Source organism: Pectobacterium atrosepticum (assembly GCA_019056595.1).
GTDB lineage: Bacteria > Pseudomonadota > Gammaproteobacteria > Enterobacterales > Enterobacteriaceae > Pectobacterium > Pectobacterium atrosepticum.
In genome coordinates, this window is the sequence record CP036163.1 from 3,402,620 (window position 1) to 3,633,305 (window position 230,686).

A 230,686-nucleotide genomic window follows, 5' to 3' on the forward strand; every position below is an offset into this window, starting at 1 on the left:
CGTTTCAACTATGATGAGTTCAAAAAAGTTCGTCTGGTATTATTGATGTCGGGGGTGGTCTGCACGCTAGGAGTATTTATTTTCTATCCGTTGGTGATGCATCTGTTTTTTAGCGAGGAGTGGATTAACTCCATTCCAACCTCTCGCTATATGTTGCCTTATTTATTTCCGGCGCTGGCGGTGTGTCCGCTGACGGTGATTGAGCTAATATTTGGCTCTCATCGCTATTTTTTGCGTATTCAGTTAGAGCAGTTGAGTGTGGTATTAGTCGCATTTGTGATTGTGCCTTATTTTTATAATCACTATGACACATCAATGATTCTTTTTTCTGTGCTGACGTTTGTACGCTACGCGTTTATTTATCTCAAAGTAAACAAACGTGCTAATGGGCTGAAAAATATGATGACAGAATCATGAGCTTGAATACCGGGCTTTACCTACAGGTTTATGTTTTTATCACGCTGGTATTCTGCGGACTGACACAGTATTTCACCGGTTTGCTGGCAGTGCTGTGGTTGCCATTTATTTTGGCGCTGAACATGGTGGGGTTGCTGATTATGCAGACTCGCTACGATAGATTGCATTTGGATACGCAGGAATTGATGGTTCTCACGCTCTACCTCTCTTTTCTGGCGATGGCGGGATTATCTACCCTGTTACAGGGCGGAATAACCGTCACTATCGTTGGGTTTAAAAACGAGATTGCATTGTCGCTGATGATGCTTTGCCTGCTGCTGGGTTTTTGCCGCGAATCACAGATTTATCGCGTGACCCGGAGTTTGTATTGGGTGTTCTACGCGCAGTTCCCGGTGGTGATTTATCAGGTGTTGTTTGTTTTGCCGCGGCGGGTGGCATTGCGGGGAGAAGACGAAAAATGGGACTCGGTAGTCGGCACTTTCGGCGGTGACCCGATGGGCGGGGGAAATACCGCGGCGATGGGGTTGTTCTGCCTGTTGATTATGCTGCTGAAAGTCTCGGAATTTAAACATGGTTTGACGTCGTTTAAATCCACGGCGCTGCATATCGTTTTGGGATTTGGCTTGTGTATCCTGGGGGAAGTGAAATTTGTGATCCTGGTTTCACCGTTATTACTGGCCTGGGTTTGGTTAATGCCGAGCTACATCAAAGGCATGAATAACGTAAACCTGAAAGCGATTTTGCTGATTTTCACCGGCATGGCGTTGCTGATTACCGTGGCGATTACCATTTTGGCTTCGGGTTACTCCTCGGCGTTTGGTAGCGACCCGACGAAAAGCGCGATGAGCGTATTTCTGGATTCATTGAATTATATTTTTGATACCAACTACATTATGGAGTCCGGTGAGCTTGGGCGTCTTACTACGCTATTTTTCTGGCTGAAAAATCACGATATGTGGGGGATCTCCGGCACGTTGTTTGGCTATGGATTAAGTGCGACAAATAGCGGCAGCGCTGTCTCTCCCGGCTTTTTGAATATCATCTATAACCTGATCATTGATTCAACCTCATTAAGCGTGCTGCTATGGGAAGTCGGTGTGGTCGGATCGCTATTTTTCATCGGGTTAATTATTTATATCTTAATCATTACGCAGCCAAAGCCGGTACTGGATCGTAATAAAATAGACCTGCAGGACCTACAACTGCTGAGTTCTTCTCCGGCCTTTAACGTTTTTTCGGTTGGGTGCCTATTGAGTCTGCCTTATAGCCAGATCCTGATGATTATTCCCATGCTGCAATTCATTTTTTATTTATCTCTGGGCTCAAGTCTGGTAATTCGCCATTCTGTCCGCCGTTATATCGGAAAACCGTATGAATGATAAATCTTTTATTTCAGTGAGTATTAAGACATTCAATGAGGCAGAATGCATCGAAAAAACCATCGACAGTATTCGTCGCCATATTGTGAATTACCCCCATAAAATCATTGTTGCCGATAGCTTATCAACCGACAACACTCAGCAGCTTGCCAGCGCCAAAGGCGTTACCGTAGTGTCGCTGACTGAACCGTCCGAACGCTGCTGCGGTGTGGGGCATCAGCTTGGTTATCTGTACAGCCAGGGGGATTATTTGCTGCTGATGGACGGCGATATGGAGCTGGAAGATGGCTTTATTGAGCAGGGCATCGCATTTTTAACCGCACACCCTGATTACGCCGGCGTGGCGGGAACGGTAGAGATGGATGGCGCGGCGAACTATGAGTTTAAATCACGTAAACAGCGCCTTCATAAAATATATCCGTTGGGCGACTGTGGTCATTTAGGCGGTGGGGGCTTATACCGCCGCACGGCAATTGAAAAAATAGGTTATCTCACCAACCGTAGCTTGCATGGTTATGAAGAGGCTGAATTAGGCATTCGTCTGCGCTATGCCCAATATAAATTACATCGACTTAATGTGCCTTATTTCCGTCACACGTCGTACACCATGCCAACATATAAAATGCTGCAATATCGTTGGCGGAATGGTTTTCTCTGGGCGCCGGGCGAGCTTTTACGCAGTGCATGGGGGATGCCTTATTTCCGTGAGGCATTGCATATCGTTAAAAACGAGGCGGTCTTTGCGGTTTATCTGCTGGTGCTGTTGATGAGTTTGTTGACGTTTAACGCCGCGGTTATTGGTGCCGCGTTGCTGCCGTTACTCGCTTTTGTGGCATTAAAAACGATTAAGAACCGTTCACTGTTGAACGGGGTACAGAGTGTGATGAACCTGGCTATATTTTCTGCGGGATTGATAAAAGGGTTAACCAGACCCGTGCGCAACCCTATGACACCACCAAATAGCAAGGTTATTCATGAATAGGCAGGTATGATGAAAGTCTTATTGGTCAATAAATTTTTCTATATCAAGGGCGGCGCTGAAACGGTTTATTTTCAAGAGATTGATATGCTGAAAAAGGCTGGCGTTGACGTTATCGCTTTCTCTATGCAGCATGAAAATAACTTCCCGTCAGACTACGCGCCCTATTTTGTCGGTAATGTGAATTATCATCAAAACAGCAGCGCGATTGGGGCAATTAAAACCGCGGTTAACTTTATTCATAATGCTGAGGCATGTAAGAAATTGCTGGCGTTATTACGTAAAGAAAAACCGGATATTGTTCATTTTCACAATATCTATCACCAGCTCACGCCATCGTTGATTAAAATTGCCCGTCAGTTTGGGTGTAAAACCGTGTTAACAGCTCATGACTACAAGATTATCTGCCCTTCGTACACCATGCTGCGCGATGGCAAAGTCTGTGACGCCTGTTTAACCGGTTCGGTATTTAACGCTTTTAAATATCGATGCCAGCAAGGTTCTGCATCGAAAAGTCTGCTGCTTTCGTTAGAAGGCGCTTGGCAGAATATTGCCAAAAACTATCAGGCGCTGGATGTGATCGTTTCGCCCAGCGAATTTCTGCGTAACCAATTAATGCGTAAGCTGCCGAATGTTCGTATTGACGTGATTGTGAACGGCATTAATGACAGCCTACCGGCGGAGGATGTTAAAGACGACGGTTATTTGCTGTTTATTGGCCGCCTGAGTCGGGAGAAAGGCGTTGCTACGCTTGCCAGGGCACATCAGCAAATGCGGAATAAAATTCCGTTAAAAATTGCGGGCAGCGGGCCGCTGTATAACGATTTGGTCGCGCAATTTCCGCATGCGGAATTTCTGGGCTATAAACAGCAGGGCGAAGAACTTAACCGGCTGATTAAATACGCACGCGCGGTGGTGGTTCCTTCCGAATACTATGAAAACTGTTCAATGTCGGTACTGGAGTCGATGGCATTCGCTAAACCGGTGGTAGGCGGGCGTATTGGCGGTATACCTGAACAAATTCGCGATAAGGTAGACGGCATTTTATTCGAACCCGGTAATGTGCAGGCATTAGTTGATGTGCTGGATGACTTGGCGTTGAATCCGCAAAAAGCCAGAGAAATGGGGTTAAATGCGCGTCAACGTCTTCGCGAAAAATATTCATTACGTAAACACACAGAATCTCTATTGGCGCTTTATCAGGAAATATTAATCGAAAAGTAATATGACTACGAAAATTACCGTTCTGGGGACACGTGGTATTCCAAACGTGTTGGGTGGTGTGGAAACACATTGCCAAAATTTATATCCGACTATTAAACAGCAATTCGACGTGGATATTTGCGTTCTCGCACGTTCACCTTATGTCAATTATAAAAAATCACAATATCGAGGCGTGATGGCTCGCGCTTTATTTGCGCCGAAAAAACGTTCATTAGAGGCTGTCGTTCATTCGGTGCTGGCGACATTTATCACCGGTTTTGATCAGTCTACGGTAGTGCATGTTCACGCTATTGGTCCCGGTCTGGTGGTGCCGCTTTTGCGTTTGCTGGGTAAAAAAGTGGTTTTTACTCATCATGGCCCGGACTATGAACGCCAGAAATGGGGGTTCCTGGCAAAGAAAGTTTTATTGCTGGGTGAAAAGGTTGCAGTGAAATATGCCAATGAAGTGATTGTGATCTCCGAAGTTATTAATAATATGATCAAGCAGAAATATGGCCGCGACGATGCCCATCTTATCTATAACGGTGTGAATCTATCCCAGCGACTCACTGCGGACGTTATCAATCAAACATTGGTGCGTTTTTCTCTTCAGCCACAAAACTATTTGGTTGCGGTTGGCCGCTTCGTGGAAGAAAAAGGCCTGCATGATCTTATCGCGGCCTATCGGCAATCGGGCGTCAAGATGCCACTGGTCTTGGTTGGTGATGCCGATCACCCCACCGCGTATAGCATGCGATTAAAACAGTTAGCCCATGAAACCCCGAATGTGATCCTGACCGGATTTTTAATCGGCCAGGAACTACAAACTGTTTTTTCACAGGCTAAACTCTTTGTGATGTCTTCATATCATGAAGGGTTACCCATTGCGTTGCTGGAGGCCATGTCATTCTCATTGCCTGTCGTGGTCAGCAATATTCCAGCCAATCTGGAGGTGAAATTAGCGCCAGAAACTTATTTCAATGTAGGAGACGTGGCGGATTTATCCGAAAAAATCACATTGCGCTCTAAATCGTTATCTGTTGATTACTCTGAATATTTACAAAGGTATAATTGGCAACAAATCGCGCAACAAACGATGGCCGTTTACACCGAACTAAGTAAATGAGTCAATAAATCAATAGGTTAATAGTGATCGAGTCGAATAAACGCCCGTTAGTCATTGAGCGCTTCTATGAAGCCCTTGATGGAAAAACCGATACAGAACTTACCTCGGAACAGCGGCTGGCCGTTGAGCAGGCGGTGCTGTCGATTACGGCATCTTCAATGCATTGGGTCGACGTACGTAAGAGTTTCCCTTTTTTGAACAGGCGCTATTACTTCGTTTTTTTGTTCGGTCTGGATCACCGCAAGCGTCCACGTAAAGAGTCAACGCTATTTCGCATACTGCTGACCGCGTTGATCCTGTTTACCGGCTTGTTCTGCACGCTTGCGGCGCTATTGACGCTATACATGATTAAGTCTGCCTTGGGTATTGATATTTTCCCACATTTCCACTTAGGAATTTGGGATTGGTGGCTCAGCCTGAAGGATCACTGACCCCCGGTTTCTACTGATGTGGAAATAAGGAGTCATAAGTGAATTTTAAAATTATCGCCGTAGGAGGTTTGCTATTTTCTGTATTGGGTGTGGCCGAGGGCGCGATGACGACCGTCACCCCCAGAGGACTAACTGGCCCGCTAACGAACCCGGGCAATGGCGTTGCCAGCTTTAACAAGGGTAATGGCACAACGTTGTCACTGGCGAATTATCCGGATACTGGCATTGAATATGACCGCTTTTACTGGAGTGAACTGGAACCGGTAGAAGTCCAATATAATTTTCAAGCCGTGGACGCTATTTTCGAACTGGCTAGCCAGCATCAACCGCCGATGAACGTGGGGTTGCGCTTTATGACGCTTGATGAGCCAGCCAGTGGTTCGAAGATTCCTGACTGGCTCATCCAAAAAGGCATCAAGGGCGAGTGGACGCCGGACAAAAAAACCTTTGTGCCGGATCTGGACGACCTGGTGTTTATCGAATACAGCCAGCGTTTGCTTAATGCTTTTGGGCAGCGCTATGACGGTAATTCGAATTTGGCGTATATCGATATTGGGTTGGTAGGGTCATGGGGTGAATGGCACAACACCAATTTCCCAACCATTAAGCCGCTGCTTGAACGCTACACATCAGCCCAGTTGGATAAGTACGTGAAAATGTATTTTGCCGCGTTTCCCAACAGCCCAAAAATTATGCTCATTAGCGGCGGCGATGCTTTGGTCAGCGCAGTGAAGCAAGGTGCTGGATGGCGCGCGGACTGCTGGGGAGACTGGCATAATTTTTCGACCACATGGAGCCACATGCAAGGTGATTATCCGCAGCGACTGCAAAACGCGGAGGCTCTTTATCCAAATTTTAGCTCTGCGTGGCAACGCGCGCCGGTGAGCCTGGAAATCTGTGGTTATATGTCGGAGTGGCAGAGCGTGCAGCACTATACTCGTGCGCAAGTGCAGGCGACCTTTGACTGGGCGCTGGCACAGCACGCCAGCACCATTAATCTGAAATCGCGCAGCGTGCCGACGGAATATCGGGACATTGTGGATAACGCGCTGACCAAACTCGGCTATCGTTTCCGCCTGGCCTCTCTAACTCATGAGTCTGAACTGGCACAAGGGCAGAGCCTGACGTTAAACCAGCAGTGGTTTAACGACGGCGTAGCGCCCATTTATCTGAAATATGATGTGGCCTATCGGGTGGTGAATGATGCCAACACCGTAATGAGTATGGGAAAAACGCCTTATGACATCCGCACCTGGTTGCCGGGGCCGCATACCTCCGCCTACCAATTGACGATGCCGGAAGCGCTGCCAGCCGGGCAGTATCATATTGAAATGGCGATGCTGGATGCAAAGGGAGTATCGCGAATTAATCTCGCCAACGAGGGCAAGCAGGCCGACGGTTGGTATCGAATTTCCACGGTAACGGTGCGCTGAGCACGGAATTAAGAATAGATATTCATATGCTGAAAAATATCGGACATGTATGGTGTGAAATAAAAGCGGCGGGCAGTATTAAAGCTAAACTGGTAATACTGCTATTTCGCCTTTCAACCATTTACCAGTCACCAAATGTGCTGCTGAAAATGATCAGCGTTCCTTTTGTTGTCCTGAATAAAGTGATTAATGAGTGGCTGTTCTGTGTGGAAATTCCGCACAGAACTCAAATCGGTTTTGGGCTGAAAATATATCATCCGCACTGTATTGTGGTGAATTACGATGTAATCATCGGGGCGAACTGTACATTACGGCAGGGGGTCACCATTGGTAGCGTGATAAACCATGAAGGTCATGTCACCAAAAGCCCGGTGCTGGGCAATCAGGTGGAGCTTGGCGCCAATGCCATTCTGCTAGGCGACATTACATTAGGTGATAACGTAAAAGTCGGCGCTGGAACCGTGGTAACAAAAAGCCTTGCAGCCGGAAAAGTGGTCGTGGGGTATGGAATCAGGGAATTGAATTGAGTGTGTATGCTCATTTCTGTGCGAATGTAATGTGACAGCGGGTTGCCATTCTTGCTGTCTACTAAAATGATGGAGCCACACTCGCGAAAAAACGGCCAGTTCGTTCCTTCGGTTCGATTCCCATGCTATCTGTAAATCGTAATGAGATAAGCTTTATGCGAACGGTATAATTACTCTTCAGAGGGAACCGAGGGGGATAACATTATGCCGACAGCAAAAGACGTTTCTGCTAAACATGTGACATTAAATTTACGTATCAAACCCGCCGAACGCGACAAAACCATGCAAACACTCGCATGGTGGGAACAGAAAAAATGATATCTGCTCCAGAGCTTATCTAGGTCAAACATGCATTATCCTCATTCTATTGTGGCGTGGAGTCTAGCTACTATGATGTCAATGTGCTGGCGTATTACAGATCAACAATAAATTACACGATCACCCGTTTCTGTTTTCATCAGCAAAAAAAACATTCTTTGCGATAAATCTGGCGATGTCTTCCATCCTTTCACGGTTTTCCTTCTTCCATTCCTCAGCCTTTATACGGCGGGCTTTTCTGCCAATAGCATCATTCACCAAATCAGAAATATTGACTCCGGCAGCACTCAGAACCTGATAATCGTCTTTGTCCACGGCAATGCTAATTTGGTGTTTCATTGCAGTGTTCCTCTTCATTACCCAAGAGCGTTATATTTTGTAGGGATCTTAGCAATAATGCTGGCGGGGTCTAGAGAAAGTAAGTGGGCGATATGGATAAACTCTACGATGTCTAACCTTCTTTCTCCGTTTTCAACCTTGGCGATAAACGATTGAGGACGATCTAGCGCTAGGCTTCCCTGTGTGATCCCTTTGGCAATACGTGCTTCACGTAATGCCTTGATAACGATTTGATATTCATCAGAGTAAACAGAAGTCATCGATTCAACCCCATAAAATTTGGGATCAAATATCAGTCGCTCACTGATTTATCCAAAAACGGGATAATTTGGATTAATTCATCACAGGGAGAGGTAGATAAATGGATAAGCAAGATTGGTATCCGGCAGATGTTATTGCTGGCTTAAGGAAGAAGGGCACAACACTGGCAGCGGTATCAAGGGCGTCTGGATTAGCGTCTTCAACACTCGCTAACGCATTGACAAGACATTGGCCGAAAGGGGAGAGGTTAATTGCCAGTGCATTGGGAAAGCTGCCGGAAGAGATCTGGCCGTCGCGCTATCAGGGTATGACCCCGAATCATGGGGAAGGGGAGGCGGAATAGCACTCCCGTAGAGAATCGAACGTGCTTCGATAGAAAATCATAATCCCCAAAAGCAAAAAACCAGCCGTTAGGCTGGTTTCTTTAAATTAGTGGTGCCCGGACTCGGGATCATGTCATAAAATAACCTGCTGTTTACCAACGTTTTTATTGGTATTTCTCGCAAAAAGAGCCCCCTATAAAGCCCCCATAAAAAATTTCTTTTTTTTTGTTATGGTTGTCACGATGAATTGGTGTTTTGCGGTTAACGGCGCTAAAAACGTGGTTTCATCTCCCATGCAGGCAATGGTCTATTTCTCTCTGCATTGAAGATCTTTTAAACGTAGATTTGATATGTTGGATTTGTGACTTTTGAGATAGTAAAAAATGGTGTTATCTGTAATTTATGGATTATATTGGTATTTTCTCTATACTTTTGAGATGTCGTCATGCTCCATTTGAGATAACTACATATCATGGCTCAATTTAATCACTTTGAACTTTTGCTTCTGAACCCCAGCTTTGACTCCCCTTTGGTCGATGCGCTGACGGAACTGGAGTTACTCCGGCACCTGCGGCTGGAAACTGATGTTCACCCTATCCTGTTTGCGCAGTTGAAAGCCATTTTCCACATGCTGGAGAGCCTTGGCTCCGCAAGGATTGAAGGAAACCACACGACGCTTGCCGACTATGTTGAAAGCAAAGTTGAAGGAACACAGAGTTCAACGGATCAGCTCAAAGAAATCAACAATATTGAAGCTGCGATGGAATTCATCGACGAGTATCTAAATAATGGTGATGAGATAACGGAATATTTTATCCGCGAGCTACATAGTCTGGCGGTTGTCGGATTGCAACAGGAAGGTGATAAAACGCCCGGTGCCTATCGGCAACATAACGTCAGCATCGCTCAATCTGACCATTTACCGCCGGATCACATCCACGTTCCTGACTATATGTCAGAACTGACCGCCTTTATTAACCGTGCTGATAAACCAAAATATGATCTGATGAAGATTGCACTGGTGCATCACCGTTTTGGCTGGATACATCCATTTGGCAACGGTAATGGCAGAACGGTCAGACTGCTGACCTATGCGTTATTGATCAAGTATGGTTTTAATGTGCAGGCAGGTGGCCGTGTTCTTAATCCGACAGCGGTATTCTGTAATGATCGTGAGCGTTATTACTCCATGCTTTCGTTAGCGGATAAGGGAACAGAGCGGGGCTTAGAAGAATGGTGTTTATATGTACTTTCGGGAATTTCATCTGAGTTGAAGAAAGTCGATCAACTGACAAACCATGCTTTTTTGAGTACGAAAATACTGTATCCGGCGATCGACTTTTCATCTGAAAGAGGGCTAATAAACCCGTTGGAATCTAAAGTTCTGAAACGCGCTGTCGAGCTAGGGACAATAAAAGCGGGTGATCTACGCACAGCTTTACCTGACATGAAACCAGCGCAGGTGACTTATCAGCTCGGTAAATTGATTGACCGGGGACTGCTCCAACCAGTGGAAGAAGGAGCTCGTTCCTATACGGCGAAGTTTTCTAACTCATATCTGATTCGTGGGGTGATTAAGGTACTGCGTGAAGAAGGGTTTATTCCTGATTTGTGATGTGTTCTTACTCATTTGTCGTTCGATGGACATCCCATAATCCGAAAAGCAAAAAACCAGCCGTTAGGCTGGTTTCTTTAAATTAGTGGTGCCCGGACTCGGACAAACGCCGGAGGCGTTGAACAGCGCGCTTGTCGCGCTGGCCCTGAAAGGGTGAGTCGCTTGCGGCGAATAATCGAACGGTGTTCGATGAAGAGTCCACACGCCAGAAACGAAAAACCCCCGCCAAAGGCGAGGGTTAAGAATTAGTGGTGCCCGGACTCGGAATCGAACCAAGGACACGAGGATTTTCAATCCTCTGCTCTACCGACTGAGCTATCCGGGCAACGGGGCGCATTAAACCTTAATCCCGCATGATCGTCAACTCCATATTAGGGAAAAGCTGTTCAACTGCTTAACTTTACGGCAATCTGATAGCGGGACGTCGATTTTGCACAAATCTTCCAGATAGATGCGTATGAAGTGGTAATGCTGATAGTGAAAAGAGGGGGAGCAATATGGCGAACGACTGGCTTGAGCTACGTCAGCATGCAGATACGGGAATTGAAACGATCAAGGCGCACTTTGAGGGGCACGCCTACGATCCACATTGGCACGACAGCTACCTCGTGGGGTTGACCCTTTCCGGCACGCAGCAGTTTCACTGCCGCCGTGAGCGGCATCGTAGTCGCCCAGGTGACGCATTTTTGCTGGAACCGGGTGAAATCCACGACGGCGATGCGCCGGTAGATGGCGGGTTTACCTATCTGACATTTTACCTCGACGAGCAGTGGCTGACCAATGCGCTGCACGGCTTGTATGAATCCACTCCCGGAAGTTACTCGCTCCATTTTGCGCAAACACTAACGCGCGAGCCACAACTGGTTCGTTCGATTAGCGACTCGTTCACCACGCTTCACAACGATGAAATGAAAATCGTGCAGCAGAGCTCCATGGATAAGCTGCTCTCGCAGATTACCGCGCATTGTCACTGGCGAAAAAGGTTACCATCGCAACTGCAAAGTACTGCGGTAGCCCATCGCGCACGCGATTATCTTTATGCTCACATGGGCGAAAACATCGGCCTGTCTGACCTCGCTCGGGAGACAGGCACCGATCGCTTCACGCTGACACGTTGCTTTAAACGTGAATTTCATCTGGCTCCGCACGCCTGGTTTATCCAGCTTCGTTTGGCGAAAGCTCGGCAATTACTGGCGTACGGCGATCAGCCTGCCGACGTGGCTGCGGCCTTGGGTTTCTCCGATCAAAGCCATCTTGGTCGCTGGTTTCAGCGGGCATACCGGATCTCGCCTGCCCATTACCGTCGGTTATGCACAAACCTTCCAGACGTTTCCAGAAGATAGCGGCACAGTCAGGGCTCTTAAAAAAGGAGTGCCCTGTGAATTTAATGCCGTTTTTGCTGTTTGCGTTTGTCGCCTCGATAACACCGGGGCCAACTAATATCCTGATTCTGACCAACAGCCAGCGCTATGGCGTGAGAAACACGCTACCCGCTGTAGTCGGTGCCTGTATGGCAGCAAGCGCTATCGTGTTGATTTCGGGTGCCGGTGCGGGGGAGATGCTGCGTCAGTATCCGGTCGTACGTCAGGTGATGGGCTGGGCAGGAGTGTTGTGGCTAAGCTGGATGAGCTGGCAGTTATTCAGGGCGCCAGCGGTTAATCTCTCTGGCGAATCGCATAACCGTTTTACGGCTCGCGCAGCGGCGTTGTTACAGGTAATTAACCCGAAAACGTGGATGATGGCATTGGCCGTCGTCAGCCTGTTCGCCCCTGCGGGTGAGCAGGTATTGCGGGATGTATCGATAATGGCTCTGTGGTTTTTTATTATCTCGATTGCATGTTTGGTGTGCTGGGCATGGCTGGGGAAGGCTGTGAACAGGGTGTTTCGCACCAGCGTTGCGATGGTGCGATTTCAGCGCCTGATGGCGCTGTGTCTGTTCGTTTCCGCTTGGGGAGGAATGCTCGCTTAGGTCAACGCCCCACCCTTGCGGCACAACGCGAAGCGTAATACATCCTCTGCTAGCCGTTGTGCGGTGGCGATGCTGGCGGCCTGATGCTTGACAAGCAGGTTGCTCAGGCAGCCTTCCAGAATCAGTTCCATCTGTTGTGCGACCATCTCGGGATCGTCGGTTTCTAGCTCTTCCAGCAAATCGCGGGTGTAGCTGTAGGAAGCCAGCTTCTGTTGTTCCGCGATCTGGTGGATAGGGTGATTGATATCAGGGAAGAAGCTGCACGCTGCGATAAACAAGCAACCCGGATAACGCTGTTTGTTCACAGACTCATGCAGCACCTGATAGCGTGCCAGCAGCTTTTGTTCGATACTTTTCTCATCGTCCAGTAGCAACTGACGCCGCCAAGTATCGACCTGTTGGCTGTGGTGACGCAGGCCGTCGTACAGCAGCGCCTCCCGATCCGGCCAGAACGGTGTCAGTTCCTCGACAGGAACCCCCAGTTTCTCCGCCAGCATATCCAGCGTCGTCATGGCGAATCCGTGCTGCTCCAGCAGAGTAAGCGCATGTTCAAGAACATCTTCCCGTTGCATTATGTCTCCTCCAGAAGCGCAAAATCAGATAGAAAGTGTCGTTTATGGGCTGAACTTCTGCAAATGTGCCTGAAATTGTTCAGCGTTCATAAAGCCGGTGACGCGCGAGCCGGGGATCTCTTTCCCCTGAGTGTCAAAAAACACGATGGTCGGCAACCCTAAAACCTGTAGCTTTTTCAGCAGTGCGTTCTGTTCTTCGCGGTTAGCGGTAACGTCTGCCTGTAGCAGTGTTATGCGTGACAGATGGTTTTGCACCGCTGGGTCGCTGAATGTGTATTTCTCAAACTCTTTGCAGGCCACGCACCAGTCTGCGTAAAGGTCGAGCATAACAGGCTGAGGGCTCTTTGCCAGCGCGCTGTTGAGATCGGCAATATTAGCGACTGGAGCGAAGTTCAGTGCCGAGGTGTGGGTCTGCGCCGTGCCAGTTGGGGGGAATACCCAGTCTTGCAGCGGTTTGGCGCTGATCACCACGCCTGCCAGTAACAGCAACTGCACGCCACGCATCCAGCCTTTTTTGCTGCTCAGCGTCAGCATGAGCGCCCAGCCGAAGAAGGCGATGCCCAATGCGCTCCACAGGCGTATTCCCCAAGCCTCACCGAGAATGCGTTCGAGTAGGAAGACAGGCAGCGCCAGAATGATGAAGCCAAAGGCTTCTTTAACGTACTGCATCCACGGGCCGCTACGCGGTAGCAGTTTATTGCCAAACAGCGTGACCAGAATCAGCGGTAAGCCCATGCCCAGCGCGTAGAGATAAAGCGTGCCGCCGCCTGCCAGCATGTTACCGCTCTGCGCGATGTAAAGCAGGATGGCGCTGAGTGGGGCAGTGGTGCAGGGTGAACAAATCAGACCGGCCAGCGCGCCCATGCAGAATACGCCGGTGACCGAGCCGCCCTGCTGGCGGTTGCTCCACTCAGTCAGCCGGGTTTGTACCGATGACGGGAGCTGGAGCGTATAGAGGCCAAACATCGACAGTGCCAATGCGATAAACATCACCGACAGACCAATCAGAATGTATGGATGCTGGAGCGCTGCCTGAAAGCGTAATCCCGCGGCAGCGACAATCAGCCCGAGCAGCGTGTAGGTCAGCGCCATGCCCTGAACATAAGTCATCGACAGCAGCAGCGTGCGGCGCGGCGTCAGCTGTTCTTTTCTGCCCAGCACCAGACTGGCAATCAGCGGATACATCGGCAGGACGCAGGGGGTAAAGGCGACGCCGATGCCAATCAGTAACGCCCACCACGGTGAGAACGGCATGGGCGTAGTCTGCGGCGGTGCGGTCTGGCCTGATAACGTATTGATTGGTGAATCCGTGTTTGCGGTAGCAAGCACTTGGCTGAGAGGAACGGTTCGCGTTTCTGGCGGATAGCAGAAACCCGCATCGGCGCAGCCTTGATAGGTCACTTTGACGGTCGCACCGCTTTCGGCTTGTTCAATCGGAACCGCTAGCGCCAATCGATCCCGTAGAATAAAGACCTGACCGAAAAACTCGTCGTTATGGCTTTCGCCCTGTGGCAACTCCACCTTACCAAGCGTAGCGCCGTTCCCTTCGATCTTGATTTGCGCGCGGTACAGATAGTAATCGGGATGGATGTCCCAGCGCAGATTGAGCTGGTTTCCTTGCTGCTGAAACTCAAAGGCGAAAGCACCATCGACAGGTAGAAACCGTGATGTCGTGCTGTTGCCAAACAGTTTCTGACCAAAAGAAGAGGCGGCCACCTGGGGTGTGCCGACAGCTGTCCATAACAGGAAAATCAGCGTAAAGATGCGTTGAGCCATGTCAGATAATCGCTATCGCCCCCAGATACCGGCAGGACGAGCAGCTCCGGCGTATCATAAGGGTGTTGTTGTTTCAGATGAGTCAGCAGCGCTTGCTGATGTGAGGTATCGCTTTTTATCAGCATTTGTACTTCTGATTGCTGTTCGAGCTTGCCTTCCCAGTAATAGAGCGAACGGGCGCCGGGCAGCAGGGTGACACAGGCAGCAAGCCGCGTTTCCAGCAGCGAGTTGGCAAGCCGTTGCGCACAGGCATCGTCAGGTGCGGTACATAATATGACGACAGCATCGCAAAGCGGGCGGTCAGACATCATATCCTCCGTGTCAGATGAACAAAATCCCAGCTAACCAGAGCCACACTATACCTTGCTTTATTGTTTGAAGGGAATGAACAGCTCGAAGGGAAATGATACGGATCGACCTGTCAGGCCGATCCGCGAGTTACTGCTCGAAGGGCAATCTTTAGATCAGGATGCTGCCGAGGATAAAGCCAAATATCACCGACAGCGTAATGGCGATCACGCCGGGAATCAGGAAGGAGTGGTTAAACACAAACTTGCCGATGCGCGTTGAGCCGGTGTCGTCCATCTCCACCGCCGCCAGCAGGGTTGGGTAGGTAGGCAGAACGAACAGGGCAGAAACGGCAGCAAAAGAAGCCACCGCCGTGACCGGAGATACGCCCAGCAGCAGCGCGGCAGGCATCAGCGCCTTCGCCGTTGCCGCCTGAGAATAAAGCAGCGTGGCGGCGAAGAACAACACGACGGCCAGCATCCACGGGTAGCTTTGCAGCAGTGCGCCTGCGGTGTCCTGAATATCGGAAATATGCGCTTTAACAAAGGTATCGCCCAGCCAGGCAACGCCCATTACGCAGATACAGGCGCTCATGCCGGACTTAAACGTGCTGGCAGAGAGGATGCGTGAGGTATCGATCTTGCAAGTGATGCAAATCAGCGTGGCGATGGTCAGCATGAAGACTACGATCGCTTCATTACGTGGCAGAACCGGGTTCTGAATCAACCCAACGGTGCCGCTGATTGCCGTCGCATACAGAACGACCGCGATGATGCCAATCAGAAACAGCATCACGGACAGCTTGGCACCCGGTTTGATCTCATGCTGACTATTACTGCGCCGCGTGGTTTCCCCTTTTTTCAGACGTTCCTGATAAATCGGATCGTCTTTCAGCTCTTTGCCTAGGAAGTTAGTCACAATCGCCGTCAACATGATCGCTGCCAACGTGGTAGGAATACAGATCCCTAACAGCAGCAGGTAGCTGACGCCATGCGGTTCAAGAATACCGGCGACAAACACCACCGCCGCAGAGATTGGTGAGGCGGTAATGGCGATTTGCGACGCGACAACGGCGATCGAGAGTGGGCGAGAAGGGCGAATACCTTGCTCTTTGGCGACCTCGGCGATAACCGGCAGAGTGGAAAATGCGGTGTGCCCGGTTCCTGCTAGAATCGTCATGAAGTAGGTGACCAGTGGCGCGAGAAAGGTGACGTATTTCGGGTGTTTACGCAGCAATTTCTCCGCCAGACTGACCAAATAATCCATTCCACCCGCCACCTGCATGGCAGCGATGGCGGCGATAACGGCCATGATAATTTCAATGACATCAAAAGGGATTACGCCGGGCTTTATCTGAAACCCTAACGTAAGTACAAGCACTCCTAGGCCACCGGCGAAACCAATGCCGATGCCTCCTAGTCGTGCCCCCAAATAGATGGCGAGCAGAACAATGAATAACTCAAGACCAAGCATGACTATGCTCCTTAATTAATAATAAAAGTTTCATAACTTATTCTTATGGCTGTATGCGGCAAAAAATAAAGGCACGCTGTTCCTCATGAACGGACGTGCCTGAAAAAATTAAATGTCGGTGTTAAGGAAGCTCGTTTTCATCAGTGTAGCGTTTGGCTTTGTACGCTGGGTGCATCAGGTTCTGGATGGAGAAAATGTCATCCAGCTCAGCTTCTGTCAGCAGACCGCGCTCCAGTACGACTTCACGCACGCTCTTTCCTGTTTCCGCACAGATTCTGCCGACAATGTCGCCATTGTGGTGGCCGATGAACGGGTTCAGGTACGTCACAATTCCGATGGAGTTGAAAACATAGGCTTCGCAGACGCCCTTATTAGCGGTGATACCGCTGACGCATTTCTCCAGCAGGTTGTAGCAGGCGTTAGTCAGAATGTGGGTTGATTCAAACATTGCCTGACCGATAACCGGCTCCATCACGTTTAACTGTAATTGCCCGGCCTCCGACGCCATAGTGACGCAGGTGTCGTTACCGATGACCTTGAAGCACACTTGATTGACGACTTCCGGCACCACGGGGTTAACTTTGGCAGGCATGATGGAGGAACCCGCCTGCAACTCTGGCAGGTTGATTTCATTCAGGCCAGCGCGAGGGCCGGAAGAGAGCAAACGCAGGTCATTACAAATCTTCGACAGCTTCACAGCCAGACGCTTCAGCGAACTGTGTACCATTACATAGGCACCACAGTCTGACGTGGCTTCGATCAAGTCTTCTGCTGGCACACACGGCAGGCCGCTGACTTCCGCCAAACGCTGTACCGCCAGTTGCTGGTAGCCGTCTGGTGTGTTCAGGCGTGTACCGATCGCGGTGGCCCCCAGATTGACTTCAAGTAGCAGTTCCGCCGTGCGCAGCAGGTTTTTGATTTCCTCTTGCAACAGCACGTTAAACGCATGAAATTCCTGACCGAGCGTCATTGGCACGGCGTCCTGCAACTGGGTCCGCCCCATCTTCAGAACGTCTTCAAATTCTTTGGCTTTGTGCTCGAAGCCATCGCTCAACTTCGCTATCGCATCCGTCAATTTCAGTATGGCCGCGTAGACCGCGATACGAAATCCGGTGGGGTAGGCATCATTGGTGGATTGGCATTTATTCAGATGATCGTTGGGGTTCAGATACTGGTATTCGCCTTTCTGGTGGCCCATCAGCTCCAGACCAATATTGGCTAATACTTCGTTGGTATTCATGTTGACCGACGTACCTGCTCCCCCCTGATACACATCTACTGGGAACTGGTCCATGCATTTGCCGTTATTCAGAACTTCATCACAGGCGCGGATGATGACGTCGGCGATTTTTTTCGGGATAGTTTGTAGCTCTTTGTTCGCCAGCGCGGCGGCTTTCTTCACCATGACCATGCCGCGTACGAACTCGGGAATGTCACTGATTTTATTGTTACTGATATAGAAGTTTTCGACGGCGCGCAGCGTATGAACGCCATAATACGCGTCTGCGGGAACTTCTCGGGTGCCTAACAGGTCTTCTTCAATACGGATGTTTTCTGACATGAAAATTCCTATCCTGTTGTACGACTAGTGATGTGACTAGACGTTGTGGGCTGGTTTGTCGGATGGCCTTACTTCGGAAAACGCCTTACTTCGGAAAATAGCGCGACTACGGATAAACCGTCTTCTCTCGGCAATAGTATCGGGATGTTTGACCAACCATATATCCATTGCCGTGAGGATATGTCGTTACGACAGTGAAAAACAGGTGTTTAGATCACTATACTGGCGTTCTCTACCGTTACAGTAAATGAACTGTGATTGTAGTCACGAGTCATTATTTTAGAACAATAATCGTGGGGTGGCGGCTTGAAAATGTGCAAAGGCGCACCCATTTAACTAAATCATGATGTGCCGGATCGCAGAACAGTACGCGTGCCTTACCTACTCCATTAGGAGTAATACGTATCTGGATTTTCAATCGCGATGGCTTAACACGTTTTCATTAACACACGTTCTTATTAACGACAGTACGCGTAAAAAACACAGGAGAACCGGGTGCGCTGGTTACCGTTATTACTTATTTTTCTTTTAGCTTACATCGAGATATCGCTGTTTATTCACGTGGCTGAAGTGATGGGCGTCGCCATGACGCTGCTGCTGGTGGTCTTCACATCCTGTCTGGGCGTTTCGCTGGTGCGCAATCAGGGGATGAAAACGCTGGTGCAGATGCAGCAGAAAATGGCGGCAGGTGAAAGTCCTGCGGCCGAAATGGTAAAAAGCGTTTCGCTGGTGTTGGCGGGCTTCCTGCTCCTGATTCCGGGCTTCCTGACTGACTTTCTGGGGCTGTTGCTGTTACTGCCGCCTGTGCAGAAAAGCCTGACGTTAAAGCTGATGCCTCACTTGAACATCTGGCGTTCCGGTGCCGGTGCACCGCCTTCCGGCGGGAACACTTTTGAAGGTGAATACCAGCGCAAGGACGGTGGGCGCGGAAATATTGAACACCGAGACGATCGGGACGACCGTTAACGGCGCGACAATCTGAAAAGCAGCTAAGGATTATCATATTGATAATCCTTATTTATTATCAGATATCAGCGACAAGCGATCGCCTAACGCAAAAAAAATGAATTTTTTCCCTTGAAGGGCTAAGAAACGCCCCCATCTAGAACACCACAAGACCGATTATGAAAGCATAGTCGTTATGAAAACATAGTCGGTGTTTATCCTAAACCGATATGGACTTTCTCAAAGGAGAGCTATCAATGAATATTCGTCCATTGCATGACCGCGTGATCGTCAAGCGCAAAGAAGTCGAGTCAAAATCTGCTGGCGGTATCGTACTGACTGGTTCCGCTGCTGGTAAATCTACCCGTGGTGAAGTTCTGGCCATAGGTCACGGACGTATCCTGGAAAATGGCGAAGTGAAGCCGCTGGATGTGAAAGTGGGCGACATCGTTATTTTCAATGATGGCTATGGCGTGAAAGCAGAAAAGATCGATAACGAAGAAGTGTTGATCATGTCTGAAAGCGACATTCTGGCAATTGTTGAAGCGTAATTGCGCGTAATCATCTGAACTGAACGAATTTAAGGGAAGTACATCATGGCAGCTAAAGACGTAAAATTCGGTAATGACGCTCGCGTAAAAATGCTGCGCGGCGTGAATGTACTGGCTGATGCAGTGAAGGTTACCCTGGGCCCGAAAGGCCGTAACGTAGTTTTGGATAAATCCTTCGGTGCACCGACCATTACTAAAGACGGTGTATCTGTTGCGCGTGAAATCGAACTGGAAGACAAGTTTGAGAACATGGGCGCACAGATGGTGAAAGAAGTTGCCTCTAAAGCGAATGACGCAGCAGGCGACGGCACCACGACCGCAACCGTATTGGCTCAGTCCATCATCACTGAAGGCCTGAAAGCTGTTGCTGCGGGCATGAACCCGATGGATCTGAAGCGCGGCATCGACAAAGCAGTGATTGCTGCTGTTGAAGAATTGAAAAAACAATCTGTTCCTTGCTCTGATTTTAAAGCAATCGCACAGGTTGGTACCATCTCTGCAAACTCCGACGAAACCGTGGGTAAATTGATTGCAGAAGCGATGGAGAAAGTGGGTAAAGAAGGCGTTATCACCGTTGAAGAAGGCACAGGCCTGCAAGACGAGTTGGACGTGGTTGAAGGTATGCAGTTTGACCGTGGCTACCTGTCTCCGTACTTCATCAACAAGCCGGAAACCGGTTCTATTGAGCTGGAAAGCCCGTTCATTCTGCTTGCCGACAAAAAAATCTCCAACATCCGTGAAATGCTGCCAGTACTGGAAGCCGTAGCGAAAGCGGGTAAACCGCTGCTGATCATTGCAGAAGATGTTGAAGGTGAAGCGCTGGCGACACTGGTAGTGAACACCATGCGCGGTATCGTGAAAGTGGCTGCGGTGAAAGCACCGGGCTTCGGTGACCGTCGTAAAGCCATGCTGCAAGATATCGCGACGTTGACTGCGGGTACCGTGATCTCTGAAGAGATTGGTCTGGAGCTGGAAAAAGCGACGCTGGAAGATTTGGGTCAGGCTAAACGTGTTGTTATCAACAAAGACACCACCATCATCATTGATGGCGTGGGTGATGAAGTGGCAATTCAGGGTCGTGTGACTCAGATTCGCCAGCAGATTGAAGATGCAACGTCTGACTACGACAAAGAAAAACTGCAAGAGCGTGTGGCTAAACTGGCGGGCGGCGTAGCCGTTATCAAAGTTGGCGCCGCGACTGAAGTTGAAATGAAAGAGAAGAAAGCACGCGTTGAAGATGCGCTGCACGCCACTCGCGCCGCTGTTGAAGAAGGCGTTGTTGCAGGTGGTGGTGTTGCACTGATTCGTGCTGCGGCTTCTATCAGTGTATCTGGCCTGAAAGGCGATAACGAAGACCAAAACGTGGGTATCAAAGTTGCGCTGCGCGCAATGGAGTCTCCGCTGCGTCAGATCGTAATCAACGCCGGTGAAGAAGCCTCCGTGATCGCCAATACCGTTAAAGCGGGCGAAGGCAGCTACGGTTATAACGCCTATACCGAAGAATACGGCGATATGATCGCAATGGGTATTCTGGATCCGACCAAAGTAACGCGTTCTGCTTTGCAGTATGCAGCTTCTATTGCTGGTCTGATGATTACCACCGAATGTATGGTGACCGACCTGCCGAAAGGCGATGCGCCTGATTTAGGTGCTGGTGGCATGGGCGGCATGGGTGGAATGGGCGGCATGATGTAATGTGATCCCATTGTTGCCGGAAGCCGTTTTCCGGTGACTAGGGTCAAGTTACAGAAGCTCGTCTTTCTGTCCTTCAAAGAGCACTATCCGGTTGTGTACTGGGTAGTGCTTTTTTTATGCGTCAGCATTTCTGGAATGTTGCCACATCGGGGATGAATTGGTTTATAGCGTGTTATCAGGCGAGCATTCTGCGCTACAATAGGGACGCTTACTTTATTTACGAATGCTTTTATTTGCAAAGTAACCCTGTTCGGAGTAGGGAAATGTCTGACGATGCGTCAACGCTTCTGCGCACCATATCCTGGTTTACTGAACCCCCTTCGGTATTGCCTGAGCACATTGGTGACTGGCTGATGGAAACCAGTTCCATGACGCAGCGGCTTGAAAAATACTGTGCCCAACTGAGGGTCACGCTTTGTCGTGAGGGTTTCATTACGCCGCAGATGCTGGGCGAAGAGCGGGATCAACTACCGGCTGACGAACGTTACTGGCTGCGTGAAGTTGTGCTGTATGGTGACGATCGCCCCTGGCTTTTCGGCCGAACGATTGTCCCGCAACAGACGCTCGAGGGTTCTGGCGCGGCTTTGACGAAAATAGGCAATCAGCCGTTAGGTCGCTATCTGTTTGAGCAAAAATCGCTGACGCGTGATTATATTCATACCGGATGCTGCGAAGGCTTATGGGCGCGGCGTTCCCGCCTGTGTCTTTCGGGTCATCCGTTACTGTTGACTGAGCTTTTCTTACCGGAATCACCGGTTTATTACACACCTGGTGATGAAGGTTGGCAGGTAATTTGAGGAGATAAATCCTTGGAAAGAAGTGTTACAGCAGGGAAATGGCTGGCTTATTGTCGCTTGATGCGGATTGATAAACCGATAGGTTCTCTGCTACTGCTGTGGCCAACGCTATGGGCGCTGTGGTTGGCGGGAGGGGGAGCACCTGCACCGTGGACGCTCTTTGTTTTTGTCGCTGGTGTTTTCTTAATGCGTGCGGCGGGTTGCGTCATCAATGATTATGCCGATCGACATTTTGACGGCCATGTAAAACGCACGGCTTCTCGTCCGTTGCCCAGCGGTGAAGTGAGCGAGCAATCTGCTAAAATTCTGTTTGTTGTGCTGGTTTTGCTGGCGTTTGGTTTGGTGCTGACGCTGAATAAGATGACTATCTGGCTGTCCGTGGCGGGGCTGGTTCTGGCATGGGTCTATCCGTTTATGAAACGTGTGAGCCATCTGCCTCAGTTTGTGCTGGGTGCCGCATTCGGCTGGTCGATCCCCATGGCCTATGCTGCGGTGAGCGAAAGCCTGCCAGCAACCTGCTGGATGATGTTTCTGGCGTATATTTGCTGGACGGTGGCTTACGATACGCAATATGCGATGGTCGATCGTGATGACGACCTGAAGATCGGCGTGAAGTCTACGGCGATCCTGTTTGGCCGCTTTGACAATATCATCATCGGATTATTGCAGTTTAGTATGCTGGCGTTATTGCTGGCTTTAGGGAATATCACCGGGCTGGGAATTCCCTACACTATTTCGCTGCTGGTCGCTGCTGGGATGTTTATCTATCAGCAAATACTGACTGCCGGGCGTGAACGTGATGCCTGCTTTAAGGCATTCCATAATAATAAATATGCGGGTATGGCGATATTTATTGGCGTGCTGTTTGGCCTGTAGGCCAATCATCGGATACAAAAAAGCAGCGATTTATCGCTGCTTTTTTTATGACGGAATGTTCTGATGCGTTTGTCATGCTAAATGCATCCACGGTTTGATGATGGTATTTCCCCACCATCTTCCCGCGACTTTCTGCTGGGCTATCCCTGCGTTGTCTCTTCCGCCGTTTGACTACTACTTGTACTTGCTTCCATCTCAGTAGATGAGCTGGCGCTTTCAATAGTTAACCGAACCTCCGGGGTGATCAAATCACCGAGGATGTTGTAGATTGTCACGATATCGCCTTGCGCCGCTTCCGCACTGTCGGTGATATACCCTTCTGTACGTAAGGTCGCTACCAGCGTTGAGAACACCGCTTTATCAAAGAATTCCGGCGCGTTGATACCGTGCAGGACGGACAAGCGCTGTGCCATGTTTCGGCTTTCTTTCTCCAACGTCCCACGGTTGATTTCTGGATTTGCGCACAGCAACGACAGCGTAATCGCATAACGTTGCAGCGTTTCACGCACGCCTGCCGATAGCAGTTGTAGCGTACGGATACGTGGCGGGTTAATCGCCAATTGACCATCACGGCTACACAGTAATTCTTGTCGAGTCAGCTCATTCGCTAGCGTTTCCAGTACTCTTGGCAATTGCTCATTGGAATAGTGTAGGAACAGCTCGGCTTGCAGCAGCGGATAGATCAGCGTGATTTGTCGCACGACTTCGGCAAGTGTAATCCGACGATGATGGATGACGATGCTGGCGATCAGCGACGGTAATATCAACAGGTGCTGGATATTATTGCGGTAATACGTCATCAGAACAGCCTGCTCGCGCGGCAGAATGATGATGTCACCAATACTGTCCTTCTCCACTTCGAACTTGTTCATGCCCAGCGCGTGTTCCAGTAGTTCATCCGCAGTCTTCTTGGGCGCTGTAATATCTTTGTGGTAAGGAACCTGACGCAGCAGTTGCAGGTAGCAATCCAACTGTTCGTGCATTTGTTCACGTGTGAGCGAACGCTGGCGTGATGCTAATAGGGCAGTGGAACACAGGTTCATCGCGTTTGCTGCCGCAGAATTATTGATGCGCACCATGATATCCATAGAGATATCCTGCACCGTCGGTGTTAGCCAGCTTGGACGCTGCGCCTCGATGGGATCAATCGCGTCACGCCATTGCGGTACATGTTGATTCAGATAGGTTGTTAGCGGGAGCGGTTCGCCGAAGTTCACGTACCCCTGACCCAGATTACGTAGCTTACGTAAACCACGCACCATCTGCATAAAGCCTTCTTTTTCCTTCACCGCGCCGCGCAACTCTTTCGCATAGGTGCCGACTTCCATCACATGCTCGTAACCGACATAAATCGGCACCAACGTGATAGGGCGCGTGCCGCCTCTGAGCATGGCCTGAATGGTCATGGCTAGCGTGCCGGTTTTGGGATCCAGAAGACGCCCTGTACGTGAACGCCCGCCTTCCATGAAGTATTCAACCGAATAACCACGGGCAAACAGCTCGCCCAGATATTCGCGGAAAATCGTGGAATAGAGCTTGTTGCCCTTGAAGGTTCGGCGAATAAAGAACGCGCCAAGACGGCGGAAGATGGGTCCCGCCGGCCAGAAATTAAGATTGATACCTGCGGCGATGTGCGGCGGTACTAAGCCTTGATGGTACAGGACGTAGGAGAGCAGCAGGTAATCCATATGGCTGCGGTGGCAGGGCACATAGACAATGCCGTGGCCATCCTGCGCCAACTGACGAACGCGTTCGGCGTTATGGACGTTAATCCCCTGATAAAGGCGGTTCCATGTCCAGCTTAATACGCGATCAGACAGACGCACGGCCTCGTAGGAGAAGTCAGCGGCGATTTCTTCCATGAGCGCAATGGCGTTTTGCTGCGCTTTCTCATGAGAAATTTTCTTACTGCGAGCCTCATCATCTACCGCTTTCTTGATCGCTTTGGAGTCCAGCAGCTTGTTAAACAGTTCCTGACGCACCGGTAAGCGTGGGCCAACTGCTGCCAAGCGCTGGCGAGAGAAGTGCATACGCGCGACACGTGCTAGTTTGTGGGCTATGGTTTTGTCAGTGCCATGCTCGGTCGCCATATAGCGCAGCGACACTGGGCTTGAGAAGCGGACAAAACTGTCACGGCCTAGCCACAGAACGGCGAAGAATTTCTCAATGCCGTTGAGCAATCGCAGGTGTGGTGCAGCCTGAGTGTGACCTTCCCGACCAGGGGATCGCCCAAACATCACGGAAACTGGCACCATCTGTACGTCTAAATCTGGATTGGCGCGATGCAGGTCCAGATAATCGTGGAACAGCTTGACGGATTTCTGCTTGGGAACGTAATAACGGAAGACGCGCGGCCCGTCATTAATAAAGACGTGGCTAGGGAGTTCTACGCCATTGAATTCGAACGATTGCGAGGGGTCGGGTAAGCCCAATGCCAGACATTTCGCACGTAGCGTCAAGAGATCCGCCTGAGAGTTATAAGGCAGAACATAGAGTATAGGACGTGAGGGATCTAACCCCAACTCGACCACTGGATCTGCGGGAATAACTTTGCTTTTCACCAGCAGTTTCAGCGGGAGATTCAATAATTTATAGTAAATTTTACGCCAACCTGACATAACAACTTGGAGCCTCTTGTTAGCAATTCGCCGCAAGGATACCAGAAACTGCGTCGGAGATCTGTGGTGATGAGACAACGCAGGTAGGTTAAAATGCGAATTATGTAGAGTAAAAATAACGGAGGATAAATGAATAAAGCAACGGGGATGACCCGGATTATTAAAGCTACCGGTTATTCCTTTAAGGGGTTGCAGCAGGCGTGGCAGCATGAGGCCGCATTTCGTCAGGAAACCATATTGACGATTGTCGGCGTTATTATTGCGTGTTTACTGCCGGTTACGCTGGTCGAGAAACTGCTGCTGATTGGGTCTGTGGTATTGATTATGTTGTTTGAACTGGCCAACAGCGCTATTGAAGCCGTCGTCGACCGCATTGGCCTTGAACACCACGAATTATCCGGTCGGGCGAAAGATATTGGGTCGGCGGCCGTCTTTGTTGCCATCTTGTTAGCCGCTGTCGTATGGGGCAGCATCCTCTGGCAACATTTTGCCTGATGGCGCGCATAAACGAATAAAAGTCAGGGGCTTTGCCTATATCCCGATTCCCAATTGTGCGTTACCTGTATATACTCACAGCAAGACTGTATAAACAACCAGGGGGCGGAATGAAAGTATTAACAGCAAGGCAGCAGCAGGTTTATGACTTGATCCGCGATCATATTGCGCACTCCGGAATGCCGCCAACACGCGCGGAAATTGCTCAGCAGCTGGGATTTCGCTCTCCGAATGCGGCTGAAGAACATCTGAAAGCGCTGGCGCGTAAAGGCGTGATTGAAATTGTGTCGGGCGCTTCTCGTGGTATTCGTCTGTTAATGGAAGAAGAAACGGGTATTCCTCTGGTTGGCCGCGTAGCGGCTGGTGAACCTCTGCTGGCACAGGAACATATCGAATGCCGCTATCAGGTTGACCCTGCGATGTTTAAACCTAGCGCTGATTTCTTGCTGCGAGTCAGTGGTATGTCGATGAAAAATATCGGTATTATGGATGGCGATTTGCTGGCCGTACATAAAACAGAAGACGTGCGTAACGGGCAGATTGTGGTGGCACGTATTGACGATGAAGTGACAGTTAAACGACTGAAAAAACAAGGTAATACTGTGCATCTTCTCGCTGAAAATGAAGAGTTCGCTCCCATCGTTGTCGACCTGCGTCAGCAAAGTTTTTCGATAGAAGGCTTAGCGGTTGGCGTTATTCGTAACAGCGACTGGAGCTAATCGTCCGCACTGATGCACTGCTTGCCTATCTGGATCAGTGCATCATGTTCCGTGTGTTAATTCGCTAGTAATATATATTTAGTTACATTTGGCGTGTGTTTTCTACGACTCCCATTACCCCCTGTTTTTTCACTGCTTTTTTGCGGTGATTTCCCCTTTCTTTGTGCCATTCTAGTTACAGATACTTGGTTTTTTATTTTTAGTGAAATATTCGACTATAATTTCCACCAAGGTAAGCATTTTTATCTTGATTGGTCGTTTGGCGATTGATCATTAGCCACCACATTTAGGTCAGCCCAGTAATCAAGGGAGACAGTGGCGAAGAGCACCGTGGTGGCTCACATATTTATGATGCTGCTTACTGAATAATCTTATTTATCTGAAACTGACGCATAAGTCGGTAGTTACGATTTTTTTATGCGCAATGCACCTAAGGTATGGAGATTCTTATGAATAAAGACCAAGCCAGCGGTAACTGGAAACAGTTTAAAGGTAAAGCGAAAGAGCAATGGGGCAAATTAACTGATGACGATCTGACGGTCATTGAAGGTAAACGTGACCAACTGGTGGGTAGGATCCAGGAGCGTTACGGGTACGAAAAGGAAGCGGCGGAGAAAGAAGTGAAACACTGGGAAGATCACCACAAATATCACTGGTAGCAAACGCGATATCTCCCCGTAGAAAAGAAACGATAGCCTCTCAGGGCTATCGTTTTTTAATGGGAACGGTGTGGTCGTGATCGCAATGATCCGGTTGCTCGCATGTCGCCACTTCCTGACAGCCGCCACACAACCCGTGTGCTTCCACAACGCTGTGACGCAGTGTGAATCCCGATTGCTGCGCGAGGCTGCGTAGCGTTTCTTCCACACCTTCGGTTTGACGTTCCGTGACCTGTCCGCAGCGATCGCAGATGAAAAGGGCAGACGTATGGCTGTGGTCTTCGATGTGGTGACACAGCACGTAGCTGTTGTTTGATTCGACTCGATGAATGAAGCCTTGTTCCAGCAGAAAATCCAGCGCGCGATAGACGGTCGGTGGTTTAGCCTGAGGCTCAGAAACTCGCAGCAGATCCAGCAGATCATAAGCGCTGATAGCACCGGACTGCTGTGCCATAAGGCGTAAAACCTCTAACCGCTGTGGAGTTAGGCGCACAGCGCGCTGCTGACAAATCTGTTCAGCCTGGGCAAGAAGTTTGTCCTGATTGGTTGAATCCATTGTCATATCACCCTGACGCATTGAGGAACAAGGCGGATAGCTTACCACGACTGAGTAAAAACGCCGAGTGAGTGGCGTTTTCCTGCGAATACAACGGACAGAGGAACTACACGACCAGATCGATGAGCAGTGCCCGCAACGGTGATTCTGCCTGGAGCGTCAACGTCGTTTCTTCCTTGATGAAGGCTCCGTCACCACAGTGTAATGTTTCACTGTGCTGGCTGCCTTTCACTGCCATTGAACCGTGGATCAGCTGGAGGTAAGCCTGATTTCCCTGTAGGGCGATCGTGCTTTGCTCATTCGGCTGGAGATCGACATGATGGATCCAGACCTGCTGGCGCAGTTGCAGACTATCCTGCTCGCCTTCCGGTGAGGCAAGCAGCGTGTGGCTTGATGAACTCAGCCCCATGCGCTGCAGCGGGCTGTTTTCTCGGGTCTGGCAAGCATTCAGCCATAATTGCAGACGTGTCAGTGGCTTACTGGCATTGGTGTTATGTTCGCTATAGCTGACGTTCGGTTGAGTGGCGAGCAATAGCACATCTCCAGCTTTAGCCTGAATGTGGCAGCCGTTGCTGTCGCGGTATTCCGCTTCGCCCTGAAGAATAATATTCAGGATATCTACACGTGGGTAGGTTCGAGGCTGGAATGAGGCTCCCGGCGCTAACACTTCCTGATTGAGCACGCGAAGAGAAGCGTAGCCCAGTAACTGTGGGTCAAAATAGTGACCGAAAGAGAATGTATAGCGTGCCTGCAACCAGCCATAGTCGGCTTGACCGCATTGCCCTGCTGCTCTTCGTGTGATCATAATTTTTATCCCCAGAGAATTATTTATTAAACTGATAGTAATTGTGTGGACGTTGGATTGTTAGCTAGTTAATCTGGTCGGTATATTCAAAATTCCTGAATGAGTATGAAGATGGCGAGAGAACGAGCATTGACGCTGGAAGCCTTGAGGGTGATGGATGCGATCGATCGTCGTGGCAGCTTTGCCGCTGCGGCAGACGAGTTGGGTAGGGTGCCTTCGGCACTGAGCTACACCATGCAGAAACTGGAAGATGAGCTGGATGTAGTATTGTTTGATCGTTCCGGACATCGTACGAAATTCACGAATGTCGGACGAATGTTGTTGGAACGTGGACGTATCCTGCTGGAAGCCGCAGATAAACTCACCACGGATGCGGAAGCACTGGCACGTGGTTGGGAAACGCACCTGACGATTGTGACAGAAGCTCTGATTCCGACTCAGCGGATTTTCCCATTAATCGATAAACTGGCGCTTAAAGCGAATACGCAGGTATCGATCCTGACGGAAGTGCTGGCGGGCGCGTGGGAACGTCTTGAGCAAGGGCGCGCTGATATCGTGATTGCACCGGACATGCATTTTCGTGCGTCTTCCGAAATGAATACCCGCAAACTGTACACGATGAATAACGTTTATGTTGCCAGCCCAGAACACCCTATTCACCAAGAGCCAGAGCCGCTGTCGGATGCGATTCGTGTAAAATATCGTGGGATTGCCATGGCGGACACCGCGCGTGAGCGTCCAGTGCTGACTGTACAACTGCTGGATAAACAGCAGCGTCTGACGGTGAGTTCTCTAGATGATAAACGGCGTGCGCTGTTGGCTGGGCTAGGTGTCGCGACGATGCCATATCCTATGGTCGCGCAAGATATTGCCGAAGGACGTTTACTGGTGATTGGGCCAGAGCATCAGATGGAAAGCCAGATTATTATGGCGTGGCGGCGAGACAGCATGGGCGAAGCGAAATCCTGGTTCCTGCGTGAAATTCCAAAACTACTGAACCAGCCCTAAATCCTGCGCTTTCTGAGGCAAGGTGTGGAGCCACACCTTGCCTCAGCACTTCATGCTTTAAGTGTAAATCGACAAAACCTTAGTATAAATCGACAAACTTTTTATCACGTTGGTGAGGCTGGTTCAGATCTTGCTCTGGGCCCAGCGAAATCACCCCGTGCGGATTAATCGTGCCGTGGCTACGATAGTAGTGGTGACGAATATGCGCCATATCGACAGTTTCGGCGATGCCGGGCATCTGATAAATATCACGCAGAAAACCGAACAGATTGGGATAATCACTCAGGCGATATTTATCGCACTTAAAATGCGTGTGATAGACCGGATCGAAACGGATCAGCGTCGTCCACAGCCGCAGGTCGGCTTCGGTTAACTGCTCACCGGTCAGGTAGCGCTGTTTTGCCAGTATGGTTTCCAGATCGGATAACGCAGCGAAAACGGTGGTTGCAGATTCATCATAGGCTGACTGAGTCGTCGCAAAACCGGCTTTGTAAACGCCGTTGTTGACCTTGTCGTAAATCCAACTGTTCAATTCATCAATCTGAGTACGTAGTGCTTCTGGGTAGTAATCTCCCGCGATTGCACCTACGCCATCAAACGCGCTGTTCAGCATGCGGATGATATCGGCGGATTCGTTACTGACGACAGTGTGTTGCTCGGTGTCCCACAGGACGGGCACGGTTACCCGACCGCTGTAGTCTGGTTTGGCGTGCAGATAGAGTTGATAGAGGAATTCATGCTGATAGAGCGAATCACCCGTTGCGGCCTCAAAATCGGTACCGAACGTCCAGCCGTGATCGAGCATGAGTGGGTGAACCACTGAAACGGCGATGTGATCCTCTAACCCTTTCAACTGCCGCATTAGCAGCGTGCGATGTGCCCACGGGCAGGCGAGCGAAACATAGAGATGATAACGGCCAGACTGGGCGGGAAAGCCGCCTTTGCCGGTGAGGCCGGGTGCGCCATCGGGCGTTACCCAGTTGCGGAATGCAGATTCCGAGCGCTTAAAGTGACCGCCGGTAGATTTGGTTTCATACCAGGTATCGTGCCATACGCCGTCAACCAGTTGTCCCATAAATCCTCCCGTTAGTGAGTGATGATAAAACGACAGCAAGCCTTGTATGCTTGCCGTCGCTATTTTGAGTGTATTCGTTATTCGACTATTCAGTGTAGTACAGGCTGGAGAAGGCTCGTCTTACCACTTTTTGCCCAGCAGGCGGTCGATGCTGAATGCGCCTGGACCCGTTACAGCCAGCAGGAGGTAGCCACCAGCGATGGTCAGGTTTTTCAGGAACATCAGTTGGTTCATGCCTTCCGCAAAGTTAGAGTGGAAAAGCAGCGCGGTCAGCAGCGTAAAGCCCGCGGTGAACAGCGCGACGGTACGAGTCAGCAGTCCGAACAGAACCGCCAGACCACCACCCAGTTCCAGCAGAATGGTCAGTGGCAGCAGGAAGGTCGGTACGCCCATCGCCTGCATGTATTGTTGTGTGCCTGCATAGGCATCGCCCAATTTACCGTAACCTGCAACGATAAACAGAATCGGCATTAAGATACGAGCAACCAGCAGTGCAGTGCTTTCTAAATTTTTCATCATCTCTCCAATTAATTTTATTGTGGGCTATATCGCCCTGTTGTGTTTGTTATAGCAGGTGTTGTCTGAAAACTTGCCCCGCCATCAGGTTATGGGCAGATAGTATAGAGAGATGATTTGCGCTACCAGCGAGTATAATTGTTGTTTTATTTCAGAAAAATTGATGTTGGGTTAAATGTACAAGAACGCGCGGCAATGACGTGAGAGCGTTAGGCAAAAGTGAGATGAAAAGTGGCGTACAGGAAAGGTAGATAACCGATGCGATAGAATAGGTTACGTACGTTGGTCAAATGTTTTGCGGACGAGCCTGAATGTCCCCCACAGCCCGACGAGGCGGCGTCCCCAGCGAATCATACGGCTGGGGTGGCGTACGCCATAGAGCGCCACGAGGCTGGAGCCAACGATCCAATATTTACGCCACTGCATCAAGCTTTGCCAGCTGCGATCGTAACGGGCGGTGGTACCCAGCCAGTGTTTCTTACCTGCTGATAAATCCAGCCGCTGCTGCTGTATCCGGCGCAGTAGCTGGGTTTTTTCTCTGTCTCGTTGCTGACGCTGGTTCATTTGGGATCGTCCTCCAGCAGCGATCTGTCGGTCGCCAGCTCCTTACGCGTCGCTTTGAGCAAGGTAGAACGTCGTACCTTCAGGAGTGTCCATATGCCGCCTATCAACGCTAATCCAAGCAATGTGGCGGTAATACACCCCAGCGCAAAGAGACGATATTGCGGGTCAATGCCCCAGATGATCAGCGCAATCAGGCTCATAATGCCAAAAGCGGCAAAAAGTAGCGTCAGGCCGACCATGATCAGTAACTGAATTAGATTGGCTTTTTCTTCCTCTAATTCGATTACAGCCAGTCGAACGCGGCTTTCCACCATGCTGACAATAATGGAGATGATGCGCTGAGCAGAAGCCATGACCCCGCTCGCGGGGCCTTGTTGTGATTTATCCGTCATAGCCATCCGCTAATTAGCGACGAGACAGTAGGACGCCAAGCACGACACCGACTGCTGCGCCAATGCCGACACCGGTCCACGGGTTCTGACGTACATAATCGTCGGCAGATTCAACCGCTTCTTTGGTTTGCGAAGCGATGCGCTCACCGGTATCGCTCAGGCGGCTGCGAGTTTCTTTCAGCGCGCTTTCTGCCTTATTGCGCAGTTTGTCGAGTTCCGCTTTAGATTTGTCGCTGGAGGTGCTTAATACTTCTTCCAGCGTGTCCGCCAGTGATTTCAATTCGGCGCGTAGGTACTCGGAATTTTGATCTTTAGCCATATTAATAACCCTTCATGTTATAAACCTGAACGTTAACTATAGCTGAAGCTGAGATTTATGCTGCCCTAAACGGGTACGGACAATTCTGATAACTCGCTGTAAATTTTAGTGATTTGGTTTTTGAATACAAAATGAACAGTTATTGTGTGTTTTGTATGGACAATGTTTTATAGGAGCCGTGTGGTGATGGGTTATTGCGACGCGCCACTTTCCGCTGCACGTAATTCCTGCTCGGCTTCAGCTAACTTTCTTTCGCGTTTGAGGATCTTCTCTGCGTCATCCCGTTTCTGGCGACTTTCGCTCAGTTCCTGCTGCCGTTCAGCGACGTCTTTGCGTTTTTCCGCAATGGCTTCCTGACGTTTCTCTGCTAGTCCGGCATCCGTACAGTGGTTTTTTACACCATCCAACGCCTTTTCTAACCCATTGATGCGGTTCTGGTTGCCGTGCTTGTGTGCTTCATCGATTTGGCGCTGAATATCCTGTGCTTTTTGTTGACAGGTTTCCACCTGATCGGCGGTATTAGCAAGAGTATGACCGGAAAGCAGGACAGATAATGCGATAACGGATGGAGACAGTTTCATATTCGTCACCCCAGTTTTGATTGTTTTTGTGTCAGTTTCTGCTGCCAAAACGGTGTCGGGCTTGTCGCCTGCTGCGCGGTAATCGTGACTTTAGGCAGAGACAAACGGAGGACGTCTCTGGCAGCGATACTCTGTTCCGGCGAAGCAAGACGAACGATCAGGCTATCTTGCTCTGGCGTAATGCTTTTGATCGCAATCCCTTTTTCATTGAGACGCTGATACACGTAAAAGCCATCTGGCAATGCCGCACCATCATAAGGCTTGATGTGTAGCATAGCATCGTCTTGGGAGTGACGTTGCGGCTGAGACTGCGTCAATGCAATAATCGGCAAGGCAAGCAATAGCAATATGCGGCCTATTTTCCTGGGGGATAACGTGAGGGATAACCAGCGGATTGACACGGTTAGCTCCCTTTTTCTGCATTATTTGCGTTAGTGTCGCGTTTTTTACGCCAGAGTACAAAGAGCGATCCAAACAGGCCGACAAACAGCAGTACCAGTGGCAGCATCATAAGGCAGAGCATGAGTTCGTCTTCATATTTCAGGAAGATTGTCGTTTTTCCTAAAGCGAAGCCCAGCGTAACTAGAATAAATACCCACAGGAACCCGCTCATCCAGTTAAAGAACTGAAAACGTGCGTTATTCAGGCCTGACAAACCTGCAATGGTGGGTAATAGCGTTCGGACAAAAGCCAGAAAGCGGCCAACTAAAAGCGCGGACAAACCATGACGGTGGAAGAGCTGGTGGGCACGTTGGTGATAGTGTGCGGGTAAATGTGATAGCCAGCCCTGAACAATTCCCGTATTGCCAAGCCATTTCCCTTGGATATAGCTTGCCCAGCAGCCGAGGCTAGCGGCCGTCGTCAGTAGAAATATCGTAAAAGGGTAATTCATTGTGCCTTTGGCGACGAGAACGCCGACCAAAATGAGCAGGCTATCGCCGGGCAAGAAAGCGGCTGGGAGCAGGCCATTTTCCAGAAAGATAATCAGAAACAATAATATATAGATGGTCCACACCAGCTTTGGGTCGGCTAAAATATCGAAATCCTGATGCCAGAGTGCGTTTAACAGTTCTTTGATTAATTCCATCCGGTATTCCTAATACTGCTGTTGCATTTTAGCCTTGGCGACGATCACGCTTCTAGACATAACAAGAGTGAATAGTGTTATCAGGGCACAGGATTATGATTTTTTGATGATCTCTGTTTTTTCCGCCCGATAGTGGCGCTGGTGTCTGACTTGATGCTCGCTTTTCGCTGCGAACCCGATAAACAGGCAGCTTAGGGATTGTTTGGTCTTGGCAGACTTTGCATCCAAAGCGGCGGATTAAGCGTAAGAAAGACGCGTTAACTGTAACAAAATAGGTGTTGCTGAGACAGAAAAATATTACGACAACTTGGGCGGTTTAGGGGGATTTTTCGAGGAAGAGTTGGGATTTCTGCGATATTTTACACTCGCTGACAGAAATCAACGTTTTCTGACCTTTTTCCTCTGGTGCCAAAATTTCCCCCTTCGCTCAAAACGAGGGGGAAGATGCACATCTTAGGACTTGCCAGTGTGTATTTGGTCGAGATGAACGACTGGGTTTTCGGCGAACATATAGCGATCGACGTTAAACTCGAAATCATCTGTCGTAGCGCGAAACAGCATCTGTTTGGTGTTTTCCAGATGTTGCCACATTGCCAGTTTTGCAGCGTAAGGATCTTTGCGAATCAGCGCCTTAAGGATGCGGTCATGCTCTTCGCACCAGCTTTCAATGGACTTGTCGTCAATGTGCTCATGCAGTTTGCGCCAGTAGGGGTTGTGAATCCGTTGGCTCCACATTTTCTCGACGATAGTTGCCATTGCTGAATTTTGCGTTGCGAGCGCGACCTGAACGTGGAATTTGAGATCCCACTGAGAATCACGGAAGCGATCTTCCTGACGCGCATATTCCTGAATTTCCATCAGTTGGACGATGTCCTGACGGGTTACCTGCGTGGCAGCAAATTCAGCAATATTGCTTTCAATGAGTTGGCGTGCCTGAAGCAGCTCAAACGGACCAGCTGCGACGAATTCGATATCACCGCTATTAATGAACGTGTTCTTCTGCTGGTTGGAAATAACGTGGATGCCTGAACCCTTGCGGACTTCAACGTACCCTTCGACTTCCAGCATAATGATGGCTTCACGCACCACGGTGCGACTGACGTTCATTTCTTCAGCAATATAACGTTCTGCCGGTAATTTTTCGCCGACCTGATACATACCGCTTTCGATACGCTGTTTTAATTCTGCGGCTAACTGCTGGTATAGCCGTCGGGGTTCAGTGAGTGCCATGATGATGTCTACTCTCGATAGATGACGGTCCATGTGCCACGTCAGGGCCTGAGGGTCTATCTCGTTAATCTTTGAGGGATGATTTGTTATACCACTTAATAATAGCAGCAACCAATGTCGTGGTCACAGTTATTGCAGTGTGTTACTGGGGAGGTGGCTCACCCGGTAGCAGATCATACCGGATGAGCCAGGATAATGCAGGAATTATCAGTGCTCGTTGGCTTCTTTCAATGTTTCAGCCGCTGCAGCGACTTCTGAGGCGGGTTGGTTTTTCAACACTGTCCAGATCACGACCGCGCCTAATAGATCAAAGACCGCCAGTGCAGCAAACAGCGGGCTGAAGCCCATGGTATCAGCCAGTGCGCCTACAACCAGTGCAAACATAGTACTTGCCATCCAGGCAGCCATACCTGTTAAGCCGTTCGCCGTGGCGACTTCATTACGGCCAAACACATCGGATGACAGGGTAATCAGTGCGCCGGACAGCGACTGGTGCGCGAAACCACCCACACACAGCAGTGCAATGGCGACATAAGGGCTGGAGAACAGCCCGATCATCCCCGGAGCAATCATCAGTACCGCACCCATAGTGACAACCAGTTTGCGAGAAACGATCAGGTTCACTTTGAAATGCTTCTGGAACAGCATTGGCAGGTAACCACCCAAGATACAGCCGATATCGGCGAACAGCATTGGCATCCAGGCGAACATGGCGATTTCTTTCAGGTTAAAGCCGTAGGCTTTAAACATGAACAGCGGGATCCACGCGTTGAAGGTTCCCCACGCTGGCTCAGCCAGGAAACGTGGCAGCGCGATACCCCAGAATTGGCGGTTATGCAGAATCTGCCAGGCAGACATTTTCTTTGCGTTATTGGTTTGGTGCTGTGCTTCTTGCCCGCTAAGAATGTAGTCGCGCTCTTCGTCGCTGAGTTTTTTCTGATCTTTCGGGTGTTTATAGAAAATGAGCCAGCAGATGGCCCAGACCATGCTTAATGCACCGGTAATGATAAAGGCCATTTCCCAGCTGTGCGCCACAATGGCCCACACCACCAGCGGCGGAGCGATCATCGCGCCGATGGATGACCCCACGTTGAAGTAGCCGACGGCGACTGAACGCTCTTTTGCCGGGAACCACTCACTGCTGGCTTTCAGGCCAGCAGGAATCATTGCCGCTTCCGCCATGCCGACCGCACCGCGGGCGATAGCCAGACCACCCCAACTGTTTGCCAATGCGGTGCCCATGCAACAGATAGCCCACATAATGGCAAACATGGCATAGCCGATTTTTGTGCCAAGCAAATCCAGTACATAGCCGGCGATGGGCTGCATAATGGTATAACAAGCTGAGTAGGCAGCAACGATGTAAGAATACTGCTGTGTGGTGATGTGCAATTGATCTTGTAGCGTCGGTGCGGCGACAGAAATTGCATTACGCGTCAGATATCCCAGCACGGTGCCAATTGTCACCAGGCCGATCATATACCAGCGTAATCCTTTGATTTTACGCATTTAACTTTCTCTCCGAGTCAATAAAAAACACGGTGATGGCTCTTGAGTAGCGTCACGGTGTGATGTGTCTTATATGTAGTGCGACACGTTTTTTTGTTGTGCCTGGCAGGAAAACCCTTCTCTTTATGAGATAGCGATTGAATCCCTGCTTAAGGCAGCGCTACAATAATTTGTCATACAACTTTAAAAGTTGAGTGATATCACAAAACCATTATTTTTATGCGGAATAACGAATTCCTCGTTTAAACCGAGAGAGTAGGGCGGTATAACGCCTTAAATGCTGCGTTATTGTACTGCTTGTTAGATTTTTGCGATCATGACCTCACAAATCCTGTGAGATATTGCGCATAATTGGTGTGATATCTTTTAACGACCAACCCATTTGGTGCACAAGAAGCACGGTAAGGAAGAAAACATGCCCCAGTTTCTGAGTGAAGATTTTCTGTTAGATACTGAATTTGCCCGTCGCCTTTATCATGAGTATGCCGTCGACCAACCCATATTTGATTACCACTGTCATTTACCGCCTGAGCAGATCGCGGAAAACTATCGTTTCAAAAATTTGTATGACATCTGGTTGAAAGGCGATCACTACAAATGGCGGGCGATGCGTACCAACGGCGTGCCTGAGCGCTTGTGTACGGGCGATGCCAGCGATTGGGAAAAATTTGAAGCCTGGGCTGCAACCGTGCCGCACACCATCGGCAACCCGCTTTACCACTGGACACATCTGGAACTACGCCGTCCGTTCGGCGTGACTGGTACGCTGCTGTCGCCGAGCACGGCAAAAGACATCTGGGATCGTTGTAATGCCATGCTGGAACGCGATGACTTTACTGCGCGTGGCATCATGCAGCAGATGAACGTGAAAATGGTCGGTACGACAGACGATCCGATTGACGATCTGCGCCACCATAAAGCCGTTGCTCAGGATTCCAGTTTTTCTATCAAAGTGTTGCCGAGCTGGCGCCCAGATAAAGCGTTCAACATTGAGCAGGCAACCTTTAATGACTATATGGCGAAGTTGGGTGAAGTCTCCGATACCGACATTCGTCGCTTCAGCGATCTGCAAACAGCGCTGACCAAGCGTCTGGATCACTTCGCGGCGCACGGCTGTAAAGTGTCTGACCACGCGCTGGATGTGGTGATGTTTGCCGAAGCGGATGACGCAACGCTGGACAAAATTCTGGCGCGTCGCCTTGCTGGCGAAACGCTGAGCGAACATGAAGTAGCACAGTTCAAGACTGGTGTTCTGGTTTGGTTGGGGGCGGAATACGCGCGTCGCGGCTGGGTTCAGCAGTATCACATTGGCGCACTGCGCAACAATAATCTGCGTCAGTTCAAGCTGCTGGGGCCGGATGTGGGCTTCGACTCCATCAACGACCGTCCGCTAGCTCAGGAACTGTCTCGCCTGCTCAGCAAGCAGAATGAAGAAAATCTGCTGCCGAAAACCATCCTTTACTGCCTGAACCCGCGCGATAACGAAGTGCTCGGCACGATGATCGGCAACTTCCAGGGTGAAGGTATGCCGGGCAAGATGCAGTTCGGTTCCGGCTGGTGGTTCAACGATCAGAAAGATGGCATGCAACGCCAGATGACCCAGCTAGCGCAGCTTGGTTTGCTGAGCCGCTTTGTCGGTATGCTGACCGATAGCCGCAGCTTCCTGTCTTATACCCGCCATGAATATTTCCGCCGCATTCTGTGCCAGATGATTGGCCGCTGGGTGGAGGATGGCGAAGCGCCAGCCGATCTGCCGTTGCTGGGCGAAATGGTGAAAAACATCAGTTTCGATAACGCTAAAAACTATTTTGCTATCGAGCTGTAATTCCACCGCGTTGTAGGGTGTGAATTGCGCGAGAGGCGCGGTAGTAAGATTCCTAAAGGGGCTTACACCGCGGCTCTCGATTCTCGGTCTTTTGTCATCAGCACGCGTGGTTATTATACGGTGCTGGTGAATATGAATGCAGGGCAAGGATGACGGTGATTGATCGGTCGTGCCCTGAATGTGAGATTCGTCCTGAGGTAGCCTGTTAATGCAAACGTTAAATCGTCGTAACTTCCCCGGTCGTCAACATCCGGATCGTGTTATTCAGTTTGGTGAAGGCAACTTCCTTCGCGCCTTTGTTGATTGGCAACTGGATTTGCTGAATGAGCACACCGATCTGGATGCGGGTATTGTCGTTGTTCGCCCGATCGATTCCGATTTTCCGCCCGCGCTGGACACTCAGGATGGGCTTTACACCACCATTATCCGCGGCCTGAACGAGCAGGGTGAGGCAGTTCGCGAACCGCGTCTAATCCGTTCGGTAAACCGTGAAATCAACGTGTACCGCCAGTTTGATGAATATTTGGCTCTGGCGCACGATCCAAACATTCGCTTCGTTTTCTCTAATACCACCGAAGCCGGTATCAGCTATCACGCAGATGATCGCTTGAGTGATGCTCCACCCGTTAGCTTCCCGGCGAAATTAACCCGCCTGCTGTATGAGCGCTTCTGTCATTTTGACGGCGCGGCAGATAAAGGCTGGGTACTGCTGCCGTGCGAACTGATTGATTACAACGGCGTGGCGCTGAAAGAGCTGGTGCTGCGCTATGCCGCACAGTGGGAACTGACATCAACGTTTACCGCTTGGCTGAACGATCACAACACTTTCTGTTCGACGCTGGTGGACCGCATTGTCACAGGTTACCCGCGTGCCGAAGTTGAGGCGCTACAGCAGGAAATGGGCTATCAGGATACATTCTGGGATACGGCGGAACACTTCTATCTGTTCGTGATTCAGGGGCCACTGTGGCTGGCAGAAGAATTACGCCTGAACAAGCTGGATCTGAACGTGCGTATCGTTGATGACATCAAGCCATATAAAGAACGCAAAGTGGCGATTCTCAACGGTGCCCATACCGCGCTGGTGCCGGTCGCGTTCTTGGCGGGTCTGGATACCGTTGGCGAATCGATGAATGATGCCCTGATTGGCAAATTTGTGGAAAAGACCATTGCCGAAGAGATTGTGCCGGTATTGGATTTACCGCATGACGAGCTGACCTCGTTTGCTCAGGCCGTGCTAAGCCGCTTCCGCAACCCGTTCATTCAGCATCAGCTGTTGTCTATCTCGCTGAATGGCATGACCAAATTCCGCACCCGTATTCTGCCGCAGTTGCTGACTTACCGTGAGCGTCACGGTGAACTGCCAGCGCGCTTGACGTTTGCGCTGGCGGCTCTGATTGCATTCTATCGCGGCGAGCGCAGCGGTGAAGGCGATGCATTACAAACTTATCCGTTGCAGGATGACGCACACTGGCTGGAGCGTTATTCCACGCTGTGGGCGGGCGTAAAAGAAAACACCGTCAGCCTGGCTGAGTTGGTGAATGTAGTACTGCGCGATGCAGATCATTGGGAACAGGATTTAACACAAGTTCCTGGCCTAGCTGCGCAGGTGACTGAACAGTTGCAAACCATTGTTGAGCGCGGCATGCGCGCAGCTGTGGAAGGTTATTGCTAATCAGTAAGAAGGGTTATCCATGCAAAGTATTATAAAAATTCATTCTCTGGACAATGTGGCTGTCGCCCTGCGTGATGTCGAGCAAGGTGAGACGGTGTCGGTGGATAGCCATACGGTGACACTTCAGCAACCTGTCGTGCGTGGACATAAGTTCGCGCTAGAAACCATCGCACCGGGAGAAATGATTACCAAGTATGGCCTGCCGATCGGCCATGCATTGGTGTCTATTGCTCCCGGAGAACATATTCACTCCCAGAACGCGAAAACCAATCTGAGCGATCTGGATGAATATGAGTACCAGCCTGAATTTCTCGAATTACCGTCACAGATGGGCGATCGGGACGTGCAGCTTTATCGCCGCAAAAATGGCGATGTCGGTATCCGTAATGAACTGTGGATCCTGCCAACCGTCGGCTGTGTGAACGGAATTGCACGCCAGATTCAGCAGCGTTTCCTGAAAGAAACCAATGATGCTGAAGGTATCGACGGCGTTTACCTGTTTAGCCATACCTTCGGCTGTTCACAGCTCGGTCAGGATCACGAGAATACCCGCACGATGCTGCAAAACATGGTGCGTCACCCGAATGCGGGTGCGGTGTTAGTGATCGGTCTGGGCTGTGAGAACAATCAGGTTGACGCGTTCCGCAGCACATTGGGTGGTTTTGATTCTGACCGCGTCACGTTCATGGTATGTCAGCAGCAGGACGATGAGGTTGAAGCTGGTCTGGAGCGTCTGCACACGTTGTATGAAGCTATGCGCCATGACAAACGCGAGCCGGGTAAGCTGAGCGAGCTGAAGTTTGGTCTGGAATGCGGCGGTTCCGATGGGCTGTCCGGTATTACTGCCAACCCGCTGTTAGGTCGTTTCTCCGACTATCTGATCGCCAATGGCGGCACCACCGTGCTGACCGAAGTACCGGAAATGTTCGGTGCGGAACGTATTCTGATGAGCCGCTGCCGTGATGAAGCCACGTTTGAGAAAACCGTGCACATGGTTAATGACTTTAAACAGTACTTCATCGCGCACAACCAGCCGATTTATGAAAACCCATCGCCGGGTAACAAGGCGGGTGGGATCACTACGCTGGAAGAGAAATCACTAGGCTGTACGCAAAAAGCGGGTCAGAGCAAGGTGGTGGACGTGCTGAAATATGGTGAGCGCTTACACACTCCAGGGCTTAACCTGCTCAGCGCGCCGGGGAATGATGCCGTAGCAACCAGCGCGCTGGCGGGCGCGGGTTGTCATATGGTGCTGTTCAGTACCGGGCGCGGCACACCTTACGGCGGATTTGTCCCTACCGTAAAACTGGCGACCAACAGCGAGCTGGCGAAGAAGAAACCGCACTGGATTGATTTCGATGCGGGACGTCTGATCCACGACATGCCGATGGATGAACTGCTGAGTCAGTTTGTAGAACTGATTGTGGAGACTGCTGACGGTAAGCAGACGAAGAATGAAGTAAACGACTTCCGCGAATTAGCCATATTTAAGAGCGGCGTAACGTTGTAAATATTATTCATTCCAATTAAAATAAAACGGCGTTTCATTTTTATAATGGCGCCGTTTTTTTTCGCAGCAACTTTTTAGAGGCAGGGATCATGACACAGTATTGGATTGCCCAGTCTGTTGGTGTACTGGCGTTTCTGGTCGGTATCACCATGTTTTTCAACCGTAACGATAAAAAATTCAAAATACAGCTATCGGCATACAGCGCCGTGATTGGCCTGCATTTCTTTCTGATGGGAGCAAATGCGGCGGGCGCCAGCGCAGTGTTGAACTCGGCGCGTACGCTCATTTCACTGAAAACACATAATATTATTGTGATGTTTGTCTTTATTTCGCTCACGCTGCTGTTTGGTTTGTCGGGCATGCGTCATGCGATGGAACTGTTGCCGATAGCCGGTACGGTCGTCAGTACCTGGGCGCTGTTCCGCACCTCTGGGTTAACGACTCGCTGCGTGATGTGGTGTTCAACTGCTGGCTGGGTTGCGCACAATATCTGGCTGGGCTCGATTGGTGGATCGCTGATCGAAGGCAGCTTCCTGCTGATGAATGGCTTTAACATCATCCGCTTCTGGCGCATGCAGCAGCGCGGTATCGATCCTTTTAGCGTAGAGAAGAAAGCATAATTTCAGGTTTTGCTCGTAGCATAACGCCGCTCGTTCTTAAGCGAACGGCGTTAAAGGCTAGGGGATAATCAATCCCTTTAATATTGCCTTGAAAAGCTGTAAACCAAAGTAATGACGTGGTTAGTTACTATCTGAATTCCTTACTTCTAGTTCAAAAACTGTCATTATCAGTATGTTTTTAAACGATGAAGCATGCTTACGCCTGAACCGTCACTTTGATGGCTCTACCAGGATTCTACCATTGCAAAGTATGAAGTTAGGGGTACTCTTTGACCGTAAGATCTATGATAAACTTTCCGGCATTAGAATTGTATGTTCTCTAAACCTTCAAGGACGGACATAACCCATGAGCAAAAGAGAGTTTGTCGGTACAACAAACATTACTCATGCTGGTATCAAGAAGCTTTTTACTCGCTGGAAGGATGAACCTTCTCAGGCGATCGTTGAACTAGTAGCCAATGGATTTGATGCAGGAGCCAGTAAGGTTGATGTCCAAATCAAACGGAATGATCTAGGGGGGCTGGAATCTGTATCTGTGTTGGATAATGGTTCCGGTATTAATATTGATAAATGTGAAGAGCATTTTTCAAGATTTAATGAGTCCCTTAAACAAGGAAATGATGATTTACAAGGCGCTCATGGTAAGGGGCGCTTATCTTTTCATCTGTTTAGCAAGGAAGCAATTTGGTTTACCCGTTATCAGGGGCACGACTTTAAGATTACTATAAATAGCGAAAGCCTTCGAGATTTTAAGGTTGTAGAGCTTGTTGAATCAGAGCAACATGCATCCCTAAGAAATTTGCAAAATGGAACATGTGTTGTTTTACGTCATTTCATAAAAAATTTGCCTGGAAAAGATTCTATTATCAAGAAGTTGCAAAATAATTTCGGCTGGCGGCTATCATTAAACAAAAATAGAAAACTTTTTCTAAATGATTTTGAAATTAATGTTCCATTGAATGTATCGATTGAAAAAAATATTGAAGTTGATAAGTTCACCTTTAATGTCTTATTTATACGCTGGATAAGCAAGCCAGGCGTAGAAAAATCATTCAATTATCTTGTTAATAAACAGGGAAGAATTGTCTTCCGTGAGCTAAGTAGTTTTAACCATAAGCAAAATTTTTATCTTAGTACCTATACTCGTTCTGATTGGGTGGATTTTTTTGACATTCATGATTCTAGTTTGAATTTTAATGATGAAAAAAAAGTCAGTATTAGTTCTTATGAGTATAAAAAGTTAAAATCAGAAATTCAAAAGATAGGGAAAGAAATTTATGAAACTTTCCTTAAAGAATTTGTGGATGAAAAAATATGTGAGTATGAAGAAAAAGGATATTTTCCATCTTATTCTGATCTCTTAGAAGTGGATGCTAAATGGAGAATGCAGACCATAAAAAAGACAATAAGTAGTATTTATTATGCTGATCCATCAATATTCTCAAATCTAAAGTCAAAGCAAGCTAAAATTCTTATACACCTTATCGATAAATTAATAGTATCTAATGAAAATAGTGAGCTTTTCGACGTGTTAGAAAGCATCCTTGAATTAGATCATAAAAGCTTATGTGAATTACAGTCTCAAATAGAAAAAACATCACTTCAGAATATAATTTCTACTATTGAAGTTTTGCAGCGTAGAGAGTCTTCTGTTCAGAAATTAAAGGAAGTTATAGTAAGCCATTATGATAAGGTAAGAGAAACACCTGATCTTCAACTTGTCATCGAAAATAATACATGGTTATTCGGCAATAAATATACTATGTTAGGGGCTGAGGAAGATGATTTTCAGAGAATAGCATATAATTTAAGAAATCATGTTAAGGGTATAGATACACTCACATTAGATGATCTTTCTGATGGGTTGGATATTGAAGGAGTCCGCAGACAGGTAGATCTTTTTCTTGCAAGACGACGTATTGATTTTAATGGCCGTGGTGAAAGCTACTTCCAATGTACGATCATAGAGATAAAAAAGCCGAGTATTTCTTTAAATGAAAAGCATCTTCAGCAGTTGAAGGATTATGCAAAAATAATCCTCCAGCACCCTGGTTTTTCAATGGAAAATATGAGATTCGAATTAATTCTCGTTGGAAGAAAAATATCTAATTCTGACTTTGAGATTGGTGCTGCGTTAGAAACTGCAGAAGCACGAAACGAACCTGGGTTAGTGTTTGATGTGAAAAATGGTCGTATAAAAGGATATGTTAAAACTTGGGGTACTATATTTTCTGAATTCGAGTTGTCTAATAGCTATTTGCTAAATAAACTAAAATTGAGAAGGGATTATTTTGATGCTGAAGAGTTAATAAATGATCTGCATGAATCTACTGAATAATATTAATGGGCAGTATATTTAGATGAACATGAAAGACAGTGATTATTGCGATATTAAAAAGGATATAAGATTCTACGCCAGAGATATGAATCAATGGTGGAAAAACCTACAAAAAGATTCTGTGGCAGAATGGTTATTGCTTACGACTATTGGCTGCTGGGGTATACCTAATCACTTATTTCAAATGTTGGCATTCATTCTTACAATTTTGTTTTTTACTGGTAAACTTAAAACTCTTCAGCGGAAATATTCATTTGTTAAGTCAGAGAAGATGATTTTTGGCAAGATCATGGGGAATGATTTTTCTGTAAAGGAACGAGAAATTCTTCTCTATCGGCTAGATAAAATCAAGAAATTCAGACGTAATAGAAATATTATCTTCATTCTTAAAAGAAATTGGCGTTTTATTTTTGGATACACCTTCTTGATGGTTTCTTTTGTCTATAATTTATAAAAATATAGAATGTCTTACATTTTTTATTGCAAAGTAGACCAATCAATTAGATTATGTTGACTGGCCATTTTTATAATATCACAATTTAAACTGGTTGTTTTCAGTATTGGTTACGTTATTTATGCATCTGAAAAATTGACGACTCGGTTTGTGCTTTTCATGTTAATGTGATTTAACCATCACTAATAATATGCTGTGATTCTAATTGTGATTATTTTCTGATTTTGTTCCCGCAATGAATTATATAATGAATAATGTTCATGTTAGGTAACACTTCCATAAAGTCAGACTGTTCAATCAGCGAAATGAGGCATTATCGATTTCAAAAGTCATATCCGGTAATACTTCAACCAGCTTGATTCGGGACAGGGAGATAATGAACACGGTCGATGATCTGGTGTTCGGTAAGTCGGGCTTTGCGCATAGCGATCTCCTCAACGGGACATAATGAGTATGTCGGAAGACCTCTAAAAGTGAATGGTTCGCTTTACCGGGATACTTACATAACGACCAGAAACCTACCTGAGCCAGAAAAGGAAAAAGCCCCGCTTTGCAGCGAGGCCTTATGAATAGTGGTGCCTGGACTCGGGATCGAACCAAGGGCTCGGGGATAATCAATCCCTGATCTGTTACAGCAGATTCAAACGCTCTTTTTCTGCTAGTTTGGCATCTTCCGCGTGACACACGGCGGCGATGAACATCACATCTGTTGAGGAGTTCACCGCGGTTTCTGCCGAGTCCTGCAAGACGCCGATGATGAAGCCAACCGCAACGACCTGCATAGCGATATCGTTGGAAATACCAAACATGCTACACGCCAGCGGAATCAGCAACAGTGAGCCACCTGCTACGCCCGATGCTCCACAGGCACACAGCGATGCCACGACGCTGAGCAGAAGCGCCGTCGGCACGTCGATCTGAATGCCCAGCGTATGCGCGGCGGCCAGCGTCAGTACCGTGATGGTAATCGCCGCACCTGCCATATTGATGGTGGCACCTAGTGGGATGGCGACAGAGTAGGTGTCTTCATCCAGATTCAACTTGCGGCATAGCTCCATATTGACCGGAATATTAGCGGCGGAGCTGCGGGTGAAGAAGGCGGTCACGCCGCTCTCACGCAGGCAGCGCAGCACCAGTGGATAAGGGTTGCTGCGAATCTTCCAGTAAACGATCAGTGGGTTGACCACTAACGCGACCAGCAGCATGCCGCCGATCAGTACCATCAGCAGATGGGCATAGCCCCATAGCGCGCCGAAGCCAGTTTCCGCCAGCGTTGACGCCACCAGACCGAAAATCCCCAGCGGTGCGAAGCGAATCACCACGCGTACAATCATGGTGACCGCGTTGGAGGCATCGTTAATCATGCTCTTTGTGCTGTCCGAACCTTGGCGGAACGCAATACCTAGCCCAACGGCCCAGACCAGAATACCGATGTAATTCGCATTCAGCAGCGCGTGAATCGGGTTGGCGATGACGCTCATCAGCAACCCCTCCAGCACTTCGACAATACCTGATGGCGGCGTGATGTCGGCGGCCTGCGCGTTGAGCGCCAGCGTGGAAGGGAAAAGAACGCTCAGCACCACGGCAATCAGTGCCGCAGAGAAGGTGCCGATGAGGTAGAGAAACAGCACAGGGCGGATATTGGTTTTCTGCCCTTGCTGGTGGTTGGCGATAGAGGCCATGACCAGTACCAATACCAGAATGGGCGCGACGGCTTTCAGTGCGCCGACGAACAGCGTTCCCAATAAACCGGCAGCCAGCGCGGCCTGCGTAGACAGAGAGGCCAGAATAATACCGGCCGCAAGCCCCAGAAGGATCTGTTGAACCAGACTACCGCGAGTAATGTACTGCAAAAAACGAGACTGTTGAGTTTCCATAATTTTGACGGTGTAACCGTTCCGTTTAGTGATTGTGTGCACGGAGTTGACACCTCTGGCATGTACCGGGTGGCTTTTTCTTTCCGTAACTAAATGTGTTTGCATGTATCAGTATATGAAAATTTGCTTTTGAGAAAAGCGGTGATGTGGTTTTTTATGACGGACATCCTTGTCCGTCACCCTGCGTAGCGCTGATTTGCGCGCAGAACGTACGTGGGAATGATTGAATATAGAAACGATTGAATGAGGAAAGACATCTCCGCACAGCGGGAACCGTGCGGAGAGGGAGTGAGGGAGTAAAGAATTAACGCTCGGCGCGTTTGTTCACCCAGACGTTGATGAGCATGGTAATGATCAGAATGCTGGCAACGACGCCCAGAGAAATCGCCACCGGAATATGGAAAATGTCGATGAGCATCATCTTGGTACCAATGAAGATCAGGATGACGGCCAGACCATATTTCAACAGCGAGAAGCGTTCAGCCACACCAGCCAATAGGAAGTACATCGCACGCAGGCCCAGAATAGCGAACAGGTTAGACGTCAGTACAATAAAGGGATCGGTCGTAACGGCGAAAATAGCCGGGATGCTGTCAACGGCGAAAATCACGTCGCTGATTTCAACCATAATCAGTACCAAAAACAGCGGCGTGGCAAACAGTATGCCGTTACGACGGACAAAGAATTTATCGTTCTCGATGCTATCCGTCATGCGCAGATGGCTACGCAGCCAGCGCACCAGCGGTTTGTCACCGATTGCCCCATCACCTTCTTTAGCCAGCGCCATTTTAAGGCCAGTGAACAGCAGGAATGCGCCGAACACATAGAGCAGCCACTGGAATTGCGTGACCAGCCAACTGCCGCCAAACACCATTAGCGTTCTGAGAACGATGGCACCCAGCACGCCGTAAATCAGCACGCGACGTTGGTATTGTGGAGGAACGGCGAAGTAGCCGAAGAGCATCAGCCAGACGAAGACGTTATCGACAGCAAGCGCTTTCTCGATCAAATAACCGGTCAGGAAGGCCAGCGACTGCGCGTTAGCGACTTCGCGACCTACTGTGCCATCCAGATACCACCAGAAGCCGGCGTTGAATAGCAGAGAGAGCGTGACCCAGATGATCGACCAGACGGCAGCCTGTTTGAACGTCATTACCGTCGACCCTTTGCGCCCTTGGTAGAGCAGGTCGATGGCTAGCATCACTATAACAATGGCAGCGAAGCTGCCCCATAACCATGGCGTGCCGATGGTGTGCATAGCAAGATCCTTAAATAGAAACAAAAACGGCCAACATCGGAAGGACGCTGGCCGCTTGTTATTAAAGCTGCAAATGCACCTCGCCTCCCGGCAAGGTCTCACTTACAACGTTAATGAAGCTGTTTCATTAAGAATCAAGCTTTTCATCAAAGTTGCCCAGTAACCGGATGCGGAACGCATCGTAATGACGATTAGCTGGCGGAAAAGTTACTCCCCTTTGCCTGACAGAAGATAGGTGAAAAGATGATCTTGGTCAAATAATTATCACCGTCTTATTCCGCATTTCCCGGCGTCGCGGCATCGGCAGGAAACACGACACCCGTTTGGCGGCGAATTTCCGTGAGCAGCACGGCGACGGTGCGTGAGCGCGCCAGTTCCGCATGGTTGATATCGTTATCGTTCACCCGCGCTGCAAAGACTTCCGCTTCGTACAGCATGCTGTTGATATGCTGCGGCTGGCTGAGATCCAACTGCTTGCCTTCACGCGGGATGAATTTCACGTTATGGCATTCAGAGACTTTTTCAATCACCAGCGAACCGTCTTCCCCCTGAATTTCGCTGGGAATGGCGGAGTGGCTGACTTTGGAATGGACGATGGTGACATCGAAATCGCCGTAATTCAGGATGATACTGCCATGTGCGTCCACACCGCTTTCCAACAGCGTTGCGCTGGCCTGCGTAGTGCAGGGTTCTCCCCACAGCGCTACGGCGAAGGCCAGACAGTAGTAGCCGATATCCATGATGGAACCGTTTGAAAACGCCGGATTGAAGGTATTCGGGTTCTCGCCAGCCAGATAGCGCGGGTAGCGCGAGGAATACTGGCAGTAGCTCAGTACCACTTTACGCAATCTGCCGACTTTCGGGAGCGCCTGCTGCACCACGCTAAAGTTAGGCAGGCTGGCGGTTTTGAACGCTTCAAATAGCACGACCTGATTTTCTCTGGCACAGGCTATCATTTGTTCGACTTCATAGCGGTTGGAGGCCAGCGGTTTTTCACAGATGACATGCTTGCCGTGGCTCAGGAAGAGCAGGGCCTGTTCGCAGTGCAGTGAGTTAGGGCTGGCCAGATACACCGCGTCGATAAGATCGGATTTCGCCATGGTTTCCAGCGAATCAAATAGCGTATCTACCATGTAATCGGCTTGAAACGGCTGCGCTTTTTCTACCGTTCGGGAATAGATGGCGGTGAGCTTCAGCTTGCCGGTTTCATGGGCGGCATCAACAAACTGACGGGTGATCCAACTGGTTCCTACAATAGCGAAGCGAATCATAAGCGTTTGGTATCCTGAGGGCATCGGTGATGAATAGGCAGATTATCACGGTGAAATGACAAGGCAACGTCAATCATTTCCCTTTCTGGCAGAGAAAAGCATTTACTGATGAGCTATTTTAAGGGATAAACAGCGCAAATTTTATGATGTAGGAGAGGCTAATGAGCCAACTCGAATTGGAAACGTGCAACCTGACGTTGGTGCGTTACCCTCAGGTCGCTGAAAACTCGGCGCTACAGGCTTGGGATGCCGCAGATGAATACTTGCTGCGTGAGCTGTCCACCATGGAAATCGCGCCGGGTCCGCGCCTGATTTTCAATGATACGTTTGGTGCATTGGCCTGCGGTTTGCAGGCGCAATCGCCCGTCAGTATCAGCGATTCTTATCTCAGCCAACTGGCGACGCGGCATAATCTGGAACTGAACGGCTATGATGCCGATGCAGTAACGCTGTTGGATAGCATGGCGGATCTACCCGATGCGCCAGCGCTGGTAGTGATGAGGATCCCCAAAACGATCGCGCTGCTGGAACACCAGTTGAGAATGTTGCGTAAGGTTGTCACGCCGCAAACACGCATTATTGCCGGGGCGAAGGCGCGGGATATTCATACTTCTACGCTGCAACTGTTTGAGCGCGTGATGGGGCCGACGAAAACCTCGCTGGCCTGGAAAAAGGCGCGTCTGGTTCACTGTGAGTGGGCGGATCTCAAAGTCAGTGAGCAGTCACTTACTACTGAGTGGGAGCTGGATGGCTACGGCTATCGTATTCAAAACCATGCTAACGTGTATTCGCGTAATGGGCTGGATATCGGCGCACGTTTCTTTATGCAGCATTTGCCGGAACAGATAGACGGTAAGATCATCGATCTCGGTTGTGGCAACGGTGTCATTGGGCTGGCCGCGCTGGAAGCCAACCCGGACGCCACCGTCGGTTTCTTTGATGAATCCTACATGGCGGTAGCATCGAGCCAGATGAACGTTGAAGTCAACCGCCCGCAGGATGTTGAGCGCTGTAGCTTTGTGGTGAACAACGGATTGTCCCGCGTTAGGCGCGATACGTTGCAGGCAGTGCTGTGTAATCCGCCATTTCATCAGTTACAGGCCGTGACCGATGAAATCGCCTGGCAGATGTTTATGGATGCCCGTCGCTGCCTTCAGGTCGGTGGAGAGCTGCGTATTGTGGGTAATCGCCATCTGGATTACTTCCACAAGCTGAAGCGTCTGTTCGGTAACTGTGAAACCATTGCCAGCAACACGAAGTTCGCCGTGCTGCGTGCGGTTAAAACCAATTCGTCCCGTTAAGCTGCTTCTGCTTAAACTAGAGTGTTAACGCTAGCCGGGTGGCCTGATCGATTGCCCGGCGAGCGTCTAATTCCTGCGCCACATCAGCACCGCCAATCAGATGAACATGACACCCTGCGGCCAGTAAGGGGTCATACAGTTTTCGGTTGGGTTCCTGACCGGCGCAAATAATGATGTTATCCACTGGCAGACAGCGTATTTGCCGATCGTGGATAATGTGCAGCCCCTCATCATCAATATGGTTATATTCCACGCCGCCTAGCATCGTCACGCCGTGGCGCAGCAGCGTAGTGCGGTGTATCCAGCCTGTCGTTTTCCCCAAATTTTCGCCGGGCTTGCCCGTCTTCCGCTGTAATAAGGTAATGTCCCGCGAGTGAGGCAGCTCATTAGCGTGATGGGGCAAAAGGCCGCCCCGGTGCTGTAACTGCTTATCAATCCCCCATTCCGTATAAAAGTCGCCGTCCGACTGAGAAGAGAGGGGATTAAGGCGGTGATTGTGATTAAGAAGATGCTTGTGGTTAAGAAGATAGTGCGCAGTATCAAAGCCGATGCCGCCTGCGCCGATGATCGCGACGCGTTTGCCGACCGGCTTTTTGTCGCGCAGTACGTCCAGATAGCTCAGCACGCTAGGATGATCGATGCCAGTAATCGGGGGGATACGTGGCACGATGCCAGAAGCAAGAATGACGTCATCAAAACCGAGTAAATCAGCGGCGGTTGCCTGCGTGCTCAGGCGAAGCGTGACGCCGTGAAGTTCTAGCTGCCGACGGTAGTAGCGTAGCGTTTCATAAAACTCCGCTTTGCCGGGAATCTGTTTGGCAATATTGAATTGTCCGCCGATATAGGAAGACGCTTCAAACAGCGTGACTTGATGGCCGCGTGCGGCGGCGTTGACGGCAAAGGCCATACCCGCCGGCCCTGCGCCGACCACGGCAAAGCGTTTACTGACTCGCGCGGGCTGGATAGGCAATTCGGTTTCATGGCAGGCGCGTGGGTTGACCAGACAAGACGTGACCTTGCCAGCGAAAATCTGATCGAGGCAGGCCTGATTGCAGCCGATGCAGGTATTGATTTCATCCGCACGCCCCGACTGTGCTTTTGCCACCAGTTCAGCATCAGCGAGAAAAGGACGTGCCATCGATACCATGTCGGCGCAGCCCTCGGCCAGCAGCTGTTCCGCCACGCTGGGATCGTTGATACGGTTGGTGGTAATCAGCGGGATGCGGACTTTCCCCATCAGCTTCTTTGTCACCCAGCCGAATGCGCCGCGTGGCACCAGCGTGGCGATAGTCGGAATTCGCGCTTCATGCCAGCCGATCCCAGTATTGATGAGGGTGGCACCCGCTTGTTCAATCGCCTGTGCCAGTTGAACAATTTCCTGCCAGCTTGAGCCTTCTTCTATTAGGTCGAGCATGGACAAGCGGTAGATCAGGATGAAATCAGGCCCCGTTCGTTCCCGTATGGCGCGGACAATCTCAAGTGCGAAACGGCAGCGGCGTTGAAAGTCACCGCCCCATTCGTCATCTCGATGATTGGTATGCGTCACCAGAAACTGATTAATCAGGTAACCTTCCGAGCCCATAATTTCCACGCCATCGTAACCTGCCTGCTGCGCTAGCCCGGCACAACGGGCAAAGTCGTCGATGGTTTGCACAATATCTTGCGTACTCATTTCTCGTGGCGCAAAGCGGTTAATCGGTGCCTGAATGGCCGATGGTGCAACCGGATCGGGCTGGTAGCTGTAGCGTCCGGCGTGGAGAATCTGCAGCGCGATTTTCCCACCTGCGTCGTGTACTGCTTGCGTCAGAACATGATGATGCGCCAACTGCGCGTTGTTGTGCAGAGTCGCGCCCCCTTTGGCGACGGCGCCTTTTTCATTTGGCGCAATACCGCCCGTAACAATCAGGCCAACGCCGCCCTGCGCCCGCTCGTGGTAAAATGCCGCCAGCCTTTCGGTGCCATCTGGGTGTTCCTCCAAACCGGTATGCATGGATCCCATCACCACGCGGTTCTTTAACGTCGTGAAGCCAAGATCGAGTGGGGAAAGCAGAGTGGGGTAGGCAATCATTACACTCTCCGGCGAAGTTAACTGGTCTGATGAGTCATGGTGTTCAATCTAGCCGTAATTGAGTGAGTTGTGAAATTTATGTTTATTTATTGTGATTGATGTCATTGCCAGTTGTAGGGATACCGCGTGTACGCAAAGGATCGTGCGCTGGAATGTTTGTTGTCGGCGGCGTGTGACATTATAATCCGCGGGTTTATTGGGCAAAGGTATCGTTATGCGGGTGGAAGAGTTGGAATATCGGCTGGATAGCGCGCTTCAGGCGTTAGAGCAAAGCGTTCAGCGTCAGCAGCAGACATGGCGGCAGGAACATCAGTCCCTTCAGCAGCAGTTGCTTCAGGCTCAAGAGCGTGATGCTTGCCTTTGTACGCAGATTGAACGGCTTTCTGCACAGCTTAGCTCAATGGGTAGTTCGCCGGAGCGAAATCCGCTGATTCAAAAAATGAAAGTCATTCATGCCCACCTTGATGCGTTGGTACAAGACGCTACCGCCTTTAGACGTTCACTTCCGTAAGCGCACTGCCAGCATTTTTACGCTATTGGCTCGTGGTGCTGTAAAAAAGCACCAAGGGTAAAGCAGTAATATCGTGCCACGTTGTTCACGTAATACTCCCGCTCCTTACACAATTCCTCCTCATTCTCCACAATTGCCGCAAATGTGGAGCCGACACTTGCAGAGATTTACCCTTACTCTAATTAACTGAAGGTGTTGGGCCTATACTTTCTCTCGTAGCACGGCACTCGCCGTCGACAAGTCAATTCAGAGAGAGGAATAAAATATGCGTAAACTCACTGCAATGCTGGTTGCTTCTTCTTTGGCATTGGGCGCGGCAGGTCTCGCGCATGCTAATGAAGCACCGAAAGGTCCTGGCTCGGAACACAAGATGATGATGAAAGAGGGTCGGGAGCATCGTGGCATGATGGGGCCCGATGCGATGTTTAAGGAGCTGAATTTGACGGAAGCGCAGAAGCAGCAAATTAAAGACATCATGAAAGATTCCCGCGAGAAAATGCACAAAGCTATGCAGGATGATCGTCGTGATATGCATAGTCTGGTCGCATCAGATACGTTTGATGCCGCGAAAGCACAGGCTCAGTTGGATAAAGCCGATGGCGCGCACAAGGCCAGAATGCTGAGCGGGCTGGAAACCAAAAACAAAATTTACAATGTTCTGACGCCAGAGCAGAAGAAGCAGTACAACGACAGTTTTGAAAAACGACTGACTCAACCGCCAAAACCTGACGGCAAGCCCGTTCCTGCGGAATAATTCGTTCACACGATACCTGAGATACCTAAGTTAGTAAGACCATCGGATTGACGTATTACCTCACGGGGAATGCATCGGTCCGGTGGTTTTTTTATTTATTTTCCCCTCATCACATCACACTGTGAGTAGGGAAATGATTAATGTTATTCTCACGGGAGACAGCAGGCGGGACTATTGGATAGTGGGCGGTAAAGGACAGATGAATAACGATTTGACGTTGAAAACTATAAAATTCATGCCGCTTCTGTTTCTGACCACCCTAATAGTGAGCTGTCTGGGATTTCGGTTTCGAGTGCTGGATGAACTGTCGCTGTTTTGGCCCGCTAATATGCTGGTTTTTTGTCTCATGATTAGTTTCAGGGCCAGAAAAGGGACGATAAAAGGTAAAACATTCTCGATCGGTATGGGTTTTTTAGTGGGCTATGCGGCGATGCTGTCGGCAGCGTTACTGATGGATAATAATTCACCGTTAAAAACCAAGGTACTGTTATGTTTGTGCAATATTATCTTTGTGGTGGCGGCCTGGTGCGCCTTTTACCTGATGTGCCGGTTTACCGGAAAGTGGTCGACATTTGAAAAATTCAGCAAGTATTACGTCTATATTATTTTCGCTTCGACGTTTGTAGGCGCGTTCTCATCAGGTGTGGCTTATGGATTCTATGCGTATGTCTACGATGTTGGGAATCACTATGATGAATTTATGGACTGGTTCAGTGAACAACTGGGAACTGGCATTATTCTCGCGTTCTTTTTCCTGCGGGGTAAAGACATCCTGCGAGCGCTACGGAATATTCCGCTTTGTCCTAAGCACATCAGAGAAAATATTTTTCCCTTTCTGGTCTTCATTATTTTCTTATTGGTTAGCCTGTTTTTTCTGGACGCCAGTCTTATTACACTGTCCGTTATTCCACTTACGCTGTGCGCGTTCAATTACTCTTTCCCGATTATGTCGCTGCTCTGTGCAATTACGGGCGTAATACTGAATTATCTCTATATTAATCAGGTCGGTATACTCATAGATTCAAATTCTGAAGCGTACATTAATTCGTTTCTCACCACGGCACGGCTGAATATAGCGATGCTCATTATGGCGATGTTAAGCGTCTCGCATTTTGTCTCGATGAACCGGCGACTGATTAAAATCATCGAAAGTAACAGTCTGAGGGATGCACTTACGAATACCTTCAATCGTCGCGCTTTTCTCAGTATGTTGAACGTGAGACAGGGCGTGCTGATGAATAAGAGAAAGCGTCAAATAACACTGCTATTTCTGGATATCGATTATTTTAAGCAAGTCAACGATACCTACGGCCATGCCTGCGGTGATGAATTGATCGCCAGCTTTGCCCGTATGCTGAGCGCCAATATTCGACCGAGCGACATTCTTTGCCGCTGGGGCGGGGAAGAGTTCATTATTGCGGCTTACGACCTGACGGATGAGCAGTCTGAAGCCATGGCTGAAGCGCTGCGGCGTCTTACGGAATCCACCCCGCTTATGCTGTCCGATGGTCGGGAAATTTACTTTACTGTCAGCATTGGCGTTGCCATTTTTTCCCAGTATGAAGGCGGCAATATTTACGATCTCATCGGGCTGGCGGACGAGCAACTCTATAAAGCGAAGGCTCAGGGACGTAATTGCGTTTGCATGCGCTTGGCCGAGGGCGTCTGAATCTTTTCTTGACCTTCCCCTTACTGGAACGTCTACCCTCAAAAAGCACTGTGACTGATTGAGAGGTTGTGATGAAGAAAGTTCATTTGTTATTAACGGCGGCTTTGCTGGTTCCATTTCTCTCGTTTGCTGCTGACAGCGCCCATAGCGGCCATGGTTCAACGAACGGCGAGTCGTCTTCCCAACAGGCATATACGAAAGGCATGGATGCGATGCATACCGAGATGATGGAAGGTATGAAGTCCAGCGACCCTGATATTGCCTTCGCCAAAGGGATGATTGCGCATCACCGTGGCGCAATTGATATGGCGAAGACGGAACTGCAATACGGCAAAGACCCGGAGCTGCGTAAGCTGGCGGAAGAGATTATCAAAGCCCAGCAGCCGGAGATCGACCAAATGGAAGCCTGGCTGAAGAAGCAGGGCAAACAGTAAATTTGCCGATGGCGTTTCTTTGAGAAGCGCCATTTTGTTTTTACGGCGTCGTCGAGTCGTGGATTAGGCTGCTTTGCCTGATTGGCAGAAATTTAGTGACTGTTTTCACAGAATAAAACGTAGAGATAGCTTTCTCTGCGTTAACTTGTTAGAAAACAGGAAAGGACGTCACCAGAATTTTCTGGGCGAGACCTGGATAAAGCAGCGTAGGTAACACGCTGCTTTATCCAGGTTTTTTTTTGCTTATTTTCCAGCTGGCCAGCGGATAACAAGCGGGATGACGTGTATTAGGCAGTCGCAGCCATTGACGAAACGGGAAGTCATTATGAATAGCAAAGTGCTCGCTGAAAATATTCTGGAGTTAGTCGGAGGGGAAACCAACGTTTCTACTCTGGTGCATTGTGCAACACGCTTGCGCTTTAAGATTGTTGATCACGGTAAAGTGGATGTGGCTGCGCTGGAGGCGTTAGAAGGCGTCATTACGGTAATCAATGCTTCCGGGCAGTTGCAGGTGGTTATAGGGAATCGGGTGCCGGAGGTTTACCGCGCCTTTGGGCCGATCTCCACATTGCTGGAAGACGGCGACGGAAAACGCCAGACGGCGGAAAGTGATCAATCGACGTCTGCGATGGGACGATTGATCGATCTGGTTGCCGGCATCTTCACCCCCTTACTGGGAGCGATGGCGGCAGCGGGGGTGCTGAAAGGGGTGCTGGCTATCGTGATTGCGCTCGGCTGGCTCAATACCAAAGAAAGTACCTATGTCATCCTGCATGCGGCGTCCGACAGCCTGTTCTATTTTTTGCCGATGCTGTTGGCGATTACTGCTGCGCGTAAATTCGAAACCAACATTTTTGTGGCGGTGTCGATTGCTGGTGCACTGGTTTACCCGACGATTCAGGGGTTGTTTGATGCTGGTCAGCCTGTGACATTCTTCGGCCTGCCTGTCGTGATGATGAAATACACCTCCTCGGTGATACCGATTATCTTCAGCGTGTGGTTAATGTCGTATATCGAGCGTTTCCTGAATCGCCATATTCACGAAAGCGTGCGCAATATTCTGACGCCGTTCTTCCTGCTGGTGCTGATGGTGCCGCTAACGCTGATGACTATCGGGCCGATTGGGATTTCGGCCAGTAAGCTCATTGCGTCGGTGTTCGTCAATATCTATGAATTCAACCCGATTATTGCCGGGGCGCTTATGGCGGCGTCATGGCAGATCTTAGTGATATTTGGTGTGCACTGGGGCTTTGTCACCGTCTTTATTAACGATCTCTCGGTTATGGGTCACAGTTATCTTAAAGCGGCTTCCAGTCCGTCTGTCTTTGCCCAGTCCGGTGCACTGTTGGGCGTGATGGTGCGAACCAAAGATAAAAAGCTCAAAGCGCTGGCGGGTAGTACCTTTATCGCGTCGCTGTTTGGCATCACGGAACCTGGTGTTTACGGCGTCACACTGAAGCTGAAAAAACCGTTTATCTGCGCTGTGATAGCTGCTGCACTGGGTGGTGCTATCGTTGGCTATGCGAAAAGTTCGGCGGTCTCGATGGGGATGCCCGGTTTGCTGACGTTGCCGATTTTCTACGGTGAAGGCTTTGTTGGATTCCTCATCGGCTGTGCCATTGCGTTCGTGGCAAGCTTTGTACTGACGGTTATCGTCGGGTTTGACGATCCCGTCCCGCCAGTTGAGAAAGCATCAACGCCACCGCGTTCGCCATCTACGACACCTGCTGCGCCAGTAGTACGCCAGAACACAAATTCCTTACCGCTGAAAGAGGCTCCGGCGACGGCTGAACAGCTGGGATCGCCAGCAAAAGGTGAATTGATCCCATTGGAAGAGGTGAACGACAAAGTGTTCTCTTCCGGCGTCGTCGGGCAGGGTGTTGCTATTCTGCCGCAGGAAGGCCGTATCTATTCGCCAGTGGACGGCATGATTGCCAGCACGTTTGCCAGCGGCCATGCCGTCGGTATTCTTTCGCAGAAGGGGGCGGAGATCCTGATTCATGTCGGTATCAATACAGTACAGCTGGAAGGTCAGCATTATCAGATGCACGTTGCAGAAGGTGACAAGGTGAAAAAAGGCCAACTGCTGCTGGAGTTCGATCTGGAAGCGATCCAGAAGGCAGGCTACGACACGGTGACACCTATGGTCATCACGAATGCGGAAGAATATCGCGTATTCAGCCTTGGCGCTGCACGCCAGCCGCAGGCCGGAGAGACGATCATCGTGCTGGCTCATGTTTAATTAGCTAATAAACCAGACGGCGCGGTGTGAACGTGCCGTCTGGTTTTCTCGACAGTTACAACGATTTCCCGTTACTGCTAATCACATCCTGATACCAGTAGAAGCTGTCTTTGCGCCGACGTTCCAACGTGCCTTTGCCTTCATCATCACGATCGACATGAATAAAGCCGTAGCGTTTTGACATCTGCGCCGTGCCTGCGCTGACTAGATCGATCGGCCCCCAACTGGTGTAGCCAAGCAGTTCGACGCCATCGTCGATGGCTTCACGTACTTGAATCAGATGACGACGCAGATAATCAATGCGGTAGCTGTCGTGAATGCTGCCATCCTCTTCCACCACGTCGCGTGCGCCTAACCCGTTTTCCACGATGAACAGCGGCTTCTGATAGCGGTCATACAGCTCATTCAACAGGAAACGCAGGCCTTCGGGGTCGATCTGCCAGCCCCATTCGGACGCTTCAAGATGCGGGTTAGGAATCAGGCGGATGATGTTGCCGCGTGAAGACTGGTATTTTTCTGGTTCGAAGGTCGCACAGCCACTCATGTAATAGCTGAATGAAACAAAGTCTACGGTGTGGCTCAGATCGTCTTTGTCCTGCGCGGTAATCGTGAGTTCGACATCATTTTCCCGGAAATAACGCTGAATCCACGCCGGATAGGTGCCGCGAACTTGCACGTCACCGAAGAACAGCCATTCCCGATTCTTGTTCTGCGCTTCCAGTACGTCTTTCGGATGACAGGTCATGGGGTAGCGCACCGCGCCCAGCAGCATATTGCCGATTTTGGCATCAGGGATGATGTCGTGACAGGCTTTCACCACGCGTGCACTGGCAACCAACTGATGGTGGATGGCCTGATAAATATCCTGTTTTGAGGGTTCGCCGCTTAGCCCGATACCCGTAAAAGGCGAGTGCAGCGCCATGTTGATTTCATTGAAGGTCAGCCAGTGCTTCACCTTGTCTTTGTAGCGGCTAAAGACGGTACGGGCATATTTCTCAAAATGGTCGATGACGGCGCGGTTGCCCCAGCCTCCCAACTTTTTCACCAGACCGTACGGCATTTCATAGTGCGACAGCGTAATCAGCGGCTGAATATGATGCTTTGCCATTTCATCAAACAGATGATCGTAAAAGGCCAGACCCGCTTCGCAGGGTTCTGCTTCATTGCCTTCGGGATAAATACGCGTCCAGGCGATGGAGGTGCGTAACACCTTGAAGCCCATTTCGGCGAATAGCTGTATATCCTGCGGATATTGATGATAAAAATCGATTGCCCGATCTTTGATGCAGCTAATGCTCTCATCGCGTTCTGTCACCGGACCATGCACGCCCTTTAGCTGAAGATCGGAGGTCGACACGCCTTTGCCGTCTTCATTCCATGCCCCTTCAACCTGATTTGCTGCGACTGAACCGCCCCATAAAAATCCGTCGGGGAATGCTTTCATAGTATTTCTCCTCATCGTTTTCTACATCATTACGCTGCGCCGGACGGTGGCCTCGCGCTGTCGCGCAGGGAATTACCTGACAACAGGCAAAAAAAAACTTGGGCAGAAGAGAGTAATGCTACTCACCTCTGCCCAAGTCTCGCCCGCCATTGGCGGTAACGTCTTGTTGGAACACTATACAATCCTGAATTTCTGCGGCAATGCCCCCGTCTGGTTATGTGACTCCGGTCACGACATCTCTGTGGGCGTGATGTGTTGTTGCCAGCGTTAGGTGCTTTACCCTCTAACGTCGTTTCTTAGCCTTCGTTTTCAGCGCGCTGAAAACAGCTTCGCCGAGAACTTTAGCGGATACAGGGTTGCGACCTTTAATCAATAGCTCGCCGTTGCTGAGCTTCACATTCAATAATCCTGTTGGGTCGTGGCAGACCGCGCTGACGATGCCGTTGTTTTCATACATCGTACGTACGATTTTGATCAACTGAGGATTGTTGACGAAATCCCACATCGGTCCATATCCACCGACGAGCAGGTTCGTGGTGTATTTAACGGGATCGACCTTGGCGTGCTACTTTTCCACCGTACGACGCGAAAGATGGCATTGACGGAGGCGGGAGAAGAGCCGCTTCTGAAAATTAGGCCTACGGCACAAGCGATTGCAACAGGTTTTGAAGATGTGGCTCAATGGACTGAAAAATCATAGCCATTTTATCGCCATCATTATTTATAAACAAAAAAGCCACCTTGCGAAAGGTGGCTTAACTGTATGATTTTAAATATAAAATTTGGTGGCCCCTGCTGGACTTGAACCAGCGACCAAGCGATTATGAGTCGCCTGCTCTAACCACTGAGCTAAGGGGCCGAATGGGCGGTGATTATACGGTAATGTGCAGGGGAAGGTCTATAGCCTATCTGCCGGGTGGTGGTTTTATACTCAAGATAGCTTGTTGTTATTCTTATCAGAATTTACGATGGGGGTAGTCAACAGTGGTAGGGAAAGACATGATTACCGATATTCTCGCTATGAACCTTCAGGTTGTTTTCTGCGGTATTAACCCTGGGTTATCGACGGCCCATCACGGTTACCACTTTGCTAATCCCAATAATCGCTTCTGGAAAGTGATTCATCAGGCGGGTTTTACTGAGCGTTTGCTGACACCTGCGGAAGAGCAGCATCTGCTGGACACCGGATGCGGAATCACCATGCTGGTAGAGCGTCCAACGGTTGAAGCAACCGAGCTGGGACGAGATGAGCTGCTACAAGGCGGGAATGCGATCGTTGAGAAGATGACGCGCTATCAACCACGAGCGCTGGCCGTGCTGGGTAAGCAGGCGTTCAGTCAGGCATTTGGTATCAAAAAGGTTTCATGGGGGCGTCAGGAGCGGCGTATTGGTGAGACGCAGGTTTGGGTACTGCCGAACCCTAGCGGGCTGAATCGTGCGACGCTGGAGTCGCTGGTGGCGTCATATCAGGAACTGCATCAGGCGTTGCAGGATAACGTGTAAGCGTGGGCTTAGTTTCTGACAGGCAAAAAATAACCCCAGCGAGCCGGGGTTATTTAGAGTTTGCATTAGCTGAAAGATGAATTAATCATCCAGGAAGCTACGCAGCACTTCGGAACGGCTTGGGTGACGCAGTTTACGCAGCGCTTTCGCTTCGATCTGACGAATACGTTCACGCGTAACGTCAAACTGTTTGCCCACTTCTTCCAGTGTATGGTCGGTGTTCATATCGATACCGAAACGCATGCGCAAGACTTTCGCTTCACGCGCGGTCAGGCCAGCCAGTACGTCGTGTGTCGCAGAACGCAGGCTTTCCGACGTGGCGGAATCCAGCGGCAGCTCCAGCGTCGTATCTTCGATGAAATCGCCCAAATGTGAATCTTCATCATCACCAATCGGGGTTTCCATTGAGATCGGCTCTTTCGCGATCTTCAGCACTTTGCGGATCTTGTCTTCTGGCATCAACATACGTTCAGCTAGTTCTTCCGGCGTCGGCTCGCGACCCATTTCCTGCAACATCTGACGAGAGATACGATTCAATTTGTTGATCGTCTCAATCATATGTACCGGAATACGGATGGTACGCGCCTGATCGGCGATAGAACGGGTGATCGCCTGACGGATCCACCATGTGGCATAGGTCGAGAATTTGTAGCCACGGCGATATTCGAACTTATCTACCGCTTTCATCAGACCGATGTTGCCTTCCTGAATCAGATCAAGGAACTGCAAACCACGGTTGGTGTATTTCTTCGCGATAGAAATAACCAGACGCAGGTTGGCTTCCACCATTTCTTTCTTGGCGCGGCGAGCCTTTGCTTCACCAATCGACATACGGCGGTTGATGTCTTTAACCTGCTCGATCGTCAGACCGGTTTCTTCTTCGATCTGTTTTAGCTTTTGCAGGCTGCGAGTGACATCTTCTGCAACATCATTCAGTTTTTCAGACCAGGGCTTGCCCATCGCCACTGCTGCTGCAAACCAGCTGTTGTTGGTTTCATTGCTGGTGAACATGGTGACGAAGTTTTTCTTCGGCATTTTGCACTGTTCAACACACAACTTGATGATCAAACGTTCCTGAGTACGGACGCGATCCATCATGGTGCGCATGCTGTTAACCAGGAAATCAAACTGTTTCGGCACCAGACGGAACTGCTTGAAGACTTCAGACAGGTTCAGGATTTCCTGTGCTGCTAGCGCATGGCTACGACCATGGGCCTTGATCACCTTACGGGTCGTTTCATATTGCTCACGCAGTTCAGTGAACTTCTCACGCGCCAGTTCAGGATCGATGCTGTTGTCGTCTTCTTCCTCGTCTTCGTCTTCTTCCTCGTCGTTATCGCTTATTTCTTCGCTCGAAAGCTCGGAACCAACGTGAGTCGCGGTAGGGGCAATGTCCTCTTCCGCATTAGGATCGACGAAACCGATGATCAGGTCGGACAGGCGGCTTTCGCCCGCTTCGACACGATCGTATTGTTCCAGCAGATAGGTAATGGCTTCAGGATACTCCGCGACAGAGCACTGAACCTGATTGATACCGTCTTCAATACGCTTAGCGATATCGATCTCGCCTTCACGCGTCAACAGCTCAACGGTACCCATTTCACGCATGTACATGCGAACTGGATCGGTGGTGCGACCAATTTCCGATTCAACACTGGATAGAACCTGCGCAGCAGCCTCTGCCGCATCTTCATCGGCATCATTGGTGTTTTCGGCCAGCAACAGATCGTCTGCATCCGGTGCTTCTTCCATCACCTGGATGCCCATGTCGTTAATCATCTGGATGATATCTTCGATCTGATCCGAGTCGATGATATCTTCCGGCAGATGGTCATTGACCTCAGCATAGGTCAGGTAGCCTTGCTCCTTACCACGGGTAACAAGCAGCTTCAGCTGTGACTGCGGGTTTTGCTCCATAAGACGGTATCCACACTTCAGAGTATTTGGGTTGGTGTCGGTCAGCGTAGTTCGCTAACAATAGCATTAGGGGTATTTTTCTTATCGCCGCGGCCCCTGCAGCGGCTCTTTGCAGGGATCAACCCTGCTATTTATCGGCAATTAAGCCTCTGTATCAGTGTCTTCTGGTCAATGCCAGTTGCAACGACCAAAGCTCTTTTTTTTCTTTGGCGTTGAGCCCATGCGTTCTGTCACGGGCAATCAATGTATCTTGTCGCTGTTTCAACAGCTGATCGTAGAGTTCTGCCAGACTGATTCTGAACTTCTCGTCTAGCTCTTCCTCTTCGATCATATGGTTCCATGAAGCCATGGTTTCAAGTTGCTTGCGGTATTTGCTGTCACGATATTTTTCCAACAGCAGACCCATATTCATACCAGGGCTGGCGTTGCAGGTTTTCACCAAATCCTGAAACAGTGATAAACCGGCAACTTTGTCTTCTTCAATGCCCTCTAGCGCGAGGTCAGGAACCTCTGCTGCCAGTCTCGGGTTTTGTACTAAAAGTCCTACAAGTATACGCATAGTTGTGACTTTTAGTTGTGGCTGCTGGTAGGATTGAGCCTGATCTGCCACTTTGGGCAGCAGTCTGTCCAACTGACTGTCGTCTAAAATCCCCAGCTTGTTGCCGAGCTGCTGGCGTAAATACAGCCGCAGCGTTTCTCCCGGAACTTGGCCTATTAGCGGTAATGCCAGCGTACTTAGCTTCGTACGACCATCGGGTGAGCTCATATCCACCTGCTGTTGCAGTGTCTCAAACAGAAACTGCGACAGCGGGAGAGCGTGTTCCATGCGCTGCTCAAATACTGCTTTGCCTTCTTTACGCACCAGCGTGTCGGGATCTTCACCGTCTGGCAGGAACATAAAGCGTAACTGACGACCATCGTTCAAATAGGGTAGCGCAGTTTCCAGCGCGCGCCATGCCGCTTCGCGTCCGGCACGGTCTCCGTCGTAACAACACACCACCAGGTCTGTGGCGCGAAATAGTAACTGAATGTGATCGGCTGTCGTGGAGGTGCCCAGCGAGGCCACCGCATAATCAATACCAAACTGTGCCAGCGCCACCACATCCATATAGCCCTCAACAACCAACAATCGCTTGAGTTCTGGATGGTTTTGCTGTGCTTCATACAGGCCGTACAGTTGGCGACCTTTATGAAAAATCTCTGTTTCGGGCGAGTTAAGGTACTTTGGGGTACCGTCGCCTAATACGCGTCCGCCGAAGGCTATTACTCGACCCCGTTTGTCGCGGATGGGGAACATCACACGCTCGCGGAAGCGGTCATACGTTCGACCCTGATCGTTAGTCACCAGCATGCCGGCATCGTTCAATGTGCTGCGATCGTCATTATTGCGGCCAAAGCGTTTTAAAACGTTATCCCAGCCGGGCGGAGCGAAACCAATCGCAAAATGGCTGATAACTTCTGCACTTAAACCGCGCTGTTGCAGATATTGCAACGCTGATGTTCCGATCGATTGGCTCAGTGCTTGCTGATAGAACCCGCTAAGCTGTCCCATCAATTCGTACAGACTTTGCCGTTGGTGACGCTCTAACTGGGTTGGGCCCGTGCCAGTTTCATAAGGCACTTCGAGACCGTATTGTGTGGCCAGTTCTTCAATGGTTTCAACGAATTCGAGACGATCGTAATTCATCAAAAAGTCAATGGCGTTGCCGTGTGCGCCACAGCCAAAACAGTGATAGAACTGTTTGTCACCGTTTACGGTGAATGAGGGGGTTTTTTCGTGATGGAACGGACAACACGCATGGTAGTTTTTTCCCTGCTTTTTCAGTTTGACGCGCGCGTCAATGAGATCGACGATGTCGGTGCGAGCCAGCAGGTCATTAATAAATACGCGTGGAATTCGTCCAGCCATAAGCCCCTAGTGTATACCTTTCTGTAACGTGGCTACATTGGATATAGCTTATAAACGACAACAAGCCGCGCTTCCTTACGGAAAGCACGGCCTTCGTATGCAACTGCTAAGTCTGCGGATTAATCACGCGTTGGAGGGAAACCCTCCTGAAAATTAATACAGACGAGTGCGGCGTGCGTTTTCTCGAGCCAATTTCTTCGCGTGACGTTTCACTGCAGAAGCTTTGGCGCGCTTACGTTCGGTCGTTGGTTTTTCATAAAACTCACGACGACGAACTTCAGCCAGAACGCCCGCTTTTTCACAGGAACGTTTGAAGCGACGTAGAGCTACGTCGAACGGCTCGTTTTCACGTACTTTAATTACCGGCATGTGCCTCTCACCTCAATAAATTCGGTTTGCCGCTGGCCTTGTGCCAGCCTTTTCAAAATGGTGCGGAATTCTACTGCAAACGTGACGCCTTTGTAAAGCATTGCGGTGATCATAAAACACCCAGCCGCGGCCAGCGCAGAAATCAGGTCGCTTATGGTAGACTATCCGCAGTTTGAAGCAAGCGGCATTTAACGAATTCTCGTATCGTCACCAAAGTAGGAACAGTAATGCGCGTATTGGGTATCGAAACATCCTGTGATGAAACCGGAGTGGCTATTTATGACACGGAGGCGGGTTTACTCGCCAATCAGCTATACAGTCAGGTCAAATTACATGCTGATTACGGTGGCGTCGTGCCTGAGCTCGCCTCACGCGATCACGTGCGCAAAACGGTTCCTTTGATTCAGGCAGCGCTGCGTGAAGCTGGGTTACAGGCTGACGATATCGATGGTGTGGCTTACACCGCCGGCCCTGGTTTGGTTGGCGCGTTATTGGTGGGGGCGACAGTCGGCAGGTCGTTGGCGTTCGCTTGGGAGGTGCCAGCGGTCCCTGTGCACCATATGGAAGGGCATTTGCTGGCGCCGATGCTGGAAGATAATCCTCCAGCGTTTCCCTTCGTAGCGCTGCTGGTTTCTGGTGGTCATACGCAGCTCATCAGCGTGACAGGCATTGGCGAATACCGCTTGCTGGGTGAGTCGGTTGACGATGCGGCGGGTGAAGCGTTTGATAAAACGGCGAAGTTGCTGGGATTGGATTATCCCGGTGGTCCAATGCTGTCGAAAATGGCGCAGGCAGGTGATTCCCAACGCTTTACCTTTCCGCGTCCGATGACCGATCGTCCGGGGTTAGATTTCAGCTTTTCCGGGCTAAAAACGTTTGCTGCGAATACGATCCGTAGCAACGGTGATGACGATCAAACGCGTGCCGATATTGCGCGTGCCTTTGAGGATGCCGTCGTGGATACGCTGGCCATCAAGTGTCGTCGTGCGTTGGATGATACGGGCTTTAAACGACTGGTCATGGCCGGTGGTGTAAGCGCCAATCGAACATTGCGTCAGCGCTTAGGTGAGGTGATGGCAAAACGCGGTGGTGAAGTGTTTTACGCGCGTCCCGAATTCTGCACGGATAATGGCGCGATGATTGCCTATGCGGGCAGCGTACGTCTACTTCATGGTGCGAGCCAGACGCTGGGCGTATCTGTTCGTCCACGTTGGCCGTTGGCTGATTTGCCTGCGGTGTAGTCCGATTGGTACTCGCTACGTGTAGCGGGTCTACACGTAGCAAGGAAAAGGTAGCAAAGAACGAGTAACAAAAAACGGCAGCGGACGAGCGGAATTACAGCTCTTGTTCGAATAGCACCAGAATCGCTTCGTAAAGTTGTTTGACGCTGAAGCCTCTTGCCGGGGTGGTGAAGATGGTGTCATCACCTGCGATGGTGCCAAGAATACCCTCTGACTTCCCTAGTGAGTCCAGCAGACGAGCAATGAGCTGCGCGGCTCCTGGGCTGGTATGGATCACGACGACTGCATCGTTGTAGTCCACGTCCAGCACAAGGTTTTTTAGTGGGCTGGATGTGGTAGGGACGCCGAGTTCAGCAGGGAGGCAATACACCATTTCCATTTTGGCATTGCGTGTGCGCACCGCACCAAATTTCGTTAGCATGCGTGACACTTTGGATTGATTGATATTTTCAAATCCTTCGTCTTGCAATGCGTGAACAATTTCACTTTGAGAGCTGAACTTTTCTTCTTTTAACAACGCTTTGAACGCTTTAACGAGATCTTCTTGTTTTGTCGAATTTCGCATTCTGCACCGGATTAATTGTTATGGTTAATCTCTCTATTATGCAGTTGTGTGAATTTTTATGCAATTAAATTGCGTATAATTCCAGTCTATTTCCCCATATATGCGCTAGTCGCTGTTTTCAAAAAAATTCAGCTTTCCGGATAGTCCGAAAAATGCGTCCTGAGTCACATAAAAGTAAAGGAAATGTTATCAGAATGATGTTGTTTGGACGCCATTGATCGGTGTAATGTAGCCCACTGGTTAAACGCACGTGAATGAACACCACGTTATAGCTCAATAGCTTATTAACTTTACTTACCTTTCAAACGAATGGTCGTTTTTGGTTTATTATTAGAGACATAGCGAATTTTTTTGTCTCTCGTTCATTTGTAGAAAGATAAGTAGATTGGTTTTATCCCCACTTTTATATTCTGTTTATAACCAAATGAATTCACGGCACTTTTTTATTTTACGATAATAAGGAGTTTAGGATGAAAGTTGCAGTTCTCGGAGCAGCAGGTGGTATCGGTCAGGCACTCGCACTCCTCCTCAAAACCCAGCTTCCTTCAGGTTCAGAACTATCCCTCTACGATATCGCTCCGGTAACGCCGGGTGTTGCCGTCGATCTGAGCCATATTCCTACAGCAGTGAAGATCAAAGGCTATAGCGGTGAAGATGCTAAACCGGCGCTTGCTGGTGCGGATATCGTGCTGATTTCTGCCGGTGTGGCACGTAAACCTGGCATGGATCGTTCCGATCTGTTCAACGTCAATGCTGGCATTGTACGTAACCTGGTTGAGCAAATCGCGATTACCTGCCCGAAAGCCTGTATCGGTATAATCACCAACCCAGTGAACACGACCGTTGCCATCGCAGCAGAAGTGCTGAAAAAAGCAGGCGTGTATGACAAAAACAAACTGTTCGGTGTAACTACGCTGGATATCATCCGTTCCAACACGTTTGTTGCTGAATTGAAAGGCAAGCAGCCGCAGGATATTAACGTGCCGGTTATCGGCGGGCACTCTGGCGTGACAATTCTGCCTCTGCTGTCTCAGGTTTCAGGCATCAGCTTCAGCGAGCAGGAAGTGGCCGATCTGACCAAACGTATCCAGAATGCGGGCACCGAGGTTGTTGAAGCCAAAGCAGGTGGCGGATCGGCAACGCTGTCTATGGGTCAAGCCGCTGCGCGTTTTGGTCTGTCTCTGGTCCGCGCGCTGCAAGGCGAAAACGGTGTGGTGGAATGTGCATACGTTGAAAGTGACGGCAAACATGCGCGCTTCTTTGCTCAACCAATTCTGTTAGGTAAAGATGGCGTCGCTGAGCGTAAAGACATCGGCACATTAAGTGCTTTTGAGCAAAACGCGCTTAGCAGCATGCTGGATACGCTGAAGCAGGATATTGAGTTAGGCGAGACGTTCATCAAGTAATTGATTACCCGTCATACTTCAAGCTGCATGTGCGTTGGCAATACTTGGCTCATTTCTGAGCCTCGCCCTAGAGGGCCTCGCTCACCCCAGTCACTTACTTATGTAAGCTCCTGGGGACTCTCTGCGTCGCAGCCAGCCTGCAACTCGAATTATTTAGGGTATTATTGAATGTTAATAATACGCAGAATAAAAAGCCGGAGATGTCTATCTCCGGCTTTTCTTTTTTAATCGGGGCGGATGAGTTTTTTTCTATCGATAAGCTCATTGGTTTCTGGATTGTAGTACCTGCTTGGCCAAATCTCTGATGGGTGAATACTCAGCGCATCGGCGATAAGCCATTCTCCCTTGGGCCAAGGGCGCGAGAGCGCGTTGGCTAGCGTAGATGAGCTTAATCCGGCCGCTCGCGATACCGCCGCCAGCGTCGTATTTTTCTTGCGCAGTGCAGCAATGATATCAGCGGGATGCCAGTCTTGTTTCCTTAAAATCATATTCCTTCCCTTATTTGCTATAAGACGACTGTAGATTAGTGGTATAAATAACGGATGTTAGTTATATGCCGGACTAACATGACATTATTATTTGGAAATAATATAGCATTAATTTTTCTTAAAACTCTCAATTAATTTCCAAATAAGCGCGTTTTTGTTAGGGATGGCACTATCAGGATGAATGGCAATGAAAAAAGAGTGGTTTGCTACCAGCGAATTGGTTGGAGTAGGCGGCCTTCCGAAATCAAGACAAGGATTGAATAAGCGCGCCCGCGAGGATGGATGGGAGAAGCGTCGCCGTAAAGGTGTCCAAGGAAGAGGAGTGGAGTACTTAATTCACAGCTTGCCGGATACGGTAAAAAAGTCCCTATTACTCGAAATCGAGCCTTCCGCCTACTCGGCGAAACAGCCTGCAGCGCTAGCTGTATGGATGCAAATTTATCAGCAACTATCTGAAAAAGAAAGAGATGAGCTAATCGCTTATATTCTGCGAATCGGGGTGTCCGCCACGCTGAGCCAGTTAGGCATCACTCCGTCGGATGAGGAACCTGTCTCATCAATGGTGATTGACTGATTCCGCTGCTGGCGATCTCTTCGATCGTTAATCGCAGCGATGAGAAGGAACCTGTATTTTCTTTCGCTTTGTAGGTCTGTTCTGGTCGCGATGTTTTGGCATCGCGTTGGACTTCATCATTTCTTCTATTGCTTAGATGTGTCGGTAACGTGTAAAAGTTAGCGGTTTAGGTAATTATAGTCTACTATATGGAAACTTTTAGGTGAATTGACGCAATGCCTGTTCAAAACAAACAAGGGAGTGACGAGTATGGACAAAGAATGGTTTGCAACAAGTGAGTTGGTTGGCGTAGGTGGGTTGCCTAAGTCACCACAGGGACTGAATAAACGGGCACGAGACGACGGTTGGGAAAAACGCAGGCGGAAAGGGATTCAAGGACGTGGCGTAGAATACTCTATTCGCAGTTTGCCCAATGAGGTCAGGAATTCTCTGTTAGTGAAAGAGAATCCTCCAACAGAATATTATCGTATCGATAATGAGCCGACGCTGCTGTCATCATGGGTGCATATTTTCCATCAGCTATCCGTTGATGAACGAGCTCGACTGATTAATTTCATCTTGCGTGAAGGAACAATAGCGATGTTGTCTCGGCTGGATGATGTCACAATCGATCAGACTGCCTAGTCTGTCGAGCAAGTAGCGCTGCCGGGCAGCGCTACTCAGGCAATAACCAACGTTCTTGTCAGATAAAAATCTAACACCATGCTAGAAATCGCGCTGTACGGCTAAGTGGGCGAGTCCTTCAAGTGCCATACGGTATGGCGTTTTCGGTAGCAGTTGTAGCGCGTTGATCGCTTTATCTGCCTCTTCTTCGGCACGTTGACGCGTGTAATCAAGTGAACCGCATTGCTGCATCGCGGCAAGAATAGGCTCCAGCAGGTGACGCCCGTTTCCTTCTTCAATCGCCTGACGAATTAGCGAACTCTGTTCCGCATTACCCTGACGCATAGCGTGTAACAGTGGTAGCGTTGGCTTGCCTTCATTGAGGTCATCGCCCGTGTTTTTGCCCAACGTTTTACCGTCTGCACTGTAGTCAAGCAGATCGTCAATTAACTGGAACGCGGTGCCAAGATAGCGTCCATAGTCCTGAAGTGCTTTTTCTTGCTCTGGCGTAGCGCCTGCAAGGATGGATGAGGATTGAGCTGCGGCTTCAAATAAACGCGCCGTTTTGCTGTAAATGACGCGCATATAACTTTCTTCTGTGATATCCGGGTCGTTGCAATTCATTAACTGCAAGACCTCCCCTTCAGCAATCACGTTGACTGCTTCTGACATCAGTGCCAGCACGCGTAAGGATTCGAGGCTGGTCATCATCTGGAAGGCGCGGGTATAGATAAAGTCCCCAACCAGCACGCTCGCCGCGTTGCCGAAGGCCGCATTCGCTGTCGCTTTACCTCGGCGCATGTCGGATTCATCTACCACATCATCATGCAGCAGCGTTGCGGTATGGATAAATTCGATCAGTGCGGCGACGGTGACGTGTTTATCACCGTTATAGGCAAGGGCTCTGGCTGCAAGCACAGCAATCATTGGACGTATACGTTTCCCACCACCGCTAATGATGTAATGACCAAGCTGGTTGATCAAAACGACGTCGGAATTCAGTTGTTCAAGAATGACTTTATTAACAGCCGCCATATCCTGTGTGGTTAATGTTGTAATTTGTTCTAGATTCATGGTTTGTGCCAACGTATGTCTTCAACACTGCCGTAAGATTGCTGCTGCATATCGGCAAGACGAAACTGATTGCGCCGATTGTACTTGAAAAATGAGAGAGATAAACGGCAGTTCATACGTTGTATTCTTTTTCTTCACATCCGTTGATTATGCACTTGTCATCCTCAGTATTTTTGCGTAGAATTCGCGCCCTATTATGAATATTTATAGCGCGCTCTGAAACCTATTAACGGGTGCGCGGAAAGCGGAGTTTTATATGTACGCAGTTTTCCAAAGTGGTGGTAAACAACACCGAGTAAGCGAAGGGCAAACCGTTCGCTTGGAAAAGCTGGACATCGCAACTGGTGAAGCCGTTGAGTTTGACCTAGTTCTGATGGTTGCCAACGGTGAAGAAATCAAAATCGGCGTTCCTTACGTTGATGGCGGTAAAATCAAAGCTGAAGTTGTTGCTCATGGTCGTGGCGAAAAAGTGAAGATCGTTAAGTTCCGTCGCCGTAAACACTACCGTAAGCAAGCAGGCCATCGTCAGTGGTTCACTGACGTGAAAATTACCGGCATCAGCGCTTAAGACTAGGAGAGCGGATTAAATGGCACACAAGAAAGCTGGCGGTTCAACCCGTAACGGTCGTGACTCTAACGCACAACGTCTGGGCGTAAAACGTTTTGGCGGCGAAAGTGTATTGGCTGGTAACATCATCGTTCGTCAACGTGGCACCAAATTCCACGCAGGAACTAATGTTGGCTGCGGGAAAGACCATACTCTGTTTGCTTTGACTGACGGTAAAGTTCAGTTTGAAGTTAAAGGCCCAAAAAACCGTAAATTTATCAGCATCGTTGCTGAATAATTTTTCGCGTTAGGTCTTACGGATTTAAGCCCCGCAATTCTTTGCGGGGCTTTTTACATTCTGATTCTGAGTAAACCATCTGGATAAGTATGAATACTAAACAACAGACGGGTATCGGTCTCTGTCTGGCGCTTACCACGGCTGTTTGTTGGGGGGCGTTGCCGATAGCCATGAAACAGGTTCTGGTAGTTATGGAGCCTTCTACTATTGTTTGGTATCGCTTTCTTATCGCGTCGATTGGACTCGGCATTATTCTGTCATCCCGTAAGAAGTTACCGCCAATGCGAGTTTTCCGTCATCGGCGTTGGTGGGTTCTGCTGCTGATTGCGACGGCGGGCTTATTAGGTAATTTTGTTTTCTTTAGCTCGTCTCTGCAATATCTGAGTCCGACAGCGTCTCAGGTTATTGGACAGCTTTCCCCAGTTGGTATGATGTTCGCCAGCGTACTAATCCTTAAGGAAAAGATGCGTGGCACGCAGATCATTGGGGCAATCATGCTGATCTGTGGTCTGATTTTATTCTTTAATACCAGCCTGATTGAGATTTTTACCCGGTTAACAGACTACACGCTGGGTGTACTGCTCGGCGTTTGCGCATCGGCAGTATGGGTATCTTATGGTGTAGCGCAGAAAGTCCTGTTACGGCGTCTGACATCGCAGCAGATTCTGTTTCTGCTCTATGTTCTGTGTGTTGTCTTTATCACGCCTTTTGCCAAGCCTGACGTTATTTTCCAGCTTAGCGGGTGGCAGTTTATCTGCCTACTATTCTGCGGCGCGAATACATTGATTGGGTATGGCGCGCTAGCGGAGGCGATGGCTCGCTGGCAAGCGTCACAGGTTAGCGCGGTTATTACCTTGACGCCGCTGTTTACACTGTTGTTTTCTGATTTACTTGCGTTGGGGTGGCCGAGTTTTTTCGCTGCGCCGGTGCTGAACTGGATTGGCTATTTTGGCGCGTTTGTCGTTGTTGCTGGTGCTATGTTTTCCGCTATCGGACACCGTTTCCTCCCCGGAAAAAAAGAACCAGTACCACCATTGATGGCGCAAAAGTAGATTAAGAAAAGCGTATTGCGGCAGGTCACTGCCATCTTTTGACATTTTGCATGCGTTGTTTATTTTTAATACAGATGAAATTATTGAGGCAGGCAGGTACAATCCTGCTCCTTTGCTGGAATGCGTTCTAGTGCGTCAGTTTTTTAATGGTGAGTAGAAATACGCTACATGCCTTAAAATCAAAAAGTTACGCCAAAGAGAACCAATAACAAGCCTAAAACACGTAGATATTCTCTATTGGTTTTTTGCGGAGAGAATCAATGAAGTTTGTAGATGAAGCCACAATTCTGATTGTGGCGGGCGATGGCGGTAACGGTTGTATCAGCTTTCGCCGTGAAAAATATATTCCCAACGGTGGTCCAGATGGCGGCGACGGTGGTGACGGCGGCGATGTCTATCTGCTGGCAGACGAAAATCTGAACACGCTGATCGACTATCGTTTTGAAAAATCCTTCCGTGCTGAGCGTGGACAAAACGGGCAAAGCCGCGACTGTACGGGTAAACGCGGCAAAGATATTACGATTAAAGTCCCTGTTGGTACCCGTGTTCTTGATCAGGGAACCGGCGAAGTGCTGGGCGATATGACACGTCATCAACAGAGCCTGATGGTCGGGAAAGGCGGTTGGCATGGTTTGGGCAACTCGCGTTTTAAATCGTCCGTCAACCGTGCTCCCCGTCAGAAAACCAACGGTACGAAGGGCGAAGAACGTGAGTTGACGCTGGAGCTGTTGCTGCTGGCTGACGTGGGGATGCTTGGCCTGCCTAATGCGGGTAAATCTACCTTTATTCGTGCGGTATCTGCGGCGAAGCCGAAAGTAGCCGATTATCCGTTTACTACGCTGGTGCCTAGCCTTGGCGTGGTCCGTATGGATAGTGAGCAGAGCTTTGTTGTGGCGGATATCCCCGGTTTGATCGAAGGGGCATCCGACGGTGCTGGACTGGGAATTCGTTTCCTGAAGCACCTTGAGCGCTGCCGTGTGCTGCTACATTTGGTTGATCTGGCGCCGATCGATGAGTCAAATCCGATTGAAAATGCCAAAGTTATTATCAACGAGTTAGAGCAGTATGGCGCTGGTTTGGCAGAAAAACCGCGTTGGCTGGTTTTCAACAAAGTTGATTTGATCGACAAGGCTGAAGCAGAAAAACGCGCTAAAGAGATTGCGGCTGCGCTTGGCTGGGACGATAAATACTATCTGATCTCTGCGGCAAACCGTGAAGGCGTCAACCCACTTTGCTGGGATGTGATGAACTTCCTGAAAGCCAATCCGAAAATGATGGCTATTGCTGAAAGTGCGCCGGAAAAAGTTGAGTTCATGTGGGATGATTATCACCGTGAACAACTGGCTGAAGTAGAAAAAGAAGCCGAAGAAGAGTGGGATGATGACTGGGACGATGAAGACGATGAAGGCGTTGAGATTATCTACCAAAAATAATTCATTCTTCTGCTAGTCAATTTTCGCCTATCACGGCCTTACCCTGTCAGGGTAAGGCCGTATTCTTATATTAGTTGCTCTGATAAATGTCTTTGTAGAGACGGCTTTCAAATCTCACCAGAGGGACGCGACGTGCGCGCTGGTCTTCTGGCGGTACGGCATAGCCAGACAGGAACTGGACAAATGCCATACGCTGGCCGCTCGCGGTGGTAATGAACCCCGCCAGATTGTATACGCCCTGTAACGCCCCAGTTTTAGCCGAAACTTTGCCGTCAACGCCAGCTTCATGCAGGCCGCCACGATAGCGTAGCGTGCCGTCATAGCCGGAAAGTGGGAGCATCGTGATGTAATTCAGCTCATTATCATGCTGCGCGATGTACTGTAATACCTGCATCATCGTTTCCGGTGAAATCAGGTTGTGCCGTGACAGACCTGAACCATCCACAACAATACTGTTTCCTAAATCTACACCCGCCTTCTGCCTCAGGATCTGACGCACAGCATCGGCACCTGCACGCCATGTGCCTGGCACGCTAAAGCGCTCATGCCCAATGGTACGAAAAACCGTATCGGCAATCATGTTGTCCGATTTTTTCAGCATGATAGTGAGCAGGTCGTGTAGCGGAGGCGATTGTGTCTGGGTTAGCACAGTCCCGGCTGGCCCCGGCTGCGTCTGGCGGCGCAAACTACCTTTAATGCGGATATCCGCCTGCTGAAGTTCATCTTTAACGATAGCGCCAGCATAGCTAGCCCCATCCTGAATCGCGAACGCCAACGGAAGTGGTTCTGTTCGCTGGGTTAGGCAGCCAGTGAGCGTAAAGCGATTCAATTCTCCGGGGACCACGTCCAGTTCGCAGTACTGGGCATCGGTAGATCCTTTAGCCAGCGTGCGCACCTCGCTGAACATCTGTACCGGATAATAGGATGCAACGCGGATAAAGGCGTTATCACCCGCTTTAGGCGCGCTGTAGAGTGAGACGGAAAAGCAGTTACGATCGACAATTGCAGCGCCCGGCGGGGCACTGAAACACTGTGTCATGTCGTTCCAAGGCCAGCCTGGTGCTTTGTCGTGACTGGCAAAAACGGAGGTATCGATTAGCACATCGCCTGCGATTTCCCGTATTCCTCGTTTCCTTAATTCCTGCACCATATTCCGTATTTGTTGGCGCTTCAGGGTCGGGTCACCGCTAAACCGTACGATCAGGTTGCCGTTTAGCAGGCTGCCGGTAACTGGGCCATGACTTTCCATCGTAGTGATGAATCGATAATCCGGACCCAATTGCAGTAATGCAGCTAATGCGGTTATCACCTTTTGCGTACTGGCAGGAAGCGCCATTTGCTGGCTATTGAAGGCCATGCTGGGTGTTGTTGCGCCAACTTTTTGTACCAATAACGCCAAATTGGCGCCATCAGGCAAATATTGACGATGATCTTCAACAGAAGCTGCATTGGCATGCAGAACAAAAGCGCAGGCAAGTCCGGTAACAATCGATGAAAAACGCATAATCTCAGCTAAGAACGGGGTAACGTGTGGTCATACTACGGCGCAATAAGGTCTAAAGTAAACGATGACCCTCATTGAACTCTGGGGTAAAATACGTATCAAAATGCAAAACCGCTGCTAGCCTGGATATTTTGTTCTGGGGCTGGTTGCTTTTGTTTTATGTCCAGTGAGGACTGGCACGTTGCAGAGACTCCGTCGCCTTTGATTTTTAGCGCGTCAGGATGACGATTATTTGAGTCTTACGGACTTTTTTAGAGGTATAGACAATATGAAACAATATCCGATGACGTTGCGTGGTGCTGAAAAATTGCGCGAAGAGCTTGATCATCTGAAATCTGTGCGCCGACCTGAGATTATTACGGCGATTGCGGAAGCACGTGAGCACGGCGATCTGAAAGAAAATGCAGAATATCATGCTGCACGTGAGCAGCAGGGTTTCTGCGAAGGGCGTATTCAAGACATTGAAGCCAAACTGTCTAACGCGCAGATTATCGATGTTACGAAAATGGCCGCTAACAACGGGCGTGTCATTTTTGGTGCAACCGTGGCGGTGATGAATCTGGATAGCGAGGAAGAGCAAACCTACCGGATTGTTGGCGATGACGAAGCGGATTTTAAGCAAAATCTGATTTCTGTTAACTCTCCGATCGCGCGTGGCCTGATCGGTAAAGAACAAGATGATGTCGTTGTCATCCGTACGCCGGGCGGCGACGTGGAATACGAAGTACTGAAGGTCGAATATCTATAAATTTACCATTTTGTTGATTAAAACAGCAAAAATTGTAAAGAAAAGAAAAAGGCCGCTTGCGGCCTTTTCTCTAACCGAGAGGCATGGCACCTTTCCGTTAAAGCTGAGTATCCTGAAATAAAAAGTGTTATCGTGGTAACACAATTTTACGTTCTTTCGCAGGGCGGTAGAGCACCAGCGTATGGCCGATGACCTGTACGTTAGCGGCACCCGTTTCACGAACAATCGCTTCAACAATCAAGGCTTTGGTTTCGCGATCTTCTGTCGCTACTTTTATCTTGATCAGTTCGTGATGCGCTAATGCTTGTTCGATCTCAGCCAGAACACCTTCGGTGAGACCGTTATTACCTAGCATGACAACCGGTTTTAGCGGATGTGCCAAGCCTTTCAGGTGTTGTTTTTGTTTATTACTTAGGTTCATTGTCTTTTTTACTTAGGTTGGGATTGAAAACGGTTCATTCTACCGCCATCTCATGATTATAACCAATTTGACTGTTCTGATTGGTAATATGTGAGAAGTTTCTTCCCCACCACGAGCGTGTTACTGAGAATAGTTGGAAAATCGATGGCGAATAAAAAGCGTTCTGCAAGCTCCAGTCGCTGGTTGCAGGAACACTTTAGCGATAAATATGTGCTGCAGGCCCAGAAAAAAGGCCTGCGCTCACGTGCTTGGTTTAAACTTGACGAAATACAGCAGAGCGACAAACTGTTTAAACCCGGCATGACAGTTGTGGATTTAGGCGCAGCACCTGGTGGTTGGTCACAATATGTGGTCACGCAAATTGGTGGAAAGGGTCGAATTATCGCGTGTGATATTTTACCGATGGATCCGATTGTTGGCGTCGATTTCCTGCAAGGGGACTTTCGTGATGAACTGGTCCTCAAAGCCTTGCTCGAAAGAGTTGGCGATAGCAAAGTTCAGGTGGTGATGTCTGACATGGCCCCTAACATGAGTGGTACACCAGCTGTTGATATTCCGAAATCGATGTATCTGGTTGAATTAGCACTTGGTATGTGTCGGGATGTATTAGCGCCAGGCGGAAGTTTCCTGGTGAAAGTGTTTCAGGGAGAAGGCTTTGATGAATACCTGCGGGAAATTCGCTCCCTGTTTACGAAGGTGAAAATTCGTAAACCAGACGCTTCACGTGCCCGGTCTCGTGAAGTGTATATTGTAGCGACAGGGCGCAAACTGTAGTACCCTAACGCTGTTTTTTAACACAGTTGTAATATGAGGTTAATCCCTTGAGTGACATGGCGAAAAACCTAATTCTCTGGTTAGTCATCGCAGTTGTGCTGATGTCTGTTTTCCAGAGCTTTGGGCCCAGCGAGTCGAATGGCCGTAGGGTGGATTATTCAACCTTCTTGACCGAAGTGAATCAGGATCAGGTCCGTGAAGCACGTATTAACGGGCGTGAGATCAGTGTTATCAAAAAAGACAGCAACAGATACACGACTTACATTCCTGTCAATGACCCCAAGCTACTGGATAACCTGCTAACGAAGAACGTGAAAGTCGTTGGTGAACCACCGGAAGAGCCGAGTTTGTTGGCTTCTATCTTTATTTCCTGGTTCCCGATGCTGTTACTGATTGGTGTCTGGATCTTCTTCATGCGTCAAATGCAAGGCGGCGGCGGTAAAGGTGCCATGTCCTTCGGCAAGAGCAAAGCGCGTATGTTGACTGAAGATCAGATCAAGACGACGTTTGCTGATGTAGCCGGTTGCGACGAAGCGAAGGAAGAGGTTAGCGAGCTGGTCGAGTACCTGCGTGAACCTAGCCGTTTCCAGAAACTGGGTGGTAAAATTCCATCAGGCATTTTGATGGTCGGGCCGCCGGGAACCGGTAAAACATTGCTGGCGAAAGCCATTGCCGGTGAAGCGAAAGTGCCTTTCTTTACGATTTCCGGTTCTGACTTCGTTGAAATGTTTGTCGGTGTCGGTGCCTCCCGTGTTCGTGACATGTTCGAACAGGCGAAGAAAGCTGCACCCTGCATCATCTTTATCGATGAAATCGACGCCGTTGGCCGTCAACGTGGCGCAGGTTTAGGCGGTGGTCACGATGAACGTGAACAAACGCTGAACCAAATGCTGGTTGAGATGGACGGCTTTGAAGGCAACGAAGGCATTATTGTTATTGCGGCGACTAACCGTCCCGATGTTCTGGATCCCGCGTTGCTGCGTCCAGGCCGTTTTGACCGTCAGGTTGTTGTTGGTCTGCCGGATGTTCGCGGTCGTGAACAAATTCTGAAAGTCCATATGCGTCGCGTACCGCTATCTCCAGATATGGATGCGTCAGTTATCGCGCGTGGTACGCCAGGCTTCTCTGGTGCGGATTTGGCTAATCTGGTTAACGAAGCTGCATTGTTCGCTGCTCGTGGCAACAAACGTGTTGTTTCGATGGTCGAGTTCGAGAAAGCTAAAGACAAAATCATGATGGGTGCAGAGCGCCGCTCCATGGTAATGACGGAAAAGCAAAAAGAATCGACGGCGTATCATGAAGCCGGACACGCCATCATCGGTCGTCTGGTGCCAGAGCACGATCCGGTACATAAAGTAACGATCATTCCGCGTGGTCGCGCACTAGGCGTAACGTTCTTCCTGCCTGAAGGGGATGCGATCAGCGCTAGCCGTCAGAAGCTGGAAAGCCAGATCTCTACGTTGTACGGCGGTCGACTGGCCGAAGAGATTATTTACGGCGTAGAACATGTCTCTACTGGCGCGTCCAATGACATCAAAGTCGCAACGTCGATTGCCCGTAACATGGTTACGCAGTGGGGCTTTTCTGAAAAACTCGGTCCATTGCTCTATGCGGAAGAAGACGGTGAAGTATTCCTCGGTCGCTCCGTAGCAAAAGCCAAGCACATGTCAGATGAAACGGCACGCATCATCGATCAGGAAGTGAAATCTCTGGTTGAACGTAACTACTTGCGTGCTCGCGAACTGTTGATGGCAAATATGGACATCCTTCATTCAATGAAAGACGCGTTGATGAAGTATGAAACCATTGATGCGCCGCAGATCGATGACCTGATGGGACGTAAGAAAGATGTACGTCCGCCTGCGGGTTGGGAAGAGTCTCGCTCTGACAACGATTCTGGTAACGGTGGTGCACCTAAAGCCCCTACGCCTGTCGATGAGCTGCAAACGCCTAATCCAGATAACACAATGTCTGAGCAAGTGGACGACAAATAATTCGCTCGTGATAGACATCTGTAACGTTACGAAACCCCAGCTCAGGCTGGGGTTTTTTACGAGTAATGTTCTTCAAATCATACTCCATGCTAACTACACCAGAATGCGGAGGTAAAACATGCAACTGGTTGCCAGAGACTCAACGCTGGACCTTTCCTGTCCACACGTCATGGGCATTCTTAATGTTACGCCGGACTCTTTTTCCGATGGCGGCAAGCACAACAAGTTCGATACCGCATTACTGCACGTTCAAGAGATGATTACCGCTGGTGCGACCCTGATCGATATTGGCGGTGAATCGACGCGCCCCGGTGCGGATGAGGTGAGCACAGAAGAAGAGCTGGAACGCGTGGTGCCTGTGATCGAAGCTATTGCTAAACGTTTTGACGTATGGATTTCGGTCGATACTTCAAAACCGGAAGTGATGATGGCATCGGCGCTGGCGGGAGCGCACCTGATTAATGATATCCGCGCTTTGCAAGAGCCTGGTGCTCTGGAGGCTGCGGCGGCAACAGGTTTGCCAGTGTGCCTGATGCACATGCAGGGTATGCCGAGAACCATGCAGCACAAACCTCATTATGATGATCTGATGCAGGACATCGGGAATTTCTTACAACAGCAGATTGAACGCTGTGTGAGCGCAAATATTCCGAAAAGTAAGCTATTGCTGGATCCTGGGTTCGGATTCGGTAAGAATCTTGCCCATAATTACGCGCTTCTGGCTCGCCTGAGCGAGTTACATCGTTTTGAACTGCCGCTTCTGGTTGGCATGTCGAGGAAGTCCATGATTGGACAGCTCCTCAATGTACCGCCTGCACAGCGTGTTCATGGTAGCGTCGCTTGCGCAGTGATCGCTGCGATGCAGGGTGCACAGATTATTCGCGTTCACGATGTTAAAGAAACGGCTGATGCCATGCGCATTGTTGAGGCCACCCTTTCTGCGAAGGAATAAAAACAAGATGAGTAACCGCAAATATTTTGGTACCGATGGTATACGTGGCAAGGTTGGTGATACGCCGATTACACCTGACTTTGTGCTTAAACTGGGTTGGGCTGCTGGGAAAGTGCTAGCGCGACATGGTTCTCGTAAAATTATTATCGGCAAAGATACCCGTATTTCTGGCTATATGTTGGAGTCTGCTCTGGAAGCTGGGCTGGCCGCTGCCGGTTTGTCGGCTTCTTTTACCGGCCCGATGCCTACGCCTGCGGTTGCTTATCTCACTCGAACATTCCGTGCTGAAGCAGGTATCGTTATTTCTGCTTCTCACAATCCTTATTATGACAACGGTATTAAATTCTTCTCGATTGACGGCACAAAGCTACCTGATGACGTGGAGGAAGCCATTGAAGCTGAGATGGAAAAACCGCTGACGTGTGTTGAGTCTTCAGAGTTAGGTAAAGCGAGTCGCATTGTTGACGCTGCCGGGCGCTATATCGAATTTTGTAAGGGGACTTTCCCGGGCGAACTGAGTCTTAATGGCTTAAAGATTGTCGTCGATTGTGCCAATGGCGCTACCTACCATATTGCGCCCAGTGTTTTGCGTGAGCTTGGTGCTAAAGTCATCGCGATTGGCTGTGAGCCGGATGGCATGAATATCAACGAAGAGTGCGGTGCAACGGATGTCAGACAGCTACAGGCTCGCGTGCTGGCTGAAAAGGCGGATGTTGGGCTGGCATTCGACGGCGATGGCGATCGACTCATTATGGTCGACCATTTGGGTAACAAGGTCGATGGCGATCAGATTCTGTATATCATCGCCCGCGAAGGCTTACGTCAGGGACAACTACGCGGCGGTGCGGTAGGTACCCTGATGAGTAACATGGGGCTTGAGGTCGCGTTAAAGCAACTCGGTATCCCGTTTGCTCGTGCCAAGGTGGGCGACCGCTATGTGTTAGAAATGATGCAGACAAAAGGGTGGCGCATTGGTGCGGAAAACTCCGGCCATGTCATCCTGTTAGATAAAACCACGACGGGCGATGGTGTGATTGCCGGTTTGCAAGTACTTACTGCGATAGTGAAAAACCATATGAGTCTGCATGATTTATGCAGCGGTATGAAGTTATTCCCACAGATTCTGGTTAACGTGCGGTTTACGGGTGAAAACGATCCGCTGGAAGACAAAAGTGTGCAGCAGATTACGCAGGATGTAGAAAAAGAGTTGGCCGGACGCGGGCGAGTATTACTGCGTAAATCTGGTACTGAACCACTTATCCGCGTGATGGTTGAAGGTGAACACGAAGAGACAGTAATAGCGCAGGCGAATCGTATTGCTGATGCAGTGAAAGCCGTCAGTTGAGGTTTTTTTGATTCACCAATCAGGTAGATAAGGCTTTCGAGATAGACCTTGTGTCGAAAGCCGCTGTTTTTTTCTGCAATCAACCTGTGGTGACCAAATTACCCTTGCGTACGTTACATCCTTTGGTTAGTATTCAGACCCGCTTGATAAGGGATGTACCATACATCCTGCTTAGCGGAATGACGCGCGGTTTACCGCCAGAATATAGCATCTCCATGAATCATGGGGAAAACGGTTAACGGGTACGACTATGTACGAAGCTCTGTTAGTAATTTTCCTGTTAGTGTCGATCGGGTTAGTTGCCTTGATCATGCTTCAGCAGGGTAAAGGTGCTGATATGGGAGCCTCGTTCGGAGCAGGTGCTTCTGCCACTTTGTTCGGTTCGAGCGGCTCTAGTAATTTCATGACCCGCATGACGGCGATACTGGCGACCCTGTTCTTCATTATCAGTCTTATTCTGGGCAACTTGAGTACGCTGCAGAAAAAAGGCGGTGCATGGGATAACCTGAGCCAGCCAGAAAAAGTCGAGCAGACGACAACGCCTGTTGCGCCTTCAACGCCGGCAAGTGACATTCCGAAGTAAGCGTTTTAAAGCAGTAATTGTGATGCCGTGGTGGTGGAATTGGTAGACACGCTACCTTGAGGTGGTAGTGCCCGATTGGGCTTACGGGTTCAAGTCCCGTCCTCGGTACCAACATAAAAAATAGACGTCGATAGACGTCTATTTTTTTGTCTTTAATTTACTGTCTCAGCCTTACAGGCGCACCAACTGCTTGCCAAAGTGTTTTCTGTCTAATAAGTCGATAAAGGCTTGAGGCGCGTTCTCTATTCCCTCAATAATATTCTCCCGATATTTCAATCGTCCTTTCTCAACGGCATCGAGTAGCCAAATATCGGCTTCCGCATTACTACTTTGGGTTTGGCTATTTTATTCAGGCCAAAATATGCGGAACGTCCCAGTGTTCCTGCTGCCCCAAAAAAAATAGAAGGCGACAACGTCGTCGGCAGTACGCGATGAGTAATAAAATCCTGAGGTGTGCCAACATAGTATTTCTGCCGGCCTGAAAAGGTGAATACGCAGTCTCCAAACTGAAATTTTGGATTTTTCGTTGCTACGATATTACCTATTGTTTCTCCTTAAATAACCTATCCCGGCTTGATAGGGCTAACAAAGGCCGTATTTTGCTGAGTCGAGTGCGTGTGTATTGGTCAATAGATAGCCACTTATTTTCAACTATGTATTCGCCGGATTGTAACGCATTGATCTGGCGCTCTTCGAACCTGAAATTCTCTAACTGGGCTGGGCCATCAGGATGGTGAGCGAGTACGATTAGTTTATTTGTTAACGGGTTCATAATATCCCCTATATTTATCATTCATTACGCATGGCTTGATGGCTGGTTCAGGCAGCGTTATCGTGCGCATGTGAAGACCAGCGATATTTTGGCCATTTGAGGCTGAAAATGACGATGGCTTTTATCAGATAGGTCAAAATCCACACCAATGAGACTTCGTTCTATATTTTGGTGTAGCGTGGGGTGCCATAGTTAGGAAGTGTTTTCAGTCTTGGCGTAGCTTATTCCGCTAATGTCTGTATGACCTGACGCCCGAGCATGCTGTAAATGCTGAAGATAATCACGGTGGACATTGCGCCGCTGACGGATAAAAAGACGTACCGGTAAATAAGGCGACATTCTGCGCAAAATACGCCAGACGTTCAGCTTCATTCATGTTTGCTGAACCGTCGATGTTGATCTCTGGCGTAGGCTGGTCCAACACTAATACGGTGGGTATCATGCCTTTTTCCGCGAACTGCTGCGCCATTTCAAAAGCGATAGTTGCGCCGAGAGACCATCCTCCGAGTACCAGACGAGATTAATGAACGATGTCACCAGCCTGTGAAAGATAGAAAGCGCAATCGTTTTGATATCGGCGTTATAAGGTTGGTTAACGCTAAAATTGGGCACCTGAATACCGTAGATCGGATAGCTTTCGCCCAATTTACGCGCCAGCCTGGAATGACACAGCACGTTACCGCCCGCTGGGTGGATAGAAGCAAGGTGGGGTTATCTTCAGGCTGCCCACGATTGAGAGTCACCCTTGCTGTTTGAGTCTGGGATCCTTTTTCTTCAATCACGCGGGCCAACTGGGTAATGCTGCTGTTTTCAAACAACTGCCCCAGAGACAGGGATGTCCCAAAATGCTGATTAACGCTGAGGATAAGTTTTAACGCGCTGAGAGAATTCCCGCCAAGCGTGAGGAAGCTCTCCTGCGTATCAACGGTATCGTTTTGTAAAATATCGCGATAAATCTTATGCAGGTTGTGTTAGTGCTGATTTTCTGGCGCATGGAACGAGACATTTTTTTCCACCGAAGGCAGAGGTAACGCGGCATAATTTATCTTACCGCTGGCGGTTAATTGCTTAGCATAAGCTTGATGGTGGTGCTGGAGAATAATGCATTGCTGTAGTTCATAGTAAACAGCAAACCGCCATTATCTCTATCTTCTTCTATCCATAAATTCAGATCTACTTTGGCACTGCCATAATCGACTTTTAGCAGTTTATATTTTATTCCGCTATTTCGACTGTGAAAATGAGGCAATACCTGATACGGCAATATTTCCTGAAACAGTGGGTTTATTTGGGGGGTACGAGTATAGGTGATTTCATCCAGAATATAATTGAATGGCACATCCTGATACTTCATGGTTTCTTCACATTCTATGCGGGCAGCATCAATCAGATGAATAATACTAGCGTATCTCCCTGCAACAGGCGAAAGTAATTCTATATTTACGGCATAAAAGTCCTTCCACGACTTTTTCACCATCTTTACCCCACCGTGGAAACTGTTCGGTAGCGGCGTTATAGTCGCCCTGATTAAACCGGCGTAATAATGTCGATTTCTCCAAGTTTTCTACTCCTAGATAGTAAGTAAATGAGGTTAATGCGCCAAATTTATTTCCATTGAGATCAAATTTTACGTACTTCTGAACTCCAGTTTTCGCTGTTTTTAAGTTTTTACATAATAGAAATTCAGCCTCCTGAGAGGTGGTCTCATTATCAAAATTTTCATTTTTCAGTATTAAATGTCCATATCCAATGGTCCATCTTCCTGCTGTGTCAAGATACCTTGTTAATCTCAGACCTTCAACGTTATTAGTCAGATCAAGGCCAGCCTAGTTGATTGTATTTGGAATTTTAGTCATTTTTTTATTCCTCTTGGGTTATTTGGGGGAGAATAAGATTAGTATATTCATCAATTAACCGCATAATGCTTTCTAGTGGATCGATCGAAGTAAACTGCATTTCTATATCGACGTGCTGACTATTTCTTCCCTTTTTATCTTCTCCAGCATCAATCCTCGTGGAGTAGAAAGGGCGACCAGGGCAGCTCGACGTGGTGCCGAGGATCGAGCTGAATCGTAATTATCTTTGGGGTTAACGCGCCATCTGCATCACGTTCAAAAAAAAGGATCTAGCGTTTGTTGATATTGATGAGCAATAAATTGATTGGCGGCGGTAGCCGCGTGCTGCATGCAGCGAGTAATGTCTGCAAATGTCATTGCCTTTGATGACGTAACGTGATTTTCTCTTGGATATTATCCACATTATCTGGTTTTTTATTTTTCCCCATAATTCAATTTTTGAATGAAATTTTCTCTCCTTATCTTATTTTTAGTTGCTAAGCGTAAGCAGCCTAGAGGGAAATAAATGATGATTTTAGAAAGTGTTAATAGCTAATAAAATAGGGTCACATCAGTCATTGTGTTGGATATGTCATGCAATGTGTCATAGGCCATTTATTCATGGTTTAAGAATTCATTGCGTTGGTTTTTTATACATTTATGAAATTATTACGCCATTATGGTTTATTTCGAATACCATTATTGTTGATAATGGTATTCCTCCGTGGTTTCTTATGTGAAACACCATGTTATTGGAGTCATTCTTAAAACATCACCCTTCGATTCCATTGCTCAGGCATTAAAAACAGTATCGATGGGTATGGTCTGCTTGCCGGATGATGGGGTGGTTTATGAGGGATGGAGTGTAGATAACAGCGTAAAAGGCAAACTCCGTGAAAGACAACATGAAGTTTTGCAACTGATTGTATCAGGCGCTTCTAATAAGCAAATTAGTCGGACATTAAACATCAGCGCAGGAACCGTTAAGTCACATTTGGAGTCGATTTTCAGACGGCTTAATGTGCGTAATAGAACGCAGGCTGCGATCGTGTTGTTAGAAGAAGAACGAAGATAAGTTTTATTCATTGCATTATTTATATTTAGTTATTGTCTGATTTAAGCATTAGGGAATCTTCATCGCGTTATCTCTTTCTGCCGCCCTAGCAGTGAGTCTTTCCTCAATGGTCGGCCAGCTTTGTGGCTAGCGTGACAGCACAAGATCGGTCCACAAAAAGTGGAATATCTATTGCGTGATGGCCGCTGCCAGGCGACCCGCGGATGTTGACAAAGGAACGTATTCCGCGTATAAAAATTGCCTTCGAACCAATCCTATGGATAACTTGCATTTATGCAGTTGTCAGCGTAGTATTTGCCACGTTTTCGGACGCGGGGTGGAGCAGCCTGGTAGCTCGTCGGGCTCATAACCCGAAGGTCGTCGGTTCAAATCCGGCCCCCGCAACCACTTAACTTCCAGTAAAGTGTTTTTTCAAATACGTCTTCACTCAATTTCTATCTCTTTTTGCAGTGATTTTTGAAAAAATCCTTCACCGAAAGTTATGCCGCGTTTGTAAGCGGTATTAGGGTCCAGTTGCATAAAGCCCCGATTTATCGGGGTTTTTTGTTATTTGGCAACAAACAACTGGGCTATTAGGCCCTTTTTTTATGTCTTGGGGGTGGACTTGTCCACATTAGAGCAAAAATTAACAGAGATGATTTCAGCACCCGTTGCTGCATTAGGCTACGAATTGGTTGGGATTGAGTTCATCCGTAGTCGCCAATCGACGCTGCGTATCTATATTGATAGTGAAGACGGGATCACTGTTGATGATTGTGCTGATGTCAGCCACCAAGTCAGTGCGGTATTGGACGTAGAAGATCCAATCACTGTCGCCTATAACCTGGAAGTTTCGTCTCCAGGTCTTGAGCGTCCCTTATTCACGGCGGCACATTATCTGCATTTCGTCGGAGAAGAGGTGGCAGTGGTGCTGCGTATGGCAGTCCAGAATCGCCGTAAATGGTTGGGTGTGATCAAAGCTGTTGACGGCGAAATGATCACCATAACAGTGGAAGGCAAAGATGAAGTATTCGCACTGAGCAACATTCAGAAAGCGAATCTTGTACCCCACTTTTAAAGTTTGGATGAGGCAACTAGGATGAACAAAGAGATTCTGGCTGTTGTTGAAGCAGTTTCCAATGAGAAATCCCTTCCGCGCGAGAAGATTTTTGAAGCGTTGGAAACCGCACTGGCGACAGCGACCAAGAAAAAATACGAGCAGGAAATTGATGTACGCGTCAGTATTGATCGCAAAACGGGCGATTTTGATACCTTCCGTCGTTGGTTAGTGGTGAATGAAGTCACTCTGCCAACTCGCGAAATTACGCTTGATGCTGCGCAATTTGAAGATCCTTCTCTTGATGTTGGCGGTTACGTTGAAGATCAAATCGAATCCGTAACCTTTGACCGTATTACGACGCAAACAGCAAAACAGGTTATCGTACAGAAAGTTCGTGAAGCTGAACGTGCGATGGTTGTTGATCAGTTCCGTCAACAAGAAGGCGAAATTATCACCGGTGTCGTGAAGAAGGTAAACCGTGATAATATTTCGCTTGAAGTCAGACCAATCGATGGTTCTAACACCAGTGCAGAAGCGGTAATTGGCCGTGAAGATATGCTGCCTCGTGAAAATTTCCGCCCTGGCGACCGTATTCGTGGCGTACTGTACTCTGTTCGTCCCGAAGCTCGCGGTGCTCAACTGTTTGTCAGCCGTTCCCGTCCGGAAATGCTGGTTGAACTCTTCCGCATTGAAGTGCCAGAAATCGGTGAAGAAATTATCGAGATTAAGGCAGCGGCCCGCGATCCGGGTTCACGTGCGAAAATTGCAGTGAAGACGAATGACAAGCGTATCGATCCTGTCGGTGCTTGTGTCGGTATGCGCGGTGCGCGTGTACAGGCCGTTTCCAGTGAACTGGGCGGCGAGCGTATTGATGTCATTCTGTGGGATGACAACCCAGCACAGTTTGTGATCAATGCAATGGCACCTGCTGATGTGGTATCGATCGTCGTTGATGAAGATACCTACACGATGGATATCGCTGTTGAGTCGAGCAATCTGGCTCAGGCGATTGGTCGAAACGGGCAGAACGTACGTCTGGCTTCCCAACTGTTGAAACAGCATCGTTCAGAAGATCGTTGGGAACTGAACGTGATGACAGTGGAAGATCTTCAAGCCAAGCATCAGGCCGAAGCACATGCTGCAATCGACGTCTTTACCAAGCACCTTGATATTGATGAAGAGTTTGCGACTGTGCTGGTTGAAGAAGGTTTCTCTTCACTTGAAGAATTGGCCTACGTGCCAATCAAGGAACTGTTGGCTATCGAAGGCTTTGATGAAGAAACCGTTGAAGCATTGCGTGAACGTGCTAAAGCTGCATTAACAACGCTGGCACTGGCGCATGAAGAAAGCCTTGGTGACGGTCAACCTGCTGAAGACTTGCTTAGCTTGCCTGGGCTGTCGCGTGAGTTGGCGTTCAAGCTTGCTGCGATCGGTGTTTGTACGCTGGAAGATCTTGCTGAACAGGGCGTTGACGACCTGACAGATATTGAAGAGCTCAATGATGAGCAAGCGGGCGAATTGATTATGGCCGCACGTAATATCTGTTGGTTTGGCGACGACAACGAATAACGAACTGTAGCAGGAAAGGAACAGCATGACAGATGTAACCGTAAAATCGCTGGCCGCAGAGATTCAAACTCCGGTTGACCGCCTGGTACAGCAGTTTGCTGATGCGGGAATGACCAAGTCTGCATCGGACTCTGTGACCCAGCATGAAAAAGAAACGTTATTAGCGCATTTGAACCGCGATCGCGGTAATGCGCCGAGTAAATTGACGCTGCAACGCAAAACGCGCAGCACGTTAAATGTCCCTAGCACTGGCGGTAAAAGTAAGTCGGTGCAGATCGAAGTCCGCAAGACACGCACTTATGTAAAACGCGATCCGATTGAGGCCCAACAGGCTGAAGAGGAAGAGCAGGCACGGCGTGAAGCGGAAGAACAGGCACAACGTGCCGCTGAAGAGCAGGTTAAACGCGAGGCCGATCTGCGCGAAACTGCTGAGAAAGCGAAGCGTGCTGCCGACGAGCAAGCCAAACGTGAAGCCGCCGAAAAAGCTAAGCGTGATGTAGCGGAAAAAGAAAAAGTGACGAACCAACAAAACGAAAATATGACCAAGCCAGCTCAGTCTGAGAAAGCGAAACGCGAAGCGGAAGCTGCCGAACTTAAGCGTAAAGCAGAAGAAACTGCACGTCTTAAAGTTGAAGAAGAAGCACGTCGTATTGCTGAAGAAGCTCGCCGTATGGCTGAAGAAAACGCCGGGCGTTGGGAAGCGGAAAGCGCGACTAAACCTGAAGAATCTGCCGATTATCACGTGACGACGTCTCATCATGCCCGTGAAGCGGAAGATGAAAACGACCGTCAGGTTGAAGGTGAACGCCGTACTCGCACCCGTGCTGCTAAAGTAACCAAGCAGAAGAAAGGCAATCGTCAGTCTGAGTCTAAAGCTGACCGTGAAGAAGCGCGTGCTGTTACCCGTGGCGGTAAAGGCAAGCGTAAGCCAAGTTCACTGCAGCAGAGCTTCAATAAGCCTGTTCAGGCGGTTAACCGTGATGTTGTGATTGGTGAAACCGTTACTGTTGCTGAACTGGCTAACAAAATGGCAGTTAAAGGCTCTCAGGTCATCAAAACGATGATGAGACTGGGTGCGATGGCAACCATCAACCAGGTCATCGACCAGGAAACCGCGCAACTCGTTGCGGAAGAGATGGGCCATAAAGTCATCCTGCGTCGTGAGAACGAGCTGGAAGAAGCCGTAATGAGCGACCGTGACATGGGTGTTGCTGCGGAATTCCGCGCGCCGGTCGTGACCATCATGGGTCACGTCGACCACGGTAAAACCTCTCTGCTTGACTATATCCGTTCAACCAAGGTAGCAGCAGGCGAAGCGGGTGGTATTACCCAGCATATCGGTGCTTACCACGTTGAAACAGACAACGGTATGATTACGTTCCTGGATACACCGGGACACGCCGCGTTTACCGCAATGCGTGCTCGTGGTGCTCAGGCTACGGATATCGTGGTACTGGTTGTGGCGGCAGATGATGGCGTGATGCCTCAGACAATCGAAGCTATCCAGCACGCGAAAGCGGCGCAGGTTCCTGTTGTTGTCGCAGTAAACAAAATCGATAAGCCTGATGCCGATCCAGACCGTGTGAAAACCGAGCTGTCTCAGTACGGTATCATGCCGGAAGAGTGGGGCGGTGAATCTCAGTTTGTCCACGTATCCGCTAAAGCTGGTACGGGTATCGACGAACTGCTGAATGCGATTCTGTTGCAGGCCGAAGTTCTGGAACTGAAAGCTGTCCGCAGCGGCATGGCAAACGGTGTAGTGATCGAATCCTTCCTGGATAAAGGTCGTGGCCCGGTTGCAACCGTACTGGTTCGTGAAGGTACGCTGAATAAAGGCGATATCGTTCTGTGCGGCTTTGAATATGGCCGTATCCGTGCGATGCGTGATGAGTTAGGTCGTGAAATTACGTCCGCAGGTCCTTCTATTCCTGTAGAAATTCTCGGTATGTCCGGTGTCCCTGCCGCAGGTGATGAAGCCACGGTTGTTCGTGACGAGAAGAAAGCACGTGAAGTTGCCTTGTATCGTCAGGGTAAATTCCGTGAAGTCAAACTGGCTCGTCAGCAGAAATCTAAACTGGAAAACATGTTTGCTAACATGACAGAAGGTGAAGTTTCTGAACTGAACATCGTTCTGAAATCTGACGTTCAGGGCTCTTGCGAAGCGATTTCCGATTCACTGCAGAAACTGTCTACTGATGAAGTGAAAGTGAAGATCGTCGGTTCCGGTGTGGGCGGTATCACAGAAACGGACGCCACGCTGGCAGCGGCATCGAATGCGATTATCCTTGGCTTTAACGTTCGTGCAGATGCATCAGCTCGCCGCGTAGTTGAAGCGGAAAGCTTGGATCTGCGTTATTACTCCGTCATCTATGATTTGATCGACGAAGTGAAACAGGCGATGAGCGGTATGCTGGCGCCGGAATATAAGCAAGAGATCATCGGTCTGGCCGAAGTACGTGACGTCTTTAAATCACCGAAATTTGGCGCTGTCGCTGGCTGTATGGTGACTGAAGGTATCGTTAAACGTCACAACAAGATCCGTGTACTGCGTGACAACGTGGTTATCTATGAAGGCGAGTTGGAATCTCTGCGCCGCTTTAAAGATGACGTTAACGAAGTCCGTAACGGTATGGAATGTGGCATCGGCGTGAAGAACTACAACGACGTTCGCCCAGGCGATATGATCGAAGTCTTTGAAACGATTGAGATCAAACGTACGATCGCGTAATCCGTTTTCAGCGACGACGTAAGTGATTCGTAAGGGGGGCCTAGTGCCCCCCGATTTTTACTGGAGGATTTATCATGGCAAAAGAATTCAGCCGCACCCAGCGCGTTGCGCAGGAAATGCAAAAAGAAATCGCCATTATCATTCAACGTGAAGTGAAAGATCCGCGCATCGGCATGGCGACCGTATCCGGTGTCGAAGTGTCTCGCGATTTAGCGTATGCCAAGGTCTTTGTGACCTTCCTGAATGATAACGAGCCAGAGCAAGTTAAAATAGCGGTGAAAGCACTGCAAGATGCGTCTGGCTTTATCCGTATGATGATCGGCAAAGCAATGCGCCTGCGCGTTGTTCCAGAATTGACGTTCTCCTATGACAACTCATTGGTTGAAGGGATGAGAATGTCCAATCTGGTGACCAATGTGGTCAGAAATGATACGGAACGTCGTTCTGTTACGGGTGAAGATCAGGAGGATTAATGAGTCGTCCTCGTCGCCGTGGCCGTGATGTACACGGCGTATTGTTATTAGATAAGCCGCAGGGCGTGTCGTCTAATGATGTTTTGCAGAAAGTAAAACGGATTTTTAACGCTAACAGAGCGGGACATACGGGTGCGTTGGATCCATTAGCAACCGGTATGCTGCCGATTTGTCTTGGGGAAGCGACGAAGTTTTCTCAATATTTGCTGGATTCTGATAAACGCTACCGTGTCATTGCTCGGCTTGGGCAACGAACCGACACCTCTGATGCCGACGGTAACGTGATCGAAGAACGTGCTATTGGTTTTTCTGCTACGGATCTGGAACTCGCACTGGAGAGCTTTCGCGGCACCACGCAGCAAGTGCCATCCATGTACTCGGCGCTGAAATATCAGGGGCGTAAGCTGTATGAGTATGCACGTCAGGGGCTGACGGTTCCGCGTGAAGCGCGTGAAATCACCGTGTATGAACTTCAGTTCATTCGCTGGGAAGGTGATGAGCTGGAACTGGAAATTCACTGCTCGAAAGGGACGTACATCCGTACCATTATTGACGATCTGGGTGAACAGTTGGGCTGTGGCGCGCATGTGATTTACCTGCGCCGCTTGCAGGTTGCTATTTATCCTACCGAAAGAATGGTGACGCTAGAGCAGCTAGCGGCATTGGCCGAGCAGGCTCAGACGCAAGAGCACTCACTTTCGCTGAGCCTTGATTCGTTGCTCATGCCGATGGAAAGCCCGGTTATTGATTTCCCTGAAGTGAATTTGCCGCTAGTTGTTGCAGGCTATTTGAAGTTGGGACAAGCCGTTCAGGCAGCGAATGCGCCGTTGAACGGCATGGTGAGGATCACCGAAGGTGATGCGCACAAATTTATCGGAATGGGCGAAATTGACGGCGATGGCCGCGTTGCACCACGGCGTTTGGTTGTTGAGTTTCCGGTGTAAATCCGCCCGTTGCTGCCTTGCTATCGCAGAATGCTGAAGGTAGAATAGCGCGGCTTGACTATTGGGTGGCTGAATTAGAGATCGGCGCCTGTTTTTTTATCTATAATGTTGGAGTATTACAATGTCTCTAAGTGTTGAAGCTAAAGCTAAAATCGTAGCAGACTTCGGTCGTGGCACTAACGATAGTGGTTCTACTGAAGTTCAGGTTGCTTTGCTGACTGCGCAGATCAACCATCTGCAAGGCCACTTTTCTGAGCACAAAAAAGATCACCACAGCCGTCGTGGTCTGCTGCGTATGGTTTCTCAGCGTCGTAAGCTGCTGGACTACCTGAAGCGTAAAGATGTAGCACGTTACACCAGTCTGATCGCGCGTCTGGGTCTGCGTCGCTAAGTCTTCTGCGTTTCAGTGGGAAGGGGCCTCTTTTGGCCCCTTTCTTCTAGGAAGCATTAGCAAAACAGAGTAGTGTATTGTTGTTAATAGGATCTTTCATTACAGAGGTTCGCGCGGCTAATGAGAGGCTTTATCTGCATAAGCAAGATAAGGGTTGTCATTAGTCGTGAGAATGTAGTGCAAAGGTCGGGAGTTCACTGGTGCGTTTATCTTGAATACGTGTAACGCGCCCCAGCTAAGGATATTATTTTGCTGAATCCGATCGTTCGTAAGTTTCAATATGGTCAGCATACCGTCACATTAGAGACAGGTATGATGGCACGCCAGGCAACCGCCGCTGTGATGGTAAGCATGGATGACACAGCGGTATTCGTTACCGTTGTCGGCGCTAAAAGCGCTAAACCCGGCCAAAGTTTCTTCCCATTGACGGTTAACTATCAGGAGCGTACCTACGCTGCTGGACGTTTCCCCGGTGGTTTTTTCCGCCGTGAAGGTCGTCCAAGTGAAGGCGAAACGCTGACTTCCCGTCTGATTGACCGTCCGATTCGCCCTCTGTTCCCAGAAGGCTTCCTGAATGAAGTTCAGGTGATTGCGACTGTGGTTTCCGTCAACCCACAGGTTAGCCCTGATATCGTTGCTATGATTGGTGCTTCTGCGGCGCTGAGCCTGTCTGGTATCCCGTTCAGCGGCCCTATCGGTGTTGCACGCGTCGGTTACCTGAACGACCAGTATGTCCTGAACCCAACGACAGATGAACTGAAAGAAAGCCGTCTGGATCTGGTCGTTGCAGGTACACAAGGCGCCGTTCTGATGGTGGAATCCGAAGCTGAATTGCTGAGTGAAGATCAGATGCTCGGTGCGGTGGTTTTTGGCCACGAGCAACAGCAAATCGTTATCGAAAACATCAACTCACTGGTTGCAGAAGCTGGCAAACCGAAGTGGGAATGGCATGCGCCAGAAGTTAATGTTTCTTTAGAGCAGCGCGTACAGGCTCTGTCTGAAGCACGTTTGGGTGACGCTTACCGCATTACCGAAAAACAAGAGCGTTATGCACAAGTTAACGTTATCAAAACTGACGTTGTTGCCGCTCTGCAAGCCGAAGATGAAACGCTGAATGCCGGTGAGATCCAGGAAATTCTGGGCAACATTGAGAAAAACGTTGTGCGTGGCCGTGTACTGGCTGGCGAACCGCGTATCGATGGCCGTGAAAAAGACATGATTCGTGGTCTGGATGTGCGTACTGGCGTACTGCCGCGTACCCACGGTTCTGCATTGTTCACCCGTGGTGAAACGCAGGCATTGGTAACTGCAACGCTGGGTACTGAGCGTGACGCGCAGAATATCGATGAACTGACCGGTGAACGTACCGATCGCTTCCTGCTGCACTACAACTTCCCTCCGTACTGTGTCGGCGAAACCGGTATGGTTGGTTCGCCTAAGCGCCGTGAAATCGGTCACGGTCGTCTGGCTAAGCGCGGCGTGTTAGCTGTAATGCCAAAGGCGAACGAATTCCCGTACACCGTGCGTGTGGTGTCTGAAATCACGGAATCTAACGGTTCTTCTTCCATGGCGTCTGTCTGCGGTGCTTCTCTGGCGCTGATGGATGCAGGTGTGCCAATTAAATCAGCCGTTGCGGGTATCGCGATGGGTCTGGTGAAAGAAGGCGACAACTTTGTTGTGCTGTCCGACATTCTGGGTGACGAAGACCACCTAGGCGATATGGACTTCAAGGTTGCTGGTAGCCGTGAAGGTATCACCGCGCTGCAAATGGATATCAAGATCGAAGGGATTACTCGTGAGATCATGCAGGTTGCTTTGAATCAAGCCAAAGGTGCGCGTTTGCACATTCTGGGTGTGATGGAGCAGGCAATCAGCACGCCGCGTGGCGATATCTCCGAATTTGCACCACGTATTCACACCATCAAAATCAGTACCGATAAGATTAAAGACGTGATCGGTAAAGGTGGTTCTGTGATTCGTGCGCTGACGGAAGAAACGGGCACGACTATTGAAATTGAAGACGATGGTACTGTGAGGATTGCTTCAACCGACGGCGAAAAAGCGAAACACGCGATTCGTCGTATTGAAGAGATCACTGCCGAAATCGAAGTCGGCCGCGTGTATCAGGGTAAAGTTACCCGCATCGTTGATTTTGGTGCTTTCGTTGCTATCGGCGGCGGTAAAGAAGGCTTGGTGCATATTTCTCAGATCGCAGACAAGCGCGTAGAGAAAGTGACTGACTATCTGCAGATGGGTCAGGAAGTGCCGGTCAAGGTTCTGGAAGTTGATCGTCAGGGCCGCGTGCGCTTAAGCATCAAAGAAGCCAATCCGCAAACTCAGGAAGCGGCAGCCCCGTCTTCTGAGGAATAACGACTGTTAAAACGGTCTTATGGCACCTTGCCTGATTATGGCAAGGTGCTGCGTGTATCGTAAGGATATGGATGTCCTTGCGTTGAGCGGTCCGGGACAGGATGTTCATCCAATGTTTGTCTTCGGGAGTGGGAAATGAAGCCTTTCTTGCGCTGGTGTTATGTTGCAACAGCACTCATGCTGGCAGGATGCAGCAACACGGATTGGCGTAAAGACGCAGTATTGGCGATTCCGTTACAGCCGACTTTACAGCAGGAAGTGATCCTGGCACGCATGGAACAAATCCTTGCAAGCCGGGCATTAACCGATGATGAGCGAGCACAGCTATTATATGAGCGCGGAGTGCTGTATGATAGTCTCGGGTTACGGGCATTAGCGCGGAATGATTTTTCACAAGCGCTGACTATCCGCCCTGATATTCCAGAAGTTTTTAACTATTTGGGTATCTATTTAACGCAGGCAAGCAATTTTGATGCTGCCTATGAAGCGTTTGATTCTGTACTAGAGCTTGATCCAACTTACAATTACGCGCGTTTAAACCGTGGCATCGCTTTGTATTATGGCGGTCGCTATCTGTTAGCGCAGGATGATCTGCTGGCGTTTTATCGAGACGATCCGAATGATCCTTTCCGTTCGTTATGGCTGTATCTTGTGGAGCGAGAAATCAATCCAGAGACGGCCAAAATTGCGTTGAAGAAACGCTATGACGACGTCAAGAAAGGGCCTTGGGGATGGAATATTGTCGAATTCTACCTGGGCAGTATCAGTGAAAAAACACTGATGCAGCGTTTACAGGAAGAAGCTACGAATAACACTTCGCTCGCTGAGCATCTCAGTGAAACTGACTTCTATTTAGGTAAGCACTACCTAAGTCTGGGGGACAAGAACACCGCTTTGGCGCTGTTCAAGCTGACGGTTGCCAACAACGTCCATAACTTTGTTGAGCACCGCTATGCATTGTTGGAATTGGCGCTATTAGGCCAAGAGCAAGACGACCTATCAGGATCGGACCAGCAATAGCTGACGAACACTTAATCAGCCTGAAAAACTTCGGTTATCACCTTCACGGGTGAGGGCTTTTTTGTTCGCTTTTTAATCCAATTTGAGCCGGTTCACACTTTTCAATGAAAATGACTGAAAATTTTCACGACAAGTTATGTAGACTGGCCGCCATGTCTAATGAGGCACGTGTACATGACTGATTTATTTACTTCTTTTTCCGATTTGGGGCTGTCTGCTCCTATTATTAATGCCCTGACCGATCTGGGCTATGAAAAACCATCGCCGATTCAGGCTGAATGTATTCCTCACCTGCTGAACGGTCGCGATGTGCTGGGTATGGCACAGACCGGCAGTGGTAAAACTGCGGCTTTTGCTCTGCCATTACTCAATAATTTAAAACCTGAGTTAAAAGCGCCGCAGATGTTGGTGTTGGCTCCAACCCGTGAACTGGCTGTTCAGGTTGCTGAAGCTTGTAGTGATTTTGCCAAGCATATGCACGGCGTTAACGTTGTTGCACTGTACGGCGGCCAGCGTTATGACGTTCAACTGCGCGCTTTGCGTGGTGGAGCACAGATTGTTGTTGGTACTCCAGGTCGTCTGCTGGACCACCTGAAACGCGGTACGCTGGATCTGTCCAACCTGAGTGGTCTGGTACTGGATGAAGCTGATGAAATGCTGCGTATGGGCTTCATCGAAGATGTTGAAAACATCATGGCTCAGATCCCTGCTACGCATCAAACTGCACTGTTCTCTGCAACCATGCCAGAAGCGATTCGCCGCATTACGCGTCGTTTCATGAAAGATCCACAGGAAGTTCGCATCCAATCAAGCGTGACTACGCGTCCAGACATCAGCCAGAGCTACTGGACGGTGCAAGGTATGCGTAAAAATGAAGCGCTGGTTCGTTTCCTTGAAGCTGAAGATTTTGATGCGGCGATTATTTTCGTTCGTACCAAGAATGCTACGCTGGAAGTGGCCGAAGCGTTGGAACGTAGTGGTTATAACAGTGCCGCGCTAAACGGTGACATGAACCAAGCGCTGCGTGAGCAAACGCTGGAGCGCCTGAAAGATGGTCGTCTGGATATCCTGATTGCGACCGACGTTGCGGCGCGTGGTCTGGACGTTGAGCGTATCAGTCTGGTAGTCAACTACGATATCCCGATGGACTCCGAGTCTTACGTGCACCGTATTGGTCGTACCGGTCGTGCTGGTCGTGCTGGTCGCGCATTGCTGTTTGTAGAAAACCGCGAGCGTCGCCTGCTGCGCAACGTTGAACGCACAATGAAGCTGGCGATTCCTGAAGTGGAATTGCCAAATGCGGAATTGTTGGGGCAACGCCGTCTGGCTAAATTTGCTGCAAAAGTACAGCTACAGCTGGAAAGCAGCGACTTGGATATGTACCGCGCTCTGCTGACGAAGCTGCAACCGCAGGAAGAGCTGGATATCGAAACGCTGGCTGCTGCTCTGCTGAAAATGGCGCAGGGTGAACGTCCTCTGATTCTGCCGCCGGAACCGGCATTCCGTCCTCGCCGCGAATTCCGCGATCGTGATGAGTCTCGTAGTGATTCACGTGGCGATCGTCGCCGTGAACCCCGCGATGCTCGCGATGCTCGCGATTCCCGTGAACCCCGTGACGGTGACCGTCCACAACGCCGTGAGCGTCGTGAGTCGGGTGAAATGGAACTGTATCGTATCGAAGTGGGTCGTGATGACGGTGTTGAAGTACGTCATATCGTTGGTGCTATCGCCAACGAAGGTGATATCAGCAGCCGCTACATCGGTAACATCAAGCTGTTCGGGTCTCATTCGACGATCGAACTGCCGAAAGGTATGCCGGGCGACCTGCTATCACACTTTACCCGCACGCGTATTCTGAACAAACCAATGAATATGCAATTGCTGGGTGATGCAGTAGCACAGCCAGAACGTCGTGGCGGCAGCCGTCCTGCTGGTGCTGGTACGGGTGGTGAACGTCGTGATGGCGCAGCTCCACGTCGCTCTTTCGGTGGTGGTGAACGCCGTGAAGGTAACGCTAACGGCGGTGAGCGTCGTGAACGTTCTGTCAACCGTGATGCGGCACCGCGTGCTCCACGTCGTCGTCCTGCTGACGCGTAAGCTTCAATACAATTTGTTTTAATGCGGATTGTTTCAACGAAATAAGCTGCAATGCAAAACGACCCGTTCACGGGTCGTTTTTTTTTGGCTGCAATAAATCTATCTATATATGTCAGAGCGTCTTCTGCACATCCATCGCAATTTCAAAAGATTGTAAACGTGCTTGATGGTCAAAGATCTGACCATTAATCATCACTTCATCTGCCTGAGTTTCACGCAAAAGACTCTGTAACCCATGACGGACTTTCGTGCGATCGCCGACAATCGACAGCCGTAAGGCTTGCTCAGTGCCAAACTGTTCGGCAGGTGACCCGACTGTGCTGATGTTTTCTACTGGTGCGGGCAGCGGGCCCGGTGTGCCACGGCGTAGGTTGATGAACTGTTGCTGCATCGAAGTGAAGAGGAAGCGTGCATCCCGATCGCTATCGGCTGCAACCACATTGATGCAAACCATCGCGTAAGGCTTGGCGTGGGTGGCTGAAGGGACAAAATTCTCACGGTAGAGGCGGAATGCTTCCAGCAACATATCGGGTGCAAAATGGGCAGCAAAGGCGAAAGGTAAACCCAGTCTTGCTGCCAGCTGTGCACTGTACAGGCTAGAACCCAGTAGCCAGATCGGAACGTGTAAACCTTGTCCTGGGACGGCCTGTACTGCCTGACCCGGTTGTGCATCAGCGAAGTAGCGCTGTAGTTCCTGCACATCGCGTGGGAAATCTTCGATATCGCCATTAAGGTGACGACGTAGTGCCATCATGGTGCGTTGATCGGTCCCGGGTGCGCGGCCTAATCCCAAATCGATACGGCCAGGATACAGCGATTCCAATGTACCGAACTGCTCGGCGATGACGAGCGGCGAGTGGTTCGGCAGCATAACTCCACCAGAACCGAGACGGATGCGCTGCGTACCCGAAGCAAGATAGCCGAGAAGCACCGATGTTGCTGCACTGGCGATACCGGTCATGCTGTGGTGTTCCGCTAGCCAATATCGGTGATAGCCCCATTTTTCTGTATGTTGTGCCAGATCCAGCGAGCGATGGAAGGCGTCACGTGCTGTCGCACCTTGCGGAATCGGCGCAAGATCGAGGACGGAAAACACAGCGGATTGAGAAGGTGTGGACATAATATGGCTCACTTTGTTGTTCACTGACTCTACCTTGTCGATAGATGCTAACGCTGTCAGTCAATGATGAAAGTCAGAGCAGTATGATGGAATGTCGCGGTTATACGTAGTTCAAAGGTGCGCTTAGGAAGGAAAGGGCGGTTGGCCGCCCTGACAGGATGTGAGTTATTGAACGAGCTCAAGGCCGGCGACGCGACGCCAGTAGCCGTTACAATCGGCCTGATTTTGCAGCGTTAATGGCATATTGCCTTGTTCGTTGGCGCGGAAGGTATCCAACATAGCCGGAGTGGTGATGTCGTTTGGAGACAGCCGGACAATATCGACCAAATCCCGCATTGACGTCAGCTCGTTGCCGAGGTTGTAGCAATAGCCGCTTTGCGTCTGGATGCCATTGAGGACAAAGACCTGCTGATTCTCCTGCGACAGCATTTTCCTGCCTTGCGGGTAGCTAAGGCAGCAGGTTTCGCATTCATCTTTCGGCCGATCTTCTGAGCGGGCGGTGAAGCAACGTGCGGAATAGGCTAATGGCAAATGGCCATAGCTGAGCACTTCCACTTCAAACTGATGGCGAAAACCAAGCTCTTCACACTGGTTCAGCAGGTTTTGTAGCCAGTCACGAGAGAGTTCGACCGGCATGCACCAGCGCACCATGCCTTGTTTGTGCAGCACACGTAGGGTGTACGCGTTGTAGCAGTTGAGCGCGTGTCCGGCGACAAATGGCAGGTTGCGTTCGGCTGCGATGTTGACTGCGCCCAGATCGTTAGCTTCCAGCAAGAACTCGCCATTTTCCACATAGCGTCTTAACTCCGTGAGTTCAGACGGTGCCTGTAAGAGTGCCAAGGTAGAGATCACCACCTGCTTGCCGCTGTTGGCGACTTCGCGGGCAACGTGGAACCAGTCCGCCACTTTCATCAGACGGCGCTTGCTGCACACCGTTTCGCCGAGATAAACGATATCGGCGCTGCTGTTCACCGCGGCCTGATAAAACGCCTCGACGTCTTCTTTCGGCCAATAGTAGAGGATATTGCCTAATGCGTATTTCATATGTTCTCCTGCTACTGCCATTTACGATGATACGCGCCAAGCGTGGTCTGCGTGCCTTCTGCCACTGCGCCTAATGCATCCATCCAAGCCTGAGTGGGTACGAATGTCTCAGGATTGGCACGGCAGCGATCAATAGCCTGTCGCCATACCTGCGTAATCTGGCTGACGTAGGCCGGGCTGCGCTGGCGACCCTCTATCTTCACGGAGGCAATATTGGCAGCGATCAGTTCAGGCAGAAGCTCCAGCGTGTTCAGGCTGGTTGGTTCTTCCAGTGCATGGTAGCGCTGCCCATCGACCAAATAGCGGCCTTTACACAACGTGGGATAACCGGCGTTTTCATCGTCCTGATAGCGGTCGATCAGGATATTGTTCAGACGCGATTCCATGCCGTTTTCCGTCTGCTGCCAGCGTACAAACCGCGCAGGCGAGCAGGCACCCACGGTATTCGGTGATTCGCCCGTCAGATAAGAAGAGAGATAGCAGCGTCCTTCCGCCATGATGCACAGGCTACCGAAGGCGAAAACTTCGAGCGGCACTGGGCTGGTGCGAGCGATTTGCTTCACCTGATGAATGGACAGCACGCGCGGCAGCACGATACGTGAGACATCGAAATGACGATGATAGAAACGGATCGCTTCAGTGTTAGTTGCGGAAGCCTGAACCGACACGTGGCGCTCGATGTCTGGATAGCGCTCGGCGGCATATTCCAACATGGCGAGGTCGGCGAGGATCAGCACATCGGCGCCGACCTGCGCGGCCATATCCACGGCGCGCTGCCAGCGTTGATAGCCGTTCGGGTGAGCAAACGTATTGATGGCGATATGCAGTTTACGCCGATGGCGGTGCACGTACTCACGTGCTTCCTGTAGTTTCTTATCGGTAAAATTCAGCCCGGCAAAATGACGTGCGTTGGTGTCATCTTTCAGGCCGATATAGACCGCATCCGCGCCATTATCGATGGCCGCTTTCAGTGCTGGCAGATTACCAGCGGGGCAAAGCAATTCCATATACAATCCTTCATTAATCCCTTCGGAGCCGTAGCGGCTCGGTACGATCAATGATGTTCAGACTGATGACCGCTTTTATGACGGGCGTTCTGCCTGCCGCCTTTGTGGGCCGTCGTAAGCGATTATTTATCAGTCGATGAATGTTGTTAACGATTGGAAATTTTAATTAACCCATCAGGTAAGGACTTTGATTTAAGGCAGTGAATGGTGCTAATCGTCGCGCAAGGACAAAATCTGTTGGGCATAATCGGATAAGCGACTAAATTATTGACATAGACCTCTGCCGCTTGCGGTGGATGTGGCAAAATGTTTGCAGATTATCTGAACAGTCAGATTGCTTTAAGAGGAGTACGCCAGTGTTGGAAAAACTACGAGCGCAGATTGTGCGTCAGGGACCGAGCTTATTAGGTAAGCCACTCAAGTTCACTCCCTTTGCGCTACAGCGTCAGGTTTTGGAACAGATGTTGGGCTGGCAGTTCCGTCAGGCGCTGGAAGAGGGCGATCTGGCATTTCTCGAAAGCCGCTGGCTGAAAATTGAAGTGCGTGATGTCGGTTTGCAGTGGTTTATGACGCTGCGTGAGGGGCGTCTGGTGGTAAGCCACGATGAGACGCCAGATGTCAGCTTCAGTGCGGATGCAAACGATCTGATTTTGATCGCCGCGCGTAAAGAGGATCCCGACTCGCTGTTTTTCCAACGTCGTCTGCGCATTGAGGGCGACACCGAATTAGGTTTGTATGTGAAGAACCTGATGGATGCCATTGAGCTGGAGGCTATGCCTGCGCCACTGCGTATTGGTCTGCTACAACTGGCGAACTTTGTTGAAGCTGGCTTACAGGAGGGCGTAGTGCAAACAACGAATCACGCGCCAGTATCATGCTAGTTCGGGTGGAAATTCCCGTTGATGCGGCAGGGATCGACAGCTTATTGCGTCGTTCTTTTCCTACGGGTGCAGAAGCCGATCTGGTGCATCAACTGCGTGAAGACGGCTTATTGACGCTTGGCGTCGTGGCAACCGACGATGAAGGTGGCGTGGTGGGCTACGCCGCATTCAGCCCAGTGCTGATCGAAGGTGAGGATCGGCAGTGGGTAGCGCTTGCACCGTTGGCGGTAGACGAAAGTCTGCGTCGACAGGGCGTGGGTGAGAAGCTGGTCTACGAAGGGTTGGATGCGCTGAATGAATTTAGCTATACCGCCGTTGTTGTGCTGGGTGAGCCTGCGTACTATTCCCGCTTTGGTTTCGTTCCGGCTACGGAGCACCAGTTGCATTGTCGCTGGCCGGACAGCGAATCGACTTTTCAGGTCTACCCACTGGCGGACAATCAGGTTGCCGGTGAAGAGTCGTCTGAAGGCGAAAGTGGATTTGAAGATGCCATCGGGCTGGTTGAATACGCCGAGCCGTTTAACCGCTTTCTCTAGCTGAGAGCGTATCAATACAAAGCGCCTGAGGCTGGTCTTGTACCAGCCTTTCTTTTTGGTTTTTGCTTAACTGCTTAATGCGGTATTCCAGCTTAAGTGCATTTGAACGATCGCCTGCCAGACAGTGAAACACTAGCGTCAACTCCCCTTTCCCCCGCAGTGCTTTTGCCCCTTTTCCTGCTTGATGTTGATTCATGCGACGGCTGACATCCGTCGTGATACCGGTATACAGCGCCCCGGCGACCGTGCGAAGTATGTACAGATACCAGCGGGAGTGTTCGGCGTGTTCAGTCATGATTTTGTCTGCGGTTTCTCGGAAGCAGTCTTATTGGCAGTCAGTGTAGGGTGCTTATCTTGTTACGTGAAGTAGCACGTCGCTGTTGTGAAACGGATTGCAACCTCCCGTAAGGAAATAATTTGCCTGCTCTGCCACAGTTTCTCCCTGTACTTAGGGAGAAGCCGCTATGCTTATTCTATACCCGTCATACTTCAAGCTGCATGTGCGTTGGCTGCGTTCAGTCACCCGAATCACTTACTTGAGTAAGCTCATCGGGACTCCTTCGCTTGCCGCCTTCCTGAAACTTGAATTATTTAGGGTATATATATGACTTCAACCAGAAGCATTGGGCGATCTGCGACTGTGTGCTGCCGCCTCTTTATTCATTTATGAAGGGCGGAGCTGGTCGACAAGGCTATCAGCGCTATTCCCCAGCTTGGCCTTATTCTGGGCAGTATGTGTGATAAAAATCACATATAATCATTATCTATTGCATTTCTCTTACATCAAGTGTGAATGAATGCACAAAATAGTCCGGCATGGCGTGTTCAAATATCTGATATGTCCACGTGTATAAAGCGTTTCTTTCGATATCGTTCTTTCGGTGTTGAAATAATCACAGGATGAAGGGTAGAGGAAGGTTGACTGCGGCGAGAAGGATCTCGGTGCCGCTACAGGTTGTTTCTCCTGAGCGCTATCTTCAAGGAACCAAGTCCGCTCGCCAAACGTACTGGTTTTACACCAGTTAATGTTCAGGGCCGGTTAGACCGGCTGACGAGTTGGAGAGTTGTATGACCAAGCTGACCACGGCCGCGCAGCGCGCGCTGGCGTTGATGGATTTAACCACGCTGAATGAGGATGATACGGATGAAAAAGTGACGGCACTCTGCCGTCAGGCAAATAGCCCGGCAGGAAAAACTGCTGCTATCTGTATCTATCCACGTTTTATCCCCCTGGCGAAAAAAATCCTGCGTGAGCAGGGTACGCCGGATATCCGTATTGCGACGGTGACCAACTTCCCGCACGGCAATGATGATGTTGACATCGCTGTTGCAGAAACCAGAGCGGCGATAGCCTATGGCGCTGATGAAGTTGATGTCGTATTCCCTTACCGAGCACTGATTGCAGGCAATGCGCAAATTGGTTTTGAGCTGGTGCAGGCATGCAAAGCCGTATGTCAGGATGCCCACGTGCTGCTGAAGGTGATCATCGAGACAGGCGAGCTGAAACAGGAAACGCTGATACGTCAGGCGAGCGAGATTGTCATTGATGCGGGTGCCGACTTCATTAAAACCTCAACCGGTAAAGTGCCGGTGAACGCGACGCCGGAGAGTGCCTCGATCATGCTGAAGACGATCCGCGATAAAGGCGTGGGTGAGTATGTCGGCTTTAAAGCCGCTGGCGGCGTGCGTAACGCGGAAGACGCCGCCATTTATCTGCAACTGGCGGACGATATCATGGGCGCTGAATGGGCGAATGCGCAGCATTTTCGCTTTGGCGCATCCAGTTTGCTGGCGAGCCTGCTGACAACGCTCGGACACGCGGCAGCGGCCCCACAGGGCAGCTACTAATCATGCGGCCACGGCGCACTATTTTATTCGTGACATCATGTTGTTGATGGCTGCATTGGTCCACAACAGCAAGTGTGCTCGCAGCGACAGTCTGCTGAGCCATATCAGAATTCATCAGGAGTACAGACCTTGTTTCTGATTCAAGAAATTATTCGTAAGAAGCGTGATGGAAAAACTCTGAGCGAAGAGGAGATCCGCTTTTTTATCAACGGTATTCGTGACAATACCGTCTCTGAAGGTCAGATTGCCGCTCTGGCGATGACCATTTACTTTCACGACATGTCGATGGATGAGCGTGTGGCGCTGACGTTGGCGATGCGTGACTCCGGTACAGTGCTGAACTGGAAGAGCCTGAACCTGAACGGACCGCTGGTGGACAAACATTCTACCGGCGGCGTAGGGGATGTTACCTCGCTCATGCTGGGGCCGATGGTCGCCGCTTGTGGTGGCTACGTCCCGATGATCTCTGGGCGTGGGCTTGGACATACTGGCGGCACGCTGGATAAGCTCGAAGCGATTCCGGGACTGGATATTTTTCCGAACGATGAAAATTTTCGTCGCATCATCCAGCAGGTTGGCGTCGCGATTATTGGGCAGACCTCATCGCTGGCTCCGGCGGATAAACGCTTTTACGCTACCCGTGATATTACCGCTACGGTCGATTCGATCCCGCTGATTACGGCGTCGATTCTGGCGAAGAAGCTGGCCGAAGGGCTGGATGCGTTAGTGATGGACGTTAAAGTGGGTTCCGGGGCGTTTATGCCGACCTATGAGCTGTCCGAACAGCTGGCGCAGGCGATTGTCGGCGTAGCAAATAACGCAGGATGCCGCACCAGCGCATTATTGACGGACATGAATCAGGTGCTGGCCTCCAGCGCGGGTAATGCGTTGGAAGTGCGGGAAGCCGTGCGTTTCCTGACGGGAGAGAGCCGCAATCCACGCCTGTATGATGTTACTATGGCGCTATGTGGCGAGATGCTTCTAGCGGGCGGACTAGCAAGCTCGGCGGACGACGCGCATTCACGTTTGCAGGCCGTGTTGGATAACGGCAAAGCCGCCGACGTCTTTGGCCGCATGGTCGCCGCACAGCGTGGACCGGGCGATTTTGTCGAACACTACGATCGTTACCTGCCGGTGGCGACGTTAAGTAAGCCGGTGTTCGCGACGCGTGAAGGCATTGTGACCGCGATGGATACCCGTGCTCTGGGCATGGCGGTCGTGTCGCTGGGCGGCGGACGTCGTCAGGCCTCGGATACGATCGATTACAGTGTCGGTCTGGATAGCATGATTAGCCTGGGTGAACGCGTTGACGCGCAGCGCCCGCTGGCGGTGATCCACGCCAATACGGAAGCGCAATGGCAGCAGGCGGCGAATGAAGTCCGAGCTGCGATCCAACTGGGCGATACGGCACCAGAAAAGACTCCGATGGTCTATCGTCGGGTGAGTGCGGAAGCGTGATTGCGTAGGGTTGGCGATAGATAACCTTGAATTGATTTTCCCCTGCCGGTAGGCAGGGCGTGAGCGCATCGCTGCGCAGGAGAGAAAGAATGAAACGTGTACATATTATGATTCTCGACTCGTTCGGGATCGGCAGCAGTGCTGATGCAGAACGCTTTGGTGATGTCGGTTCGGATACACTGGGCCATATTGCTCAGGCGTGTGCGGCGGGAAAGGCGAATAAAGGGCGCAGCGGCGCGCTGCATTTGCCAAATCTGAGCCGTCTGGGTCTAGGTAAAGCCGCCGAAGCCTCAACGGGAACGTTCCCAGCAGGGCTGGATGAAAACGCAGACATTATCGGTGCTTACGCGCACGCCAGTGAAATTTCTTCGGGTAAAGATACACCGTCTGGTCACTGGGAAATTGCCGGTGTGCCTGTCCTGTTCGACTGGGGCTATTTTAAAGATGAAGAAAACAGTTTTCCGCAGGAACTGCTGGATAAACTGGTGAAGCGCGCCAATCTGCCAGGCTATCTGGGCAACTGTCATTCTTCCGGTACGGTGATTCTGGATCAACTGGCTGAAGAACATATGAAAACGGGCAAGCCGATTTTTTACACTTCTGCGGATTCGGTGTTCCAGATTGCCTGCCATGAAGAGACGTTCGGTCTGGATAAGCTGTACGAGCTGTGTGAAATTGCCCGCGAAGAGCTGACTGAAGGGGATTACAACATCGGGCGAGTGATCGCGCGTCCGTTTATCGGTGACAAACCCGGCAACTTCGAGCGTACTGGCAACCGTCACGATCTGGCCGTTGAACCGCCAGCGCCGACCATCCTGAAAAAGTTGGTGGATGAAAAAGGCGGTGAAGTGGTTTCCGTCGGTAAAATTGCGGATATCTACGCGCAGGTCGGTATCACGAAGAAAGTGAAGGCGACCGGCATCGATGCGCTGTTTGACGCCACGCTGAAAGAGATGGATAGCGCGGGCGACAACACGATCGTGTTTACCAACTTTGTGGATTTCGACTCCGCCTACGGGCACCGCCGCGATATTCCGGGCTATGCGGCTGCGCTGGAGCTGTTCGATCGCCGTTTACCCGAGCTGATGTCCCGCGTGACGGGCGATGACATCCTGATTTTGACTGCCGATCACGGCTGTGATCCGAGCTGGCACGGGACCGATCATACCCGCGAAAACGTACCGGTGTTGATCTATGGGCCGAAAGTGAAGCCGGGGTCATACGGTCACCGTGAAACCTTCGCCGATATCGGGCAGACGGTCGCAGCCTACTTTGGCCTGTCGCCTATGGACTACGGTAAATCGATATTGTAAAAACACCGTTTTTAGTGAAACTTGATTAATTAAGGAATAAACGCATGGCTACGCCACATATTAATGCAGAAATGGGTGATTTCGCGGACGTTGTACTGATGCCGGGCGACCCGCTGCGCGCTAAGTTTATTGCAGAAACCTTTTTGGATGACGCCCGCGAAGTGAACAACGTGCGTGGCATGTTAGGGTTCACCGGCACGTATAAAGGCCGTAAAATTTCGGTCATGGGTCACGGTATGGGTATTCCATCCTGCTCGATCTATGCGAAAGAGCTGATCACCGAGTTTGGCGTGAAGAAGATCATCCGCGTGGGTTCCTGCGGTGCGGTACGTGAAGACGTCAAACTGCGCGATGTGGTGATCGGTATGGGCGCCTGTACGGATTCCAAAGTGAACCGTATGCGTTTCAAAGATCACGACTATGCGGCTATTGCCGATTTCGACATGGTGCGTAATGCCGTTGATGCTGCTAAAGCACGCGATGTTTCTGTCCGCGTAGGTAACATCTTCTCCGCCGATCTGTTCTACACGCCAGACCCGCAGATGTTCGACGTGATGGAAAAATACGGCATTCTGGGTGTAGAAATGGAAGCCGCCGGTATCTACGGCGTAGCGGCAGAGTTCGGTGCGAAAGCGCTGGCAATCTGTACCGTTTCTGACCACATTCGTACCGGTGCACAAACCACCTCAGAAGAGCGTCAGACTACGTTCAATGAGATGATCGAGATCGCGCTGGAATCCGTTCTGCTTGGCGATAACGAGTAACATTATTTAGCCCACGCATACTACTCGGCGGTTTGTCTGTAGCTGCCAGGCAGGTCTGAATTCGTAAGTCAGCGGATTCAGACCCTGCTATTTCCTATGACCCCTATAGCGACAGATGCGCTGACCCGCGCGTAATATCGGTGTTCTTCTTTATCAGCGCACGCTTGCTAAGGTGCCGCACGCTACTGTTTTATCTATTTTCCAGGTTCGAGCGCCGTGATTCACGACAAGTTAGGTTCTATGACTTGTTTTATGAAAAGCTGAGTTCATAATTAATAATGAAAATAATAATCATTATTATTATTAATTCTGGGAAAGAGATGAAAGCATTCATTCTGAAAAAGCGTATCGCGGGTATGCCAACGAAACTGGCGGTGTTAATCGGTGTACTGTGCAGCGGCATGGCCATGCCGCTGTTGGCTGAAGAGCCGCCAACAGCGGTACAACCCACCACAGCATCCTCTGCATCAGAAAAGGAAACTCGCGGCGACACGATGACCGTCGTGGCTAAGCCAGGTAATACGTTCCGTGCAGGGGGTGACGATCTGGTTCCCGCCTATCTGGATGGACAAATTGCGAATGGTGGACGTCTCGGTTTTCTGGGGCAGCAGAATGCGCGTGATGTGCCATTTAACGTGATTAGCTATACCGACAAGATGATCCTGTCCCAGCAGGCGGAAACGCTGGCTGATGTCGTGAAGAACGATGCCTCTATTCAAACTCTGAAAGGCTTTGGCAATTTTATGGAAACCTATCGCATCCGTGGTTTTACGCTGGATGGCGATGATATTACCTTCGGAGGACTGTATGGTGTGATGCCGCGTCAGATGGTGTCGACCAATATGGTTGAACGCGTAGAAGTCTTTAAAGGTGCCAGTGCATTTGTTAACGGGGTATCTGGTAGCGGGATTGGGAGTGGCGTCGGCGGTTCGATAAACGTGGAACCGAAGCATGCGACAGATGATCCACTCACTCGTTTGACCGTTGACTATGAATCGAAAAACAAGATTGGTGGTGGGGTGGATGTCGGTCGTCGTTTTGGTGATAACGATGAGTTTGGTGTACGTGTCAATGTGTTGCACCGCGAAGGAGAAGGCGCCATTCACCACCAAAAAGACCGTATGTCGATGGCCTCTGTTGGCCTTGATTATCGCGGCGATCGTTTCCGTACTTCATTGGATGCAGGCTACCAGCACCAGACCGTGCACGGTGGGCGAATTGCAGTAGGTACTGGGAGCGCCACAGTAATCCCTTCTGCCCCGGATGCCACATTAAATTATGGTCAGAAATGGGTCTCGACTGACCTGAAAACGACTTTCGGTATGTGGCGCAGCGAATATGATGTTGCCGACAACTGGACGTTGTATTCCGGTATCGGTAGCAGTCGAGCGGATGAATATGGAGTCTATGGTTCACCTAAGCTGACGGATAACAACGGCAATGCGACAATATCGCGGATGGATGTCCCCTTTAAACGTGATACGTTCTCCGGCTTGTTAGGCATCCGTGGACAGTTTGATACAGGCGCGGTGACACATAAAGTTAATATCGGTTATTCAGGTGTGTATGCGAAAAGTCGAACGGCTTACACGATGTCTGACAATGTCGGGCCAATCGATATTTATCATCCTGGTGATATTAGTAACCCTCCGTCTATCTACTTTGGTGGGGATATGGGGGATCCTAAAGTACGTAACCGTGTCAGAAGTGCGGGGCTTTCGTTGTCTGATACCCTATCGATTATGGATGATAAAGTTGCGTTGACTGCTGGGTTACGTCGGCAAGAAATTATGGTACGTAACTATAGTTATGAAGGGATTGAAGAAAGTGACAGTACCTTTAACCGTACTAAAGTCACGCCAGCATACGGTTTGGTTGTGAAGCCGTGGGAGAATATTTCTCTGTATGCCAACCATATAGAGTCATTATCACCGGGCGGCATTGCGCCGTTTAATGCTGCGAATAAAGGGAAAGTCACGGGAATTTATGTTGCTAAACAGAATGAAGTGGGCGTGAAGTTTGACTATGAGCGGGTAGGTGGATCGCTGGCGCTGTTTGAAATTAAGCGACCAAATGAATATATCAATAGTCAGACGGGCAATTTCGGGATTTACGGCGAGCGCCGCCATCGCGGCATGGAACTCAATGTGTTTGGTGAGCCGGTATTTGGCCTGCGACTGAACGGTAGTGCGACATGGATTGCAGCACAGCAGATTAAAACGGATGGTGGCGCTAACAATGGTAAAGATGTTGTCGGCGTGCCACGCTATCAACTGGTTCTTGGGTCAGAATATGATATCAAATCCGTCGAGGGGCTAACGCTGTCGGGAACGGCGATCCGTTCCGGTTCACAGTATGCGAATAACAGTAATACTATGAAGCTCAAACCGTGGACGCGATTGGATCTTGGCGCGCGCTACAGTATGCCGATGAACGATCACACGCTGGTCTGGCGAGCCAATGTTGAAAACGTAACGAATGAAAAATATTGGTCGTCAGTCAACGATTCCGGTGCCTATCTGTATCAAGGCGATCCGCGTTCACTGAAACTGTCTATGTCAGTCGACTTCTAACGACGGTAACCGTCATACTCATACTTGTATAGAAAACCCACCTCAGGTGGGTTTTCGCGTGTTTGGCCGGTCGAAATTTTTGGGAAGGGCTACTTAATCGCTTGGGCAGGAACCTGCGCAGCGCTGTTAAAGCTGATCTCGTTGATAGCACTCCATTTATTCACATCGGTACCAAACGTATCCAACTTGAAGAATTTTGCTTTAACGGCAGGGAAGGTGAATTTTTCACCGTCTTTGGCATTGCTGGACGTGACCAGATTGTCAGCCAGTTTTTGCCAGGTTTTACCGTCGGTAGAGTAGGAGACGGAGAACTTCAGCTTGCGCTCGTCCGCTTTGAAAGGAACCAGAACAAAGTTCTCAACCGATTGTTCTTTATCCAGTTCTAACTGAACCCAACTCTCACCATTTGCTGCCCAGCGCGTTTTTACGTCACCATCGGCAATGTTGGCAGGTTTGTGACCTTTGTCTGAGTCATAAGCGGAGGCCGTAACCGCTGTGACTTGTACCGCGTAAGCGGAAAGAGAGAATAAACCGCACAGGAGCGTCGTAGCCAGAGTGTATTTTTTCATATTATTCCTCGTAGATAACGGATAAACCATGGCATGCCTGCAAACCAGAAACATGAAATGGAACCTTATTGTGATAAAAAAGAAACGAGGTTTTATTTATGACGATCACGTTGCGGGGATTTTTCTGTCGGGAAAAAAGGCAGGGCGGGACGGGGAGCACATTATGGCACCCGCCTTGTCGCGAGGAGTATAGATAAAGAGGTTAGCCGAGCGGTAGCGCCATGAGGATCGCGTCCTCTCGGCCTTGTGCCGCGGGATAATAATCGCGGCGCACGGAGACTTCGTTAAATCCCAGGCTTTCATACAGCGCGATGGCCCGCGCGTTTGACTCACGGACTTCCAGCCACAGTGTAACAATACCGCGCTGCTCCATCTCGTCGATCAGCTGTTCCAGCAACTGGCGGCCCAGCCCCTGACGCTGGTGGTCAGGATGCACGGCGATATTGAACAACGTCGCTTCATCCAGCACCACTTGCGTGATGGCGTACGCGGCAATCTGTTCGTCATGGCTCAATTTCAGATTGAAATAACGTTCACCCTGATTGCTGATAAACGTTTTTTCCGTCCAGGGAAAGGCGTGGCTAGCTTGTTCAATTTTAAAGGCTTGTGCCAGATCGGCTGGCGTCAGAGAAGATATCGTGTTCATGTTCACAGATCTGTTGCCACAGCGCCCGTTTGGCGTCGGCATTTTGATAAAGTTCAGAAAGCAGAGGGCTGGAAAGCTGGATGCCCTGTAGCGCAATGGGCTCCGCGATGCCCAGCCGCCAGCTATGGCAGCGTGCATCGGCGGGCAACATCTCTATCTGCTGCGGCGTCAGGCGGTAGGCTTGCGCAGGGGTGAGCGCAAGACTGTGCAGAACGTCGGCCAGCAGCGGTTCATCATCGGCCAGCGGTTCGGCGGAGACGATCACCAGACGCACCTGATCGGGCAGACTGACGGCGATTTCGCCTTGCAGCACCGTCGGGCGACGCAGCGTCCACTGCGTAATCCCCAGTTGCTGTAGCAGCCTGTCACGTCTTGATTCCATGCGTTATCCTGTCTGGCGTGCGAGAAAATGATTCGTGCCTATGCTAACAAACCCCGCCATGCTGCGCCAACGTCGGTGCGGTTATTTCCTCTCCGCTCTGCAACTTCGAGGCCGAAGCGTATATAATCCCCCGTTCAATGATTAAGGAGCCGTAGCCCGATGTCCGCATTAACCCCCGCCAGTGAAGTCATACTGCGCCATAGTGACGAATTTCTTTCACGCCGAGTTCTGTTTGCCGGTGATTTGCAGGATACCCTGCCCGCGCAATTTGAGGCGGCGTCGGTGCGTGTCCATTGCAACCAATATCACCACTGGCAACAGATGGCAAAGCCACTTGGGGATAATGCTCAATACAGTCTGGTAGCGGACGCTGAGCTGGTAGCGGATAGCGATACGCTGATTTATTACTGGCCAAAGAGCAAACAAGAAGCAGAATTCCAACTGTGTAACCTGCTTTCACTGCTGCCGGTCGGCGCGGAGATCTTCGTTGTTGGGGAAAACCGCAGCGGCGTACGCAGCGCTGAAACCGTGTTGTCTGATTTCGTTGAACTGGTAAAAATCGACAGCGCACGCCGCTGTGGGCTTTACCACGGCCGAATTGATAAGCAGGCCAGCTTCACGCTGGATGATTGGTGGGACGAATATGTGACGGAAGGGGTGACGGTCAAAACGCTTCCGGGCATCTTCAGCCGTGATGGTCTGGATCCGGGCAGCAGACTACTGTTGTCTACGTTTGAGCCACATATGAAAGGCAAAGTCCTGGATATTGCGTGTGGTGCGGGTGTGCTTGCATCGGTGTTGGCGAAACAGTCGCCGAAAATTCGCCTGACGCTGAGTGATGTCAGCGCCGCAGCGGTGGAGTCCAGCAATGCAACACTGGCAGCGAATGCGCTGGAAGGCAGCGTGATTGCGAGTAACGTCTATTCAGACATCGACGGCCGCTTCGACATGATCGTGTCCAACCCGCCGTTCCATGACGGCTTGCAGACCAGCTTGCAAGCCGTAGAAATGCTGATTCGTGGTGCGGTAACGCATCTACCGATTGGCGGACAATTACGCATCGTCGCTAACGCCTTCCTACCTTATCCGGCGCTGTTAGATGCCGCGTTTGGCAGCCATGAAGTGCTGGCGCAAACCGGACGCTTCAAGGTGTATCAGGCTACCGTTGGGCGTCCTCCACGTACAGGTAAAGGTCGCCGCCGGTAATCCTACTGATTAAGGGTCGCCATACTCTCCTTGCCGTAGCGTTCTCCTGCTGCGGCATCAGGCGGGAAGATGGCATTAATGGCGGCCAGTTCCTCTTTCGTCAGTGTGACATCCAGCGCGGCAACGTTCTCTTCCAGATAGAGACGGCGTTTGGTGCCCGGAATCGGCACGATATGTTCGCCCTGCGCCAGTACCCACGCCAGCGCGAGCTGTGAGGGTGTGGCCTGTTTTTCCTGCGCCAGTTGGTTAATTTTCTCTACCAGTTGCAGGTTTTTCCCGAAATTTTCCCCAGCGAAGCGTGGATTGGTGCGACGAAAATCGTCGGCTGCCAGATCGTCTAGGCTGCGAATCGCGCCAGTCAGAAAGCCGCGACCGAGTGGGCTGTAAGGCACAAAGCCGATGCCCAAACGCTCACAGGTGGGCAGAATCTCAGCTTCCATATCGCGCGTCCACAGTGAATATTCGCTCTGTAACGCTGTAATAGGGTGCACGCGATGGGCACGCTCCAGCGTGGTGACAGAGGCTTCACTCAGGCCGATGTAGCGAATCTTGCCTTCTTTAACCAGCTCGGCCAGCGCGCCGACCGTCTCTTCAATCGGAACCGTCGGGTCGATACGGTGCTGATAGTAAAGATCGATAACGTCTGTACCGAGCCGTTTCAGGCTACCTTCCACCGCTCGACGGATATAATCCGGTTTACCGCAGACGCCGCGAGCGTAGGGATTAGCCGGATCGCGCACGATGCCGAATTTAGTCGCCAGAAAGACCTGCTCGCGTTTGCCCTTTATCGCGTTGCCAAGCAGTTGTTCATTGGTGTGAGGGCCATACATATCGGCGGTGTCCAGCAGCGTAACGCCCAGCTCCAGTGCGCGATGCAATGTGGCAATGGACTCTTTTTCATCCTGCGCAGTAGAGTAAAAATCACTCATTCCCATGCAGCCTAGCCCAATCGCTGAAACCTGTGGACCGTTCGCCCCTAATTTGCGCTTTTGCATCGTCATCTTCCTCATCTTATTGGCAGTGAGAGTAGTTTGGTTGTTTATAGCACAAAGATAAATACTGCTTTCTATGCAACACTATTCAAAAATAACTAACAATGGTGGCGGCGATGGATCATATTCAGGCGATGCGGGTTTTTGTGCGTATTGTCGAATTGGGAAGCTTTAGCCGTGCGGCGGAGCGGCTGGCGCTACCGCGTGCGACGGTGAGCAACACTATCAAGCAGCTTGAAGGGCGGCTGGGTGTACGTTTACTGCAACGCACGACCCGTCAGGTACAGATCACCGATGAAGGGCGCGTTTATTATGAGCGTTGCCTGCAATTGCTTGCTGAAATTGAAGAGATCGACACACTTTTCACACAGCAAAAGCTACAGCCGGTTGGTAAAGTGCGGGTTGATATGCCGCACTCGCTGGCACGGGAAATCGTTGTTCCGGCGTTAGGGGAGTTCTATGCGCGTTATCCGCAAGTGACGCTGATGCTAAGCGCCAACGATGCGGCGATTAATGTGCTGCGTGAAGGCGTCGACTGCGTGCTGCGTGCCTGGCAGACGGATGACGAGACGCTAGCGACCCGCCATTTGCCGTCGATGCCGCAGGTAACCTGTGCGTCCGCTGACTATCTGGCGCGATATGGCGTGCCGCGTTCGCTTGATGAGCTGTCGGGGCATCACATGGTGGGCTATTTCTCTCTGCGTACCGAATACCTTTATCCGCTGGAATTTATGTCTGGCGACGAGCGCATTACGCGTATGCTGCCCGGCACGTTGCAGGTAAACGGCGCCGATGCCTATATCGCAGGTGCATGCGCGGGATTGGGAATTATTCAGGCACCGCGTCGCGGTTTGATCTCACTTCTCGACGGTGGAGAACTGGTAGAGATTTTGCCGGAGATACCGCCGCCCGCGATGCCACTTTACGTGATGTATACGCCCGGTCGCTTTCTTGCGCCGCGGATTAGGGTGTTCATAGAATGGCTCGATGAACTCTTTACGCGCAACGCTGCGGTGAGATGATGTTTTTTACAGCAAACCCCGCATTCCAGAGGAAATAATCATTGACGTGAACGCGAAAACCTCTAGAATTCGCCCCCGTAGTGATATTGCGTAAAGCAGTGTTGCGAAGGTGGCGGAATTGGTAGACGCGCTAGCTTCAGGTGTTAGTGTTCTTACGGACGTGAGGGTTCAAGTCCCTCTCTTCGCACCAACATCACTACAACGGTTCTGGTTTGTCGAACCGAAGCAGTAATCAGTATTGCGTAACCAGAAATACATGACAGAGTTGCGAAGGTGGCGGAATTGGTAGACGCGCTAGCTTCAGGTGTTAGTGTTCTTACGGACGTGAGGGTTCAAGTCCCTCTCTTCGCACCATGTCGTGATAGGTTTACCGCATAAGACAATTATTGCATAAAATAATGCTGTATAAGACAAGCAACGTTCTCAGTGCGAAGGTGGCGGAATTGGTAGACGCGCTAGCTTCAGGTGTTAGTGTCCTTACGGACGTGAGGGTTCAAGTCCCTCTCTTCGCACCACCGAACGCCTCTGTATCTTCCTGATTTTCCTCTCTGTTTATTCTCTTTTATCCTATTCCTGGCTATAGCGCTTTTCTGCGTTTGTTGGCAATTCTGTGCTGCTTATCATTTGCGTGTGTTTATAACGTCGTCAAATTAAACATGACTGACAGCGCCGCCAAACCGCCAGCTAGCGCAATGCAGGATGGCAGCAATAAATAGTGGCGCAAACGTTGATGAAACAGCATGGCGAGGGTCGCCAACAAAGCGACGGCGATAATCACTTTCAGGTGTGTCAGGTTCAGATTGAGTAGTGCCAGCAGCGGCATAATGGCACAAGGTAACAGCACGCCCCAGGCACTAGACAGGTGCTTCCCCATACACCAACTCACACCCCATAGCCCGCAGGCTGTGATCATTGCTGTCAGCATTTATCCACCCGTCAAAAATGATAATGATAACTAATATCATATAAGAATTTATATCAATTACTAGCTTTTTGACGAGTAGAATGCCGGAATTTGCTACCTAGCGGCGTTAATCGGGATGTGAGCTGCTCAGATGCTGTCGTATTAGGTGGATCATATTCACGATCGCGGCCGATCGTTCATGTTTACGCCAGATAGCCGCAATTTGTGTATGGACTTCGGGCATGCCGATATCATGATATGTCACATTCTCAGCCTTAATACAGGCAAGCGACTCCGGTACAAGGGTAATGCCGAAACCTGCGGCGACCATCCCAATGGTGGCCGTCAACTGTGGGGCAAAGGGACTGGGTCTGGGACCATAACCTGACAGGTAGCAGGTACGAATAATCATATCGTGCAGCCCCGGACATACCTCGCGTGGGAAAATAATCAGCGGCTCCTGACGCAGCTCGCTTAGCGAAACCTGTGTTTTATGGCTAAGCGCATGCCCTGCGGGTAACACCAATTTCATTGGCTCTTCTGCCAAAATTTCCCCGTTAATATCATCACTGAGATCGCAAGGTAAGCGCAGAAATGCGATGTCGATATTGCGTTTTTGCAATGAGGCGATAAGCGTTGCCGGGTTTTCTTCCTTCGGTAACGGTTGAACGTGCGGATGCTGCTGACAGTAGCTATGCAGCAGCCCAAGCACGGTGGGATGGAACATGGCCGACGGCGAGAAGCCCACGTTCAGGCTACCTTTCTCGCCTCGCGCAATGCTTCTTGTACGCGCGATCGCCGAATCGGTGAGTTGCAGAATCCGGCGGGCGTCTTCATACAGCGCTTGTCCCGCCTCCGTCATTTCTACGCCGCGCGTCAGTCGCTTGAACAGCGGTGTACCGATCTCCAGCTCGAATTTCTTGATCTGCTGGCTGAGCGGCGGTTGTGACATCCCCAGATTTTCTGCCGCACGAGTGAAATGCCGGGCTTGTGCAACGGCGACAAAATAGCGCAGGTAACGTAGTTCCATTCACGTAACTCCATATGTATCCGATCTTGAAGTGACCTTAATTGCATATTGGAATTTTGTTCTCTTCCGCGTCAATCTTTATCTAAATATTAGCAATATTTAAGTAATTGTGCGGTGAAAAGGAATGTATGAAAACGAGTATCGGTGAACAATCCTGTGAAGAAGCCTTTGCTAGCTACGCTTATGACTTTCGGCAGGAGCACGCAGACTGCGTTATTTATCAGACCTCATTAATGAGTGGACTAATAAATGGCGTATACGAAGGTAGCCGAACGATGGCTGAATTATTGGAACATGGTGACTTTGGATTAGGAACATTTAATAGTTTGGATGGGGAACTGGTTGCATTAAATAGCCAGATTTTCCAGCTGTTATCTGATGGTAGCGCACGGGCGGCGAGGCCGGAGCAGAAAACGCCATTCGCGGTAATGACGTTCTTCCGCCCGACGGAAACGATCCGTTTCCATCGCTGGACCTCGCGTGAAGAAGTGCATCGCCAGATCGATGAGATCGTGGGAACAGACAATCTGTTCTGTGCGTTGCGGATTGATGGGCGTTTTCGCTGTGTTGAAACTCGCACCGTCCCTCGGCAGTGCCGGCCTTACAAGCCGATGCAGGAAGCTATTGAAGGGCAGCCGACGTTTCATTTTGAACACCGGAGCGGCAGCGTTATTGGGTTTCGCAGCCCAGCTTATACCCAGGGAATTAATGTCGCGGGTTACCACGAACACTTTATTACTGACGATCGCCAAGGCGGTGGCCATATTCTGAATTATGACGTTGAAAACGGCACGCTGACATTTGGCGTGATCGCCAAATTGATCATCGACCTGCCTCAGGATCGGGAATTTCTCAATGCCGATCTGTCATCAGAAAACCTCAACAGCGTAATCAAGTCAGTAGAGAGCTAGTCATTTCATCGGAGTCATGTCATGGAAAAGTCCACCGAAAAGCAAAGCTGGAGTAGCGGAGCTGAGCTGATTGTAAAACACTTAGAAGCGCAGGGCGTGAAGCATATCTTTGGTATTCCCGGCGCAAAAATCGATCGCGTGTTTGATGAACTGGAAGACTCGACGATTCAAACGATCCCAGTACGGCATGAGGCGAACGGCGCGTTTATGGCGGCGGCAATAGGACGCCTCACAGGAAAAGCCGGCGTGACGCTGGTGACATCCGGCCCTGGCTGTTCCAATCTGGTGACTGGGCTGGCGACGGCAACCGCAGAGGGAGATGCCGTCGTGGCGTTAGGCGGGGCGGTCAAACGGGCGGATAAGCTCAAGTTGACGCACCAGAGTCTGGATACCGTTAGCCTGTTTCAGCCGGTTAGTAAATTCAGTGCGGAAATTACGGCTTCCTCCGCAATATCGGAGGTGTTGGCGAATGCTTTCAGGGCAGCGGAAAGTGGGCGTCCGGGGGCGGCGTTTGTCAGCCTGCCGCAGGATATCGTCAATGAACCGGTCATTAGCCCGGTGTTGGCCTGCCCGCATTTACCGTTATTAAACGGTGCACCACAGAGTGACATTGCTGAAGCAGCCAAGCTGCTGCGGCAGGCTAAAAATCCAGTGTTGCTGCTCGGATTAATGGCCAGCCAGCAGGAAAATGCGCAGGCACTGCGCCGTTTTCTGCATCATAGCCAGTTACCCGTTACCAGCACGTATCAGGCTGCTGGTGTGATCGACCAGCAACAGTTCAATCATTTTGCCGGACGTGTCGGATTATTCAACAATCAGGCTGGTGATAAGCTGCTGCAACAGGCGGACGTGATTGTCACCGTGGGTTACAGCCCGATTGAGTATGATCCATCGTTGTGGAACAACGGCAAGGCGACATTGATTCATATTGATGTACTGCGAGCGGAGATCGACAGTGCCTATCGCCCTAACATTGAGCTGCTCGGGAATATCGCGATGACGGTGGACACGCTGAATGCCTGTATCAGCGAACCCTTTATCTTATCTTCCGGCACCCAGGCTGTATTGCAGGATCGTCAGCGTCAGCGCCACGATCTCAGCACACGTGCCATCAACATGACAGGGTTTGCAATCCACCCGCTGCGTCTGGTGCGGGCGATGCAGGATATCGTGAATGAGGATGTCACGCTGTGTGTAGATATGGGGAGTTTCCATATTTGGTTGGCGCGTTACCTGTATAGCTTCCGGGCGCGACAGATTCTGATGACTAACGGTCAGCAGACCATGGGCGTAGCATTACCGTGGGCGATCGCCGCATCGCTGGTACAACCCGGCAAGAAAGTGGTCTCCGTTTCCGGCGACGGTGGATTTATGCAATCCAGCATGGAACTGGAAACAGCGGTGCGCCTGAAAAGCAATCTCCTGCATATCATCTGGGTGGATAACGGCTACAACATGGTGGAAATCCAGCAACTGCACAAATACCATCGTCCAGCAGGCGTGTCGTTCGGGCCGATAGATTTCAAAGCCTATGCGGAAGCGTTTGGTGCAAAAGGGTTCGCGGTGGAATCTGCCGATGAACTGGTTAGCAAACTCCGTCAGGCAATGGACGTTGACGGCCCTGCGGTGATTGCTATTCCGGTTGATTATTCCGACAACCACTGGCTGATGGAGAATCTGAATATTAGTGTGCTGGTGTAGAAGGTATAAATTTTGTGCCCGCATAATAACGATAGCGGGCACAACCTAGAGCCTTGTTGTTATGCGTTAATAAATAGATTGATACAGCGCTTTTATGTCGTCGATGTTGGTATCGCGCGGGTTACCGCCGGTGCAGACATCGTCAAAGGCGGCCTGCGCCAGCGCTGGAATATCCTCTTCTCTCACGCCGACATCGCGCAATCTCGGTGGGATATCTACATCGTGAGAAAGCTGTCGCACCGCATGAATAGCTGCTTCCCTCGCCTGAGCAATCGACATATCTGTCGCGCCGTTTACCCCCATCGCAACGGCGATATCCCGGAATTTTTCACCGGTGTAATCTGCGTTGTAGGCCATGATATGCGGCAGTAGGATCGCATTAGCGACGCCGTGCGGGGTGTTGTAGAACGCGCCGAGTGGGTGCGCCATGCCGTGTACCAGCCCAAGCCCAACGTTCGAGAACCCCATACCGGCGATGTATTGTCCCAGCGCCATCTCTTCCACGCCTTTCGGCTTCCCGGCAACGGAATCACGCAGTGAACGGCTGATAATTTCAATGGCCTTCAGGTGCAGCGTATCAGTCAGTTCCCAGGCGGCTTTGGTGGTGAAACCCTCAATGGCGTGCGTCAGAGCGTCAATCCCCGTTGCCGCTTTCAGCGAGGCAGGCATGCTCATCATCATGTCAGGATCGACGATGGCGACAATTGGAATGTCATGTGGATCGACGCACACGAATTTGCGGCGTTTTTCTTCGTCGGTGATCACGTAATTGATCGTAACCTCTGCGGCTGTGCCTGAAGTGGTCGGGATAGCGATAATCGGCACCGAGGGGCGTCGGGTGGGCGCAACGCCTTCGAGGCTGCGGACATCGGCGAACTCAGGATTATTGATAATAATTCCGATGGCTTTGCAGGTATCCTGCGGTGAGCCGCCGCCAATCGCGATCAGGTAATCGGCCTGCGATGCCTTGAAGTGCTCGATGCCTCTTTCCACCACGCCGATGGTAGGGTTGGGAATCACCTCATCGTAGATATCGTAGGGCAACCCTGCCGCATCCAGCTTCGCCGTAACCTTGGCGGCGACACCGAATTTAACCAAATCTTTGTCCGTCACCAGCAGGGCTTTCTTGAACCCGCGCCGTTTTACTTCATCGGCAATCTGAGCGATAGCGCCTGTGCCAAAATAGGATGTTTCGTTAAGGATCATTCTGTTAACCATCATCTCTCTCCTAATAACGTTTTATTTTGATAACGCGAAAAATACATGCTGCGCAATTCCTTGCTATTAGTATGGGAAATGCCAGCTATGAATGCCTTCCGCCTGCTGCCATGTACATCTTGTACGCTGGCACTGAGGTAAAGACGCTTGAGAAGTGGCTCACAGAATCGTGATGATGGCTGCGTAAGGTAGGGAGTAAGGCTGAGATTCGCTGTTGGGTTTTGATTGAAAAAATCTAATTTAGGCCTATTTTTATCATTATATTATCTAATTCGAATGGGTTTTTTCTTCGAGTGGCATTGTCTGAGTTGTCCGGTTTTAATGTCATTAATCTGTGCTATGTGCTCATTTAAATAATTTACGTGCTTAATTTTATCGAATATTAAGCATATTAATCTGCTTTGTTTTTTGTGAGTGGCTCGGATTTCTTCTCTTTCTATATAATTTATCTTATGACTAAGAGTGTGGTTTAACCTGCGCTTCAGTGGTAAGTTCAGTCATAAGATATCGTTTGCGCAGTGTGTTTTATCGCCTAAACGCCATGCGCTGAAGAGGGATGAGGAATGGCAAAGCAGACTCCGTTGTACCAACAACATCTGGCCGATGGCGCCAAAATGGTGGATTTTCATGGCTGGATGATGCCACTGCATTACGGCTCCCAACTGGATGAGCACCACATTGTGCGTCGGGACGCTGGCATTTTTGATGTCTCCCACATGACTATTGTCGATTTGCATGGTGTGAGAACCCGTGAATTCCTGCGTTATCTGCTGGCGAATGATGTCGCCAAACTCACACAGCCAGGCAAAGCACTTTATACCGGCATGCTGAATGCTTCCGGCGGCGTGATCGACGATCTGATTGTTTATTTTCTGACGGAAGACTATTTCCGTTTGGTAGTGAACTCCGCGACGCGTGAGAAAGATCTCGCCTGGATCGAGCAGCATGCTGCCGCGTTCGGTGTCGACATTCGTGAGCGTGACGAGCTGGCGCTCGTCGCGGTACAAGGTCCGCAGGCGCAGGAAAAAGTTCAAGGCCTCCTGAAGGCAAAAGGCCTGAGTGATGAAGACGTAGCTGCGGTTGCCAGCATGAAGCCGTTTTTTGGCAAACAGGCGGGGGACTTCTTCGTCGCCACGACGGGATATACGGGCGAAGCGGGTTATGAAATTGCGCTGCCAAATGAGCAGGTGGTCGATTTCTGGCAGCAACTGCTGGCGGTTGGCGTGAAGCCTTGTGGGCTTGGCGCACGCGATACGCTGCGGCTGGAAGCTGGGATGAATCTGTACGGCCAAGATATGGATGAGGGGATTTCGCCGCTGGCGGCTAATATGGGCTGGACGATCGCCTGGCAGCCGGAAGATCGCCAATTTATCGGGCGTGAGGCGTTAGTTCATCAGCGTGAAAAAGGCACTGAGCAACTGGTTGGTTTGGTGCTGACGGAAAAAGGCGTATTGCGCAATGATTTATCTGTGCGCTTTACTGATAGTGATGGCGTAATGCGCGAAGGGGTGATCACCAGCGGATCGTTCTCGCCGACGCTTGGCGTCAGTATCGCGCTGGCGCGTGTTCCGGCGGGAATTGGTGAGCAGGCTATCGTGCAGATTCGTAATCGCGAACTGCCCGTGCGCGTGACCAAACCCGGCTTTGTCCGTGCTGGAAAAGCCATCGTTCAGTATTAATAGCAGCTTGCTTATCAAAATAAGCCTATAGAATTAACGACTTTAAGAAAGAGGGGATGCAATGAGCAATGTACCAGCAGAATTAAAATACGCTACGTCACACGAATGGGTACTGCATGAAGGCGGCGGTATCTATAGCGTGGGGATTACCGAACACGCGCAGGAACTTCTGGGTGATATGGTGTTTATCGATTTACCTGAAGTGGGCACGGTGGTCGCGGCAGGTGATGACTGCGCGGTGGCGGAGTCGGTAAAAGCGGCCTCGGATATTTACGCGCCCATCAGCGGTGAGATCGTGGAAATTAACGAGGATCTGGAAAGCTCCCCTGAGCTGGTTAACAGCGCGCCTTATACCGACGGCTGGCTGTTCCGTATCAAAATTTCTGATGAGTCTGATTTGGATGAACTGCTTGATGCCGAAGGCTATCAGGCGTCATTAGAAGAAGACGAGTAGTTATTGCACCCCAGCCTCTGTGCTGGGGTGTTTGATTTTATTCGCCGCGTCGTATTCCAACGCGGTAGCTATCACGATTGATGCAGGCACGATTGATGCAGGAATTTACTGTAATGACCCAGACACTCAGTCAACTCGAACATGACGGCGCGTTTATCGAGCGCCATATCGGTCCTTCCGTCAGCCAGCAGCAGCACATGCTGTCGGTGGTGGGGGCGACGTCGCTGGATGCGCTGATTCGCCAGATTGTCCCGGCGGACATTCAACTGCCTAGCCCGCCAGCGGTGGGGGAAGCCGTGACGGAACATGAGGCGTTAGCTGAGCTGAAGGCCATTGCAGGACGCAATCAACGTTACAAGAGCTATATCGGCATGGGCTATAGCGCCGTGCTGATGCCGCCAGTGATTTTACGTAACGTGCTGGAAAACCCAGGTTGGTACACCGCCTATACGCCGTACCAGCCAGAAGTCTCTCAGGGGCGTCTTGAAGCGCTGCTGAATTTCCAGCAGGTCACTCAGGATTTAACCGGCTTGGATCTGGCTTCTGCCTCGTTGCTGGATGAAGCCACTGCCGCTGCGGAAGCGATGGCAATGGCAAAACGCATCAGTAAAATCAAACAGGCAGAACGCTTCTTCGTTGCCGATGATGTGCACCCGCAAACGCTGGATGTCGTGCGTACCCGTGCGGAAACGTTCGGTTTTGAAATTGTGGTCGGCAAGGCTGAAGAGGCGCTGAAAGACGATGCGGTGTTTGGCGTACTGCTGCAACAGGCAGGAACCACGGGCGAACTGCACGATTACAGCGACCTGATGGCCGCACTGAAAGCGCGTAAGGTCGTCAGCTGTGTGGCGTCGGATATCATGGCGTTGGTACTGCTGACCGCACCGGGCAAGCAGGGCGCGGATATCGTCTTCGGTTCCGCACAGCGTTTCGGCGTGCCGATGGGCTACGGCGGCCCACACGCGGCGTTCTTCGCCTGTCGTGATGAACATAAACGTGCCATGCCGGGCCGTATTATCGGCGTGTCGCGCGATGCGGCGGGCAATACCGCGTTTCGCATGGCGATGCAGACGCGTGAACAGCATATTCGCCGCGAGAAGGCGAACTCCAATATTTGTACTTCGCAGGTGTTGCTGGCCAACATTGCGGGGATGTATGCGGTATTCCACGGGCCGGAAGGGCTCAAACGTATTGCGGGGCGGATCCATCGTCTGACTGACATTCTGGCGGCAGGATTAACGCAGGGCGGGCTGCTGCTGCGCCATCGCAGCTGGTTCGACACGCTAACTATTGAGGTTGCGGACAAGGACGTGGTACTGAGCCGCGCATTAAGTTTTGGCATCAATCTGCGCAGCGATTTAGCGAGTGCCGTGGGTATCACGCTGGATGAAGCGACCACGCGTGAAGACGTGCTGGCGCTGTTCGCGGTGCTATTAGGTGACGATCACGGGCTGGATATTGAAGCGCTTGATGCATCCATCGCTCAAGAGGTCGCGACGATCCCGGCTGGGTTGCTGCGCCATGATGGGATCCTGTCGCATCCGGTTTTCAACCGCTATCACAGCGAAACCGAGATGATGCGCTATCTGCACCGTCTGGCGCGTAAGGATCTGGCGCTGAATCAAGCGATGATTCCGCTCGGATCTTGCACCATGAAGCTTAACGCGGCGGCGGAAATGTTGCCGATTACCTGGCCGGAATTTGCCGAACTGCACCCATTCTGCCCGCCGGAACAGGCGCTGGGTTATCGTCAGATGATCGAGCAGTTATCGGGTTGGCTGGTGCAACTGACGGGTTATGATGCAGTTTGCATGCAGCCCAATTCGGGCGCACAGGGTGAATATGCGGGACTGCTGGCGATCCGTCGCTATCATGAAAGCCGCAATGAAGCGGGTCGTCATCTCTGCCTGATCCCTAGCTCCGCGCACGGAACTAACCCAGCATCGGCGCAGATGGCGGGGATGGAGGTGGTGGTAGTTGCCTGTGACAAACAGGGCAACATCGACCTGCACGATCTGCGTGAGAAGGCGCAGGCAGCGGGTGAACAGCTTTCCTGCATCATGGTGACCTATCCGTCTACCCACGGCGTCTATGAAGAGACGATTCGCGAAGTGTGCCAGATCGTGCATCAATACGGCGGTCAGGTGTATCTGGACGGCGCGAATATGAACGCACAGGTCGGCATTACGACGCCGGGCTACATTGGCGCGGACGTATCGCACCTGAACCTGCATAAAACTTTCTGTATTCCGCACGGTGGTGGCGGTCCGGGTATGGGGCCGATTGGCGTGAAAGCGCATCTGGCACCGTTTGTACCGGGTCATCAGGTGGTCAAAATTGATGGTGTGCTGACGGATCAGGGCGCTGTCTCTGCGGCACCGTTCGGCAGCGCTTCTATCCTGCCGATTAGCTGGATGTACATCCGCATGATGGGCGCGGAAGGGCTGAAGCAAGCCAGCCAGATGGCGATCCTGAACGCTAACTATATCGCGACACGCTTGCAGCAGGCGTATCCGGTGCTTTATACCGGCCGTGACGGTCGTGTCGCGCACGAGTGCATTCTGGATATTCGTCCACTCAAAGAAAGTACGGGCATCAGCGAAATGGATATTGCCAAACGTCTAATTGATTACGGTTTCCATGCGCCGACCATGTCGTTCCCAGTAGCGGGTACGCTGATGGTGGAACCGACGGAATCAGAAAGTCAGGTGGAGATCGACCGCTTTATTGATGCGATGCTGGCGATCCGTGCCGAAATCAATCGCGTTGCGCAGGGCGAATGGCCGCTGGACGACAACCCGCTGGTCAATGCCCCGCACACGCAGGCAGAGCTGGTTGCCGACTGGGCGCATCCATACAGCCGCGAGCTAGCGGTATTCCCGGTAGGTAGCGAACACAAATACTGGCCGAGCGTGAAGCGTCTGGACGATGTTTACGGCGACCGTAACCTGTTCTGCTCGTGTGTGCCGATGAGCGACTATGCGTAATTAACCGCACTGGCAGTCATTTACAATGTCGGTAGCGTTGTTGTTCATGGTTCTTTAAAGCCTCCTTTCTACAGAGGAGGCTTTAATTTATTGATTTTTTTATTTTTATCCCTCCTCTGTCGGCATCGTGTGCTTAGCCACCATCAGCCAATGTTTTGCCATGTGTCCTCATCCAGTCTGCCAGTGAATCCAGCGTTGGCTGGAGCGATTTGCCCAGTGGAGTGATCTGGTACTCCACTCGCGGTGGCACTTCTGCATACACCTTACGTTGCACCAGCTTGCGCTGTTCAAACAGGCGCAGTTGTCGTGTCAGTTCCTTCTGAGTGATAGGGGCGATAGCGCGTTGTAGTGCACTGAAGCGTACGGGTTCGCCGATCACGATCAGGCGGTACAGTATGGGTATCGCCCATTTTCCCGCGATGAGGTTGACGAAATTTACCATTGGGCACGGTTCTGCCATGTCAGATGGCGTATTTGCTGATGGGCTGTGAACAGACATAGGGTTCCACTATCCTCTTTAGTATCCAATTGGTGCCTACTTACAAAAAGATACTATTGATGAAATACTGCCGTTTTTCAAGCAACGAGATAGGACACATCATGATGAAACGGCTACAAGATAAGTTTGCTTTGATCACGGGTGGCACCAGCGGCATTGGGATAGAAACTGCACGTCAGTTTCTGGCTGAAGGGGCGACGGTCGCGATTACTGGACGCGATGAGAAAGCGCTGGCGCGTGCGCAGGCTGAGTTAGGCCATTCTACGTTGGCGATCCGTTGCGATGCTGGAGATATCCGCGCCCAGCATGATCTGGCGCAGACGCTGGCACAACAATGGCCTCGTCTTGACGTGTTGTATGCCAATGCAGGCGATGTCACCCATCGTTCCTTGGAAGACTGGGATGAAGCGGCCTGGGATCGACTCATGGCAACCAATCTCAAAGGGCCATTCTTTCTGGTTCAGGCACTACTTCCGCTGCTGAATAACCCGTCTTCGGTGATCCTGTGTGGATCAACCAGTGCCCATATCGGTCTACCGCAGAGCAGCGCCTACGCCGCGAGTAAAGCGGGATTACTCTCTCTGGCGCGTACGCTATCGGCTGAGCTGGTGACGCGTGGCATTCGGGTTAACGGCTTGAGTCCCGGCCCCACAGAAACGCCCGCGCTTGATAAGCTGGGTCTCTCTCCCGAACAGCAACGTGCCATGCAGGAACAAATTCGACAGTTGGTGCCGATTGGCCGTATGGGAACGCCCTGGGAGCTGGCGAAGGCAGCCGTTTTCCTTGCCTCCGACGAGTCCCGCTTTGTTGTTGGAACGGAACTGCTGGTCGATGGTGGTGTTGCCAATCTGTAGGTGATGGGCCTGCGAAATCATTCGCAGGCATATTTTCCCAATCGGAAAACAAACTGTCATTAAACTGACGCGCCAGTGACACGCTGGCGTTCTAGGGTAAGGCCTCTGTGTTTCACACTGAGCGACCCTTGAGTTATGCGTGCAAAATGCTTTCCCTACCTTGTGCTGTTGCCGACGCTGGTTTTTTTGCTTGCCTTCACTTATTTCCCCCTGCTGCGCTCGGTCATCGACAGTCTGTATGACACCCGTTTGAATGCAGATACGCCGCTGTTCGTCGGGTTGGATAATTTTGCGCGTCTGGTGCAGGACGCGGTGTTCTGGCAGGCGTTGCTGAACAACGTGCTGTATATCCTGATGACGGTCGTGCCCGGCGTGCTGTTGGCGCTGTTGCTAGCGGTGCTGCTGTGGGAAAACACGCGCGTGAATCGCTGGCTGCGTACCGCCTTTTTCTTTCCGATGATTATTCCGTTGGTCAGTGCTGCGACGCTGTGGTTGTTCATCTTTATGCCGGGGCTGGGGCTGCTGGATTACTATCTGGCGAAAGTGTTCGGCCCAATGAATAACAACTATCTCGGTATGAGCGACAGCGCGCTGGTGGCGGTGAGCGTCATTGGTATCTGGAAATTTGCTGGCTACTACATGCTGTTTTTTCTCGCCGGTCTGCAAGCTATTTCTACCTCTGCACGCGAGGCGGCGCTGATGGAAGGAGCCTCGCGGCGTCAGGTGTTTTTCTACGTCACGCTGCCGCTGCTGCGGCCAACCATCGCCTTTGTAGTGACCATCGCTTTTATCTACGCCATTACACAGATCGACCACGTTGCCGTGATGACGCGCGGCGGGCCGAATAACGCCACGACCGTGCTGCTTTATTACATTCAGGATCTGGCGAATGACACCCACGATCTGGGCAAAGCCTCTGCGGCCACCTTCCTGACGCTGGCGCTGCTGTTCGCCTTTTCCATCATGAACCTGAAAGTACTGGAGAAGGGGGCACATTATGAGCGCTGAAAATCAGATCGTTGATGTTCGGAGCGTGAAAAGTCAGCGTGGTGAAAGCCGAAGTGTGACTAATCCTCTTCGTGTCACGACGCGTTTTACACTGCCGCTGCTGCTGATTTGTGCCGCGTTGCTGTGGGTCAGTCCGTTTATCTGGATGCTGTCTTCTTCCATCAGCGCCAGCAGCTTTGGCGTGGACATGGCCTCGCTGTTGCCGCGTCTACCGCTGACGTTCGATAACTTCCGCGATGCGTGGGACAGTGCCGACTGGTTACGGCTCTACACCAACACGCTGATCTTTGCGGTCGGCACGTTTCTGGTACAGCTGGTCACGATCACCACGGCGGGCTACATCTTCGCCTACCACGAATTCCGTGGCAAAACGCTGCTGTTCTATCTGCTGCTGATTCAAATGATGATCATGCCTGTCGTTATGATGGTGCCAAACATGATGACGCTTAAGCAGCTCGGCCTGCTCAATACCCTGACTGGCGTGATGATGCCGTATTTCGCTTCGGCATTTGGCGTGTTTCTGATGCGTCAGGCGTTTCTCAATATCGCTAAAGAAATCGAAGAAGCCGCGTTGATGGAAGGCTGCCGCTGGTGGCAGGTGGTGTTTCACGTCCTGATTCCTATGACCTGGCCGTCGATTCTGGCCTTCGCTACGGTCAGCATTACCTACCATTGGAACGAATATCTCTGGCCGCTGATGGTGCTCAATGACCCAGATAAACAGGTGCTGACCATCGGGCTGGTGTCGTTTGCGATGGGCGCAGAGTCCGGCGGACAGTGGGGATTGATCTGCGCGGGTACGTTGCTGGTGTGCCTGCCGCTGATGGTGGCCTTTGTGGTGTTCCAGAAGCAGTTCCTGAGCAGCTTCGGCTTCTCGGGTATTAAGTGAATCGCTGATAAGGCCATGCGGATAATACTGGTTACTTAAGCCCGTTGTTAGGGGAAACACAGGGGGAGGTTCCCGCAGGGATGCCTCACCCCTGTGGTCGCCCCGTGTATCTCGATGCTTAAGCGATCGGCGTTAGGCCATGCGGGTTAGTTAATTCTATTTATCAGGAGCGACACGCTCCGTGTATCTCGATCCTTAAGCGATCGGTGCTCGCCAACGGGCGAAATAATGATAGAGGTGGTTGTTATGTTGCTGGCTCAGATTTCCGATCTGCATTTTCGCAGTGAAGGGCGCAAGCTCTATGAGTTTATTGATATTAACGGGGAAAATGCCAAAGTCATCAATCAGCTGAACGCGCTGAGCGAGCGGCCGGACGCGGTGGTCATTAGCGGCGACATCGTCAACTGTGGGCGTCCGCAGGAGTATCAGGTTGCCCAGCGCGTGTTGCAGATGCTGGATTATCCGCTGTACGTGATTCCGGGCAATCATGATGACAAGCAGCATTTCCTCAACGCGATGCGTCCACTTTGCCCGCAATTGGGCGATGATCCAGAAAATATCCGCTATGCGGTGGATGATTTTCCGATGCGCCTGCTGTTCATCGATACCAGTTTGACTGGGCAGGCGAAAGGCTGGCTGACGCCATCCACGCTAGGCTGGCTGGAACAGCAATTGCAGGATCACTCAACGCGTGAAACGGCGATCTTCATGCACCACCCGCCGCTGCCGTTGGGATCGGCGCATATGGATCGTATCGCCTGCGAAAATGGGCACGAGCTGCTGACGCTGATCGAGCGTTTCCCACAGCTTACGCGGATCTTCTGCGGCCATACGCATCGGCTGATTATGACGCAGCATCGGCAGGCGATTATTGCTACGGTGCCGGGCACCGTCCATCAAGTGCCGTATTTCTACTATGACGACACGTCATACTACAACCTGGAACCTGCCAGCATTGTCATGCACCGCTATGTGCCGGTAACCGGGCTAGTGAGCTACTGCCAGTCGATCGCGTCGAACACCGGTCCTTACCTCTACGATCCACGCATCAGCTGTCCGGTGGATGCGTAATGGCCGTGATTCAGTTACGCAATATCAGTAAACGCTTTGAACACATGCAGGCGCTGGCGTCGCTGTCGTTAGATATCGCCGACGGTGAGTTTCTGGTGCTGGTCGGGCCGTCAGGCTGTGGCAAAAGTACGCTGCTGCGTATGCTGGCCGGTCTGGAAGACGTGAGCGATGGGCAAATCCTTCTGGGCGACGACGACATTACGACGTGGAGCCCGAAGCAGCGTAATTTCTCGATGATCTTCCAGAACTACGCGTTGTTTCCGCATTTGACCGTTGAGCAGAACATCACCTTTGGCATGCGGATGCGCGGCGAACCGAAGGCCGAATATCCACAGCGGGTACAGCGCGTTGCCAGCCTGCTTCAGCTTGAGCCGTTACTCAAACGCAAACCGGGAAAACTGTCCGGTGGTCAGCGTCAGCGCGTGGCGATGGCGCGTGCGATCGTGCGCGATCCTCGCTTGTTTTTGATGGATGAACCACTGTCGAATCTGGATGCTCGCCTGCGCAGCGATGTGCGGGACGGCATTATGGATCTGCATCGGCAGTTGAAAACCACCACCGTCTACGTCACGCACGATCAGATCGAGGCAATGACGATGGCGGACAGGATCGCCGTGCTGGATCGTGGTGTGTTGCAACAGGTCGGTACGCCGGAACAGCTGTATTCTTACCCGGCTAACGTCTTTGTCGCCGGATTTATCGGCACGCCCGCAATGAACATGGTGACGCTGGTATGTTCCGAAGGTCACGCGTTTTTACAAGCATTGCCTGTGGTGCTGCCCGTCAGTGAAGAAACACGTTCATTAACCAGTGTGCTGCTAGGGATTCGTCCTGAGCATATTACCGAACACGCCGCGTCAGACGGCGATTTGTCATTGTCGGGAACGGTGAAGCAACGGGAGCTGTTTGGCGCGGAGTATCTGATTCATGTGGATACGCCGTTGGGAAATATTCGCTACCGTCGTCCAAATCGCGATGGCGTGCCGAACATCGGCGCGTCCGTTGTGCTTCATTTTTCACCGCAGGATTGTCATTGGTTTTCTGGGCAAACCGCCCGTAATTTATCCCAGGAGAAAAGAAATGCGTAAGCCTCGTATGATGGCGCTGGCGATAGCCTTGCTGATGTCTGGCCCTGTTCTGGCAAAAGAGAATATCGATTTTATGTTCCCCGCGCCGGTTGATGGCAAGCTGACGATGGAAATGACGCGCATCATCAAAGAGTACAACCAATCGCAGGATCAGGTTGAAGTGCGTGGGATCTTCACCGGCAGTTACGACACGACGAAAGTGAAAGCGGAAGCCGCCGCCAAAGCGGGCGATCCGCCAGCGCTGGTGATTATGTCTGCAAACTTCACCGCCGATCTGGTTATCAAGGATGAAATCCTGCCGATGGACGAGCTGTTCAAATACGGCAACGAAAAAGCCACGCCTTTCCTGACCAAAAATTTCTGGCCCGCGCTGCATCAGAACGCGCAGGTGATGGGGGTGACTTACGCGATCCCATTCCACAACTCGACGCCGATCCTCTATTACAACGAAGACATGCTGAAGAAGGCGGGCTTTAACGAACCGCCAAAAAATTGGGATGAAGTGGCTGCGGTCGCCAAGAAACTGACCGATCCGGCGAAAGGGCAGTGGGGCATCATGATCCCGTCCACGAACGATGACTACGGCGGCTGGATGCTGTCTGCGCTGACGCGTGCCAACGGCGGGGCGTATTACAATGCTGATTATCCGGGTGAAGTGTATTACAACACGGCATCGACCAAAGGTGCGCTTCAGTTCTGGCGTGATTTGGTGTACCGCGACAAAGCAATGCCTGCCGGTGTGCTGAATTCCAAGCAAATCAGCGCCGCGTTTTTCTCCGGCAAGTTGGGTATGGCGATGCTGAGCACCGGTGCGCTGGGCTTTATGCGCGAAAACACCAAAGATTTCTCGCTCGGTGTGGCGATGATGCCGGAAAAAGAGCGTCGTGGTGTGACCATCGGCGGCGCCAGTCTGGTGAGCTTCAAAGGGATTTCCGAGGAGAAGAAGAAAGCGGCCTGGCAGTTTATGAACTATCTGGTCAGTCCGGAAGTCAGCGGAAGCTGGAGCCGTTTTACCGGCTACTTCGCACCGCGTATGGCGGCCTACGATCTGCCAGAAATGAAAGACTATCTGGCGAAAGATCCGCGCGCAGCCATTGCGTTGTCACAGCTGCAATATGCCCATCCGTGGTACGCAACCTATGAAACGGTCGCGGTACGCAAAGCGATGGAAAATCAGCTGGCGGCGCTGTTAAACGATCCGGCGAAAAAGGTCGATGACGCTGCTGCCGCTGCACAGAAAGAGGCGGATGGCATCATGAAGCCTTACGTGGATAAAACCGCGTTGCGAGACGTGAAATAAGAACATCTTGCCCCGTTGATGTTAATTCAACGGGGCACCTGAGAATGCATATTCGTCGTGCTGCGTGAAGATGACAGCGTAAAGGCGGAGATCGCTGTAAAGGTGAGGGCTATACCACCAAGAATCAGGTAAGTCTGGTTGAAGCCGATACGATCGTACAGATTGCCCGCGGCGGAGGAGAGAAATATCGCCATGAACTGTTTAGCGAACTGGAAGCCCACCAGATAGATCGTGGCCGACAAGCGCGAATCAAACGTACTGGCGATGTATTTGAAAATCCCGATAAGCAGTAGCGGCACCTCGAAGGCGTGCAGCATTTTCAGGATGATGACTTCTGTGATAGACGTGGCACAGGCTGAGCCCAAAATCCTGATCGACATAATCGTTCCCGCCACCAGCAGCGCATTTTTGGCACCGATCCGCCCGATCAGCCACGGTGTGCAGAACATCACCAGCGCATTCGCTGCTTCCCCAGCCGTGGTGACAAAGCCAAAGATCTGATTGCCCTGCTCCTGCGAGTTAAAAAACGATTTAAAGAAATTAGCGAATTGCTGATCGTAGACGTCATAAATACAGGCGACGCCGACCACGTATAGTACCAGCAACCAGAACTGACGGTTGGCCAGCAGGCCTAATGCCAGCTTCACACTAAAAGGTGAAGTATTGGCACCGAGCGAGTCCATGACGGCGGCGGTCGGGTTGCTTTCCGTCTTCGCCAGACACAGCAACACGATCAAAATAATCGCCGACCCGGATCCCATCCAAAACACAATATCGGGATTGATGTTAAACAGCATTCCCGCTGTTGAAGCACAGATTCCCCAGCCAAAGCAGCCAAACATGCGCGCCTTACCGTACTCAAAATGGTGCTGTCGGCTGATGCGTTCGATATAGGCTTCAATGGCACCGGCGCCCGCACTGAAAGAGAACCCGATATACAGGCCGCCGACTAAGGCACCTAGTATCACGTTGATTTTTAACAGCGGGGCGAAGACATAGAGAAAGAAAGGGGCAAAGAAGAGCAAGAGCACGGAGATCACCCAGAGCAGGTGCTTCTTCATGCCCAGCTTGTCGGACAGAATGCCGAGGAACGGTTGAAACAGGATCGCGAACAAAGACAGGAAGGAAAAGACGATACCGGTATCGGTTTTGTTGAGCCCGATGACGTCCGACAGCCAAATCGGCAAAAACGGAAAGCACGTCGCCATGATGAAAAAATAAAGAAAGAAGAACGCGCCGAAAATCCAGAAGTTACGGTTATTTTTATAGTAGCAGGAAGTAGTAGGCATCTTTATTCCCTCCTAGAGGGCAGAAGTCATCATGACGCGGGACAGTGCTGTCCCGCGCGGTCGTGTTGCGAATGTGTAGGGCTAGGGAAAAATGCTAGCTGCTGGCGCTCTCCGGTACTGCGGAAAGCTCGACCAGAATGGCGGTTTCTGGCGTCAGGACAGGGAGGGCAAGACCGGCTTGCATCAGCCAATCGCCGGAAACCACCAGCGGTTGGCGTAACCAAGGTGGAAGTTCACGCATGGTGCCGCCACCTTCGCGCACCGTTTTGATTTCTGGGCCGTCCAGCAGTTTGATTTCATAACGTGCGTCGGGCAGCAGGCCAGGGAAGCGGAGCGTGCCTGCCAGCGAATAATCTGGCATGTGCAACTGGGCTACCTGGAAAACGGCATGCTGCCGATCGCGGCTCACCACGCCGGTGACTTGCACCGTATCGTCCGGCATCTCGACCCGCCAGGTTGTGCCGCTGTGCAGCAGCGGGCGCAGTGTTTTATGCAACTGGATATAGTGGCGATAGCCTTCCAGCTCGTCATCATCGGCTTTGACAGGATCCAGCTCGATTCCCATATGGCCGAACAGGGCGGTCAGGCCGCGAAACGCGATAGTGTGACGCCGATACGTGGCGTGGCAGCGGGCGTGCCCGATGTGTTGCCCCATCACCTCTGGCGGGAAGAAGTAGCTCATACCGCGTTGGATGGTCTGACGCTCCAGCGCGTCGTTGTTATCCGATACCCAGAAACGCTGGGTGCGCTCCAGCACGCCATAATCGATGCGGCCGCCGCCGGAGGCGCAGGATTCAAATTCGACATGGGGAAAACGCTGGCGCAGGGTATCGAGCAGGCGATAGAACTGCCGGGTTTGCGCATCGGCGGCCAGACGTCCTTCATGGCCGGGTTGCACCAGTTCGCGGTTCATATCCCATTTGACATAATCGACAGGGTGTTCGCCCAGCAGCCAGCTCAGCCGTTCCAGTAAATAAGCGAAAGCGTCGGGCTGGTTTAAATTCAACACATACTGGTAGCGGCCTGTGGGCTGCTTATAGCCGGGCAATTGCAGCACCCAGTCGGGATGGGCGCGAAACAGATCGGAATCGGGGTTAATCATCTCCGGTTCGACCCAAATGCCGAATTCCATCCCCAGTGCTTTGACATGCTCAATGACTGGCATCAGCCCGTTAGGGTACTTTTCCTCGTCCAAATACCAGTCGCCGAGCGCGGCCCTGTCGTGATGACGCCCGCGGAACCAGCCGTCGTCGATAATGAAGCGCTCTACGCCGACGTCGGCGGCTTTGCTCGCCATCTGCATGATGTACTCTGGGGAGTGATCGAAATAGATCCCTTCCCACGTATTGAGGTGCACCGGGCGGGGCTTATCGCCGCAGAATTGGATCAGCGATTGGCGTAAGAAGGAGTGATAACGCTGGCTCATGCCGTTCAGGCCAGTGTCGGAGAACGCCGCGTAGACCCATGGTGTCGTGAGCGATTCCGACTGTGCCAGCGTGATTTCGCCCGGCAGATAAAGGGCTTCTGCCTGTACGACGCGACGTCCGTCGGTTTTGATATCGGCACGCAAACGGTGGTTGCCGCTCCAGCCTAAATGCACGCCCCAGACGGCCCCACGTTGCTCGCTAAATGCGGGTTCGCCGAGAATTAGGGCAGGGAAATATTCGTGTGAACTTCTTCCCCGACGGCTTTCCTGAATAAAACCGCCGTGCTGCAACGTCAGGCGGTGAGCCTGAAACTCACGCAGCCAGCGACCGTGAAACGCCATGACATCGCTCGCCCGTTCAGGGACGGGCAGCGTGACGGCAAGACGCTGTACTTGCCAGGCGTCAGCGCGCAGATTCTGTAACGTGTGGCGCAGTTGTAGCACATCGGTCTGTGGATCCAGTCGCAGTTCGCTGGTCAGGCGAAGGCCTGCCTGTGTATCGTCTGCCGTGATGGTGAGCGTGTTGTCTTGAACATCAACCTGCGTGGTCGTGAAGATTGGCGCGGCGTCGTAACCTGAACGATGGCCTTCAATACCCGGCGAACCGAATTGGCCACGCCCATATTCCATTGCCAGCGTCAGGGGGAGATCGACATCCAGACGACCATTGGCGACGGGGCGTTGCAGAGAAACGATATCTTGTGGCGAAAAACCGCGTAGCCGTGGTCCCCAATAGAGAATTTCTGCTGCTGGCGAGCAACGCACGATGACATCGCACTGCGCGCTGGTTAATTGAACAATATCACGCATCATGAGGAAGGCTCCAAATTACGACCAAACTGCAAGTAGTGGCTTTTAGTGGAAACTTAAACGTTTAAGTGTTCAACTTAAACGTTTAAGAAATGTGATTTTGTTAAAACAATCGTGAGTAAATGGGAATAAATTTCGAAGAAGATGTGAACGGCATCTCGCTGTCGGATGGTGTAAAAAACCAACCGGTGTCTTTATGAGGGAGGGAGAGAACGGAATAGCTTAGGCGGGAAAACTCGTTTTACCGATGCGCAGCGTCGGCTGCCATAATACCTGCAAGTTTTCTACGGCTTCGCCCGCGATGAGCGCCTGCGTCATGCTGGCAATTTGTTCGCCAACCTGTTCGCGTGTCGCCTGCTCTATTGCGGTTACGTTGAGGTCGGTCAGGCTGTCCTGTGGTAAACCGTCATACATCACTAACGCTATAGGGTGTGGACCGGAAAGACGACCGGCCTGCTGCAATGCGGCAACGGCACCGTCGCCATGAACGTTGCCATCCATCACAATCGCGGTTGGCGGTTCAGGTAGCGCCAGAAGGTCGAGCATAGCCTGGTAGCCCGCGCGGCGTGTTGGGTCCACACCACGCAGATAGTCATCGTGAAACGGCAAGTTGTGGCGTTGCAGAGCATCGCGATAGCCCTGACGACGTTGCATAATAAACGCCTGTGGATGGTCTTCGCTTAACATGGCGATGCGGCGATGGCCGAGCGTAATCAGGTGTTCGGTCGCCAGCGACATGCCTGCGCGGTTGTCAAAATCGAACCAAGCGTAAGGGTGCGATAGTTGGCTGCGCCCCAGTGCCAGAAAAGGCACCTTGTGGTGTTGCAGCAACATCAGCCGCGCATCTTGTTCGCACGTATGCGCCACAATCAGCGCGTCGATACGGTGGCTGGTGATCAACCGGACAGCACCCTGACAGGCGTCTTGTTCGTCTGCCAGCAGGAGAAAATCCACGTCGTGCTGCGCCAGTTTGCTGCTGATCGCACCAATCATCTCAAAAAAGATATCGTTACTCAGGGAGGAGGCGTAGGGATAGACCAGCCCGATGGCATCGCTTTTACCCATTTTCAGACGGCGCGCGTGCGTATTGGGGCGATAACCGATACGTTCCGCTTCTTCCTGAATACGCTGGCGCGTGGCTTCGGAGATATCTCGATGGCCGTTCAGAGCACGGCTCACCGCGGTTACCGACAAACCCAGGTTATTCGCGATTGTTTTTAAAGACATCACCCTCTCCTGACGTGAATGCCCGGCGACGGGCGTCTATCGGGAAAACCGAATTATAGCAACCACCCTTTGGCTTTGGCGTCTTCCAGATGCTGCTTCATGTATTGCCACAGTTCCGGGTTGATAGTGGCGATGAACTCGGCGCGGTCGAGAACCTGTTCCAAACGGATGCCGTTTTCTACCCAGCTTTGGCCGCCGTTGTAGAGGTTCATCAGCATAGGCATAACGCGATCGAGTACCAGAGCGAACTGGGCGCTGGGGGTTTCATTGGCTTCGTATTCTTCCCACAGATCCTGGAATTGCTGACGCTGTGGTTCCGGCAGTAGGCCGAAAATGCGGGCCGCGGCAGCGACTTCCTGATCGTGAATCGCCAGCCGAGCGGAAAGATCGTACACGATCACATCGCCCGCATCGATTTCGACGATATCGTGAATCAGCGCCATTTGGATCACGCGCTGAATATCCACGCCTTCACCTGCGTAAGGAGCCAGCGCCATCGCGGCGACGGCAAAATGCCAGCTGTGTTCGGCAGAATCTTCATGACGTTCGCTGCCGATAATCTTGGTGCGGCGCTGTACGCTTTTCAATTTATCGATTTCTATCAGAAAGCCGAAAACATCGGTCATGGAACCGAAATTCAGAGTAGATGGGGAAGATGACATGAAAGGCTTACCTCTTGCAGTGAAAACGATGCAGTAAAAGTCATGCAGTGAAACGGTATGTAGTGGTAACTACAGCAAGGCGCTGTGAGCGTCATAACCGGATAACCGTTAACGCGAATAGCCGGTAAGAACGACAGAGCCCTTCAAAAAACAGGAAGATATCGAAGTCGAACATTCTAGGGGATGTTGTCCGAGATTGACATGCATGATTGCACGTTAAGTGGGTGAGAAAGCCAAAAGTAAGGCGGTAATAATTATTTTAGCTTACACGTGTACACTGAAACTATTCTCAGTTAATCTGCTCAAAGGTTAAACACCTACGCCTGCTTCGCTCTGTACAAGAGCGGGAAAGGTAAGGCGGATGACGTCAGCGTACGACGTTGTTGAATGTGTACTGTTAATACTGCGGAACCTATTGATGTCAAAAAATGCACAGATGTCGGACTACTCGCTGGCAGAGGAAATTGCGAATAGCATAAGCCATGGAATCGGTGTGATTTTCGGTATTGTTGGTCTGGTTTTACTGCTGGTGCAGGCGGTCAACAATGATGCTGGCAGCGTGGCGATTACCAGCTATAGCCTCTATGGCGGCAGCATTATTCTGCTGTTTTTAGCGTCGACGCTGTACCACGCGATTCCCTCGCCGCGTATCAAACCGTGGCTGAAAAAATTCGACCACTGCGCTATTTATCTATTGATTGCCGGAACCTATACGCCATTTTTGCTGATCGGGCTGGATTCACCGCTGGCGCATGGCTTGATGGTTGTCATCTGGAGCATGGCGCTGTTTGGCGTGATCTTCAAGCTGGCGTTTGCCCACCGTTTTGAAGTGCTGTCGTTGATTACCTATCTGGTCATGGGCTGGCTGTCGCTGGTGGTGATTTATCAGATGGTGATGAAGCTGTCGGCGGGGAGTGTGACACTGCTGGCGGTAGGTGGCGTGGTGTATACGCTGGGGGTGATTTTCTACGCCAGTAAGCGTATTCCCTATAATCACGCGATTTGGCACGGATTTGTTTTAGGCGGCAGCGTTTGCCACTTTCTGGCGATTTATCTTTATATTTAATCTTTGTGTGCTTGCCGATAGCGTATGGCGTGCAGTGATAATGGGTAGATCGTAAAGACGCTGTGAATACATCCCTGTACGCTCAAGCCGCGCGGATATGAATCTCATCCCTGAGATTCACCCTTTCAGGGCTGTCGCGGACGCTTTACTCTTCTATCCCATTATCACTGTTATCGTTCTGAGAAGAGATTTGCCATCTTCATGATGTGGCTTACTCGTCGGATTAATCCGTTATTTCATACGGCAGAGGCTGAACGGTGAGTTGGCTGTCGGCATCGTCACGTACACGCAGGGTATTCTCTGCGTTCAGATCGTTATTCAGCACTGCCTGCACCCACACGTCACCGTTCTGCAATTGGCTGGCTGCCAGCACCGTACCCGTACGACGCCAGTTCTCGCCGAGCTGCAATTCGAGATCGTCCCCTGCCTGAGGCACCTTATTTGCCTTACCCGCCAGCCAGTAGAGCGCCCGCTTGTTTGCTCCGCGATATTTTGCCCTAGCGACCATTTCCTGACCGGTATAGCACCCTTTGCTGAAGCTAATCCCATTTAATGCCTGTAAATTAGTCGCTTGCGGGATGAACTGCGCACTGTTTGCGCTGTCAATGATGGGTTGACCTGCTTCAATATCTAGCGTCAGCCACTGGCGGCTGTCATTCAGGCTGACTTTATCGCCGAGCTGTTCAAGCAGTGAAGCACTGGGTTCAGGAGACAGCACCAGCAGGAAACGTTCTGCAGGATGGGCGAAATGCAGTAAGGTGGCGCCTTCGTGCTGAACGACAGGGTGCTCAGCGTCTGGAAGTTGGCTAAATACAGAGGCCAGCAGTTCACGGATACCTGCACCCGCGGCGCCCAGCAGGATAGTGTTATCGTCTGGCGCGATGGCCGTTTTCGAGAAAACGGCGTATTTTTTCAGTTCGCTAAGCTGGACGTCGCGTAGGTTACGACGCTCAATGAAAGCAAAACCTTCGCCGTGATGGAACAGACGCAGGTTGCTCCACATTTTCCCTTTCGCGTCGCAGTGGGCGCAAAGGATGTGCCCATTGTCAGGCAGCGCCCCGACATCTGCGGTGACCTGTCCCTGAAGATATTTGACGGTATCCGGCCCGACCAGCGTGGCCAGTGCCCAGTCATCCAGTGAGATGAGCGTGGCGGCCAGTTGGGTGGACGCAAATGGGAGCTGTGAGGCAAAAGGAAGTTGATGAGCCGTATGTTGGTTAACCATATAGTACAATCCTGCGCTAAGGGCGATACCCGAATGGCCTAATGGTAAAAGAGCGCTCAGGGTTTGCAAGTGGTTATTCACGCAGCGTTGTGGCATAGCACATCCTGATACTGATGAGCGCACTTGGCGCAGTACACGTGGGTAAACTATGTCAAAATGTTACTATTAGTTGATGCCCGCTACCGGAATCGGAGTACACTAACGGCAAGTAGCGATAACAAGGTGGACATGAAATATGGAAATCGATAATAAATCACGCATTCATTGGGCATGCCGCCGTGGTATGCGTGAACTGGATATCGCGATCATGCCGTTTTTTGAGCATGACTATGACACACTTAATGACAGTGATAAGCGCGCGTTTGTACGCCTGTTACAAAGCGACGATCCCGATTTATTCAACTGGCTGATGAACCACGGTGAACCGAAGGACGGAGAGTTGAAACGTATGATTTCCCTTATTCAGACGCGAAATAAAGACCGTGGCCCAGTGGCAATGTGACCTTCGTGTTTCCTGGCGCATGCAACTGCTGTCATTGGTTGTGCATGGCCTACTCGTATTGCTCATTCTGCTGGCACCGTGGCCGGACGGTTACGCATGGCTATGGCTATGCTTAGTCACGATGGTGATGTTCGGTTTTATCCGTAGCCAAAGGAATATCAAATCCCGACAGGGGGAAATCGTTTTGCTTAGCGAAACGACCCTGAACTGGCGGCAGCAGGAATGGCAGATCGTCAAACGACCGTGGCTTTTGAAAAATGGCGTGTTGTTGGCATTGCAATCTATCAACGATAAAGAAAGACAACAGCTGTGGCTGGCATCGGACAGTATGGGCGATGATGAGTGGCGCCATCTGCGTCAGCTTCTTTTGCAGCAGAAACACTGGGCGCGATAACGGCGCGTTTTTACGCGGTGTATCGCGGCCTGTGTGTAGAAAAATCACCACCATGCAGTTTCATATATAATAATTTGTCATTGCAATACTTTTCTGATGATAGTTAAGGACTAAAGTTAACCTTCATACCTTCATACCTTCATACCTTCATACCTTCATACCTTCATACCTTCATACCTTCATACCATCTTCCCATTGTCATCACATAGACGAATTGCACCGTCTGGCCTTAGTTGGCTGTGATTTGTTCCTGTATGTGCACTGTAAGTCCCTCACAAGCACCACTAATTAATTGATGTGAAAGGCTAACCCGAAAAATACATCAATTTAAACAATGGATTAAGCACACATGGTGCTGACAAGGTAAACGTGAACAAATTTCAATCACCAATCGATCTGTAAAAACGATCGATAATTGTATATTGATAGATTTTATAGATCGAAGTGTGTGAGGGTGCTATACTCCATCCGGTTGTAAAAAGCAGTTTGTCTTACCCATTATTTTTTATTAAATGGATTTAACTATCTGATTTTATGATGATTATAAGGTTTTCGTAATGACTTTGAAGAGTGTTTTAAGCTGTAGTCTGTTAACAGTGTCATTGATATTCAGCAATGCTAATGCTGCTAACAATGTTTATGTTATTCCTGAGGTAAAGACCTTTGGTGTTGCAAGTAATGACAATAAGGCTGTGATCTTTCTTGGTTTAGATCAATATGGTCAATTCAAAGGAATGTGTTTTGCACTAAAAGATAAATTCCACTCTATAATTCCTTTGGTTGATATAGATGTAACATTTGATAGTAAGAAGCTCAACTTGCATGGTATGAGACCTAATGTTGATGATGAAAAAGAAGTTGTATGTATTCTTGGGTCAGGAGCTACTGACTTTTTAAATTCATTTAAAGGATCTAATAATCTTTATGTTAAGTTAAATTTTAATGGTGAAGTGAAGAAATATAATTTTGATATTAAAGACTTCAACCGCATCATCAATAACGATAAAGAATATATGAAAGGTCTTGCAGATAATTATAAAAAAGGCATGCGAGCACCTTTGTTTGATAATTAATGTGAAATTTATTTATACTAAAGTATTTTAGGTGATGTGAGTGTTTGTTCTAAATCAGGTTAGCATAAATAACTTTATGCTTAATGAAAGCGAGAATTTATACAGAGGGAGTTATTTTTTCGATTAGTAATTGGCAAGTGTTTTACATTAAATTATATATGCATTTCTTATAGTTTTGGTGTGAAGTGTGTATATGGAAATTTATCAGTGACGTACCCGATGTTAATGGAAAAATATTATTGATTTTATTTTATTTTTTATATATAAATAATAGCTCGTGTTACTTTATAGGTTGTTGTTAATTTAAGGTTAAAAAATGAAATTAATATGTACTGCTTTTATCATGGCTGCTATGAGTTCTTATGCTCAAGCAGCAACAATTTCTGATATTACCTATACGCCAGAGCAACTACACTCTGAATATAAAAAGAATGAGTTAAGAGCTGATAATAAATTTAACTGTGATTTTTTTATTAAAGGAAGAGTCAAAGAGATTTATCGCAGCTCTTTGAGTGATAATGATTACCAAATTAGGTTGCAAGGTAATGTTAATATTAACTTTGATAATTTAGATAGGGGATCGAATACAGGAAAGGATATAGCAAATTTAAATATTGGCGACTTGGTCTATGTTTATACATCTTCAACATATTTATCTTGGGGGGGGGTATATGGAAGAAAAGGTTTTTCAGTATCTAAAAATCTGGATGAAAATGCCTCTTTGAAGAAGGTTGATGGGTTATGTTTAAAAGAAATGAAACCTGTAGAAAAACTCAGTAAAAATAAAAACTTATCAAGTAGTAACGGTGATTCGTTGAGCCAATTAGAGAAAGAAGAGGCAATAGTAAATTCATATGCTATCGCAGATGAAAGGTTGAATGAAGTATGGAAGTCTTTAACCAAAACACAGAAAGATGAACTATTAAAAGAACAACGAAATTGGATTAAAGAGAAAGAAAGATGTGCTACAACTGAATGCAAAGTCGAAATGACAATTAATCGTATAGCTATTATTGAAAAGCATCTTATTTAAAAATAACATGTTTTTTTGAAGGCTGGTTTTAGACTGGAATACTTAATTTTTTATGAATTGAAAATATTCTACAAATATATTCATCGTTGTATTAGGTCTAATGCTATACTTAATCTGAAAAAATTCTTTGTACCAAAGTGGATCTTACTGACATCATTGGTATATTAGTTCATGAGGATAGATTCTTTACCCTGCCAAACTAATAGGAAAATACCAAAGTCTGCATCATTCTCGCGTAAATAGTTACCAACCAATTAGTTAAGCAAACTCTCATAAATATCAGGCCCAAGCCATGATTTATCTAGAAAATTTAACTCAATAAGCAAAGAGGTATTGGCTTAACATCACTGTATGATTATTAAGAGTGAGCAGGTCAGATCGCTGCATTCAGTAATATTTGTAGTGCAGTGAATTTTATTCAATATTTCCGATGATTTTCTTTCGAATAAAATATAAGCTTGCTCTATGTTTATATTAAAATCTGACTAATGTTATTGAATAACAGATATCTATTTTTTAAATTTTGTAAAGGGCAGTTAATCTTTCTTTCTCTTTATCAAAGTATTCATCAAGATCTGAGAAGTCTGGCATTGATTCCATCAAGTCTTTCAGTCTGTGAATTAGTCTCCAAGCATCATAATGAATAAAAGGGTTCATTCCTATAACATTTCCTGCATCAGGTATTGTTGACTTCCCTGCTTTACACAACATTAAGAATTTCTCATAGGCTATATTGTTATCCCAATCTGAGACAAAAAGAAGCAAGGCAGATACAGCTAGTAGAGGATTGTTCAACATTACAGATGTCGCACTACCAAATTTTCTAAGAAGAAGTTTATGATGACTAGTAATAGATATGGCTAAACTAATGGTAGATTGATATTTATCATGCAGTAATCGCCTATCGTAAACATTGTATCCGCGATCCCTTTGAACTAGTCGGTGTACCTTTTTTGTAAATGTGTTGCTGCGTAGTTTTAGAAAAATATTGTTATTTATATCTTCTACATCGATAATAAGTGACGGGTATTTGTATCTTAGAGAGTTATAAACCTCATCATTTATATTAAACCATGGCTTTGATTTTCTTTCCTCATCGAGTGTATACACCTTTTCGCCCTTAACAGAATAAAAGCTGGCTCTAACTAAATTTATTAAGTGGGGGCTGTAGTCAACGGTAAATGTCCCTGATTGACGTAATTCAGTAAACCACTGACGCATATTCCGTATATCTTCCTGATTGAAAGTATGATGTTCAATTCCTCTGCATACAAGCTCTCGAATAACTTTCGTAACTTCAGAGCCAGACGCACCTAATTTAATAAACCCATCTCCTGAAGAATCTATTTTCTTATCGTTACCTTTATAATGGTCACAGAATACTTTATGAGCATCTGTACCATCCGGCTTCCTGAAAGAAAAATGAGCCTGCCTCACTTTTTTGTTTGTTTTCGTTGAATAACCGTCTGAAACGATATGAGCACCACTTACATTACAAATTGGGCATTCGGCATCAACTGCAACAAAATCCCGAAAGTCCTTATAATCCAGTAAGCAATTTGATAAAAACTGGCTTTCTAACTGAACTATATCCAACTCTTTTTTAAATGTCCGAGAATATATCGTAATTGCCATGTACAGTCCCCGTTAGCCGAGATTCATGATATAACATCATAATGTTGTAGGTGACCACAGGCAGGCTAGACTGTCCTATGAAAACCGTTTTAGTTAAAATTACCTGCCAGAGCGTGGAGAAAACAGCAGTTTTTTTCTGCATATTCTCGCCCTGATCTCATGTAGCCTTTCCTTTAACTAACTTCTTCGTGCCAGTTTTTTTCATAGCTGGCTGCTGTGTACCAGAAACTGACATTGCTAATCTATCGATATGTTAATCATTGGGTAACAGGTTAATGTGACATGCTTCTCATTTATGATCTCTTATTGGTATTCCGAAGGGAAGCGCAATATTGGGAATCGGTATTATGTTAATCAATTGGGGTAGGTCAGCCGTTCATATTTGCTAGTCGCTTTTATGTATACACAATAGCTACCACTCTGAACTTCCCAACAATTGCGATAAATTTATATTGCTACCACATATAAGCTACCTGTATAATCACTACCAGATAAAAGCTACTAGATCGTGAGATTACTATGACAAATCGAGTTTATGCATACTTAAGAGCATCAACGAAAGAACAGGATGCAGAGAGAGCAAAAGATGAGTTAGTGAGTTTTGCGGCTGATAAGGCGATAACTATTGCAGGGTGGTTCATTGAAAATGAATCAGGAGCCTGCCTTACCAGACCTGAACTGTTCAGATTGATCGATCTTGCACAACCTAATGACATTTTGCTGGTGGAGCAAGTTGATCGACTGAGTCGCCTGAATGGACAGGATTGGGAAAAACTATCATGCCTGATCAAATCAAAAGGGATTCGCGTCGTAGCGTTAGATTTACCTACCTCTCATATGTTGATTCAGAATGGTGATGAGTTCACGACTCGTATGATGGATGCGTTGAATGGGATGATGTTAGATATGTTGGCTGCAATTGCACGTAAGGATTATACAGATAGAAGGCGTAGACAGGCACAGGGAATAGTCAAAGCAAAAGCTGAAGGTAAATTCCGTGGTCGTCAAGCTGATACTGCAATGCATGAACGGATCAGAAAACTTCGTGATGCAGGGATGTCTTACAGCGATATTCACAAAATGACAGGTATTGCTCGGACAACGATCAGTAGGGTAACAAAATTACGGAACTAAGTTTGGAACTGATTAAATGTGTGTGATTTTTTTCATGGCAATAACCTCCTTTGCTTAAGGATAGTATTGCGCCGACCAGTGAAACTCACAACATAAGATCGATGATTAAATTAGGTTTCACCCATATCAGCAATAGTGCTAGTGTCAGATCCGGCACTGAGTTAATGCATGAATCGGTACTATCAAATTTGGATGGAAAATGACCTGATTTCCAAGGCGTTGACTTTTCATTGCTAATTGTATAGAGTGTTTGCTATCAACAATGTTGTTGAAAAAACTGAATTCTCACTGCATATAATTTTACCCTCTAATGTTAAACAGTGATGCTAGGAAGTGATTACCTAGCTAAAGATGCTGCCTCTCTAGCGTGTATCGTAGTAATAATAACCCTCAATGTTATTTATTCTCTATTTCAATTTCAATATTTTTATTCCATCATAATGGGACTAATTCTATTGCTAATTGGCTAAGCTAGCCATCTACTATTTTGATTAAAAAAATCCAATGTGTTCTCACATACTTGGAGGATTTTTTTCTGAAAAAAGCAGGAGAGAGAGAAGAAACAGGGAACAAGTATATGTTGCAGTAAAATCATCTAAAAAACGCGTTGAACCCTTATGTAGCAAGGCTTATAGCCCAATGCAAGGTTTTGACAAACAGGAATCTAATATGAGTATTAAACCAAGAAATTTTGATAAAAACTTAGAACAACAGCTTATCGGCAATGGCATTTGTACCCAAGCCATCTTAGATAAATATACAAAAGAAGAGAAAAAGTATTACTTTAACCTATTTTATATTGGCTCAGTTGGTAGACGAAAACACCCTAATGATAAACACTCGTTTTCTATATATGCTGAGGATAGGCGAAAACATATTCTGAAAGCACCAAGGTTTGAAGAGATGATACAGGACATCCCATTAATACAACAAACCTGTAATTACTTGGCAACTAAGTGGGCTAAGGGATATACTGTTACCAACACTCACCGTAATATATTTTCAGAATGCTGTAACGCCGTCATAAAAGGTTGCGGCCTCGTAGACGAGAACAATAATTCCTACAACCCACCTGCAAATGGTATCCGTTCCATTATGAAAGATGGTCGAAAATGTAAGATTAAAGATATCATACCAAATGAGATCGCTCTTAATACTTTTTCTCTTAAAAGATTTATGGGCGAACTGAGTAAAACGAACGGTAATGAATGCTTTACGAACCAAATTAGAGCACTTCTCTCGATCACAGAAGCCAGTAAGTCAGGTTGCTTACCGACAACCTATGTCCAGAGTAATGGGGGACGACTGTATGCTGACGGCGCATTAAATCTACAAAATTGCAGCCGTAAAATACGTATAGCCGCACTAGTTGATCATTATGATATTGATATAGAGAATTGCCATTATACCTTATTGGCGCAAATGTGCAGTCGAATCAATGTTCCCACACCTTATATTGATCACTACATCCGAAACAAAAAAACAGTGCGTACAGAGATAGCAACGTTTTTTAAATGCTCCGAAGACATGGCGAAGGAAATCCTGATAGCATTAATATACGGTTCAAACCTGACCAGTTATGGAGTTCTTAGTAAACTCAATCTGAAATGTGCCGAAGTAGATATTAAGGGAAGTTGGATAGATGGGCTTGCTAAAGAAATAGCGAGGGTCACTAAGAGAGTAGTTGATGACTACACAGACAAAACCCCTAGGCATTTCAAGATAAAAAATGATGCTGGGATGTGGAAAGCAACAAAATGTGAAAACGAAACATGTGTAAAAAAATCTAAACTATTAGCACATATCCTGCATGGTGCTGAGTCATTTATTCTTCAGCATATGATTCGCTTTCTAGGGGATAACATTGTGTTGCTTCAGCATGATGGGGTAACATGTCTTGAGCCTGCTGATACTGAGGCACTTAGTGAATATATAGTTGAAAAAACGGGGTACCAAGTCAAGTTCGATATGGAAAAACTTGTCCTCGATTTGAACCATGATAATAAAGATACTTTCGAACCTGTTAACCATGAAGAAATATTCGAACTGTACGCTGCATGATATCTATCAGCTATAAATCATTCCCAGCCCCCATCATGTGATGGAGGAGAATATCGAATATATGGTAAGTCTTTACTGTAAAAGATTAAATACTCACTTGTATTAGGACAGTTTTCATACTGAATTTCTGCCGGTAGACATAGAAATTAATTGTGCTGATTTTAATCGTTGCATTAATTCTAAAGGTACATTTTAAATTTTTATGCATTGTATTAAAAATATGAATCATATGCAGAGTGTAAGGTTTTATTACTTACTCAGCAGCCCTCTATCTGGTTTTTTCTTTTAGATGACTATTTGTCCATTTAAATTTTTTAAACGTTAATATGGCTCTCCCAGAGCGTTTTAGAAACATTCATATCTATTGTTTGAGTTGTTGATTTTTATTTTAGAAAATGAAAAGCCTATATTCCCCTATTAGCTACTCACTCGTTACTAATAGGGGAAATGTAAAGTATCTATATAACTAATATGGATTTTAATCATCTTTAAGATATTCATTTAACAGATTTTTCAGAGCAATCGAATCGCTCACAAATTTGAGTTTTCCATTGTCTAGCATGAAGCTCTGTGTATGGCCTGATAGATGAAAAATTCTCACTGCCCAGCTAGATCCTGAGCGAGTTACCGTGATGCTTTTTAAAACCCGTTTTAGCATAAGATTAAGTTCTAAACTATCAGTGATACTCGATAGCTTTGCGTTATTGACGGCGTCAATGCCACGCTGTTCTCGCTCAACTTTTGCTTGCTGCTCTGTTATTTCTTTTACGCGTGCTTCCATTGTACTGATTGTTTTAATGACAGACGAAGGAACTTCATCAACTTCCTGTAACGTGATGTTTAGATTAGCTATTCTCTTCTCAAGCTGTTTTTTTTCAAGATAGGCTGATTTATCAGACGTAACAGCCTTTTTGAACTCTAGCCGACCCAGCATAGTTGCTAATGCGTTATCTAATCCTTTGATCGAGAGATTTTGAGAACAACGACCATCTTTGGCGTTTAGGCAACCATGATAAACGTACAGTTTCCCTCTTACCGTGCTCTTTCTTTTTATTAATGCACCACCGCATCCACAGCGTAATAGACCACTATAAGGATTATCAGTGCTACGGCGTCCTCGCGTAGATTTGCTTTGGTCAGATTGAAGTAACAACCACTCATCTTTACTGATCAGGGCAGGGTAGTATCCTTCTACTATCTCTAGTTGGATCATTTCTCTTTCTTTGTTCGTTTCACCCGTCTGATAGGCACCATATAACGCTGGGTTCTTTAGCATTTTAGTTATTGATGCATGATTCCATTGTGCTGTACGAATCCCTGCTATGCACTGTTTATTGAGAAATTTAGCTATCATATTGCTACCTTTACCCTCTTGCTTGAGCGTGACTATCTGCCTAGCAGTTTCCATTTTGTCGCTGAACGCGTATCCCGTTTCAGTGCGCTTTAGCCAAAAAGGGAGGATTTTATTAATAGGAATGCCCTTAAGTGCATTCTGTCTCTGCTGCCCTTTAGTTTGTCGCAAGCGTAGTGCTTTACGCTCCGACTCACTGTGAGCAATGTCAGCAGCTACAGCTATACGGATGACACTTTGTAAATCATTTAGACTATTTTTGGTTAATACCAAGCCATCTGAAAGGCTGACGATTTGCACATCCTTGCGGAGGATTTCTTTCACCGTTTCCTGTGTTGCATCAATACCACGTCGTGAAAGCCGATCCAGTGCTTCAATAATAATCGTTGAGCCAGCAGTAATCTGCCCTTCATCTATTGCGGTGAGCATATCAGCTAACGAAGGGCGTTTACCTTCACGGAAAGCACTTATCCCCAGATCTTGAAAATTCTTGCTGGAAAGTCTCAGCATATGTCTGCTGGCGTATTCCTCAGCCATTTCCGTTTGTCTGCGGAGACTATCACCCGATGCCTGTTTCTTGCTCGAAAAACGCACATAACTGTAGGCGATCCCATTGTTATCTTGTGGCATAATGTGTCCAAAATCACGTTTCTATAAGAGAAGAGTAAATCCTTTGCTATTAAGTAACAATATCACGGTGATTTACGGAAATAATCGCAGCAGGTATCTTACGCCGCTTCGTGAGGATAGGATATCGGCTGTTCCCGTCAGGGAAATGTTGGCTTTCCTTTCTCTTTCCTCTGTTCTATACCCTAAATAATTCGAGTGGCGTGACAAAACGTTGGCGTTTTGAACAACGCACAAGCAGCTTGAAGTATGACGGGTATATACGGGAAAATGTTCTTATTCGGCCACCGTCTGGCCGTGCCTTGAAATTTATTGGGTATAATTGATGACTAAGCCCGCAGTGCAAAAAAGTGGTCTGCATCCTCGCAATCGCCATCGCGACCGTTATGATTTTCCCGCGCTCAAACAGAGCTATCCTGCGCTGATCCCGTTTGTAAAGGTGAATGCCTACGGTGATGAGTCAGTGGACTTTGCCAATCCCGAGGCGGTGAAAACGCTGAATCAGGCGTTGTTGCAGCATTTTTATCAGATTGAGCACTGGACGATTCCAGACGGCTTTCTGTGCCCACCGATCCCCGGTCGCGCCGACTATGTCCACCACCTTGCCGATTTACTGGCGGAAGATAACCGCTCGGTGGTGCCGCGTGATGCATCCGTGCTGGATGTCGGCTGCGGTGCTAACTGCGTTTACCCGCTGATTGGACATCGTGAGTACGGTTGGCGTTTTACCGGCAGCGAGGTTAATCCGCTGGCGATGAAAGCGGCCAATGAGACGATTGAGGCGAACTCCGGCTTGAACCGTTCGATTCGTCTGCGCCGTCAGAAAAACAGCAAAGCGATACTGGCAGGCATTATTCACAAGAATGACTCGTTTGATGCCGTCATGTGTAATCCACCGTTCCATGCCTCTGCTGAGGATGCCCGTGAGGGATCGCAACGCAAGTTGCATAATTTGGGGCTGGATAAACGCTCACCGCTGAATTTTGGCGGCCAGCAGGACGAGCTATGGTGTGAAGGCGGCGAGTTAGCCTTCATCGGTCAGATGATCAAAGATAGCGTCAGCTTCGGCCGTCAATGCCTGTGGTTTACGTCGCTCGTGTCGCGCAAAGAGCACCTTCCGGAGATTTACCGTGCGCTGGAAGCGGTTGATGCGGAAAAGGTCAGAACGATAGATATGGCGCAAGGCCAGAAGCAAAGCCGCTTTGTCGCGTGGAGTTTTCTGGATACCGCCGCACGGGCCCGCTGGTTACAAAAGCGCTAAGCGACTTCAACCTTTACGGATACCAATCTTCGCGGACATTAACCTTCACGGATAGTTGTCGCAAAGGTATCCGTGAACGTTTTGTTGTCAGCAAACCACCTCTCTGGAGGTGGTCCTTTACTCCACGCTAACCGTATCCGCTTCCTGTTTGGTCACCTTCAACGATGTGCCTTGAATCGCCATAAACACCGCTTCCCGCCTTGTCAGATAGCCTTTGACGGGATGTGGCTTAATCGCGCCAGTCAGCGAGGTGTCGGTGGTGATGCCGCAGCCCGTCGCATGCGCGATTTGCTGCGCTGTCTCATCAAATCTTGAGAAATCGATATCGTAATATTGCGGCACATCGCATTTCCCGCCCAGATTTTTGGCGTATTTCTCTGTGCCTGTTTGCGCACAGCCAGCGAGCAATAATCCTGCGACCGTTATGAGTAATATCTTCATCGTGTTTACTCCTGTTGACGCGTACCGTTTACAGCAGTGACGCCATCTCTTGCAGAATCTGTTCGCACCACTGTTCCAGCCGTTCATCGCTGAGATCGTATTGATTCACTTCGTCCAGCGCCAGCCCGACAAAATGTTTTCCGTCAGTGGTCAGCGGTTTTGGACTGGTGAACTCGTAGCCATCGATTGGCCAATACCCAATGAATGTGACACCTAACGGCAGCAGTTGTTCATGCAGCATGCCCAGCGCATCAAGGAACCATTCGCTATAGCCAAGTTGGTCGCCCATACCGTAAAGCGCGACCACTTTTCCTTTGAGGTTCAGCGTCGCCAATTGGCCCCAGATGTTCTCCCAGTCTTCCTGAATCTCACCGAAATCCCAGGTCGGGATGCCGAGAATCAGCGTACTGTAGTCTTCCATACGTTGAGGTTCGACATCCTTAACGTTGTGCAGATCCACCAGTTCTTCGCCCAACATGTCGCGAATTTTTTCCGCTGCCATCTCGGTGTAACAGGTGCTTGAGCCGTAAAACAGACCGATTTTCATACTATCTATAAGTCCATGATTTAATTATTTTCTACAATCAATGCGTTGATTCAGTCTCTGCGCTGTAACGTGATTGCCTAAAGGCGACAAGTCCATAACTCATGTGCAGCAGAAAACAGGTAATGGCTGCCATATTCGATGATATTGAGGTCTTTTACAATCGCTGGTGAAGCACGCGGTGCAGAGCGATTGGCTTCAATGGTGGAGGGAAGAAGCGTATTTAGGGGATGATTTCAGGGGGAGGAACGCCTCTCTGCGATGGACAAGTGAAAAGAGGCGGAACCTCCCTCGGTGCCGCGACCCACAACGAAACATGTGTCGCCAGCATCACCGACATCGTGAGTATCAATGTCGGTGATGCTGGCGGCGTTGTCATTTTGATTGGCTATGGTCTGCTCCATTGAACAGCAAGTTGCGGCTACTGATCGTTTGCGATCGACAAATATTCCTCCAAAACATTGGTGCGTTCGCAGAGACGAAAAATTTCTCTCTGCATGACTTCAAAGCTGCTCACCGTTTCGCTGCCATAGAGTGACGACTCAAAGGTCTTGCTGGCGCTGTGGAAATCGAGCCAGGCGCGCTCGGCGCGGATCAGATTGTCCTTGGCCGTGCCACTCTGTTTGCTGAGCAGCGCTTTATAAGCAGCGTTCAATCGTGCGTCTTGTCGTTTTTTCTCCGCAGATTGACATGCAGCAAGTGCGATGTTTTCTGATCCCGCATTTTCAACGCAGCTATAGAACACATCGGTAATGCCTGCTGGCGCTTGACGTTTGATGACCTGAGCGGTGCTCTCATTCGCCTGTGCGCCCGACGCATACATAACGAGTGCGAGGCTGAGGGTAAAAATTCCGGTTGCTGTTTTCATGCGATTCCAACCTCGATGTAGGAAAGTGTTGAAAGAAAGTGTTTGCTCGGGTGCACGGTGTGCACATGGATCACCTTGGAATTCGCCGTTCCGGGGTTGTCGGCATGGTTGACAGTTTTACACGTCACACCACCCAGGACAACTTCCTTGTTGAGCTCACGAATCCTGTGCCCGCAGCGGGTAATCCATGGACTTGCTCGTCATTGGAATTTCTCCTTGGCAGAGAGCGATATCGAGAAGGTGTTCGTCGGATCTTTGAATTCGGCCCGGCTTGCGTTGCCACTGCTGCCACGCGGGTGGTCGCTTTTTGGCGACCTGGCATCTTCGCTAACGTAAGACAGTTTGTTGAAATACCGTGTGTCTGACTTACTTGCCAGAATGTCTTCAAGGGAGATGGACTGAGCGAACGTCAGGTTTCCAATTTGCAGAGCGAAGTTAGCGAAAGGCATGGACCAGCGGCAGAGGCCCCGCCCGAAATAGTCCTCATCCGTCAACAGATCGACGTAGAGCTCGCCCTTGTAGACCTTGTCGCTCACACGGGTCAATGCCATCGGTACATTCTTCCTGGGAGTCAATGTTGCCCCGCTGAAAGGCGTGAGCGGCACGCAATCGCCGTTCGCTACTTCATAGCCAGCAGATCCCTTCACGGCATCGAACGGCCCCGGGGCGTCCTCAATGGTCAGCGTGATTTCGTAGCGCATCTTGGGATGCGGGTTGAGCTTGATGTCGATCTTTTCCATGGACTTCCCAAACACAGGGAGAGTGAGGGTTGAAAGAATGAAGAGGGCTATGGCATAACGGTGCTTCATGACGATTTCTCCTGTGACACGCTTGGGCGGTGCGCGTTTGCGCTGGTGGGTTAATTGGTGGCAATTGATAGAGAAGCTTCATGGTGCCAAGAAAGTAAGTGGGGCGCTTCACCCATTCTGCGATTGAGCCGAAGTCATTGACATAGATAGTAGAAAAATGCTGCACACGCGCGTCTGGCACTGGAAATATCTTCATGCCCAGCCCGATCTTCATCGACGCCGTGGCGGCATTGGAGGCGGTATAGGTCTTCATTGAGAGTTTTAAGCTAACGGATACGGACTGGAGGACTGCAAGCGCTGTAGTAAGTCTCGCATTTCTTGTCTGTTTCATTACACTTTTTCAAGCCATCGGCAACCGCTTGGTGAAGTGTGGCCATGGCCCCGCGGTAATAGTTCCGTTCGCCGATCGTAAAAGCGGTGCAGCCGTTTACATAGGAAATCTCGATCTGGCAGTTGTCACCACCTTTGACTTTGCAGTGATTCAGCGCAGCCGACTTTGCGGCTTGCTCACTTGGGAACTCAGCGGATGCACCCAATATGAATTTGGGTCCATCGAATGCAATTGCGCCCCATCGATCCTCCCACACAGGCTCGGGAGCACTGGGCGCTTGCTGTTGTCCGCTGCCGTTACCGGGAATAGGAGCACATCCTGCTGTCGCGCCCCCACCAATCGGGTAGGAACCTGGCGGGCAGTTTCCTTCGGCATGGACGTCTATGCTGAAGCAAGAAAGAGCGAGCAACGCACCTGCCAAGTGTATGTGTTTCATTGCCGTGCTCCCGGATCACCTTGATAGGGCTTCACGCTATCAGAAGGCGCGCGCGCTGGTCAATTAATTCAGGACACTGCTATAGGTGGTTCTGATGCCATCGTCCGTTCGTATATGGTCGGTGGTAGAGAGCTCAGCTTTGAGTGAAGCCGTTCGTTGTTATAATACCCAACGATGTATTCCGTGATGTCTCTTATAGCCTCGGCATGATTGGCGTAATCGCGCCTCCAGACAGGCTCCATTTTTAAACTCAGGAAAAAACGTTCAACGATGCCTTGAGTTGTACAACCACAGGGCAACTGTGCTGAACAGGCGCCTTGGCACGCTTCTGGGCCTCGTAGAAACCGGAACGACTGACATTCAGTATCGACAGACATACGCCACCGAATTTGATTGTTACATCGACAGGGTTGTTGGTATACCTCACTTAATTAGCGTGGTAAATGCGAAATGTATCAAAGTGATAATAACAAGAGGTGATGATTTGAGGTGGTAACAGGTTGGTGCCGGGGTGAAACAGGAAAGGTGCTGTGAGGGCCGTAGCCCTCACAGAAGGGAAATTATCCCAGAGACTGGTGACGCGTTTCTTTGGTTAGCAGCAGTGCAATCAGCGTCAGTGACGCCATAGCCGCCAGATAAACGCCGACGTAGAACAGACCATAGTTAGCCGTCAGCCACGCGGCGATATAGGGTGCAACTGATGCGCCCAGAATCGACGAGACGTTATAGGAGAATGACGCGCCAGTGTAACGTACTTCCGTCGGGAACAGCTCCGGCAGCAAAGCACCCATCGGGCCGAACGTCAGCCCCATTATACTCAGACCCAGCACCAGAAAGCCCATTACCAGCGCCTGATTGCCTGAACCGAGCATATAAGGGAACAGCATGGAGAAGACCAGCATGATACAGGTAACGGTAATCATGGTCTTGCGGCGGCCAAAGGCATCTGCCAGATAGCCCGCGACCGGTACCATCAGACCAAAGCCGATTACCGCGACCATCAGCATCAGCAAGAAGCTATTACGCGAGAAACCCAGCCCCCTAGGTGCTGGCGTTGTGCCGTACGTCATGGAGTAAACGGTCATGATGTAGAACAACGTGTAAGTCGCCAACATAATGAAGGTGCCGAGGATCGTGACTTTCATATGTTTGCTGAGCAGCGTTCCTAGCGGCATACGCACCTGCTTACCGGCTTTGACCGCTTTGGTAAAGACCGGTGCTTCATGCAGAGATATGCGGACATACAGGCCAACCAGCACCAGCACGGCAGACGCGACGAACGGTACGCGCCAGCCCCAGGCCATGAACTGTTCTTCCGTCAGCAGCCAGGACAACAGCAGGAAGGTGCCGTTAGCGAAGAAGAAGCCAATCGGTGCGCCAAGCTGAGGGAACGACCCATACAGCGCACGTTTATTGGACGGGGCATTTTCGGTCGCCAGCAGCGCCGCGCCACCCCATTCCCCGCCAAGACCCAATCCCTGACCGAAACGAGCGATGGCCAACAGGATCGGTGCAAGAATACCGATGGTTTCGTAGGTCGGTAACAGTCCAATCAGAACGGTCGAAACACCCATGGTCAACAGAGACGCGACCAGCGTGACTTTACGTCCGACGCGATCGCCAAAGTGACCGAAGACCGCCGAACCAATAGGGCGAGCCACAAAGGCAATGGCAAAAGTTGCCAACGACTGTAGCGTAGCGGCAGTCGGATCGCCCTGTGGGAAGAAAATGTGCGGGAAAATCAGCACTGCAGCGGTAGCGTAGATATAAAAATCGAAAAATTCGATCGCGGTGCCAATGAGTGACGCAACAATCACTTTATTGCGTGAATTTACGGGTGGTGCTTCCGTTTCGGCATCAAGAGTGGGGGTGATGGTGGCTTGCATAATGTTTCTTTATTTTAACAACACGAACAGCCATTCTACGCATAGAAAAATCGGCTTTTCAACGTTGATTAAGTAAGGTCAATACCAGTAGACATGCGGCATCAAGATGCCTGTTCCGATATATTGACGATACATGAAATATAATGTGCCACGGCCTTATTTTTGCCGGAGAATGTTATGGCGATGTTGATGTTCACGGAATATGTGAGATCGCACACAATTCTGTTTGTGAGAGAATACAGCCTTGATGAAGGTGTAAAGTAGTCGCTTCATCGGCATAATATTGCCAATAAGTGAAGAAGGACACGGCGATGCAAGAACACGATCAGACGCTTATCGAACAGTTTCTCGATGCGCTGTGGCTGGAAAGAAATCTGGCCGAGAATACGCTGGCGTCTTATCGCTTGGATCTGCGTTCGTTGGCTGAGTGGCTTGCACACCATGACAATGATTTGCTTCATGCGCAGGCGCTCGACCTTCAGGCGTTCCTCGCCGATAGGATCGATGGAGGCTATAAAGCGACGAGTTCTGCCCGTTTGCTGAGTGCGATGCGTCGCTTCTTTCAGTACCTTTATCGAGAAAAGCAGCGTAGCGACGATCCGAGTGCCGTGCTGTCGTCTCCGAAACTGCCGCAGCGTCTACCCAAAGATTTGAGCGAAGCGCAGGTTAGTGCGTTACTTGATGCCCCGAGCATTGAACAACCGCTGGAATTACGCGATAAGGCCATGCTTGAGGTATTGTATGCGACGGGGCTACGCGTTTCCGAACTGGTTGGTTTGACGATGAGTGATGTCAGCCTGCGGCAAGGCGTGGTTCGCGTGCTGGGGAAAGGTAATAAAGAACGGCTGGTGCCGCTGGGTGAAGAAGCGGTGTATTGGATCGAGTATTATCTGGAACATGGCCGCCCGTGGTTGTTAAACGGGCAGACGTTGGATGTCCTGTTTCCCAGCAATCGCGCACGGCAAATGACGCGCCAGACGTTCTGGCATCGGATCAAGCATTATGCGGCGCTGGCGTCCATCGACAGCGCCAAGCTCTCGCCGCACGTTTTGCGTCACGCGTTTGCTACCCATTTATTGAACCACGGCGCGGATTTACGGGTCGTACAGATGCTCCTTGGGCATAGCGATCTTTCCACGACGCAGATTTATACCCATGTTGCGACGGAGCGGCTGAAGCAACTGCATCAGCAGCACCATCCGCGTGCATAGCATAGAGTAAATAGACAGAGTAACAGGATGTTATCTGACTGGCGGGGCCTCTCGCCAACCACCTTAGCGCATTGCTACGAGCGACGTATTCACCATGACGTTGCGACACAAACAGGATTGATGAAATGAAAAAAGGGTTATTACTGCTTTCTTTGCTGGTGGCGACGGCGACTAATTTTGCTCACGCCGATGATGCCGCAATCAAGCAGACGTTGACGCGTCTGGACATGCAAGGTGCGGAAATACTGCCTTCGCCGATGGCTGGCATGAAAACTGTCATTACCGAGAGTGGCGTGCTGTACATCAGTGAAGACGGCAAGCATTTGCTGCAAGGCCCGCTTTATGATGTGAGCGGCACGATGCCGGTCAATATCACCAATCAAATCCTGATCGGCAAGCTGAATGCGCTACAGGAACAGATGATTGTTTATAAAGCCGCGCAGGAAAAACATGTGATTACCGTTTTCACCGACATCACCTGCGGCTATTGCCACAAACTGCATGAACAGATGAAGGACTACAACGCGCTGGGTATCACTGTGCGCTATCTGGCTTTCCCGCGTCAGGGAATGAAATCCCCGGCAGCGAAAGATATGCAGTCCATCTGGTGCGTGGCCGATCGCAATAAAGCGTTTGATAACGCGATGAAGAGCGAAGCTATCTCGCCGGCAACGTGCAAAACCGATATCGCCGCGCATTACCAACTGGGCATCCAGTTTGGTGTGCAGGGGACCCCTGCTATCGTGCTGCAAGACGGCATGGTTGTGCCGGGATATCAAGGGCCGAAAGAGATGCTGGCGATGTTGGAAGCACACAAAGCCTCGAAGAAAACTGGCGGTTGATGCTACGTGAATATGATTACCCAACTCCGCCGGCGTCCGCTGGCGGAGGATATTGATTTACCTGACACCGTTCCACCCTTACTGCGTCGCCTTTATGCGCAGCGTGGCGTTAAAGGGGCTCAGGAGCTAGAACGTGGCCTGAATGGTTTACTCAATTACCGTTTGTTAAGCGGCATTGATAAAGCGATCGACCTGTTGCAACTGGCGCTAGCCGAGAAGCGTTGCATCGTGATTGTGGGCGACTTTGATGCCGATGGTGCCACCAGCACCACGCTTGCCGTACTGGCGCTGCGCAGCATGGGTGGCGAGAACGTAAAATATCTGGTACCGAATCGTTTTGAAGATGGCTACGGGCTAAGCCCAGCAGTGGTGGCGCAGGCTGCCACGCTGGGGGCTGAGGTGATTGTTACCGTTGATAACGGGATATCTTCTCATGCGGGCGTCGAGGATGCGCATCGGCGTGGTATCGCGGTGCTAGTGACCGATCACCACCTGCCGGGCGAAATCTTGCCTGACGCCGATGCCATGATTAACCCCAATCTGCCTGACTGTCAGTTTCCTTCCAAAGCGCTGGCTGGCGTGGGCGTCGCGTTTTACCTGATGATGGCGCTTTTTGTGCGCCTGCGCGATAGCGACTGGTTTACGCAACAAGGGCTGGCGAAACCGAATCTCACCGAATTACTGGATCTGGTGGCGCTGGGCACGGTGGCGGATGTCGTACCGCTGGATGCCAACAACCGGATTCTGGTGGCGCAAGGGCTGAATCGCATTCGTGCCGGAGAGTGTCGGCCGGGCATTCGAGCACTGCTTGAGGTGGCTAACCGCGATGCCAGCCAACTGGTCGCCAGCGATTTAGGTTTTGCCATCGGGCCACGGCTCAATGCAGCCGGACGGCTGGATGATATGACGGTCGGGGTCGAACTGTTATTGAGTAACGACATTACTCAGGCGCGCATGTTGGCTAACGATTTAGATGCGTTAAATCAGGATCGGCGAGAGATCGAACAAGGAATGCAGGTAGAAGCCTTGCGCCTGTGCGAATCACTGGAACGTACCCGCACCGAGTTGCCTTACGGTCTGGCGATGTATCATCCTGAGTGGCATCAGGGCGTCGTCGGTATTCTGGCTTCGCGCATCAAAGAACGCTTTCATCGTCCGGTGATTGCCTTTGCGCCTGCCGGTGACGGCATGCTGAAAGGATCGGGACGTTCTATTTCTGGTCTGCACCTACGTGATGCGTTGGAGCGGCTGGATACGCTGTATCCCGGCATGATGGACAAGTTTGGCGGACATGCGATGGCAGCAGGGTTATCGCTGCATGAAGATCGGTTTGAGGATTTCCGCCAGCGCTTCGGCGAACTGGTTGGTGAGTGGATCGATCCGTCTCAGCTTGAAGGCGTCGTTTGGTCTGATGGCGAACTGGCTTTGCCAGAACTGAATTTGCTCTCAACGGCAGAAATGCTGCGGTACGCTGGTCCGTGGGGGCAGGAATTCCCGGAACCGACGTTCGATGGGTGCTTCCGTATTATCAAGCCTCGTCTACTCAAAGAGCGCCATTTGAAAGCAATGTTTGAGCCGATCGGTGCAACAGGACCAGTGCCGCTGTTAGATGGCATCGCATTTAATGTCGATACGACCGTTTGGCCGGATCCGAGCATTAAAGAAGTGGAAATGGTGTACCGGCTGGATATTAACGAGTTTCGTGGTAAACGCTCGGTGCAGTTGTTGATTCAACATCTGTGGCCGCGTTAACTTTGCGAACCGAATAGGGTGGGCGGAAAGTCTATAAAATGCGCCTTTTATCCGCTAGAATGGCGGGTTACATCATTCCGTTGTCAACGACTTAACGTAAGAATATAAAAAATCATGTTTGAAATTAATCCGGTAAAAAACCGCATTCAGGATCTGGCTGAACGTAGCGCCGTTCTTCGGGGGTATCTTTGACTATGATGCCAAGAAAGAGCGCCTCGAAGAAGTAAACGCCGAACTGGAGCAGCCTGATGTCTGGAATGAGCCTGAACGTGCTCAGGCATTAGGAAAAGAACGCTCCTCGCTGGAAGCTATCGTAGACACCATCGATCAACTGGCTCAGGGTCTGGAAGATGTGACCGGTTTGCTTGAGCTCGCGGTGGAAGAAGATGACGAAGACACTTTTAATGAAACCTCGGCAGAACTGGACGTGCTGGAGAATAAATTAGGCCAGCTCGAATTCCGTCGCATGTTCTCTGGTGAGTACGACAGCGCGGATTGCTATCTGGATATTCAGGCGGGATCTGGCGGTACGGAAGCGCAGGACTGGGCCAGCATGCTGGTACGTATGTACCTGCGTTGGGCGGAAGCCAAAGGATTTAAAACCGAAATTATTGAAGAGTCAGACGGTGACGTGGCGGGTACGAAATCTGCCACCATCAAGATCATCGGTGACTATGCGTTTGGCTGGCTGCGTACGGAAACCGGTGTACACCGTCTAGTTCGTAAGAGCCCGTTCGATTCCGGCGGTCGCCGCCACACCTCATTCAGCTCCGCGTTTGTCTACCCGGAAGTGGATGACGATATCGATATCGAAATCAATCCGGCCGATCTGCGTATTGACGTTTACCGCGCATCCGGTGCGGGTGGTCAGCACGTTAACCGGACAGAATCCGCGGTGCGTATTACCCACCTTCCGACCAACATTGTCACGCAGTGTCAGAATGACCGTTCCCAGCATAAAAACAAAGATCAGGCGATGAAACAGCTGAAAGCCAAGCTGTACGAGTTTGAGATGCAAAAGAAAAATGCTGAGAAACAGGTGATGGAAGACAACAAGTCTGATATCGGCTGGGGCAGTCAGATTCGTTCCTATGTTCTGGATGATTCGCGCATCAAAGACTTACGTACCGGAGTGGAAACACGTAACACTCAGGCCGTACTTGATGGCGATCTGGACAAATTTATTGAAGCAAGTTTAAAAGCGGGGTTATAAGAATTCGCATGGCTGAATCACAATCACAGGGTGCCGATCAGGCGCAAGATCTGAATAATGAATTAAAAGCGCGTCGTGAAAAGCTGGTGACGCTGCGTGAAAACGGGATCGCATTCCCGAATGATTTCCGCCGTGACAGCATCTCCGATCACTTGCACGCTGAGTTCGATGCCAAAGAGAACGAAGAGCTGGAAGAACTGGGTATCGAAGTGACCGTTGCGGGCCGTATGATGACCCGTCGCATCATGGGTAAAGCCTCTTTCGTAACCTTGCAGGACGTCGGTGGCCGCATTCAGCTGTATGTTTCCCGCGACGATCTGGCGGAAGGCATCTATAACGAGCAGTTCAAGAAATGGGATCTGGGCGATATCCTGGGTGCGCGCGGCAAGCTGTTCAAAACCAAAACGGGCGAGCTGTCCATTCACTGTACCGAGCTGCGTCTGCTGACCAAAGCGCTGCGCCCGCTGCCGGATAAATTCCACGGTCTGGCCGATCAGGAAACCCGCTATCGTCAGCGCTATCTGGATCTGATCGCTAACGACGACTCTCGTAATACCTTCCGCATCCGTTCTAACGTGATGGCGGCCATTCGCCGCTTCATGGTGGATAACGGCTTTATGGAAGTGGAAACGCCGATGATGCAGGTGATCCCCGGCGGCGCGTCTGCTCGTCCGTTTATCACGCACCATAACGCGCTGGACATTGACATGTACCTGCGTATTGCACCGGAACTGTATCTGAAGCGTCTGGTTGTAGGTGGTTTTGAGCGTGTGTTCGAGATTAACCGTAACTTCCGTAACGAAGGTGTTTCCCCACGTCACAACCCTGAATTCACCATGATGGAACTTTATATGGCGTATGCCGATTATAAAGACCTGATTGTGTTGACGGAAAACCTGTTCCGTACGCTGACGCAGGACGTGCTGGGCTCGACGACGGTGGTGTACGGCGATCAGACATTCGACTTCGGTAAGCCGTTTGATAAGCTGACGATGCGCGAAGCGATCTGTAAATACCGTCCTGAAACCAACGTTGCCGATCTGGACGATCTGGAGAAAGCGACCGCGATCGCACTGTCTCTGGGCATCAAGATCGAGAAAAGCTGGGGCTTGGGACGCATCGTTACCGAGATCTTCGAAGAGACAGCAGAAAGCAGCCTGATCCAACCAACCTTCATCACCGAATATCCGGCTGAAGTGTCGCCGCTGGCGCGTCGTAACGATCAGAACTCGGAAATCACCGATCGCTTTGAGTTCTTCATCGGCGGTCGTGAAATTGGCAACGGTTTCTCCGAGCTGAATGATGCCGAAGATCAAGCAGAGCGTTTTGCTCAGCAGGTCAATGCTAAAGATGCGGGCGATGACGAAGCGATGTTCTACGACGAAGACTACGTGACGGCGTTGGAGCACGGTCTGCCGCCGACAGCGGGCCTGGGTATTGGTATCGACCGTATGGTGATGTTGTTCACTAACAGCCACACCATCCGCGACGTAATCCTGTTCCCGGCGATGCGTCCGCAGAAGTAAGCTCGTTTTAGCTGAGCCTTCCAAACCGGTGCAATTGCACCGGTTTGACGTTATCGGCTACGTCAAATTTTAGGGGAAACACGGGGATGAGGTTCCCGTAGGGATACCTCGCACCGTGGTAGCCCCGTGTATCTCGCACTCACCTCGATAGTACTACCTCTCGTTTTATCTCTGCACTCTTGTCGTCATTCTGTGATTGTTGCCCGACGGGGGAAGATGCTATTTTCAAGCATTCATTCACTGCCGGAACGCCCTCATGATGACTTACCGCGATGCCTGGTTTGAGCTTGCGCTGTTAACTAACGGCCGCAGTTTTCCACGGCATACGCACGACGAGTTCGTCATCAGTGCCAATCTCAGCGGATTGGAAACGGTCTGGTTGGATGGAGAGACCTTTGTTGCCACCAACGATATGGTGACGACCTACAATCCCAATCAGCTACAGGGCAGCGACAATGCATTTGACCGCTGGCAGTGCGCATCGCTGTACGTTCACCCGCGGGCATTCGAGCATTATTTCCATCAAACGTTTCTATTCTCACAGGGCTGGAATCCGTCGGCGCAACTGGCGTCTGAGCTAAAACAGCTCGTCACCTCTGATTTGGACGACAGCGCCCGTCAGGAGCGCATTATCCTGCTACTGGCAGGATTGATGGAAGGCCAGCATAAAATGCCGTCCCAAAGCCAAGTCAAAGAGGCTGAGCGGATCACGCGGATCAAAAACGGGTTGCTGAACGATCTCAGCGATATCCCCACGCTTGACCAGCTAGCGCAGCAGGAAAATCTGTCGGTTGCGCATCTGGTACGTTCGTTTAATCAGGCGGTTGGTCTGCCACCGCTGGCGTGGCTGATGCAGCGGCGTATGTGTAAAGCACGAGAGCTGTTGCGGCAGGGCACAGCGATCAGTCAGGTCGCAGGCGATGTTGGGTTTGCCGATCAGGCGCATTTCACGAAAGCCTTCAATCGCTATAACGCGATGACACCGGGACAGTTCCGCCGTATCAATTTTTGACAATACAGCGTTCCCCTTGGGTTCTACACTCGCCTTATTGCTTAACGCTCTAAGGGAATATCATGCTGTTAGTTGCCTTCACGGGGATGCTGCTATCCTTGTCGTTGTGTCTCGATCTGGGGATGGTCAATACCGCGATTATTAACCGTGGGCTACGGCACGGCGCGCGTTCTGCCTTTTATATCGGGCTGGGCTCCTGTTTCGGCGATCTGTTTTATGCGACGTTGTCGGTACTGGGGTTGGCAGTGGTGTTTAACCTGACACCGGTGCGCTGGGTGCTATGGATTGGCGGCGGACTGATTCTGATCTGGATGACGATCAGCATGGCGCGTGCGGCATGGCGTGACTATCAGGTTAAACGCTTTGCCGATCTGTCTACGACAGCGAATGCGGTGGATTCCACCACGCCACCTGCTCGGTACACCGAGTTTTTCAGTGGCGTCGGCATGGCACTGGCTTCGCCGACTGCGCTACTGTGGTTTGCGGCGATTGGCGGCACCATTATTGCGCAGTCTACGGATGGCTCTGCTTTCATGATCAGCCTGTTTCTGCTGGGCTTTTTCTTCGGCGGTGTACTGTGGACGTTCTTACTCGCGGCGCTGGTGAAGTATGGTCAGCGGTTGCTGAAAGAACGCATTTCATTTTACTGCAGCCTGATCTCTGCGCTGTTATTTGCCTACTTTGCCTGGCACGTCATTTCCAATGGCTATGAGACGTTGTTCCTACCGCTATCAACTGCTGCATGACCGGTCAAAACAACAGCACTTTGTCGGGTTTTTTACTTGCTCGGCAACGGCATAGCGCTATAATGCCACTCGCCTCTCCGTGCGAGTGTAGTTCAATGGTAGAACGGCAGCTTCCCAAGCTGCATACGAGGGTTCGATTCCCTTCACTCGCTCCAGGCTCTCTTCCTACAACGTCCATCCATGTTTATTAAATCCAGTAACCACAAGACTTAGCACTACTTTTCAGTCGTTCAGGGAAAGCACTCGTCTATCTAAATCAGTATCTCAATGTATATAGTTATGTATAGGGCATGGTGACACTCTAAATCCTATACACATTCTCCCCCTACTCAGATAGGAAACTATACACATGCCGCTTACTGGTTTTGAGAGCAGCGGCGCCAAGCCAGTACCTTTCAGGAAGATGTTTTCCTGTTCATTTACATCGACCACTGTGGATATTCAGGTAGTGGGGCTAATGCCAGTGTTAGAAAAATGGGATGAATGTAGATCCACCTAGAAATGTTGCAAAGCTTTGAAAATGTAAAGTTTATTTATAATAATTGGTTTATATTTCACAAGATATATTATAGATTATAAGAGAGCGATTTATTTAAAGGATTAGCGGTGAGTTGTTAAGTGTCTGGTAGCTTAATACTAATAATTTTAAACAAGGAGAGATATTGCATGAGTCTTTTATCTAAAGTAGTGACACAAATTAAGGGTTTCCTTCATGATTCCGTAGATAAGGCTTCTGATGACGGACGTACTGCACGCCAACTTATTCGTGATGTCGGTGAAAATGAAGAAAAAATCAAAGAGGCGTTAGTAGAATCCAGATCTCAGGCTATTATTTCCAAACAGAAAGTTGAAGATAAGCAATCTGCAATCGCTTTGTCGAAAAAACGAGCAGCAAAGGCAGTTGAGTTGGACAAGGAAGATTTGGCAAGAACTATTCTTGTTGAAAAAAGACAGCAGGAAAGTGATTTGGCAGCGCTTCAAAACCAGCAAGCTAAATTTGATAATATTGTAGTTACATTAACTTCACGTTTTAATGACATTCAGAAAAAACGTTCTGAAATGGAAAGAAAGGCAGATAGTATTGACTTGCGTTCTAAAGTCGCAGCGGCAACTGAAGAAGCAACAAAATTACTTGATGTAGGTAATTTTGCTTCTTATGATAGCGCTTCTAAAGTATTTGATCGTTTAGAAGATAATATTGCAAAAAAAGAAGCAAAATCTCAGGCTCGTGGTGAGTTTATTGATGCAGAGAAAGATAAGCAAGACGAGTTGGTTTCTCTTGATAGACATGGCCTTGATGAGTCAATTGAAGATGAGTTAGCGGCATTACGTGCTATGAATAAAAAACAAGAATAAAATAAAAATAATCTTCGAGGGTATAGAAATATACCTTCCATTGTATTTATTTTTCAATAGAAGATAAGAGGTTCTATGAAAAGTGTCAGTTACTCTATCATTAAAAGTCTTTTTTTTTCGATAGGTATTATTTTTTTTATAGGGGTAATCAGTGGCACTGATTTTTCACCACAAAAAGCTATCGCTGCTCAAAATCAGGTTGTTCCTAAACCGAGTGAAATAAAAGCAGCCGTTAGTAGTGGTAATTGGACACTAGCTCATGCTCTTATTAAAAAAGTAGTGGCAGCTCATCCTGATAAACCTCAGTCTTGGTATCTGAAATCTCAGATTGAAGAACGATTAATGCCAAGTGGAAAATCGACACCACAAGAAGCATTAGCTTCTTTAAATAAGGCAATGGAGTTAGATCCTACTTATTCTTTTAGTACTTCTTATGGGAATGTAACAGAACTGCATGATAGGTTAACGACGAAGGTCAATGTTTCAGAAGGTAAGCTTAAAGTATTTACTCCAGATGATGATCCTATTCTTAACAAGGATAAGATTATTACACCATCAGAAACAGAACCTTTAATGGCGAAAGAAATTAATAAATTAAGTGACAATGATAATTTAAAAAATATTATTGCAGCATCAAAAGAAGTGGAGGATGACTCTTCGAGTTTTTTTGAGTATCTTGTTGTTATTTTTATCGCCATAGTTCTCTGTTATTGTGCTTATTATTCATCTAGAGAAGACAAGAAGAAGTTTAATGATACGAAAGAAAAAGAGTTAAATAGAATTAAATCATTAGACTTGGCTACACAACTAGATGATATGTTATCTAAAGATATTTCATATATCGAACTGGATTTGCCACGTGAATTAGATAGCGAAGGGATGATTATTGAATATAAAAAGAGGAAGAAAGATCTTGTTTCTATAATGGAAGAACTTTTGGATAAAAATAAAAAAAGTTTTAGACTGGAAATATCTAAATTAGAAGAGTTATCAGTCCTTCAAGTCACTGAGCGGAATTTTATAAGACAGGCTGTTGAAAAAGCTAAATTCCATATGAATGATATTGAAGAGTATAGAGGTAAAGAATTATTTGAGAAAATAGAAAGTATTTGCTTAACGTTTTTATGTGATAGGCTTAAGAATATCGATAATGTCATTAGTGAATCACCAGGGAGCTATAGTTCCATGTTGAGAGTTTCATTAAAAAGCGTTTCTCATTCTTTTATTAAAGTTCAAAAAGACAATAATGAATTTTTGATTAATTCAATTGATGATAATTTTATTTCTGAAAAAATGATTGGTAAATTGAAGTCAGCAGTTATTGGATTTTATTTTTATAATGAGGTTTTTGAGAAAGAAAAACAAAATTATCGAGATAACATGGAGGATCAGCGCAGAGCGTTAATTGAGGAGGATTTGCGAATAAACAGAGAGCTGGAAGAGAGCGCTTCTAATAGGAGAAGACAAGAGATTAGTGAGCAAAAAATAATTATGGAGGCTGAATATCGTCGTAATAACCTACCAAGGAAGATATATCGCCATAGATCAGGTAGTAATGGCGGTGACTTTCTTTCAGGAATTATTGCAGGTAGTATTTTTAATAGTGCTAATAATAACTCCAATAACAGTAATTATAATAAAAATAGCAGTGGCGATAATCGTTCATCATCTGATTCTACATTTGATTTTGGAAAGAGTGATAGTGGAAAGAGCGATAGTAGATTCGATTTTGGTAAAAGCAGTGGAAGCAGTAGTAGTTTTGATTTTGGCAGTAATAAAAATGATGATAAATGGTAAATTATAAATTATAAATACTATGAAATGTTCTGCGCTGCGTTACTGAGGTCAATACTTATGAAGCCACATCCGATACGCGAAATCATTGAAGCCTGTGATAGAGCAATATCTGCACGAAATTTTGATGCCTTGATGAATTATTATGCCGAGGATGCTGCACTTGTTATCAAACCAGGAATGGTTGCAAGAGGGAAAGGTGATATAAGAAAAGCATTTGTCGCTATTGCCGATTACTTTAAAAATCAACTTGTTGTTGAACAAGGAAATATGCAGGTCATAGAAGGTGGTGGCGACGCTTTAGTTATCATGGAAACGGTGTTTTATTACCCAGACGATCAGGGGAATATTGTCACAACAACTCGGCGAGCGACCTACGTATTCAGGAAAGAAGCTGATGGAAGCTGGCTTTGCACTATTGATAACTCCTATGGAACAACACTTCTTGACTGATTATGTCTAGTCAATTCAGGCGTGCTCAGGATGATGTTAGCGCGTTTTTATTCTTTCGTAACAGCTTCCCCATGTTTGAATATGAGGCCCGCGAGTGGCCCCAATTTCTTTCATTTTCCCGGTCTAATCACAGTCGCTGTCCAGTAGGGTAAATCCCAAGTGCCGCCGAGACGGATCATACGGCATGAGCCTGTAATTGATGCTCGGCTTTGCTGGAATGTTTTGCCATCCCAGACCCAGGCACTATCGCTCATGCAGTCCGCGAGTCCACGTCCTTTCTGTACGGCGGTAATTTCACCGTTTTCGTAGCCTACTCCGATTGTGGTCACGAGCTGGGGCTGAGTTTGCATGGCGTTGTCGATGACCCAGTAAGCGTAACCTTCGTTGTAGGCTGCACGCCAGCAGAGGGTGCTGAGCAGCGACATGCTGCCATTGAGCGGCGTGATCATCATCGGTTCTGCTACTCTTTCTTCCTGTGGCGGAAAGTCATAGCAGTCATCTTCCTTTAGCGTCTTAAGCAGCTTTTTCTGGATAGCGGCTTGTTCCGCATTCGTCAGATTTCGTGAGGGTTCCTGTTGGGTTGCTGCCGCATAGATAACAGGGGCTGTTACGGCGGATAGCTCACTACTTTTGTTGCCTTTTTTGGTGATGGCGTCTGTTGCGCCAATGCGACCCTGTCTCTCATCCATTTTTAGCAACACAGCGTAGGCACCTGCCCCAGACAGTTCGGAAACCATGCCATCGTGCAGAAAAGCCACTTTCCCGCTCCCTTTCAACGCCTGTAATACGGCAGGGATTTGTGTCTCATTGAGCTGCCAGAGATTGTCTTCGGTCGAGGTAAGTGCGCCTTTATCCACACCATCAATCGCGAGTGTGAGCCGCGTACCTTTAGAAATCTCTTTGTCTACTTCAGCGAGTGTAACCTCAGCCGTTATTGGCGTATTTTGCCCAGCATGGCGCGTTATGAGCAGTGAAACGTCTTGAGTTTCGGTATCTTCTCCCATGCCTTTTTCTTCTGGCGAGTAACCAGCCGCCCGGCACGTTAGCGTGTTATCGCAGACGATTTCCCAGTCTTTATGAAAGAAAGTGCTATCGGAGAATGTTGTGGAAAATGCGAGCGTAGGAATGCTGGCGATGACAACACTTAATATATTGAATCGGTAAGGGAGCGGAAAGAACATATTTCATCAAGTCCTTGATTATGCAATGGCTTGTTATCTTCTATAACCTGATGTCGGGAAGCCAGTCGCGTTTAGTGGCGCAGGGTATTATGTTAGCTTCAGGTTGCCTCAGATTGCGAATATTTCTTATCCCACTACTCCTTTATTGAGCGTGAATCGGGTATAATATCGCTACCGTCAGCCGTTCATCGGCTGTGCAAAATCCCCTCGGTGTTATCAGCATGTTTATCCTGCTTTTTAACCTCATGCGCGATAACGGTCAGACGTAAGTTTTCCACACAACTGAAACGATCCCTATAAATAAGTGTCATGATAGATGTAGCGCGATGAGAACGACTCTTTATGCGGTACGCTGTTAATCACTTAAAGATGAGTATCATGAAGATTAAGCAAACATTTACCAGGGCATTACTCCATCCACGCTATTGGACGACTTGGTTCGGCCTCGGCGTGCTGTTTTTATTAGTCCAACTTCCTTATCCGTTGTTGATGAAAATCGGAAGCAGCGCAGGTCGTTTATCCCGTATCTTTCTTAAACGTCGGGTGTCGATTGCTCGGCGCAATCTTGAGCTGTGCTTCCCTACGATCTCTGATGACGAGCGGGAAGCTATGATCGACAGCAACTTTGCGTCGCTTGGAATGGCATTGGTCGAAACGGGCATGGCCTGGTTTTGGTCCGATCGTCGCGTGCGCCACTGGTTTGATGTTTCAGGGTTGGAGCATCTACAGCATGCTACCGCAAAAGGTCAGGGCGTGATGGTGATTGGTATTCACTTCATGTCACTGGAACTGGGCGGTAGGGCGATGGGACTATGTCAGCCGATGATGGCGATGTACCGTCCGCACAATAATAAAGCGATGGAAATGGTGCAAACCTGGGGGCGTTCACGTTCGAACAAAGCGATGATCGACCGTAAAGATCTGCGTGGCATGGTGCAAGCACTGAAGCGTGGTGAAGCGGTATGGTTCGCTCCCGATCAGGATTACGGCCCTAAAGGCAGCGTGTTTGCGCCGTTCTTTGCGGTGAAAAATGCGGCGACCACCAGCGGTACCTACACCATCAGTCGTCTGGCAAAACCCGCGATGATGACAACGGTGCTGATTCGTAAGCCTGATGCTTTGGGTTATCAACTGGTGATTCAGCCTGAATTACAGGATTATCCTTATCATGATGAACAAGCTGCGGCCTGCTACATTAATAAGGTGATTGAGAAAGAAATCATGCGTGCACCTGAACAATATCTCTGGCTGCATCGCCGCTTTAAAACTCGTCCGGCAGGCGAAGTGTCACTCTATGCCTGATGGGCGTAGTGAAGGATAATCGTGAGATAGCGCAAACACGTGTGACATCGGATGGCGCTTCGGTGCCATCACTGCATAGTGAGCAGAATCAGTTACGCATGGTGTAGAAAAAAGGTCTAGAAACAATAAAGGTGTACAAACAAAAATGGCTACCGGATGGCAGCCATTTTAGGGTGGTTAACGTACACGAGTACGATTAACGGAAGATAGCGTGGGGGTTAACACCGCGATAGGTTTTGCCCAACGCTTTTAATATTTGATTGATTTTGCGGACAACGCGCATCTTTTTTATCCCCACGATTCTTAAATAATTATTGGTTGAAAGTACCAAAGTTGATGTTGATGTTTTCAAACATAGCGATGATTTTGTTTAGCAGTTTCATGGTCATTTCCTCGTTGTTCGTTGATTTGTTTTCTGTGATGCTGCTCACGTTTTTAAGAATACTCGCACAGATACGGACGGTCAACTTTTTTGTGATGTGAATCACAAAAAAATGAACGAGCAGTTTGTGAGGAGTAAACCGCTGTTTTGATTTCCGTCTAAGAACCCTTTCTGCTTTTTCTTCATACTGGCGCGTTTTCAGCGGCTTGCCTGATTGAATGTTACCTGTACGAGTTGCGCATTTCCTTATCGGAAAGATGATGTGAGATAGGTAAATTGTCTCGATTAGCAGTTGAAATAAGCGCGGGGTAAGCGGGATAATCGTGCGCTTCGCATTGTCTGGCACCGTTTTATCCGGCTTGTTTAGTGCCGCCTGTTTTTATTCGACAATGTCTTGAGACAGTAACGTTTTCCGGTTCTGCATTCAGCGAGCTAATCGTTTGCGTGCGTGACCATACGGTTCATGGTGCGCCAGTGATGTTGGTGCGCTCGCGGGGCAAGGCTGCGGGAACCGTTCAGAATTGATCTTAAATAATAATGACATTTCAGGGGATACCACCATGTCAAACACCACCCGTCAGGCTGGCTCGCAAGGCTCGCTTGATGCTTTTTTCAAAATTACACAGCGCGGCAGCAACGTGCGTCAGGAAGTGTTAGCAGGCCTAACGACGTTCCTGGCCATGGTTTACTCGGTGATTGTGGTGCCGAGTATGCTGGGCAAGGCTGGCTTCCCGCCGACGGCCGTGTTCGTTGCGACCTGTCTGGTTGCGGGGCTGGGATCGCTGCTGATGGGGTTGTGGGCCAATCTGCCGATGGCGATTGGTTGTGCGATTTCTCTGACCGCATTCACCGCGTTCAGTCTGGTGCTGGGGCAGCAAATCAGTATTCCCGTGGCGCTGGGGGCAATCTTCCTGATGGGCGTGCTGTTTACCATCATTTCCGTCACGGGCATCCGTTCCTGGATCTTGCGTAACCTGCCGCTGGGCGTAGCGCACGGTACAGGGATTGGTATCGGTCTGTTCCTGCTGATTATTGCCGCCAACGGTGTAGGTCTGGTGGTAAAAAACCCGATTGACGGCCTGCCGGTTGCGCTGGGTAATTTCACTTCTTTCCCCGTTATTATGTCTCTGCTGGGGCTAGCGGCGACCATCGGTTTAGAGAAACGTCGCGTACCGGGCGGTATTTTGCTGGTTATCGTGGTGATCTCTATTCTGGGACTGATTTTTGATCCAAACGTAAAATATGCTGGCTTCTTTGCATTGCCGAGTCTAACGGCGGCTGACGGTTCGTCGCTGATCTTCAGTCTGGATATCATGGGTGCGTTGCAGCCGCTGGTTCTGCCAAGCGTGTTGGCACTGGTAATGACAGCGGTGTTTGATGCTACGGGTACGATTCGTGCGGTAGCCGGACAGGCGAATCTGCTGGATAAAGACGGGCAAATCATCAACGGTGGTAAAGCACTCACCGCAGACTCCGTGAGCAGCATTTTTTGCAGTCTGGTCGGGACGTCACCAGCGGCGGTCTACATCGAATCCGCAGCAGGTACGGCGGCTGGTGGTAAAACTGGCTTAACGGCAACGGTAGTCGGTGTGCTGTTCCTACTGCTGCTCTTTGTATCCCCGCTAGCGTATCTGGTTCCCGGCTATGCCACCGCGCCAGCGCTGATGTACGTTGGTCTGCTGATGCTGGGCAACGTCTCCAAACTGAACTTTGATGATTTCGTTGATGCGATGTCCGGTTTGGTATGTGCCGTATTCATCGTACTGACCTGTAACATCGTGACCGGCATCATGCTGGGCTTTGGTGCACTGGTACTCGGACGCATCTGCTCCGGCGAATGGCGTAAACTGAACATTGGTACAGTGATTATCGCTGTCGCGCTGGTAGCGTTCTACGCTGGCGGCTGGGCGCTGTAATCCCTTCCCGCAGACCTTCTGGCTCCGTCCAGAAGGTCTGTAATTCCCCGTTTTTCCTTCCTCTCTCATTACCTACGTCAAACGCGATTTTATGTGCCCTTTTATTGGCTTTGGGTTGATGTTACTTGTGTGATAATCAATAAAGTAATTATCCGTCATACTTCAAACCGCATGTGCGTTGGCTTTCCTCGCTCACCCCAGTCACTTACTGATGTAAGCTCCCGGGGATTCGCTGTGTCGCCGCCTTCTTGCAGCTTGAATTATTTAGGAGGAAACCTCTCTTCTTTACCCAGAAATCCATTTTCATACCGGACTAAATGCGTTAAATATGTAAGGGCAATTCACGCGCTCGCAGGCAGAGTTTTTTGATTTAGGAGTACGTCTAAGGAAAGCATGGAAATATTTTTTACGATTCTTATTTTGACCCTGGTTGTATCCCTTTCCGGGGTAGTTACGCGCATTTTACCTTTTCAAGTTCCTCTGCCTTTAATGCAAATCGCGCTGGGTGCCATCCTCGCCTGGCCCCAGTTCGGGTTGCACGTTGATTTCAATCCTGAACTGTTTATGGTGCTTTTCATTCCGCCGCTGCTGTTTGCCGACGGTTGGAAGACACCCACGCGTGAGTTCCTGAGACACGGTCGAGAGATTATCGGTCTGGCGCTGGTTCTGGTTCTGATTACCGTGGTTGGCATCGGCTATTTCATCTACTGGATGGTGCCAGGGATGCCGCTGATCGCCGCTTTTGCGCTGGCTGCTGTACTGTCGCCGACGGATGCTGTCGCGCTGTCTGGCATCGTAGGCGAAGGTCGTATTCCGAAAAAACTGATGGGCATTTTGCAGGGCGAAGCGTTGATGAACGATGCGTCCGGCCTGGTGTCGCTGAAGTTTGCTGTCGCTATTGCGATGGGCACGATGGTATTTACGGTTTCCGGTGCGACGCTGGAATTTGTTCAGGTCGCGCTGGGCGGGCTGCTGGCGGGCGTCGGTGTGACCTGGATATTCGGTAAATCGCTGCGCGTTATTAGCCGCTGGAGTGGTGATGATGCTGCAACGCAGATCGTACTGCTGCTGCTGCTGCCTTTTGCGTCGTATCTGATTGCTGAACACATCGGTGTGTCGGGCATTTTGGCTGCGGTAGCGGCGGGGATGACGATCGGCCAGTCGGGTGTGATTCGTAGCGCGCCACTCACGATGAGAATGCGTGCCAACGGCGTGTGGTCGATGTTGGAATTTGTGTTCAACGGCATGGTGTTCATCATGCTCGGCCTGCAATTGCCGGACATTCTGGAAACGTCGGTTACGCAGGCAGAGCTGGACCCAACGGTTGAAACCTGGATGCTGTTTACCGATATCGCGATCATCTATGGTGCCTTGCTGTTACTGCGTTTCAGCTGGCTATGGGTGATGAGAACATACAGTGTGCACATCCAAAAAAAGCGCCCTATGGTCTTCGCCGAATTTTCCACGCGTGAGCTGTGGATCGCTTCCTTTGCCGGCGTGCGAGGGGCGATTACGTTGGCGGGGGTGCTGTCTATTCCGCTGTTGCTGACTGACGGCACGGCGTTCCCATCACGCTATCAACTGGTGTTTATCGCCACGGGCGTCATTTTGTTTTCTCTGCTGTGTGGCGTACTGGCGCTACCGTTTCTGCTGCGCGGTGTGGTGGTGGCGGACAAAGCGGCGCATGCCAAAGAAATCCGCATGGCGCGGATGGCCGTGGCGGAAGTGGCGATCAAAAGCATGCACAAAATGGAGGAGCGTCTGGCAGCCGATCGAGAGGAAAACATTGATGAGCAGGTGCTGAAAGAAGTCAGCGCACGTGTCATCGGTAACCTACGTCGACGGCTAATCAATAAAGACGATCCTGAAAACGGTCTGTTGATTGAGAATCTGGAGCGGCGTTTTCGCCTGACTGCCCTGAATTCCGAGCGTGCAGAGCTGTATCACTTACGCGCCACGCAGCAGATCAGCAATGAAACGTTGCAAAAAATGCTGCGCGACCTCGATCTGATGGAAGCGCTCTTGATCGAAAATGAGTAAGACGCAGTGAGGCGCTCCCCGCTACCGCGTTGATTTCTTTCTCTTCTCTTTCCTTCCTCTGCATCCCCATGGCGTAAGCGATGGGGATGTTTTTTATACGCCTAACCTAAGAACTGTGTCAGGTGATTGTAAACTGCTTGTCACTAAATGATAATGATTGTTATTATCCGTAGGATTTTTCTTAGCAGTATAGAAATCCTAAGTAAAAAGCTAAGAAGTAGAAAACCAGAAATAAAAAACGGCCCGCACGGTATCAGAACCGCGTGGGGTGAATGGCTGTTTGAAAGACCAGATAAAAAATAAACGGACATTAACCCTGAATTAATTAGGTAATAAGCCACGTTTATAGGGGAAAGTTATGCGTGTATTAGTGGTTGATGATGATTCTGTGCTGTGCCATTGGCTCGGGTCTAAATTACATTCCCACGGCCATTCTTGCCGGATGGTGCACGATGGCGCACACGCATTAAAAGCGATCAAGGATGAAGTTTATGATGTCGTTCTGTTGGACAGAATGCTCCCTATCATGGATGGATTTACGGTATTACGTGAATTACAAGGCTCACGTCATCCGCCTATTATGCTGCTCTCGGCGCTGGATCGTGATGTCGATCGGGTGATGGGGTTAGAGCTGGGTGCAGAAGATTATCTCGGCAAGCCTTTTAATTTTAATGAGCTTAGATTACGTCTGGATATTATGGCGCGACGCGGTAAACGTCATGCTGATAATCCTTCCATGCTGATTTTTGAAGATCTGCAACTTGACCGTATGCAGCGCGTAGCATGGCGCGGTACCAAGCGTATCGATTTGACCGATAAAGAAATCAAGTTACTGATTATATTGATGGAAAACCCGGGGCAAGCGATTACTCGCACGATGCTGTTAGAGCGAGTATGGGGCTACAATTTTGATCCGCAGACCAATCTGATCGACGTTCATATGTCAAAGCTGCGGGCGAAAATTGATAAAGGATTCCCTCGTCCATTAATTAAAACGCTGAGAGCGATGGGCTACGCATTAGGCGCGGTAGATAAGGACAAAACTGATGTTGGCAGCCACGCTGAATAAAATAAAAATAAAGAAGCTGGGGCAGCGCTGGCAGATAAAAATAAAACACTGGCAATTACTAGGGGCAAGCCAATACCCCGGTTTTTTATGTACCTCTAATTTTCGTCAGGCAATAACCATTGTTTTTCTGTTCTTATTGATGATGCTGATGTGTATTGTTGGCTTCAGTTCATTAAGCGAAACGCTGATTCGAACGCATGTCCGTGAAGTTATTCTGGGTAATATTTATGATTACTCGATGCAGTCGCGTTTAACCAATGCCGATAGCCTGATTGCGCAATTACGACAGGATAATCGAGCGAAGGGTGATGAATTACCGCTGTTTCTGGTGATGAATAAACACGGTGATATTCTGTATCACAATCATCCTCTAAGAACGCATCCTTTAACCCCCGATTCTGCCAACACGCATCCTCTGGAAATGCGCCAGCATACTGATTGCCAGATGGATGTCAGCTGTCTTAAAGCCGAAATTTCCAGCCCAGACGATCCCAATCTGATTGGTTTGTCCGTCATGTTGGATGATGGGGGCGTGCTGTTTACCGCTTACAACATTCGACCCATGTTAGAACGAGTGAGGACGATCCCGCTTGTTGCGGGAGCTGGATTGTTTATCGTGCTGCTCTTCTGCCTGTTTGTCAGCCGCCATTTCAGCTTACGTAGCTTGCGGAGCGTGGAGAAAATCCGCGCGGCGCTGCATCGCTACAGCAGCGGTGAGCAGCAGGTGCGTATGCCGTTGTCGCCTTACGATGATGATTTTGACAGCCTGAGCGCCGATATTAACCAGAATCTGGAACGGATTGAGCGCCTGATGGAGCAGGTGCGCAATACATCGAGCCATGTTGCACATGAACTGCGTACTCCGTTGACGCATCTGCAAAATCGTTTGTTCAACCTGACTGAGCGTGCAGGGCTGGATAACGACGTTCGTGATGAATTGAATCTGGCGGTGGACGAGGTGCATAAAATCCTCGGGCTGTTCCGTACCGTGATGCGTATCGGCGAAATCGAAAGCGGGCGCTGCGTGCATCAGTTTGAGAACATTGAGGCGCGCCAACTGCTGGAAGAAATTGCCGAATATTATCAACCGCTGGCGGAAACGCGCGGCTGTCGCTTGAAGATTGAAATCAAAGCCGGAATCCAGCTCTTTGGCGACCGTGCGCTGCTGTTTCAGGCGCTGGCAAATCTGGTGGAAAACGCGCTGAAATACGCGGCACAGGGGAAATACATCACGTTGAGTGTGACGCTTTATCGCGGTTGGATCGCCCTAAGCGTTGCGGACCGAGGTCCGGGTATTCCGCCTGCACTGCACACCAAAGCGCTACAGCGCTTTCAACGGCTGGATACCTGGTTTCAGTCCGGCTATGGGCTAGGATTGTCTCTGGTTCAGGCGATTACCGATCTGCACGGCGGTAAGCTCTATCTGGACTCCTCCGAACCGGGGTTGAACGTCTATCTGTGCCTCAATCGCTGTTAATGTCTTTTTCCTCGCAATGAATACGACTCGTGGTGAGCGGTTTGTACTCCGATCACCACGACGATCCTCTCTGGTTTTTATGAATACCCTTGCAAAAAATATGAATATTTATTAATTTTTCCCGCAATAAAACTTATGTTAGTTATTGATTTATATTGATAATTTTCTTAATGGAAAGATTAACGAATATTAATGTTCTGCTGCTTGTAGTGTTTGATAATAAGTCTCATTATTAATCTTATTATCATCATGGCGCCCACGAATCCCCGAGTAGGCCATGATTTCTTTGGCTGCGGATTAGAGAGTCTTCCCATGAAAAATATGAAAGCAAAATTGCGTTCTTTCCTGCGTGACGAGAGCGGTGTAACGGCAATCGAATACGGCATTCTTGCGGCGGCAATGGCTGCGGCCATCGGCGCTATTTTCGGCGGCGACGGTATTTTCGTAAAAGCGCTGAATGAAAAATTCAGCCAAATTGCCGATCAGATTACCGGCACGGGCACCAGCGGCGGTACATCCGGCGCAGCGAAATAAGCGCGAGATGGCGGATTACACGCACTGGCCGCAGACGGCGCTGCTGATGGGCTGTCTGCTGTGGTGTATCAGTACCGATCTGTTAGTACGCAAAATCACGAATCAGGCGGTATTGATTTTATTGCTGGGCTGGCTGTTTTTCAGTGCTTCACACGTCCTGCAATCCGGTGCGTTAGATAGGTTGGCACTACAGAAAACGTTATGGGCGTTACCAGGCGCGGCGGCAGTACTGGTTGTGGGTTTTTTGCTTTTCCTCACCGGCAGATTAGGCGCTGGTGATGTCAAGCTGATGAGTGTGCTGTGCCTGTGGGTGGGTCAAGGACATCAGATCGTTTTCGTCATGGTGACAGCGCTGGCTGGTGGTGTTTTAGCACTTAGTCTGCCGCTGCTTAATACCGTACCCACAGCGGTGGCGATGGGCATTCAAACCACCAACCGGATATTCAAGAGTCGGTTGCCTATGCCACCCGCGTTGCCCGCCGATCTTTCTCAAGGCATACCTTACGGCGTAGCCATCGCGTTTGGCGCGATGTATGTCCTGATTTTTCCCTTGTTTTAATTCTGTCGCAGCTTTTTAAGACACACACGCTAGGGTAGGCAAGTTGAAATGAAAGTGAACTCTACATACGTACTGTCAGGCGCACTCGTGCTGGCAGGCATTGTTGCGCTGATGGTGCGTAGCCATCTCTCTTCTGAACCCCCAGCGCCACCTCCGATGGTGGTTAAAGCACCGGAAAAAGTCGCAGTTCTGGTGGCCGCGAAAGCGCTTCATCCCGGTGATTTCATTGACTCCGCATCACTGCGCTGGGACGAAACAGATAAACCCGTTTCCCGCACGTTCAATTTTATTCGTGGTAAAGACAGCCAGTCTTTGCTGCTGGGCGCAACGCTGCGTGAAACGGTAGCGGAAGGTACACCGTTGACCAGCAACGTATTGGTTAAGCCGAATGAACCGGGCTTTGTTGCTGCCGTATTGCATAAAGGCATGCGTGCTATTTCTGTGCCTACCAGTGCCGTTGCCAGCAATGCCGGATTAGTGACGGCGGGCGACCGTGTCGACATCATCCTGAGTATGAAAAGAGACGATCAGCCAGAACTGCCGGTAAGCCGCACCCAGCCAGTTATGATGCCGCTTTTGGCTTCACAGACCATTGTGCGCGATTTGCGTGTGTTGGCGCTTAACGATCGCACAGATGCCCCTATATACCCGCGTACGGATGTCAGTGCAGAAGACGGTGGTGAGCTGAATACTACAGCCAAAAGTCGTGAATCCGCGATGGGAACTCGCTCGCGTACCGCTACCTATCAAACCGTCACGCTGGAAGTGACGCCGCAGCAAGCCGAAATGTTGGCTGTTGCAAAAGAGTTAGGTGTTTTACATCTGTCTCTGCGTAGCGCAGCTACGGATGAAACAGGGGATTTGGTTACCGCACCTTCTCAAGTAACCACTGTGACACAGGCTACGGATATCTATGGTGTTTTATCCGCAGGATCCGGCGGTCATAAAGTCAAAACGTATCGCGGTGAGCAAAAAGACGTGGTGACGTTCCCCTCCCGATAGAACAAATACGCAATCTGACAGCCTGCGGGGTGCCGCGAGTTGCTCATAGAACAATGAAGCCCATTACGGAAATTAAGTAAATGACGATGTTTTCGCTGTTTTTGAAATCGGACTTTCAGGGTACGTGCAAACGATTGCTGGCCGCTGGCCTGTTTAATGCGGTATTGCCTGTCACGCTGACGACGATGATGTTGCCTGCGACCACGATGGCTGCCGGGGTATCTGAAGTGGCTGAGACCAACGTGGTGCACTTGACCGTGCATCAGGGGCGGTTATTACAGCTCGACGCGCTGCCAGACAGCGTGCTGGTGGCCGATCCGAATATTGCCAGTTTTGAATTACCTTCTCCGGGTAACCTGTTTGTTTACGCCAAAAGCGTCGGCACCACCACGCTCTATGCGATGGACGAAAATGGCAACGTTATCAACGCCATTCGTCTGGTGTCTGAACATGATTTGAAAGCGTTGGGTGAACGCATGAAGCGTGAATTCCCCGGTGCGGATATCCAACTGGAAGCCTCGATTCCTAGCGGTGTGATTGTGCGCGGCAGCGTCGATACACCGCAGGACGCCAAGCGTGTCATCGACAGCATACAGGCTTATATCAGTGCGTCCGCAGGCGGGCAGGGCGGCGGTGGAGGCGGTGGCGAAAAACTGCCTGGCTCCAGCGAATCCTCCGGCAAAGTGATCAACCAGCTCAAAATCAAAACGCCTTCGCAGATCAATATTCAGGTGCGCGTGGTGGAAGTGTCCCGCAAGTTGACCAGTGAACTGGGATTCAACTGGGCGGCATCATTGAGCACTGGCAGCGGCAACATGAGCGCAGGCAGCGGTTCGCGCCTGAATCTGTTCAACGCCACAACCGGTCGATTTGCTAACCCAACGGATTCGGGCTTCCTGAACTTCGGTCGTTCCAGACTGAGCGGATTGTTAACCGCCATGAACCAGCAGGGCATGGCAACTGTTTTGGCTGAACCCAACCTGACGGCGATGTCAGGGGAAACCGCTGCCTTTGCCGCGGGTGGTGAAGTGCCCATCGTTTTGATCACCAACAACAGCGTCAGCATCGATTACAAATCCTACGGTGTGATTCTGCGTATGACGCCGACGCTGCTGTCTGCCAACCGCATCAGCCTGCACATTGCGCCGGAAGTCAGCGAACTCACGGACGTAGGTTCCGTACAGTTGGAAGGCGGATCGCGTATTCCAGCCTTAACGGTACGTCGTGCAGATACCACGGTGGAGCTGGCTAGCGGACAGAGTTTTGCGCTAGCGGGGATGCTGCGCAGCGCGGGTAGCCAGACAATCAACGGCGTGCCGGGGCTGAGTAGCGTCCCGATGTTTGGCCGCCTGTTTGAAAGCGAATCCACCAGTCAGGAAGAAACGGAACTGGTAATTATCGCGACCGCTTATGTGGTCGAGCCGGTCAATGCAGGCGATCTTCAGACGCCGGGACAAGGCGTAAAAATGCTGGACTCGTCTATGCCACGTTCTGCATCTATCGGCTATCTCTACTGAGTTCGTGAGGGGAAATAAAATATGAAAACGATCAACAGCAACCACCCTCCGTTTCGCCCGCTGCACGTGCGTGCGGCAGTGCTAACCGCCGTTTTTCTGCTGGCAGGATGCGGATGGAACAAGCCGATTAACGATGTGCGGATGCAGCGCTTTGATCAGCCTGCTCTGCAACCGATCGCGGTTCAGCCTTCATCAGTGTCCGTGCCGTTGCTGGTTGCACCGAACGGGCGGGGCTTTCTGCCGGAATCCTTGAAACAGCTCAATATCATGTTGAAAGATCAAGGGCGGTTATCCGCGCAGACGCTAACGCTTATCCCGCACAGCGCGAGCGGCGAGCAGATGGCCGGGCGACTGGCGACGGTGCTGAAAAATGCCGGTGCCAATGCGCAGAATGTGAAACAGATGCGCCGTTCTACTGCGAGCGGACAAACTGGCGATCTGGAAGTGATCTCCGAGGCGCTGGTCGTCAAAACCACCCGCTGCACGATCAACGATCCCAATCAACTGATGGTGAAGCCCTATGAGGCGATAGGCACTCTCGGCTGCGCTACGCAAAACAATCTGGCGATGATAGTCGCTGAACCACGCGATCTGATTCAGGCGAAAGCGCTGGACGGTGCGGATGGCGTGGCGGCAGTCAATAGCATCGAACGCTATCACAAAGGTGAAGTGAAAGAGCTTATCGACATTAACTTTGAAGAAGATTAAGGGCGTGACATTCCATGAGTGAAATTACCCCTAACGATGGTGAAGAACTGGCGCTGCCGCTGGTGGCGTTCGCCAATGACGTACGCGATGTAGCTGATATCAGCGATCTCTTTACTCGCCTGAAACAGCCGGATGTACCGGTGATGTCCGGTGGTATCGCCGCTGCTCGTCAATGGTGTGAACTGAATGTTCCGCCGCGCATTTTACTGGTGGATCTGGAAGGCGCGCACTGGCCGCTTCCCGCGCTGGAAGAACTACTGAGCGTCTGCGGCCCTACCAGTCAGGTTATTGCGACAGGCAAAGAGCAAGATGTTGGTTTATACCGCGCGCTGCTTCAGGCGGGCGTGGTGGACTATCTGGTCAAACCGCTCACGCTGGATCTGCTGGCGACAACGTTGGCGAAGTGTGAAGGCCAACAGGCTGGGCCGGAATATGCACGTATGGGCAGAACGATTGCGGTCGTCAGCGCTAGCGGCGGAAGTGGTGCCAGCACTGTGGCGATGGGGCTGAGTCGCCTGCTGTCTGGTGAACGTCATTTACCCGTGGCACTGGTGGATTTTGACCGTCGTAACGGTGACCAACTGCTGCTGCAAGGGCAAACCGATGATGCGGGTCTGGCGGCGGTATTAGGGACTCAGGAACTGGATACCCGACTGTTGCAGCGCGCCATGCTGCGCGTGGATACCCGCTTGCACCTGCTAGCGCAGAAGCCAGAACTGGGTGAATTGAGCCCGGTTGAGGTGGATAACGTGCTGAATCTCGGCGGTGCACTGTGCCGCATGTTCAATCAGGTGATTTGGGATCTGCCCAGCAGCTATCCGACCGGGGCGCTGGACGTACTGACCTATGCGGATCTGCGCATCATCGTGACGGAATTGACGCTTCAGGATGCGCGTAATGTGCGGCGTGTACTGAATGAAATCGGCGACGAAAGCGAAGGGCAGCGTCTGCTGCTGGTGCATAACCAGAGCCGTTTTGCTACGACCGCGCCGTTAAGCCGCGATCAGTTTGAACAATTTACCGGCCGGAAGATTGATGTCGTGCTGCCGAATGCAGGCCACGCGCTGGCGCAGAGCCTCACGCTCGGCGCATTGAATCTGGCTGCGGCTCCTGCTTTCCAGCAGGGATTACGCCAATTGGTCGATCTGGCCTGTGGCGTACGCGCCAGACCGGCGGAAAAACGCTGGTTCTCGCGTTGGTTAAAACGCGCCTGATGATGTTCAGCGTTCACCGTTTTTCAAAGGGTTACGGACATGTTGATTCGCAAGAATAACCTGCAAAAAAGTGAAGCAGGAAAAAGCACGCCTCAGCCTGCGCCTGCTGCCAACGTGGCAGAACTGAAAACGCGCCCGGCTGCGGAGAACCGCACACAGCCTGCGGCGAACACGTCTTCTGGATCTGCAACAGCTGCCCGCCAGACGGACAACCGGAACAGTCAGCGTCGGATTATCCGCGCGCAGCTCTACGATCAGATCGATGCCGGTAAAGCGGCGATGATGGGGCGTGACAAACTGCTGGTACAGATCGAAACGGTGATCCGCCGCATCTGTGATGAGCAACGTTTGCAGCTTTCTCGGCAGGAAGAGGAAGCCATCGCTGCCGAAATGCTGGATGAGATGACCGGAATTGGGCCGATCCAGCCGCTGCTGTCGGATGACTCGGTCAACGACATTCTGGTTAACGGTGCCGGTCAGGTGTTTGTCGAGCGTTTTGGCAAACTGGAGCTGTCGCCGATTACCTTTATCGACGAAGAACATGTGTTTAACACCGCGCAACGTATTGCCGCCGCGGTGGGACGCCGTATCGACGAAGCCAGCCCGATGGTGGATGCGCGTCTGCCAGACGGTAGCCGCGTCAACGTCATTACTTATCCGCTGGCGATCGACGGCACTACGATCTCGATCCGTAAATTTATGCGCCGCAACCTGTCGCTGGAAATGCTGGCTGAGCGCCGCTGCATGTCCTATGCGATGGCGGATGTTCTGAATAAAGCGATGCAGGCGCGCGTTAACGTGATCGTTTCCGGTGGAACGGGTGCGGGTAAAACCACCTTGCTGAATGCGCTGTCGCAGAAGATCGGTACCACCGATCGCATTATCACCATTGAAGATGCCGCCGAGCTGCAATTGCAGCAGGAGCACGTGGTGAGATTGGAAACCCGTCCTGTCAGCGCCGAAGGTACTGGACGCGTCGATCAGCGCGATCTGATGCGTAATGCCCTGCGTATGCGCCCCGACCGCATCATTTTGGGTGAGGTGCGCGGTGGCGAAAGCTTCGACATGTTGCAGGCGATGAACACTGGGCACGATGGTTCGCTGTGTACCGTCCACGCCAATACCTCGCGTGACGCGATACAGCGTCTGGAAAACATGGTGATGATGGCGAACATGCAACTGCCGCTGATGGCGATCCGTCGCCAGATCGCCAGCGCGGTTCATTTGATCGTGCAGATCGAACGTATGCGTGACGGCATGCGTCGCGTGGTGTCCATCACCGAAGTGTGCGGCATGGAGAACGAAGTAATCCAGCTTCAGGACCTGTTCAGCTTCAACATTCAAGGGATGGATGGGCAGGGTCTGTTGACAGGTGAATATGTTCAGCACATTCAACGCCCGCAGTTCTACAGCGATAAAGCGCATCTGTTTGATGCGCAATGATGAACTGAGGAGACGCCGATGAGTGATTTACGCCTGAATCTGATCACGTTGCTGGTATTTGGCAGCGTGCTGATGCTGCTTTTGGCGGTCAACGCCTGGAGAAAATCACGCCAGCAGCGCATGCAGCGTGAACAACGCTGGCAGCAGATTTTGAACGAGGTCAGCCCGTCGGCTGCCGCCGTCGCGTCTGATTCGATCCTGCGTGACGAGATCAAAACGCCGTTGATGGGCGTCCCTGTGATTGGGCGCTGGATGGCTATCCTCTGGGCGCAAATGACGTTCATCGGCTGGAAAAAGAACCTGCTTCAGCGTTCTCTTTCGCTGGGAGCGGTCAGCCTGATACTCGGCATGGTCCTGGGGCAGCGTACCCTGCTGCCGCTCACGATGGGGCTGATATTTACGCTGTTGCTGTTTGTCAGCATCGGCATGATGTTGTTTCGTTCGACGTTGCAAAAACATTTGAAAGCGCTGCGCGAAAGCCTGCCCGAAGCCATTGATGCGATTACCCGCAGCTGTCGTGCGGGTGTGCCTGTGGCGAATACTTTCTCGATTGTCGCCGAGCACCTCGCTGGGCCGCTGGCGAATGAATTCAAGACGATTGACCACTGGCTGAAACTTGGTATTCCACTGCGTCAGGTCATTCAGGCCTCGGCGACGCGGGTGCCGATGGCTGAGTACCGCTTTTTCGTGGTGATTTTGATCATCAATCAGGAGGCCGGTGGGCGACTGGGGGAAACACTGGAGCGTCTGTCTGCGACGCTGCGTGACCGTCGGGAACTGCAATTGAAAGTGCAATCCAAGACGTCTGAAGCGCGTGCGTCGGCCAAGATTGTCGCCATGCTGTTCCCAGGCTGCCTGGCCTATTTGTATATGAAATCACCCGACGATTTCAGCTTCCTGTTCTCCGATCCGGTTGGAACGACGGTACTGATTTACGCCTTGTGCAGTGTCTCGGTCGGCATGTTGATCACGCACGTTATGGTTAAACGGATAGGGTAAAGGGAGAGCCACTCATGACTGTTTTTGACGATCCCTTACTGCTGTTGGCGCTAGTGCTGATGGTGGCTGGAATCTATCTGGCCCGTACACAACATAAAATCCAGCAATACAAACAGCTGGAAATTCGCATGCGTGGGCATTTACCCAGCGCCTCTATAGAGGCGGCCTCTCAGGATAACATCCTGAGAGGCCAGGGAACGTCATTATCCCCCCTGTTGGAAAAACTGTTGCAGCCTCTCGCCACGCAGGGCGAACGCCTGTCGGGATCGGATCGCGATCGCCGTAATCTACGCCGCCTGCTGGATCTCGCAGGGCTTCGCCGTAACGAAGCGGTGGGCTGGCTGGTGATGGGGAAATTTGCTGCTGGGGCGTTGCTCGCTATCGCTCTGGTGTGGGGATGGTTGCCACCTGCTGACCGTGCAGGTTTGACGGGCGTAGCGGCAGGTCTCATTGGCTTCTTTGTCGGCTCTATGGTGCCGGAGTGGTGGCTGAAATGGCGTGCAGCAAGTCGGGGGGAAAAGCTGGCACGCGCAGTGCCGGATGCACTGGATCTGATGGTGGTCTGCGCTGAGGCTGGGCTGCCTATCGGACGCGTATTGCAGGTGGTATCGAAGGAGTTAGGGCTATCTTCGCCGGAAATGGCGGATGAACTGCACTACACCGCTGCCGAATTACAGATCCTGTCGGATCGTACGCTGGCGATGAAGCATTTGGCAGAGCGTACACGGGTCAGTGAGATCGAAAGCATGGTGGCGACACTGATTCAGGCGGAGCGCTACGGTACACCGCTGTCTCAGGCGCTGCGTACGATTGCAGATGAAAGCCGAAAGACGCTGATTTTGGGGCTGGAAGAGAAGGCCGGGAAATTGCCTGCACAACTGAGCGTGCCGCTGATGGCGCTGATCCTGCCGCCGATTATCGCGATTATGGCATCACCCGCGCTGGTGCGAGTGATCCGCCTGCTGGCGCAATAGCTTTTTACTTTCAACATATTGATTTTAAGTTTTTTTAAACACATTGATTCCCGGTGTTAGCCGGAAATTACCAAGGTTACAACCGATGGAGTTATCGAAGATGGTCGATCTGGTAGCAAAACTCAAGCGCGGCGCGCCCATGCTGGCCCTGCTGATTGTCAGTACCGTGCTGGCGGGATGCAGCAGCTCGACGGCGATTAAAGGCAGCAAGGATGAAGGCCTGCGTTTGGCACGTCTGCTGCGCGATCAAGGGCGTGTTGAAGCCGCGACGGAAGTGTACGCGCGCCTCGACAGTCGTGATGCGCTGAAAGGGGCTGAAATGCTGGAATACGCCAGCGTTGCGGCTCTGGCACGTTCGCCACAGCAGACGTTGGAGCTATACGGACGAGCACGTCAGGCACTGGGCGGTGATACCAACAAAATGACACCGGGAGAAGCGCTGGCGGTGTGTCTGGGTATGGGGCGTACACAGTTGGCTCTAGGACGTAATGCGATGGCGCAAACCGACTTTGCCTGTGCGCTGAAAGCACAGCCGAATGACGCTGGCGCACTCAATGGCATGGGCGTGGTGATGGATGCATCAGGCAAACACGCAGAAGCGCGTCAACTGTTTGAAAAAGCATTGCAGGTGAACCCAGCCGATGTTGCAGCACTTAACAATCTAGCGCTGTCATGGTTGGCGAGTGGCAATACGGACAAAGCGATTTCTCTGCTGCGTTCGGTGGATGAGAGCAACGCAACCAGCAGGCTGAATCTGGCGCTGGCCTACCTTTCTGGTGGCAGAGACGATGAAGCGCGTTCGGCGCTGGCGACCATTGCACAGCCGCAGCGTATTGATGGCTTAATGGACGAGCTGAATCAGCGTTTACAGCAGATGCAGAAGGATAAATCCCGTGGTGAAGCGCTGCTGTTGTCCAGCCGTCAACGTCTGCAATTGAGTGCACCTGAGTAATGGTGTGGCTCCGTAATCGCGACCCGTGGCGTAAGAAAGGCATAATGCAAGGAATCGTGCCACACCATGAACGCAATTGGCGCAGCACGCGCGGCGTGATTGCCACGGAAGTGGCATTTCTGGTGCCGGTGGTGTTGGTCGGGGTGATGATGCTGTTTGAACTGGCTCGTATCGGGCTGGTGATTGCCGTTGGCAGCGCCGCGCTGGATAAAGCCGTGCAGACGTTTCGTCTTGATAACCTCGTTACGGACAGTGCGGAACAGATGGGAACGCGGCTAAAGGCGCGCATGGTTGAAGCGGGATACGGCTACCTCAAGGAAGATGATTTAACGGTTAGCGTGTTGCACTTCGACAATTTGACTCAGCTTGGCGGGCTGACGAACGGCAATAGCAGTCAGGACAACCCCAATGGCGAAGAAACGACGACGCTACCGGTGTGGTCCGTGACGGTGCAGATCAAAAAAGCGTTCATTACGCCGCTGCCTGAAGTGTTAACGCTGGGGGACACTTTCCGCTATCAATACAAGCATGTGTTTGGGACGGAACTGCGCAATGACTGATCGCTTATTGAAAACCAGTCATGTATTGAAAAACAATCGCTTCCTGAGCGGGCTCCGTCGCTTCTGGTTTTCTCGCCGCGCTTCTATTGCGGTAGAAACGGCGCTGGCGTTTCCGATTGTGCTAGCGATAGGGTCGCTGTGTGCGGATCTCTACACCGTAGGGTTGGAACGTACGCGCATGGAACAGCGAGCGGGTGCCATTGCGTCAATATTAGCGATGCAGCAGAAGCTGGATGAAAAAGGGCTAAAAGGGCTGCTCGATACGATATTGCCAACGGAAGGTGCAGGAAACTATCAGTTGTTAATCAGCAACGTGCGCCAGACTGGTGAACTGTACTGGCAGTTGAGCAGAGGCACAGCAGAAGCGCTGTGTGTGGACAGTGAAACACTGCCAGGTGAAGAGTATCTCCCTGAACTGCCAGAAAGAGATCGTGAGGAAGGCAGTAAGACGACCTCCATGATAGTGGTCGAGATTTGCCGTCAGGGTAAAGACGTGAGCCTGCTGGGCGGCATGTCGCTGGGCGGTCTGCTGCACGCGTCGTCAGTCAGTCGGGTTGCTATCAACGTGGTTGAACTGGACGAGGTACTCAGAAAAGAGGCTCGGCTAGAGGAAGAAGATCAGTAATAACCGGCGTATATACAGATACAGAAGCGGCACATAGACCGCAAACGGCAGCGAGTGTCTCGTTACCGAAATAACGAAACAATTAAGACAAATAGGCATATGAGCAATGTCGTTTTTATTTTCCCGTTTTATGGGCGGGTTGAGTACGTGCTGAATCTAGGTATACAGGATAGGAATTGATGAAAAAAACCTTACAGAACAGAAGCGTAAAAAAAGACGATACCGGAATAACGCTGTTCTTACGTGAGCGCCTGTCTGCCTTTGTTCATCAGGAAAAGGGTGCAGGCACGGCATTCTATGCGCTGGGTGCGATGGCGTTATTGGTGACGGCGGCTTTTATCGTCGATACCTCGACGGCAACCGGCGATGCGACGCAGATCAAACGTGCGACGGATGCCGCCGCGCTCGCAGTCGGGCATCAGGCGACCATTAATGGCGAAGAATACAGTCAGGAAGACACGAATAAGCTGGCGTATGAATACGTCAAAAACAATCTGGGGATGAATAAGGCCCTGAGTGAAAAACTGGTGGCGAGTGATGTGTCCGTTACTGAAGGGCGCAACAGTGCCACACGTAAAACCTATACCGTTACTGCCGCCTTTGAAACCAAGCCTAGCCTGCTGAGCCTGGGCGCAAAGAAGCAGGAAGTGTATTCGACCTCGGAAGTCATCAACCGTCCGACCGAAATTGCTCTTGTCATGCCAGTGACAGGCGATATGAGTGAGGGGGATATCCGCTCGCTGAAAAGCGTCAGCCGCTCGTTTGTCGAACGCATGCTGAGCAGCGCGGACGGTAAACGTGACAACCTGTGGCTATCGCTGGTGCCGTACAGCCAGTCCGTGAACGTGTACGACGCAGAAGATGCGAATCGCATTCGCCGCTGGTCTACGCCGAGTGCACTGAACCCGCCGGAGCTGCGTTCGCTCTTTGCCAGTGGCGTTGTCAGTAGCCTCGCCGACCGTCGTTTCCCCGATCGCCGCGCTAACCTGCTGTGCATGTATCGTGGGCTGGGTCGAGAGGAAAACTTCTTCTGGGATGAGCCGCCTGCCGGCCAATTCAGCATTTACTACCGTCACGACTTGCCGCAAAACGGCAGCCCCGGCGCACCGCCGATCTCTTGGCGCGGCCCGAATCCCGACCTCTATCCGTGGGATAACAACTCCAATGCCGTGGATACCCGCTTTATTGTGGCAGACCGTGGGTGCCCTAACGCGGCACTGATGCCGCTGACCAACGAAGAAAGCAGGCTGAATCAGCGTATAGAGCAATTTTCTGCCCGTTTTAACGTGAACTACGCCATCGGCATGTCGTGGGCGGGCGCTGCGCTGTCGCCAAATATGCGCGGTTCAGACGGCTGGGGCGATGCCAAGCTGCCGCTGGATTTCAATCTGGACGGCAACGGTGATGGGCAAAAGGTGATCGTGATGATGGCCAACACGATTGGTAACTGGTTCGACACCGATGGCTACAACTTCAAGCGTAATCAGTTTTCTGGCAGCACCGGATCAGATGTCGCACGCGAGTTCGCACAGCAGCGCTTCCGCGATCTGTGCTCCAGCTTCCGTGCGCGGAACATCAAATTTTATTTTGTCGGCATTCGCCCCGGCGACCCTGAAGACTTTGGCCGCAACCTGTTTGACACGGAGGCAACGCCGGGCCTGCTGGTCTGCACTGAAGGCGAAAAACGCATGAGCTTTATCGATGGTTCAGGCTTCGGCGCAGAAGGCGTTGAGGATCAATTGATTCAACGGTTGGATCGTATTGCCGGCCAGATCGAAACCGAGGGCGGTTATGTTCGGCTGGTTGAATAACTGCTGAATGTAGCCAGGAATGACGCGATTTGCCCCTTTTATTACAGGACATGACACGATGACTTTTTCCCGCTCAAAATCTGGTTCAGCCTTAACGCGCACGCCGCGTCAGGCGTGGGTATTGGAACCGCGCATGATGTTTGATGCCGCTGCTGTGGTCACTGCGGTGGATGTGGCTGCGCACGTTGCCGTTGCGGCAACGGATTCCGCGCCCGGCGTCGATGCCACGCCGGTTAAGGCAACGGTCACCATCACCGATTCCAGCGACAGCTTTGCACCGATTGATCTGTTCAGCGGCGTTAGCGTGTCAGCGGATAACGGCGGGCAGGAACTGAAAGATCTCGTGATTACCGTCAACCGCACGGGCGCAAATCAGGCAATCGTCATCGACGGTACTGACATTACGCTGGAAGCCGCTAATGGCGCAAAAACAACAGCGGGTGATGGACAATACAGCTATACCGTTGCGGTGAGTGGCGCGACGACAACCATCACGGTGAGTATTGAGTCATCTGCTGATGCATTTGAGCCTACTGACGTTGCGAAACTGATCGACGGTATCGCCTATAAACCACTCGATAAAACCGTGGCTGGCGGCGATGTGACGGTAACGCTGAAAAGCCTGAGTGACGACAGCGACACTGCTGACCTGAATATCCACGCGACTATCACTGTTGACAGCAAGATCAATGTGGCGCCCGTGGTGTCTGCATCGGATGCGCCAGAACTGGCCGAATTAATCATCGTACCCGGTATGGAATCGCCACAGGACGTGCGTTACTCCAATAATGGCGAGCGTGCCTATGCCATAGGAATCGATGGCACACTGGGTGTCTTTACCGTTGGCGAGCATGGCAAACTGACGTTGAGCCAAACGCTGAGTGATATCAGCGCGCTCAAGGATGTGAAAGACATCGCGCTGAGTGCGGACAATCGTTCACTTTATGCCATCACGGGCGATAGCAATATTGTCGCACTTAGCCTTGACGACAATGGGCAGATAATTCGGCTCAGCGGCAGCGATGAGCTGCCGGTATATACCCAGACGATTGCTGTGCAAAACGGCAATATTACCGGACTTGCTGTCTCCAGCGATGGCACTCAGGTTTATGTCACTACGCAATGGAACGGCATGATCGTCTTTACTCGCGATGCGACGACGGGCAGCCTGACATTCTTCCAGCGCGTGAATGAGAGCGGAATCGATCGCAGCGGCATTGTGGCGAGCAGCGGTAACTATGTTGTCACGATGGGGATGGGGGCAAAGCACACGCTGTCGGTTTTCCAGCGGAGTGAAACCGGAACATTAACCTCTGTCGCGACGCTGGAAACGTCTGGGGAAGGTTATGGCGCAGTAGATTACCAACTGACGATCTCGAAGGATCAGCAGTTCATCTACGTCGCCGATCCTGACAGCGGTGAAATCAGCGTCTATCAACTGCGCGATGGTACTGAAGGGAAGACGCTGACCCGCACGGATACGAAAACGCTGGAAGGTGTCAACGCACTCTATCTTAACGCCGACGGTAGCCAGCTCTATGCCTTGAGCAGCGAAGGTGCATTACAGATTTACAGCGTCAACGCCTCTACGGGTGCGCTAAGCGAAAGCGGCCAGATTAAGGATATTGGCGATACGCGCGGCATGGTGCTGTCGCCAGATGGGCAATCACTGCTGGTTGCTGGCGAGGCGATTCAGCGCTTTAGCGCGTTACGCACTTATCTCTATGGCAGCGACTTACCGTTTGCCGATCATATTGCGCTTTCGGATAGCAATCTGGATGTGTTAAACGGCGGCGCAGGTAACTATAACGGTGCCACACTGACTATCGGTCGTGAAACGCCTTCCGCAGACGATCAATTCGGCCTGAGTGCAGGTAACAGCCTGACGCTGCAAGACGGAAAAATTCTGCAAGCAGGTGCAGAAATTGGCACCTTTGCACAGAGTCAGGGCACGCTCAGCGTAACCTTTACCGCTGATGTGACGAAAGAAACCGCCAATGCTGTCCTGAAACAGATTACCTACCACAATGTCGGCAGCCAGAGCACCACCGACGCGGTAGTGCTGACGGTGACAGCGAACGATGGAGAGCTGAACAGCACGGTGACCACTGTCGCGTTGCTGTTGACCGCCAATAGTGCGCCAACGCTGGTTAGCCAGGGCGGAAGCAACCTGACGCTGGATACGCGTGGCGCATCCGTCACACTATTCAAAGATACGGCGATCAACACCGGGGAAGCCGGACAGGCACTGACCAAACTGTCGATAGGTATTGATGGCCTAAACAACCCGCATCAGGAATACCTGACGGTGGATGGCACTGTCATCGACCTGAGCAAAGACAGTTCGGGCACCACGGTGAGCGGTTACCAGTATAGCTACACCTATAACGCCCTGAGTGATGAATCTTCACTGGTGCTGAGTCATGCTCAGGGCATCAGCAGCATGGCGATGATGAAGCTGGTCGATGGCCTGAGCTACTCGGCTGGCAAAGAGAGCACCAGCGCCAGCGGCTTGCGTACCATTACGCTAACCGAGTTGCAGGATAACGGCGGCACCGCCAATGGCGGGAGCGATACCGCGACGCTGCTGGTATCCGGCAGCGTCAATCTGGCCTTCAACGAACTGCCAACGATCGAGGCGACCTATTCCCCCGATGCTGCGCTGTTTTACAACGATGGGAAGCTCAGTGACTACAACGAGCGCGTCTCGGCGATCGGCGTTTCTCAGGATGGTAAAACCCTGCTGGTCACCGGCAGTGAAGGGAACAATAACGGCGGCAAGACCTACCTGCGCGTTTACGCTCGTGATGCGGAAACCGGCAAGCTGACGCTGCTACAAAGTTTCACGCAGGGCGAACAGGACGATCCGTCCACCCCTGTGATTGAAGTTAACGGACTGAATACCCTCACCACGCTGGCACAGTCGAAAGACGGCTCCAGCGTGTATGTGGCGGGCGGTAGCGGTAGCGCCTACTCGCTGGTGCAGTTTAGCCGCGATGCGACGACGGGACAGCTGAGCTATGTCGGCATCGTCGCCACACAGGACGTGAATGGCGTTAGCGGCCTGGATGCGGCGGTTTCCGAGATCGTGGTGTCCGACGACGGCACCTCGCTATATACCATTAATGGTGTGACGCCAGTTGATGGTTCTACCGGTAAAAATGCTGTTACCTTCTTCTCGCGCGATACCACTTCCGGTGCGCTGGCGTTTGTCGGCTCGCTGGTTGGTAGCGATACCATTCCACTGAAAAGCCCAAGCGGCATTGTGCTGTCCAGCGATGGTAAATCGGCCTATATCTCTAATCTGGGGAACAACAGCATTACCGTACTGTCGCGTGATGCGGATACGGGCAGCCTGAGCTATGTCACCACGATTAATAAAAGTACGATCGCAGCTGATACGAATAGCGCAGACATTCCGAAGGACGATCGTTACCTCACCGCGCTGCAAGATATCGTTATTTCACCCGATAACCGTTTTGTTTATGTGTCGTCAAATACGCAGGGTACCGTCTCAATTTTCAGCCGTGATGGGGACACAGGGGCGCTGACCTACGCGGGGACAATGGATTTATACAACAGTGAAAGCCATGTTCCTGCTGAGCTACGTGCGACATCACTGCGCGAAATTATTCTCTCTCAGGATGGTTCAGCGCTGTATGTTGCGGCGTTCGGCGGTAAGTCACTGCTGGTCTTCGCCCGCGACGCAGATTCTGGTGCCTTAACGTACCGTAATAGTGTTGAGCTCTCGGTTGCCACCGTCAACCACCTCGCTGTTAGTGCAGATGGTAAAAATATCTATGCGGGCGTCAGTACGTTTTTTGCGGGGCTAAACGTGTTCACCGCAGCGGCAAATGCACCTTATAGCCAGACGGCGGATGTACCGTTTGCCACGGGCGTTACGCTGTCAGACCAGGAGTTGGACGCCGCTGATGACTACAAAGGCGCATCGATCGTCATTAGTCGCAATGGTGAAGCATCGGCAAATGACCACTTCGCTTTCCAGAATGGAAGCGATCTGACGCTGTCCGGCAGCGAGATTCAGTATCAGGGCGCGACCATTGCTACCTTCAATGTGAGTGATGGTGCGGTGTCTATTGTGTTTACCGAAAGTGCTACGAAAGCGGTCGCCAATCAGGTTCTGCATCAGATTACCTATCGTAATGATGGTGATACGGCTGGCGCATCGATTCCACTGAAGATCACCTTGAGCGATGGTGCTAAGGATACCAGCCTGCTGTTGACGCTGGTGGAGAACAAAGCGCCGATCGTGGATAACGTGGGGTACGTCCCGCCGTCTGGTACAGCAGGACAGTCATATAGTGCCGTATTGCCAGAAAATCTGTTCCGAGCTCCTGAAAATGGCGCACTGACGTGGCGGGTCAACGGTCTTCCTGATGGATTAACCTTCGATTCCACAACCCGCACGATTTCCGGTACGCCAGCGCTTAATGGCGCAGGAGCCTTTACTCTTACCGTGATAGTGACCGATGAATCAGGTGCAGAGGCGGAGCAGACGCTTACGCTAACCATGACATCCGTTCTCGCACAAATGCCAGTGATTGGCGGTGAGTCGAGCGCCCTTCAGAATGATTACGGCCTTGATGGTTATGACTCCAATAGTTATGTCGATGTGCTGAGCGGAGTAAAAGACAGCGCGCTGGCTGCGGATGGGAAAACCCTCTATGTCGTGAGTTCACCTGAGGGGGGATCTGCGGTACTGAGCATTTTTGTACGCAATGAGGAAGGCAAATTTACCCTGTCGAAAACCTTCTTTAACTACCGCTCTGTTTATAACGATGAGACAGGGCAAAACGATAACGTTGTGGACAATGCCGGATTGGCCGGCGCGTCAGACGTCATTCTGTCCGCTGATGGGCAGTACCTGTATGTGGTGGGTAGCGAAGGCAATGCGGTAACGATCTTCCGCGTTGGTAGCGACGGTGAGCTGACGCAGGCTGGCGTCCTTGATTCGGCTGAACTGGATGGTCGTTCGCTGGATGTGCGTTCTCACATTGTTTCTCAGGGCGATTACCTCTACCTGACGGCCGCGCAGTCTGACAGCGATACAGATGCGCGTAGCGTGCTGGTGTTTAAGCGCGGGGTGGACGGCAGCCTGACGTCAGTTTCCCAGACCGATAATTTGATCGGGGCGAGCCGTCTTGTTCTTGATCCAACCGGACGTTATCTGTTCGTGTCGGGTTCAGGCGGTACGGTTGGTGTCACCGCATTCAGTATTGATGCACAAGGCGCGTTGTCTCAGGTCGGCCAGATTAGTGGAACGAGCGAGTATGACATCAATGGGCTCGCCCTCTCGCCTGATGGCAAAACGCTATATGCGATTAATGCTGATGGAATTCAGTACACACTCAATACGATAACGGTAGGTGCCGATGGGGCACTGACGCTTACGGATACAACGCCAATTACCGATGATGGGGGCGATACCGGTGAAGCGCTGGCAACCAGTCTGGTGGTTTCTGCTGATGGCACGTCGCTGTTCGTAATTGGCAAGAATATTTCTGTTTTCTCTCGTGCTGAAGATGGCAGCCTGACGTTGAAGCACACGATTAGCGGCAGTTGGGATAGCCCGCTCAATATTTCCTTCTCTGATCTGCAAAACGTGGAATTGAGTGCAGACGGCAAGCAGCTGTACCTGATTGGCGGCGATAAGATCCATGTGCTGAATGTCGGTACTGCCAGTGCTACCTACACCGAAGATACTGACGCAACGGTGCTACTGCCATCAGGTCGTTTGTCCGATCCGCAGTTAGATGCGTTAAATAACGGTGCGGGTAATTATAGCGGTGCGAGCATCACGGTAGGCCGACAAGAAGGCGGGCTACCGGAAGATATCTTTGGCTTTAAGGCCTATAACGGCTTGGCACTGGACGGTAATAATATCGTCAAAGATGGCACCACTATTGCCACCTTTACGCAGGCTGATGGTGTGTTGACGGTGACCTTTACGGCTGTGGTGACAAAGGCCGATGCGCAGAATGTGCTACGGCAGATCACCTACCACAATACCAGTCCGGATCCAGAACACGCGGGATCGTCACCGGCCTTCACCTTCAGCATCAATGATGGCGACAATAACGTCGCTACGATGGACGTGACGGTTAATCTTGTTGGCGTAAACGATCCGGCTGTACTGAATACGACGGTGCTGAATCCACAAATCCCAGGCAACGGCGAGTTCGTTAAGCTGTTTAAAGATACGCATATCGACACCGTCGAGAGTGGGCAAACTATCTGGCAGGTGGTGCTGACGTTTGATGTCTCAGGGCCAAATGAGACGATCAGCGTCGATGGCAGCACGATCGTGCTCGAAAAATCCAACGGTACACCGCGCACAGCCAGTGGATTGCAATATTCCGTTGAAGTGAAAGACGGTAAAGCCACGGTTCTCCTGTATGTCGGGAAAGACGGTAGCGGTACTGCCGAGATTATTGACAGCATCGGCTACAACTATCTGGGCAGCGAGTCCAGCGGGGAACGCCACGTTACCCTAATGGTCAAGGAAAATAACTATAGCGGCAGCGCCCCGGAAACCACTCTGGAACAAACCATTACGCTGACGCTGGTACCTGCGGCGGAAGCCAATACCGCGCCGGTTATCACGGTTCCGGCTACAACTCCCGCGTATACCGAACGCGCCGAACCTGTCGTGCTGGCACCTGACGCAACGGTGTCTGATGCACAGATGGACAAGCTCAACGACGGTAAAGGCAACTACGACGGCGCGACGCTGAAGATTACGCTGGGCGAGGGTAAAACGGCGCTGGATAAGCTGAGTCTGGGTGCTGGTAACAGCCTGACATTATCGGGTGATACGCTTCAGAAAGATGGTGTGGCGATTGGTCAGGTCAGCAATAAAGACGGCGTGTTGACGATTCACTTCAATAGCAATGCAGGCACGATCCCCACCACGGAAGACGTGCAGAACACGCTGCGTCAGATTACCTACGCCAGCGACAGCCATACGCCCGCCGCACAGGTCGCGGTGACGGTAACATTATCCGATCGCTATCTGGTGTCTCAGATCACTGCCTTGTCAGTGGCGATTACCGCTATCAATGACACGCCTGTGGTGGCGAACGATCCGGTGCTCTCTGCCGATGAATTGCGTTTGGTGAATGCGTATACCGCGATTACCGGGCTGGGCACGGTGACGGCTGCTGCCCGCACGGCAGATGGGTTGGCGGTGTATGTCAGCGATGATAAAGGGGCGATTGCCTTATTCCAGCGTGACGCGAATAGCGGTGAATTAACCTATGTGCGTACTTTTTCCGCCGTAGACGGTGTTCAGGGGATAAGTCAGCTACAGGTTTCTGCCGAGGGCAATAGCGTGTATGCGCTGCGTGCCGACGGCAACGCAATTGTTTGGTTTAGCCGTGATGCTGAGGGCAATCTGGAGCATAAAGAAACGCTTAATGAGGGAGAAACGAATCGTTTCGAAGGCAACCTCTGGGACGTAAAAAATATTACGTTGTCGGAAGATGGCAAGACGCTGTATGTCATCAACAACTACAACCTTCTCTGGTTTAGCCGCGATGCGGCAACAGGCAAACTCGATTATGTTGGATTGATCGAGGGGGGGATGTGGAGTGAGCCTTACCTATGGCAACCCAGTGAGCTGGTCAGCCGCGGCAATCTGCTATTTGTGACGACGAATACCAGCAGTGGTTCATCACTGATTGTGTATACGCGTGGTGACAACGGCGAGCCGACGCTATTGGGGTACACCCGCGACTTTATCGATGCCTCGGATAATACCGTGCAGCTCTCTGGACTGGAACAGATAACGGTCAGCGCCGATGGACGCAGTGTCTTTGTCGCCAGCGCAGGGCAGATCGATGCCTTTGCGCTGGATACGGCAACGGGAACCTTCACGCACCTTGCTCGTGTCGCAGCAGAAGGCTCGGTGAGTGATATTGCCCTCTCTGCGGATGCGCGAGTGCTGTATGTTACGAAAGACGATGGTTCGCTCACTCGCTATGTGTTGAACGATCAAGCGCTGATAGCGCTCGATACGCAGGTCAGTGGCGGTGCGGGTTTCACTCATCTGCTGCCGGTTGACGGTAGCCTGATTGCAGCTGGCAGCGGCGTAACGGCGCTGGGTGAATCATCTCGCCTGCCGGTTTACCGTATCGATGGTTCAGCGGTCATCGTCGCACCAGCCATCATACTCAATGATGCGGAACTGGATGCATCGAACGGTGGGGAAGGAAATTATCAGGGGGCGTCGATCACGCTACAGCGTGGTGAAGCGGCGTCTGCAAGCGATCGTTTCGACTTCTCCGCTGGCAAGGGTTTCACGTTGGCGAATGGCGTGATTAGCCAAGAAGGGCAAGCGGTTGCGACCTTCACGCAGGTGGACGGCAAACTGACTGTAACCTTCACCGCAGCCATTTCTCGTGCAGATGCGACGACGCTGGCCCGCCAGATTAGCTGGGCGACGAGCGCTCCACTGACCGGAAACGCGGTGTCGTTGACGCTGGTATTCAATGATGGCGAAGCCGATTCCACCGCGCAGACGCTCGGTGTTACGTTGCTACGAGAGAGCAACCTGCCGCCTGTTGGTCATGCTGAGCAGTTCACTCCGCCAGCCGCACAGGTTGGTACCCGCTGGTCTTACTCCTTGCCCGATAGCCTGTTCAGCGATGCGGAAAATGATGCACTGACGCTGTCGATCAACGGTCTACCGAACGGGCTGACGTTTGATGCCGCAACGCGCACGATCGGCGGCGATCCGACCGTATCGGGAACATTCAACCTGACGATTATTGCCACGGACAGCGTGGGCAACGTGACGGCGCTGAATGTGGCACTGACGGTCAATACCGCCTCGACGCCTGTCGATCCCGGCACACCAGTCGACCCCGGCATACCAACGGAGCCGGTCAATCCTGATAACACCACCACAGCGGCACCGGTCATCCTTGTGCAGCAGGGCGTAAGCCTGCCTGTTGATTCGAACGAAAGAGATCGCGAACAGCCGCTGAGCGCGATTGTCGCCGACCTGTCTCGTCCAGATGTTCAACCGCTGCCGACCAACATAACTGCTGAGCCTGTGCGTCAGCGCGATGCTGATACGGCGCGCCAGTCTGATGCCCCGTGGGTGCTCGATCCCGTGATGTCGCAGCTGATGCCGACGCTAGATCAGGTCAATTTCTCTTCTCGTGCTAGCACTGTCGTGCGCGATAGCACGGCAGTCTCTCCGGCGGATTCCAATCTGTTCCTGAGCGTGCGCGGTCAGACAACGGCGCTGGAGTCGGCGTTTAGCAGCGTGCAGGGCGCGTTACGGCCGGATGCCTCCGGCGCACTCGCCTTTAGCTTGCCGCAGCGCATGTTCAGCGTGCGTGAAGGCAATGCCACGCTGACGCTGCAACTGGCGAATGGGCGTCCACTGCCTGCGTGGATACAGTTTGATGCCCGCAGCGGCGTGGTACGCATTACCGATGCCAGTGCATTGCAGGTGAATCAGGTCCAACTGGCGCTGAAAGCTCAAGCCTCAGACGGCACCAGCCGGACGGTGCCAATCACGCTGCAAACCGGACAGGGCGATGGCGCAGCGATGCCTACTGACCATGGCGCGATGCAATCGCCTTCCCTCCCCATTGAAAACTGGGATGTTGAACGGTTAGCGCCAGCGGGGAAAACCGCTTTTACCGAACAGTTGCGTCAGCATCAGCCTGAACAGGATGAACTGCTGGCGGCGCTCAGTGAGTTGAGCAGCCTGCGTACATAGCACACGTAGGCTGAATATTAAGACGAGATTTTATTTACTTATACCCTAAATAATTCGAGTTGCGTGAAGGCGGCAACTGCACGAATCCCCAGGAGCTTACTCAGGTAAGTGACTGGGGTGAGCAAGGGCAGCCAACGCACAAGCAGCTTGAAGTATGACGGGTATAACCACTAACCCGGGCGCTTGCAGGTGGTAATCAATCTACCGCCTGCAAGATGAAGGGACCAGACAAATAGAAGATGGGGAGAACCCGGGTGAATCAGCACATAGCGCATTTCTGGGATAGCCAGCAACACGACAGTCAGCAGCAGAACGTTCAACGCGAGGCTAGACCACGCTCCACAGGTTCCCGGGCGTTACGGATCGCGGTGACCCTCGCCTGTCTGGGATTGGCTGGCTGTGCCGTCAAACCAGAACCGGTAACGGTTGAACAGCAGGTTGCACAGGCGCTAAGCGACAGAACACAGATGTTCGCCAATCAGGAACCGGTGCGCGGTACGATCACGCTGGATGAGGCCATTGCCCGTGCGCTGAAATATAACCTGCAACAGCGGGTCGCGCTGCTGGAACAAGCGATGGAAGATGACCTATTGGGCGTACAGAATCTGGACATGCTGTTACCGAAACTGACCGCGCGCGCCGGGCTACAAACCCGCGACAACGTAGCGGGCTCTAGCAGCGAGTCGGTCACTACGGGCCGACAGTCGCTGGAAGCGTCCACCAGTCAGGATCAGACCATGCGCACCGCCGATTTGACGATGAGTTGGAATGTGCTGGACTTCGGTATCAGTTATTTCAATGCCAAAGTGCAGGCTAACAAATCTCTGGCGGCGGAAGAACGTCGTCGTCGCGTGGTGGCAGATATTACCCGTCAGGTGCGTACCGCTTATTGGGAAGCGGCAACGGCGCAGCGTTTGCAGCCGGAAGTCACTACTTCGTTGACGCAAGCACGTCAGGCGCTGGAATACGCGCGTCAGACCGAACAGCAGCGTCTGCTTGCACCGGTTGAAGCGCTGCGTTTCCAGAAAAATATGCTGGAGATGGTGCGCCAGTTGGAAATTGTCGACAGCGATCTGGTGGTGGCGAAATCCCGTCTGGCGGCGTTGATGAACCTGCCGCCGTCCAGCAAATATGATGTTGTCGTGCCGAGTGAAAGCAGTCTCGTAGCGCCGAAGATGGCCTACTCGCTCGACGATCTGGAAAACTTCTCGATGGTGAAACGTCCGGAAGTGCGTGAAGAGAACTATCTGGCACGCAACAGCGTACTGGAAACGCGTAAATCGCTGCTGCGTCTGCTGCCGGGTGTGTCGTTATTTGCCGGTATCAACGGCGATAGCAACAGCTATCTGGTTAATCACCAGTGGGCGAATGCGGGCGTTCAGGTCAGCGGCAACCTGCTGAACGTGCTGTCGTGGTCATCGGTTAAACGTGCCGGACAGGCGAATGAAGATCTGGCAGAAGTCCGTCGTCAGGCGTTGCGCATGGCGGTATTGACGCAGGTGAATGTAGCCTGGCAAGAATACCAGCAGAGCACGCGGATGTTCGGTCGCTATCAGGAACTGGCGCGGATCCAGCGCGGCATCCTGAACCAAACCACGCTCAGCGTACAGCATCGTGCCGAAACGCAGATGGAGCAGGTACGCGTCAGTACGGAAACCATTCTGACGACCCGCGCGCGCGACCGTAGCTTTGCCGACGTGCAGAACTCGCTGGGCGCGGTGTATCAGGCTGCCGGGCTGGATGTGCTGCCGGATAACGTGAACGATGTCAGTCTGGCCGCACTGAGCAGCTCGATTGCCCGCACCACGGGGAATCTTGAAAAAGGCGGTGTTGCGGTGCCGCGTCTGTCCCTGTCAACACCGGCTACGCCTGCCACCACGACGGCTTCTACCATAATAGCTCCATCTGCAACGAAGCCCGTCACGCCTGTTGCCGTGACGCCATCGGCTAACACGGGGAAACCCTATCGCGTGGTGAACACGGATATGTGGGACAACCTGCAATCTCTACAGGCGGGAGGCTCGCGTTAATGGCTGTCTGCATGATGCGTCCGCTGTTACTGGTGAGTGCGTTAAGTCTGCCCCTGTGGGGGCAGGCTGCGACCACAGGAGACATTCGTGTGCAGCTTAGCGCACAGCGTTACACCGTGTTATCCAGCGAAATAGCCGGGAAAGTGACGGATATTGCAGTGAAGGAGGGCGAACACTTCAAACAGGGTGACACGCTGGTAACGTTTGATTGCACCGTGCTGCGTGAAAAACTGAACTACTCGAATGCCGCAGAGAATGCCGCGCGTAAGAAGCTGGCGATTGCCGATCGGTTGGATAAGCTCAATTCGATCAGCCTGTCGGATGTCGATCAGGCACGATCGTCGGTGTCGATGGCGCAGGCAGAAAGCGGTGTCAATCGCGCCATGCTGCAACGCTGCGTCATTAAAGCTCCGTTCTCTGGTCGCGTAACGGAAACCAAGGTCAAGCGTTGGGAATCCGTGCCTGAAGGGAAAGAGCTGTTGGCGATTTATGATGACAGCGCGTTCGAGCTGGAAATGATCGTGCCGTCGCGTTGGTTAGTGTGGTTAAAGCAGGGCAGCGCTTTCCAGGTCACGCTGGATGAAACCGGCCTGAGCTATCCGGCTGAAATCAGCCGCCTTTCGTCAGCGATCGATCCGGTCAGTCAGTCGGTGAAGGCCTTTGGTCGGATTACGCAATCCACCGCAGGATTACTGCCGGGCATGAGCGGCGTCGCGCAGATTGCACCGCCTGACGCAGCAGGTAGCGTATCGCCATGACCGATCGGAACACAACGGCAGCAGCAGCAACCGAACAGGATACCCGACTGGCGCTGTTGGCCGAGCTATTGCAGTTGCAAAGCCGTGCCAGAGCGCGGGAAACGCTGGATGAACTGGCGTTTTTCATCGTCAATGAAACGCACCATCTGGTGAAGTATCGGCAGGCGCTGCTGTGGGACTGCGACAAACGACGCTTGCAGGCAGCTTCCGGGCTGGCCTCGCTCGATCACAACGCGCCGTTTTGCACCGAATTTAGCCGCCTGTGCCGCCAGTGGCAGGAGGAAGGACGCCAAACACAGGTGCTGCAATGCCAAGAGTTGCCTGCTGACGATCGGGTTCTATGGCAGGAGCATTTGCCGGAATTTTTACTCTGGTTACCGTTGCGTGTCGCTCAGGGGAATGCGCCGCTGGTGCTGGTGTTAGCACGCGACAGCGCATGGCTGCCTGCCGAAATCGTGCTGCTGGAAAAACTGGCTGACGCCTACGCGCATGCGTGGTCAAGCCTGTGCAAAGTGCGTCGTCGCCCATCGAAAACGCCGCCGGCCAGACGCCGCCTGATCCTTGCCGCCGCGATCGCGCTGGTGCTGATCTTATTGATCCCGGTTCGCCAGTCGGTGCTGGCTCCGGCGGAGATCGTCGCGCACCGTCCGGTTATGGTACGCGCGCCCGTGGCGGGTGTGGTGGATGACATTCTGGTTCGGCCCAATCAAACCGTTAGCGCTAACCAACCGCTGGTGCGGCTGGACGTGCGCGAACTGGAAAATCGGTTGGAATCGGCGCGGCAGTCTTTTGCCACTGCCGATGCCCAGTACCGTCAGGCGCAGCAGCAGGCGTTGTTCGATGCTAACAGCAAAGCCAGTCTGGCTGTGCTGCAAAGCCGCCGAGAACAGGCACAGAGCGATATGGATTTTCTGCAACGTCAGCAGGAACGTATGCAGCTCGTTTCCCCGCGTGACGGCGTGGCGATTCTTGATGACGCCAGTGACTGGATTGGGCGCTCGGTGGCGGTCGGGGAGCGCATTATGATGATCGCCGATCCGCACGATGTGGAGCTGGAAATTCAGTTGCCTGCGGCGGATGCGATTGCGCTGGAAAATGGCGCGGATGTCCGCCTGTTCCTCAATGTTGCACCGAATTCTGCACAGGAAGCGCGGCTTGAACAGATTGGTTATCGCGCTGCGCCGACGCCGGATAATGTGATGGCCTATCGGCTGCGGGCGCGTTTTACGCAGGATGACCCACTGCTGCGCGTAGGCCTGAAAGGTACGGCTAAGTTATACGGGAAACGCACGGTGCTATTCGTTTATCTGCTGCGTAAACCGCTGGCATCCCTGCGTGTTTGGCTGGGCGTCTAACGATGGCCGGAGGTGCGACGCCAACTGCTGGGCTCAGTCCGCTGCGCGATGAACTGATCCTGCATACCGGGCCAGCTAATCGCGATGGATCGCCAAGCTGGACGCTGGAAGATCCGCTGCGCGGTCTTTATTTTCGTATCGGCTGGGCAGAAATGGCGATGCTATCGCGTTGGTCGATGGGGAACGCCGCACAGATCGTGGCCGAGGTTAACCAGACTTCTGCATTGACGCTCGATGACAGCGATGTGCAGTACTTCAACCGTTTCTTACAGGCTAACAGCCTGACGCGTGTTTCCGGTGATGAAGCGCTGGCGCAGTTTACCCGTCAGGTGGAGCAGTCACGCGTCTCGATTTGGCGCAAGTTACTGAAGAATTATCTGTTTTTTCGTATTCCTTTATGGCATCCCGATCGTTTTCTGGGCGCGACGCTGCCGTGGATCGCGCCGCTTTTCAGCCGTACTTTTCTCAAGCTGACGCTGCTGGTGGCCGTGCTGGGCTTATTCCTCGCCGGACGCCAGTGGGAAACGTTCAAACATACGTTTTTGCACTTCTTCACGCTGGAAGGCGCTGCGTTAGCCGGGCTGACGCTGTGCTTTACCAAGATCCTGCATGAGTTCGGCCACGCCTACACCTGCAAGCGCTTTGGTGCGCGGGTTGCCACGATGGGCATCGCATTTCTGGTGATGATGCCAGTGCTGTACACCGATACATCCGGTTCATGGAAACTCACCCGCCGCCGACAGCGGATGGCGATTGGCGCAGCGGGTATGATGACCGAACTGGTGCTGGCGGCGTGGGCTACGCTGGCATGGAGCTTCTTACCGGACGGCATGCTGCGTAGCGCCGCGTTTATGCTGGCGACGACCACCTGGATCATGACGCTGGCGATTAATCTCAGCCCGCTGATGCGCTTCGACGGCTATTTCCTGCTTTCAGACGGATTACAGGTGCCGAATCTGCAAAACCGAGGTTTTGCCATCGGCCGCTGGCAGATGCGGGAGTGGCTGTTCGGGCTAGGGGATACACCGCCGGAGCACTTTCCGCGCTGGCTGCAACGCACGCTGGTGGGCTATGCGTTTGCGGTGTGGATATACCGTTTCTTCCTGTTTACCGGTATCGCGATTCTGGTTTACCACATGGCGTTCAAGCTGCTGGGGATGCTGCTTTTCGCGATTGAAATCGGCTACTTCGTGGTGATGCCTGTGGTGAATGAAGTGCGCGAATGGAGTAAACGTCGTAAGGACTATCGTATGAACCGTAATATGACGACGACGCTGACCGTGAGCGCCGTGGTTCTGCTCTTGCTGATGATTCCCTGGCAGCGCAGCGTGTACGCGCCGGCGCTGCTGCGGGCGGAACAGCAAAGCAGCCTGTATATGCCTGTACCCGCGATGATTCAGCACATTAACGTGCAGGTTGGTCAGCCTGTGCGCGCTGGTCAGGCACTGTTTACGCTATCGTCTGATGCGCTGGCGCATGAACGGCAACAACTGGAACGACAAATCTCTACGCTGAACTGGCAAAGTACCTTTCAGGTATTCAACAAGGAAGCAGTTGGCGATCATCAGCGTGTGAAGCAGGAGCACGAAGCCGCGCTGCAAAAATTACAGGTATTGCAGCGTCAGTCTGAACAACTGACGGTACGTGCACCGATAGACGGCGTAGTGGCGGATATGGCAACGCCGCTGGAAACGGGCGAGTGGATGGGGCAGGGCGAATGGCTGGCCGTCGTGACCAAGCCAACCGGCGGACTGGTGGAAGCATTCGTGTCGGAAAAAGACTGGCAGCGACTCAGCACGGGCGGAAAAGGCACGTTTTATTTACAGGATGTCAGCCGCGCGTCGCTGCCGCTCACTATTGTGGAAATTGCCAGCACGGCGACCCGCGACCTGAATGCCACGCCGGAACTAGCCTCGGTTTACGGCGGTGATATTGCCACTCTGAGCGATTCACAGCGCAAACTGCATCCTGAGCAGGTGGTTTATCGGGTCTTGCTCAGTCTACCTGCCGATTATCGTGCTCAGCCGCAGGTACTGCGCGGCACGGTAGTCATGGATGGTGAGGCTCAAAGCCTGTTGATTCGCGGCTGGAAAGTGGTATCCGCCGTGCTGATCCGCGAACTGTCATTCTGATCGGTTTTGATTTCTGCGATGTCGATCCTGACTTTCTTCCCGCTAGTGCCAGATTCTTTTTTTTGCTGGCAGTAGCGGGAAGGAGGGCGCTTATCTCCTCGATTATGTTGTTCCTGATATCTCTATCTCATCTATTTAAAATGGCAGAAATTTTTAATTTCAGCGACAAGGTTTGGTGCCATACCGAGATACACGGGGCTACCACGGTGCGAGGTGTCCCTGCGGGAACCTCATCACCGTGTTTCCCCTAATATCTGACATTTGCCGTGGCCTGAACCATCGCGATAAACGTTTCTGTTTAAACAGTGGAACACAAGAGGGCTGACTGTGAAGCGATCTGTCTTGTTGTTGGTGGGCGCCATGCTGGCACCCTATAGCTATAGTGCGCAGGATAATGCCGTGTCGTTATCCGTTTCCGGTTTGAATACCGTTCTGGATAACGGTCTGCTGAAAGTCACATTCGGGGAGGATGGCAGCGCGGTGAGCATGGTGACGGGTAGCAAAAATATCGTCACTAACCTGTCCGGTGCGGCACGCGATCCGAGCAAAACGCGTAGCGCTTACCTCGATTACTATATCAATAATGGCAATGTTAAAGGCGTCAAAGATTTCGTCCCTGAGCGGCTGGAGGTGCTGCGTAACGATCGTGAGATGGCGCATGTGGCCTATATCGACGATCGAGGCGGGCTGTTAAAGCTCGAATATCATCTGATTATGCGTCGCGGCGTTAGCGGGCTTTACAGTTATGTGGTAGCCGAAAATAGCGGAAGTCAGGGTGTTAACGTCAGTGAGCTGCGTAACGTCTATCGCTTCGATCCTGCACGGTTAGACCATCTCTACAGCGGCGTTCGCCAGGGTAAGCCGCTGCTCTATAGACAGCTTGAAGCCTCGCCAAAGGTGCAGGATGAAACCTGGCGACTGCCGGATGGCAGTATCTATTCCAAATATGACTTCGCTGGTTATATGCGGACCGCGCCTTTCTGGGGTGTTTTCGGCAATGGCGTGGGCGCATGGTTGATTCACGGCAACCGGGAGTATTTCTCCGGTGATGCGCTCAAGCAGGATTTGTTGGTGCATCAGGATGCGATCATTCTGAACTATATGACGGGGTCGCACTTTGGCACGCCGGATATGAAAGCCCCGCCGGGCTGGAAAAAATTCTACGGCCCGTGGCTGCTGTACATTAACGAGGGCGATACCGAACAGGTGCTAGCGGATGCCCAGCGTCAGGCACTGACGGAAACGGTTAGTTGGCCGTATAAATGGGTGGACGATTCCCGCTATGCGCGCGATCGCACGCAGGTCAGCGGACGCGTTGCCAGCCAGCAGCCAGTCACTGTTGTGCTTTCATCGTCATTGGATGAACCGTTTGATGTGCAAACCCGCGGCTATTCGTATCAGGCAACGACAGACTCGCAGGGAAATTTTGCTATTCCTCATGTCCGACCGGGTAATTACCATCTGTCCGTGTACGCCAACAGCGGTACGCAGCCGGGGATATTGGCAGAGCAAGCGCTGTCCGTTTCTGGTGATAAGCAAGTACTGCCGATGATAACGCTGCCTAAAGCCGAATCGGTTGTCTGGGCCATTGGGCAAGCCAATCGGCAGGCGAGCGAATTCCGCTTTGGTAACGAAGTACGTAACACCCGCTGGCAGCATGAGGTTCCTGCAAATCTGACGTTCGATATTGGCCGCAGCGACTATCAGCGCGACTGGTATTACGCGCAGACCAAACCGGGAAAATGGGATATCCGTTTCGCGCTACAACCTGAGAAGAAAACCTATTTCCTTAACATCGCACTGGCGGCAGCCAGCAACAGCGGCATGAGCGAGCCAACCGTGCCACAGTTGGCGGTAATGGTAAACGGCACCACGCTGGAGACACTAACTTACGACAACGATAAAGCCATCTATCGCGGTGCGCTACAGAGCGGTCGCTATCACGTTGCACGTATCCCCGTATCATCCGGTTTCCTGAAAAATGGCAACAACACAATCACACTGCAATTAAAAGGCGGCAGCGTGATGTATGACGTGGTGACGTTAAGCGAGGAATAAATCCAGCTTGAACAACGCGTAGGGGAGTGGGCAGGGATAGCCCACGATAAAAAAGAGCAGGAGCGATTTTCAACAACGCGTAGCGTTGGCCCGAAGGGGTGTGGGCAGGGATAGCCCACGATAAAAAATTATTTCTGCTCGCTGAGAAGCAGTTGCGCCATCTCTTCATTGGACAATTGTGTGACGCGCTGAACCAACTCCTGCTCCATTTTACTTTGCAGCATCTGACGGGCAATATTTAACGCGCTGGCTTTCATTCCTTCTTGCATCCCTTCCTGCATTCCTTGTTCAAATCCCCTTTGATGTAATTGCTGTGCAATAGTCATAGTATCTTCCTTATGCGTTGACAGGGGCTCAGCCACTGAATCAATGAATCTGTCTATGTCAGAGGTATTGCCTACTTTCGCGACGTACAGTAACAACGCGTGCCGCAGTGGTAAAGACAGGTTCCAGTGTTCAAATAATAGCCCGATGTCGTGTGCCAATTCCAGCATATCTCGTGTGCGAATATGCTTTTGTACGAGTTCCAGCAGCGCTGCACGACGGTGCGTTTTGATTTCCTCATCTGGAATTACAGTCAGATCTATCAACGGAAATGCACGATGGTAAACCTGTGCTGCCAGTTCCGGATCGGTGAAATGATCCCACCACTGCATGCTATACGGGTAAGGACTCCGTTTGCCGTGATAGAACAGGAGCGGAATGACGACGGGTAACGACCGATGACCTTGCGATAAATGTTGCTGCATAGCATCAAGGCAGTAGCGTAATAGCCGGAAGGGCATGAGTTTGTCGGGTCGGCTTTGATGTTCTATGACGCAATAGATATATCCAGAGCCAGAGCGAGTTTGTAGTGAGTACAGCATATCTGACAGACGTGAACGCAATGTTCTTTCGATAAACGATGCAGACTCCAACTGTAATGTACTGAAATCACACTGTTGCTGAATAGCGGGTGGCAAATGAGCTGTAAGGAAATCTCTGGCGATATCAATATCGCTTAAAAACTGCTTGAAGATGGCATCGTGAGGCTGCATCGCATCCTTCCCTGTGATGAGTATGCCGACACCATAGCGAATGGTTCAGAGAGGAAAAGCGTGCTGATTATTATTGGGAATCCGTCCCGCAAAAAAGAGCAGGAGCGGTTTTCAACAACGCAAAGCGTTGGCCCGGAGGGAGTGGGCAGGGATAGCCCACGATAAAAAATCGCAGGAGCGATTTTCAACAACGCAAAGCGTTGGATTTCATAAAGGAGCTGGCCCGCGAAATGCGGGCCAGAGAGAGGCAGAGATTAGTGGGAACTGCCTTTTGAAGCACCGACGCCGGTTTGTGAGCGGACAAACTGCGCATGGAAGCGAGCACGTTCTTGCTGTCCTGTTTCGGAACGATCGGTGATGGAGAAGAACCAGATACCGATAAACGCGACCAGCATGGAGAATAGCGCGGGATAATCGTAAGGATAAATAGGCGCAGCGTGACCGAGGATTTTCACCCAGATCGTCGGCCCCAGTACCATCAGAATGACGGCCGTTAACAGCCCCGCCCAACCACCAATCATGGCGCCGCGTGTCGTCAGCTTCGACCAGTACATTGAGATGATAATGATGGGGAAGTTACAACTGGCGGCAATGGAGAAGGCCAACCCAACCATGAAGGCGATATTCTGGTTCTCAAACAGGATGCCGAGCGAAATAGCCACGACACCCAGCACCAATACGGTGATTTTCGAGACTTTCAGCTCATCGCGTTCTGTCGCTTTCCCTTTCTTAATGACGTTGGAATAGAGATCGTGGGATACAGCAGACGCGCCCGCTAGCGTCAACCCAGCGACGACGGCCAGAATAGTGGCAAAGGCCACGGCGGAGATAAAGCCGAGGAAGAAGTTGCCACCGACCGCATCGGCAAGATGTATTGCCGCCATGTTATTTCCACCGATGAGTGCGCCCGTTGCGTCTTTAAACTCCGGGTTGGCACTCACCAACAGGATGGCTCCGAAACCGATGATGAAGGTCAGGAAGTAGAAATAACCCATGAACCCAGTGGCGTAGAACACGCTTTTTCGGGCTTCCTTGGCATCGCTGACGGTGAAAAAGCGCATCAGAATGTGTGGCAAACCGGCTGTACCGAACATCAGCCCTAATCCGAGAGACAACGCGGATATCGGGTCAGAAACCAGTCCGCCGGGGCTCATGATCGCCGCGCCTTTTGGGTGAACCTCCATCGCCTGTTTGAACAGCGCGTCAAAGCTGAATCCTACGGATTTCATCACCATGACGGCCATGAAGGTGGCGCCGAATAGCAGCAGGACAGCTTTGATAATCTGTACCCATGTGGTGGCGAGCATGCCGCCAAACATCACGTACATCACCATCAGAATGCCGACCAGTACCACGGCCACATGGTAGTTAAGGCCGAACAGGAGTTCGATGAGTTTCCCCGCGCCAACCATCTGTGCGATGAGGTATAACGCTACGACCACCAGCGAACCACAGGCAGAGAGGCTGCGGATGGGGTTTTGTTTCAGCCGGTATGACGCGACATCGGCAAAGGTGTAACGCCCAAGGTTGCGTAGTCGCTCTGCGATCAGAAACAGGATAATCGGCCAGCCGACCAAAAATCCGAGTGAGTAGATCAGACCGTCATAGCCGGAAGTATAAACTAGTGCAGAAATACCGAGGAAGGACGCGGCTGACATGTAGTCACCCGCAATCGCCAGCCCGTTCTGGAAACCGGTAATGTTGCCGCCAGCCGTATAATAGTCGCTACGTGATCGGGTTTTCTTCGACGCCCAGTAAGTGATATACAGCGTACCGCCGACGAACAGCAGAAACATCACGATGGCCTGAATATTCAGCGGCTGGCGCTGGACATCCCCTGTGAGCGCATCCGCCGCCCACGCAAGTACGGGTAGCGTCAACAGTCCGAACAACATCATAAAGCGTATTTTCATTGCTTTACCTCATCCAGTAACTGCTTGGTCAGACGATCAAATTCACCGTTGGCGCGATACACATAGACGCCTGTCAGAATGAAGGAAATCGCAATCAATCCCACTCCGATTGGAATACCACGGGTAATGCTCGAATCGGGAGCGATTGGTGTTCCCAGCCAGCCTGGCGCAAAGGCGATCAGCAGAATAAAACCGACATAAAGCACCAGCATGATCAACGAAAGAAAAGCGGCAAAACGCTGTCGCTTGTTGACCAGTTCTCTGAATAAGGGGTTACTTTCAATCCGTTGATAAATGGCATCATTCATCGTAAGTCTCCAGTAATCTGTTAGGTTGAGTATTGCCGCAACGTGGCCGCCTGATTTATCGCCAGCCACATTCCCGCAAGCCACGTCATGGCTTACGGGGATAGAGAACGCGGTGGGTCAGGTAGTTATTGAGAGGCGGTACTCATGGCCTGCTTTTCTTCGAGCAGTTTTTCGACGACACCAGGATCAGCCAGCGTTGAGGTATCCCCCAGATTGCTGGTGTCACCGGCGGCGATCTTACGCAAAATACGACGCATGATTTTGCCGGATCGCGTTTTCGGTAAGGAATCAGTCCAGTGCAGGATGTCCGGTGTGGCAATGGGGCCGATTTCCTTACGCACCCAGTTGCGCACTTCCGTATACAGCTCGCTGGACGGCTCTTCGCCGTGGTTTAGTGTGATGTAGGCGTAAATAGCCTGCCCTTTCATATGGTGCGGGATACCCACCACGGCCGCTTCGGCAATCTTAGGATGTGCGACGAGAGCAGACTCGATTTCCGCTGTCCCCAGACGGTGCCCGGAAACGTTCAGCACGTCGTCAACACGACCCGTGATCCAGTAATAGCCATCCTCGTCACGGCGCGCGCCGTCGCCGCTGAAATACATGCCTTTAAAGGTGGAAAAATAGGTTTGCTCAAAGCGATCGTGATCGCCAAACAGGGTTCTTGCCTGACCCGGCCAAGAATCTACAATCACCAGATTGCCTTCACTAATGCCTTCCTGCGGGTTGCCGAGATTGTCGACTAGTGCAGGTTGTACGCCAAAGAACGGACGCGTCGCGGAGCCAGCTTTCGCTTCGATTGCACCCGGGATCGGGGTGATCATGAAGCCGCCCGTTTCCGTTTGCCACCAGGTATCGACGATAGGGCATTTACCATTGCCGATTTTGTTGAAATACCACTCCCAGGCTTCCGGGTTGATCGGCTCACCGACAGAACCCATGATCCTGAGCGATTCGCGCGATGTGCCCTCGATCGCCTTGTCACCTTCAGCCATCAGCGCGCGGATTGCAGTAGGGGCGGTATAGAGGATGTTAACCTTATGCTTATCGACCACTTGCGCCATACGGCTAGCGTCCGGCCAGGTTGGTACACCTTCGAACATCAGCGTAATCGCGCCGCATGCCAGCGGGCCATAAAGTAGGTAGCTGTGCCCCGTAACCCAGCCAACATCCGCCGTACACCAGTAGATGTCGCCGGGATGGTAGTCAAATACATACTTGAAGGTCAGCGCGGCATAAACCAGATAGCCGCCAGTGGTGTGTAATACGCCCTTGGGTTTACCGGTCGAACCCGATGTATAAAGGATAAACAGTGGATCTTCCGCATTCATCTCTTCTGGTGGACAGTGATCGTCTGCTTTTTCAACCAGATCGTGCCACCACAGATCGCGTCCGTTCTGCCATTCATTGATCTTACCGGTACGACGGAAAACGATAACGCTGGAAATTGTCGTGACGTTCGGATTTTTTAACGCCTCATCAATATTCTTTTTCAGTGGAATCACACGCCCGGCTCGCATGCCTTCATCGGCGGTGATGACCAGCTTGGCGCTGGAATCGATGATACGCCCAGAAATCGCTTCGGGAGAAAAGCCTCCGAAGATCACCGAGTGAATAGCGCCGATTCTGGCGCATGCCAGCATTGCCACAGCCGCTTCTGGCACCATCGGCATATAAATGGCAACGACATCACCTTTCTTAACACCCTGTGACTTCAACACATTAGCGAAACGGCATACGGACTGGTGCAGTTCACGATAGGTGACTTTTTTACTTTCGGTTGCGTCATCCCCTTCCCAGATGATGGCCGTTTGATCGCCACGCTCGGCCAGATGGCGATCCAGGCAATTTGCTGCCACATTTAATGTACCGTCTTCAAACCAGCGAATACGTATGTGGCCAGGGTCGAACGAGGTGTTCTTGATCGTTTCATAGGGTTTGATCCAATCGACAATCTTTGCCTGCTCACCCCAAAAGGCGGCGGGATCGTCAACGGATAGCCGATACATATTTTCGTATTGCTGGGCATTTATCAGTGCATTTTCCGCAATAGCGGCGGGAATGGCGTGTTTATTATGTTGTGTCATAGCGCTTCTCCTTAAACATGTTAATGCTATGTCAAATAATGGTTAATTGTAGTTAACTAAATAGCTGATCCTAATATCGCTACACTTTTGCCTGACCGTGCTTCCTGCCAGGAAATGGGCTTACCGTTTTCATAAAATAGCGTACTTTGTTCAGTAATTGCCACATCGAACGACAGCTATGATTTCTAGTTATTGTGTCGTGTAATGCCTGCCATAACCGTTCTACGTGGTTCACCCACGGTGAGTAAATTGGTTGATAAATAACAATAAATTTTGGGTTATTCTTCAGCCAACGAAGCGTTTCACGACTTTTATGGATGATGTAGTTATCAACGATCAGCGTGATCGTTTTTGCTCGCCGGTACGTGCTTTTTAGATGTTTTAACAAGCTGATAAATAACCCCGAGTTTTTACTGCTGCTGCCGACGTAACTGACTTTTCCTGTGCCGCTGTGCAACGCGCCAGCCAGATAATATTTTTCGTTTTTCCCTGGCGTAACAACTCGCTTTTGTTGACCACGTAGCTGCCAGTCAGCACCTATTTTGGGGTTGAGATGGATGGCGAACGGTTGAAGCATGCAAACGGCACCCGGTTATCTCGTTGATTTTTATTGCTAACAGTTCAGTACTCCAGCGAGAACGCTGATAACCAAAATCTTCCGGCGAATGCTTAATCAGTTGACGCAACAGCACACAAATGCGCTCAAACGGCCAGCGTCGGCCACGACCTGAGGGTAATGATTTCAGGCCTTCCAGCCCGTAAAGTGTGAACCAATTAATCCAGCGCCCCAGCGATGAACGTGCGCAGCAAAGCGTTTTGGCAACGTCACTTATCTTGTCCCCACGATGAAGCATCAACATCGCGGTGAGTCTGCGGGCATAGTTTTTATCACATGTTTTATGGATGGTTTTTTGCATCAGACACCTTTCGGCGTCGGGTATCGGTGCTATGATCGGCATGACTCAGTCCGGTTGGTGATTTGGGATATTCAGCGATTGATCAGATCGCTTAAATCGGACTGAGTTCCCTTCTGGTGATCTACTATTTGGAACAGCTATTTAGTTATCTTTGTTTCTTTTTTGCGCGATTGATCACGCAATGCAGGAAAAGCAATGCAGCGTTACTTAAAAGATAGTCTTTTAGTTCAGAAAGTAGGCAGTTTTTTCGCGGTAGCCAAAACGCGATAAGTGATGTATGTCACAATATGAAAGTCAGCAGAATTATCTATGCTGTTATAATGTCATTAACGATCAATTCATTGTTTTCAATAGATTATATCTATTGTTATCAAGTTTTTGATCGCCCTTTACGATCAAAAGGCATAAAGATCCCGCTTATTCAGCCGATAGTAAAAATCCTGTTCAGAGTATATTCCTACGTGAGCCAGCTATTTAGTGCGTTCAGCTGTGGTTTATGTGTTGAAATTTTGTACCAGTTGTTAATTATATGTAGGCTATTAATGAAATAGATTTATCTGATTATCAACGGGCAGATAAGTATGAATAATCTACACTCTAGGTGGGTTACACAGTACAGATGTGGGCCTTCTTAAAAAGGGTAAAGATGCCGTCTGCTAGCCGCTGACAAAAAGAAAAAGTGAAGTGTTATTTTTTGTGCCTTATTCAGAAATATCCGGTTTCCAAAAATAAATAACAGAGATATACCCAACATCACTGACGCTGAGTAAGGCGGCAGATGTTTGAGCCCCGGTAACCAGAGAACAGGTAAAAGGTTCCGGTTAGCGAAATTCACTATTTTCATTAGGTGATTTTCTGGGGTGGGAAGAACACTATTAGTCCGGAAACCTTTTAAATTCCGGTAGGTTGATTGCTTATCAATGGTGTGCCGTGACGTCATGGTGCGCTGTGAGATATCTTTTTACATAGCATGATGCAGAGGAAACAATGAGTCTGATATTTGGCCGGAATGAGATTTTAGGCATGCTTTCTCAACCAGTTCAGAATGATCGGCGTGCTGTGGCAGTGATTGACGAGAAATGTAAAGTCGTCTGCGCGAATTCTGCCTTCAACGCCCATTTTGGATTGCGTGCTGAAATGAATACGCCCGTCTCAATTGATGATGTGCTACCTATCAACGTGAAGTTTGCCTATCACGACTTTATGACGAATTCCAACGTGTTGAGTACGCGTGTGGTCTCGGATCTACTGTCTGATGGCTTTACCAAAAAGCAGTTAAGTACGCTGTCTTTTTCTAAGCTGAACGTTGAAAATCGAGTGCTTTCTCTGCTGATCCTGAATCAGGATGCGGTTGAGCCTTCGACAAATTTGGCGTCATAAGCTTGAATAATCGTAGACTATCTGGCCGGAAGAGTAGATACGTGTATTTTCCAGTGGAATATAACGACAAAAGAGGCGTTGTTGTTATTGATAACGTTGTTATTGCTAATTTAGCATCGTTTTCTCAACAGCAATCGATTGCGTTGGTTATTCTCTGATACCCGCTGACGGCCAGTAGAACGATAAAGCAGCACCGAGTTTTCATGAATGGAGAATAAAAAACGTTTTTTATTAACCTCCATAGTGTGAAAAATTAAGAAAAATAGAGAGTTAACTATTTTATTGCATGTAATATGCTCCTTTTGAAATAAGCAGCGAAACGTTTCGATATCATCCTGCCTTACTCTTCGCCTATTCCCTTTTCCTTCTGTCTTTTTGTGGATTATTCCTTTAGGTAACACGGTTTATTAATCATTGATAATAAGCTCTGAAAATTTTCTTTATTTTTAGTGCATTGAATCCTGAAGGATGAAGAATGGATAAGTAGACTCTCGTCTAATTATTGATGAGGTTAAGCCGATGCAGCGCTTATCGGCATATAGCACTTTTTGATAAAACCAAACGTCAGTTTTTTACTGGTAATGATATTTCTGCCCATCGGTTTACCAATATCGAGAACGCGCTTTCCGTAATAATTCTGACTCACAACGCATTACTTTAATTATTTTTCGATTTCTGGTTCCCTTTTTTACTTTCTCAATTGGCATAGCTTCTGAAAACAAGCGTTTCTTATGCTATAGGGGATAAATAATGGTTAAATTTCGTACCCACCTGTTGGCTCGTATTTTACGAGCCGGGGTACTTGGGGCATCGTTTGCTTCAGTGCTGCCAATGGCGGCGGTCTATGCTGCATCTGCTGTGTCTGTCCAACAATACGCGGTGTCGTCTGGCCCGCTCAATCAGGTATTGAATCAATTTGCCCAACAGGCTGGCGTATTACTTTCTTACGATCCAGCATTAGTGGCAGGTAAACGCGGTGCTGGGTTGCAGGGGAACTACAACATTGAGCAGGGTTTCCAGCAGATTCTCAGCAATAGCGGCATAAGTGCACAGTACAGTGCTGATGGTAGCGTGACGCTAGTGCAGCGCACGACGAGCGAACCCGTACCCGTTTCTGCACCTGTTGTCGCTAAAAACGATCGAATTGTCGTTAATGCCCCGCCGAATACCGCGATGAAGTTGGATGTACCGGTTTCAGAAACGCCGCGCGCGGTTGCGGTTGTGACAGAAAAACAGATCGAAGAGCGCGGGGCGCAAAAAATCGATCAGGCGCTACGCTACAGCAGCGGTATTCTGGCTACGACATACGGGCCGGATAATAAGGCAGAATGGGTGACTATTCGTGGATTTAGCGATCAATCTCGGTTCCAGAATGGTCTGGCTACGCTGAATGAAGATGGATTCTATGGCCAGCAGATTGAGCCATTTGGGGTCGAGCGTATCGAGGTTCTGAAAGGCCCAGCCTCTGTTCTGTATGGACAAAACCCGCCGGGCGGCCTGGTTAATGTCATCACCAAACGGCCGACGCGTTTGCCGCAGGGAAAAGTGGAGCTGGAATACGGCTCTAACGACTATCGCCATCTGGCCGTCGACAGTGCGGGTCCGTTAAATGATGATGGCTCGGTGCTGTATCGCGTTGTCGCGCTAGCTCGCGATACCTCGGGTGAGATGGATTTCTCGAAGAGTAAGCGACTTTACCTAGCTCCGAGCGTCACGTTCCTCGGAGAAGACACCGAACTGACCGTGTTAGCCAGCTACATGGATACGAATTCCGACACGACCAACGGCTTTAAACTGCCTTACGGTACATTACATGGCACGCCGTTTGGCAAAGTTGGCTATAAAACATCGCTGGGTGAACCGGGAATGAACCGCCATGATACTCGGCAGTTCAATTTGGGCTATGAGTTCACGCATCATCTGAATGACACATGGACGTTCCACCAGAACCTGAACTACGCCTACCTTAATTTGGATCTGCGTAATGCTTATGCGCTGAGTATGGCTGATGCGCGTCAGGCTAATCGTGGGCTGACCTACCGCGACGGCTTTGCGCAAAACTGGGCCACGGATAACCGCTTAGTGGGGGAATGGCAGTGGGAAGATATTGAAAACACCCTGCTGCTCGGGTTTGACTATCGTCGCGCCAATGCGCAAAGCCGCGATGGTAATCTGTACTCCTTTGGCGCCCCTATCGATATTTTTAATCCGGTCTACGGTAACTATGCGTCACCTGACAGCCAACTGTTCGATCATCGTTCTGGACGCCATCAGACCGGTTACTACGTTCAGAATCAGATCAAGTATGACGAGCGCCTGATCTTCTTGCTGGGTGGACGTTACGACGTGGCGAAGTCTCGCGACCGTAATTTATCATCAGGCGAGGATACCCGCACCGACGATACCAAATTCACCAAGACTGCTGGGGTAATGTATCTGTTTGACAACGGGATCTCCCCTTACATCAGCTACTCGGAATCGTTCCTACCGGTGTCAGGCCGTGATGGTTACCAACGTCCTTATGTGCCGGAAGAAGGCCAACAGACGGAAGTTGGCGTGAAATATACGCCGGAAGGCTTTAACGGTTATGCGTCTGCTGCCTTGTTTAATCTGGAACAGAAAAACGTTAAAACGACGGATCCTAAAAACCCGAATCTGACTATTCAGTCGGGTGAAGCCCGGTCACGTGGCCTCGAATTGGAATTGAGCGGTGAGGTCTATACCGGCCTGACGCTGACGGCAAACTACACTTACAACGAAGTGGAGACGACCAAATCGGGTTCCGTTGGTGAAGTCGGCAAACGTCTTCCGGGATTGCCTGAGCAAATCGTGTCTGGCTGGGCGACCTATGCCTTTAACGGCAAACTGGGAGGGTTAAGTATCGGTAGTGGCGTACGCTATGTTGGCAGCTCTTACGGCGACATTGCCAATACGGCGGATATGAAGGTTCCGGCTTATACGCTGTGGGATGCGATGATTGCCTATGATTTCAGCAAAGACTGGCGGTTGCAGGTTAATGCCACCAATCTGGCAAATCACGAGTACGTCAGCGCCTGTAACTATTGGTGCTACTACGGCGAAGGCCGTAACGTTAGCGCGAATGTCAGCTATCGTTGGTGATTTCCCGTTTTGAATATCGCTGAAAGAAGCCTTCGGGCTTCTTTCTTTTTTGCAGCATTCGCCATGCAACTCCCTCCTTTTTACTGTAATCGGCACGATAGTCGTTGACTTTGCTTTTAATGATAATGAAAATCATTTCATTGCTGTCACATTGAGCGAACACCGTGAAGAGTCCCGCCGCTGCCTGCCCTCATCAGCCTGAAATCTTAAATGTTCAGCAGATTTATCATGACCATCATTCCTGGTTACAGGCATGGTTGCGTCGGCGTTTGGGATGTTCACAGCAGGCTGCGGATCTGGCGCAAGACACGTTTCTACGTTTGATTTGCCAACATCAGACCGATAATATTCGTGAACCGCGTGCCTGGCTGACGACCGTGGCCCACGGGCTAGTGGTTAACCACTGGCGACGTAAAGACATTGAGAATGCCTACCTTCAGGTGCTAGTTGAGCAAGAGTTTAACTTTTCCCCTTCGCTGGAGCAGCAGGCCATCGTGGTGGAGGCGCTGCTGGCCATCGACCAGATGTTGGCGATGCTGCCTGTTAAGGTGCGGCAGGCATTCTTGTTGGTGCATCTTGATGGCTTGACCTATCGGCAGGTTGCTGAACAATTAGCCGTTTCCGAGCGGATGGTAAAAAAATATATGGCACAGGCAATGCTGAATTGTCTATTGTGTCAGGACTTATGATTTCCTCTATTACTTCTTCTATTCCGAAAGATGTTCTTTATGCTGCCGCTGAGTGGTATGCGACGCTGTATGACGAAGACTGTTCCGAAAATGATCGTCAGACATGGCAGCGATGGTTACATGAAGATGAAACCCATCGGCTTGCCTGGCAGCAGGTTGAACAGATTCATGCCCGATTCCATGCGGTAGACAGCCAATTAGCTTCTTCTGTGCTGAGCAGGCGGGGTGAAGAACGCCGACGCATGCTTAAATTGTTGGTTATTGCCAGCGTTACCGGAGGCGTGGGTTTTAGTCTGCCGTGGGACAGTTATGCTGCCGATTACCGCACGGGAACGGGAGAAACGAGTGAGCTCAGCATCGAAACGGGGATGACCGTCTGGCTGAATACGGATTCTGCATTGAATCAGCAGGGCAGCCCCGCGTTGTCTCAGCCGCTGACGTTTCAATTGATAAAAGGTGAATTGATGCTGGACAACCAAACGGCGCATGCTGCTCGGTTGACGACCCCGCATGGCGATCTCGCTGCTGCTGCGCATTCCTGTCAATTGGCGCTCCGCTACACTTCCGCCCACAGCGTCCTTTCTGTTTTTAGCGGTGAGGTTTTGCTACAAACGGCAGTACCCGCCGCACAGCGCGTGACGGCGGGGCAACAGGTTATTTTTACTCGAGACAGGTGCCGCGAGCCTGCGCCCGTTGAGAATTTCCGCCAGAGCTGGCGCAAGGGACTGCTGGTCGCGGATAGCATGCCGTTAGGACAGCTCATCAATGAAATTTCCCGTTATCATAATGGTTATTTTCATGTCGATTCCGCTGTCTCGAATTTACGGATTTCGGGCGTTTTTCCGCTGCATGAAACCGACCGCCTGCTTGACGCCATTGTACGGACGCTGCCAGTGAAGGTGAGCAGACGTTTTTCTTGGTGGGTAGATATCCGCCCGAGCTAAAACACAGCTGGTATTTCGCCGATAAAACACCAAAAATATGCCGCATTTGTTAGCTGGTTGGTTATCACTCGCAGACTAAACACAAATCTGGCGCATATATATCAATCTGTTGATACCGAAAAAGGCGTAGCATACTCCACAAAGGGTATTCTGAGCGTTGCCTCTTCATACGGGATGTCATCATGCAGTTACTGAACCTGAAACAAGCTCGCCTGTTGAGCTTTTTCTTTATTATGGGTGGCCTGTTTATATTGCTGCCTTTACGCCTGCTGACCTGCTTTATTGCCGGTTTTTTGGTGTATGAAATTGTGAATTTGCTGACTCCCTATTTTCAACGGGTCATCAGTGGTAAACGTGCTCGTTGGATTGTGGTCGCAGTGATCAGTACGCTGGTAGTCAGCCTATTGAGTCTATTGTTTGGCAGCCTGGTCGGATTGTTGATGCAGGAAATGAAGGATACTGCCGCGTTCAATATACGCATTGGCTACATCCTCAATGACATCCAGCAGCAGATTATCCACTACTTACCTGGGTATCTGCCAGTCAGTATTGAAGAACTCCAACACGAGTTTCTGCAATGGATTCAGGCGCATATTGTGATGTTGCAGAACATGGGGAGAAGTTTCCTGCATGGATTTGTGACGATGCTCATCGGTATGGTGCTTGGCGCGATTGTCTCGCTTTATAACGTCGATCCGGACACGGAGAAACCGTTACTAAAAGCGGAGTTACTGCGCCGGGTTTCGTTGCTGTCGGCATCGTTCCGCAACATTGTTTTCGCCCAGGTGAAGATCTCTGCCGTTAACACGTCGCTGTCCGCCATTTTTATTCTCGGTGCTTTGCCGCTGTGCGGTATTCATCTGCCGTTTGCCAAAACGCTGGTGGTGCTCACCTTTGTTTTTGGTTTGCTACCGGTCATCGGTAACCTGATTTCTAACTCCATCGTTTTTCTGTCTGGCTTATCTCTTTCACTGCCAATCGCGCTGGTTGCGCTGGTGTATTTGATGCTGATTCACAAGCTTGAGTATTTCCTCAATGCACAAATCGTCGGAACGAGGATCAAAGCACACGCATGGGAAATTCTGTTGGCAATGCTGGTGTTTGAAGCGGCATTTGGCTTGTCCGGTGTGATTGCGGCACCGATATACTACGCTTACCTGAAAAGTGAATTAAAAGAAGCTGCACTGATTTAATCCTGCATTTCGGCAGGCGATTGACGCGATCGCCTGCCATATCATTCCATTGCCATATAGCACGCTACAACTGCGCACCAACGGCCCAATTCCCTCCTTTCCAAAATGATACCCTTAGCAGCATTACTATTGTCGTACGGATTAGTGAAGTATGAGTAAAGATGTTGCTGTTATTATTCGCCGTTTGGGGTTTGCCTTGATGCTGGCGGTGATTGTGGGCCTAGTGTTGCTTGCGCTGTTTATTGATGTGGTGGTGCTGAATAACGCCGTGGGGGAAATTTCTATTACTGAGTTTTCTCAGGAGGCGTTCTTATTATTGACAGGGCTGCTGTTCTTGCGCATCGCGATAAGATGTCGTGCGCGTCGGGGTGGCTATCTACTTATTGCCGGGTTCTTTTTCTGCCTGTTGATTAGAGAAATGGATTTCTTTCTAGATAATATTGCGCATGGCAGCTGGTTCTATTTCGCCATACTGTGTGCGGTGGTCTGCATTGGCTACGCGGCATTTTCACTAAATAATACGTTTGCCGGGCTGGCGCATTTTCTCCAGCACGCTAGCTATAGCTATATGGTGTGTGGATTACTGGCCGTTCTGGTCTTCTCTCGCCTGTTTGGTATGACCCAACTGTGGGGAACGCTGATGGATGATGGGTATATCAGAACCGTGAAAAACGTTGCAGAGGAAGGGGCTGAACTATTCGGCTATACGCTGTGTCTGATCGCTGGCGTACTGTATACCCGCTCTGTTAATCAAAAAACGAAGATCTAAATGAATCAGCCCAATGCAAGATTGGGCTGATTGTTTTTAAGTGATGCTAGTTTTTAGCTAATAATCATCTTCGATTAATGCTGCGCAGTAGCAACCTGCGGCTTCGTCTCTTCTGACTGAACACCTAACGGGTTGTTGCCCCAGCACTTCTCATATTCCCAGCCTGTCAGCTCTTCAGCGACGACACGGGCATGAGCCGGGATATCAGCAATGGCACCACCCGCTTTGATACGTGCAATTTCTTCCAGCAGGATGGCGTGGTTCTTACGATCCAGCTTCATCTGCGTCGTATAGTAAATCGCAACCAGTGCAAGAGCGATAACGCCCAGTGAGAACACGCCAACAATCGCCTGTACGGCAGATTCTGGCTGTACTGACTGCCCAGAGATAAAGCCGAATTGGCTCAGCGTCCAACCCATCGCGAAGACAATGACAGAACGCACCATTTTGCCGGCAAACGTCATTGCACCTGCGTAAATACCCTCACGGCGACGTCCGGTCAGAACTTCATCCACATCGGCGAGGAAGGTATAAACCGTCCAGGGAATGTAGTAGATACCGCCAGTGCTCAGGCCGAATACCGCGGTAATGGCAAACAGGACGAAGATAGTCATGTCTTCTGACCAGTTCGCAAAATAGAGTGCGGCATAGGCTATTACGCTAACAATCACCACCATCAGTGCCAGACGGAACGGCCGTGCAAAGCCCATTTTGACGCAAATACCGATGAAGGCTGCGGTAGAAATGAGCTGCATAACTGAACTAAAACTGTTGAGGTGTGACACTAGCGCGGTGTTCTGCTTCAGGCCAAAGACGATGAAGTAGGTAAATGCAGAAGCGAAAAGCCACTCCGCGCCGAAGCCAAATAGGTACATCCCCAGATGCTTGCGGAAAATACGCAGGCGGAAGGTGGAGGCCATATCTACGCTCAGCTTCTTCATGGCTTGCCACAGGCTGGATGTGCTTTCGCGTACAATTTCGTTTACCGGACGCTCCCAGGATGTCATATACAGTGCGATCATCGCCGCAGACATAATGGCACCGTAGACCAGACCGGTGTAGAAGAATGGCGTTGCAGAGTCTTTACCGTAGACGGCAATAAACTGCCCTGGAATGAACGCTGCCAGGAAGTTGGCGATTTTACCGAAAATGGCTTTAGAACCTGTCAGCTTAGAGCGCAGTTTAAAGTCGGAGGTCATTTCGGTAGCCAGCGTCTCATACGGCACCATGATCGAGGTATAAATCAGCTCGAATAGCACGTATGTCGCCAGATAATACCAGAAGCCAAAGCCTTCAACCCATAGCATAGGGTAGACCAGAACCAGTGGGGCCCCCAGCAGAATAAAGAAGCGGCGGCGACCAAATCGGCGACCAATGCGGGTGTTGTAAAAATTATCGCTGATGTACCCCATGATAGGGTTACTGATAGCATCAATGATGCTGGCGACGGAGAAAATAGCAGCAGCCTGAACCAATGTTAAACCACAAAATGTGGTGTAAAAGTACATCAGCCATGCGCCGCTGATAGCAAGCGCGCCACTGCCGAGCAGGTTTGCGCTGCCGTAGCAGAACGTATTTTTAAAAGAGATTGGTTTATTCATGATCAGCCTAATTACAAATATGAAACAATATTTCAGTTCGATTGAACTATCATTTCTTTATAATTTGCTCTATTGAAAAGAAAGTAAACTGACGATCACGCTTTTGAGTGCTTTTAATAACGATCTGTCAGGTGGATCATGAAATAAGATATTTTAATTTGATTTTTATAATTTTCTGATTTTAGTTTTATGTGATTAATTTACAAATTTTGTAGGTTTCCTACAACAAGCCGTACGCGCGCAGATTGGCGGCGAGACGATATTGGGCGCTATCCCACAAATCGATAGCATGGTGTGAAATAACGCATTGACCTCAGAGAGGAAATGTCGTCATCATCCCGCCCAGTTTACTTTATCGTATTCCCTCATCAGGAGCCGTAACGTGAGTCATTTGCTGGTCTATGCCATTATTTATGTGATTTTTATTGCTGTGGTTGGGTTGTTTGCTTTTCAGGCTTGGTTGCCTTCTTCCGCGCCGCGTGGGTTGAGAGATCGCGCGGGTATTCTGGTTGGGGTATTACGTTGCATCACGTTGTTTCTTGTGGTTTCCGCATTGCAAATTCTGTTTCCCAATTCGCTGCTGGATAAGTTTGTCTGGCTGGTTGCCGCAGCGCTGTTGGTCATCGCTGTTATCGGTGGGGGAATGAGTTGGTCATCGTTGCCGTGGCTGGATGAAACAAAAGGTAAAATCCGCACTCTGGCACTGGGTGCCCAAAGTGCGGTATATCTTGCATTGCTTGGGATTATCGTTATTTAAAGCTTTGTACCAATGCAGCCACGGTGTTCTTTGCGCCGTGATCGCGCAGCTTCAGATAAGACTGTGCGATAGCGTTGAACACATCGTGGTTTGTAGGCAGATCCTCGCCAAAAATAGAACGAATATTGAGAAATGCACTGACCCGCTCGGCGCTATCTGACGTCTCTGCAACGATGCGTCCGAGCTTCTCTGCTAGCGGATCGCGGATTTCGATAGGGTTACCTGCATCATCTTTTCCGCTGACATAACGCATCCAGCCAGCGATCCCCAATGCCAGAACACGATAGTCCCCTCCATTACGCACATGCCAGCGTAGGGATTCCAGCATGCGCTGAGGCAGCTTCTGTGAACCGTCCATTGCGATTTGCCAGGTTCGATGCTTAAGCGCGGGGTTAGAGAAACGGGTAAGCAACTGAACGGCGTAGTCTTTCAGGTCGATATCCACCACGCTAAGCGTCGGTGCCTGCTCCAGTAACATCAGATGAGACACGGCTCGGCGATAATTCTCGTCATTCATACAATCGCTGACGTGATCATAACCGGCGAGATAGCCCAAATAGGCTAAAAACGAGTGACTGCCGTTCAACATGCGCAGTTTCATTTCTTCAAATGGTAGAACATCGTGCACCAGCTGAACGCCTGCTTTTTCCCACTCTGGGCGTCCGGCCGTGAAATGATCTTCGATCACCCATTGAATAAAGGGCTCACAGGCTATCGCACAGGGATCGGCGACGCCAAGGTGATCGGCAATTTCCTGTAACGCTTCAGGCGTCGCTGCCGGGACAATGCGGTCGACCATCGTATTTGGGAAGGAAACATTATCCTTGATCCACTCGATCAGGCTCTGATCGTTGATCCCTGCGGACTCCAGCACGGCCGCTTTGGCCGTTTTACCATTTTCCGGCACGTTATCGCAGGAAAGTACGGTGAACGGGGCTATCCCTCGTTCATGACGTAGGCGTAGCGCTTCCGCCAGTAACCCCGGTACGGAGGCGGGATGGCGGGGATCGATGAGATCCTGTTGAATCAGTTTATTGTTACGATCCAACTTGCCGCTCGAACCGTCCATGCAATAGCCTTTTTCGGTAATCGTCAGGGAAACGATGGCCGTTTCTGGTGCGGCGAGTTTCTCAATAATGGCGTCAATGCCTTCTATTTTAGCATGTAACGATTCGCACACGGCACCGACGACAATGGGCTGATTGGCCGTAGCGGCTTTTTCCAGCACGGTAAACAGATGATCCTGCTGACGAAGCGCATTGATCATGGTGTCGTCGCTAAATAGCACGACTTCACAAACTCCCCAGTCTCCTCCTACCATATTCAGCACGCGATCGGTGAGCAGCGCCTGATGAGCGCGATGAAAAGCGCCAAAACCGATATGGACGATGCGTGGCTTCAGTGCCTGGCGATCGTAGTGAGGGAATTGAACGCTGGCAGGCAATTCGCTGGTGGCGATATTTTTCATTTTATCAGTCATTTATTGCGCTTTCGGGTGGGTGATCCATGACGTTAAAAGTAGCTGTGATTTACAGGCGGTGCAATACGCGACGCGCAGATAGGTTACGATGCGCACGTTTTTTTCTCTGTGCAAATTTTAGCGCTTTTTCAGATTAGGTTCAGCGGCAGCGTGTGGTTTTGTGAGGGGGTTCCAGCGTAATAATGTAACGCTGAAATTTAGTCTTGTTTTTACTAACTTATCTCCATTTCTTCTACATCATCACGTGCCTTTCCCGATCGCAGTCTGCTATTTTGTTTCGATATTTCCTCACTCCAACGATCAACAAAAAAGGCCCGTAAGATGAAACTTGAGTCCCTCGCGCTACATCATGGTTATGAATCTGAAGCGACAACGAAGTCCGCCGCAGTGCCGATTTATCAAACGACCTCTTACACTTTTGACGACACGCAGCACGGTGCCGATCTGTTTGATCTGAAGGTGGCGGGCAATATCTATAGCAGAATCATGAACCCGACGAACGCGGTGCTGGAACAGCGGCTGGCAGCCATTGAGGGTGGAATCGGTGCGCTGGTGCTTTCATCCGGCATGGCGGCAATTGCCTATTCGCTTCAGGCTCTCACACAGGTTGGGGACAATATCGTCAGTACCAGCCAGCTGTATGGCGGCACTTATAACCTGTTTGCTCACACGTTGCCGCGTCAGGGGGTTGACGTGCGGATGGCCTCTTTCGATGATTTTACGACGCTGGAATCGTTGATTGATGAGCGCACCCGCGCCGTTTTTTGTGAATCTATCGGGAATCCGGCGGGAAATATCGTGGACATTGCTAAAATCGCGGAGATTGCACACCGCCACGGTGTACCGGTTATTGTCGATAACACCGTGGCGACGCCCGTGCTGTGCAGACCTTTTGAGCACGGGGCAGATATCGTCGTCCACTCGCTGACCAAATATATTGGTGGTCATGGCACCACGATCGGCGGTGCGATTATCGATTCTGGCAAGTTTGACTGGGTCGCGAATAAAGCGCGTTTCCCGTTATTGAACGAGCCTGATCCTTCTTACCACGGTGTGGTGTATACCGATGCTTTCGGTCCTGCGGCCTATATTGGACGCTGCCGCGTGGTGCCGCTGCGCAATACTGGCGCGGCGCTTTCTCCTCACAGCACGTTCTTGTTGTTGCAGGGACTGGAAACCCTCAGCCTGCGTATCGAACGCCATTGCAGCAATGCGGAAGTGTTGGCTAGTTATCTGAATCAGCATCCGCTGGTGACCTGGGTGAACTATGGCGCATTGCCTGATAGCCCCTACAAGGCAAACTGCGACAAAATTACCTCGGGTAAGGCGTCTGGGATT

General features: G+C 50.5%; 196 protein-coding genes, 8 tRNA genes and 11 pseudogenes (2 of these 215 cut by a window edge). 137 read left to right on the top strand and 78 right to left on the bottom strand.

Features of this window, described 5'->3' with window-relative positions; genetic code table 11:
• The 8 genes in view from DCX48_16095 to DCX48_16130 are tightly spaced (at most 38 nt apart) and all read left to right on the top strand, a layout consistent with a single transcriptional unit that may run on beyond the window.
• Positions 1-417, top strand: the final stretch of a protein-coding gene (locus DCX48_16095) for a capsular biosynthesis protein (protein QXE15913.1). It extends 795 nt beyond the left edge of the window; the window shows 417 of its 1,212 coding nt (coding positions 796-1,212); its start codon lies beyond the left edge, outside the window; it ends in the stop codon at positions 415-417.
• Complete coding sequence (locus DCX48_16100) at positions 414-1,796, top strand: capsular biosynthesis protein (GenBank protein ID QXE15914.1); 1,383 nt, start codon at positions 414-416, stop codon at positions 1,794-1,796. Before DCX48_16095 ends, DCX48_16100 begins: the two co-directional genes overlap by 4 nt.
• Complete coding sequence (locus tag DCX48_16105) at positions 1,789-2,778, top strand: glycosyltransferase (GenBank protein QXE15915.1); 990 nt, start codon at positions 1,789-1,791, stop codon at positions 2,776-2,778. Before DCX48_16100 ends, DCX48_16105 begins: the two co-directional genes overlap by 8 nt.
• A gap of 9 nt (positions 2,779-2,787) precedes the next feature.
• Positions 2,788-3,999 (top strand): glycosyltransferase family 1 protein, encoded by a 1,212-nt coding sequence (locus DCX48_16110; GenBank protein ID QXE17272.1) that lies wholly within the window; start codon positions 2,788-2,790, stop codon positions 3,997-3,999.
• Between the two features lies 1 nt (position 4,000).
• The gene (locus DCX48_16115) at positions 4,001-5,104 is read left to right on the top strand and encodes a glycosyltransferase (GenBank protein QXE15916.1); all 1,104 of its coding nucleotides are present in this window, start codon (positions 4,001-4,003) and stop codon (positions 5,102-5,104) included.
• Between the two features lie 23 nt (positions 5,105-5,127).
• Positions 5,128-5,535 carry a hypothetical protein gene (locus tag DCX48_16120; protein QXE15917.1) on the top strand — a complete coding sequence of 136 codons (408 nt, stop codon included), beginning with the start codon at positions 5,128-5,130 and terminating at the stop codon, positions 5,533-5,535.
• Positions 5,536-5,573: 38 nt separating this feature from the next.
• Positions 5,574-6,968, top strand: a complete 1,395-nt coding sequence (locus DCX48_16125) for a DUF4832 domain-containing protein (GenBank protein ID QXE15918.1) — start codon at positions 5,574-5,576, stop codon at positions 6,966-6,968.
• 26 nt (positions 6,969-6,994) lie between these two features.
• Positions 6,995-7,495 (top strand): serine acetyltransferase, encoded by a 501-nt coding sequence (locus DCX48_16130; GenBank protein ID QXE15919.1) that lies wholly within the window; start codon positions 6,995-6,997, stop codon positions 7,493-7,495.
• Positions 7,496-7,933: 438 nt separating this feature from the next.
• Here DCX48_16130 and ccdA read toward each other — a convergent pair whose 3' ends face one another.
• Both ccdA and DCX48_16140 read right to left on the bottom strand, forming a co-directional pair.
• Positions 7,934-8,152: a type II toxin-antitoxin system antitoxin CcdA gene (ccdA, locus tag DCX48_16135; GenBank protein ID QXE15920.1), complete on the bottom strand. Its 219-nt coding sequence runs from the start codon at positions 8,150-8,152 to the stop codon at positions 7,934-7,936.
• Between the two features lie 17 nt (positions 8,153-8,169).
• Positions 8,170-8,412, bottom strand: coding sequence for an XRE family transcriptional regulator (locus tag DCX48_16140; GenBank protein QXE15921.1), 243 nt, complete (start codon positions 8,410-8,412; stop codon positions 8,170-8,172).
• Positions 8,413-8,513: 101 nt separating this feature from the next.
• On the opposite strand from DCX48_16140, the gene DCX48_16145 reads away from it, so the two are divergent.
• Together DCX48_16145 and DCX48_16150 are read left to right on the top strand one after the other, a co-directional pair.
• Complete coding sequence (locus DCX48_16145) at positions 8,514-8,756, top strand: transcriptional regulator (GenBank protein QXE15922.1); 243 nt, start codon at positions 8,514-8,516, stop codon at positions 8,754-8,756.
• A gap of 452 nt (positions 8,757-9,208) precedes the next feature.
• Positions 9,209-10,351 carry a Fic family protein gene (locus DCX48_16150; GenBank protein ID QXE15923.1) on the top strand — a complete coding sequence of 381 codons (1,143 nt, stop codon included), beginning with the start codon at positions 9,209-9,211 and terminating at the stop codon, positions 10,349-10,351.
• A 249-nt stretch (positions 10,352-10,600) separates the two neighbouring features.
• On the opposite strand, the gene DCX48_16155 is transcribed toward DCX48_16150, so the two are convergent.
• Positions 10,601-10,676 (bottom strand) — tRNA-Phe (locus DCX48_16155).
• A 172-nt stretch (positions 10,677-10,848) separates the two neighbouring features.
• Between DCX48_16155 and DCX48_16160 the strand changes: the two genes are divergently transcribed.
• Positions 10,849-11,694 (top strand): AraC family transcriptional regulator, encoded by an 846-nt coding sequence (locus DCX48_16160; GenBank protein QXE15924.1) that lies wholly within the window; start codon positions 10,849-10,851, stop codon positions 11,692-11,694.
• Between the two features lie 35 nt (positions 11,695-11,729).
• On the top strand, positions 11,730-12,320 hold the full coding sequence (locus DCX48_16165; protein QXE15925.1) for a LysE family translocator: 591 nt from the start codon (positions 11,730-11,732) through the stop codon (positions 12,318-12,320).
• On the opposite strand, the gene DCX48_16170 is transcribed toward DCX48_16165, so the two are convergent.
• From DCX48_16170 to aspA, 5 genes are all read right to left on the bottom strand, one after another.
• Complete coding sequence (locus DCX48_16170; GenBank protein ID QXE15926.1) at positions 12,317-12,892, bottom strand: transcriptional regulator; 576 nt, start codon at positions 12,890-12,892, stop codon at positions 12,317-12,319. The genes DCX48_16165 and DCX48_16170 overlap by 4 nt on opposite strands.
• 42 nt (positions 12,893-12,934) lie before the next feature.
• The gene (dsbD, locus tag DCX48_16175) at positions 12,935-14,668 is read right to left on the bottom strand and encodes a protein-disulfide reductase DsbD (protein QXE15927.1); all 1,734 of its coding nucleotides are present in this window, start codon (positions 14,666-14,668) and stop codon (positions 12,935-12,937) included.
• Positions 14,644-14,976, bottom strand: coding sequence for a divalent cation tolerance protein CutA (cutA, locus tag DCX48_16180; protein ID QXE17273.1), 333 nt, complete (start codon positions 14,974-14,976; stop codon positions 14,644-14,646). Before cutA ends, dsbD begins: the two co-directional genes overlap by 25 nt.
• 151 nt (positions 14,977-15,127) lie before the next feature.
• A complete protein-coding gene (locus tag DCX48_16185; protein ID QXE15928.1) occupies positions 15,128-16,429 on the bottom strand; it encodes an anaerobic C4-dicarboxylate transporter in 1,302 nt (433 codons plus the stop codon).
• Between the two features lie 121 nt (positions 16,430-16,550).
• Positions 16,551-17,990, bottom strand: coding sequence for an aspartate ammonia-lyase (gene aspA, locus DCX48_16190; protein ID QXE15929.1), 1,440 nt, complete (start codon positions 17,988-17,990; stop codon positions 16,551-16,553).
• Positions 17,991-18,485: 495 nt separating this feature from the next.
• Between aspA and DCX48_16195 the strand changes: the two genes are divergently transcribed.
• The 5 genes from DCX48_16195 to DCX48_16215 all read left to right on the top strand — a co-directional run bounded on the left by DCX48_16195 (position 18,486) and on the right by DCX48_16215 (position 22,854).
• Positions 18,486-18,956 carry an FxsA family protein gene (locus DCX48_16195; protein QXE15930.1) on the top strand — a complete coding sequence of 157 codons (471 nt, stop codon included), beginning with the start codon at positions 18,486-18,488 and terminating at the stop codon, positions 18,954-18,956.
• A gap of 209 nt (positions 18,957-19,165) precedes the next feature.
• The gene (locus tag DCX48_16200) at positions 19,166-19,486 is read left to right on the top strand and encodes a co-chaperone GroES (GenBank protein ID QXE15931.1); all 321 of its coding nucleotides are present in this window, start codon (positions 19,166-19,168) and stop codon (positions 19,484-19,486) included.
• A gap of 45 nt (positions 19,487-19,531) precedes the next feature.
• Entirely contained in the window at positions 19,532-21,181 is a 1,650-nt protein-coding gene (gene groL / locus DCX48_16205; protein ID QXE15932.1) for a chaperonin GroEL, read from the top strand.
• A gap of 263 nt (positions 21,182-21,444) precedes the next feature.
• Entirely contained in the window at positions 21,445-21,978 is a 534-nt protein-coding gene (gene ubiC, locus DCX48_16210) for a chorismate lyase (GenBank protein QXE15933.1), read from the top strand.
• 12 nt (positions 21,979-21,990) lie between these two features.
• A complete protein-coding gene (locus DCX48_16215) occupies positions 21,991-22,854 on the top strand; it encodes a 4-hydroxybenzoate octaprenyltransferase (GenBank protein QXE15934.1) in 864 nt (287 codons plus the stop codon).
• A 140-nt stretch (positions 22,855-22,994) separates the two neighbouring features.
• Here DCX48_16215 and DCX48_16220 read toward each other — a convergent pair whose 3' ends face one another.
• The gene (locus DCX48_16220; GenBank protein QXE15935.1) at positions 22,995-25,472 is read right to left on the bottom strand and encodes a glycerol-3-phosphate 1-O-acyltransferase; all 2,478 of its coding nucleotides are present in this window, start codon (positions 25,470-25,472) and stop codon (positions 22,995-22,997) included.
• Positions 25,473-25,601: 129 nt separating this feature from the next.
• Here DCX48_16220 and DCX48_16225 point away from each other — a divergent pair, with 129 nt between their 5' ends.
• The 3 genes from DCX48_16225 (at position 25,602) to DCX48_16235 (ending at position 27,345) form a co-directional block, all read left to right on the top strand.
• Positions 25,602-25,967, top strand: a complete 366-nt coding sequence (locus tag DCX48_16225) for a diacylglycerol kinase (protein ID QXE15936.1) — start codon at positions 25,602-25,604, stop codon at positions 25,965-25,967.
• Between the two features lie 110 nt (positions 25,968-26,077).
• The gene (gene lexA, locus DCX48_16230; protein QXE15937.1) at positions 26,078-26,686 is read left to right on the top strand and encodes a repressor LexA; all 609 of its coding nucleotides are present in this window, start codon (positions 26,078-26,080) and stop codon (positions 26,684-26,686) included.
• A gap of 449 nt (positions 26,687-27,135) precedes the next feature.
• Complete coding sequence (locus DCX48_16235) at positions 27,136-27,345, top strand: CsbD family protein (protein QXE15938.1); 210 nt, start codon at positions 27,136-27,138, stop codon at positions 27,343-27,345.
• A 46-nt stretch (positions 27,346-27,391) separates the two neighbouring features.
• Here DCX48_16235 and zur read toward each other — a convergent pair whose 3' ends face one another.
• Together zur and DCX48_16245 are read right to left on the bottom strand one after the other, a co-directional pair.
• Positions 27,392-27,901, bottom strand: coding sequence for a zinc uptake transcriptional repressor Zur (zur, locus tag DCX48_16240; protein ID QXE15939.1), 510 nt, complete (start codon positions 27,899-27,901; stop codon positions 27,392-27,394).
• Positions 27,902-28,007: 106 nt separating this feature from the next.
• On the bottom strand, positions 28,008-28,706 hold the full coding sequence (locus DCX48_16245; protein QXE15940.1) for a pirin family protein: 699 nt from the start codon (positions 28,704-28,706) through the stop codon (positions 28,008-28,010).
• A 111-nt stretch (positions 28,707-28,817) separates the two neighbouring features.
• On the opposite strand from DCX48_16245, the gene DCX48_16250 reads away from it, so the two are divergent.
• Positions 28,818-29,714, top strand: a complete 897-nt coding sequence (locus tag DCX48_16250; protein QXE15941.1) for a LysR family transcriptional regulator — start codon at positions 28,818-28,820, stop codon at positions 29,712-29,714.
• A gap of 79 nt (positions 29,715-29,793) precedes the next feature.
• Here the strand turns inward: DCX48_16250 and DCX48_16255 are convergent, their stop codons facing one another.
• From DCX48_16255 to DCX48_16300, 10 genes are all read right to left on the bottom strand, one after another.
• Positions 29,794-30,789: a glutathione S-transferase family protein gene (locus DCX48_16255; GenBank protein ID QXE15942.1), complete on the bottom strand. Its 996-nt coding sequence runs from the start codon at positions 30,787-30,789 to the stop codon at positions 29,794-29,796.
• Between the two features lie 120 nt (positions 30,790-30,909).
• Complete coding sequence (locus DCX48_16260) at positions 30,910-31,305, bottom strand: DoxX family protein (protein QXE17274.1); 396 nt, start codon at positions 31,303-31,305, stop codon at positions 30,910-30,912.
• 273 nt (positions 31,306-31,578) lie between these two features.
• On the bottom strand, positions 31,579-31,869 hold the full coding sequence (locus DCX48_16265; protein QXE15943.1) for a cell division protein FtsH: 291 nt from the start codon (positions 31,867-31,869) through the stop codon (positions 31,579-31,581).
• Complete coding sequence (locus DCX48_16270; protein QXE15944.1) at positions 31,866-32,261, bottom strand: hypothetical protein; 396 nt, start codon at positions 32,259-32,261, stop codon at positions 31,866-31,868. Before DCX48_16270 ends, DCX48_16265 begins: the two co-directional genes overlap by 4 nt.
• A 13-nt stretch (positions 32,262-32,274) precedes the next feature.
• A complete protein-coding gene (locus DCX48_16275) occupies positions 32,275-32,580 on the bottom strand; it encodes a DUF883 domain-containing protein (protein QXE15945.1) in 306 nt (101 codons plus the stop codon).
• Between the two features lie 191 nt (positions 32,581-32,771).
• Positions 32,772-33,161 carry a DUF1090 domain-containing protein gene (locus DCX48_16280; GenBank protein QXE15946.1) on the bottom strand — a complete coding sequence of 130 codons (390 nt, stop codon included), beginning with the start codon at positions 33,159-33,161 and terminating at the stop codon, positions 32,772-32,774.
• Positions 33,162-33,166: 5 nt separating this feature from the next.
• Positions 33,167-33,562, bottom strand: coding sequence for an EnvZ/OmpR regulon moderator MzrA (gene mzrA, locus DCX48_16285; GenBank protein ID QXE15947.1), 396 nt, complete (start codon positions 33,560-33,562; stop codon positions 33,167-33,169).
• Between the two features lie 2 nt (positions 33,563-33,564).
• Positions 33,565-34,248: a DedA family protein gene (locus DCX48_16290; GenBank protein ID QXE15948.1), complete on the bottom strand. Its 684-nt coding sequence runs from the start codon at positions 34,246-34,248 to the stop codon at positions 33,565-33,567.
• A 453-nt stretch (positions 34,249-34,701) separates the two neighbouring features.
• Positions 34,702-35,478 carry a transcriptional regulator ExuR gene (exuR, locus tag DCX48_16295; GenBank protein ID QXE15949.1) on the bottom strand — a complete coding sequence of 259 codons (777 nt, stop codon included), beginning with the start codon at positions 35,476-35,478 and terminating at the stop codon, positions 34,702-34,704.
• A 207-nt stretch (positions 35,479-35,685) separates the two neighbouring features.
• Positions 35,686-36,987 (bottom strand): MFS transporter, encoded by a 1,302-nt coding sequence (locus DCX48_16300; GenBank protein ID QXE15950.1) that lies wholly within the window; start codon positions 36,985-36,987, stop codon positions 35,686-35,688.
• Between the two features lie 415 nt (positions 36,988-37,402).
• Here DCX48_16300 and uxaC point away from each other — a divergent pair, with 415 nt between their 5' ends.
• The 6 genes from uxaC to DCX48_16330 all read left to right on the top strand — a co-directional run bounded on the left by uxaC (position 37,403) and on the right by DCX48_16330 (position 45,409).
• On the top strand, positions 37,403-38,812 hold the full coding sequence (gene uxaC, locus DCX48_16305; protein ID QXE15951.1) for a glucuronate isomerase: 1,410 nt from the start codon (positions 37,403-37,405) through the stop codon (positions 38,810-38,812).
• 208 nt (positions 38,813-39,020) lie between these two features.
• Positions 39,021-40,487, top strand: a complete 1,467-nt coding sequence (locus DCX48_16310; GenBank protein ID QXE15952.1) for a tagaturonate reductase — start codon at positions 39,021-39,023, stop codon at positions 40,485-40,487.
• Between the two features lie 19 nt (positions 40,488-40,506).
• A complete protein-coding gene (locus tag DCX48_16315; protein ID QXE15953.1) occupies positions 40,507-41,997 on the top strand; it encodes an altronate dehydratase in 1,491 nt (496 codons plus the stop codon).
• An 89-nt stretch (positions 41,998-42,086) separates the two neighbouring features.
• The gene (locus DCX48_16320) at positions 42,087-42,617 is read left to right on the top strand and encodes a YgjV family protein (GenBank protein QXE15954.1); all 531 of its coding nucleotides are present in this window, start codon (positions 42,087-42,089) and stop codon (positions 42,615-42,617) included.
• A gap of 346 nt (positions 42,618-42,963) precedes the next feature.
• Positions 42,964-44,955, top strand: a complete 1,992-nt coding sequence (locus tag DCX48_16325) for an ATP-binding protein (GenBank protein ID QXE15955.1) — start codon at positions 42,964-42,966, stop codon at positions 44,953-44,955.
• Between the two features lie 85 nt (positions 44,956-45,040).
• Complete coding sequence (locus DCX48_16330; protein QXE17275.1) at positions 45,041-45,409, top strand: hypothetical protein; 369 nt, start codon at positions 45,041-45,043, stop codon at positions 45,407-45,409.
• Between the two features lie 211 nt (positions 45,410-45,620).
• On the opposite strand, the pseudogene DCX48_16335 reads toward DCX48_16330, so the two are convergent.
• The 4 genes and pseudogenes from DCX48_16335 to DCX48_16350 all read right to left on the bottom strand — a co-directional run bounded on the left by DCX48_16335 (position 45,621) and on the right by DCX48_16350 (position 49,815).
• Positions 45,621-45,802: pseudogene (locus DCX48_16335) on the bottom strand (transcriptional regulator).
• Positions 45,803-46,038: 236 nt separating this feature from the next.
• Positions 46,039-47,286: a serine/threonine transporter SstT gene (sstT, locus tag DCX48_16340; GenBank protein QXE17276.1), complete on the bottom strand. Its 1,248-nt coding sequence runs from the start codon at positions 47,284-47,286 to the stop codon at positions 46,039-46,041.
• Positions 47,287-47,590: 304 nt separating this feature from the next.
• Complete coding sequence (locus DCX48_16345) at positions 47,591-48,544, bottom strand: TerC family protein (GenBank protein ID QXE15956.1); 954 nt, start codon at positions 48,542-48,544, stop codon at positions 47,591-47,593.
• A 272-nt stretch (positions 48,545-48,816) separates the two neighbouring features.
• Positions 48,817-49,815: a Gfo/Idh/MocA family oxidoreductase gene (locus DCX48_16350; GenBank protein ID QXE15957.1), complete on the bottom strand. Its 999-nt coding sequence runs from the start codon at positions 49,813-49,815 to the stop codon at positions 48,817-48,819.
• 161 nt (positions 49,816-49,976) lie between these two features.
• Between DCX48_16350 and rlmG the strand changes: the two genes are divergently transcribed.
• Positions 49,977-51,116: a 23S rRNA (guanine(1835)-N(2))-methyltransferase RlmG gene (gene rlmG / locus DCX48_16355; protein ID QXE15958.1), complete on the top strand. Its 1,140-nt coding sequence runs from the start codon at positions 49,977-49,979 to the stop codon at positions 51,114-51,116.
• 16 nt (positions 51,117-51,132) lie between these two features.
• On the opposite strand, the gene DCX48_16360 is transcribed toward rlmG, so the two are convergent.
• Positions 51,133-53,184, bottom strand: coding sequence for an NADPH-dependent 2,4-dienoyl-CoA reductase (locus DCX48_16360; GenBank protein ID QXE15959.1), 2,052 nt, complete (start codon positions 53,182-53,184; stop codon positions 51,133-51,135).
• 214 nt (positions 53,185-53,398) lie between these two features.
• Here DCX48_16360 and DCX48_16365 point away from each other — a divergent pair, with 214 nt between their 5' ends.
• The 5 genes from DCX48_16365 (at position 53,399) to DCX48_16385 (ending at position 58,794) form a co-directional block, all read left to right on the top strand.
• Complete coding sequence (locus DCX48_16365; GenBank protein ID QXE15960.1) at positions 53,399-53,695, top strand: hypothetical protein; 297 nt, start codon at positions 53,399-53,401, stop codon at positions 53,693-53,695.
• 265 nt (positions 53,696-53,960) lie between these two features.
• Positions 53,961-54,449 (top strand): ATP-independent periplasmic protein-refolding chaperone, encoded by a 489-nt coding sequence (locus DCX48_16370; protein ID QXE15961.1) that lies wholly within the window; start codon positions 53,961-53,963, stop codon positions 54,447-54,449.
• 199 nt (positions 54,450-54,648) lie between these two features.
• The gene (locus tag DCX48_16375; GenBank protein ID QXE15962.1) at positions 54,649-56,118 is read left to right on the top strand and encodes a GGDEF domain-containing protein; all 1,470 of its coding nucleotides are present in this window, start codon (positions 54,649-54,651) and stop codon (positions 56,116-56,118) included.
• Positions 56,119-56,189: 71 nt separating this feature from the next.
• The gene (locus tag DCX48_16380) at positions 56,190-56,552 is read left to right on the top strand and encodes a DUF305 domain-containing protein (GenBank protein QXE15963.1); all 363 of its coding nucleotides are present in this window, start codon (positions 56,190-56,192) and stop codon (positions 56,550-56,552) included.
• 325 nt (positions 56,553-56,877) lie between these two features.
• Complete coding sequence (locus DCX48_16385) at positions 56,878-58,794, top strand: PTS beta-glucoside transporter subunit EIIBCA (GenBank protein ID QXE15964.1); 1,917 nt, start codon at positions 56,878-56,880, stop codon at positions 58,792-58,794.
• Between the two features lie 55 nt (positions 58,795-58,849).
• On the opposite strand, the gene ascB is transcribed toward DCX48_16385, so the two are convergent.
• Together ascB and DCX48_16395 are read right to left on the bottom strand one after the other, a co-directional pair.
• Entirely contained in the window at positions 58,850-60,238 is a 1,389-nt protein-coding gene (ascB, locus tag DCX48_16390) for a 6-phospho-beta-glucosidase (GenBank protein ID QXE15965.1), read from the bottom strand.
• A gap of 283 nt (positions 60,239-60,521) precedes the next feature.
• A pseudogene (locus DCX48_16395) lies at positions 60,522-60,800 on the bottom strand (type 1 glutamine amidotransferase domain-containing protein).
• Here DCX48_16395 and DCX48_16400 point away from each other — a divergent pair.
• A pseudogene (locus DCX48_16400) lies at positions 60,795-60,932 on the top strand (LysR family transcriptional regulator). The pseudogenes DCX48_16395 and DCX48_16400 sit on opposite strands and share 6 nt — an antisense overlap.
• Positions 60,933-61,021: 89 nt before the next feature.
• Here the strand turns inward: DCX48_16400 and DCX48_16405 are convergent.
• A tRNA-Met gene (locus DCX48_16405) sits at positions 61,022-61,097 on the bottom strand.
• A 140-nt stretch (positions 61,098-61,237) separates the two neighbouring features.
• On the opposite strand from DCX48_16405, the gene DCX48_16410 reads away from it, so the two are divergent.
• The gene (locus DCX48_16410) at positions 61,238-61,741 is read left to right on the top strand and encodes a G/U mismatch-specific DNA glycosylase (GenBank protein ID QXE15966.1); all 504 of its coding nucleotides are present in this window, start codon (positions 61,238-61,240) and stop codon (positions 61,739-61,741) included.
• A gap of 81 nt (positions 61,742-61,822) precedes the next feature.
• Here DCX48_16410 and rpoD read toward each other — a convergent pair whose 3' ends face one another.
• The 3 genes from rpoD to DCX48_16425 form a co-directional block, all read right to left on the bottom strand.
• Positions 61,823-63,658 carry an RNA polymerase sigma factor RpoD gene (rpoD, locus tag DCX48_16415; protein QXE15967.1) on the bottom strand — a complete coding sequence of 612 codons (1,836 nt, stop codon included), beginning with the start codon at positions 63,656-63,658 and terminating at the stop codon, positions 61,823-61,825.
• 154 nt (positions 63,659-63,812) lie between these two features.
• Positions 63,813-65,567, bottom strand: coding sequence for a DNA primase (locus DCX48_16420; GenBank protein ID QXE15968.1), 1,755 nt, complete (start codon positions 65,565-65,567; stop codon positions 63,813-63,815).
• Positions 65,568-65,720: 153 nt separating this feature from the next.
• Complete coding sequence (locus DCX48_16425) at positions 65,721-65,936, bottom strand: 30S ribosomal protein S21 (protein ID QXE15969.1); 216 nt, start codon at positions 65,934-65,936, stop codon at positions 65,721-65,723.
• A gap of 227 nt (positions 65,937-66,163) precedes the next feature.
• Between DCX48_16425 and tsaD the strand changes: the two genes are divergently transcribed.
• Entirely contained in the window at positions 66,164-67,177 is a 1,014-nt protein-coding gene (tsaD, locus tag DCX48_16430; protein ID QXE15970.1) for a tRNA (adenosine(37)-N6)-threonylcarbamoyltransferase complex transferase subunit TsaD, read from the top strand.
• A gap of 94 nt (positions 67,178-67,271) precedes the next feature.
• On the opposite strand, the gene argR is transcribed toward tsaD, so the two are convergent.
• Entirely contained in the window at positions 67,272-67,742 is a 471-nt protein-coding gene (gene argR / locus DCX48_16435) for a transcriptional regulator ArgR (GenBank protein ID QXE15971.1), read from the bottom strand.
• 470 nt (positions 67,743-68,212) lie between these two features.
• Here argR and DCX48_16440 point away from each other — a divergent pair, with 470 nt between their 5' ends.
• Positions 68,213-69,148 (top strand): malate dehydrogenase, encoded by a 936-nt coding sequence (locus DCX48_16440; protein ID QXE15972.1) that lies wholly within the window; start codon positions 68,213-68,215, stop codon positions 69,146-69,148.
• Between the two features lie 224 nt (positions 69,149-69,372).
• On the opposite strand, the gene DCX48_16445 is transcribed toward DCX48_16440, so the two are convergent.
• Positions 69,373-69,636: a transcriptional regulator gene (locus DCX48_16445; protein QXE15973.1), complete on the bottom strand. Its 264-nt coding sequence runs from the start codon at positions 69,634-69,636 to the stop codon at positions 69,373-69,375.
• A gap of 187 nt (positions 69,637-69,823) precedes the next feature.
• Between DCX48_16445 and DCX48_16450 the strand changes: the two genes are divergently transcribed.
• Together DCX48_16450 and DCX48_16455 are read left to right on the top strand one after the other, a co-directional pair.
• Positions 69,824-70,210, top strand: coding sequence for a putative DNA-binding transcriptional regulator (locus DCX48_16450; GenBank protein QXE15974.1), 387 nt, complete (start codon positions 69,824-69,826; stop codon positions 70,208-70,210).
• Positions 70,211-70,459: 249 nt separating this feature from the next.
• Positions 70,460-70,834 carry a putative DNA-binding transcriptional regulator gene (locus DCX48_16455; GenBank protein QXE15975.1) on the top strand — a complete coding sequence of 125 codons (375 nt, stop codon included), beginning with the start codon at positions 70,460-70,462 and terminating at the stop codon, positions 70,832-70,834.
• A gap of 81 nt (positions 70,835-70,915) precedes the next feature.
• Here the strand turns inward: DCX48_16455 and DCX48_16460 are convergent, their stop codons facing one another.
• Positions 70,916-71,887: an octaprenyl diphosphate synthase gene (locus tag DCX48_16460; GenBank protein ID QXE15976.1), complete on the bottom strand. Its 972-nt coding sequence runs from the start codon at positions 71,885-71,887 to the stop codon at positions 70,916-70,918.
• A gap of 256 nt (positions 71,888-72,143) precedes the next feature.
• Between DCX48_16460 and rplU the strand changes: the two genes are divergently transcribed.
• The 4 genes from rplU to DCX48_16480 all read left to right on the top strand — a co-directional run bounded on the left by rplU (position 72,144) and on the right by DCX48_16480 (position 75,217).
• Complete coding sequence (rplU, locus tag DCX48_16465; GenBank protein QXE15977.1) at positions 72,144-72,455, top strand: 50S ribosomal protein L21; 312 nt, start codon at positions 72,144-72,146, stop codon at positions 72,453-72,455.
• Between the two features lie 19 nt (positions 72,456-72,474).
• Positions 72,475-72,732: a 50S ribosomal protein L27 gene (locus DCX48_16470; protein ID QXE15978.1), complete on the top strand. Its 258-nt coding sequence runs from the start codon at positions 72,475-72,477 to the stop codon at positions 72,730-72,732.
• An 89-nt stretch (positions 72,733-72,821) separates the two neighbouring features.
• Entirely contained in the window at positions 72,822-73,784 is a 963-nt protein-coding gene (locus DCX48_16475) for a DMT family transporter (protein ID QXE15979.1), read from the top strand.
• A 260-nt stretch (positions 73,785-74,044) separates the two neighbouring features.
• Positions 74,045-75,217 (top strand): GTPase ObgE, encoded by a 1,173-nt coding sequence (locus DCX48_16480; protein ID QXE15980.1) that lies wholly within the window; start codon positions 74,045-74,047, stop codon positions 75,215-75,217.
• A 70-nt stretch (positions 75,218-75,287) separates the two neighbouring features.
• Here the strand turns inward: DCX48_16480 and DCX48_16485 are convergent, their stop codons facing one another.
• On the bottom strand, positions 75,288-76,721 hold the full coding sequence (locus DCX48_16485) for a serine-type D-Ala-D-Ala carboxypeptidase (protein ID QXE15981.1): 1,434 nt from the start codon (positions 76,719-76,721) through the stop codon (positions 75,288-75,290).
• A 268-nt stretch (positions 76,722-76,989) separates the two neighbouring features.
• Here DCX48_16485 and greA point away from each other — a divergent pair, with 268 nt between their 5' ends.
• On the top strand, positions 76,990-77,469 hold the full coding sequence (gene greA / locus DCX48_16490) for a transcription elongation factor GreA (GenBank protein QXE15982.1): 480 nt from the start codon (positions 76,990-76,992) through the stop codon (positions 77,467-77,469).
• 127 nt (positions 77,470-77,596) lie between these two features.
• Here greA and yhbY read toward each other — a convergent pair whose 3' ends face one another.
• Positions 77,597-77,890 (bottom strand): ribosome assembly RNA-binding protein YhbY, encoded by a 294-nt coding sequence (yhbY, locus tag DCX48_16495; protein ID QXE15983.1) that lies wholly within the window; start codon positions 77,888-77,890, stop codon positions 77,597-77,599.
• Positions 77,891-78,034: 144 nt separating this feature from the next.
• Between yhbY and rlmE the strand changes: the two genes are divergently transcribed.
• From rlmE to DCX48_16530, 7 genes are all read left to right on the top strand, one after another.
• On the top strand, positions 78,035-78,664 hold the full coding sequence (gene rlmE, locus DCX48_16500) for a 23S rRNA (uridine(2552)-2'-O)-methyltransferase RlmE (protein QXE15984.1): 630 nt from the start codon (positions 78,035-78,037) through the stop codon (positions 78,662-78,664).
• A gap of 56 nt (positions 78,665-78,720) precedes the next feature.
• Positions 78,721-80,658 (top strand): ATP-dependent zinc metalloprotease FtsH, encoded by a 1,938-nt coding sequence (ftsH, locus tag DCX48_16505; protein QXE15985.1) that lies wholly within the window; start codon positions 78,721-78,723, stop codon positions 80,656-80,658.
• A gap of 118 nt (positions 80,659-80,776) precedes the next feature.
• Entirely contained in the window at positions 80,777-81,610 is an 834-nt protein-coding gene (locus DCX48_16510; protein QXE15986.1) for a dihydropteroate synthase, read from the top strand.
• 7 nt (positions 81,611-81,617) lie between these two features.
• Complete coding sequence (locus DCX48_16515; GenBank protein ID QXE15987.1) at positions 81,618-82,955, top strand: phosphoglucosamine mutase; 1,338 nt, start codon at positions 81,618-81,620, stop codon at positions 82,953-82,955.
• A gap of 41 nt (positions 82,956-82,996) precedes the next feature.
• Positions 82,997-83,194 carry a hypothetical protein gene (locus tag DCX48_16520; protein ID QXE17277.1) on the top strand — a complete coding sequence of 66 codons (198 nt, stop codon included), beginning with the start codon at positions 82,997-82,999 and terminating at the stop codon, positions 83,192-83,194.
• Between the two features lie 11 nt (positions 83,195-83,205).
• Positions 83,206-83,538, top strand: a complete 333-nt coding sequence (gene secG, locus DCX48_16525; protein ID QXE15988.1) for a preprotein translocase subunit SecG — start codon at positions 83,206-83,208, stop codon at positions 83,536-83,538.
• A gap of 24 nt (positions 83,539-83,562) precedes the next feature.
• Positions 83,563-83,649, top strand: a tRNA-Leu gene (locus DCX48_16530).
• A gap of 60 nt (positions 83,650-83,709) precedes the next feature.
• Here the strand turns inward: DCX48_16530 and DCX48_16535 are convergent.
• From DCX48_16535 to DCX48_16560, 6 genes and pseudogenes are all read right to left on the bottom strand, one after another.
• A pseudogene (locus tag DCX48_16535) lies at positions 83,710-84,310 on the bottom strand (hypothetical protein).
• Positions 84,311-84,357: 47 nt separating this feature from the next.
• Positions 84,358-84,627: pseudogene (locus DCX48_16540) on the bottom strand (hypothetical protein).
• A pseudogene (locus DCX48_16545) lies at positions 84,621-85,374 on the bottom strand (non-ribosomal peptide synthetase). The pseudogenes DCX48_16540 and DCX48_16545 overlap by 7 nt, the downstream one beginning before the upstream one ends.
• On the bottom strand, positions 85,371-85,787 hold the full coding sequence (locus tag DCX48_16550) for a hypothetical protein (GenBank protein ID QXE15989.1): 417 nt from the start codon (positions 85,785-85,787) through the stop codon (positions 85,371-85,373). The pseudogene DCX48_16545 and the gene DCX48_16550 overlap by 4 nt, the downstream one beginning before the upstream one ends.
• Positions 85,711-86,166: pseudogene (locus DCX48_16555) on the bottom strand (lysozyme). Before DCX48_16555 ends, DCX48_16550 begins: the two are co-directional and overlap by 77 nt.
• Before the next feature lie 4 nt (positions 86,167-86,170).
• Positions 86,171-86,615: pseudogene (locus tag DCX48_16560) on the bottom strand (DUF2589 domain-containing protein).
• Positions 86,616-86,875: 260 nt separating this feature from the next.
• Here DCX48_16560 and DCX48_16565 point away from each other — a divergent pair.
• From DCX48_16565 to DCX48_16620, 12 genes and pseudogenes are all read left to right on the top strand, one after another.
• Positions 86,876-87,220 (top strand): annotated as a pseudogene (locus DCX48_16565) (response regulator transcription factor).
• Positions 87,221-87,530: 310 nt separating this feature from the next.
• Positions 87,531-87,607, top strand: a tRNA-Met gene (locus tag DCX48_16570).
• Between the two features lie 217 nt (positions 87,608-87,824).
• Positions 87,825-88,277 carry a ribosome maturation factor RimP gene (rimP, locus tag DCX48_16575; GenBank protein ID QXE15990.1) on the top strand — a complete coding sequence of 151 codons (453 nt, stop codon included), beginning with the start codon at positions 87,825-87,827 and terminating at the stop codon, positions 88,275-88,277.
• Positions 88,278-88,298: 21 nt separating this feature from the next.
• A complete protein-coding gene (nusA, locus tag DCX48_16580) occupies positions 88,299-89,828 on the top strand; it encodes a transcription termination/antitermination protein NusA (GenBank protein QXE15991.1) in 1,530 nt (509 codons plus the stop codon).
• Between the two features lie 25 nt (positions 89,829-89,853).
• Positions 89,854-92,556 (top strand): translation initiation factor IF-2, encoded by a 2,703-nt coding sequence (locus DCX48_16585; protein QXE15992.1) that lies wholly within the window; start codon positions 89,854-89,856, stop codon positions 92,554-92,556.
• Between the two features lie 74 nt (positions 92,557-92,630).
• The gene (rbfA, locus tag DCX48_16590) at positions 92,631-93,029 is read left to right on the top strand and encodes a 30S ribosome-binding factor RbfA (GenBank protein QXE15993.1); all 399 of its coding nucleotides are present in this window, start codon (positions 92,631-92,633) and stop codon (positions 93,027-93,029) included.
• Positions 93,029-93,973 (top strand): tRNA pseudouridine(55) synthase TruB, encoded by a 945-nt coding sequence (gene truB, locus DCX48_16595; protein ID QXE15994.1) that lies wholly within the window; start codon positions 93,029-93,031, stop codon positions 93,971-93,973. The genes rbfA and truB overlap by 1 nt, the downstream gene beginning before the upstream one ends.
• Before the next feature lie 121 nt (positions 93,974-94,094).
• Positions 94,095-94,364 carry a 30S ribosomal protein S15 gene (locus DCX48_16600; protein QXE15995.1) on the top strand — a complete coding sequence of 90 codons (270 nt, stop codon included), beginning with the start codon at positions 94,095-94,097 and terminating at the stop codon, positions 94,362-94,364.
• 249 nt (positions 94,365-94,613) lie between these two features.
• On the top strand, positions 94,614-96,734 hold the full coding sequence (pnp, locus tag DCX48_16605; GenBank protein QXE15996.1) for a polyribonucleotide nucleotidyltransferase: 2,121 nt from the start codon (positions 94,614-94,616) through the stop codon (positions 96,732-96,734).
• Between the two features lie 135 nt (positions 96,735-96,869).
• Positions 96,870-97,754, top strand: coding sequence for a lipoprotein NlpI (gene nlpI / locus DCX48_16610; protein QXE15997.1), 885 nt, complete (start codon positions 96,870-96,872; stop codon positions 97,752-97,754).
• Between the two features lie 104 nt (positions 97,755-97,858).
• Positions 97,859-97,936, top strand: a complete 78-nt coding sequence (gene yrbN, locus DCX48_16615) for a protein YrbN (protein QXE17278.1) — start codon at positions 97,859-97,861, stop codon at positions 97,934-97,936.
• Positions 97,929-99,851, top strand: coding sequence for a DEAD/DEAH family ATP-dependent RNA helicase (locus tag DCX48_16620; GenBank protein ID QXE15998.1), 1,923 nt, complete (start codon positions 97,929-97,931; stop codon positions 99,849-99,851). Before yrbN ends, DCX48_16620 begins: the two co-directional genes overlap by 8 nt.
• Positions 99,852-99,963: 112 nt before the next feature.
• On the opposite strand, the gene DCX48_16625 is transcribed toward DCX48_16620, so the two are convergent.
• The 3 genes from DCX48_16625 to DCX48_16635 form a co-directional block, all read right to left on the bottom strand.
• Positions 99,964-100,971 carry an LLM class flavin-dependent oxidoreductase gene (locus DCX48_16625; protein QXE15999.1) on the bottom strand — a complete coding sequence of 336 codons (1,008 nt, stop codon included), beginning with the start codon at positions 100,969-100,971 and terminating at the stop codon, positions 99,964-99,966.
• A 165-nt stretch (positions 100,972-101,136) separates the two neighbouring features.
• A complete protein-coding gene (locus DCX48_16630; GenBank protein ID QXE16000.1) occupies positions 101,137-102,015 on the bottom strand; it encodes a U32 family peptidase in 879 nt (292 codons plus the stop codon).
• Between the two features lie 11 nt (positions 102,016-102,026).
• A complete protein-coding gene (locus DCX48_16635; protein QXE16001.1) occupies positions 102,027-103,022 on the bottom strand; it encodes a U32 family peptidase in 996 nt (331 codons plus the stop codon).
• Between the two features lie 356 nt (positions 103,023-103,378).
• On the opposite strand from DCX48_16635, the gene DCX48_16640 reads away from it, so the two are divergent.
• Positions 103,379-103,903 carry an SCP2 domain-containing protein gene (locus DCX48_16640; protein QXE16002.1) on the top strand — a complete coding sequence of 175 codons (525 nt, stop codon included), beginning with the start codon at positions 103,379-103,381 and terminating at the stop codon, positions 103,901-103,903.
• On the top strand, positions 103,897-104,439 hold the full coding sequence (locus DCX48_16645) for an N-acetyltransferase (protein ID QXE16003.1): 543 nt from the start codon (positions 103,897-103,899) through the stop codon (positions 104,437-104,439). Before DCX48_16640 ends, DCX48_16645 begins: the two co-directional genes overlap by 7 nt.
• On the opposite strand, the gene DCX48_16650 is transcribed toward DCX48_16645, so the two are convergent.
• A complete protein-coding gene (locus DCX48_16650) occupies positions 104,423-104,734 on the bottom strand; it encodes a GIY-YIG nuclease family protein (protein QXE16004.1) in 312 nt (103 codons plus the stop codon). The genes DCX48_16645 and DCX48_16650 overlap by 17 nt on opposite strands.
• Before the next feature lie 773 nt (positions 104,735-105,507).
• On the opposite strand from DCX48_16650, the gene DCX48_16655 reads away from it, so the two are divergent.
• The 5 genes from DCX48_16655 to DCX48_16675 all read left to right on the top strand — a co-directional run bounded on the left by DCX48_16655 (position 105,508) and on the right by DCX48_16675 (position 112,395).
• On the top strand, positions 105,508-106,287 hold the full coding sequence (locus tag DCX48_16655) for a deoxyribose-phosphate aldolase (GenBank protein ID QXE16005.1): 780 nt from the start codon (positions 105,508-105,510) through the stop codon (positions 106,285-106,287).
• Positions 106,288-106,416: 129 nt separating this feature from the next.
• Positions 106,417-107,745, top strand: a complete 1,329-nt coding sequence (gene deoA, locus DCX48_16660; GenBank protein ID QXE16006.1) for a thymidine phosphorylase — start codon at positions 106,417-106,419, stop codon at positions 107,743-107,745.
• 89 nt (positions 107,746-107,834) lie between these two features.
• Positions 107,835-109,058, top strand: coding sequence for a phosphopentomutase (gene deoB / locus DCX48_16665; GenBank protein ID QXE16007.1), 1,224 nt, complete (start codon positions 107,835-107,837; stop codon positions 109,056-109,058).
• A gap of 44 nt (positions 109,059-109,102) precedes the next feature.
• The gene (gene deoD / locus DCX48_16670; protein QXE16008.1) at positions 109,103-109,822 is read left to right on the top strand and encodes a purine-nucleoside phosphorylase; all 720 of its coding nucleotides are present in this window, start codon (positions 109,103-109,105) and stop codon (positions 109,820-109,822) included.
• 320 nt (positions 109,823-110,142) lie between these two features.
• Complete coding sequence (locus DCX48_16675; protein QXE16009.1) at positions 110,143-112,395, top strand: TonB-dependent siderophore receptor; 2,253 nt, start codon at positions 110,143-110,145, stop codon at positions 112,393-112,395.
• Positions 112,396-112,484: 89 nt separating this feature from the next.
• On the opposite strand, the gene DCX48_16680 is transcribed toward DCX48_16675, so the two are convergent.
• The 3 genes from DCX48_16680 to DCX48_16690 form a co-directional block, all read right to left on the bottom strand.
• Positions 112,485-112,964 carry a discoidin domain-containing protein gene (locus DCX48_16680; protein ID QXE16010.1) on the bottom strand — a complete coding sequence of 160 codons (480 nt, stop codon included), beginning with the start codon at positions 112,962-112,964 and terminating at the stop codon, positions 112,485-112,487.
• Positions 112,965-113,166: 202 nt separating this feature from the next.
• Complete coding sequence (locus DCX48_16685) at positions 113,167-113,610, bottom strand: ribosomal-protein-alanine N-acetyltransferase (protein QXE16011.1); 444 nt, start codon at positions 113,608-113,610, stop codon at positions 113,167-113,169.
• Positions 113,561-113,992: a DNA polymerase III subunit psi gene (locus DCX48_16690; GenBank protein QXE16012.1), complete on the bottom strand. Its 432-nt coding sequence runs from the start codon at positions 113,990-113,992 to the stop codon at positions 113,561-113,563. The genes DCX48_16685 and DCX48_16690 overlap by 50 nt, the downstream gene beginning before the upstream one ends.
• A 159-nt stretch (positions 113,993-114,151) precedes the next feature.
• On the opposite strand from DCX48_16690, the gene rsmC reads away from it, so the two are divergent.
• The gene (gene rsmC, locus DCX48_16695) at positions 114,152-115,198 is read left to right on the top strand and encodes a 16S rRNA (guanine(1207)-N(2))-methyltransferase RsmC (GenBank protein ID QXE16013.1); all 1,047 of its coding nucleotides are present in this window, start codon (positions 114,152-114,154) and stop codon (positions 115,196-115,198) included.
• Between the two features lie 2 nt (positions 115,199-115,200).
• Here the strand turns inward: rsmC and DCX48_16700 are convergent, their stop codons facing one another.
• Positions 115,201-116,193: an aldo/keto reductase gene (locus tag DCX48_16700; GenBank protein QXE16014.1), complete on the bottom strand. Its 993-nt coding sequence runs from the start codon at positions 116,191-116,193 to the stop codon at positions 115,201-115,203.
• Between the two features lie 113 nt (positions 116,194-116,306).
• On the opposite strand from DCX48_16700, the gene DCX48_16705 reads away from it, so the two are divergent.
• The 4 genes from DCX48_16705 to DCX48_16720 all read left to right on the top strand — a co-directional run bounded on the left by DCX48_16705 (position 116,307) and on the right by DCX48_16720 (position 117,727).
• Positions 116,307-117,212, top strand: coding sequence for a LysR family transcriptional regulator (locus DCX48_16705; GenBank protein QXE16015.1), 906 nt, complete (start codon positions 116,307-116,309; stop codon positions 117,210-117,212).
• Between the two features lie 103 nt (positions 117,213-117,315).
• A tRNA-Leu gene (locus tag DCX48_16710) sits at positions 117,316-117,402 on the top strand.
• A 77-nt stretch (positions 117,403-117,479) separates the two neighbouring features.
• Positions 117,480-117,566 (top strand) — tRNA-Leu (locus DCX48_16715).
• Between the two features lie 74 nt (positions 117,567-117,640).
• Positions 117,641-117,727, top strand: a tRNA-Leu gene (locus DCX48_16720).
• 119 nt (positions 117,728-117,846) lie between these two features.
• Here the strand turns inward: DCX48_16720 and DCX48_16725 are convergent.
• Positions 117,847-118,137: a DUF1435 domain-containing protein gene (locus tag DCX48_16725; protein ID QXE16016.1), complete on the bottom strand. Its 291-nt coding sequence runs from the start codon at positions 118,135-118,137 to the stop codon at positions 117,847-117,849.
• 106 nt (positions 118,138-118,243) lie between these two features.
• Positions 118,244-119,146 carry a LysR family transcriptional regulator gene (locus DCX48_16730; GenBank protein QXE16017.1) on the bottom strand — a complete coding sequence of 301 codons (903 nt, stop codon included), beginning with the start codon at positions 119,144-119,146 and terminating at the stop codon, positions 118,244-118,246.
• 128 nt (positions 119,147-119,274) lie between these two features.
• On the opposite strand from DCX48_16730, the gene budA reads away from it, so the two are divergent.
• Positions 119,275-120,057, top strand: a complete 783-nt coding sequence (budA, locus tag DCX48_16735; protein QXE16018.1) for an acetolactate decarboxylase — start codon at positions 119,275-119,277, stop codon at positions 120,055-120,057.
• Positions 120,058-120,078: 21 nt separating this feature from the next.
• On the top strand, positions 120,079-121,758 hold the full coding sequence (gene alsS, locus DCX48_16740; GenBank protein QXE16019.1) for an acetolactate synthase AlsS: 1,680 nt from the start codon (positions 120,079-120,081) through the stop codon (positions 121,756-121,758).
• A gap of 66 nt (positions 121,759-121,824) precedes the next feature.
• Here the strand turns inward: alsS and fucO are convergent, their stop codons facing one another.
• Positions 121,825-122,976: a lactaldehyde reductase gene (fucO, locus tag DCX48_16745; protein ID QXE17279.1), complete on the bottom strand. Its 1,152-nt coding sequence runs from the start codon at positions 122,974-122,976 to the stop codon at positions 121,825-121,827.
• A gap of 563 nt (positions 122,977-123,539) precedes the next feature.
• Between fucO and gcvT the strand changes: the two genes are divergently transcribed.
• From gcvT to gcvP, 3 genes are all read left to right on the top strand, one after another.
• Positions 123,540-124,655 (top strand): glycine cleavage system aminomethyltransferase GcvT, encoded by a 1,116-nt coding sequence (gcvT, locus tag DCX48_16750; protein QXE16020.1) that lies wholly within the window; start codon positions 123,540-123,542, stop codon positions 124,653-124,655.
• A 61-nt stretch (positions 124,656-124,716) separates the two neighbouring features.
• Positions 124,717-125,109, top strand: a complete 393-nt coding sequence (gene gcvH, locus DCX48_16755; GenBank protein QXE16021.1) for a glycine cleavage system protein GcvH — start codon at positions 124,717-124,719, stop codon at positions 125,107-125,109.
• A gap of 113 nt (positions 125,110-125,222) precedes the next feature.
• Positions 125,223-128,096 carry an aminomethyl-transferring glycine dehydrogenase gene (gcvP, locus tag DCX48_16760; protein QXE16022.1) on the top strand — a complete coding sequence of 958 codons (2,874 nt, stop codon included), beginning with the start codon at positions 125,223-125,225 and terminating at the stop codon, positions 128,094-128,096.
• A 133-nt stretch (positions 128,097-128,229) separates the two neighbouring features.
• Here the strand turns inward: gcvP and DCX48_16765 are convergent, their stop codons facing one another.
• The gene (locus tag DCX48_16765) at positions 128,230-128,595 is read right to left on the bottom strand and encodes a transcriptional regulator (GenBank protein ID QXE16023.1); all 366 of its coding nucleotides are present in this window, start codon (positions 128,593-128,595) and stop codon (positions 128,230-128,232) included.
• 104 nt (positions 128,596-128,699) lie between these two features.
• Between DCX48_16765 and DCX48_16770 the strand changes: the two genes are divergently transcribed.
• The 6 genes from DCX48_16770 to DCX48_16795 all read left to right on the top strand — a co-directional run bounded on the left by DCX48_16770 (position 128,700) and on the right by DCX48_16795 (position 134,805).
• On the top strand, positions 128,700-129,449 hold the full coding sequence (locus tag DCX48_16770; GenBank protein QXE17280.1) for an SDR family oxidoreductase: 750 nt from the start codon (positions 128,700-128,702) through the stop codon (positions 129,447-129,449).
• Positions 129,450-129,584: 135 nt separating this feature from the next.
• Complete coding sequence (locus tag DCX48_16775; protein QXE16024.1) at positions 129,585-130,457, top strand: sugar ABC transporter permease; 873 nt, start codon at positions 129,585-129,587, stop codon at positions 130,455-130,457.
• Positions 130,447-131,346, top strand: coding sequence for a carbohydrate ABC transporter permease (locus DCX48_16780; GenBank protein ID QXE16025.1), 900 nt, complete (start codon positions 130,447-130,449; stop codon positions 131,344-131,346). Before DCX48_16775 ends, DCX48_16780 begins: the two co-directional genes overlap by 11 nt.
• Positions 131,347-131,592: 246 nt before the next feature.
• Positions 131,593-132,417 carry a phosphodiesterase gene (locus tag DCX48_16785; GenBank protein QXE16026.1) on the top strand — a complete coding sequence of 275 codons (825 nt, stop codon included), beginning with the start codon at positions 131,593-131,595 and terminating at the stop codon, positions 132,415-132,417.
• Positions 132,417-133,505 (top strand): ABC transporter ATP-binding protein, encoded by a 1,089-nt coding sequence (locus DCX48_16790; GenBank protein QXE16027.1) that lies wholly within the window; start codon positions 132,417-132,419, stop codon positions 133,503-133,505. The genes DCX48_16785 and DCX48_16790 overlap by 1 nt, the downstream gene beginning before the upstream one ends.
• Complete coding sequence (locus tag DCX48_16795; GenBank protein QXE16028.1) at positions 133,498-134,805, top strand: ABC transporter substrate-binding protein; 1,308 nt, start codon at positions 133,498-133,500, stop codon at positions 134,803-134,805. The genes DCX48_16790 and DCX48_16795 overlap by 8 nt, the downstream gene beginning before the upstream one ends.
• 26 nt (positions 134,806-134,831) lie before the next feature.
• Here DCX48_16795 and DCX48_16800 read toward each other — a convergent pair whose 3' ends face one another.
• The 4 genes from DCX48_16800 to DCX48_16815 form a co-directional block, all read right to left on the bottom strand.
• Positions 134,832-136,094 carry an MFS transporter gene (locus DCX48_16800; GenBank protein ID QXE16029.1) on the bottom strand — a complete coding sequence of 421 codons (1,263 nt, stop codon included), beginning with the start codon at positions 136,092-136,094 and terminating at the stop codon, positions 134,832-134,834.
• Between the two features lie 94 nt (positions 136,095-136,188).
• The gene (locus tag DCX48_16805; GenBank protein ID QXE16030.1) at positions 136,189-138,333 is read right to left on the bottom strand and encodes an alpha-galactosidase; all 2,145 of its coding nucleotides are present in this window, start codon (positions 138,331-138,333) and stop codon (positions 136,189-136,191) included.
• Between the two features lie 219 nt (positions 138,334-138,552).
• Positions 138,553-139,557 carry a LacI family DNA-binding transcriptional regulator gene (locus DCX48_16810; GenBank protein QXE16031.1) on the bottom strand — a complete coding sequence of 335 codons (1,005 nt, stop codon included), beginning with the start codon at positions 139,555-139,557 and terminating at the stop codon, positions 138,553-138,555.
• Between the two features lie 53 nt (positions 139,558-139,610).
• Positions 139,611-140,219, bottom strand: a complete 609-nt coding sequence (locus DCX48_16815; GenBank protein ID QXE16032.1) for an HD domain-containing protein — start codon at positions 140,217-140,219, stop codon at positions 139,611-139,613.
• 418 nt (positions 140,220-140,637) lie between these two features.
• Between DCX48_16815 and DCX48_16820 the strand changes: the two genes are divergently transcribed.
• Positions 140,638-141,285 carry a hemolysin III family protein gene (locus DCX48_16820; GenBank protein QXE16033.1) on the top strand — a complete coding sequence of 216 codons (648 nt, stop codon included), beginning with the start codon at positions 140,638-140,640 and terminating at the stop codon, positions 141,283-141,285.
• 223 nt (positions 141,286-141,508) lie between these two features.
• Here the strand turns inward: DCX48_16820 and ygfZ are convergent, their stop codons facing one another.
• Positions 141,509-142,510 (bottom strand): tRNA-modifying protein YgfZ, encoded by a 1,002-nt coding sequence (ygfZ, locus tag DCX48_16825; GenBank protein ID QXE16034.1) that lies wholly within the window; start codon positions 142,508-142,510, stop codon positions 141,509-141,511.
• Between the two features lie 235 nt (positions 142,511-142,745).
• On the opposite strand from ygfZ, the gene sdhE reads away from it, so the two are divergent.
• The 4 genes from sdhE to DCX48_16845 all read left to right on the top strand — a co-directional run bounded on the left by sdhE (position 142,746) and on the right by DCX48_16845 (position 145,512).
• The gene (gene sdhE, locus DCX48_16830) at positions 142,746-143,012 is read left to right on the top strand and encodes an FAD assembly factor SdhE (GenBank protein ID QXE16035.1); all 267 of its coding nucleotides are present in this window, start codon (positions 142,746-142,748) and stop codon (positions 143,010-143,012) included.
• Positions 142,993-143,406, top strand: coding sequence for a hypothetical protein (locus DCX48_16835; protein QXE16036.1), 414 nt, complete (start codon positions 142,993-142,995; stop codon positions 143,404-143,406). The genes sdhE and DCX48_16835 overlap by 20 nt, the downstream gene beginning before the upstream one ends.
• Before the next feature lie 557 nt (positions 143,407-143,963).
• Positions 143,964-144,479, top strand: a complete 516-nt coding sequence (locus DCX48_16840; GenBank protein ID QXE16037.1) for a hypothetical protein — start codon at positions 143,964-143,966, stop codon at positions 144,477-144,479.
• Positions 144,480-144,795: 316 nt separating this feature from the next.
• Positions 144,796-145,512: a DUF1311 domain-containing protein gene (locus DCX48_16845; GenBank protein ID QXE16038.1), complete on the top strand. Its 717-nt coding sequence runs from the start codon at positions 144,796-144,798 to the stop codon at positions 145,510-145,512.
• 516 nt (positions 145,513-146,028) lie between these two features.
• Here DCX48_16845 and DCX48_16850 read toward each other — a convergent pair.
• Positions 146,029-147,147, bottom strand: coding sequence for a hypothetical protein (locus DCX48_16850; protein ID QXE16039.1), 1,119 nt, complete (start codon positions 147,145-147,147; stop codon positions 146,029-146,031).
• A 519-nt stretch (positions 147,148-147,666) separates the two neighbouring features.
• On the opposite strand from DCX48_16850, the gene DCX48_16855 reads away from it, so the two are divergent.
• Entirely contained in the window at positions 147,667-148,281 is a 615-nt protein-coding gene (locus DCX48_16855) for a resolvase (protein QXE16040.1), read from the top strand.
• A 1,869-nt stretch (positions 148,282-150,150) separates the two neighbouring features.
• Complete coding sequence (locus DCX48_16860; protein ID QXE17281.1) at positions 150,151-150,342, top strand: hypothetical protein; 192 nt, start codon at positions 150,151-150,153, stop codon at positions 150,340-150,342.
• Between the two features lie 478 nt (positions 150,343-150,820).
• Here the strand turns inward: DCX48_16860 and DCX48_16865 are convergent, their stop codons facing one another.
• A complete protein-coding gene (locus tag DCX48_16865) occupies positions 150,821-152,323 on the bottom strand; it encodes a recombinase family protein (protein QXE16041.1) in 1,503 nt (500 codons plus the stop codon).
• 322 nt (positions 152,324-152,645) lie between these two features.
• On the opposite strand from DCX48_16865, the gene rlmF reads away from it, so the two are divergent.
• Positions 152,646-153,581, top strand: a complete 936-nt coding sequence (rlmF, locus tag DCX48_16870) for a 23S rRNA (adenine(1618)-N(6))-methyltransferase RlmF (GenBank protein ID QXE16042.1) — start codon at positions 152,646-152,648, stop codon at positions 153,579-153,581.
• A gap of 117 nt (positions 153,582-153,698) precedes the next feature.
• Here rlmF and DCX48_16875 read toward each other — a convergent pair whose 3' ends face one another.
• The 7 genes and pseudogenes from DCX48_16875 to DCX48_16905 form a co-directional block, all read right to left on the bottom strand.
• Positions 153,699-154,022 carry a hypothetical protein gene (locus DCX48_16875; protein QXE16043.1) on the bottom strand — a complete coding sequence of 108 codons (324 nt, stop codon included), beginning with the start codon at positions 154,020-154,022 and terminating at the stop codon, positions 153,699-153,701.
• A 28-nt stretch (positions 154,023-154,050) separates the two neighbouring features.
• On the bottom strand, positions 154,051-154,569 hold the full coding sequence (gene fldB, locus DCX48_16880) for a flavodoxin FldB (protein ID QXE16044.1): 519 nt from the start codon (positions 154,567-154,569) through the stop codon (positions 154,051-154,053).
• Between the two features lie 418 nt (positions 154,570-154,987).
• The gene (locus DCX48_16885) at positions 154,988-155,434 is read right to left on the bottom strand and encodes a DUF1311 domain-containing protein (GenBank protein ID QXE16045.1); all 447 of its coding nucleotides are present in this window, start codon (positions 155,432-155,434) and stop codon (positions 154,988-154,990) included.
• 200 nt (positions 155,435-155,634) lie between these two features.
• Positions 155,635-156,243, bottom strand: a complete 609-nt coding sequence (locus tag DCX48_16890) for a hypothetical protein (protein QXE16046.1) — start codon at positions 156,241-156,243, stop codon at positions 155,635-155,637.
• A 266-nt stretch (positions 156,244-156,509) separates the two neighbouring features.
• Positions 156,510-157,010, bottom strand: a complete 501-nt coding sequence (locus DCX48_16895; GenBank protein ID QXE16047.1) for a DUF4189 domain-containing protein — start codon at positions 157,008-157,010, stop codon at positions 156,510-156,512.
• A gap of 155 nt (positions 157,011-157,165) precedes the next feature.
• Positions 157,166-157,282 (bottom strand): annotated as a pseudogene (locus tag DCX48_16900) (IS3 family transposase).
• A gap of 288 nt (positions 157,283-157,570) precedes the next feature.
• Entirely contained in the window at positions 157,571-158,896 is a 1,326-nt protein-coding gene (locus tag DCX48_16905; GenBank protein QXE16048.1) for an MFS transporter, read from the bottom strand.
• A 311-nt stretch (positions 158,897-159,207) separates the two neighbouring features.
• Here DCX48_16905 and xerD point away from each other — a divergent pair, with 311 nt between their 5' ends.
• The 11 genes from xerD (at position 159,208) to DCX48_16960 (ending at position 170,801) form a co-directional block, all read left to right on the top strand.
• Entirely contained in the window at positions 159,208-160,107 is a 900-nt protein-coding gene (xerD, locus tag DCX48_16910) for a site-specific tyrosine recombinase XerD (protein QXE16049.1), read from the top strand.
• Between the two features lie 125 nt (positions 160,108-160,232).
• Positions 160,233-160,949, top strand: coding sequence for a bifunctional protein-disulfide isomerase/oxidoreductase DsbC (gene dsbC / locus DCX48_16915; protein ID QXE16050.1), 717 nt, complete (start codon positions 160,233-160,235; stop codon positions 160,947-160,949).
• 12 nt (positions 160,950-160,961) lie between these two features.
• Complete coding sequence (recJ, locus tag DCX48_16920; protein ID QXE17282.1) at positions 160,962-162,701, top strand: single-stranded-DNA-specific exonuclease RecJ; 1,740 nt, start codon at positions 160,962-160,964, stop codon at positions 162,699-162,701.
• A 114-nt stretch (positions 162,702-162,815) separates the two neighbouring features.
• A protein-coding gene (prfB, locus tag DCX48_16925) for a peptide chain release factor 2 (protein QXE16051.1) occupies positions 162,816-163,914 on the top strand; the annotation gives its coding sequence in 2 pieces (ribosomal slippage) (positions 162,816-162,890 and positions 162,892-163,914; 1,098 coding nt in all).
• A gap of 8 nt (positions 163,915-163,922) precedes the next feature.
• A complete protein-coding gene (gene lysS, locus DCX48_16930) occupies positions 163,923-165,440 on the top strand; it encodes a lysine--tRNA ligase (GenBank protein ID QXE16052.1) in 1,518 nt (505 codons plus the stop codon).
• A 256-nt stretch (positions 165,441-165,696) separates the two neighbouring features.
• On the top strand, positions 165,697-166,452 hold the full coding sequence (locus DCX48_16935) for an AraC family transcriptional regulator (protein ID QXE16053.1): 756 nt from the start codon (positions 165,697-165,699) through the stop codon (positions 166,450-166,452).
• Positions 166,453-166,514: 62 nt separating this feature from the next.
• A complete protein-coding gene (locus DCX48_16940; protein QXE16054.1) occupies positions 166,515-167,198 on the top strand; it encodes a LysE family translocator in 684 nt (227 codons plus the stop codon).
• An 81-nt stretch (positions 167,199-167,279) separates the two neighbouring features.
• Positions 167,280-167,353: transfer RNA gene (locus tag DCX48_16945), tRNA-Gly, on the top strand.
• Positions 167,354-167,864: 511 nt separating this feature from the next.
• Complete coding sequence (locus DCX48_16950; GenBank protein QXE16055.1) at positions 167,865-168,554, top strand: PspA/IM30 family protein; 690 nt, start codon at positions 167,865-167,867, stop codon at positions 168,552-168,554.
• A gap of 75 nt (positions 168,555-168,629) precedes the next feature.
• Complete coding sequence (locus tag DCX48_16955; protein QXE16056.1) at positions 168,630-170,351, top strand: hypothetical protein; 1,722 nt, start codon at positions 168,630-168,632, stop codon at positions 170,349-170,351.
• Positions 170,352-170,408: 57 nt separating this feature from the next.
• Positions 170,409-170,801 carry an SgcJ/EcaC family oxidoreductase gene (locus tag DCX48_16960; protein ID QXE16057.1) on the top strand — a complete coding sequence of 131 codons (393 nt, stop codon included), beginning with the start codon at positions 170,409-170,411 and terminating at the stop codon, positions 170,799-170,801.
• Between the two features lie 110 nt (positions 170,802-170,911).
• On the opposite strand, the gene DCX48_16965 is transcribed toward DCX48_16960, so the two are convergent.
• Positions 170,912-171,982 (bottom strand): DUF1176 domain-containing protein, encoded by a 1,071-nt coding sequence (locus DCX48_16965; GenBank protein QXE16058.1) that lies wholly within the window; start codon positions 171,980-171,982, stop codon positions 170,912-170,914.
• Between the two features lie 378 nt (positions 171,983-172,360).
• Between DCX48_16965 and DCX48_16970 the strand changes: the two genes are divergently transcribed.
• Positions 172,361-173,284 carry a kdo(2)-lipid IV(A) palmitoleoyltransferase gene (locus tag DCX48_16970; protein QXE16059.1) on the top strand — a complete coding sequence of 308 codons (924 nt, stop codon included), beginning with the start codon at positions 172,361-172,363 and terminating at the stop codon, positions 173,282-173,284.
• Between the two features lie 311 nt (positions 173,285-173,595).
• Here DCX48_16970 and DCX48_16975 read toward each other — a convergent pair whose 3' ends face one another.
• On the bottom strand, positions 173,596-174,012 hold the full coding sequence (locus DCX48_16975; GenBank protein QXE16060.1) for a hypothetical protein: 417 nt from the start codon (positions 174,010-174,012) through the stop codon (positions 173,596-173,598).
• Between the two features lie 214 nt (positions 174,013-174,226).
• On the opposite strand from DCX48_16975, the gene DCX48_16980 reads away from it, so the two are divergent.
• The 23 genes from DCX48_16980 (at position 174,227) to DCX48_17090 (ending at position 211,153) form a co-directional block, all read left to right on the top strand.
• Positions 174,227-175,582 carry an NCS2 family permease gene (locus DCX48_16980; protein ID QXE16061.1) on the top strand — a complete coding sequence of 452 codons (1,356 nt, stop codon included), beginning with the start codon at positions 174,227-174,229 and terminating at the stop codon, positions 175,580-175,582.
• Positions 175,583-175,975: 393 nt separating this feature from the next.
• Positions 175,976-177,622 (top strand): Na+/H+ antiporter, encoded by a 1,647-nt coding sequence (locus DCX48_16985; protein QXE16062.1) that lies wholly within the window; start codon positions 175,976-175,978, stop codon positions 177,620-177,622.
• A gap of 358 nt (positions 177,623-177,980) precedes the next feature.
• The gene (locus DCX48_16990; protein QXE16063.1) at positions 177,981-178,691 is read left to right on the top strand and encodes a response regulator transcription factor; all 711 of its coding nucleotides are present in this window, start codon (positions 177,981-177,983) and stop codon (positions 178,689-178,691) included.
• The gene (locus DCX48_16995) at positions 178,669-180,168 is read left to right on the top strand and encodes a HAMP domain-containing histidine kinase (protein ID QXE16064.1); all 1,500 of its coding nucleotides are present in this window, start codon (positions 178,669-178,671) and stop codon (positions 180,166-180,168) included. Before DCX48_16990 ends, DCX48_16995 begins: the two co-directional genes overlap by 23 nt.
• A 312-nt stretch (positions 180,169-180,480) precedes the next feature.
• The gene (locus DCX48_17000) at positions 180,481-180,702 is read left to right on the top strand and encodes a Flp family type IVb pilin (GenBank protein ID QXE16065.1); all 222 of its coding nucleotides are present in this window, start codon (positions 180,481-180,483) and stop codon (positions 180,700-180,702) included.
• A 7-nt stretch (positions 180,703-180,709) separates the two neighbouring features.
• Entirely contained in the window at positions 180,710-181,261 is a 552-nt protein-coding gene (locus tag DCX48_17005) for a peptidase A24 (GenBank protein QXE16066.1), read from the top strand.
• Positions 181,262-181,309: 48 nt separating this feature from the next.
• On the top strand, positions 181,310-182,263 hold the full coding sequence (cpaB, locus tag DCX48_17010) for a Flp pilus assembly protein CpaB (GenBank protein QXE16067.1): 954 nt from the start codon (positions 181,310-181,312) through the stop codon (positions 182,261-182,263).
• An 80-nt stretch (positions 182,264-182,343) separates the two neighbouring features.
• Positions 182,344-183,780, top strand: a complete 1,437-nt coding sequence (locus DCX48_17015; protein ID QXE16068.1) for a type II and III secretion system protein family protein — start codon at positions 182,344-182,346, stop codon at positions 183,778-183,780.
• Between the two features lie 21 nt (positions 183,781-183,801).
• A complete protein-coding gene (locus tag DCX48_17020) occupies positions 183,802-184,488 on the top strand; it encodes a pilus assembly protein PilZ (GenBank protein ID QXE16069.1) in 687 nt (228 codons plus the stop codon).
• 14 nt (positions 184,489-184,502) lie between these two features.
• Complete coding sequence (locus DCX48_17025; protein QXE16070.1) at positions 184,503-185,702, top strand: hypothetical protein; 1,200 nt, start codon at positions 184,503-184,505, stop codon at positions 185,700-185,702.
• 39 nt (positions 185,703-185,741) lie between these two features.
• Positions 185,742-187,145, top strand: a complete 1,404-nt coding sequence (locus DCX48_17030; protein QXE16071.1) for a CpaF family protein — start codon at positions 185,742-185,744, stop codon at positions 187,143-187,145.
• A gap of 18 nt (positions 187,146-187,163) precedes the next feature.
• Positions 187,164-188,144, top strand: a complete 981-nt coding sequence (locus DCX48_17035; GenBank protein QXE16072.1) for a pilus assembly protein — start codon at positions 187,164-187,166, stop codon at positions 188,142-188,144.
• 14 nt (positions 188,145-188,158) lie between these two features.
• Complete coding sequence (locus DCX48_17040; protein ID QXE16073.1) at positions 188,159-189,118, top strand: type II secretion system F family protein; 960 nt, start codon at positions 188,159-188,161, stop codon at positions 189,116-189,118.
• A gap of 100 nt (positions 189,119-189,218) precedes the next feature.
• Positions 189,219-190,070, top strand: coding sequence for a tetratricopeptide repeat protein (locus tag DCX48_17045; protein ID QXE17283.1), 852 nt, complete (start codon positions 189,219-189,221; stop codon positions 190,068-190,070).
• Positions 190,070-190,630, top strand: a complete 561-nt coding sequence (locus tag DCX48_17050; GenBank protein QXE16074.1) for a hypothetical protein — start codon at positions 190,070-190,072, stop codon at positions 190,628-190,630. The genes DCX48_17045 and DCX48_17050 overlap by 1 nt, the downstream gene beginning before the upstream one ends.
• The gene (locus tag DCX48_17055) at positions 190,623-191,255 is read left to right on the top strand and encodes a hypothetical protein (GenBank protein QXE16075.1); all 633 of its coding nucleotides are present in this window, start codon (positions 190,623-190,625) and stop codon (positions 191,253-191,255) included. The genes DCX48_17050 and DCX48_17055 overlap by 8 nt, the downstream gene beginning before the upstream one ends.
• Before the next feature lie 179 nt (positions 191,256-191,434).
• Positions 191,435-193,066 carry a pilus assembly protein gene (locus DCX48_17060; GenBank protein QXE16076.1) on the top strand — a complete coding sequence of 544 codons (1,632 nt, stop codon included), beginning with the start codon at positions 191,435-191,437 and terminating at the stop codon, positions 193,064-193,066.
• A gap of 58 nt (positions 193,067-193,124) precedes the next feature.
• Positions 193,125-202,820 carry a hypothetical protein gene (locus tag DCX48_17065; GenBank protein QXE16077.1) on the top strand — a complete coding sequence of 3,232 codons (9,696 nt, stop codon included), beginning with the start codon at positions 193,125-193,127 and terminating at the stop codon, positions 202,818-202,820.
• Between the two features lie 254 nt (positions 202,821-203,074).
• Entirely contained in the window at positions 203,075-204,850 is a 1,776-nt protein-coding gene (locus DCX48_17070) for a TolC family protein (GenBank protein ID QXE16078.1), read from the top strand.
• Complete coding sequence (locus DCX48_17075) at positions 204,850-205,608, top strand: efflux RND transporter periplasmic adaptor subunit (GenBank protein ID QXE16079.1); 759 nt, start codon at positions 204,850-204,852, stop codon at positions 205,606-205,608. The genes DCX48_17070 and DCX48_17075 overlap by 1 nt, the downstream gene beginning before the upstream one ends.
• A complete protein-coding gene (locus tag DCX48_17080; protein QXE16080.1) occupies positions 205,605-206,963 on the top strand; it encodes an HlyD family efflux transporter periplasmic adaptor subunit in 1,359 nt (452 codons plus the stop codon). Before DCX48_17075 ends, DCX48_17080 begins: the two co-directional genes overlap by 4 nt.
• Positions 206,964-206,965: 2 nt before the next feature.
• Positions 206,966-209,095, top strand: a complete 2,130-nt coding sequence (locus tag DCX48_17085; GenBank protein ID QXE16081.1) for an HlyD family efflux transporter periplasmic adaptor subunit — start codon at positions 206,966-206,968, stop codon at positions 209,093-209,095.
• Between the two features lie 360 nt (positions 209,096-209,455).
• Complete coding sequence (locus tag DCX48_17090; protein ID QXE17284.1) at positions 209,456-211,153, top strand: rhamnogalacturonate lyase; 1,698 nt, start codon at positions 209,456-209,458, stop codon at positions 211,151-211,153.
• Positions 211,154-211,281: 128 nt separating this feature from the next.
• On the opposite strand, the gene DCX48_17095 is transcribed toward DCX48_17090, so the two are convergent.
• The 5 genes and pseudogenes from DCX48_17095 to DCX48_17115 all read right to left on the bottom strand — a co-directional run bounded on the left by DCX48_17095 (position 211,282) and on the right by DCX48_17115 (position 217,457).
• Positions 211,282-212,190, bottom strand: a complete 909-nt coding sequence (locus DCX48_17095) for an Rpn family recombination-promoting nuclease/putative transposase (protein QXE16082.1) — start codon at positions 212,188-212,190, stop codon at positions 211,282-211,284.
• A gap of 254 nt (positions 212,191-212,444) precedes the next feature.
• Positions 212,445-214,103, bottom strand: a complete 1,659-nt coding sequence (gene actP / locus DCX48_17100) for a cation/acetate symporter ActP (GenBank protein ID QXE16083.1) — start codon at positions 214,101-214,103, stop codon at positions 212,445-212,447.
• A complete protein-coding gene (locus DCX48_17105) occupies positions 214,100-214,411 on the bottom strand; it encodes a DUF485 domain-containing protein (GenBank protein QXE16084.1) in 312 nt (103 codons plus the stop codon). Before DCX48_17105 ends, actP begins: the two co-directional genes overlap by 4 nt.
• A 125-nt stretch (positions 214,412-214,536) precedes the next feature.
• On the bottom strand, positions 214,537-216,498 hold the full coding sequence (gene acs / locus DCX48_17110; protein ID QXE16085.1) for an acetate--CoA ligase: 1,962 nt from the start codon (positions 216,496-216,498) through the stop codon (positions 214,537-214,539).
• A gap of 79 nt (positions 216,499-216,577) precedes the next feature.
• A pseudogene (locus tag DCX48_17115) lies at positions 216,578-217,457 on the bottom strand (IS630 family transposase).
• A 945-nt stretch (positions 217,458-218,402) separates the two neighbouring features.
• Here DCX48_17115 and DCX48_17120 point away from each other — a divergent pair.
• The 6 genes from DCX48_17120 to DCX48_17145 all read left to right on the top strand — a co-directional run bounded on the left by DCX48_17120 (position 218,403) and on the right by DCX48_17145 (position 225,510).
• Positions 218,403-218,795, top strand: a complete 393-nt coding sequence (locus DCX48_17120; protein QXE16086.1) for a transcriptional regulator — start codon at positions 218,403-218,405, stop codon at positions 218,793-218,795.
• Positions 218,796-219,545: 750 nt separating this feature from the next.
• Positions 219,546-221,915, top strand: a complete 2,370-nt coding sequence (locus DCX48_17125) for a TonB-dependent siderophore receptor (protein ID QXE16087.1) — start codon at positions 219,546-219,548, stop codon at positions 221,913-221,915.
• A gap of 164 nt (positions 221,916-222,079) precedes the next feature.
• Positions 222,080-222,604: a sigma-70 family RNA polymerase sigma factor gene (locus tag DCX48_17130; GenBank protein QXE16088.1), complete on the top strand. Its 525-nt coding sequence runs from the start codon at positions 222,080-222,082 to the stop codon at positions 222,602-222,604.
• A complete protein-coding gene (locus tag DCX48_17135; protein ID QXE16089.1) occupies positions 222,601-223,548 on the top strand; it encodes a DUF4880 domain-containing protein in 948 nt (315 codons plus the stop codon). Before DCX48_17130 ends, DCX48_17135 begins: the two co-directional genes overlap by 4 nt.
• A gap of 182 nt (positions 223,549-223,730) precedes the next feature.
• Positions 223,731-224,741, top strand: coding sequence for an AI-2E family transporter (locus DCX48_17140; protein QXE16090.1), 1,011 nt, complete (start codon positions 223,731-223,733; stop codon positions 224,739-224,741).
• A 151-nt stretch (positions 224,742-224,892) separates the two neighbouring features.
• Positions 224,893-225,510: a hypothetical protein gene (locus DCX48_17145; protein QXE16091.1), complete on the top strand. Its 618-nt coding sequence runs from the start codon at positions 224,893-224,895 to the stop codon at positions 225,508-225,510.
• Positions 225,511-225,584: 74 nt separating this feature from the next.
• On the opposite strand, the gene DCX48_17150 is transcribed toward DCX48_17145, so the two are convergent.
• Positions 225,585-227,111, bottom strand: coding sequence for an MFS transporter (locus DCX48_17150; GenBank protein ID QXE16092.1), 1,527 nt, complete (start codon positions 227,109-227,111; stop codon positions 225,585-225,587).
• 382 nt (positions 227,112-227,493) lie between these two features.
• Between DCX48_17150 and DCX48_17155 the strand changes: the two genes are divergently transcribed.
• Positions 227,494-227,868: a hypothetical protein gene (locus DCX48_17155; protein QXE16093.1), complete on the top strand. Its 375-nt coding sequence runs from the start codon at positions 227,494-227,496 to the stop codon at positions 227,866-227,868.
• Here DCX48_17155 and DCX48_17160 read toward each other — a convergent pair.
• Positions 227,861-229,348, bottom strand: a complete 1,488-nt coding sequence (locus DCX48_17160) for a fructuronate reductase (GenBank protein ID QXE16094.1) — start codon at positions 229,346-229,348, stop codon at positions 227,861-227,863. The genes DCX48_17155 and DCX48_17160 overlap by 8 nt on opposite strands.
• A gap of 321 nt (positions 229,349-229,669) precedes the next feature.
• Between DCX48_17160 and DCX48_17165 the strand changes: the two genes are divergently transcribed.
• A protein-coding gene (locus DCX48_17165) for an aminotransferase class I/II-fold pyridoxal phosphate-dependent enzyme (protein QXE16095.1) crosses the window boundary here: on the top strand, positions 229,670-230,686 show its 5' portion. Its footprint extends 264 nt past the window's final position; the window shows 1,017 of its 1,281 coding nt (coding positions 1-1,017); its start codon is at positions 229,670-229,672; its stop codon lies beyond the right edge, outside the window.

Bases quoted from the DNA above. Each gene is read 5' to 3' on its own strand.
- DCX48_17140 (QXE16090.1), top strand. From the start codon at position 223,731: ATGCAGTTACTGAACCTGAAACAAGCTCGCCTGTTGAGCTTTTTCTTT.
- argR (QXE15971.1), bottom strand. From the start codon at position 67,742: ATGCGAAATTCGACAAAACAAGAAGATCTCGTTAAAGCGTTCAAAGCG.
- DCX48_16875 (QXE16043.1), bottom strand. From the start codon at position 154,022: ATGAAGATATTACTCATAACGGTCGCAGGATTATTGCTCGCTGGCTGT.
- DCX48_17040 (QXE16073.1), top strand. From the start codon at position 188,159: ATGACTGTTTTTGACGATCCCTTACTGCTGTTGGCGCTAGTGCTGATG.
- DCX48_16885 (QXE16045.1), bottom strand. From the start codon at position 155,434: ATGAAAACAGCAACCGGAATTTTTACCCTCAGCCTCGCACTCGTTATG.
- DCX48_16620 (QXE15998.1), top strand. From the start codon at position 97,929: ATGACTGATTTATTTACTTCTTTTTCCGATTTGGGGCTGTCTGCTCCT.
- rlmG (QXE15958.1), top strand. From the start codon at position 49,977: ATGAGCCAACTCGAATTGGAAACGTGCAACCTGACGTTGGTGCGTTAC.
- DCX48_16820 (QXE16033.1), top strand. From the start codon at position 140,638: ATGTCAAAAAATGCACAGATGTCGGACTACTCGCTGGCAGAGGAAATT.
- DCX48_16950 (QXE16055.1), top strand. From the start codon at position 167,865: ATGAGTCTTTTATCTAAAGTAGTGACACAAATTAAGGGTTTCCTTCAT.
- uxaC (QXE15951.1), top strand. From the start codon at position 37,403: ATGCCCCAGTTTCTGAGTGAAGATTTTCTGTTAGATACTGAATTTGCC.
- DCX48_16480 (QXE15980.1), top strand. From the start codon at position 74,045: ATGAAGTTTGTAGATGAAGCCACAATTCTGATTGTGGCGGGCGATGGC.
- ccdA (QXE15920.1), bottom strand. From the start codon at position 8,152: ATGAAACACCAAATTAGCATTGCCGTGGACAAAGACGATTATCAGGTT.
- DCX48_16680 (QXE16010.1), bottom strand. From the start codon at position 112,964: ATGAAAAAATACACTCTGGCTACGACGCTCCTGTGCGGTTTATTCTCT.
- DCX48_16350 (QXE15957.1), bottom strand. From the start codon at position 49,815: ATGATTCGCTTCGCTATTGTAGGAACCAGTTGGATCACCCGTCAGTTT.
- DCX48_16865 (QXE16041.1), bottom strand. From the start codon at position 152,323: ATGCCACAAGATAACAATGGGATCGCCTACAGTTATGTGCGTTTTTCG.
- DCX48_16960 (QXE16057.1), top strand. From the start codon at position 170,409: ATGAAGCCACATCCGATACGCGAAATCATTGAAGCCTGTGATAGAGCA.
- DCX48_16310 (QXE15952.1), top strand. From the start codon at position 39,021: ATGCAAACGTTAAATCGTCGTAACTTCCCCGGTCGTCAACATCCGGAT.
- DCX48_16275 (QXE15945.1), bottom strand. From the start codon at position 32,580: ATGGCTAAAGATCAAAATTCCGAGTACCTACGCGCCGAATTGAAATCA.
- DCX48_16325 (QXE15955.1), top strand. From the start codon at position 42,964: ATGAGCAAAAGAGAGTTTGTCGGTACAACAAACATTACTCATGCTGGT.
- DCX48_16675 (QXE16009.1), top strand. From the start codon at position 110,143: ATGAAAGCATTCATTCTGAAAAAGCGTATCGCGGGTATGCCAACGAAA.
- DCX48_16625 (QXE15999.1), bottom strand. From the start codon at position 100,971: ATGTCCACACCTTCTCAATCCGCTGTGTTTTCCGTCCTCGATCTTGCG.
- DCX48_17080 (QXE16080.1), top strand. From the start codon at position 205,605: ATGACCGATCGGAACACAACGGCAGCAGCAGCAACCGAACAGGATACC.
- DCX48_16105 (QXE15915.1), top strand. From the start codon at position 1,789: ATGAATGATAAATCTTTTATTTCAGTGAGTATTAAGACATTCAATGAG.
- DCX48_16170 (QXE15926.1), bottom strand. From the start codon at position 12,892: ATGCAACGGGAAGATGTTCTTGAACATGCGCTTACTCTGCTGGAGCAG.
- acs (QXE16085.1), bottom strand. From the start codon at position 216,498: ATGACACAACATAATAAACACGCCATTCCCGCCGCTATTGCGGAAAAT.
- DCX48_16635 (QXE16001.1), bottom strand. From the start codon at position 103,022: ATGGAATTGCTTTGCCCCGCTGGTAATCTGCCAGCACTGAAAGCGGCC.
- DCX48_17095 (QXE16082.1), bottom strand. From the start codon at position 212,190: ATGCAGCCTCACGATGCCATCTTCAAGCAGTTTTTAAGCGATATTGAT.
- DCX48_17135 (QXE16089.1), top strand. From the start codon at position 222,601: ATGATTTCCTCTATTACTTCTTCTATTCCGAAAGATGTTCTTTATGCT.
- DCX48_16260 (QXE17274.1), bottom strand. From the start codon at position 31,305: ATGAAAAATTTAGAAAGCACTGCACTGCTGGTTGCTCGTATCTTAATG.
- DCX48_16160 (QXE15924.1), top strand. From the start codon at position 10,849: ATGGCGAACGACTGGCTTGAGCTACGTCAGCATGCAGATACGGGAATT.
- sdhE (QXE16035.1), top strand. From the start codon at position 142,746: ATGGAAATCGATAATAAATCACGCATTCATTGGGCATGCCGCCGTGGT.
- DCX48_16250 (QXE15941.1), top strand. From the start codon at position 28,818: ATGGCGAGAGAACGAGCATTGACGCTGGAAGCCTTGAGGGTGATGGAT.
- DCX48_16270 (QXE15944.1), bottom strand. From the start codon at position 32,261: ATGACGGATAAATCACAACAAGGCCCCGCGAGCGGGGTCATGGCTTCT.
- DCX48_16100 (QXE15914.1), top strand. From the start codon at position 414: ATGAGCTTGAATACCGGGCTTTACCTACAGGTTTATGTTTTTATCACG.
- secG (QXE15988.1), top strand. From the start codon at position 83,206: ATGTACGAAGCTCTGTTAGTAATTTTCCTGTTAGTGTCGATCGGGTTA.
- deoB (QXE16007.1), top strand. From the start codon at position 107,835: ATGAAACGTGTACATATTATGATTCTCGACTCGTTCGGGATCGGCAGC.
- DCX48_16510 (QXE15986.1), top strand. From the start codon at position 80,777: ATGCAACTGGTTGCCAGAGACTCAACGCTGGACCTTTCCTGTCCACAC.
- DCX48_16550 (QXE15989.1), bottom strand. From the start codon at position 85,787: ATGGTGAAAAAGTCGTGGAAGGACTTTTATGCCGTAAATATAGAATTA.
- DCX48_16630 (QXE16000.1), bottom strand. From the start codon at position 102,015: ATGAAATACGCATTAGGCAATATCCTCTACTATTGGCCGAAAGAAGAC.
- dsbC (QXE16050.1), top strand. From the start codon at position 160,233: ATGAAAAAAGGGTTATTACTGCTTTCTTTGCTGGTGGCGACGGCGACT.
- DCX48_16775 (QXE16024.1), top strand. From the start codon at position 129,585: ATGCGTGCAAAATGCTTTCCCTACCTTGTGCTGTTGCCGACGCTGGTT.
- DCX48_17160 (QXE16094.1), bottom strand. From the start codon at position 229,348: ATGACTGATAAAATGAAAAATATCGCCACCAGCGAATTGCCTGCCAGC.
- DCX48_17020 (QXE16069.1), top strand. From the start codon at position 183,802: ATGAAAACGATCAACAGCAACCACCCTCCGTTTCGCCCGCTGCACGTG.
- sstT (QXE17276.1), bottom strand. From the start codon at position 47,286: ATGGAAACTCAACAGTCTCGTTTTTTGCAGTACATTACTCGCGGTAGT.
- DCX48_16385 (QXE15964.1), top strand. From the start codon at position 56,878: ATGAATAGCAAAGTGCTCGCTGAAAATATTCTGGAGTTAGTCGGAGGG.
- ygfZ (QXE16034.1), bottom strand. From the start codon at position 142,510: ATGGTTAACCAACATACGGCTCATCAACTTCCTTTTGCCTCACAGCTC.
- DCX48_16265 (QXE15943.1), bottom strand. From the start codon at position 31,869: ATGAACCAGCGTCAGCAACGAGACAGAGAAAAAACCCAGCTACTGCGC.
- rplU (QXE15977.1), top strand. From the start codon at position 72,144: ATGTACGCAGTTTTCCAAAGTGGTGGTAAACAACACCGAGTAAGCGAA.
- DCX48_16780 (QXE16025.1), top strand. From the start codon at position 130,447: ATGAGCGCTGAAAATCAGATCGTTGATGTTCGGAGCGTGAAAAGTCAG.
- DCX48_16650 (QXE16004.1), bottom strand. From the start codon at position 104,734: ATGACTGAACACGCCGAACACTCCCGCTGGTATCTGTACATACTTCGC.
- tsaD (QXE15970.1), top strand. From the start codon at position 66,164: ATGCGCGTATTGGGTATCGAAACATCCTGTGATGAAACCGGAGTGGCT.
- cpaB (QXE16067.1), top strand. From the start codon at position 181,310: ATGAAAGTGAACTCTACATACGTACTGTCAGGCGCACTCGTGCTGGCA.
- DCX48_16375 (QXE15962.1), top strand. From the start codon at position 54,649: ATGAATAACGATTTGACGTTGAAAACTATAAAATTCATGCCGCTTCTG.
- DCX48_16700 (QXE16014.1), bottom strand. From the start codon at position 116,193: ATGCAAAAGCGCAAATTAGGGGCGAACGGTCCACAGGTTTCAGCGATT.
- gcvT (QXE16020.1), top strand. From the start codon at position 123,540: ATGGCAAAGCAGACTCCGTTGTACCAACAACATCTGGCCGATGGCGCC.
- recJ (QXE17282.1), top strand. From the start codon at position 160,962: ATGATTACCCAACTCCGCCGGCGTCCGCTGGCGGAGGATATTGATTTA.
- nusA (QXE15991.1), top strand. From the start codon at position 88,299: ATGAACAAAGAGATTCTGGCTGTTGTTGAAGCAGTTTCCAATGAGAAA.
- DCX48_16840 (QXE16037.1), top strand. From the start codon at position 143,964: ATGACTTTGAAGAGTGTTTTAAGCTGTAGTCTGTTAACAGTGTCATTG.
- DCX48_16455 (QXE15975.1), top strand. From the start codon at position 70,460: ATGGACAAAGAATGGTTTGCAACAAGTGAGTTGGTTGGCGTAGGTGGG.
- DCX48_16845 (QXE16038.1), top strand. From the start codon at position 144,796: ATGAAATTAATATGTACTGCTTTTATCATGGCTGCTATGAGTTCTTAT.
- DCX48_16855 (QXE16040.1), top strand. From the start codon at position 147,667: ATGACAAATCGAGTTTATGCATACTTAAGAGCATCAACGAAAGAACAG.
- DCX48_16585 (QXE15992.1), top strand. From the start codon at position 89,854: ATGACAGATGTAACCGTAAAATCGCTGGCCGCAGAGATTCAAACTCCG.
- alsS (QXE16019.1), top strand. From the start codon at position 120,079: ATGGAAAAGTCCACCGAAAAGCAAAGCTGGAGTAGCGGAGCTGAGCTG.
- DCX48_16485 (QXE15981.1), bottom strand. From the start codon at position 76,721: ATGCGTTTTTCATCGATTGTTACCGGACTTGCCTGCGCTTTTGTTCTG.
- DCX48_16795 (QXE16028.1), top strand. From the start codon at position 133,498: ATGCGTAAGCCTCGTATGATGGCGCTGGCGATAGCCTTGCTGATGTCT.
- DCX48_17120 (QXE16086.1), top strand. From the start codon at position 218,403: ATGAGTCTGATATTTGGCCGGAATGAGATTTTAGGCATGCTTTCTCAA.
- DCX48_17015 (QXE16068.1), top strand. From the start codon at position 182,344: ATGACGATGTTTTCGCTGTTTTTGAAATCGGACTTTCAGGGTACGTGC.
- DCX48_17060 (QXE16076.1), top strand. From the start codon at position 191,435: ATGAAAAAAACCTTACAGAACAGAAGCGTAAAAAAAGACGATACCGGA.
- DCX48_16810 (QXE16031.1), bottom strand. From the start codon at position 139,557: ATGTCTTTAAAAACAATCGCGAATAACCTGGGTTTGTCGGTAACCGCG.
- DCX48_17055 (QXE16075.1), top strand. From the start codon at position 190,623: ATGACTGATCGCTTATTGAAAACCAGTCATGTATTGAAAAACAATCGC.
- DCX48_16110 (QXE17272.1), top strand. From the start codon at position 2,788: ATGAAAGTCTTATTGGTCAATAAATTTTTCTATATCAAGGGCGGCGCT.
- DCX48_17145 (QXE16091.1), top strand. From the start codon at position 224,893: ATGAGTAAAGATGTTGCTGTTATTATTCGCCGTTTGGGGTTTGCCTTG.
- DCX48_17105 (QXE16084.1), bottom strand. From the start codon at position 214,411: ATGAATGATGCCATTTATCAACGGATTGAAAGTAACCCCTTATTCAGA.
- DCX48_16315 (QXE15953.1), top strand. From the start codon at position 40,507: ATGCAAAGTATTATAAAAATTCATTCTCTGGACAATGTGGCTGTCGCC.
- DCX48_16145 (QXE15922.1), top strand. From the start codon at position 8,514: ATGGATAAGCAAGATTGGTATCCGGCAGATGTTATTGCTGGCTTAAGG.
- DCX48_16345 (QXE15956.1), bottom strand. From the start codon at position 48,544: ATGCACACCATCGGCACGCCATGGTTATGGGGCAGCTTCGCTGCCATT.
- DCX48_16410 (QXE15966.1), top strand. From the start codon at position 61,238: ATGATTACCGATATTCTCGCTATGAACCTTCAGGTTGTTTTCTGCGGT.
- DCX48_16905 (QXE16048.1), bottom strand. From the start codon at position 158,896: ATGCAAGCCACCATCACCCCCACTCTTGATGCCGAAACGGAAGCACCA.
- DCX48_16815 (QXE16032.1), bottom strand. From the start codon at position 140,219: ATGTCATCTTCCCCATCTACTCTGAATTTCGGTTCCATGACCGATGTT.
- DCX48_17005 (QXE16066.1), top strand. From the start codon at position 180,710: ATGGCGGATTACACGCACTGGCCGCAGACGGCGCTGCTGATGGGCTGT.
- zur (QXE15939.1), bottom strand. From the start codon at position 27,901: ATGGATTCAACCAATCAGGACAAACTTCTTGCCCAGGCTGAACAGATT.
- budA (QXE16018.1), top strand. From the start codon at position 119,275: ATGAAAACGAGTATCGGTGAACAATCCTGTGAAGAAGCCTTTGCTAGC.
- DCX48_17030 (QXE16071.1), top strand. From the start codon at position 185,742: ATGTTGATTCGCAAGAATAACCTGCAAAAAAGTGAAGCAGGAAAAAGC.
- DCX48_16235 (QXE15938.1), top strand. From the start codon at position 27,136: ATGAATAAAGACCAAGCCAGCGGTAACTGGAAACAGTTTAAAGGTAAA.
- deoD (QXE16008.1), top strand. From the start codon at position 109,103: ATGGCTACGCCACATATTAATGCAGAAATGGGTGATTTCGCGGACGTT.
- DCX48_16445 (QXE15973.1), bottom strand. From the start codon at position 69,636: ATGATTTTAAGGAAACAAGACTGGCATCCCGCTGATATCATTGCTGCA.
- cutA (QXE17273.1), bottom strand. From the start codon at position 14,976: ATGTCTGACCGCCCGCTTTGCGATGCTGTCGTCATATTATGTACCGCA.
- ftsH (QXE15985.1), top strand. From the start codon at position 78,721: ATGGCGAAAAACCTAATTCTCTGGTTAGTCATCGCAGTTGTGCTGATG.
- rlmF (QXE16042.1), top strand. From the start codon at position 152,646: ATGACTAAGCCCGCAGTGCAAAAAAGTGGTCTGCATCCTCGCAATCGC.
- DCX48_16940 (QXE16054.1), top strand. From the start codon at position 166,515: ATGCTGTTAGTTGCCTTCACGGGGATGCTGCTATCCTTGTCGTTGTGT.
- DCX48_16300 (QXE15950.1), bottom strand. From the start codon at position 36,987: ATGCGTAAAATCAAAGGATTACGCTGGTATATGATCGGCCTGGTGACA.
- DCX48_16225 (QXE15936.1), top strand. From the start codon at position 25,602: ATGAATAAAGCAACGGGGATGACCCGGATTATTAAAGCTACCGGTTAT.
- DCX48_16245 (QXE15940.1), bottom strand. From the start codon at position 28,706: ATGATCACACGAAGAGCAGCAGGGCAATGCGGTCAAGCCGACTATGGC.
- nlpI (QXE15997.1), top strand. From the start codon at position 96,870: ATGAAGCCTTTCTTGCGCTGGTGTTATGTTGCAACAGCACTCATGCTG.
- rpoD (QXE15967.1), bottom strand. From the start codon at position 63,658: ATGGAGCAAAACCCGCAGTCACAGCTGAAGCTGCTTGTTACCCGTGGT.
- DCX48_16765 (QXE16023.1), bottom strand. From the start codon at position 128,595: ATGTCTGTTCACAGCCCATCAGCAAATACGCCATCTGACATGGCAGAA.
- truB (QXE15994.1), top strand. From the start codon at position 93,029: ATGAGTCGTCCTCGTCGCCGTGGCCGTGATGTACACGGCGTATTGTTA.
- gcvH (QXE16021.1), top strand. From the start codon at position 124,717: ATGAGCAATGTACCAGCAGAATTAAAATACGCTACGTCACACGAATGG.
- DCX48_16330 (QXE17275.1), top strand. From the start codon at position 45,041: ATGAATCAATGGTGGAAAAACCTACAAAAAGATTCTGTGGCAGAATGG.
- DCX48_17090 (QXE17284.1), top strand. From the start codon at position 209,456: ATGCTGGCACCCTATAGCTATAGTGCGCAGGATAATGCCGTGTCGTTA.
- DCX48_16790 (QXE16027.1), top strand. From the start codon at position 132,417: ATGGCCGTGATTCAGTTACGCAATATCAGTAAACGCTTTGAACACATG.
- DCX48_16515 (QXE15987.1), top strand. From the start codon at position 81,618: ATGAGTAACCGCAAATATTTTGGTACCGATGGTATACGTGGCAAGGTT.
- rlmE (QXE15984.1), top strand. From the start codon at position 78,035: ATGGCGAATAAAAAGCGTTCTGCAAGCTCCAGTCGCTGGTTGCAGGAA.
- DCX48_17075 (QXE16079.1), top strand. From the start codon at position 204,850: ATGGCTGTCTGCATGATGCGTCCGCTGTTACTGGTGAGTGCGTTAAGT.
- DCX48_16115 (QXE15916.1), top strand. From the start codon at position 4,001: ATGACTACGAAAATTACCGTTCTGGGGACACGTGGTATTCCAAACGTG.
- ascB (QXE15965.1), bottom strand. From the start codon at position 60,238: ATGAAAGCATTCCCCGACGGATTTTTATGGGGCGGTTCAGTCGCAGCA.
- DCX48_17065 (QXE16077.1), top strand. From the start codon at position 193,125: ATGACTTTTTCCCGCTCAAAATCTGGTTCAGCCTTAACGCGCACGCCG.
- DCX48_16655 (QXE16005.1), top strand. From the start codon at position 105,508: ATGACCAAGCTGACCACGGCCGCGCAGCGCGCGCTGGCGTTGATGGAT.
- fucO (QXE17279.1), bottom strand. From the start codon at position 122,976: ATGGTTAACAGAATGATCCTTAACGAAACATCCTATTTTGGCACAGGC.
- DCX48_16440 (QXE15972.1), top strand. From the start codon at position 68,213: ATGAAAGTTGCAGTTCTCGGAGCAGCAGGTGGTATCGGTCAGGCACTC.
- DCX48_16800 (QXE16029.1), bottom strand. From the start codon at position 136,094: ATGCCTACTACTTCCTGCTACTATAAAAATAACCGTAACTTCTGGATT.
- DCX48_16730 (QXE16017.1), bottom strand. From the start codon at position 119,146: ATGGAACTACGTTACCTGCGCTATTTTGTCGCCGTTGCACAAGCCCGG.
- DCX48_16360 (QXE15959.1), bottom strand. From the start codon at position 53,184: ATGATTGCCTACCCCACTCTGCTTTCCCCACTCGATCTTGGCTTCACG.
- DCX48_17045 (QXE17283.1), top strand. From the start codon at position 189,219: ATGGTCGATCTGGTAGCAAAACTCAAGCGCGGCGCGCCCATGCTGGCC.
- DCX48_16850 (QXE16039.1), bottom strand. From the start codon at position 147,147: ATGGCAATTACGATATATTCTCGGACATTTAAAAAAGAGTTGGATATA.
- DCX48_16460 (QXE15976.1), bottom strand. From the start codon at position 71,887: ATGAATCTAGAACAAATTACAACATTAACCACACAGGATATGGCGGCT.
- DCX48_16690 (QXE16012.1), bottom strand. From the start codon at position 113,992: ATGGAATCAAGACGTGACAGGCTGCTACAGCAACTGGGGATTACGCAG.
- DCX48_16380 (QXE15963.1), top strand. From the start codon at position 56,190: ATGAAGAAAGTTCATTTGTTATTAACGGCGGCTTTGCTGGTTCCATTT.
- DCX48_16140 (QXE15921.1), bottom strand. From the start codon at position 8,412: ATGACTTCTGTTTACTCTGATGAATATCAAATCGTTATCAAGGCATTA.
- DCX48_16320 (QXE15954.1), top strand. From the start codon at position 42,087: ATGACACAGTATTGGATTGCCCAGTCTGTTGGTGTACTGGCGTTTCTG.
- DCX48_16935 (QXE16053.1), top strand. From the start codon at position 165,697: ATGATGACTTACCGCGATGCCTGGTTTGAGCTTGCGCTGTTAACTAAC.
- DCX48_16600 (QXE15995.1), top strand. From the start codon at position 94,095: ATGTCTCTAAGTGTTGAAGCTAAAGCTAAAATCGTAGCAGACTTCGGT.
- DCX48_16685 (QXE16011.1), bottom strand. From the start codon at position 113,610: ATGAACACGATATCTTCTCTGACGCCAGCCGATCTGGCACAAGCCTTT.
- DCX48_16470 (QXE15978.1), top strand. From the start codon at position 72,475: ATGGCACACAAGAAAGCTGGCGGTTCAACCCGTAACGGTCGTGACTCT.
- DCX48_16450 (QXE15974.1), top strand. From the start codon at position 69,824: ATGAAAAAAGAGTGGTTTGCTACCAGCGAATTGGTTGGAGTAGGCGGC.
- aspA (QXE15929.1), bottom strand. From the start codon at position 17,990: ATGTCAGAAAACATCCGTATTGAAGAAGACCTGTTAGGCACCCGAGAA.
- DCX48_16425 (QXE15969.1), bottom strand. From the start codon at position 65,936: ATGCCGGTAATTAAAGTACGTGAAAACGAGCCGTTCGACGTAGCTCTA.
- dsbD (QXE15927.1), bottom strand. From the start codon at position 14,668: ATGGCTCAACGCATCTTTACGCTGATTTTCCTGTTATGGACAGCTGTC.
- DCX48_16785 (QXE16026.1), top strand. From the start codon at position 131,593: ATGTTGCTGGCTCAGATTTCCGATCTGCATTTTCGCAGTGAAGGGCGC.
- DCX48_16980 (QXE16061.1), top strand. From the start codon at position 174,227: ATGTCAAACACCACCCGTCAGGCTGGCTCGCAAGGCTCGCTTGATGCT.
- DCX48_16200 (QXE15931.1), top strand. From the start codon at position 19,166: ATGGACTTTCTCAAAGGAGAGCTATCAATGAATATTCGTCCATTGCAT.
- DCX48_16955 (QXE16056.1), top strand. From the start codon at position 168,630: ATGAAAAGTGTCAGTTACTCTATCATTAAAAGTCTTTTTTTTTCGATA.
- DCX48_16475 (QXE15979.1), top strand. From the start codon at position 72,822: ATGAATACTAAACAACAGACGGGTATCGGTCTCTGTCTGGCGCTTACC.
- actP (QXE16083.1), bottom strand. From the start codon at position 214,103: ATGAAAATACGCTTTATGATGTTGTTCGGACTGTTGACGCTACCCGTA.
- DCX48_16725 (QXE16016.1), bottom strand. From the start codon at position 118,137: ATGCTGACAGCAATGATCACAGCCTGCGGGCTATGGGGTGTGAGTTGG.
- exuR (QXE15949.1), bottom strand. From the start codon at position 35,478: ATGGCACTCACTGAACCCCGACGGCTATACCAGCAGTTAGCCGCAGAA.
- gcvP (QXE16022.1), top strand. From the start codon at position 125,223: ATGACCCAGACACTCAGTCAACTCGAACATGACGGCGCGTTTATCGAG.
- DCX48_16185 (QXE15928.1), bottom strand. From the start codon at position 16,429: ATGCTTGGTCTTGAGTTATTCATTGTTCTGCTCGCCATCTATTTGGGG.
- DCX48_16130 (QXE15919.1), top strand. From the start codon at position 6,995: ATGCTGAAAAATATCGGACATGTATGGTGTGAAATAAAAGCGGCGGGC.
- DCX48_17050 (QXE16074.1), top strand. From the start codon at position 190,070: ATGGTGTGGCTCCGTAATCGCGACCCGTGGCGTAAGAAAGGCATAATG.
- DCX48_16255 (QXE15942.1), bottom strand. From the start codon at position 30,789: ATGGGACAACTGGTTGACGGCGTATGGCACGATACCTGGTATGAAACC.
- DCX48_16890 (QXE16046.1), bottom strand. From the start codon at position 156,243: ATGAAGCACCGTTATGCCATAGCCCTCTTCATTCTTTCAACCCTCACT.
- DCX48_17035 (QXE16072.1), top strand. From the start codon at position 187,164: ATGAGTGATTTACGCCTGAATCTGATCACGTTGCTGGTATTTGGCAGC.
- DCX48_16220 (QXE15935.1), bottom strand. From the start codon at position 25,472: ATGTCAGGTTGGCGTAAAATTTACTATAAATTATTGAATCTCCCGCTG.
- DCX48_16290 (QXE15948.1), bottom strand. From the start codon at position 34,248: ATGGAATTAATCAAAGAACTGTTAAACGCACTCTGGCATCAGGATTTC.
- xerD (QXE16049.1), top strand. From the start codon at position 159,208: ATGCAAGAACACGATCAGACGCTTATCGAACAGTTTCTCGATGCGCTG.
- DCX48_16965 (QXE16058.1), bottom strand. From the start codon at position 171,982: ATGTTCTTTCCGCTCCCTTACCGATTCAATATATTAAGTGTTGTCATC.
- DCX48_16645 (QXE16003.1), top strand. From the start codon at position 103,897: ATGCTAGTTCGGGTGGAAATTCCCGTTGATGCGGCAGGGATCGACAGC.
- lexA (QXE15937.1), top strand. From the start codon at position 26,078: ATGAAAGTATTAACAGCAAGGCAGCAGCAGGTTTATGACTTGATCCGC.
- DCX48_16990 (QXE16063.1), top strand. From the start codon at position 177,981: ATGCGTGTATTAGTGGTTGATGATGATTCTGTGCTGTGCCATTGGCTC.
- DCX48_16420 (QXE15968.1), bottom strand. From the start codon at position 65,567: ATGGCTGGACGAATTCCACGCGTATTTATTAATGACCTGCTGGCTCGC.
- DCX48_16985 (QXE16062.1), top strand. From the start codon at position 175,976: ATGGAAATATTTTTTACGATTCTTATTTTGACCCTGGTTGTATCCCTT.
- groL (QXE15932.1), top strand. From the start codon at position 19,532: ATGGCAGCTAAAGACGTAAAATTCGGTAATGACGCTCGCGTAAAAATG.
- DCX48_16365 (QXE15960.1), top strand. From the start codon at position 53,399: ATGCGGGTGGAAGAGTTGGAATATCGGCTGGATAGCGCGCTTCAGGCG.
- rsmC (QXE16013.1), top strand. From the start codon at position 114,152: ATGTCCGCATTAACCCCCGCCAGTGAAGTCATACTGCGCCATAGTGAC.
- DCX48_17150 (QXE16092.1), bottom strand. From the start codon at position 227,111: ATGAATAAACCAATCTCTTTTAAAAATACGTTCTGCTACGGCAGCGCA.
- DCX48_17025 (QXE16070.1), top strand. From the start codon at position 184,503: ATGAGTGAAATTACCCCTAACGATGGTGAAGAACTGGCGCTGCCGCTG.
- yrbN (QXE17278.1), top strand. From the start codon at position 97,859: ATGAAAATGACTGAAAATTTTCACGACAAGTTATGTAGACTGGCCGCC.
- DCX48_16805 (QXE16030.1), bottom strand. From the start codon at position 138,333: ATGATGCGTGATATTGTTCAATTAACCAGCGCGCAGTGCGATGTCATC.
- DCX48_16995 (QXE16064.1), top strand. From the start codon at position 178,669: ATGTTGGCAGCCACGCTGAATAAAATAAAAATAAAGAAGCTGGGGCAG.
- rbfA (QXE15993.1), top strand. From the start codon at position 92,631: ATGGCAAAAGAATTCAGCCGCACCCAGCGCGTTGCGCAGGAAATGCAA.
- DCX48_17125 (QXE16087.1), top strand. From the start codon at position 219,546: ATGGTTAAATTTCGTACCCACCTGTTGGCTCGTATTTTACGAGCCGGG.
- greA (QXE15982.1), top strand. From the start codon at position 76,990: ATGAAACAATATCCGATGACGTTGCGTGGTGCTGAAAAATTGCGCGAA.
- DCX48_16895 (QXE16047.1), bottom strand. From the start codon at position 157,010: ATGAAACACATACACTTGGCAGGTGCGTTGCTCGCTCTTTCTTGCTTC.
- DCX48_16150 (QXE15923.1), top strand. From the start codon at position 9,209: ATGGCTCAATTTAATCACTTTGAACTTTTGCTTCTGAACCCCAGCTTT.
- fldB (QXE16044.1), bottom strand. From the start codon at position 154,569: ATGAAAATCGGTCTGTTTTACGGCTCAAGCACCTGTTACACCGAGATG.
- DCX48_16970 (QXE16059.1), top strand. From the start codon at position 172,361: ATGAAGATTAAGCAAACATTTACCAGGGCATTACTCCATCCACGCTAT.
- DCX48_16280 (QXE15946.1), bottom strand. From the start codon at position 33,161: ATGAAACTGTCTCCATCCGTTATCGCATTATCTGTCCTGCTTTCCGGT.
- DCX48_16770 (QXE17280.1), top strand. From the start codon at position 128,700: ATGAAACGGCTACAAGATAAGTTTGCTTTGATCACGGGTGGCACCAGC.
- DCX48_16370 (QXE15961.1), top strand. From the start codon at position 53,961: ATGCGTAAACTCACTGCAATGCTGGTTGCTTCTTCTTTGGCATTGGGC.
- lysS (QXE16052.1), top strand. From the start codon at position 163,923: ATGGCTGAATCACAATCACAGGGTGCCGATCAGGCGCAAGATCTGAAT.
- ubiC (QXE15933.1), top strand. From the start codon at position 21,445: ATGTCTGACGATGCGTCAACGCTTCTGCGCACCATATCCTGGTTTACT.
- DCX48_17085 (QXE16081.1), top strand. From the start codon at position 206,966: ATGGCCGGAGGTGCGACGCCAACTGCTGGGCTCAGTCCGCTGCGCGAT.
- DCX48_16705 (QXE16015.1), top strand. From the start codon at position 116,307: ATGGATCATATTCAGGCGATGCGGGTTTTTGTGCGTATTGTCGAATTG.
- DCX48_17000 (QXE16065.1), top strand. From the start codon at position 180,481: ATGAAAAATATGAAAGCAAAATTGCGTTCTTTCCTGCGTGACGAGAGC.
- yhbY (QXE15983.1), bottom strand. From the start codon at position 77,890: ATGAACCTAAGTAATAAACAAAAACAACACCTGAAAGGCTTGGCACAT.